We start from the raw sequence: 230,686 nt of genomic DNA, 5'->3' as shown, positions 1-230,686 counted from the left end.
TTAAAAGATGCGGACCTTAGTTCTACAGTGAAAGAAATTACAAGTGCTGCCTTCGGTTCAGCTGGTGAACGATGCATGGCAGCGGCTGTTGTTGTCGTGGAAGAAGACGTTGCAGATGAGCTCGTTAATAGACTGCTTCAAGAGGCTAATGCAATTAAGATTGGTAATGGTCTGGAAGAAGGTGTTTTCCTTGGTCCCGTTATTCGTGAAGTACATAAAGAGCGGACACTCGGATACATTCAATCCGGTGTAGAGCAGGGAGCGACACTTATTCGTGACGGGCGTGAAGACGATGTAGCAAACAGCCAAGGTTATTTTGTTGGCCCAATGATTTTTGATAACGTGACAGAGGAAATGAAAATCTGGCAAGATGAAATTTTCGCACCGGTTCTTTCTATTGTACGCGTAAAAGACTTGATGGAAGCGATTCATGTTGCTAATGCATCACCATTCGCAAATGGTGCATGTCTGTACACAAATAGCGCGAAAGCTATTCGTGAATTCCGTGAAGAAATTGATGCAGGTATGCTTGGGGTTAATCTTGGAGTTCCTGCTCCAATGGCATTCTTCCCGTTCTCAGGTTATAAGAAATCTTTCTATGGTGATCTCCATGCAAATGGAAAAGATGGCGTAGAATTCTATACTCGCAAGAAAATGCTTACGGCTCGTTATTGAAAGAGTGATGTAAAACCATAAAAAGATAGAATGGAGCTGGTGATTGTGCAAGCGACAGAACAAACACAAAGTTTGAAAAAAACAGATGAAAAGTACCTTTGGCATGCGATGAGAGGAGCAGCCCCTAGTCCAACGAATTTAATTATCACAAAAGCAGAAGGGGCATGGGTGACGGATATTGATGGAAACCGTTATTTAGACGGTATGTCTGGTCTTTGGTGTGTGAATGTTGGATACGGCCGAAAAGAGCTTGCAAGAGCGGCGTTTGAGCAGCTTGAAGAAATGCCGTATTTCCCTCTGACTCAAAGTCATGTTCCTGCTATTAAATTAGCAGAAAAATTGAATGAATGGCTTGATGATGAATACGTTATTTTCTTTTCTAACAGTGGATCGGAAGCGAATGAAACAGCGTTTAAAATTGCTCGTCAATATCATCAACAAAAAGGTGATCATGGACGCTATAAGTTTATTTCACGCTACCGCGCTTATCACGGTAACTCAATGGGAGCTCTTGCAGCAACAGGTCAAGCACAGCGAAAGTATAAATATGAACCACTCGGGCAAGGATTCCTGCATGTAGCACCGCCTGATACGTATCGAAATCCAGAGGATGTTCATACACTGGCAAGTGCTGAGGAAATCGATCGTGTCATGACATGGGAGTTAAGCCAAACAGTAGCCGGTGTGATTATGGAGCCAATCATTACTGGGGGTGGAATTTTAATGCCTCCTGATGGATATATGGAAAAAGTAAAAGAAATTTGCGAGAAGCACGGTGCGTTGCTCATTTGTGATGAAGTTATATGTGGATTTGGACGAACAGGGAAGCCGTTTGGATTTATGAATTATGGCGTCAAACCAGATATCATAACAATGGCAAAAGGTATTACAAGTGCGTATCTTCCTTTGTCAGCAACAGCAGTTAGACGAGAGGTTTATGAGGCATTCGTAGGTAGTGATGATTATGATCGCTTCCGCCATGTAAATACGTTCGGGGGAAATCCTGCTGCTTGCGCTTTAGCTTTGAAGAATTTAGAAATTATGGAGAATGAGAAACTCATTGAACGTTCCAAAGAATTGGGTGAACGACTGTTATATGAGCTAGAGGATGTAAAAGAGCATCCAAACATAGGGGATGTTCGCGGAAAGGGCCTTCTTTTAGGCATTGAACTAGTGGAAGATAAGCAAACAAAAGAACCGGCTTCCATTGAAAAGATGAACAAAGTCATCAATGCTTGTAAAGAAAAAGGTCTAATTATTGGTAAAAATGGTGACACTGTTGCAGGTTACAATAATATTTTACAGCTTGCTCCTCCATTAAGCATCACAGAGGAAGACTTTACTTTTATCGTTAAAACAATGAAAGAATGTTTAGCTCAACTTTAATTAATTATTGATAAATCTTGTTAAAAAGCGGATGAGCCTATTAGGAGATGTAACTTTAAATACTGAATGAATTACTCGAAAAGAGTAATTCCGAAAGGGTTGAGTTTATGAAAGCTGATGTTGTATTGATAAATGGAGAAGTTATTACAGTAGACCAAAAGAATGCAGTAGTCGAAGCTGTCGCAATAAAAGATAATCAAATCGTAGTTGTTGGCTCAAATCAGGAGGTTAAGAGTTTTATAGGAGAAAACACGGATGTAATTGACCTGCAAGGGAAAACGCTTCTTCCTGGATTCATTGATTCCCATCTCCACATCATTTCTCATGGACTAAATCAGTTGGCTGTCAGTTGTAAAGCTGAACATATTGATTCTATCGATGCTTTATTAGATGATCTGAAAAAGAAGGCCTTAGAAACGCCAAAAGGTGAATGGATACGTGCTTGGGGCTTTAATGAAACCGCTGTGGAGGAAAAGCGTTATCCAACAATTACTGAGCTGGATGAAATTTCAGTTGAACATCCTATTATTATAACTCGTACTTGTCACCACATAAGCGTGGTGAACAGTAAAGCATTAGAAATTGCGCAAATTAACGAGAACACACCGGATACGAGTGGGGGAGTTATTGAAAAGAATCAGGCAGGAAGGCTTACAGGAAAGTTAATTGAAGCAGCAAATATGAGTATGAGCGAGGTTGCAAGTTATACAGAAAGTGAAATGATGAAGGCTGTGAAAATTGCATCAGATCATTTCGTTGCAGCTGGCATAACAAGTATACATGACGCAGGTGGAGATGGACCGGAGAGTTTTCGTTTACTACAACGAGCTGTGAAGAGTAGGGATATTCGTGTCCGAATATATGCAATGATATGTCAAATAAATAACTCTCATGAATTTGTTAATAAAATGGTCGAAGCTGGTGTGGTAACTGGTACCGGAGATGAAAGATTCAAAATCGGACCAGCTAAATTGTTTACAGATGGAAGTAGCACGGGGCCTACAATTGCAACCCGTAAGTCATATTCAAGTGACCCTAACAATTACGGCATTCTTTATTATAGTGAGGAAGAAATCTATAAGGTTTTAGGTGAAGCGCATAAAAAAGGCTATCAAATCACTGTACATGCACAAGGTGATAAAGCTATTGAAATGTATTTGAATTGTGTAGAAAGGGCGCTAGAGGAATCACCAAGAAAAAATCACCGTCATCGAATCGAGCATGCGGGAATTTCTTCACCAGATTTACAAGAGAGAATGAAAAAACTCGAGATGATTCCTATTCCAAATCCTCCATTTCCATATGAATTCGGAGAGATATATGTAGAGCACTATGGTGATCGTGTTAATCACATGTACGCTGCTCGTGATTTTATTGATCGTGGCATCATTGCAGCAGGTAGTTCGGATGCACCAGTTACTGACTATAATCCTTTATTAGGAATTCATGTTGCTGTCAATAGAAAAACTAAGTCTGGAATAGAGGTTGGTGCTAATCAATCTATAAGCGTAATGGAAGCTATTAAACTATACACATGGAATGGTGCTTATGCGAGTTTTGAAGAAGAGATAAAAGGAAGCATAGAGGCCGGAAAACTGGCGGATTTAGTTATATTAAATGACAGCATTTTAAGTGTCAATCCAAACCAAATTAAAGATTTAAAAGTAGAAACAACAATTATTGATGGTGAAATTATTTATCAAAAAGAACAATCAGTGAAAATGTAGCAATAAAAAAACGCCCCTTCAATTGTGAGAATGATTTTAACAATTGAAGGGGCGTTTCAGTTGTTTAGTTGCGCTTTTCAAATCGTATTAATTTTTCGAGAGAATTGAAAGGATATTCGTCTACTAACAAATATTCAGATTATGAACACTAGAAAATGAACACAACCTATCATATAATTGAAAGACTATATTTTAAAATCAATGTTAATATTACCCTCCTATAAGTATTAACATGCGTAATTGAGGTGTTTTCTTTGTTGTTTTATGATCGAATTTCTATAATGGCCCCTCCTGTTCCATAGCTAAGGAAAGTCTATTCATTTCTGAGATTTTCAAAGTTATAGGAGGGTATTAAAAGTGAAAAAAGTCTCAGTACCATCACTTTGGTTAATGATTATTCTTGTGGCATTTCCGCAAATTAGTGAAACAATTTACACACCGTCTTTACCGGATATTTCAAAGGCGTTGCACGTAAGTAATAATGAGGTACAGTTAACGCTTAGTGTTTATTTTGCTGGATTTGCTTTAGGTGTATTTTTTATTGGATGGTTATCAGATATAATTGGTCGTCGCCCAGCAATGTTATTTGGAATTGTAGTATATGGCGCTGGAAGTTTCTTATGCTATATTGCAAATTCTATTGAATTTTTATTGTTTAGTCGTTTTATTCAAGCATTTGGAGCAAGTGCTGGTTCAGTTGTGACACAAACGATTCTTCGTGAAAGTGTAGAGGGGCATAAACGTCATGTTATGTTTGCTCAAATTTCGGCAGTCATTGCTTTTACACCAGCGATAGGTCCACTAATTGGGGGCTTTCTTGATCAAATGTTTGGATTTAAAATAGTATTTTTAAGTTTAGTTGTTATGAGTGTTGGGATTTTGTTATATACGTTTGTTTCTCTTCCGGAAACAAAAACGGAATCAGTAACGGATAAAATAAATGTATTTTCTGTATTAAAACGGTTGATTACAAATCCGAAAGTAGTAACATATGGGTTAATAATTGGAGGAGCGAATGGTGTTTTATTTAGCTACTATGCAGAAGCGCCGTTTATCTTTATTGAATACTTTCAGTTATCGCCTAGTATGTACGGATTTCTAGGAATTGTTGTTGCTTCCGCTTCTATTATTGGGGCGAAAGTTTCAAAGCGGTTACTTGCTACTTATAAACCAGAGAAAATTATATATATCGGTTGTCTTGTAATGACAGGAGGAGCTATCTTCTTAACTGTTATTAATTCATTTGGATCAAATCCAAACATAATATATATGATTGGATTTTTAGTAGCGATGTTTATATTGCTATTAGGAATTGGGGTAGCATTGCCTAACTGTTTAAGTTTAGCATTAGTAGATTTTCAAGATGTCATTGGTACAGCTGGAGCATTGTTTAGCTTAGGCTACTATGTAATTGTAACGATGACAATTTGGGGAATGAGTCAGCTTCATACGGGCTCGTTAATGGTGATGCCGCTTTATTTTCTGGCTATAGTAGTTATCATGATGGTATTTACTAAAGTGTTTATTTTGGGTAAACAAACTTCAAAAACGATTTAAATATGAAATGGTAAAAGAGTCTCATTTTTTAATGAGACTCTTTTATATTTTATGAAAATAACTATAGGTATGAATATGTAATTAATGTTAAAAAATAACAAAATTGTATAGTTATAGTTTTTAGGGAGGGTAAAAATATGTTAATGAATCTAGTATGCGCTCTACTAATCATTTCCGGACTTATTATAGTTGTAAGAAATACTTTCATTTTAAACCACTATCTTTGTAATTTAATGGCATTCTTTTGTGCTTATATGACAACATCTTCCTACGTATTAGAGCAACTTTCGTTAACAAAAACCATATTGATACTATGTTTGTTGCTGATAACTTTTATTCTTATATACTCACATTTCGAGATTAGAGGGCTCGCTTTTAACGATTATACGGTATTTAATCTAGCTTCTAGCCGAGTGAATATATTAGTGAAAGACGGGTTAACCGAAGCGAACATAGAATTTACATTGGATAAAAATAATATATATTTATCAGGATCTCCTGTTAAAATTCGAATATTGAATAGACCATTACATACAACTAATATTTTATTTAGAAAATGCCCAGAGGATATAAAGACAAAAATTAAAGGTATTATTAAGGAAAAGATAAAAGCTGAGGAGAAGAGTTTTCCTCTTTCCGGTGTATTGTTGATTGTTTTAAGTGTAGTTATATTTTTCTTAAAGTAGGAGATGGGATAGAGAATTTTTAGTTGTGAGAACGGGATAAATAAGAGATGTAGAAGCTAGTGACTTTGTTGTTTTACTAATATATTAAATTTATGTGAGAGGTGTTAATCGCATGTGTAAGCAATTACGGTACAAACTATAAATAGTGAAGTATATGCGGTATGAAACCGAGGAAGATAGGATCTCCTCGGTTATTTATATTGTAATAATATTTATACCGGAATCATATTGAATAGATGTATTTTATTGTTAATTTAGTTAAAAATTAATCAAACTAATATATAATAATTTACTGAAAAAATAATTGAACTTTTCAGATAAATGAATTAATATGAAGTGAGCAATTTTAAATTTTATAGAAAATAGGAAGATGAGGGGTTTGGGAAATTTTGTAAGAGGTAAAATGAGATTTTAGGATAGCTTTAAAGTTAGTCTAAAATGACGTTTGTTTCATCATTTTCAGGGCCGAAAGGAATTAGGGTACACCATCTTACTTTAAATGCGGCTATGAATCATCTAAGAGGGGGAAATGAAGTGGCAAACAAAGAATTGAAACGAGGTTTAGAAGCACGTCATATTCAAATGATTGCTTTAGGCGGAACAATTGGTGTTGGTTTGTTTATGGGATCAGCCAGCACGATTAAATGGACAGGTCCGTCAGTAATGCTTGCATATGCAATCGCAGGTGTTTTCATCTTCTTCATTATGCGTGCCATGGGAGAAATGTTGTATATGGAGCCAAGCACAGGTTCATTTGCGACATTTGGTCACAAATATATTCATCCGTTAGCTGGTTATATGACAGCGTGGAGTAACTGGTTCCAGTGGGTTATTGTTGGGATGTCAGAGATTATCGCAGTTGGAGCGTATATGAAATATTGGTTCCCGGATTTACCGGCTTGGATACCTGGTATTATCGCGATGGTTATTCTTGGTGCGGCTAACTTAATTTCTGTTAAGTCATTTGGTGAATTTGAATTTTGGTTTGCGATGATTAAAATCGTTACGATTTTATTAATGATTATTGCCGGATTCGGCCTCATTTTCTTCGGAATTGGGAATGGAGGAGAAGCAATCGGCATATCTAATCTTTGGGCAAACGGCGGTTTCTTCACAGGTGGTTTTTCAGGATTTTTCTTTGCATTATCACTTGTAGTTGGAGCGTATCAAGGTGTGGAATTAATCGGGATTACTGCTGGTGAAGCGAAAGATCCGAAGAAGACACTTACTAGAGCAATTCAAAGTACAATTTGGCGTATTTTAATTTTCTATATTGGTGCTATTTTCGTTATTGTAACTGTTTATCCTTGGGATCAATTAAGTTCAATTGGTAGTCCGTTCGTAGCAACTTTTGCGAAAGTTGGTATTACGGCAGCTGCGGGACTTATTAACTTCGTTGTTATTACAGCCGCAATGTCTGGTTGTAACAGTGGTATTTATAGTGCTGGACGTATGCTTTATACACTAGGAGTAAATGGACAAGCACCGAAATACTTTACGAAGATCTCTAATAACGGTGTACCTTTATTCGGTACAGTTGGTGTAATTATCGGTTTAGCGGTTGGTGTTGTTTTAAGTTATATTGCACCAAAAAACTTATTCGTATATGTATATAGTGCGAGTGTACTTCCTGGTATGGTGCCATGGTTTGTCATTTTAATTAGTCAAATTAATTTTAGAAAAGAAAAAGGAGCAGAGATGAAAGATCATCCATTCAAAATGCCATTTGCTCCTGTTACAAACTATTTGACAATTGCCTTTTTAATTATGGTATTAATCGGAATGTGGTTTAACGATGATACGCGTATTTCATTAGTTGTAGGTATTGTTTTCTTAGCTATCGTCACAATTAGTTTCTATGCTTTCGGAATAGGGAAACGACCTCCGTTAGATGTTCAAAATGATCAAGAGATTTCAAGTAAATAAAGATAGTAAAAAGTCCGATTTCCCGTTTAGAAATCGGACTTTTTATTATTAAAATTTCTCTAAAACGATCTTTCCAATTGTACGCCCACTTTCAAGTTGTGCATGTGCTTTCTTTACGTTTTCAGCGTTAATTGGTGTGAATATTTCATTTAATGTAGTCTTTAAAATGCCTTCATCTAATAGTTCGCTTACTTTATTTAATAGTTCGTGCTGCGTACTCATATCACCAGTTTCATACATCGCTTTTGTAAACATAAACTCCCAAACGAATGTAGCACTTTTACTTTTTAAAATTCCCATCTCAAGAGGGTGTTCATTTTCTACGATAGAGCAAATTTTACCTTGTGGTTTAATGATGTCACCCATCGCGTGCCAATGCTGATCAGTATTGTTTAAGCAGAAGATATAATCTACATCTTTTAGCCCAAATTCTAATATTTGATCTTTTAAAGGTTGGTGATGATTAACTATATAATCGGCACCGAATTTTTCCACCCAGTGTATAGTTTCGTTGCGGGATGCGGTTGCGATTACGTTTAGTCCAGCCCATTTAGCTAACTGAATAGCAATCGAGCCAACACCACCAGCTCCGCCGATAATTAAAATGTTTTTAAATGAATTTTCATCTTTCTTATTATAATCAATCCCTAAACGTTCAAACAAACCTTCCCATGCGGTAATGGCTGTTAAAGGAAGTGCTGCAGATTCAGCATCACTTAACGTTTTTGGTTTTTTACCAACAATTCTTTCATCAACTAAATGGTATTCACTGTATGTACCTTGCCTTGTAATGCTTCCAGCGTAAAACACTTCATCGCCTTCTTTAAATAACGTACAACCATCGCCAGTTTGCACGACAACACCGCTAGCATCCCAGCCAAGTATTTTTGCTATATCTTCTTTTTTATCTTTCGGAGATCGAACTTTTGTATCAACTGGATTAACGGAAATAGCGTTAATCTTTACAAGTATATCTCTTCCTGTGGCAACAGGTCTTTCAACTTCAATATCAATTAAACTGTTTTCTTCTTCAATAGGTAAGTATTCATGTAAACCAATTGCTTTCATTTTTATTCCCTCCATTAAAGTAAGAGTCTTTTTCTCTTTTATTATAGTAGGTAAAGTGTCATTATGTAAAAAAGTTGAGTCCTTTCCATTTGTTAAAGGCTGGTTTCAGCCTCATTTAGAACTTTGTAAATGGAGAGGAGTCATCGTTTTGATTTTATAAGCGTCGGATGAAATATATACTTATTTTTCCAGTGTACCTTGCAATGAATACCAAGTGTTATATTATACTTGTAGTTACTTATTATAAAACAGTACTAAACAATAAATAGTAGTAGATGCCAATTAGAATAGGGTGAATGAATATTGAATTTACAATTTAAAAAAGGAGTTTTAGAACTTTGTGTTCTTGTTTTACTTGATAAGCAAGACCGTTATGGGTATGAATTAGTTCGAAGTATTTCCAATCAAATTGAAATATCAGAAGGGTCTGTTTATCCTCTACTTCGTAGATTAACTAAAGAAGAATATTTTACAACGTATTTACAGGAGTCTTCAGAAGGGCCTTCAAGGAAGTATTATAAACTGACGGATAAAGGTAGAACGTATTTGTACCAACTTTTGGAGGAATGGAATGAGTTCTCACAAGGTGTCAATCAATTAATAAAAGAAGGTGTACGTAATGACGAAAGATAAATTTTTACAACAATTAAACGTATCTCTAAAAAGATTATCTGAAAAAGAACGTGCAGATATTTTAAAAGATTATGAAGAACATTTTACTTTCGGATTAGAGGAAGGAAAAACTGAAGAAGAAATTACAGCTTCATTAGGTTCGCCAGCTCAAATCGCCAAAGAGTTATTAGCAGGTTATCATATTGAGAAAGTAACAGCGAGTGCAACAACAGGGAATGTTTTTCGGGCAATTTGGGCAGTAATTGGATTAGGATTTTTCAATTTAGTAATCGTGCTTGGACCTGCAATTGCAGTAACCGCATTGATTTTTTCAGGGTGGACTCTAGGAATCTCATTTTTGTGTTCACCACTGCTTGTTATTGTTGATACCATTGTGCATCCAAATACATTCTTACTTTTTAACCTTTTCGTTTCTTTAGCACTTTGTGGACTTGGATATTTCATTGTAATCGCTATGTTATCTTTAACGAAGTTAGCAAAGAATGGATTTGTTCGTTATTTAAAGTTCAATATAGCACTAGTAAAAGGTGGTTTTAAGCATGATAAATAAAAAGAAACTTTCAATCATTGCAGGTATTATTTTCATTATTGGGATTGTGGGAAGTCTATTCACTTATCGTTCAATTGCCACAGTACCAATTTCAGAAGAAAAGGTCATTAACAATAATAATGTGTCAAGCGTCATTATCGATACGAATAACGTGCGTGTTAACATCAATCCTACAACAGAAAGTAACATGAAAGTAACATTAGATGGGGAAGTTAATCCTAACATAAAAAGAACATTAGCTACGGATGAAAAAGATTCAACGCTTCTCATTTCTTACAAAGAAAAACAACAGATTTGGTTCAACTTCAACATTTCTGAAGTATTGGTCCCATTAACATTAAATGTCTATCTGCCTGAAAAACAATATGATTCATTAAAAATTTCCAATAACAATGGTTACGTTTCTGCAAAACAACAAAATACAACGCATTTTGATATCAATACAAGCAATGGGCGTGTTGAATTAAGAGAGATCAATTCGCAAAAAATTAATGCGGAAACAAATAATGGAAGTATGGACTTTAAAGATATAACGGCACAAAATATTCATGTGAAATCGAATAATGGACGAATAATGCTAGATCATGTTGAAGGTGAACTAGAAGGGCAATCTAAAAACGGAAGTCTTTCTCTTAAAACAAATGAACTTGATCGAAATCTCAATTTTACGACTCACAATGGCAAGATTAATATTGAAACTGAAAAAGAACCAACTAATGTTCAATTTAATGTCTCTGTCGACAATGGAAAAGCGAATATCCTGAATAAATATAATGGAAATGCAGTTATTGGGAAGGGAGAAAATCAAATTAAATTAAACACACATAACGGAAGTATTTCAGTGAAAAAGCATGGAAACTAAAGTAGCATATTAATCTTGGGAATTTTCGCTCATCACATATAAAGAGCATGCAAATCAATAATAAATAAGCAAAATAGCCGACTCCTTTTTTTAAACATGTAGGTAGTCGGTTATTTTATGTCCAAAATTCGTTTTAACGTCTTGGTTTCGACGACTTAATTCATTCTCTGAAAATATAAAATATATTCTGTTTTCAGAGAATGGAAGTGTTATTATAAGAAAAAGTGATACTTTTATCTTATATACTTAAAGGAGGATTGGATTTCTGCATAGGCTTTCCAGTATCACTGGATTTGGAATGAAAAGTTGTGAACAATTGAAAAGATAATAGTTGAAATAATGAAAGGTGAGAAGGAGTTTATTTCTCATAAGCGAAATATAGTATTGTTTTATCTTAAATTATTTGTAAAGGTGGATACATAATGACAGTAAAGAAGCTTTATTTCGTCCCAGCAGGTCGTTGTATGTTGGATCATTCGTCTGTTAATAGTACGCTCACACCGGGGGATTTATTGAACTTACCTGTATGGTGCTATTTATTGGAGACAGAAGAGGGGCCTATTTTAGTAGATACAGGTATGCCAGAAAGTGCGGTTAATAACGAAGATCTTTTTAACGGTACATTTGTTGAAGGACAGATTTTACCAAAAATGACTGAAGAAGATAGAATCGTAAATATTTTAAAACGCGTTGGATATGAACCGGAAGATCTTCTGTATATTATTAGTTCTCACTTACATTTTGATCATGCAGGAGGAAATGGTGCTTTTACAAATACACCGATTATTGTGCAGCGTGCTGAATACGAGGCGGCACAATATAGTGAAGAATATATGAAAGAATGTATATTGCCGAATTTAAACTACAAGATCATTGAAGGGGATTATGAAGTCGTACCAGGAGTTCAATTATTGTATACACCAGGACATACTCCGGGGCATCAGTCGCTATTAATTGAGACAGAAAAATCCGGTCCTGTGTTATTAACGATTGATGCATCTTATACGAAAGAAAATTTTGAAGATGAAGTGCCGTTCGCTGGATTTGATTCGGAATTAGCTTTATCTTCAATTAAACGTTTAAAAGAAGTTGTTAGGAAAGAGAACCCAATTGTTTTCTTTGGACATGATATAGAGCAGGAAAAGAGTTGTAAAGTGTTCCCTGAATATATATAAATAGAAAAAGTCATGGGCCTAGTAGCTCATGACTTTTTCTATTAAATAACCTTTTTAAATAAGTTATATACTTTTTTTGAATTACCTTCATTTAATTGATAATAAGTAAGGTCTACGTCATCAGGAGTGTTTTGATGGGCAATCATAACTTCACTACTGTTGTTATCTACTATCCAAATTAAATATTGTTTATAAGTTCCATCTTGGAAAGTAATCCACATGTTACAATCTACTAAATCAGAACCTTCTTCATCTAGCGTTAAATCGCCTTTTTTTGCTGTATCCATACTGTTAATGAATGTTTTTAATTCATCTGTTTTTGTAAGGAAGATAGATTTTTTTGTCTTAAGCGACTCTACATGTATATCTTTTATTTCCTGCTTTCCTAAAAAAACAGGAGGTGCATTTGGGTCTCTTTGAGTTGAAATAATAGTAGCTTTCTTCTTTGGTTTACTTGCTGTATAGAGATCTTGAATAGATTTTCCAGAGTTTAAAAACCATACGGTTCCAAAAACAATCAATGCGCTACCTATCAATAAAATGATTTTCTTAATAGGGTATTCTCCTCTCTATGGCTTCATGTGAAGAGCTTTTCTATTAATATATGATAGGTAAGCGTAAAGTATTATAGTTGAACGTGGTTATGCTTCACGGTTTTTATAGGGCGATCAACGAGTAAATTGTAAGTGAGCCCTATTAATACGAGAATTCCACCAATAATTTTTCCGGTTGATAGTTCGTGTGACAGGAAGAAATCGATGATAGTCCCCGTAAACAATTGTCCGATGAAGATGAGTAACGTTAAATAAAATGCTGATATTTTAGGAGTAATATAGTTTGATAATGAGATGACGATAACGCCTACTAATCCGCCTAAGTATACAGCGATAGGTATGGATTGTAACGTATGACTAGAAATATACAACGAATCTGAACTGAAAATTAAAAATAACATGGAGAAAAATAATCCAGTAATATAATTGAAAAATGTGCCTTCCCAATTTCCAATTTCCTTTGCTAAATTCGCGTTAATAATTCTAGCAACAACGATAGAAACACCAGCTAAAATAGCGATACAAATATATAACATTTTCTTACCTCCATTAATAAATTGTCATGACTATAATTCCAGAAGAGATGAATAATAATCCAATTAATTTTTTCTTATCAAACTTCGAAACTTTCATTCCTAATAAACCAAAATGATCAATAACTATGGAAGCGATGGATTGACCAAGTAAGCTTAATGCAATCGTAATAGAGGCACCAAGAGCAGAGAAACTTATATTATTAAAAAGAACAGTGAATACTCCAATTGCCCCAGCGCTATATAAAAAAAGTGGAATACCTTTATCAAAATGGAGTTTATTTTTGTTAAGGATTAAAACGAAAATAACTGCTATTAAACCGACAAGATGAATGACAACACTCGCTGTATAATTACCGATTATTTCAGATAAAATCCCATTCAATGGGAGCATAATGGCAATAAGCACACCAATAAAGACAGAAAGAAAGTTATACAATGTAATATCCCCTTTTTATATTCCATATTTGTAATGACTGTATCATGCTGAAATTGTGTATTACTATGACATATGTCATAGTGAAAGAAGAAAATTTTGTTTACAATTGGGATGAGTTGTAAAGGCGGGGAACTATGAAGAAAGTATGTAATTCTAATAAATTAGCAGAGTATATGAAACAAAATAATATTGATTCATTTTTTAGTAGTGATATGAAACCATATATGGAACTTATCTTTTTTAAAAAGAATGAGTTCATTTGCAGAGAAAACGAAGAGATAGATTATTTATATTTCTTTGTTGAAGGAAAAGCGAAAGCGTTTAACACATTAAGTAACGGGAAATCTGTATTATTATGTTTTTATGACGGTTTGCAGTTGCTAGGAGATGTAGAGTTAATTCACTCTCAAAGAATCAATTCAAACGTACAAGTTATGGCAGACTCATATTGTGTTGGGCTACCTTTAGGGAAAGTGAGAAACCAATTATTTCATGATGCGAAATTTTTAAGATGTATTTGCGGTTCTTTAGCCCATAAATTAAATCGACTTTCAAAAAATAGTACAATTAATTTACTGTATCCACTTGAAAATCGACTTGCGAGTTACATGTTAGCAGCAGGGGAACGGGCGGTTCAGCACGGAAATAGAATTGTGTTTAGTGGGAATTTAACGGAAATAGCTGAATTGTTAGGGACGAGTTATCGGCATTTATTACGTACATTAAATGTTTTTTGTGATAAAGAAATTATAAAGAAAAATAATGGTTGCTTTGAAGTGATGAATGTAGATGTTTTGCGGGAATTGGCGGCGGATGTTTATAAATAGGAGGGTATTATAAATGATTACACCTATATTTAGAATTTTTGATATTGAAAAGGCTCAGTTATTTTACTTGAATTTTTTAGGGTTTAAACTGGATTGGGAACATCGGTATGAGGAAAATATGCCATTATATATGCAAATTTCGTTAAATGATACTGTAATACATCTATCTGAACATCATGGGGATGCTTCACCAGGCGGTGCAATTCGTGTGAAAATAGAGGATTTAAAAAGTTATTATGCTATTTTATCAAGTAAAGATTATGCGTATTCAAAACCTGATATAGAGAGAACACCTTGGGATACAATTGAATTAACTGTGATTGATCCGTTCTCAAATAGAATTACATTTTATGAGGAAAGGGTTTAGAAATTGAGGTGTTATAAATAATTTATCAAAGTAGGGGTTACAATGAAGAGAAAAATAGCGATGATTTCAGATATTAATGGGAATAGTCACGCTTTAAAGGCGGTATTAAAAGATATTCGAAATGATAATAAATTTAGGTGATAGTGTGTATGGGCCGTTAGATCCTTTGGGGACAATTGAAATATTAATGAGTAACGAGATGATACATATTAAGGGGAGTTTACTTTATAGTGAACTGCTCTTTTTTATTTTGGATAGATATTGAATTATAAAAAAATAAAATGTTATGATTATGGAAACGCATGAACATATGAACATGTATTCATGTGTTTGTGAGAAGGAGGAATTGGAATGAAAGATATAATTATCGTTGGAGCTGGTCAAGCTGGATTAACAATGGGATACTACTTGAAGCAGGAAGGATATAGTTTCTTATTACTTGAGGCGGGAAACCGAATTGGCGATTCTTGGAGAGACCGCTATGATTCTTTGCAGCTCTTCACACCAAGGGAATATAGTAGTTTACCAGGTATGATATTAAAAGGAGAAGGGAGTGGATTTCCATGTAAAGATGAAATTGCAATTTATTTAGAAGAATATGCAAGGTATTTTCAATTGCCGGTACAATTACAGACTCAAGTTTTAAAAATAAGAAAAGAGAAAGAAATATTTGAATTACACACTCCTACAGAAATTTTACAATCGAAAAAAGTTATTATCGCATCAGGTGGTTTTCAGCAATCATTCATCCCCTCATTTTCACAACATCTTTCATCACATATTTTTCAAATACATTCATCACAATATAAATCACCATTACAAATTCCAAAGGGAAAAGTACTTGTAGTAGGTGGTGGGAATTCAGGCATGCAAATAGCAGTAGAACTTGCAAAAACTCATGAAGTTACAATGGCTATAAGTCATCCGTTAACCTTTTTACCGTTATATCTTTTTAGAAAAAGCATTTTTAATTGGTTAGAAAAAATGGGTTTATTGTATGCCGAAATACATACAAAGAGAGGAAGGTGGTTTCAGAAGCGAAAGGATCCCATTTTTGGTTTTGAAGGTAAGGAACTTATTCGTAGTGGAGCAATAAAACTACAGGGAAAAGTGGTAAGTGCATCAGGAAATAATATTATGTTTCAGAATGGTGGCACGTATAGTGCACAAAGTATTATATGGTCTACTGGTTTTGTTCAAGATTATAAATGGATTGAAATAGAAAAGGCAGTGAATATGAATGGATTGCCTAATCATACAAAGGGAATGAGTCCAGTAAGAGGATTGTATTATATTGGACTGCCGTGGCAATCTCAAAGGGGTTCTGCGCTTATTTGTGGTGTAGGAAAGGATGCGGTGTATTTGCTTTCTGAAATCAAAAAATAGATCAGTAGCAACAGCTACTGATCATCCATATGTACATGAATTAGGAGAGGTCAAACATTTCAAACGTTTATTAGCTTTAGTATAATAGATTTTCATGAAATAAAAAACTGAAAATTGTAATTTTTTGTTGAGAAAGTTTTTTGTATCGAAATATATAAAAAAAAGGGGATTTCTATTGAAAGAAAATATGATATTTATATTTTAGTAAATTATGATATAGTCTATATAAGATTCTTTTCCTTAAATTAGGTTTTTTGTATAGTAATTACATTCGCAGTTGGAAAGGGGAAAAAATTGTGAAGTTTGATGATCAACGTCTACTAGGAATACGATTAGGTTCTGTACTCATAACAGAAGAAAATCAATATTTAGTAATTAAGAAGAAAGATCATTATGCACTATTAAACATACATAATTTAGAATGCACACATGTCGAAGTGCAGTTAGAGCATATTGAAGAACTGCTGCATGAAGATTTCCAAGAAAGTATAACTGAAATTATCGCACCAGAACATATTAAAATTGTGGTGAAAAATGTTATATAAAGAAAGAAGCTGGGAGAATCAGCTTCTTTCTTTGTTTTACTTCGTTAATTATAAGGATAACATTTTTAAAATCTCACCAATAATCCCATCCTTTTGATGAACACCTAAATCCGAGTTCGTTATAATAACAGCGCCATTACCTCGGTATGGATTACATACCATCATACATTGAAATCCAACACCCCAGCCAAGTGAATGAATTTGTAAGTCTTCATTAGAATACTCTAGAAAAACACCTAACCCAGTCCATTTGGTGCATCCTTGAGGAGAAATCATATCTTGTACTGTTTTTTGAGAAAGTTCCAGTTTGCTATTTCCCTGTAAGGACTGAATGATTTCAATAATTAAAGTTGATAAGTCAGTTGGTGTTGTCCAAATGCCTGAAGCAGCTGCGAATGGATAAAATGGATACTTCTCATTTGTAACGGTGCCATCTTTATTATGTCCACAAGCAAATGTATCTAATTTATTTATATCTTCAGTAGGGAATACCGTACTATTCTTCAGTTGAAGTGGTTGAAAGATATATTCTTCAAGTAAAAGGTTAAATCGTTTTCCAGTTATATTTTCAAGTAGTAGTTCGATAATACAAAAATTTGCGTCAGAGTAGTGGAATTGGCTTTCTGGTGCATAAGTTACTTCTATAGGTACTGGGCAATATAATGTTTTACCAGCAAGGAGCTTAGGGATTTTAGGTATTCCTTGCACTAGCTTATAATGTTCAAAACTATTGGGAGGATCAATGATTCCAGATTGGTGACTTAATAAGTTTCGCAGCGTGACTTTTTTCTGTGAAGTAAATAGATTGGTAGGGATGTTCCAAGATGTGAGTTTATCATTTACGTCTTCATCTAAATATACGATTCCTTGATCTGATAACGTTAGTACAAGCATTGAAGTGATGAATTTGCTAATAGAACAAGAATTGAATATGGAATCCGTAGTGACAGTTCTAGTTGTTCCAGATTCAAGTGTTCCGAAAGCAGTAGCTTCATCAAGTTTACCGTCACGTATAACGGCAAAGCTTAACCCTGCAACAGAATATTGGTTCATTTTCTCATATATATTGTTACTTTTTAAGTTCATAGTGACTCCTTTCTTTTAAAAACAGAATATTAACTTTACTATACAGTAGTAAATAGAGAGAAAAGGAAAACACTTCATCTTTTATCGATGAAGTGTTTTCTTAGTTTAAGTTAATTCGAAGTAAATGCTTTAAAAAATTTATCTCTGTACATGTACATAAGCCATGAGGCTGTTATAAAGGAAATAAAGATTTGTTTGTTTTTAATTGGTGCATTGAAAACAAGCCAACCAACTATATCAAATAACAAATGTAGTGCAATTGAAAGAACTACAAATTGTAGTAACGTCTTAAAAAATCTCTTCATAAAGTGTCCCCTAAAATAAAAGGTTTTATCCCGCATTAACGGGCAGTAAAACTCCCACCTCAAAATTCGACTGGGGCAAAGAAGTTAGGTGGGAGTCGGGCTGCCCGTAAACACCCGATTGGTGAAGACTAATAATCAGTGGGGGACGAACAAAACCCCCACTGATTAAAGTTTCACTTTATCAACAATGTTGTATATTACTATTATACATTAAATGTGTCCTGTGGTAAAATTTACATAAATTACTTAAATAAAACAATGCTAGTGAGGAGGAACAGTCTTGGAATTTTGGATTGTCATACCGATAGCGGCCTTTGGATTTATGTATCTCGCTGAAAAATTAAATAAAATCGAAAAGAAAGCAGATACGCGTTTAAAGAGGATGGAAGATAGATTACAATTAATTTCGAAAGAAATGGGAATTGTAGATAGAGAACCTGAAATTAATAAAGAATTACGCCAGCTTGTGGAAGAAGGAAAAACAGTTACAGCAATTAAGAGAGTAAGAGAGGCTTTTGGATTTTCATTGTTAGAAGCGAAGCAATATGTTGATAAGTTATAAAAAAGATCATCCAATTGGATGGTCTTTTTTTACTGAACCATACGTGTATTTACATAAGCAGCGATTATAACGTGGCCAATAATAATGATGGGAAATATAATTTTAACATTAGGAGTAATGAAGACACTGCCAATTGTGGTAATAACACCAGCAATTAAATTATAAAGACCAACTATTTTTGATAACTTCACTTTGTCAGGTACACGGCGTTCATTGAATCCTGATAAGAGCCAAGTGTATTGTTTTACTCCGATGAAATAAGCTAGTGCAAATGAAATGATGGCTAGTATGAATGTTATTATTTAACAAAATACAATGGTGATTTTAAGTTTAATAGAAAAAAGGAAAGTTAAGTTTTAAATCGTACAGAATTTTGTGCGCTTTTTATTAATGGTATGAAAAATATGTAAAAAAAGATGGAACAAACATTTGAGACGAATTGTCTAATATAGGAAATAACTATTTAGTTTGAAAGAAGGGGTGGAGAAAATGAAAAAGAATATATTATTAAAAGTAGGGGTATGTGTTAGTTTACTAGGAACAATTCAATTTGTTAGCACAATTTCTTCTGTGAAAGCGGAACAAAAGCTAGAGCAAAAAGTAATAAAGAATGAGACAGGAACTATTTCAATTTCTCAGTTAAACAAAAATGTATGGGTTCATACTGAGTTAGGTTATTTTAATGGAGTAGCAGTTCCTTCGAACGGTCTAGTTCTTAACACTTCTAAAGGGTTAGTGCTTGTCGATTCTTCTTGGGATGATAAGTTAACGAAGGAACTAATAGAGATGGTAGAAAAGAAATTTCAGAAGCGCGTAACGGATGTCATTATTACACATGCGCATGCTGATCGAATTGGCGGGATAAAAACGTTGAAAGAAAGAGGCATTAAAGCGCATAGTACAGCATTAACTGCGGAACTAGCAAAGAAAAATGGATATGAAGAGCCACTTGGAGACTTACAAACAATTACGAATATGAAGTTTGGAAATATAAAAGTAGAAACGTTCTATCCAGGGAAAGGGCATACAGAAGATAATATTGTCGTATGGTTACCGCAATACAACATTTTAGCTGGAGGCTGTTTAGTGAAATCTGCGGAAGCTAAAGATTTAGGGAATGTTGCTGATGCATATGTAAATGAATGGTCGATATCGATTGAGAATGTATTGAACCGATATGGAAATACGAATTCAGTAGTACCTGGTCATGGTGATATAGGTGATAAAGGATTGCTTTTACATACACTGAATTTGTTGAAATAAGAAACAAGAAATAAAGTAATAATGAAGCGAATTGTAGATTTAAGAAATTTTTGGAATACAAAAGAGAGGAGAAAACTATTTCCTCCTCTTTTTCTTTTAACTATATTGAAATGCCGAAGCTATTGATTACGCCTAAATATGTTACTGAGATTTTAATTCCAAGTATACAAATACCAGTACCGTCATAATTGCTATAACAACATAAGTAACATCAAGCATTATAAGTGTCTTTAAAGTTTCAGTCATCCTAATTCACCCCTGTTATAAAAATATAACATGACCTCTTATCAATTAAATAAGAGATCATAAAGATAACAATGTACATGAAATTTCTTAAGTAGTTTCTATATAAATATATCATATAAATAATGTAAAAAATGTTAAGATGGTGTAAATGTATTGTAAATAAAGAGGTTTCCTATAAAATCTTTAATCAAAAAATTGATAGTTCTTCAAAATGAAAAAACGCTATTCTTTCTGTTGAATGATAGAATAGCGTTTTTGTATGCTTATTAGTTGCTAATAGTTCTCTAAATCAATTATCTAGCTATTTGAAAGCATCAACAAAGTTGTCCATTTTTCTGTATGTTTTTTTGATGTCAATAAAAAAATTATGTCAACAATATGAACTGTCACAAATTTATATATATTATTGTGATTGATATCACATCCCTTTTTCTCAATGGGTATTATGCTTAATTTGTAACGAATGATTGGGAGAGGGTGGGATGATATGTTTTGTTATCAATGTGAACAAACGCCAACAGGCGGATGTAAAGTGATGGGTGTTTGTGGTAAGAATGAAACAATTGCAAGTTTACAAGATACGATTGTGTTCGGATTAAAAGGAATAGCGGCTTATCGTACGCATGCTGCGCAGCTAGGGTATACAGATGCATTTGTAGATGCTACAACTCAAGAAGCGCTATATATGACATTAACAAATTCTAACTTTAATGAACAAGAACATATTGATATGGCTATGAAAGTAGGGAAATCGGCTTTACGAGTAATGGAGTTATTAGATGAGGCACATACGAATCACTTTGGTGTTCCGGAGCCTGTTCAAATTACGCAGAACCATGTAGAAGGTAAGGCAATTGTAGTTACTGGTCATAATTTATTTGCATTAGAAGAGTTATTAAAGCAAACAGAAGGAAAAGAAATTAACATTTATACGCATTCTGAAATGCTACCAGCACACGGATATCCACAACTGAAAAAATATAAACATTTAAAAGGAAACATTGGTAAGGCATGGTATGATCAACGACGCCTTTTCGAAAAATTTACAGGTGCCATATTAGCTACAACGAACTGTGTTATGCCAATTAAAGGATCATACTCTGATCGATTCTTTTCATATGATATTGCAGGTTTAGAGGGTGTACAAAAAATTGAAAATGATGATTTTGCACCATTGATTCAAAAAGCGCTTGAACTTCCAGAAGTACATATGGAGTCGGATGAGCAGTTAGTAACAGGGCTTCATCATAATACAGTATTATCATTAGCTCCGGAAATTATTAATGCAGTAAAAGAAGGAAAGATTAAGCGTTTCTTTGTCATCGCAGGTTGTGATGCCCCAGGAAAAGGCGGGGAATATTATCGTGAATTAGCAACGTCGCTTCCGCCAGAAACGGTTATTTTAACAACTTCTTGCGGGAAATTCCGTTTTAATGATGTGAGTTATGGTGTTGTACCTGGTACGGAGATTCCGCGTTACATTGATTTAGGACAATGCAATAATTCAATTTCTACAGTGAAAATAGCGGCCGCTTTAGCAGATGCTTTCCAATGTGAAGTGAATGAATTGCCAGTAAGTATTGTCTTATCATGGTTTGAACAAAAAGCGGTTGCTATTTTACTTGGGCTATTTAGTCTTGGAATTCAAGATATTCGCATTGGTCCAAAGGCGCCTGAATTTATTTCACCTGGCGTGCTTGATGTATTACAAGAGACATTCGGTTTAAAACTAATTACAACCGCAGCAGAAGATATGAATATGATGTTATCGTAACAAAAGGATGTCCTATATGTAGAGTTGACTTTATAAAGAGTTTGTATGTATTCGCAAGCTCATGTATTAGATGCACAGGTGCATTAGTAGAAGGACAAAAAAATGATCCGTCTTTTTAATAAGGAGAGCTATCCACATTCATTAACTTCGGAATATTATAACGCCCAAAATAAATATGCGGAATTTTTGTTTTGGGTATTTCCTTTTCTTAGCTGGATAGGTATGTGGTGAGATTTCTTAAGAAGAAAATAGGCAGTATCCAATAGATAATAGCGGATTTAAGAAAAAATTTAAAAATCGAGTTGACATTCCATCTACATAGTCATACAATGTAGTGGTAATGAGTAATACTTAATAGCGTAGTTTTTAAAAATATATTCAGTATCCAATAGGCAAAAGCGGATTTAAGAAAAAATTTAAAAATCGAGTTGACATTCCATCTACTTAGTCATACAATGTAGTTGTAATAAGTAATACTGAATAGTAAGGCTTCTCAAAAGCTATTCAGTAAAAATTAGCCTTAGTACTCTGTGATACTGAATATAAGTCAGACAGAATAGGGGGTAAAGGAGGATCAGAATATGGAAAATTTAACTGAAATGCTGAAAGGTTCGCTGGAAGGATGTGTTCTGGAAATCATTAGCCGCCGTGAAACTTATGGCTATGAGATTACCCGCCACCTGAATGAGCTTGGGTTTACTGAAGTCGTGGAAGGAACGGTCTATACCATCCTTGTGCGATTAGAGAAGAAAAAACTTGTGAATATTGAAAAGAAACCGTCAGACATGGGGCCGCCTCGCAAGTTTTATTCACTAAATGAGGATGGCCTTCAGGAGCTTGAATTATTTTGGAGAAAATGGGATTTTGTATCATCAAAAATTAACGTCTTGAAGTCAAACTAGCCTCATAAGATTAAATATTCGGCCGATATTTTGGGAGTTTCTTGTTCTGCTTTATAAAAAAGGAGGAAAAATAATATGTTGGAAATGTTCAAAAAATTAATTGGTGATAAAAAAGAGTACAAAATGATGATGGCACGTGTTGGAGCTCTGCCAGAGGACTATCAGTTTGTGTTTAAGAAAATTCAAAACTACATGTGGAATTTCTCAGCTGGTAACGGGATGGATATGCTACACATACAGTATGAACTAATCGATTTGTTTGAAGCCGGTGCGGCGGAAGGCAGACAAGTGCTAGAAATCACTGGGGAGGACGTGGCATCCTTTGCTGACGAACTAGTGGCAAACGCTAAAACTTATGTTTCCAAGTATCGTGAAGATTTGAATGAAAGTATTATGAAGCAATTGAGAAAAAAATAAATGCAACAGGTAATACCGACTGATTAGCTGGTTACAAATGTGAATTGACGCCATTGCTATTCAGTTATATTTTTAAATCAGTACTAAGTAATACAGATTATCAGTAATACTAAATAGAGGGTGTAGGCAGTCTATCTTTACAAAACATTTTTTAAGGAGGAAAAAAGCATGACCAATACAGCGATTTCTGTAAAAGGATTAAAAAAATCCTTTAAAGATAAGGAAGTGTTAAAAGGGGTAGATTTTGAAGTGCAGCGTGGCTCCATTTTCGCACTGCTGGGCTCAAATGGAGCGGGCAAGACGACGATAGTCAATATCCTCTCGACGCTGATGAAGCAAGATGGCGGCGAAGTAGGTATTTGTGGTTTTGACGTTCAGCGTCAACCGGATCATGTTCGTCAAAGTATCAGTCTGACAGGGCAGTTTGCAGCTTTAGACGGAATGCTCACGGGGAGAGAAAACTTGATAATGATTGCCAATTTGCGTGGAGTTTCTAGTCCTGCTCAAGTCGCTGATAATTTGCTTGCAAGATTTAGCCTGACTGATGCAGCCAACCAGAGGGCAGACCAGTATTCAGGTGGGATGAAGCGCCGGCTTGACATCGCGATGAGTTTGATCGGAACGCCAGCAGTCATTTTTCTCGATGAACCGACGACAGGGCTTGACCCTGAAGCGCGTATTGAAGTGTGGGATACAGTCAAGGAACTTGCCGGCGGCGGCACGACTATCTTGCTCACGACCCAGTACCTCGAGGAAGCCGAACAACTGGCGGACCGTATCGCTATCTTGCATGGCGGGAAAATTATCACGACTGGTACTCTTACAGAACTTAAAGAGATGTTCCCGCCAACAAAAGTGGAGTATATTGAGAAGCAGCCGACATTGGAAGAAATTTTCCTTGCGATCATTGGCAAAAAGGAGGAGATGTAAATGAAGAGCAAAACAGGGGTATTATTAGGGCGTTTAATGCGCAACATTATGCGCAGTCCGGATACAATTATTACGGTAGCGATTACGCCGATTATGATGATGCTGTTGTTTGTCTACGTATTTGGCGGCGCCATAAAGACAGGAACGGATAACTACGTCAATTATTTATTGCCGGGAATCTTGCTGATGGCTATCGCATCCGGTGTCGCTTACACTTCCGTACGGTTGTTTACGGATGTAAAGAGCGGGCTGATGGCACGTTTCATTACTATGCCTATCAAGCGTTCGTCGGTATTATGGGCTCACGTATTAACATCACTTGTTGCTAATGTGCTTACTATCGTGGTGGTTATCCTTGTTGCGCTCTTAATGGGCTTCCGTTCCAGTGCTAATATTCTGGATTGGCTCGCGGTAGCTGGAATACTCGGGATGTTTACGCTGGCGCTGACATGGTTGGCTATCATTCCTGGGTTGACAGCGAAGTCTATGGAAGGGGCGACAGCCTACTCGTACCCACTAATTTTTCTGCCCTTTATTAGTTCGGCCTTTGTTCCTACCGAAACTATGCCAAAAATTGTTCGTGCGTTCGCTGAAAACCAGCCTGTGACTTCAATCGTGAATGCGATTCGTGCCCTCTTATATGAAGGGACTGTTGGCAACGATATTTGGATTGCACTTGCTTGGTGTGTGGGCATTATGGTTATCGCTTACTTCTTCGCCGGCAAAGCATTTAAACGTCAGTTAGGGTAACACCACCAGTTCGGTGCACAATGGCAACTAAATCTTCTGGAATAATATATATATGGGAAAATGGATTTAAATCACATTAATCTTAGTTATTGCTATAATTGTTAGTATTCTTACTGGTTATGCAGTTGGTACGTAAGTAGGCTCAGACGTTGAGAAAAAGCAGACTGAGAGAGTTAAAAGGGAAGAGATAATATTTTGACCTCAATTCTAATTGCCATATAATAAATGCAATTTTTATACATGAAAAGCCCACCTATTTCCGTAGGTGGGCTATATCTTTACTACACAATTCGAAAGGATACTCTCTTTTTCTGAATATGTAATTATCCATATTTAGAAAAAACTACACTTAATAAATATTACATATAGTAAATGGAAACTTATGGTGTAATTCTTTTAACAGGCTTAACATGATAACCATTATATAAGGTGCGTAGGCTCCTTTGAAAAAGTTCTTCTTTTCTGAAAAATGAATATTGATTCGTTATATGTAATAAAAATTCATGATAATAATTTTATGTTTTCTAAATTTATTCCTTTACATCAATGTGTATTATTTATTACAACAGCTTTCATGTCAAAGATAAGATGTGAAAGCAAAGGGAAATATAAGTATCTTTATAACGAGTTCCTAATATAATTAATGTGTTAACGAAAGGAACTCTGTATTATGTTTGCTTTTCTATTAACTAATACAGCTTCAAAAAATAGACACAATTGTTACATACCAATTGTAATTTATTATCTATTCATAATTCTGTTTATTCTGTCTTTCTAAAAATAAAAAAATATTAGACTCGCAAATATAAACGTTATAATGAGGGCGTCGAGAGGTAACCGATTACCTACGAAGAAAATATCAAACATTTTAAAATTGGACAGACTGAAACGATTAATTACAGAAAGGTGTGTGACCAGAAGGGGAATTTCTTCAAAATAGTTTAGTAGCAGCGGACATCGTATTAGCTGGTGTAAACAATATCATCAATGGAAGTATAGGGTTGGAGGATAAATGCCTCGCACATTAAGAGAGACAGCTTTAGGTGGAATCGTTTACAATATGGCGCATCTAGTAAGCGGTTCATTTTTTAAGAATGGTCTATATTCTTAAGCCTAAAAAGAGACGTAAGAATAGGATACAAGGGGGATTTATTATATGAATGGGAATACTGCAAAAAAAATAGAATTTCAAGCTGAAAATAATGCAGTGAAAAATGAGAACTATCTAGATCCTAAAAAGTGGCATAAACAAGATACTACTTGGGCATTGAGCCTTTTTGGAACAGCAATTGGAGCAGGAGTACTCTTTTTACCTATTAATGCAGGTTCAGGTGGTTTATTATCATTACTGTTAATTACGATACTTGCATTTCCTGTTATGTATTACTCACATAGGGCGCTTGCTAAAATGATATACGCTTCTAATTCTGCTGATCAGGGGATTACAGGTACAATTAGAGAGTATTTCGGAAATAAGGCAAGTATCATTTTTAACATCGTATATTTCGGCTCAATTTATACAATCGTACTGATGTATTCGGTTGCGCTTACAAATACTGCAAGTAGTTTTATCGTGCATCAATTGCACATGCCGGAGCCTCCAAGGGCCATTTTATCGCTTGTATTAGTGCTTGGTCTTATCGCTATACTAAATTTTGGTCAAGATATTACTGTAAAGATCATGAGTATGCTAGTGTATCCTTTCATAGCTTCTTTACTTTTTATCGCAATATCTTTGATCCCGCAGTGGAATACGTCAATGCTTAGCTTTTCAAGTGTTTCTACTGCTTCAACAGGAACAGGATATTTTGGAACGATATTGATGATACTACCAATCATCGTATTCTCATTTAATCATTCACCTATGATTTCATCATTCGTTGTGAAACAGAGAGCTACGTATGGAATAGAAGCTACTGATGCCAAATGTGCACAAATACAAAAGGTTTGTTATATCATGACATTCGTGGTTGTTATGTTCTTCGTCTGGAGCAGTACATTGAGTTTGACTCCAGAGGATCTTAAAATGGCAAAAGAGCAGAACTTATCGATCCTTTCATATCTTGCTAATGAGCTTAATTCGCCTGTAATCACTATTGCAGCTCCTATCATTGCTTTTGTGGCTATTACAAAGTCTTTCCTTGGCCATTATATAGGGGCATATGAGGTAATGCGTGACGTAATTATCAAGTTTGGAAAAACACGCGGAAAAGCTATCGAAGAAAAAACAGTTAAGACAATGATTCTTTCTTTTGTCGTATTAACATGCTGGTATGTTGCTTATGCAAATCCAAGTATTCTTGGAATCATTGATTCCCTTAGCGGTCCGTTAGTTGCTGCTATCTTATGTCTATTACCAATGTATGCGATTCGTAAAGTACCAGTACTAGCTAAATACAGAGGAAAAATGAGCAATGTGTTTGTCATTGTTGTAGGTATACTTACTGTCCTAGCAAGTATTAAGTCATTATTCTAATTCGTTATTGTTAGTTCAAGTGCTAAAATAGTGGGATATGAATAAAGAATGAAAGAGATTATGGATAAGATAAATCCACATTCGAATTTTAAACAAGTAATTTAATGAGGGTTAAACTCTAATATAAAAAGACATGAACAAAGATTAGTTCATGTCTTTTTTGTGTTGGCGTTATTCTTAGAAGAGCGTTTAAAGTAGCGGTAGTAAATAAAATGTTTTTACTAGGTATTTGAATAGAAGTAACTGGCATCTAGTCAAACTCAATATTATTTTGGGTTTAACTGGTCACTGCTTATGGGCAGTATAAACATAATCTCTCTTTTAAACCTTCTAACACTTCTTCAGGCACTTCCTTGATTTTGATATCTTTACCTAGGAAAAGTAGCCAATTTGTTATTTCTGTTAATTCATCGAGATTGTTAACATTGATAAAAGTCTTTAGAATGGCTGTGGATTGGTAAGGATTAGTATAGGAAATATAAATTTTTATAGGATGGTATTTTTTGAACTGGGCAATCGCTTTTTGACCAAGTTCAAGTACAAGGTTGATTGCCTCGTCCTTCTTACTTAGTTTTTCTAAAATTTTTTTCTTACTTAATCTCTTTTTCGTCGTATAGGGTTCGACATTGATGAGATGATCGACAGGGAGCATCTTCTTTTTTTCTTCTTTTATGTCAAAGGCTTCAATTATCCAATGGCTTTTTTCTTGATAAAGGTGTAGTAGATAAATTGGATAAGACTTGATTTCTTCCTCTTCTTTTACGGTAATCAATAAATGACTATCCAAAAGAAGGATTTGGATGAGTTTTTCTAACATAGGATGGGGGAGGTCAGAAAGCTCAAGTAGGTCAGGATTATGAGGGTTAGTTCCTTCAAAAAGCAAGATTTGATTTAAAAGAACAAGGTCATCCTGCTGGATTTCTGAGATGAGTCCTAGTAATTTTTCGGCTAAAGACTGACGACTCTTTAGATAGGGAAGTTGTTGATTTCTTGTGGCCATAAAGGCAATAAAAAGAGCTTTGACCTCATTATCAGTAAAGCGAACAACGGGCAGGATAGAGTTATGCATGACAAAATATCCTCCATCCCTGCCAACTTCAGCGACGAGCGGCATCCCCATGGCTTCAATTTCTCTAATGTCTCTAATAGCTGTCGATCGTGAGATGTTAAATTCTCGTATGATTTCAGAAATTGTAAAGTGGGAGCGGTTGTTAATATAGCGCATGATCGTATTAATCCGTTCAACTTTTTTCATGTTGGTCTCCTAAACAGTATCATTTTTTGACATGATTTAAAGATATTATAAACTCATCAAGTGAAAAGATAAATCGCTTGATTAATTTAAAAGTGAGGAAGGTTTTAAATATGAAAAATTATACAATAGAAGAAAAAGATAGCTTTATCGTGTTAGGTATTGGAACTGAACTTAAGAGCCACTATACAGACTTTGCGGGCATAAACAAGGAAAAGGCAGACTTTTGGCTGGCCGTCGAACAAGATGGAAGGTTGGACACTTTAAAAGCTTTAGCTACAAATGATTACATTTTTTCTGTGAGTGAAGCGGTGAATAACAAGATGATGTATTACGCTGGTGTCATGACAGAGGCAACGATACAAGAAGAATCTAGAGTTATCCAGTTTCCGAGGGGAGAATACCTAGTAGTTAAAGGGGAAGGCAATACAGCTGAGGAGCTAAGTAATAAGCTTACTGGTATTGCATTTGGTCAAGCATTAGCAGAAGAAAAAGATTTTGCCTATGTTGGTGGGCCAAATACAACAGTTGAGATGGGGCAGCGAAACGGCTTAGTATTTGGTGAAATATGGATTCCAGTTGTTAGGAAGTAAAGTATTAAAAGGAGAGATGGAATTGTCCGATATCGTTGATTTTAAAAACGTAACTACAGCTGGCATGGAGTCTTCACCTGTAGCAGAAGCACTTGCTGGTTTACGTGCCCATGAAGCACGTTACTTTATGAATAAATACAAGCATGAATTTACGGTTGTACCAGCTAGTGAAAGCGAGAAGACTCTTGATTATGTGAACCGCATTTTGAAAGAAGAACGTGATATTGAGTTTGCGGCAAAACCTTTAGAAACATCGTGTTTTCAAGTGGAAAATATTAAATTTGCCTATGTCTTCTATGAGGATGGTCTTGCAGTCAACGTCATGTATACGTTGGATAACCCAAAGAAGCGGGCTGTTGGATTTAAGCTTTCTGAGGGAATGGAGATACCAACGGAGTTAGTAGAGAAGTTTAAGTTTGCTAGACAGAAGTCTAAACTTGCTGGAACAATTCGAGGTTCGTTTTTTGTAATAAAAGGAGAATATAGTGTAAGTTGAAGAATCATTCATTTGTTATATTGAGTTATTTTTTAAAAGGCGCGATTAAGGCTAACAATCTTAAATTGTTAGCCTTTTTTTACATAAGTATAATATTCATAGTCTGCTACACACTACGTTCAGATAAAATAGAACGAAAGGAAATTACCGTAGGGTGGTGGTGGCGTGAGCAAAAAAAGGCTATTTGAGTTATTCTTAGTAACTTTTGCTTTACTATTCCTTCATGTAAGCACATTTACTAATGAAAAATTGAATGATAAATTTGGTAACTTTACCTTCTTTGTTGTATTTCTCATGTTTTATATCAACGTTGCATTTATAGAACGGTATTTTGATGATATACAAAAGTGGATTCGAAATATCACATTTCTTCTTGCCTTGTTAGTAGTAACTTTAATATCACTATGGATAGGTTACTTTTAAAGCCTTGTGATTAAGGAAATTTTGTTTTGTTATCTTTCCTTAACAACAAACAAGACGCCAACCAGATCATGGTAGCGCCTACTATAATATAATATCTTTTCTAGATATGCCTTTATCAAGAATCAAAGAATTTAATACCACTTAGTACAAAAGCATCAGAACTTGGGCTATAACCAACTAACTTTCTTGTTCCTTCAATATCAATTCGTTTAAACCTGTTGTTAGATACACCATGTAAAATTGAAAATGGAGGTAAGTTCTTTGCCGTCATCGACTTTAAGAGAAGGTCCATAAAATCTTCTGGGCTTAAGTATGCACTCATATCTCTAGCTGTTAGTGGTTTACCATATGGATTATAATCATCATATGCACCTATACGAATAGCAAGACTTTGTAACCCTTCTTCATAAGCAAAATAAGAAGCAACAGCCTCTGCAAAACACTTACTTACCCCGTACATATTTTTGGGTCTCGTGGGTGAATAAGCATGTGGTTGATAATCCAAAGGATAGCCTTCAATTGTTTGAGCACTGGAAGCAACTATCACTTTGGATACATTATTATCACTAGCAGCTCTAAAAATATTATAGGTTCCCTTTATATGATTTTCTAATAAGGAGCCATAAAAATCAGCATTTGGCGAAGGATTACCTGCCAAGTGTATAACTATATCTATACCTTTCGTAAATTCTTGACAAGCAGCTAAACCAGAAACATCTAAATATATGATTTCATGATTTGTATCTTTAAAAGTTTCTAAAGCAGATAAGTTAATATCTGCTAGCCGTAACTGGTAATTCCCTTGCTTATCTAGGAATCTTGTAACATCTTGGCCAATCTTACCTGCAGCACCTGTAACTAAAATTTTTTGCATTTCACTTCATCCTTCCATAAAAAATACATCCCTTGTCAAGGGTCATATAATAGAGCATGCACTTATTGTATGTTGGTAATGGCATTAAATAAAACGAAGAAATATAATGGAGACATGAATAAAATTCATGAGGAGGACCATAGTGACTTTAACAAAATATGAAATATTTAACAAAGTGGCAGAACTCAATAGTTTTACAAAAGCTGCAGAAGTGTTAGGTTTCACCCAATCTGCTGTAAGTCATGCAATTAGCAGTTTGGAAAAAGAGTTTTCCTTTCCTTTATTTATTCGTAATCACTCTACTTTAACATTGACCAAAAATGCAGAGGAGCTTTTAATTACCGTTCGGAAAATTTTATACTATAACAACATGCTGAAGCAGGAAGTAGCCGCTATCAATGGGTTCCAAAAAGGAACAGTAAGAGTGGGGGTTTTTTCGAGTATTTCTAAAAACTGGATTCCTGGTATTCTTAAAAAAATGGAGGGAAAGTTTCCAAATATTGAAATCGAATTACTGGAAGGAAACTATGCTGAGGTTGAGAATTGGTTACAAAACGGGAGATTAGATTGTGGATTTATTAATAATGATACTTACTTTGAATCCTTTGAAAAATCCTTTGAAATCGTACAATTGAAGAGGGATCGACTTTTATGTGTTGTATCTAACCAATCCCCATTATGTAAGGAAAACCAAGTATCAATGCAACAAATAGAAAATGTACCTTTTATTATGCCAACATATCAGTGTTATGATGATATTCAAAAAATATTTAGGGAGAATAAAGTTAGCCCCAATATTCGATTCGAAAATATGAATGAATACTCAGTGATCTCCATGGTGGAGAATAATCTAGGAATTAGTATATTGCCAGAAATGATTATACCGACATCAAAAATTGCTTTTGCAGCAATTCCACTTGAAAGTGATAGCTATCGAACTATTGGATTAGCTATAAGAAAACCAACCTCACTCGCGACTAAGAAATTTTCTGAGATTACTAAAAGGTGGGTATCATTTGAATCAATTTAATTTTGCCAAAATCTGAGTTATTTAAACTGATATGGTTCTTCTTGAACGGAGCAGATTAATTCAATAAGCAATGAGAAAAAGTTATATATTATGTGTCGATGTAGAACTATAATATACAAAAATCAGGAGGTGATTATATAGTAATATATAAATTGTACGACAGAACACCCTAATAACTTTGACTAATTACTAAACCTATATGAATCTTTATGATGGAATTCACTTAAATTAACAAGTAATGATTTGGAACGAATGTGCAATCAAAGTTGATACGCCATACACATTTGATGAAAAATAATTAGTGGGTATAGGACGTGTTATTTCAGATGGTGTAATTACTGGAGTAGTTTGGGGAATATGCGTTCTATCAATCTATCTGTCCGAAGGAATCGCCGCCATGTACAAATCGCGCTGGGCAATTGAATCATTTTCCCGCTGGATTTAGCTGAATTTGAACGTTCCCGTATTGTTTGGCACAATATCCAATGCGTTGTTCAATCAGTTATTCACAGCTATAATTGCCTATGCTTTGCTGAAATTTCTTCGTGCACAAGGCCAAAAGACAAAATAAATGCTTGTCATTTGCAGGTTTCACACGCCTGTTTCTTTGTGAAGCCTTGTCAATTGAGTGGCAAATTAGTTTGAAAGAAACACTTGAATTCTACAGGTCGATAAATCAAGAAACTGTATTACTTTGGTTAATCAACATACGTGTTAATTTATAGTATAATGATTGCTTGAAATAATGCGGTGGAAAACAGGGAAAAGAGGGAACCGATGCCTACTATACTAGTTGCTGACGACGATGCGAACATTCGCGAACTCGTCTGTTTATTTCTACGCAACGACGGATTCGCAACAGCTGAAGCAGCGGACGGCAAGGAAGCACTGGCCGTCTACATCTCAACGAATGTCGATCTTGTCGTACTTGACATTATGATGCCGATTATGGATGGTTGGACGTTAAGCAAGGAGCTCCGAAGAGCCAATCCTGATCTACCTTTACTTATGCTGACTGCGAGAGGAGAAACATGGGAGAAAGTGAAAGGTTTCGAACTTGGGACGGACGATTATTTAACCAAACCATTCGATCCGTTAGAGTTGACGGTTCGTGTTAGGGCACTACTCAAACGATACAAGATTGGCTCCACGCAGAAGATCCATTTCGGGAACGTCATCCTTGATCGACAGACCTATAAGGTGATGAACGGGACGGAGTCGCTTACGTTGCCGCTAAAGGAGTTCGAATTGCTGTATAAGCTCGCTGGAACACCCGGACAAGTCTATACGCGCGTGCAGTTGATCGATCAGATTTGGGGTATCGATTACGCCGGAGATGATCGAACGGTAGACGTACATATTAAACGGCTGCGTGAACGGTTCGCGACAACACCCGATTTTCGGATCGAAACGGTGCGCGGGCTTGGGTATCGGCTTGAGGTTTATGAATGATCAGATCCTTATATATACGTGTTGTCCTGACATTTTTAGTCTCCATCATCGGGGGCACGATCATTTCTTTTTTGGTGTCAACTTGGATATTCGAAGATAAATTGAACGAAAATGCTCAAATCAACTTACGTAACTTTGGCCAAGACATCGTCCGGATTTACAAGACCTTTCCGTTACGTGAAGCGGACTTGTTCGTAAGTGAAATGAAGCAGCTCGATTCTTATTATATTCGAATCTACGAAGCAACGGGTCAGTTCAAGTCTTACGGTAAACTTCACGGACACAAACCTGCGCCTGTGACGATGGAGCAACTAAAGAAAGTATTAGATGGAGGTGTTGTTCAGGACACTCCTAATGGTATTGCCACGGTCCTCTTAGGGTTGCCGTTGAAAACGGAAATGGGAACGAAAGCGATATTTTTGGAAGCGCTCGCCCCTCCTTCAGCCTCTTTTGTCACAAAGTGGGCATTGGTCTTTGCAACATGTTCGTTGATTGCAGGAAGCTTATTGATTCTAGTTGCCTCTGTATTCCTGGTAAGACCGATAAAAAAGCTGACAAAAGCGACCAAGCGGATAGCATCTGGAGATTTCAACGTCAAGTTGAATATTAAGCAAACGAGTGAGCTGGGTACTTTGGCTCGCAGCTTCGAAGAAATGATGCACGATCTGCAGCAACTTGAGCAGATGCGCAGGGAATTCGTAACGAACGTGTCGCACGAGGTTCAGTCTCCGCTCACTTCGATATCCGGTTATGCTCTAGTGCTTAAGCAAGTTGACCTTTCAGAATACGAACGAAGCCGTTATCTTGATATTATCATCGCTGAAGCGAAAAGGATGTCCAAAATGAGCGATAACCTGCTAAAGCTGAGTTTTCTTGAATCGCAGTCAAAGCAACTGCGGCTCGTCACACTCAGCCTCGATGAACAAATCCGACGGATAATCGTGGCGCTCCAGCCACAATGGTCTGCTCGCGATATACATTTCGAGCTTGATTTACAGACAGTTAAAGTAACGGCTGATCATGACCTGTTAAATCAGGTATGGACGAATATCCTCAGAAATAGCATCAAATTTTCCGAGGATGCCGGCGTGATTAACGTAAGCATCAAACAAGATATCAAAAACGTGACAATCCTAATATCCGACACTGGTATTGGTATTCACCTTGACGACCAGAAGCGTATATTCGATCGTTTTTTTAAGGCCGATCGTTCCCACAGTCGTAAGTATGACGGAAGTGGTATGGGACTCGCTATCGTTAAACAGATCGTGTCGCTTCATCAAGGTGACATCCGAGTGAAAAGTGAACTTGGTCAAGGAACGACCTTCATTGTCACCTTGCCAATCACTACACCAACAGATTAGTTAGATTCATTCTCTATGCTACGACTCATATGCAAGCTTACTTGCATATAGAGCCGTAGCATTTTTTTTGGCAGTTCATATTCAGTTCATATTGTCGTCATGGTGAGTACATCTTCATTGGTTAAGTTTTCATTACAGGCACATGAAGGAAGGCAAACAGATCAGGACAGGAGAAGATGAAAGTGACACAACAAGAGGAAAAGAAAACGCTGAGGGGAATGAAAATAAAGAAAGTGCGAAACATCTTACTTAAAATCATAGGAGCAATCGTTCTAGTCATTGTACTTTTTTTAGGTATTGTTTATATCGTAAATGTGATGAGTAGTCATTCGGAGCAAAAACGAATAGTGCCCTACGGGCAGCACGTATCTGTAGACGGGAAAAACATGAATGTGTTAATTCAAGGCGAGGGCGAGGAAACGATCGTGCTCCTGCCTGGTTATGGAACAGCTACTCCAGGGCTTGATTTTAAGCTTCTTATCGATGAATTATCTCCATTTTACAAAGTTGTTGCGGTAGAGCCTTTCGGTTATGGATTAAGTGATGAAACTGTAAAAGAGCGAACCACGGAGAATATGGTAAGTGAAGTTCATGAAGCTCTACAGCAGCTTAATATTAGCAGATACATGCTCATGGGCCACTCCATTACAGGCATTTATGGAATTGATTATGTGAACAAATATCCAAACGAGGTGACTGCATTTGTCGGAATCGATAGCAGTGTTGCAACACAACCGGGTATGGATATCAATTTCCCATTAAAAACGTTTGCATATCTCAAAAAATCAGGTCTCTTAAGATTGGCTATGAAAATCAGTGCTGACCCCTATGCTGGACTGGCATTTGATGAAAAAACCGTAGAGCAAATGAAAATGATTTCGAATAAAAACATGTATAATGACACAACCTTGAATGAGATGGATCATATTTCGTCTAATTTTAAAGGGGCTCAAGGTTTAATCTTCCCTAAATATCTTCCACTTCTTCTCTTTGTACAAGCGAATAATGAAGATGTAGCAGGATGGATACCTCTGCATGAAGGGCAGATCAAAGACTCGGTACATGGAAAAGTAGTAACCATGGATGGATCACATTATTTACACCATACCAAATTCAAAGAAATCGCTGAAAACGTTAGACTATTTATGAAAGAAGTAAAGTAAGTGTTCAGAGAAAGGTTCATTCGTTATTTTATGCATTTGTCTACAGTCTGCAAGACCATCATTTCGATGGTCTTTTTTATGTCCAAACAGTTGTATATTTCCAAACCAAGATTATACTTTCGCCTGAAAGACATTGGGTTTCATTTTCATATTAACTAACGAGGCAGGTGTGCGGCCGATCCTAGGTCGTATCATATAACGGGTGGGATTCCCGTCGAGTAAGAACTAGCCATTCGCTCGTAGCGAGTCTTGGAGGGCTAAAGGTAACTTTAGTCTTTAAGCGTAGACAGTTAGGTGGCGGATTTGCTTTACTGATCGTTCTATTCATCCTGTTAATCATTATAGGATGTAGTTGTTGGGGCGGCGGTAGCGGCGGATTCGGTTACTAAAAAAAGGGGCACTCATAAGAGTGTCTTTTTTCTCAATATAAGAACTCTAAGAATATGATATTATTTTAATGCAAATTCCCTTTTGTGCAATGAGATAGTAATGCCTAACAAAAAACCCACCTATTTCCGTAGGTGGGCCTTATCTTTATTACACAATATCAAAGTATACTCTCTTTTTCTCGTGAATTTTATGTAATTATACATATTTGTAAAAATTACATAAAATAAATATTACATGTAGTAAAATATAAATTGTGGACACGTTCTATAAAGCTGATTCTCCGATTAGAAGGCGTAACACATCTCAACCATATAGGTGTGGTGTGGCGTTGCTTTAATCTAGCCAAACAAACGATCTCGATTCTCTTGTATTTGTACACTAACAATCTGTTGAAAATAAATGATTCTGTTTTATAGGACGTGTTTACTTAATGTCCAATACATATTATTAAATTAAAGTGGTTCAAGTCGGAGGAAGGCACCTTAGGGTGTCTTTTCTTTATGGGGTCTCACCACATCACCATCAAGCTAAAAGTACGAATTACCCCAAAACAATAAGTACGAGCAAAATGCACAAAATTTTCGTTCTGGGGTATTTGTTTTTCTTAGCTTGATAGCAATGTGTTGGTGTTAGAAAAACACTGAAATTTGCTACACTACAAAAATTACCCTTAGCAATAGTTAATGTTTTGAATGCATCAAACTTTTTGCTTTTAAGTATAGAATCACTCTTCTTATACACTCACTCGCCGCAATAAAGAAAAAAATACCATTCGTTACTAAACCTAGCGCATACTGACTTGAACCTTTAAAAATATACGTTACAATAAAACGTAAAATAAATACAACAATCCATATACCTAAGGCGATATAAGAATTTTTAGCATAAACCTTCCCATTATTTTTATCGATTCGTATTATAGTTGTAGAACTACGCACAGCTCCTACAATTCCTCCAAGAGCAAGTAATACTACAAATAGACCTGTTTCTATTAATGTGAGATCGTTAAATACATGAGTAAATGTATAGCATGCGATCAATACAGGAGCAATTCACATTCGTTGAACTTTCAATTCCCTTTCTTTTAGTTGAAGGAGAATTATAAGAATTAAAATAATAAGACCAGTTGTATTATCCATGCTATACTCTCTTTCTTTTTTATTATGATCTGTTTAATTTCAATTAGAAAAACACTATGTTAATTTAAAATTTTATTCTTTTTACTACATACAGCAGATATCACTTTACAATTTTTTTTCGAATTGCCATTACAGCTGCTTGTGTACGATCTGTTACATCTAGTTTTTGAAGAATATTGTGGATATGAGTTTTGACTGTCCCTTCGGAAACATAAAGGATTTTAGCTATTTCATGGTTTTGTTTTCCATAAGCTAATAATTGTAAAACATCAATCTCCCGCTTAGTTAGAGTTTCCGTATATTCAAGTTCTTCGCCAGCTAAATTATAATCATTATTATCGTATTTTATAAATTGTGTAAAAGCTTGATTTGCTGTCGTGCTATTATAAATCATTGCCCCTCTATTCATAGATCGAATACTATCTAGCATTTCCTCCGTTTCAGTATCTTTTAATATATAACCCACTGCACCAGCTCGAATACCATCTAAGACATATTGTTGTACATCAAATGTTGTTAATAGGACAACCTTTGTGTTTGGTAATATACTCATAATGTTTTTAGTAGCCATAATGCCTGATAAGTCAGGCATTTGAATGTCCATAATTACCATATCTGGTGCAATTTCTAAAGCCACTTTAATTGCTTCCTTACCGTCTTTACATTCCCCAACTATCTCCATGTCATCTTGCATTTCAATAATATAGCATAGGCCTTTTCGAACAAATGGTTCATCATCAGCTAGCACAATACGAATCTTTTCTGTCATACTTCTCCTCCATTTTTCTGAATTGGAATAGTGGCTTCAACTCGAAGTCCTTTTGGTTCATTTAGAAAAAAGGAACAATTACCTCCAACTGATTTACAGCGTTTTATCATACCATTGAGTCCAAAGCCATATTTTAATGGCTTATCCCCTGTATATATACCATTATCATCAATTGTGAGTTTTACTACTCCGTCTATTTCTGTTACGTTTACAATAACAGAATCTGCATTAGAATGTCGTAAGACATTAGTTAAAGACTCTTGTAGAATGCGATACAGAGTTGTACTTTCCTCCATCGTCCACTCTGTTATATTTCCAGCTTGAATGAACTCAATTTGTAATAAAGAATTTGCTTGAACCTGTGAAATCAATCCTTTTAAAGAAGTAAGCCCGAGATCTTTTTCATCACTTGTCCATTCTCTAACAGCAACTCGGATTTCCTCCATTCCTTTTCGTGCCACCTTTAAAAGTTCTTCAACATGATCTTGGGCAGCAACAGGATCTTTCCTTAACATAATCTTAAGAGCCTGTAATTGAATAATAAGTGAGGTCATTTGATGTCCAAGTCCATCATGAATCTCTCTTGCTAATTTTGTTCTTTCCGTAAAAGCTGCATATCGCATAGAAAATACCGTTGTTTCTTGTAGTTCAGCATGTGCTTCGTCTAATTCTTTTAGTTGTTTTTGATTTTTTTGATATGCGTCTCTTAGCTTGGATGTACTTCGGATCGAGACATAGAGGCCGATAATAATTAATGTTTCTTGATAAGGAAACGTATTCGTATGTATAAATAGAATAATAACTATCCCCGTTATAGCAGCTAAAATTGTCGTTATTCGTTGCCACTTTGGTTCTGCAGCGGCAAGAAAAACTATGAGTGGCCATAACGCATAATTTGGAAAATTCGGATGAGAAAAATATAATACACATGATATGCTTATTAATATACTCGTAAATAAAGCGTACTTCCTTGCATTCCACCAAGATTTTGGTGAATACAACATCCATAGATAAATTGTTACAAAAACGCTACAAACCCATATTGCAAAGGTACCATGAGGTGCGAAACCTTTATAAAAAAATACGCATATTAAGATGCTTCCTATCGCATTTCCTGCATGACTATCAATCATTTTTAAAAATACTTTTTCCATGTACTTATTCCCTCCCAACCTTACTGTTTAGTTTCTATATTTCTTGGCTATAGATGAATATCCATTTCTTGATTTAAAGGCTGGAAATTTACAACTCCCAATTATAATAGTTCATAGTTGAGTTAAATTCCTTTAATGCATATCATCTAAAATCTGAAATTAAAAGAATAATGAAGTAGTTATTATAGTGTGTTTGTTTTTCCTACTTCATTATACAAAAGAAGTTGTTTTTCTTAACCTATTTCTTTAATTTGCTTTTAGATTTTTTCTATATCTTTGTATCCTAATCACAATTCCAATAGTACGAATAACTACCATCGCAATTGTAAAAAATACGAAAGCAGGGGCTATAACATTAAAATCCAAGTGATTCGATACCATGAAATCTATAAATTGTTGTGGATACCAGTCTGTCGCTACATAAGCTAATACGACACGCCATCCAAGTCCAATAATCCATAAACATAAATAAGGAATACCAGCAGTTACGTACGCTTTATTGTCAGAACCATATTCTACTTTCACAGTAAAAAGCATTAGCCCTCCCATGATCATGCCGACCATTGTCATGATTATGAGTGCGGTCATATTTGAACCTGAGGTAGGTATTTCCTCGACGAATAAATAAACACTTATACCACAAAGAATAAATGGCAATACAGCCTTTGTGGTTGTAAATACTTTCCTTCCGATTTGTGTTAATAATACAATTGTTAAAAATGCACCAATCATTATCCAAGCTTGAGTATTCAAATTAAAACCCCCATAAAGTATAAATTTATTGTTTATTTGCTTACTTACTGGAGGATTGTAACATCCCTAATATTTTAGAACATCTATCTGAAAGATGATTTTTTTGAATACCCTCTATCTATAGATAGAGTTTTTTATGATTCTTTTGTGAAAAAAGCCACTTGAATATATATAACTGGATATATGGGACGCATTGAAAAAACACTGTTTATCCTAGACTATATTTCTAGCGAAACTTTACGCTGGCGGATTCAAAGGGGGTTGAATAAAGGAGAAGCTATGAATGCATTAGCACGCGCAATTTTTTTCGGGAAACACGGTGCTTCGAGAACGGGCATTACAAGACCAATTAGGGGTAGCACCACATCGCTATCAAGCTAAGGTTTTACACTACCCATAAAGCAAAAAAGGCGTTATCCTTTCTGTAGAATTATAAGAAAGGATGGCGTTTCTTTATGAATCTTTCGATTCTTGATGAATTTCAACCGATTGCTGAAGAATTACAACGACATATGTCTTCTCATGTTCTAGAACACTTAGCCAAAGAAAAAGGATTCGTTCAGCGAAAGAGTAAATATCAAGCAAAGGAGTTAGTTGCTTTATGTGTATGGCTTAGTCAACAGGTCGCAAGTACATCACTCACGCAATTATGTAGCTGTCTTGAAGTATCTACAGGTGTTCTTATAAGTCCTGAAGGACTTAACCAACGATTTAATGCTTCCGCAGTAAAGTTTCTTGAACAAGTTCTAGCTAACCTTCTAACCCAAAGAATTCATTCAACAGAAGAAATAATTCATCAATATACTACGAACTTTAAGCACATTCGGATTCTAGATTCTACAACATTTCAGCTTCCAGATAAGTTTTCTTCACATTATCAAGGCTCAGGTGGAAGTAGCCATACGGCAGGAGTCAAAATTCAATTAGAGTATGACTTATTGAGCGGGAAGTTCCTGTACGTTTATGTAGGAGAAGGAAGAGAAAATGATAAAGCCTTTGGTTCCACAAGCCTAAAAAACATTCAATCCAAAGACTTGTATATAAGAGATTTAGGTTACTTTGACTTACATGACTTACAAAAGATCCAGGATAAAGGAGCTTACTATGTCTCACGTTTGAAATTAAATTCTCGAATCTATCGTAAGAATGATGAGCCAGAGTATTTTCACAATGGGACCGTGAAGAAAGGAACACTCTATATTCAATTAGATATGGAAGAACTCATGAATCAATTGTCCCCTGGTCAAACAATGGAAATTTCAGAATCATACATTGGACAGTATCAAAAATTACCAGCTCGTGTTATTATTCATCGATTAACAAAGGAACAAACAGAGAAAAGATTGAAGGCACAAGCCAAAAAAGAAAAAAAGAAAGGTATTACCTACAAAGAAAGAAATAAACGGTTGAGTGGAATCAACGTGTATATTGCGAATCTTTCTGCAGAAAATGTTCCAACGGAACATATCCATGACTTGTATTCATTACGCTGGCAAATTGAAATTTTGTTCAAAACATGGAAATCTTTCTTTCAAATTCACAAGTGCAAAGAAATTAAGAAAGAACGCTTAGAATGCCATTTATATGGGCAACTTATTAGCATTTTACTCTGTACATCTACCATGTTTAAAATGCGTCAGTTACTCTTGAATAAGAAAAAGAAAGAGTTAAGTGAATACAAATCCATTTATATGATAAAGAATTATTATCTATTGTTTTACCAAGGATTACAAAAGGGCACCCAAGAATTATCAAAGATTTTCCTACGTCTGTTCAATCTTTTAGAGAAAAACGGACGGAAATCTCACCGTTACGAAAAGAAAACAGTCTTTGATATCCTAGGCGTTATGTATGAGTGTACGTTGTTAAAGGGTTTCAAAGTTGCATAATATTTTTCAAAACACCCTTTTGGTAGGTTTATTTGTTATGCATATTTTTAGTGTAGTTGTAGAAATTTCAAAAAAATACACTCACATATACCCTCTTGATATCCTTAGCTTGATAGCGATGGGGTCCCGCCAACATAACGCGAATTTCGTACGCTAAGGAACTTTTTATTTAAAAAACTTGGTTTTCCGTACATTAAGAGTGTTCCATAAACGGTATTTGATGTTTGATATAAAACTTTGTTTTTGGTAATGAGTTTTTGAACTGAATTTTAAACATATTTCAGTCAGTTTTGATAGATATAAATAAAGTTCCTTAAACGACCGTTTTAGGGACTATTTGGACTGGTTAGTCAACATGTGATACCGCCAGCATTTCGAAAAAAAACACGCTAAGCAAATTAAATAAGAAATAAGCAGGTTTTTATCACGTTAAGAGTAAACCTATTTATGAAAAATAAAATTCTTAAAAAATGGAGAGCCGATACCATAAACCTGCATTATTAATGTAGAATTTTGATGTTGGCTCTTTATTTACTAAAATAGCAAGTTAGTGAATAAATTGTTCATATTTTTTCGAGAGGAGGTTAAGCAATGAGAGCGCCGTATCAAGTATTGATATTTCCTTATATAAAAACTGATGATTCCATTCAATATGGCATTTTTAATCGAAGTGATTATGGTTATTGGCAAGGAATAGCTGGTGGTGGAGAAGATGGTGAGACTCCTATTGAATCAGCAAAACGGGAAGCGTTTGAAGAGGCTGGTATTATAAGAGAATGTCCATATATAAAACTAGATTCTGTGTCTTCACTACCAGTAGAGGATGTAGTTGGTGAATTTCTTTGGGGAGAAGATGTTTATGTAATAAAAGAATTTTCTTTTGGAGTTAAAGTTCCTACAAAAAATATTAAATTATCTAAAGAACACTTCAAGTATAAATGGTTGTGCTTTGAGGAAGCCGTAACGCTTTTAAAATGGGATAGTAACAAAACAGCTTTGAGGGAATTAAACAAAAGGCTGTTAAAATAATTTAAGTGTTAGTTAACAAAGCCGATAATAGAAATCACACATTAAACATATATTTATACGCGTTGTTACTATACGCTAAGGAATAGTAATAAAAAGATGATGCCGATAAAACTATATAAAAACCAAAAGAATCCTAAGATGGGGAATGTTTTATGAAAATTAAGCATGGTAAACCTCCTTGGGTATATAAAGGATTATAATACATCGTTGGTCTATTTAGAATACTAACCATGAATTGGATGGTATTAGGCATGGTTAAACTAATAGAAATGATACATTAAACATATTTAATGAGTCTGCTAGGTATAAAGATAATTGATAATCATACAATGATATGGAAGGGCCTTTTCTAACGTGTTAGTTACCTCAACGTATATGTATCTCTTGGCGCCTGGGCGAGGGTGCTTTTTTTATTGCACATTTATAATATGGACAAGCATAATATTATGTAACAGGACGAGTTCTTCGTGTCCTATTCAATGCTCAGGATAAACCCCAATTCACATTGAGAGCACCAATAGCGAGGGTACTCTCTTTTTATGGAATCTACATTTATTTTTATGCCCAATGAATTCGCTAAGTGGATACTATTTCATGTAAAATGGTGATTTTATTTATATTCTGGATAGATTTCTTGCGAAATATGTAACTAGAGCCGTATTTAAATTGAAATATGATACGATAGTTGTATATATACATTTAGATGATAAGAGGGGATAAAAGTTGATGAAAAACCATATAAAAGTAAATGGAAAACTCCTTCAAACAAATATATACAATTTTAATTTTTTTGGAGGCGTTCTTCAATAAGTTTTGCTTTTTCATTCACTTTTGTTGTATATGTGAAATCACCGTAACAATATGGATATCTAAAATTTTGTTTATTTCCACCACAAGTGTATGTAGCTGGATTCTGATCAACTTTCAACTTAGAAAACTGTTTAGCTGTATCTTCCGAGTGTTGTTTAGCTTCTTGATTGGCAATAAAATCAATATAGCCTGGCCCCATATTATAGCTTTGAATAATTGTATCCATGCTAACACCTTTTTCTTCTCCATATCTATACATTTGAACAAAGTGCTTTACCCCTTGTTTAATGCTCAAGTTTATCTCTTGGATTTCATTTGGCTTTAATCCAAGTGATTCGGAAGATTGCATAGGGTCGTTGCCCTCACCCCTACTCTCGTGGTACATAATTCCTAGTAAAATTGCTGTTTTTTCTCCCAAATTATATTTTTCTAATTCTTTTTTCATGATGGGCTCATATTGCAATAAACGTTCCTCGGTAGCAAACGCTTTATTTTTTTGAGTATTGGTTTTGTCATTAAAATATAGTATCCCGATTATTGTTCCTAACCCTAAAATACTAATAAAGAATAATATAATAGTTTGTACTTTTCTCTTATTCTTCAAATATTACTCCTCCTTTTACAAGAAACCCTATTTTCAATGGTGGCTGGTTATTAAAAAAATTCAATAATTCTCTATTTCCCAGCTTTTTTAGACTCGAAAATTTTTTTCTAAATGCTAAGTTTAATAGAAAAATTTAAAGATAAGGTAAAGATAAGATAAAGATAAAATAAAGTCCATTTTTTAGGTTATCCATTATGTGTTCTAAAGGCTCCAGATTCAAGAGATATATTATCTACATAACCCATAAGAGAGAAGGAGGTAAGCAAAATGTCACTTGAAACAGACATAATTCTTTCTTTATTAGATATAAAACTGTGGATGGCCCATCATTCGGAAATTAGTCGCTTAAAAATAAAAAAAAAATTAAAATCAGAACCGTACCTCAATAAGTCTTCAAGTGTTAATAAAAGAAAACTATATAAGGTGAGGGAATAAAGATTCAACACCAATGATTATCAATAATTGAAGTGCTAATGATTATAATAAAAAGAACCTTCAATAGGTTCTTTTTTATAGTTGGTAAATATGTTATCAACAATAGATGGTAATAAAGATAGAAATTTAGACACTTTTTATTAATGGGCTAAGTTTTCTTAGGAAGAAATCTATTTCTCATGACTGATCGCTAGATATAACAGGATATATCATTTATTAATTTTGGTGGGTGATTTAGCTTTTTGAGTTTACCACACTAAAATTTAAATTTTGTTTAGGGACAAAATGTTAAAGTGTTACATTCTGAATTAACAGAAAATTAAGGTGGTAAAAATCCTATTAAATCTTTTATCAGGTAACTCATATTTCTTTGGCCTTATTTTCATGGTATTACCGAACGTTTATATGTCTCTAAGGGAAAGAAATACTTTAAGTTTTATTACCATCTAATGTTTGATTAAGATGGTAACATGAAAATAAAACGTTTACAACTAGAAAATAAAGAAAAAATATAAAAATTCGACTTTTTTCGACATTATTACTATGAGAGAAAGAATCTAAATTAAGTAAATCTTATATTTAGAGGGGATATTTACCTTATACATAACGGTTAAAACATTTGCAAATGTTTCACGAGTAATTAAAAACGTCGAATATAAAATTATATTGTGACAATTTTAAACGAACATACTTTATAATTCATACTTAGACTAATAAATTAATTACTAATAAATTAAATACGCTATATTTAATAGAGTATAATACGGAATATTTAACTTTAATGTTCCATATTATATATAATTATGAATCATTTAACATATTTGTTGCGGAAAATTTTGACATAAGATATTTTAAATATTAAGCACAGAAACATTTCAAAGAAAAAGAGCTATTTTAAAATGTACCCTAAAAACGTTTTTCCTAAAAAGTAGTAAGATTTTGCAAAACGTTTCTGTGCCTAATTAGATGAAAATAATATAATAAATTGTTTAAAAGAGATAAAAATAAGTTACTTTTATGGAGAAATATACATCTCATACTATTAGAATTATGTCAAATTGTAGTTTGCAAATTACATTTCAAAGTATAAAAGGGGCATTTATTGCAGCTCGAATATCTATTACTGATTTATTGCATAAAAAAGTAGCTGCACAAAAGTACAGCTACTTTTTTCTTGAAAACATTATTATGCAAATAGCATACTTAACGTAAACTTGCGCTTAACGGTACTTGTGAATAAATTGTGAAATTGCTGCTCTATGTTTCTAACTAACATTTTTGCACCAGAACCATATAAAAAGAGGACGAATAGTTACGTCTTCTTTTTATATGGTTATATTAGCTACAAAATAATATCATTTAAATAAATCTTCTATTATATTAGCAGGGGATAGTGATAGAAAAGTGTGTTCCTTTTCCTAGTTCACTTTCTATCTCTATATCTCCGTTTAATTCTTTAATAATACTGTACGCAATCATAGTACCAAGCCCAGTACCTTTTTCTGTTGTTGAATAAAATGGCAAGGCAATACGTTTTATTTGTTGGGAAGACATTCCTATTCCTGTATCAATAATATCAATTACAATATTACCTTTTATTTTTTGTATATTTATTTGTAATACGCCACCATTTTTCATAGCCTCAATTCCATTTTGTATGATGTTGGTTAGACATATTTTAAATTTTTCAGTATTAGCATTTATGTAAAGGGAATCTGTTGTAATATGCTGTTTTATTTCAACATTATATGAAAGAGCGAGTGGTGAAATATTATCTTTCACTTGATTTAATATGTAATTAATATCTAGTTCCTCTTTTATAATGTTTTGTGGTTTGGTTAAAGATAAATAGTTATTAATAGTAGATTGTATTTGCTGCATTTCAAGTAACATAATTTCTAAGTACTTATCTTGAGACATCTTAGCACTCTCATCTTCATTTAGTAATTGAGTGAATCCACGTACCGTGGTCAGTGGATTATGAATTTCATGCGCGATCGATGCAGCTAGTTCGCTAGCTATATAAAATTTTTCTGCTCTTTGCATTCTTTCTTTTATTTTATATTTCTCGATCATTCCTTCTATTAAATAAACTGATAATAATACTGTGAAAATATTTATGATTATATAATTGAATAAAAATTCAATGAGAGTAGAGTCAATTTTAACACCTGTATTTATTTGCGTTACAATACCGCAGATAGAAAGGGAAGTTGTACATATCAAAATAAGTAGAATACTTAATAATATCTTCTTTTCCTTGAAATAAGTAGGTGACAAGTAACGAAACATGATTGTAATAACAGAAATAATAGTAAAGATAATAAATGATGGGAAGACTCCGCTTCCACCTAAGTAAAATCTATAAGAAAGATATAAAACTCCAATACAAATAATGCTCTTTGTATTTCCATATAGAAAAACTAATATAATGGGAATAAAACGTAAATCATAAATGAACCCAGCGTGTAAATGAAAAGGGAAAGTCATACAAAAAATAATTGCAATGGAGGAAAGTACAGAAATTAATATATTATTACATGCCATTTTTTCTTTATGTTCTAGCCAAAATACTTGGTAACTAAGGATACAAATAATAATAATAAATGTATTTAATAATAGTGTAGGAATTCCCATAGTTTATACCTCTCTGAGAGTTTGTAAGTAGGATTATGTATGTGTTTAATCTAGGTGTTTGATTTTATTAGATTTTCTATCTTTAAAAAAGAAAAGGAAGGGCACTTGAAAAAGTGCTTTTTTACCATTTATATTAAAATCGATGAGGAAGATAGAAATAAAAAGTTACTTTTACTTATGAACAAAAAAATTGAAAGTAGCCCTTGTATAGGTAAAAGATAAAGCAAATTACAGAAATAGTTACGTTTCTCTGGAGTGAATATTCCGAAAAAACATTGTGTATGGCGAAATCCATTTTATAACCTTCGCCATATTAACATGTAACTTATTAAATTACAAAGAAAAAAATTAAAAATTATTATTTTTTTGTTATTTTAATTTATTTAAAAACGTAAAAGTATTCAAGAGGTTACCATTGAGATGCTAGGGTACTTAGACCAATATTCGAACTTAGTAATAACGTTGTTACTTTTTTACTAATATTCTTAATACTAATTTTAGTATAATTAATTGATTGAAAGTTCTAATAATTATCTACGTGCCCCTTTTTTTATATCATTTTATATTAAATACAATGATATTTATTGTCACATAATAATGCAAATTTCCAGTAAACTAATAGAAAAAATCCTATAAAAACATAATTTACTATCTTTTATATAAACATTGCAGGTGTAAATGCAATAAAATTTCATTATTAATACATATATTCAATCTGAAAATATCTGTTTACATATTAAAATATCTTTGTAGTGGTCCTTCATGCCAAGAATCGTTTCCGTACTCCAACTACCGTTATTCTAGTATTTTACCAAGTTTCTTATTTTGCTAAGGTATCCTAATATTGTTACTTTTGTAAAATGGAATTTTTTAATATTATAATTTATAGTGGTTGTTGAGAAAATAAATAATTTGTAAAAATAATATAATATTTGTAACTTTATGTCTTATAATATGAAATATCTTCGTTGTGATTATTTTAAATATTTGAATAATACATCGGATTCATTTTATCTAGGGAGGTTTTAAAATTGGGGAGAAGAGTTGTTAAAAGAGTTTTTGCATTATTATCAGTACTAGCATTATTCTTTAATGTGTTTCTACCGAAGGCAAATGCGGAGGTTATGACGCATGAAAAGTATTCAATGAACTGGAGTTATAGCAACAGTTTAGGTAAGTACATTCGAACTGAAATTATTAAAAATTCAAGCGGTCAAATTGCTTATTGTTTAACTCTTGGCTTAAAATCACCAAATGGTGAAGATCTTCCTGAAATGGGGAAAACAGATAATGTAGTATATAGGGTTCTATTAAATGGTTTCCCACAAAAAAGTATAGAACAACTGGGAGTAGCTAATAAGAATGAAGCACATTATGCAACTCAGCTTGCGGTTTGGAATGCATTAGGTCAACTTGATGTAAATGAATTAAAGCATGAAAATAAAAATGTTGAAAAAGCGGCTAAGACAATTATTAATGCTGCAAATACAAGTGAAGATACTCAAGATATTTTTATGAATGTGATTCCTGCTGAAAAGCAAAAGGCAGAATTAAAGGGTGAGTTTTTTGAAACAAACCTATACACAGTACAAACAAATGCTAAGAGTGGTTCTTATAAAGTAGTAGCGAAAAATGCACCTAATGGAGTTAAAATTGTTAGTGAAAATGGAGAAGTGAAAGATCAGCTTTCACTTGGGGAAAAATTCCGTATCCAAATTCCTAAAGATACAAAAACAGGTGAATTTAATCTAAGTGTTGCTACAAATTTAACTAAAGTTCAAGCAATTGCTTATCGCGGTACTGATACTGTTCAGAATGCTACAGTGCTACTAGAAAGAAATGAGGAAAAGCTTAGTAGTGACCTTGCAGTAAATTGGGAAGCTGCTGGTTCTTTAAAAATTAAAAAGGTTGGGGAAAATGGAGAAATATTAGCTGGTGCAGTATTTGAAGTCTTTAATGCAAATAATGAATCAGTTGGAAAAATCACGACGGGTGCTGATGGTACTGCAGAATTAAATAACCTACCAATTGGTACCTACATAGTAAAAGAAATTAAAGCACCAACAGGTTATGTTTCAGGTGATAAACCACAAACTATTGAAGTTAAGACAGGGGAAATAGGAGCTGTTCAAGTAGTAAACAACAAAGTAAAAGGTAACATCGAAATAAAAAAACTTAGTGATTCAGGTAAGATGTTACCTAATGTTGAATTCACGGTCTTTACTGAAGATGGAAAAGAAGTGAAAAAAGTAGTAACAAAAGAAAATGGAATTGCAAATGTTGATGGTCTTACGTATGGTAAATATTATTTCTTAGAGACAAAAACACCTAATGGATATATTGGAAATAAAACAAAGTATCCTTTTGAAATTAAAGAGCACAATAAAACACTTACTTTTACAGTGGAAAATACAGAAGTGAAAGGTAGTGTGAAATTACTAAAAGTAGATAATGAAGATATCAGTAAAAAATTAGAAGGTGCAGTATTCGAGCTAAAAGATGCAAGCGGGAAAGTAATTGGGGAATATAAGACAGATAAAAATGGTGAAGTTAACGTCCAAGATTTAGCGTATGGTAAATATTCATTTGTAGAAAAGGCTTCTCCAAATGGTTACGTTCTTATTACAGAACCGATTGTGTTCGAAATAAAGGAACACGGAAAAATTATTGAGCTATTAGCAGTTAATCATCTTATCAAAGGTAATCTAGAAATTACAAAAGTTGATGTAGCTGATGGAAACAATAAGCTTCCGAATGCAGAGTTTACTATTTATAATGAAGCAGGAAAAGAAGTAGTTAAAGGGAAAACAGACGATAAAGGTATCGCGAAGTTTGAAAAGTTACCATTTGGAAAATACACATATAAAGAAACTGTTGCACCAAAAGGTTATGTATTGAATGAAGAAATATTCTCTTTTGAGATCAAAGAGAATGGTCAAATCATTAAACATATTGTCAAAGATGAAAAGATTCCATCAGTAAAAACAACAGCTACTGATAAAACCGATGGTACAAAAGAAATGCACACTTCTAAGTCTGTAACAATCCAAGATAAAGTGGAATACAAAGACCTACAAGTAGGTAAAGAGTACACTTTAAAAGGTAAATTAATGGATAAAGAGACTAATAAACCATTAGTTGTAAATGGTAAAGAAGTAACTGCTGAAACTAAGTTTACACCAAAAGAAGCAAACGGTTCTATTACACTAGATTTCACTTTTGATGCAACTGGTTTAGAAGAAAAAGAAGTAGTAGTATTCGAAGAGTTACTGAAAGACGGAAAAGTTGTTACTACACATGCTGATATCAATGATAAAGGTCAAACAGTTAAGTTCGTTAAGCCATCAGTAAAAACAACTGCTACAAACAAAGCTGATGGTGGAAAAGAGATTCATTCAAAGGATTCTATCACTATTCAAGATAAAGTAGAGTATACTAACTTAGTTGTTGGTAAAGAGTACACTGTAAAAGGTAAATTAATGAACAAAGCTATTAACAAACCATTATTAATTGATGGTAAAGAAATAACAGCAGAGACTAAGTTCATTGCAAAAGAAAAGAATGGTTTTGTAACATTAGACTTTACTTTCGTTGGTGCTGAACAGCAAGGAAGAGAAGTAGTTGTGTTTGAAGACTTATTGCATGAAGGTCAAGTAATTGCAACTCACGCTGACATTAACGATGTAGGTCAAACAGTTCGATTTGTAGAGCCTTCCATTAAAACAACAGCTACAAACAAAGCTGATGGTTCTAAAGAGTTAGACGCTTCTAAATCTGTAACAATCCAAGATAAAGTGGAATACAAAGACTTAATCGTGGGTAAAGAGTACGTTGTAAAAGGCAAACTAATGGATAAAGCAACAAACAAACCATTATTAGTTGATGATAAAGAAGTAACAGTAGAATCTAAGTTTACTACAAAAGAAAAAAATGGTTCTATCACATTAGATTTCACATTTAATGCTTCTGCATTACAAGGTAAAGAAGTAGTAGTATTTGAAGAACTGTATCAAGATAATATTTTAGTAGCTATTCACGCTGAATTTGAAGATAAGGGACAAACAGTGAAATTCAAAGAGGTAAAACCGGAACAACCTAAACCAGAACAGCCGAATCAAGATAAAAATACTCCAACATCAGAGCAACCTAAAGAGCAAGTAAAAGAGCAACCACAACCTAAGAAAGAAATTCAATCTAAAATTGGATGGTTACCCCAAACAGGCGCTGACCTTACAAGTTGGCTCTCTATGGCTGCAGGTGTATTATTGTTAATTGTTGGTGGAGTGATTTTCCTAAAACGTAAAAATGCATAAAAATTAAAAAATAAGCACATCTGTTTTTTTACAAGATGTGCTTATTTTTTATGTTAATAATTTAGTCCTATTTACAGTATTTTAATCTATTTGCTTATTTTTGAGTTGTTGTAATAATTCCAGGACAGCAAAACAGTCAGCAGCTGCTCGGTGTTTAATTGTTAATTCCATTGCTCCAAGCCAAGTTTTCTACCATACAAAAAGCTGGGGCATCACTTCATAAACAAGCAGTAATGGCTGATGGACTAATTAATAGTGTCTCAACGCATGTTGCAGAAGCTCAACAAGCATTCCCAACCTTGCATACAGATATCATGTCTGGATTAGATGCTGCCAATAACATTATGGACTCTGCTATAAGATTTCAGGCTATAAAATAGATACGTCTAATATAGCTAAAAATGTTGGAAACATGGATGGTTTATCTACTCGCCTCAAAGATTTTGGTGTACCACCTGAAAAAATGGAAGAGTTTTTGGCAGAACAGAAGCGTACAAATGAACTTGGATCGATGTCACTTGATTTCATTCCAGTTATTGGGCAAATCAAACAAGGGCTACAACTCATTAACGGCAAAGAATATTTCACTGATAGAGAGTATGACAAAAATGACTATGTATGGGGAACCGTTTCTACTGTTTTTGGTGGGGCTCCTAAAGTTATTGGACGTGTATTCGGTAAATATGGTGAGTTAGAACAAAAAGCGAAGGATTTAGGAAAAGTATCAAAGGTAACTGAAGAGATTGGATGGAGTATGCCAAGAGGCGGAGGGGTCATTGATGGGCGTAAGTATACTGAACATGCGCTTGAAAGAATGGCACCTGATACAATTCAGGTTCGGGCAGAACTTACGAAGCGTGCACGTGAAAGAGCTGAAAGGAATGGTTACACATTCGGATCAAAAGAATATATGGAGGAATTAAAAAAAGTTGATCCGCGAGGTGTAACACCAAGCGTAGTAGAAGAAACAATTAAGCATGATACTAAAAAACCAGGAAATAAACCTGGTCTATGGCAATACGATGGGAAAGATGTTAGAGTCGTATTGAATGATAGTGGCGATGTTGTTTCCGTTGTACCTAATAAATCGTGAATATTATAAATAAAGTAGATTGAGCCCATTCACGAAAGGAGTTGTTAAAATGAATATTCAATATGATGAATACGAATTATTAGAAATATTCGAGAGTGAACCAGAAGATTATTTTATTCCTGGTGCAGGTGCATATAGATATAATAAAATAGATAAATTAGGATTTGAATTAGTAATGATTATGTGTTATTACGAGGAAACTGTTGAGTTACAATTGTATTACAAAAATAAATGCATATTTGAAACCAAGATACATTCGGCGAAACGAATCTATACCCGTAATGACTCATTATATGTCCAAGGCGGCGTAGAAAACAAAACAATCGAAGTAAAATTCAAGCCACATTTTACAGTTCAAATAGAGAAGTTCTAGATGGATGAAATAAGAAAACACCTTATGCATATAAGGTGTTTTCTTATACAAAAAGCGCCTACATAGACGCTTTTTGTGCCACTTAAAAGGATTTAAGATACGTTTACTTGAGTTCTTTAGGTAGCTAGGGTTTGAAATACTAACTTAAAAGAAAAATGTTGAGCAGTTCATCTTTATTATTAATATATCTGAATTAAAGATGCAATTTTGCATCCCAATTTCTGCGGCATCAATTACATGCTACCCTCACAAATATAGAAAAAGGTGCGAAGTCAATTCTATGACTTTGCACCTTTTTATTTCACTTGAACTTTGTTTAAGCGCGTTTATCTACTCATTGTTACGCGTGAATTGCGTTTAAAATCGACACTTTATTCGTAGTAAATAATACATAATTTTGTTTTACAGTTTTAATTAATATACGATCAGTTGTCCCATATGCTGTTCCGATACGGATTGCACTTGGTTCTTCAACACCCGCATAGGTAGCATCTTCGGTAACCTCAATCACATCACGTAATGGAATCGTGACCTCCGCAAATTGCCATGAAATAATTAACTCTTCTTTTGTTTTTTTGACATCAATGCCTAGCATTATACCAAGACCTTTCTATAACAGAATGCTACACTTCTTATCTTATTATACAAATTTTTAGATTATTTTTCTACATGTATAAATAGAGCTGATATTTTAAGGGTATCAAAAGAACGGGAAGATATACTATCAATCTATTAAGGAATGCGTTATGAAGAAAAGTTCACAAGGAATTAATATGGATTTGATATGGTTGAAGTATGATGAATGAGTAACAGTAGGAGTTGCAGGAAGGAAATGAATGATGAGACTTAAATTAGTAGGAACCTTAACTTGTATAGTAGTAATGCTAGGTATCTTTATCATTTACACCAATATATCTATTGGTAAAGAACCATATAAGACAAACCATGAAACTAGTGAAAACTCCATAAATAAAGAAAAAAATAGTAAGCAAAATGGGACTTCAAATAAGATAGCAAGTTCCTTTGCTAGTATACAGGCTGTAGTAAATAAGGAATATGGTTTACCCGAAGACTATATGCCAGAGGATTTAGTTGTACCAAATGTACCGTTCTCATTTAGTGGAACGGTAGAAAAGAGTCATCTTCGTAAAGAAGCAGCGGAAGCGTTAGAAAAACTATTCCTTTTAGCTAAGCAAGATGGGATCCAGTTGAATGCTGTTTCAGGATTTCGTTCCTATGAGTATCAAAAAGGTCTGTATGCCAACAATGTTAAAAAGAAAGGGCAAGAGCATACGGATCGCTTCTCTGCAAAGCCAGGGCATAGCGAACATCAAACAGGGTTAACGATGGATGTTTCTTCTAAAAGTGCGAACAATGAACTAGAGCTATCCTTTGCGAATACGAAGGAAGGAAAATGGCTGAAAGAAAACGCGCATCGTGCAGGGTTTATCATTCGTTATCCTAAGGGGAAGGAAAGTATTACGGGTTATGCATATGAACCTTGGCATATTCGCTATGTAGGAGATATTGCTGAAAATATATATAAGGAAAAACTGACTTTAGAAGAATATATGAATCTGTGAAAATAGAATTGAAGAGTTAAACTGTATTCATTGTTTATGAATGCTACTTTTTCTATTAAAAAGCCTAATTTCTCAATGTTTTGTAGAGAAATTAGGTTTTTTTCATCACTTCATTAGAGTTTTTTAGGCTTCGTTCGTTGGTATACTTCACACAATATTATAAAGGAAATAGAACTTACTGAAGATAACATATGAATGTTTTATAAATGTATCAAAAAAGTGAACAAAATCGTTATTTTGCACAACAAGGTAGTCAGCTTAATGAAATAACTGCTTGTAAAAAAAGAAGCCCTACAGGAAATATTACAGGGCTTCACCAAGTTGAGTTATGTCGTATTCACAAGGGATTTTAACATGATATTTGTGTTGAATAAACTGGTAAATGTGTCCAAGTAATTTGGAGCTATTTTATAAAAAAAGAGAAGCGCTTAATCAGGACGCTCCTCTTAATGCCAATACACAATAACTATCCCATTATACTATATAAGCGTAAAATATTTAACAATTACCTTCATGGTAAATATTTCATTTTGTCTTAGTACCTTTAAATCACGAAAAAAGGTTCTGCTGTTTCCAACAGAACCTTTCCTAAAATGGCAAAGAGTAACTCTTACCTTACTCTTTGTTCATATACTACAGGAGTTTTAATGAAAATCCAAGGCTCCTTATATTGAGAAATAAAGAAGAATCATTATAAAAAATTTTATCTTTTTTCATAAATAAAAGAGCAGCTAGCAAAAACTAACTGCTCAATACAAGGAGATACAGAGAAAACTAAATGGATTTTGGCATACAGCCTATCAACATTATGGACATAATATTGATTTTTATTCGAAGGAATTCATGTTTTACAAATCAGATTATGATAGTCGATATTCTCCATATTGACCAGAAAAGAACCAAGAATTCTAGTGAAATTCCAAGTGTTCTTTTCCTAGTTTTTTGAAATTCTTTTGCTAAATAGCCAATAGCGCTAATTGCTAGAAGAATGAAAAGAATAAGTTCTAGTGTAACTGGCATTTGATCTACTCCTAATCCATTATTTTAATTTAGTATATAACGATTATAAGATATTTTTTGTGGTTAGTGGTGAGAAATTAAACAAAACCATCTCTTTACGAAAAAAGGTCCTGTTGTTTCCAACAGAACCTTTCCTAAAATGGCAAAGAGTAACTCTTACCTTACTCTTTGTTCATATACTACAGGAGTTTTAATGAAAATCCAAGGCTCCTTATATTGAGAAATAAAGAAGAATCATTTAAATTGTTTTTGAGTAGAAATGAAAATAGGGGTTTGCCTTAAACATTTATTATTAATCAAGAATATGAGTATAGAAACAGGCTTAAATTTTGTAATGGTGGAGGGGATTGTTGTGGACATAACTCAAAGTGTGGTAAGAATAGTGGTTAATGGGAAAGACCTTCCGTTCACTTCAGTTCAAACCTCTGCATGGAATCATGGACCTGTAAATGATTTAATCGTTTCGACGAATCAGAGAGTGAATGAGCTTTATCAATTCATGTGGTCACAAGTACCAGTTACGATCTCGGTGTATTTTCTTCAAGGGGCGGACTTAATGAGATTCGCTAGGATCGCTGGAATTAATGAACGTGTAACGGGAGAATATATATATCATTTCATTTGGGGATAAGAAGAATTCAAAGTAGCTTAACAGCTGCTTTTTTATTTTGCATAGAAAAAGGAACCATAATAGGCTCCTTAATTTGATTCAGAAGTTGTGTAATTTTTCTTGATGATATCTTTTATGTTGATAATTAAGGATATAAGGAATCCAGCAGCTAGGATACCGTTTACCCAGTAATATGTATTCCCGGATGTAAATTTATTATAAAAGGAATCGATATTATAATACACTAAGCCTGCTGAAATGACGGTAGAGATTACTAACGTACCAAAACTTTTCATGACGCTGCCCTCCGATTCTGAAATTTTAGACTTTTAATACAATTATACATTTAAATAAAAAGGTTTACAAAGGAATTACCATAAGGAGGAGTTATAACGAGTTTCTTCCAATTGATGGTTTTTATTTTTGAAAAAATAACTATTTTATAAAAAATATTTTTTTGACCCCCATAAAATTATTTGTTCCTTCGAATATATATAAGTAGAAGAAAAAGCTAAAATTACCAAAAATATAGCGAAGAGTTATTCAAAGATTGCAGCTAAAATAGAAAAGAGCAAGAAGAACAAGTGGTATTGCAAAAGAAAACAAGAAAGTAATACAAAATACAGACTTCACTTTAGTACAAGTGGAAAAAATAGTCATATAAAAAGTCGGCCTCGAAAAATATGAGCACCAGCAAGAAGACAAGCCCAAAGAAAAGTACTAAGAAAATGTGGTTAAATGGTCACTTGTTTAGTGGCCATTTTGCTATTTGAAGCAGAAGGAGGCAGGGAGATTACTAGTGTTGAGTTTAGTAATGAAAATCTTAAAAAAAACGAAAATAGAAGATATCGTATTTAACATACAAAACAACGGAGGAGATAAGGAAACTTTTATCGTACAGTATCAGCCGTTTATTAGAAAATCAATCTCGTCTGTCTGCCGCAGGTACATTACAGAACAGGATGATGAATATAGTATTGGATTGTTTGCGTTTAACGAAGCAATTGAACAGTATTCATATAAAAAAGGAAAATCTTTTCTAGCGTTTGCTGATCTTCTTATAAAAAGAGATGTAATTGACTATATACGCAAGGAGTCTAAGCATAATCTTGTCTTTTTAAAAGAAGATAAGCAAGAGGAAATATTAGAAATACAAGTATCGCTTACGGAGTATATGAAAGAGATGGAAAATAGTAACCGTAAGGAGGAAATTCTTCATTTTCAAAGTGTGCTAGCTGAGTTTAAAATCACATTTTCAGAGCTTGCTAAGGAATCCCCTAAGCATCGTGATACGCGTGAGCACTTAATAGAAATTGTAAAGATTATTATAAAAGACGAGAAAATGATGGAAGAGCTGTTCCGAAAGAAAAAGTTACCCCTTAAACATATTGAACCACGTGTTAGGGTAAGTCGTAAAACGTTGGAGCGACATCGAAAATACATTATTGCGATGTGTATTATCTTTGCAAACAACTATACATATATTCTGGATTATATAAGAGGGGAGAAGCATGATGAATAAAGGAATTGTGATGGATATAAAGAAACATAACGTAGTTGTTTTAACTCCAAATGGAGAGTTTATTACGTTTAAAAGAAAAGTACACTCTTACATGATTGGAGAGGAAATCTCGTTTAACGAACAAGAGCAAAGAGCACCGCGTTTTTCAATCCCTTCTTTCTTAAAGCCTGCATCATTACTTGTTACTTGTTTTCTATGTGTGTTGCTGTTTTTCTACAACCAACCGGAAGAAAAAGTATTTGCTTATGTCTCAGTTGATATAAATCCAAGTTTAGAGGTGAGCGTAACAAAGGATCTTCGTGTTATAGATTTGCGAGCTTGTAATGATGATGGAAGGCGTATTTTAAAAGAAATGAAAGGGTGGGAAAATAAGCATCTGCAAGACGTAATACGTACTATTATAAAGCAGAGTCAAGGGGATAAGTACTTAACGAATGATAAGCAAGTTATGCTAACAGCTGTTACAAAGGACAAGTCGTTAGAACCACAGTTGGAAAAGGTTATGCAGGAATTAAAGAAAGAGTATGAGATAAAACATATTACAGTTGAATATCAAAGCAGTACGATGCAAATGCGGGAGGATGCCAAGAAAGCAGGGGTTGGAACGGGCGTTTATATAAAACAAGAGAATGAGAAGCAAAAATCGCTTACTCCACCTGCACCTCCGTCTAATCAAGAACAACAAAAGTCATCTTCTGATGCATCATCGGACGCATCTCCTGTAAAAGAAGAAAGCAACGAGAAGAAAGAGCATATAGAACAAAAGCAATCTAAGGAACAACAACCGAAGCAAATAAAAGAAAATAATGGGAATCAGCAAGAGAACAACGGAAGAGGATCACAAGGAAATAATGGGAATGGGCAAGGAAACAACGGCAGAGGGTCACAAGGAAATAATGGAAATGGGCAAGGAAACAAAGGCAGAGAGTCACAAGGAAATAATGGAAATGGGCAAGGAAACAAAGGCAGAGGGTCCCAAGGGAATAATGGAAACCAGCAAGGGAACAACGGAAGAGAATCGCAAGGGAATAATGGACATCAGCAAGAAAACAACGGTAGAGGTCCACAAAAAGAAAATAATGGACACCAGCAAGAAAACAACGGTAGAGGATCCCAAGGGAATAATGGGCATCAGCAAGAGAATAACGGAAGAGAATCGCAAGGGAATAATGGAAATGGTCAAGGAAACAACGGAAGAGAATCGCAAGGGAATAATGGGAATGGTCAAGGAAACAACGGAAGAGAATCGCAAGGGAATAATGGGAATGGTCAAGGGAACAACGGAAGAGAATCGCAAGGGAATAATGGGCATCAGCAAGAAAACAACGGTAGAGGATCGCAAGGGAATAATGGGCACCAGCAAGGGAACAATGGTAGAGGGTCTCAGTAAGGAAAGCTCCTACCACATAATATCGAGTGAAAGAAAAATCTATAGAATATTGAACAGAGGGATTCCTTCCATCTGAAGGAATTTCTTAATATTTTTTAAAATGACGGACATAAAATCGTATATCCTTTCGAATTATATATATGGATATCATTAATATTTATATAAAAGGGGAGAAAAAATATGAAAGAAATGTATGAAGAAATCACTGAAGTATTAAAGGTGTTGGCGCATCCTGTCCGTTTATCATTAGTAAAAATAATGCTTGCAAAAGGTCCTATTAACGTAACGACAATGTATGAAACATTACAAATGCCTCAAAGTACAATTAGTCAACATTTATCTAAACTAAAAGCTACTAAAGTCGTTACAGGTACTCGGAAAGGATTAGAAATTTATTATGAGGTAACAGATAATCGTACAAAAGCGATATTATTAAGCTTGGCTTAAAGGGTAACTGTTTAGATTTCAAAATTAAGTAAGCAATTCAGCGACTATAATTTTCTTATTAACATTAGTCGTATGTGTTGTTGTTTTTAATTTGTTTAATACATTTCTTTATTAGGGTCTTGCCGTATCACTATCAAGCTAAAGTTTAAATGGATTATAAAAATGAAAGTTTTCTTATTAGGGTCTTTTTGTTAGCTTGATAGTGATGTGCCATTCCCACTAGTATGTAAAGAATTTGGTAGTTTTTTTAGTCATGTAATCTTTTGATCTGATGGTCTTTTCCCCATTCAAATAGTTCATCCATAATTTGCATTAAAGATTTTCCATGTTCGCTTATTGTGTACTCAACCTTTGGTGGTACTTCTTGATATACAGTACGATGGATAATCCCATCAGCCTCAAGTTGCCGAAGTTGCTGTGTGAGAACTTTTTGTGTAATGTTTGGAATTTCTCGTTTTATTTCATTTGTTCGCATTTTTCCATCCGCCAAAACACATAAAATATGAATTTTCCATTTTCCACCGATCACGTCGAGTGTCGTTGCGATTGGGCAATTATCATTTTGATTCATATAACACCTCCAAAGGTACTTTAAGGTTCCTATAGCACTTTAAAGTACGTACTTTTCAATTATATGTGACTCACTCATACTAATACGTAAAGGATTGAATAATTTAAAAAGGGGATGGAAGATGATGAGAACACTTGTAATTGTAGCACACCCTGATATTGAAAAATCAAAAATTAATAAAAGATGGATCGAAGAACTTGAGAAACATTCGGATGAAATAACGGTGCATGAATTATATAAAGCGGCACCAAATTGGGAGTTTAATATTGAAGAAGAGCAAAAGCTATTAGTAGAACATGACAGATATATATTTCAATTTCCGCTTTATTGGTACAGTTCACCACCATTATTAAAAAAATGGTTCGATGATGTATTAACATATGGATTTGCCTACGGATCAAAAGGGGATAAAGTGAAGGGGAAAGAATTTGGTGTAGCTATTTCTATAGGTGGGTTAGAAAAAGACTATAAAAATAGCGGAATTACAATGGATGAATTAACGAAACCATTCCACGCTACGAGCTTATATACAGGAATGGAATTTATACCATCATTTTATTTATATGGTGCGGAATATGAAATCAGTGATGAAGAGATTGACAAAAGTGCACCTGAGTATGTGAAATATGTGATGAATAAGGAGTTTTCTAATATATAAGGAGAAATAGCCATTTACTTGTTAAGTAGATGGCTATTTTTGTTTATCCCGCATTAACCGCCCGTAAGGTGTGGACTAATAATCAGTGGGGATGAACACCTCACATCGACTAAAGATTCACTTCATTTAAATTCACTAAGTTTAATCTTTAGTAAATTAATAATTAATCTGATAAAATAAAAACCCTAACACATATAAAGGGGAGTTTTACTTGAGAACGATGCGACAATTATTACAAAAAAGAGCAATGCAGTCACCAAATTTGGAAGCGCTTATCGGTGGAGAGAAAAGGTATTCGTTTCAGCAGTATAATGAACGAGTAAATCAGCTTGCACATTATTTGTTACATACCGGTATGGAAAGAGGGGATCGTATAGGAATTCTATGCAAAAATAATCATCCGTTTCCAAGCGTTATGATGGCAAGCTTAAAAATTGGAGCGGTATTTATTCCGCTTAATCATCAGCTTACTGCTTATGAATTAGAATTGATTGTAAAAGAAGCGAGATTAAAAGTATTAGTTATTGATGATGAATTTAGTGAAGTTGTATTAAAGATTAATGGAGTTAAAGAAATTCCTTATGTAATTGAGACGACAAAAGAAGGATTTGGCTCATTTGAATTAAAATTAAAGGAACAGCCAATAACAGAGCCGAATGTGGAAGTTCATGAAGATGATGATGCCATTTACTTATTTACTTCAGGAACGACTGGACAGGCAAAAGCATGTGTAATTGGTCATAAAAACTTACACCATTATTTTACTGAAATTGCGGGGCAAAGAGAAATTCCAGCAGGTGAACGCTTTTTATCAGTGCACCCATTGTTTCATATGAGTGGCGTGCTTTCTATTTTAAATTGTATTTATCATGGCGTTACGATGGTCTTTTTAGCTGATTCGAATCCTACTCTTATTTGGGATAAGATTGAAGAAGAGAAAATTACTACGATGCTTGCGTTCCCAGCTGTTTATAGTTACATGCTTGATGAATTAGATAAAAAAGAGCGCAACATTTCGGCCTTTAAAGTAGCGCAAAGTGGTGGTACAAAGGTGCCAGAAACACTCATTCAAAAATATATGGAAAAAGGCATTTATATGGTGCAAGGTTATGGGAGTACAGAAGGTTGGGTAGTAACTTCTTGGCATCCAAATATGGGAAAAGAAAAAATGTCTTCTGTAGGGAAAACTTTGAAACATGTAGAGCTGAAAATTGTTCATCCAGAAACAGGTGATGAGCTAACAACAAATAAAGTTGGAGAGATTCACGTGAAAAGTCCGTACATGTTTAAAGGATATTGGAATAATGAAGAGGCAACAAAGAAGGTAGTAAAAGATAATTGGTTTAACATGGGTGATGCCGGTATGATAGATGATGATGGATTTCTACATATTATGGGAAGATATAAAGACGTTATCGTACGCGGTGGTGACAACGTATATCCAGATCAAGTAGAAGATGTAATTCATGAAATAAATGGCGTTTTAGAAGTTGCAGTAGTTGGGATTCCAAATGACTTTTGGGGGGAGGTTCCAACAGCTTACATTGTAAAGGACATTCAAACGTCTTTAACAGAAGAAGAGATTATTCAGCATTGTAAAGAAAAACTAGCAAGCTATAAAATACCAGAAGTTGTATTTATGGACGAATTACCGAAAAACGCTTTAGGGAAAGTGTTGAAGAGGGAATTAAGGGATGTTTTTCTTGTGAAATAAAAGGTTATTAAATAATGAAGAATCCAGTTATGTAAAAAGCATAACTGGATTTTTGTTTATAAAAAACATAATGATTTACTAGATTTTGTATTTTGTGTAAGATAATAAAGAATATTCAATTAACAATTAAAGGAAGAGATATAAATGAAGCTGCCACTATTACAAGTAGAGACAGAGAGACTGATTATTCGTCCATTTCAAAAAGAGGATTATGAAAGTTGGTTAGATGGATTCAATAAGAGGTTACCATCTCAATATAAATACGATGATGGCTATCATGACATGTCGTCTTCAACGAAAGAATGGTTTACGGAATGGATAAGAGGATTTGATGAGGCGGCAAGACGGGATGAAATGTACGTTCTAGGTATTTTTCAGAAAGAAGATGGCGCCAATATTGGAAAGTTAGAACTTATAAAAATTTTACGTATGGACTATCAATGGGCGATGATGGGTTACTCTATTCATAATCAACATTGGAAAAATGGATACGGAGCAGAAAGTGTAATAGCTGCGCTGCCGTTATTTTTTAATGGCCTTCAATTTCATAGAATCGAATTACATATACATATCGATAATGAGCCATCTATTCGTCTTGCAGAAAGAGCTGGTTTTTCATTTGAATGTACGAGAGAGGCATTTTCTATGGGGAATGGTAAGTGGGTAGATTTTCTTATTTATTATAAAAATAATGAAACGAACAAATAAGGGGATAAAAAATGAAGACTATAAACGTATTTCATTACGACGCATTTACGAATAAACCAAATATGGGAAATCCAGCAGGTATTGTATTAGAGGCGGATGGATTAACGGAAGAGGACATGCAGCGTATTGCTGAAAAAGTTGGATTTAACGAAACATCTTTCGTTCTTTCTTCAGAAGTAGCAGATATAAGAATGCGCTATTTTACACCAGGGTTTGAAATGGATTTATGTGGTCATGGGACAGTTGGAACTATATATGCCTTGCGTGAAAGAGGTTTATTAGAAGAAAAAACAAACCTTACGATTGAGACGAAGGCAGGTATTTTACCAATACAAATAGGTGCAAATGAAAATGGAGAAACCTTTATTAAAATGAGGCAGGCAGCACCTCAGTTTAAAGATTTTGCAGGTTCAAAAGAAGAATTAGCTCATAGTATCGGGTTAGAAGTAACTGATTTAGATGCAAGTGTACCAATTGTATATGGAAGTACGGGGAACTGGACTGTAATTGTACCGATTAAAAATCTAGATGCATGTGAAAGAATGAAACCTAAAAATGAGGCGTTTCCATCGGTATTAAAAGAAATACCTAAGGCTTCTATCCATCCAGTTTGTCTAGAAACTTATGATGAACAGGTGCAAATGCACGGTCGTCATTTTTCATCACCTTATTCTGGAATGATTGAAGATCCAGTGACAGGAACAGCTTCAGGGGTAATGGGAGCGTATTATGCGACGTATTTGGAGAAAGATTTTGACCGTGAATTGGAGTTAATCGTTGAGCAAGGACAGGAAATAAATAAAGATGGTCGTGTAACGGTTTATGTAACGAAAGATGTAGAAAATGATAACTTACAAATTGATATTGCTGGAACAGCGGTGTATGTAAAAGAGTTTGAAATTTCAATATAAAAGAATGAAGCCCAGTATATAAACTGGACTTCTTCTTACCTGTTCAACACTTCAATATACGAAGCATCCCCAGCTGTTCTAATAGTAGAGCGGAAATTATTGTTTTCTAACGTTTCAGCAACTTGTTTTAATTGCTGTGCATCATCGTGATGAATAATTAAACTATCTGCACCACTTTCTTCTATATGAATATGCTCAACATTTCCAATCGCTTCATGTATAGCTTTTAAAAATTCAGGTTTCATATTGTCCTCCTATATGTATGTAACGTCGTTAAATAGTATTTCCTTATTTTTGAAATATAAAAGTAAATGAAAGGAGAAATGAAAATGAATATAACGCAGTTCAAAGAACATATTACATCACTTTTTGAAGAGCATCTTAATAAATACGGTGATGACGAGTATGGCTTCACTCACATTAGTAAAGAGGAATTTCACAAAATAGGTTACACGACAAATTTGACGCTAGAAACAATTGAAGAAGCGTATAGAAATGGTGTCGATATGATAGTTACACATCATGCACCGTGGAGTTTTCTATTCGGTATGGAAGAGGCTTGTATTGAGAAATTAAAAGAATATGAAATGAATCATTTTTGGATTCATTTGCCGTTAGATTTTGTAAAGTTTGGCACGTGTACGTCGTTATTTAATGAAATTGGGATAGATACAATACTGGAATATTCCACGTATGAGGAAGAAGAGCTACCGGGAATAGGAGAATATAAAGAAGTGATTCCGTTTTCAAATTTAGTTGAAAAACTTGAAGAGAGAATGGAAGAGAAAGTGAAGAGCTGGAAAAATCATGACAGGCCAGTAAAACGGATTGCGATATTAACAGGTGCAGGAAACAATACAAACCTTATTGAGCGTGCGCTAGAAAAAGGTTGTGATACGTACATAACGGGAGAAAAAACATTATATACAGTGCAACATGCGAAATTTAAAGGCATCAATTTGATTGTAGGAAGCCACACATTTACAGAAGTATTTGGTGTAGAAAGTTTGGCTCGTAAGTTAAAAGAAAGAGATCGTGCAATAGAGATTATTAGATTAAATGAAGAGCATTTGGAGTGAGGGAAATGGTAACTATATGCGCAAATTATGGGGAATCAAAAGTGAGGTTAACGTGGAAAAAAGATTGTATATTGCCAGAATACGAAAGAATCACGAGTGTTCACGGTTTTTGTTTTCATAATAATAAGGTTTTACTGATAGACCATGAGCAGCGTGGTTGGGACTTTCCTGGTGGGCATATAGAAGAAGGGGAACTACCAGAAGAATGTTTTAAAAGAGAAGCGTGGGAAGAAGGTTATGTAAAAGGAGAATGTACTTTATTTGGATATATTATCGTTGACCATAGTGATAATCCAAATTGGAATGAAAATAGTCCGTATCCCAAAGTAGGGTATCAGCCGTTCTACCGGATGGAGATTAATGAAGTGCATAAGTTTGACGGTGAGTATGAATCCGATAAAAGGATGTTTGTTAGAGTAGAAGAGAGTGCAGCGTATCATTATAAATGGAATGAATTATATGATGAAATCTTGAAGGAAGCCGTTTTGATAAAATGAAAATTAATTTCTGCAATATTAAGATGTTAGAAGGGATTCTCTTGCGATTGTCAAATAATAGTAAAGTTGTCTTTTGAATTGGGGGAATCTTCGGAATTAAAGGGTGAGAGAATGGACATTTCAATAATTGCTGCACAACTAGTTAAGGAGAAAGTTATTTCACATGATCCAAATAGCGTAAAAGCGTTGAACGGAGGAACGACAAGTACTGTATATTTGTTGGACGAAAAATATGTAGTAAAGTTGAATGAAGCGGAAGTAATACGTGAAGAAGCTAATTTTCTCTCATTTTATGAGGAGAATAGTTTATTTTCAAAGCTTTTGTATAAGGAACCTTTACATACATATTTCGTGTATTCTTTCCTTGAAGGTAATACTTTGTGTAAACAAGGATATAAACGAAGTACGCTTCGTACACTTGTAAAAGAAGTTATCAATAAGTATAAAATGGTTCAGGGGCAGAAGGCTGGGGATGGAAAGAAAGTCCGGTTCAATCTTGGAATGAATTTTTAACGGCAAATGTGATGGAAGCTTATGAAAATGTAAGACGTTACATAAGTGAGGAAGATTATAGAATTGTTCTTAAACTAGCAAATAGGGACGCCGGAGTAAATCAGCCATTTTTATTACATGGTGATTTCGGATTTCATAATTTTATATTTCGGCAGAATAGGTTACATGGGGTAATTGATCCGTTACCTATTTTAGGAGATCCTTTATATGATTTAATTTACGCGTTCTGTTCAACTCCGGAAGATGTAACGAAAGAAACGATTGATTATGTGATGAAGCAATGTGTATTTCATAAAACAGAACGAGATTTATACGAAGAAATAGTAATAGGATTATATTTGCGTATAGATACATGTGTAAGACACCACCCGAAAGATTTAGAAGATTACTTAATAGCTTGGCGTTATTGGATGGGCGAAATTGAGCCGGCTTTATAGTACAAATAGTTTGGGGGAGATAGTGAAATGAACATAGCAGAAGCAAAACGAGATTTAGCACAAAGAACGAAAAAAGGATTTCCAGTTATAATAGCTGGTATTTTATTTTGGGTTGTAGCGAGTATAACGGGTGTTCTTCTTTCAGAAAAGCAAGTTGTGTGGGTGTATTTAATTGGTATGGGGTGTGTGTTTCCTTGCGGCCTAATGATAGCTGCCATATTAAAAATTGATATGTTTGCGAAAGGAAATCCGCTCGGGACTTTAGCAGGAGTAATTGGCGGGATAAATGTATTAAATATTCCGTTTGTGTTACTTGCCTATTTTCAATTTCCAGAGTGGTTACCTTTTGTAGTAGCGATGTTAATAGGTGTTCATTTTGTACCGTACGTATGGATTTATGAAAGTAAAAGTTATGGTTTACTGTCAGTAGGGACCGTATTCGTAACGTCAGTTTGCGGGATTCTTTTTGCTGACAATGGATTTACTTTAATTCCATTGTCAGTTACAGCTGTCTACTTACTAACTCTAATAGGTTTATTAATTGAAAATAAAAAAATAGATCATTATCAACAAAAATCAGCTTAATAAAAATATATGGATAGGGGGAATTATTATGAAAAATTTCGTTTGTACAACGTGCGGCGTACAGTATGCAGCGAGTGTGGAAGAACCAGTAAGTTGTGTTATTTGTGATGAGGAGAGACAATATGTGAATCCGAAAGGGCAGTCTTGGACGACTTTAGAAAACTTGCGAACGGGTGATACGTATAAAAATGAAATAATAGAAGAAGAGCATAGACTTTATAGCATTACGACAAAACCTAAATTTGCGATCGGTCAAACAGCATTTGTCATAAAAACAGATTCCTATCGTTTATTATGGGATTGTATTACTTATTTAGATGAAACGACAATTGGGAAGATAAAAGAGTGGGGCGGGTTAGATGCGATTGCACTATCTCATCCTCATTATTATTCGATACAAGTAGAATGGGCAGAAACGTTTGATGTACCAATTTATATACATGAAGACGATAAAGAGTGGGTAGTACGCCCGAGTAGTCGTATTATTTATTGGTCTGGTGAGTCTTTACAATTAGCGGACGGAATTACTATTCATCGTCTCGGAGGACATTTTAGCGGCGGTTCTGTATTACATTGGGAAGAAGGAAATGATGGGAAAGGTATTTTATTAACAGGTGATATTATTCAAGTCGTAGCGGATCAGCAGTGGGTGAGTTTCATGTACAGCTATCCAAACTTAATTCCATTGCCAGCGAGAAAAGTGGAGGAAATGGCGAATCGAGTGAAGCCATTACAGTTTAATCGTTTATATAATGCTTTTCACGGAGTAGTGAAAGAGAATGCAAATGAGGCAGTGGAACGTTCTGCTGAAAGATATATTAAGGCGGTAGAAGGAAAGTTATTTCGTACGTGAAAGGAGAATTAGCTCTATGAAAACGTTAGTATGCTTCGGTGATAGTATTACAGCTGATGAAACGTTTTTTGATGGAACGCCAAGGTTAACACCGCGTCTGCAAGAGATGTTTCCAAATTGGAAGGTGGTAAATGCGGGGGGGCGGGCGATAATACGTTCGATGCGTTACATAGGGTTGAAGATGATGTACTATCACATAAACCAGACTTTGTAACAGTTTTTCTTGGTACGAATGATTCGGTGTTATTTGATCCAGTGCCATTACAATCTTACAAAGAAAATTTAGAGAAAATTGTAAGTGCGATTTCATCAGAAAAAGTATTACTTATTAGTCCTGCACCAGTTGATGAAGCAAGGCAACATAATAGAACGAATGAAGTACTCGGTCAATATGCAAATGTGGTTGAGGAAGTGGCGAAAGAAACAGGAAGTCATTTTCTAAATTTGTACGCTGAAATGATTCAAGAAAAGGATTATAAGAGATTTGTAGAAGATGATGAAAAGGACGGTTTACACTTCGGACCACAAGGTTATGAATATTTAGCGAAGTTAATTTGTGAAAAGTTAAAAGGGATTTTGTAGGAAGCAAAGCGTGGGCGCTTTGCTTTTTTGTTCGCGTATTTCCTCCTACAGTGCAGTAGCTTTTATTATGCTAATTATATTTCATAGTAGCACATGTAAGAATGAAATGAATAAAGTGAAATATAATTAGACCTTACCAATTGGGTTATTAAGGGGAGCCCGACTTCGACCTAACTTTTTTGCTCTTGCCAAATTTTGAGGCGGTGCACTCAAATAGCGGGATAAAATGTACTTTAAAGAGGTGGTTAGCCGTAACACTATGAGACATTCGTACAAAAGAAAATGATTTGTTCCGCTAATGGAATGTATCCAAGACTTAACAGTTGATTAATTGAACTGTAAAGTTTAAAATTACAGTATAGTTTTAGAAGTGAGTTGCTATTTTTTGTGAAAAACAGATAAATTAAATATTCTCGAATGAATAATAAAACGTGTATTTCATTCTGAACTGTAATTTTTTTTAATACATTTCAATAATCTATATAATAATTTAAAAAGTAAAGGAGTGTGTAAAATATGGTGATTTTATATACGACAGCAAGCTGTAGTTCATGCCGAAAAGCAAAAGCATGGCTTGAAGAACATCAAATTGATTATACCGAAAAAAATATCGTATCCAATTCTCTTACAGTCGATGAACTTAAATCCATTCTTCGTTTAACTGAAGATGGTGCTACTGAAATTATTTCAACTAGATCTAAAACTTTTCAGGAATTAAATATAAATATTGAGGCGCTTTCGCTTAATGAGTTTTATAAATTAATAATTGAGTATCCTCAAATGTTACGTCGTCCAATTATGCTGGATGAAAAAAGATTACAGGTTGGTTTTAATGAGGAAGAAATTCGCAAATTTTTACCGCGTAGCGTTCGAACATTTTTGAATATAGAATTGCAAAAAATGGCTAATTAATAAGTAATATTTTGAAAGGAGGAAACAGAAGTGATTGAAGTATGTGTTACAGTTAATTATAAAGATAGAAACTATCACACAAATGTTATTGTGAGTAAAGATACGATTTGGACAAAAATTAAACAATTGGCAGAAGAACAAGTTAAGAAACAGTGGACTGTTTAAATTTATTTGCAACTTAAAAAGCTAAATGAAGTTAGGAGATATAGGGGAGTTCTGATAGAATATAAAGGAATTTATTTTTTCATGCTAAGCATGCTTCTTATATATTTTAACGTTTGACTAACCTATCTGTAATATTTATGGCTACAGTATGTTACTAAACGAGAAATCATATTTTTTATCGTAGGAGGACAACAATGAACAGCGACTTTACCTTGGCCATTCACAGTTTAACTTATTTAGCTTTACAGCCAGATCGGATGTCAACAAGTAATGCTATTTCCGAAAGTGCAGGTGTTCATCCAGTACGCATTCGCAAAGTGCTAAGTTTGTTAAAAAAACATAAGTTTATACAATCAAAAGAGGGAACGGGTGGAGGTTTTATTTTTGCCCGTGATTTAAGTGAAATTAATCTTTGGAATATGTATCAAATAACCTCTGAAGGGGCATTGCAGCCGAAGTGTCCAGAATCAAATGATCAGTGTATTGTAGGTTCGAACATGCGGAAAGTTCTTTTTGCTATTTTCTTAGGTGCGGAAGAACATCTAGGTGAATATTTAAAGAATTATACAATGAAAGAAGTTGTTGATCTTATTAATCAAGAACGTTAAGCGGCTTAATTATTATGTAGCCGTGAGTTCTTAAAAAATAAATGTAATAAAAAACATTACAGTTTAAATTGGTTTTTATATCTTTTTTATCGTTACAAAAAATATTTATAAGCAGGTGAAAAAGTATGATGTCAAATAATAATCATGTTTTAAAAGTGGGAGATTGGGTTCGTGGAATATCAAATGAGGGTGAATTCATAGTTGGTTACATTGTATCACTTGATGAAGTGGAAGGTGTAGTTACAGTTAGCATTGTGAAACGTGACGACAAGTACACAATGAACGAAGCGATATTACTCTTTAGTAAACATGTTAACAAACTCCCTGAATCAAAGGTAATAAATAAGGAGCAAATCCTTTATCTTATAGACCTTGCATTATTAACAGGGGATGAAGAATGGTTTATTGAGCTCTCTGCAAAATTAAACTTGATAAAAGAGCTAGTTAATGAGGGGTTTTAAAGATTACATTATTCGTTTTTAATAGGTTGGATCGTGCAATAAGCAATAATATCATCTAAAAGGAAATGAAATAAAACCCATCCAATACAAACATAGAAATATCCCTGAAGAAGAGTTGAAAAAACTAAAATTAAGATGACATTGAAGTGATTCGTTTGCCCACTCCTAACAATGATAATGATGTAAATAAGCTGTCCATATGGGCAGCTTATTTTATTTTTTCGTTTAGCGAAGATTTTTGCAAAATGTTAGCGGTTCTCTTATTGTCATCAAGTTAAAATATGTATTTCCCTAAAAATGTATATGAATGCAATATTGATAATATATAACCTAAAAATTGGTTTATGTATTTAAAAAGAAATTTCTTTTTAACCACGTTAATTATTTATTAGAATATCTTTTTTAAGTCAAAATAAAATTTTTAGATAAAGAAGAGTATAAATATTTTTAAAATGAGTAGCTTGAATAAACAATATTTTACTGTGTTTTTTGCTGATTAATTCCGTTATAAGCGATAGGAACAAGGGTTGCATGCTAACTGTAAGTTATTATCCATGTAAAATTATATCCATTAAATATTTCTGGAAATATAAAAATATTAATTTTATAAATATACACGTTATAATGAGGGCGTCGAGAGAAATTTTATGATCTCTGGAGAAAATATAAAAAATGCGATTAATAGAAAGAAAGGCGTGTGATTAGAGGCGAAATGTATGTAAAGTGCTTCAGTGGCTTGTGTAATCAATACCATAAATGCTGCCGAAGTTATGAAAGTGATGTATAGAATTGAGAAAGAAATGCCTCATAAATGAAGAGAGGCCGGTTTATCTAAAATTACTGTTACAAGTAAGTAAGAGAAACCATTAAAGTAACACACTGTTATTAGAAATGTTGCAACGTATTTATGAAGTCTATTCAATATTGTTCTCTTAAGCGGTCTTTATATAAAGAGCGGATAGTACGAGTAAACTTTTTTGTGAACGCTAACATTTATGTTAGGACGCTAACTAGCGAATGTTTCAATTTGGATTCATTATGATGAAGGACATACAATGTGGGGCAACTTGTAAGGAATTTATTTTCCGAAAAAAGGGAATGTTCGTTAGCTATAAAGAGATACGCAAGAATAGGATACAAGGGGGAGTTATTATATGAACGGGAATACTGCAAAGAAAATAGAAGTTCAAGCTGAAAATATCGCACTAGAAAATGAGCAATATGCAGATCCGAAAAAGTGGCATAAGCAGGATACTACATGGGCATTGAGCCTATTTGGAACTGCAATTGGAGCAGGGGTGCTCTTTTTACCGATTAATGCAGGTTCAGGTGGTTTATTATCATTACTACTAATTACATTGCTTGCATATCCAGTTATGTATTACTCACATAGGGCACTTGCTAAAATGATATACGCTTCTAATTCTGCTGATGAGGGGATCACAGGTACAATTAGAGAGTATTTCGGAAATAAAGCAAGTATCATTTTTAACATCGTATATTTCGGTTCAATTTATACAATCGTGCTAATGTATTCGGTTGCGCTTACAAATACTGCAAGTAGTTTTATCGTGCATCAATTGCACATGCCAGAGCCTCCAAGGGCTATTTTATCACTTGTATTAGTTCTTGGTCTTATCGCTATACTGAATTTTGGTCAAGATATTACTGTAAAGATCATGAGTATGCTAGTGTATCCTTTCATAGCTTCTCTACTTTTTATCGCAATATTTTTAATTCCACAGTGGAATACGTCAATTCTTAGCTTTTCAACTGTTTCTACTGCTTCAACAGGAACAGGATATTTTGGAACGATACTGTTGATTCTACCAATCATCGTATTCTCATTTAATCATTCACCTATGATTTCATCATTTGTTGTAAAACAGAGAGCTACGTATGGAATAGAAGCTACTGATGCTAAATGTGCGCAAATACAAAAAGTTTGTTATATCATGACATTCGCTGTAGTTATGTTCTTCGTTTGGAGTAGTACATTAAGCTTGACTCCAGAGGATTTAAAAATGGCAAAAGAGCAAAACTTATCAATCCTTTCATATCTTGCTAATGAGCTTAATTCACCTGTAATCACGATTGCAGCTCCAATCATTGCTTTTGTGGCTATTACAAAATCTTTCCTTGGCCATTATATCGGAGCATTTGAAGTAATGCGTGACATGATTATTAAGTTCGGTAAATCACGTGGGAAAGTTATTGAAGAAAAAACAATTAAGACAATCGTCCTTACTTTTGTTGTATTGTCATGCTGGTTTGTTGCTTATACAAATCCAAGTATTCTTGGACTTATTGATTCTCTAAGCGGTCCATTAGTTGCTGCTATCTTATGTCTATTACCGATGTATGCAATCAATAAAGTACCAGTACTAGCTAAATACAAAGGGAAAATGAGTAACGTATTTGTTATTATTGTAGGTGTACTTACTGTTTTAGCAAGTATTAAATCATTATTCTAATTCACGATTGTTAGTTCTAATGCAAAATAAAATAGAACGATTTTGGGACAGACTTCTCCGTTTGGAGAGTTTGTCCTTTTTTAATGCGTAACAATTTTATCTTATTGATTTTATGAGATATTTCCGCATAATTGTAACTAAGGGAGATGATTCCAAGTTGAGTAAGCTGAATATAAGCACAACAGTTTCAGGAGATATAATTGTTACCCATCTTATTGGCAAGATTAAAACAGATGATGTTTATGAATGGTTTAATGGCTTCGAGCAGGTTTGTCAGCAATTCATTTCCGAGGGTCGGAAATACAAATTGCTGGTAGATAGAAAAGGGTACACGCCAGATCATTTTTCTGTTCAAAAAGCATGGAAAGATAAGTTTTTCAATGAAACGATTTTGAATCACAGTAAGGCAATTGCTTTTCTCTTTGAAGAAGGGGAGATACTGAATTATTTACAACAGTCCAATACAAAAGAATCTGTGAAATTTTTTGATGATTATGAACAAGCATTAGTTTGGTTGAATGGATATCCCATATGAAATTGTTAGCGAACCAGTTGCCTAAGTAACTGGTTTTTTTATGCTTGTAAGAAATATCCGGAAGAAAACTTCTATACGAGATGTTTAGTACGAAAGGACATACTTTTTTAAGGCGTTAAATATAATTCATAATAGCACCAAGAAGAAAAGAATACGCTTTACGGTATTAGTTATATGGAAAGGCCGTACGATAGAGTCACAGAAATTCAAAAATATCAATGTGGCATAAAGTGAGTAAGGGGGATAAACATATGAGCGCTTCAAATTTGAATGAAATAAGTAAGCAAATTTTAATAGAGGAGGAAACACTTCAATTTTCCTCTTTTACAAATGAAGATGCACTGCAAATAGGTTTATTTATCGTTGAAACGGCGAGGCAAGAAGGGAAATTGATTGCTGTTGATATAGCGAAAAATGGTGTGCAACTATTTCATTTCAAGATGACAGGGACAACTGCGGAAAATACGCAATGGATTGAGCGTAAAAAACGAGTTGTTTCTTTGCATAATCATAGCTCGTATTATATGCAGATACAAAGTGAAATAACGGGCGTTCCATATAATGAAAAGTATCTTTTAGATAGGTCGGATTATGCTGCGTTTGGTGGCTGTGTTCCTGTCCAAATAAAAGATGTAGGAGTTATTGGAATGATAACAGTTTCAGGATTACCACCAGAAGAGGATCATGAATTAGTTATAAGGGCAGTTAAAAATCATTTGAAACAATAGTAAAAAGGCAAAATCGAACAAGAATATGTTCGGTCTTGCCTTTTTATTATTCAGTTCATGAACATATTTCTAATAAGATGTTACGGAATTAAAATTTTTAATTCGAGACACTTTTCTTGACGATTATAATCTATGTAGTTAATATGATAGACGTAACGTAATTAAATTACTAAAAGTAATTAAGTTATTTTATATAAGTTAAAATAAGTAAGTAGCATGTGGTAAAAATGCTTTGAATTGCCACTATTAATATTGGGGACAATTAGAAAGCGACAAATATAAAAAATTAGAAGTTAAGAAGTAAGGTTGGATCAAAAATAATAGTAGCTTCTGTACAATGCATTTTTACTAAGGTGACAATGACTATACATCACGAGGGGGACTGAAATTGGAATCAATGACCTTTGTTTTATTTGGAGCAACAGGAGATTTAGCTAAAAGAAAAATTTACCCCGCGCTATATAACTTATATAGAGATCAAAAGATTCCAAAGCCAATATCCGTTATTGGGCTTGGAAGACGTGAAGTATCTCATTTAGATTTTCAAAAAAGAGTAAAAGAATCCATAGACACTTTTTCTCGTCGCAAAGATGAAGGTACTCCGAAAATAGAAGATTTTTTAGAGTATTTTCGTTATTGTCCCTTAGATGTGAATAAGCCAGAAGATTATAAAAGGTTATTACAAGTAGTTCGTGAAAGGGAAGAAGAACAAAATATACAAGGGAATAGAATGTTCTACCTTTCAGTTACTCCTGACTTCTTTGAGACCATTGCTTTAAATATTAAGGAAAGTGGACTCGATGGAACGGATGGATGGAAGCGCCTGATGATTGAGAAACCGTTTGGTCATGATCTTACATCTGCCCGAGAGCTGAATGATAAGCTTAGTCGAACGTTTGAAGAAGACGAAATATACCGTATTGATCATTATTTAGGTAAACCGATGATTCAAAACATTGAAGCACTTGAATTTGCAAATCCTGTTCTCCAATCGATTTGGAATAAAGAACATATAGCGAATGTACAAATAACAGCTAGTGAAACGGTTGGGGTAGAAGAAAGGGCAGCATATTATGATCATGCAGGAGCCATTCGCGATATGGTTCAAAATCATATGTTGCAAATATTAATGATGACTGCTATGAATCTGCCGGAAAAGATAAATGCATGTGAAATTCGTGAGGAAAAACGAAAGGTAATGGAAACTCTTCGTAAAGTGAAAAAAGAAGACGTTCAGAACCATATCATTCGCGGACAGTATGCTTCAGGAGAGATAAAAGGACAACAAGTTGTAGCGTATAGAGAGGAACCAGGAGTAAATCCTTCTTCTCAAACAGATACATATGTTGCGGCTCGCTTATGGATTGATAACCCATTTTGGACTGATGTTCCTTTTTACATACGAACAGGAAAAAGAATGAAAGAAAAGTCTACTCGTATTGTAATTGAGTTTAAAAATACATTAAAACAGCAATATCAAGATAGTAATCCAAATGCAGAGCCTAATTTGTTAATCATTGAAATTAGCCCAAATGAAAATGTTTCACTCCAATTAAATAGTAAAAATCCATTGAACAATGGAGAGCTAGAACCGATCCGTATTCATTTTACTTGTGAGCAAACAGGAGTGGGAATACCTGAAGCCTACGAAAGGCTTATCTATGATGCTGTATGTGGAGATTCTACATTCTTTGCACACTGGAGAGAGGTTGAATTGTCATGGGAATGGGTGCAGCCAATCCTTGAAGCGTTCGAAGAAAACTTGTTACCTCTTCATGAATATGAGTCTGGCTCGTATGGTCCGGATGCTGCTCATGCTCTATTACAAGAAAGTGAATTTAAATGGTGGTTAGATGAGGGATTGAAAAAATAAGTACATTCTTATAAGTAAAGCAATATGACAAAAGATATTCATCATTTTATTAACATGTATTTATGATGAAAGGTAATTCAAGGAGGAATTGTATTATGAGAGTAGGATTAATTGGTTTAGGTAAAATGGGATTAAATTTAGGGAAGAATTTAATTGATCATAAACATGAAGTAGCTGCATTCGATTTAAATACGAGTGCAGTGGAAGAAATGAAAGCGTATGGGGCTACAGGTACGTCTAGTTTAAACGAACTTGTTCAATCATTAGAATCACCAAGAATTCTATGGGTTATGGTTCCGCACGCTGTTGTTGATTCTGTTATTAATGAGGTTACACCGCTGTTATCAAAAGGAGATATTTTAATTGAAGCTGGGAATTCACATTATAAAGAGTCTATTCGCCGATATGAGCAACTAAAGACAGATGGCATTCACTTTATGGATGCAGGAACTTCTGGCGGAATGGAAGGTGCTCGTAATGGTGCTTGTTACATGATCGGGGGAGATCAAGAAGCTTGGGACATCGTTGAACCTATTTTCCGAGATACAGCTGTAGAAAATGGATTCTTATATGCAGGAAAAGCTGGTAGTGGTCACTTTTTAAAAATGATTCACAACGGAATTGAATACGGAATGATGGCTGCCATTGGTGAAGGATTTGAGGTTTTAGAGAAGAGTGAATTTGACTACGATTATGAAAAAGTATCAAGAGTATGGAACAACGGTTCAGTCATTCGTTCATGGTTAATGGAATTAACTGAAAATGCATTTTCTAAAGATGCAAAACTGGATGAAATTAAGGGCGTTATGCATTCTTCTGGTGAAGGAAAATGGACAGTAGAAACAGCATTAGACCTTCAAACAGCAACTCCTGTTATCGCAATGTCTCTATTAATGCGCTACCGCTCATTAGACAATGACACATTTACAGGAAAAGTTGTAGCAGCACTGCGCAATGAATTTGGCGGACATGCAGTAGAAAAGAAATAAAAATTTTAAAATTATAACTCGTTAGCGTTTAAAAAATGGAGGGAATGAATCATGAAGTTTTTTATTGATACTGCAAATCTTGAGGACATAAAAAAGGCATATAAACTAGGGGTTTTAGCTGGCGTTACAACGAATCCTTCTTTAGTAGCGAAAGAGGGCATTAAGTTTGAAGACCGTATTGCAGAAATTTGTCAGGCAGTACCTAACGTTGAATCTGTTTCGGCAGAAGTAACTCCAGATGTTGTTGCAGCTGAAGAAATGATCTCTCAAGCAGAAGAACTAATTAAAATTAACGGTGGTGATAAAAACATCACGATAAAACTTCCGATGACACTAGCAGGATTAGAAGCTTGCCGCTACCTTACTGAAAAAGGTGTGAAAACGAACGTTACACTTATTTTCACTGTGAACCAAGCTCTTTTAGCTGCTCGAGCAGGTGCAACGTACGTCTCTCCATTTTTAGGACGCTTAGATGATATTTCTGAAGATGGCGTATTATTAGTTGCCAAAATTGCTGAATTATTCGATGTTCATCAATTAGATACACAAATTATTGCGGCTTCTGTCAGACACCCAGACCATGTCACTCGTGTAGCGATGGCAGGTGCTCACATTGCAACAATTCCTTATAAAGTCATTGAACAACTTGCTATGCACCCATTAACAGATCAAGGTATTGAAAAGTTTGCTGCGGATTGGGCGAAAGCGCCTAAGTTATAATGAAATGAAGATTTCACTTTTCAAAATAGCACTATAGTTATGAAAAGGACCTCCTTATGAGAGAGAAGTTTATTAAAACGTAGCTCTCATAAGGGAGCGTCTTTTTTGTATACATCATGGTGCTCTTTTGTTATAGGAATAATTTGAAAGGGGTTACATAGTGAGCTCGAAATATATGATTGGTGTAGATATTGGGACAACTAGTACAAAATCAGTTTTGTTTTCGATTGATGGATCAGTTATTGCAAGTCATGGGATTGAATATCCTTTATATTCTCCCGCACCAGAAACAGCAGAACAAGATCCAGAAGAGATTTTTCAAGCGGTCATACATACGATTAAAGAAACTATACAATCAAGTAATGTGCAGCCAGTTGATATTCTTTGTGTTTCTTTTAGTTCGGCAATGCATAGTGTCATTGCTGTAGACGAAGCAGGGAAGCCGTTAACGAGATGTATCACTTGGGCAGATAATAGAAGCGCAAGCTGGGCAGAAAAAATAAAGAATGATATGAATGGTCATGAAATTTACCTTCGTACTGGAACACCAATCCATCCTATGTCACCACTTTCGAAATTAGTTTGGCTTAAGAATGAACATGATGAGTTGTTTGCAAAAAGCTATAAATTCATCTCTATTAAAGAGTATGTTTTCTATAAGTTATTTAAGGAATATGTAATTGATTATTCTATTGCATCAGCAACAGGAATGTTCAATTTGAAATTTTTAAAATGGGATGAGGCAGCTCTTCGTGTCGCAGGAATTACCGATAAAAAGCTATCTACAGTTGTTCCAACGACGCACAGTTTAATAGGGATAAATGAAGAACTTGCAAGAGAGATGAATGTACTTGTTACTACTCCTTTTATAATCGGTGCGAGTGATGGGGTACTATCGAATTTAGGTGTAAATGCAATAGAACCTGGAGTAGTTGCTATTACAATTGGTACGAGCGGTGCAGTGCGAGTTGTAACAAATCATCCTGTAACGGATCCGAAAGGTAGGACTTTTTGTTATGCGTTAACTGAGGATCTTTGGGTAATTGGTGGACCGGTTAATAATGGTGGTATGATTTTTAGGTGGGTTCGCGACCAATTATGTACGTTAGAAGTTGAGCATGGGAAGCGTTTAGGAAAAGTTCCATATGAAGTGCTTACGGAAATAGCGGCAAAAGTGAATCCTGGATCTGATGGTTTATTATTTCATCCGTATTTAGCAGGCGAAAGAGCTCCTTTATGGAATGCAAATGCGCGGGGATCTTTCTTTGGGCTTGGACTACATCATAAGAAAGAGCATCTTATACGTGCTGTTTTAGAGGGAATCATTTATAACTTGTATACAGTTCTTCTTGCGTTAAAAGAACTAATTGGCGAACCGAAAAAAATTCAAGCGACAGGTGGTTTTGCAAGGTCAGAACTTTGGAGACAGATGATGGCAGATATTTTTCATCAAGACGTATACGTTCCTGAAAGTTTCGAAAGCTCTTGCCTAGGAGCGGCAATCCTCGGTTTATATAGCTTAGGTGAAGTAGATACATTACATGTAGTTTCTAATATGGTAGGTGCCAATTTTTATCATGAGCCAAACATGGAAAGTGTGGAGAAATATAAAGATTTAACACCGATCTATATTCGTTTGGCCCGTCACTTGGAAGAAGAATATGAAAGTATAGCAGCTTTTCAGAAAAAGTGGGTTTAGAGGCTATTTGGCAGAAAAATATGGTAGCGTATAAAGAGGTACTCCGATTTTTTAGGATATTCTTTCAATGAATAATAGTTTTAGGTTGCTTAGTAAGAAGTGTGATGAACAAAAACTATAGGGAGAGGGTTATGAAAATGACGGATAACAAAGAGTTTATTGGATATGTTGGAACTTACACGAAAGAAAATAGTGAAGGAATATATACTTTTACTTTACATACGGAAGCGCAAAAAGTTAGTAATGTAACACTTGCGGCTAAGCTGGATAACCCTACATATGTAACGATTAGCAAAAATAATCAATATCTCTATTCTGTTGTAAAAGAAGGAGAAGCTGGTGGTGTAGCTGCTTATTTGATTAATAGTCATACTGGAGAGCTAGAGGAACAAAATAGACAAGTAGTAGAAGGGGCTTCTCCTTGTCATATTAGTGTGGATAGTGGAAATCAAACGGTAGTTACAGCGAATTACCATAAAGGAACGATTGAGTCTTTTGAAGTAGATGAAGAAAATGGAACTGTAAATCCTGCTTCATCTATTATGGCACATGAAGGTTCAGGTCCAAATAAAGAAAGACAAGAAAAACCACATGCACATTACGCGGGATATACTCCTGATGAAAAATATGTGGTAGGTGTTGATTTAGGGATTGATAAAATAATTACATATGGAATAAAAGATAGTACATTAAAAGAAGTGAATAGCTTGTCTGTGAACCCAGGAAGCGGTCCGAGACATATTGCTTTTCATCCAAATGGAAAGTACGCTTATGTGATGACTGAACTTAGTTCGGAAGTCATTGTGTTAACATATTATCCGGAAGAAGGATCCTTTACAGAGTTGCAGTATATTTCTACAGTTCCAAAAGAATTTGATGGAAATAGTCAAGGAAGTGCTATTCATATTTCTTCTGATGGCCGTTTTGTATATGCGGCGAATCGTGGGTATAATAGTATCGCTGTTTTCAGTGTAAATCAAAACTCAGGTGAACTTACATTTGTTGCACATACATCTACAGAAGGAAATTGGCCGAGGGACTTTGTGTTAGATCCTACTGGAAAATTTCTTATTGCTACAAATGAAAAGTCACATAATCTTGTGCTATTTTCAAGAAATGAAACGACAGGGAAGTTAACACTGTTACAATCTGATGTTGTTGTACCAGAGCCTGTTTGTGTTAAGTTTTTAAATGTTTAATTTGTGATTGGTAGAATTTCTATATACCCCAGAAACAGAAAAAAGCAAAGCGATATCGCTTTGCTTTTTTCTATTTCTTCTTCGGTCTACGTACTAACTCGCCGCCACAATTTGGGCAAACGTTTTGTCTTTCCTCTGTACATGGTGCACAAAATGTACATTCATACACGCATATGTATGCTTCAGAATCAGGCTGAAGGGAATGGTCGCAAATTTGACAGTTTGTTTTCATTTCTAATGCCATCGTAATCCTCCTCGTTATTTGAAAGTTCTTAATTTAATTATAATTAATATTGTAGTGGGTGTCCTTTTTAAATGAAAAGAAATAGACGGATTATGTTGTTGTTTGAAATGAAATAGGTCCATTTGTTTTAAAATTGATTATTTAGTGCAGTTGGAATATTATGAAATAGTCAAAAGACAACAGGGGGTATATATTTTGACTAATCATAACGACTATTTTCGTGTAGAAGAGGATGTAAATTACAATAGTTTAAAAGCGGATTGTGAAAAATGTTTTGGATTATGTTGTGTAGCATTACCGTTTGCAGCATCAGTAGATTTTGCGGTGAATAAAGATGGTGGTAAACCTTGTACAAATCTACAATCAGATTATAAATGTAGTATACATAGAGATCTTAGAGGAAAAGGCTATAAAGGTTGTACAGTATTTGAATGTTTCGGTGCTGGACAAAAGATTTCTCAAGTTACGTTTAAAGGAATTGATTGGCGGACAGATGCCGAGCATGCGAGAGAAATGTATGATGCTTTTCCGGTTATGCATCAGCTTCATGAAATGCTTTGGTATTTGAAGGAAGCTATTCTATTAAAGGCGACGCAGACAATTCATAAAGAGCTGAAGGAAGCAATTGAAGAGACAGAGCGTCTTTCTAATTTAAGTTCAGATGAGTTAATGGAAGTAAATGTGCCATTACACCGTGCAGAAGTGAACATTCTCCTTTTAGAGACGAGTGAATTAGTATGGAAGGAAATGAATGTTGCACGTAAAAAACGAATCAGTCACCGCGGAGCAGATCTTATGGGAGCTAACCTTAAAAAGAGGGATTTACAAGGAGCAAATTTAAGAGGAGCTTATCTTATTGCGGCTAATTTACGAGATGCAAATTTAAGGGGAGCGGATCTCATCGGAGCAGATTTGCGAGATGCAGATATTCGCGGGACAGATTTTACAAATAGTATTTTTCTTACGCAAGTGCAAATTAATGCGGCGAAAGGGGACAAATATACGAAATTACCGAAAGTGTTGTCTCGTCCAGTTCATTGGACTACGTAAAGAGTATGGAGTGAAATAGTTTGGATATTTTTCAGTATTTAGAGGAAATGCAGGAAGCCGTATTTTCGTTATCGGTATCTCAAATAGAATCGAAGTATTATGATATTTGTCGCACACTAGCGTCAAGTGAGGATGCGGAGCGAATTAAATTGATTCCATTAGATTCATACAGGGAAAGTATGAGGATAGGTTTGAAAGAAGCTTTAGAAATTACTGCAAGTGAAGAGGTAAAAGCAATTTATTTTGAGTATGATTTGGATAATGAATGGAATAGTCAGTTCTATGTTTGTGACGATTACATTCCACTTGAGGAAGAGGATGATGATTGGGCTTGTGAATGGACGTATGATATTGAGGGACCGAGGTCAGTAGAATTAGCAGATTTGTATGCTGAAAATGGCTTTGATTCAGATAAAAGGCTGTAGGTATTACTTTATATTTAATTGCAAAAACAGTGTGTAGTTTTATAAGTGCATGTAGTGGAGTACAAAGTAATATACCAATTTGTATAGGGTTCCATGATCAAGACCCAATTATACGAACAGGCAGAGACTAAGTCTCTGCCTGTTTTTTATACTATTTTCGCTTTTCAAAAGTAGTAATTATAACACTACATATAATAAGGAAACCACCAATAAAAAAGTTACTGCTTAACGTCTCATTTAATAAGAACCAACCAAGTAATGATCCAACGATAGGTTGAAAGAAGAAAAATAATGAGCCGATGCTAGCATCCATTAATTCTAATCCTTTATTCCAAAGAAAAAATGCACCTGCGGTTGAGATGATTCCTAAATAGAGTACGCCTAATACTACATACATGTTCATATGTTCAATAGGATTTGTTTGGAATTCCCATACCATAAAAGGTGTAATGAAAAAGAGTGAAAAAAATATTGCGTACGTTGTAATAACTAAAGATGAAAATCGAGCAGAAGCGATTTTTACATAAATGGACAGTAAAGCCCACGTAATAGCGGCCCCAACTAAAATGATTGTACCGATAAAATAGGAGCCGATTTCAAAATCCCATCCGATAACGATAACGACACCGATTGTCGCTATTATAGTTGATAAAAGTCTACGAGCAGTTAGTTTCTCTTTTAAAATGAGCGCTGCAAATATAACCATAAATGCAGGTGTAGCTGATGTCACTAAGGAGCCTGTATGAGCATCGGATAATTTCGTTCCGATAAATTGAAATGTGATCGAAATGAAATAACCTACGAATCCGATCCAAGCGAATAATAGCCAATCTTTTTTGTGTATGGTTACGTTTTTCTTTTGCTTTTTTTCAGTTGTTTTCAAAATCACATATAAAACAACAAAAGCGATAATAAAGCGTAGCCAAACGAGTGTAAGCGGCGGGATAAAGTCGAGTACGTATTTACTAACGACGTACATACCGCCCCAAATACTTGCTGCTAGTGATAAACATATAGCTCCTAAAATGGTTTGTTTCATTTGAATGACCTCCGTCTATTTTTAGGGTTATGATTTATTCCCTAAGACGAGGCATGGTGCACTTGTTATATGGATGCCCGTCTTAGATTATAGACGGCCTACAGGTTGATCGTTTTCGAATGAAGTGTTGTAGTACATGAGCGCATTCCTCCTTCATAATTTTATAATGATATTATAACTCAATTTTCAGTTTATTGGGATGGTTATTGTACGGAGTTGATTCTTTAGAAAATGGTGGTTGTCTAAGAAAGCATAGTATATGGTAGAAAAACATATTTTTAAAATAAAAGAAACCAATTACATAACTGATAAGTATATTAAGAGTAGGATGAAAAAGTAGATTAATAGAGAAAGAGGAGGAGATTTACATTACTACAACTGTTATTTCTCATTTTTATAACGAAGAGTATTTATTGCCGTGGTGGCTTGTGCATCATACGAAACTGTTTGATCATGGCATTTTAATTAATAAGGGTTCAACAGATCGTTCGGTTGAAATTTGTAAAAAATTCGCACCACACTGGGAAGTACGAGATTCTGCAAATCCAGAATTTGATGCACTAGCGACAGATCATGAAGTGATGAGGATAGAACAAGAAGTAGAAGGATGGAAAATGATTTTAAATACGACTGAGTTTCTTTGTGTGCAAGATAAAAATCAGTTTTGGAAATCACTAAATGAATTGGGAGGGAGGATGTATTGGCTGGAAGGGCTTATTATGGTCGATGATCTTAACTATAATTATCCGGACCTTAACTTTGGAATATCTTTAATGAAACAGCGATTTCACGGTTATTTACCAGAAGATTGGGCGTTATGGAGAAGAGGTAGATTTATTCATAATCATGAACACGGAAGTTATACGGTTGGAAGACATTTATCCGCGCATGAATCTATGATTTATCCGCCTCTTGCTTGCATATTATGGTTTGGATTTAGTCCGTGGAACGATGCGATGAGAAAGAGAAAATTACAAATTGGTCCGACTCTTTCTGAAGCTAGTAAGCATGGGGGAATGGGAACGCATCATATTATTACACCTGAAAAATTAGAAGAATGGTATAGGGATTTAGCGAGAGGAACGAAGGATTTACGTTTTAGTGATGCATATCAGTATGTTTTTGTATAAATGATTCCCACCATAAAATTGTTTCTTCAATTCCTGTATTTAGATCGTATGTTGGTTTCCAGTTTACTTCAGTTTTTAAACGTTCTACATTAACGCCGACAAATAAAGGTTCATCTTTAGAGAAAGGGATCGCACCTAATTTAATTAAATGTTCTTTTCCTATCTTTTTAGCAATGATAGAAGCTAATTCTTTAATTTGTACAGATTGACCAGAAGCGATATTGATTGTGCCTGTAACATTGCGTTCTAATACTGTTACGAGAGCATCAGCGACGTCACCCACATGGAGGAAATCTCTTGATTGTTTTCCATGTGTACATAGTGCTTCCTCATTTTTTAATAAAGAAGTGATAATGTTAGAAACGAGCCGATTTCCTTGTTCGTGAGGGCCATACATATGAAAAATGCGTCCCCAACATACGCTGAGGCTGGTTTGCCCAGCGTATGATTGTAGCCAGGAATGTAGTGTGTTTTTACATAATGAATACGGGGTTTTATAGGAAAGAAGCGGTGAATCTTCAAATAATACGCCGTTAAACCATTCATACTCTGCGCCAGTACCTGCAACAATGACTCGCTTTCCACCGCATGTTGTAAAGTGTTGAATCAATGAGATACTGGATGTAAGCCAATAATAATTATTAATAGATACATAACACGCTGGCGGCACTGCTTCCCAAGCTAAATGAATGAGATGACTAGGCTTAATGTCGTAAATGAGTTTTTTTACTTCTTCATCGCAATGTAAGTTTACTTTATGCCAATCGCAAGAAAGGTGAGAAGGCTTATTTGTATGGAAAGTGGCGTGCACTTCATAGCCCTTTTGTATAAGAGAATTTACAACATAGTTACCAATCCATCCACTACCGCCTGTTACAAGGATTTTTTTCATGGCTCAATTACCTCAACTTCTGGAATCGTTACTAAAAATTTGCCGCCCCATTCACGAATGAAAGAGCATTCTTTCATAATTTCGTCTTTCAAATTCCAAGGAAGTATGAGAATGTAATCAGGTTTTGTACGTTTTATTTCTTCAGGAGATTGTATTGGAATGCGGGTTCCTGGTAGAAGGAGACTTTGTTTGTGAGGGTTTTTATCTACAGTATAATTTAGAAATTCTTTTCCTATCCCGCAATAATTTAAAAGGGTGTTTCCTTTAGCTGGAGCGCCGTAACCGATAATTTGTTTGTTTAAAGCTTTTGCTTCGATAAAAAACTTTAAAATACTTATTTTCAATTGTTCTATGCGTTTAGAAAAAAGGAGATAGCAATCTAAAGTATCTAGCCCGTAATCTATTTCTTTTTGGATTATATTTGTAACACTGGAATGGATAGTGGATGAGTCACTGTGATGGTTTACAAAAATACGCAATGAACCACCGTGCGTTGCAAGTTCTTCTACCTCGACAATTTGTAAATGATGATGAGCTAAAACTTTTTGAAGACTTATAAGAGAGAAGTAAGAGAAGTGCTCATGATAGATTGTGTCAAACTGTTTAAAGGATATGAGGTTTAATAAGTGCGGGAATTCAATTGTTATCGTGCCATCTTGTTTTAATAATGTTTTTAAACCGGCAACAAAATCATGCAAGTTTGGAACGTGTGCTAATACGTTATTTGCGACGATTAAATCAGCTTGTGGTAATTTTTTTGCTAAGTCATTGCTGAAAAAATTCACTTCAGTAGGAATTCCTTTTTGGATAGCGATTTCTGCTACATTTTTTGCTGGTTCAATTCCTAACGTTTTGATATTTTCTTTTTGAAAGTATTGTAATAAGTACCCGTCGTTACTTGCGATTTCAATCACTTTCGAATGGTTTGTTAAGTTGAAACGCTTAATCGCCATTTCTACATATTGCTTAGCGTGTAGTAGCCAACTGGAGGAATAAGAGCTAAAGTATAAATAATCATGAAAAATATTGTGGGGAGATTCAAATTCATCTAATTGTACAAGTAAACAAGAGTTACAAACAAACGTGTGTAGCGGATAAAATGGCTCCATTTTATAGGAGTGTTCTGGAGCTACAAATGAGTTAGCGAGAGGAGAAACGCCTAAATCTAAAAAAGTATTTGTTAGTAATGAGTGGCAAAAACGGCATTTTTTCTGTTCCATTTTATAGCCCCCTTATAAATTTTTGAATGCATTGATTTGTTGTCGCGTGAATGATTCTATATTTTCACCGGATGCATATTTTTCGTACCATTCAACGGTCCAAGCGATAGCATTTTCTGTGGATAGCTTAGGAGTCCAGTCCAGTTTATTTACTGCTTTTGTACTATCGAGTGTTAAAATAGGTGATTCATAAGGAGTATTTATAGTGGGAGAAAGTATTGTTAATGGTTTATTCCATAATTTTATTACAGATTGAATGACATCATGGACGGTTCTGTTAGCCTCGTTAATTGGTCCGAAATTCCATGCTTCTGCATACTCTTTATGCTTCCAAAGTTTCTCAGCTAAAAGGATATATCCATGTAAAGGATCCAAAACATGTTGCCACGGTCGGATAGCATTTTTGTTTCGAATACTTAAAGGACGGTCTTGTAAATATGCACGAATGATATCTGGGAATAAGCGATTTTCTGCCCAATCACCACCACCGATGACATTGCCTGCTCTTACTGAGGCGAGTGAAAGGGTGTTCGTGTGAAAAAAAGATTTTTGATATGATGTTGCAACTAATTCAGCGCAAGCCTTACTAGCACTGTATGGATCATAGCCCCCTAAACGGTCGGATTCTACAAATGCTCGATTACCGCTCCCATCATTCGCATAACATTTATCACTCGTAACATTAATAATGAGACGTACGCTTTCGACGTACTTTGCTGCTTCTAATACGTGAACAGTGCCTAAGACGTTTGTTTTAAATGTATCAATAGGATCTTTGTATGAAGTGGTGACGATTGGTTGAGCTGCTAAATGAAATATCATATCAGGTTTGTGCTGTTTTATGGCATGGAATAAAGAATCGTAATCTGTAATGTCTCCTTCAATTGTAATGCACTCTTTTGCTGCGTTACATTGTTCAAAAAGGTTAGGAGTTGAGGGAGGGTGAGAAGAGTAGCCGATTACTTCTACACCTAAAGAAGTTAAAAAAAGGGTGAGCCATGAGCCTTTAAAGCCAGTATGTCCTGTAATAAATACTTTTTTCTTATTCCAAAAAGATGATGAAGTCATATTACCAGACCTTCCATGGAGCGTCATTATTTTCCCATAGCTCGACTAATTTATTTTTATCGCGCAATGTATCCATGGGATGCCAAAAACCAGTATGCTGAAATGCTGCCAGTTCATTTTTGTTTACTAACTGAACTAAAGTTTCGGTTTCCAAAACAGACTTATCTCCACTAATGTAATTGAAAATATCATGATTTAAAACAAAAAATCCACCGTTAACCCATCCACCATCACCTAGTGGTTTTTCTTGAAAGGATGTGACAGATTGTTTATCTAAAACGAGAGAACCAAATCTACCAGGAGGTTGTACGGCTGTAACAGTAGCCATTTTTCCGTGTTTTTTATGAAATGCAATAAGTTCTTTTATATTTACATTACTTAATCCATCACCATAAGTGAGACAGAAAGGTTCGTCTCCAACATAATTTTTTATCTTTTTAACTCGTCCACCTGTTTCGGTATTTAGACCAGTATCAATTAATGTAACTTTCCATGGTTCTATAGGATGAGAATGGCTAGTAATTGTGTTATCGCTTAAATGTATTGTGAAATCTGACATGTGTAAGTTGTAATTTAGAAAAAACTCTTTAATTGCATATCCTTTATAGCCTAAGCAAATAATAAACTCAGTGATCCCATAATGGCTAAACAAACTCATAATGTGCCATAGAATAGGTTTTGTTCCAATCTCAATCATAGGTTTTGGTTTTAAATGTGTTTCTTCCCCAATTCTTGTACCGTATCCACCAGCAAGAATAACAGCTTTCATTTTTTCCTCCTAAAATAAAAATTTATAATATATACAGTATTCATATTTTATGCAAATGAGATTGTTTTTGATTAAGCGGATGAAATGGTGTGAGGTGATGACCATGCAAAAAACATTATGGTTTAAACTTTGGAAATAATTCTTGAAATTCAGGATTATTACGGAGGTCTTGAGTTACGTTACTAAGCTCTAAAAAACGTGTTTCCAGTTCTTCAGGAGATTGACCGTAATGTGTTTGGAGTCCCATTTGAACACCTATTTTTGAAAGGGTAGGTGTAATTTGTAATTTTCTTGCCTTTGACTGTTCATTCCAAGGGCTAAAATAAAATTTTAAAATAAATGAAGGATAGTCATAAACTATATTCCCGTGCCGCGAATAATGTCTACCAGGTAAATATGCACCATCTAGATGATTGTGAATAAATCTCCAGGCACATCCGAGTTTTGGGTTATAAGGGAAGACGCCGTGGTATCGTTGTTCTACTAATGGGATAGAGTATCTTGGCTTTGAATAATTGTACTTATGGCTATCTATCATTAAAATCATTCTAATCGCATACATATTTTGTCCTAGTGCATGAAGAGATGAGAAAAACTCTTCTGTATTATTACAACAAAAGAATTCAGTAGTATTTAAAACGATTTTCCAACCTGAAATTTCTCTTTCAATTCCCATCACTTCAATATCAGTATTTGTTGGATCAAACTCAAGAAATCTGGAATCTCGCACTTCCCAGTGGGGTGCGAATAATTTACAAATCTCTACGGAACGATCAGTAGAACCTCTATTAATTAATATGCCGTGATCAAATATTTTTGTATGATGCATAAGCCACCATGGAAGTAGGTATTCTTCATTATAAAAATGAGAAATGATAGTTTTTTTAATATTAATCTCCTCCTATACAAGCAATCGTTATTAGTAAGGTATGCTGTTAAATAAGAAAGGTTGAAAGGAAAAAGCTGTATAGTTATAGATTAATTGTTTTTATTAATAAAGGATGAAATTTAGAAATTTGTGAATGATAACCATCACGTTTGACTGTACAGTTTATGTATTGTATGATAATAGTAATATAAACAAGGGGGGGAAGATCGTTGGGAAGGTGTATCGAATCGGACAGTTGGCTCTCATGGCTCACGTGTCGAAACGAACGATTGATTATTATACGAATCTAGGTATCTTAAAAGCGGAGCGATCTCAATCTAATTATCGCTATTACGACGAAACAGCATTTGAGACATTACAATTTATTGAGAAGTGCAAAGAAATGCATATGCCGCTTTGTGAGATTAAAGAGAAAATCGAGGAGAAGAAGAAGCTGCTCGGTATCAATGAACACGTTTCGAAACAAGTGAATGAAGTGACAGACCATATTCATCGATTAGAAGCAGAGTTAACGGAGTTAAAGCCTCTTTTAGATGAATTGACTGATTCACAACGTGAAAAAATATCGAAATCTTTATCTGGTCAAACGACAGCTTTAATACAGACACTTGCTCTATTATTATAGAATAAGTGAAATCCGACCTCTTTAATTTTTGTATCGGGCTATGTTTTCTAACGAACAAATAAGAAAACATTATAGTATACAGGAGGTGGACACCTTAGTTTTTTAACTAAGGGGATTCATTGGAAATATTTAATTTAGTCATGGTTGCGATTTTAATCGCATTTACTGGATTTTTCGTAGCAGCAGAGTTTGCGATTGTAAAAGTACGTTCAAGTCGTATTGATCAGCTTGTTGCGGAAGGGAAACGCGGTGCTTTAGCAGCGAAAAAGGTAACAACAAATTTAGATGAATATTTATCTGCTTGTCAATTAGGTATTACAGTTACAGCTATGGGATTAGGTTGGTTAGGTGAACCGACAATCGAAAAGTTATTACACCCGTTATTTGAGAAATGGAACATAAATCCTTCTATTTCATCAGTATTAACTTTTGGTCTTGCTTTTATGCTAATGACATATTTACACGTTGTAGTAGGGGAATTAGCTCCGAAAACGCTGGCAATTCAAAAGGCTGAAAAAGTAACGTTGTTATTGGCAACTCCGTTAATGATGTTCTATAAAATCATGTATCCATTTATTTGGGTATTGAACGGTTCAGCTCGTGTTATAACTGGTTTATTCGGTTTGAAACCAGCTTCTGAACATGAAGTAGCTCATACAGAAGAAGAATTACGTCTTATTCTTTCGGATAGCTATGAAAGTGGCGAAATTAATCAAGCTGAATACAAGTATGTAAATAATATCTTTGAATTTGATAATCGCATTGCGAAAGAAATCATGGTACCGCGTACAGAAATCGTTGGTTTCTATCTTGAAGATTCAGTAGAAGAACACATGAAAGTAATCCAAAATGAACGATACACACGTTATCCGATTTTTGGAGAAGATAAAGATGATATTATCGGTATGGTCAACGTAAAAGATTTCTTTATTCGATATATGAACAACGATCAAGAAGATTTATCATCGATTCGCACGTATATGCGTCCGATTATTGAAGTTATGGAAACGACTCCAATTCATGATTTATTACTGCAAATGCAGAAGAAGCGAATTCCAATGGCTGTTTTATATGATGAGTACGGAGGAACAGCTGGAATTGTAACGCTTGAAGATATATTGGAGGAAATCGTCGGCGAAATTCGTGATGAATATGATGAAGATGAAGCACCACCAATTCAACATGTGAACGAGTATCATAAAATTGTTGATGGAAAAGTGCTTATCTCAGAAGTAAAAGATTTGTTTGGATTAAACATTGAAGAAGACGATGTGGATACAATCGGTGGATGGATTATGATGCAAAATCATGAAATCGAAGAAGGACAATACGTTGAAGCAGAAGGCTATGAATTTAAAGTGTTAGAAAAAGATGCTTATCAAATTAAACGTGTTGAAATTCAAAAAATGGAACAAGAACAAGAGAAAGCAGCAACTGTGTAAGTTGCTGCTTTTCTTCTGACACATAATAAAATGTGAAATTAGGAGCGGATATTTTGATTCAAGTAGCCTTACGTGTATATCGATTACAATTGTATACGATCTTTAGTGGTTTACTACTAATGTGGGCGGTTACTCCGTTTGGGAAACAAGTGACAGGGTTCGGTATCGGTTTAGCAGTTAGCGCATATTGTCTTTGGCTATTAGCTCGCAGAGTGGAGAAATTAGGAAGAAGTATCGTGATGAAAGAAAAGGCTCCTGGATTAGGAGTTCTAAACCGATTTGCAGCCGCAATATTAGGGGCTATCATTATGTTTGAAATTGAGCATGAAATGGAAATGTGGGCATTCGGTACTGGAATATTGGGTGGACACTTTTTAATGATTGCGAATTTAGCCTATGCAAATATGCAGCTAGTAAAAGAAGAAGAGAAGCAAAAGGAAAATGCTTCGAAAAACATAGAACTCTGATGAAAGGGACCTAATCAGGTTCCTTTTTTGCGTTTAAAAATAAATGATATAATACGAATGATTTACTGGTACTTATCGAATTTATGCCAAACATAATACGCTTATTTTTGGGGCATTTCAATAGTATGAAAAAAAATTAAAAAAAATTAAAAAACCCATCGATTTCTAAAGCTTATGTATGTTATCATGACAAAAGAATTTGCGAAAGAGGTGGATACCAATGTTACAAGCTTTACTTATTTTTGTGCTTCAAATTATTTACGTTCCAACTTTAACAATCCGTACGATTTTGCTTGTAAAGAATCAAACAAGATCCGCTGCAGGTGTAGGATTGTTAGAAGGGGCTATTTACATTGTCAGTTTAGGTATTGTGTTTCAAGATTTATCAAATTGGATGAACATTGTTGCCTATGTCATCGGCTTTAGTGCGGGACTATTATTAGGCGGTTATATAGAAAATAAATTAGCAATTGGATATATTACGTATCAAGTTAGTTTGCTAGACCGTTGTAATGAATTAGTAAATGAATTACGCCATTTTGGATTTGGCGTTACAGTATTTGAAGGTGAAGGAATAAATTCTATACGTTATCGCTTAGATATCGTTGCAAAGCGTTCTAGAGAAAAAGAACTGTTAGAAATTATTAATGAAATTGCACCAAAAGCATTTATGTCTTCTTATGAAATCCGTTCGTTTAAAGGTGGATACTTAACGAAGGCGATGAAGAAGAGAGCGTTGTTGAAGAAGAAGAAAGATGAACATGCATCGTAAAAAAAAAGGAGTAGTATGGCTTAAAAATAAGTTTATAACCATAATCCTATATGAATACGAAAATGTAAAAGAGAGGAATCTATTTTTTGAAAAATTCCTCTCTTTTTTTATGATTTCTCGTATAATTCTAAAAAAATTATGTATGATTATTTTTTATTGCTCTTTCTCAAATTAACAATTAGCCATATAGATTGAATAATTATCGGTAATATAAATGCAATTAATAAAACGATAAATGCCACTAATTTAAGCTCTGGTGTTTGAGTAACACCAGCACCATCAACCTCTCTTAGCCAAATGATAGCTGCCAATATCCCAAAAATGGTAATCCAAAATATGTTACCAATCCACCAAAAAATCCATCGTCTTTTCATATTAGCACCTCTTATATTTACCCTCTGTTAAAAGTATATTTTCGGTTGTTATATTTAAATGAAATAACTATAAAACTACTTTTTTTCAACTGTATATCTAACTTGTTTAAAGGTTGCCATGTCTCCATCTTCGTTATCATCTTTCGTTTGCAAAAGTTGAACTCTTGGCTTGTAGTCTGTCCTATGAGCGTGCTCGATATCTTTAATGTTAAGTTTGTAGGATTCACCATTATTTATTTTTTGTTCCAATACTTTTTTATTGGCTACATAAATAAAAGTCATTTTATTTTCATCAATGCCCTCGGTCTTAATTTCTAATTCATTATCTTTTGTTGTAATCGTGGGTGTTAATAATTCAATACTGCCGTTTCCAGTTTCTAAAGACTGTTCTATTATAGTTGAACATCCGCATAACATGATTAGGATGAATAGAAGAAGGCTAAATCCTTTTATCTTTTTCACAAGATCCCCCCTGATTTAAAAACCTTTTGATTTGTCATTCCTAGACCGTTAGTGTGGAACATAGATAAATAGCTATTAATCTGACAATATTATACCATAATATGTAAAATGTAACAGGTGTATATTTACTTTAAGGGATAGCTTCAGGATTTTATGTTTTTTATCGTATTGAAAGATACGTTTATTATTGTAAATTCGCATTTCCTAATTCTTGAAAATTGTAATTTTTTAAAGGTGTTTCGTATCTTTACATAGGGATTCATGTTCTTTAGAAATAAGTTTTTTAGTATATAAAATATGTAATGCAATAAAGCAGATAAGTCCAAATGTACCGAAAATAAGCCAAGGTGCATACATTCCGTTTAAGTTCGATGTAAACGATGTACCGGTATAATTACCAACGATAAAACCAAATGCGAGTGATAGTTGATAAAATCCGAAATAAGTAGCTGTATACGATTCGTTACTGTAATTTGCAATAGCGATATCAGCGTTAGGTAATACGAGCGTTTCACCGATTGTAAATAAAATTACACAAATAAATAGCCAATATGGATGTTGGAATAAAGGAATGAGTAAAAAGGAAATACCCATTAATAAAACACCGTATTTAATAATAGAAAGTGTGTTGTATTTATGAAAGAGTTTCCGGAATAATACCATAAATATGACGCCTGTTATTGCATTTATCGTAATAACTAGTGTAGCGAGCTGGTTGCTATTACTAATGTTTTTCATATGAAGTGGAAGTGCGACAGTTAGCTGAGTAAACATAATATAGAAGAAGATCATAATAAATGAAAACAAAAGGAAAGATTTGTTTTGTAAGATAGACTGTATCCCTAATGTAATAGACGTGTTTTCAGTAGTGACTTGGAAGTGATTTTTAAGTAAGTAAAAGATAAAAGCGAATAACAGCATAAGAGATCCTGTTAGAGAAAAAGCATAGATTGGATCGAGTAAGAGTAAGAACCCTCCTGCAATTGGTCCGATTATTGCACCGCAATTAAAACTAAGGTTTAAATATGTAAATAAATTTTTTCTCATATGAGCTGGTTGTGAGCCGAATATGGCGCGCGCAGCAGGTTCGTAAAATGCAGTTCCGAAGCCAATAAGTGCAGAAGAAATAGAAATTGTATAGAAATCAGAGCATATTCCTAAAGCGATAAATCCGATTCCTCTTAAAAATAATCCGGCTATTATCATAATGATATAGCCTATTTTGTCAGCAATTAATCCTGAGAATAATGGGGTAACTCGTGATGTGATTGTCATAACCGTCAACACTGTTCCTACTTGAACAGCAGAAAAATGAAGAAAGCTTAATAGATAAATAGCTAAAAATGCGTATACTGCAAAATACCCAAAAGACATAAAAAATGAAGAAATAAGCATGAAACGTATCGGTATTGAGAAACTTTTCATAGAACTCCTCCTAATATTGTAACCGGTAAAATTATTTGATGGTTAACTATTTTATATTATAATTATACATAAAGTCAGAAAAAAGTAAATTTTAAGAAGAAGGTGGATGGAATTGAATCAAAACGCACCAAATGAATTAGAATATATTCGGGGATTTTTAAATACATGGAGAATACCAAATGATACGAGAGAGCCAATTGATTTGCTACAAACAGAAGGTGATATAAAGCAATTTATGAAAAAATATTTTCATGAAGAGTTTTCATTTCATACAATAGATGAATTAAAAAGTTTTCGAGAAGACATTCGGTTAACAATTGAAGGCGAAGGATCGTTGCAAAAATGGTTAGAAAAATACCCATTTCATGTACATATAAAGGGAGATATGAAAAGTGTTACATATGAACCGGTGCAAGAAGAGAATGTGTATACAAAAGTATTGAGTATTGTGTTAACGGCGATTCAAGAAAATTTGTGGGGAAGGTTAAAAGCATGCCCAGATTGTCGCTGGGTATTTTATGATCATTCGCGTAATGGAAGTAAAAGATGGTGCGGTATGTATGCTGGGGAAGAAGGCGGAAGAGCGTGCGGTACGATTGCAAAAGTGAAAAATTACCGAGCGAAGAGAAAAGGAAGATCGGGTTATAATGTGTAATTTATTTATGAGAAGAAAAAATCGGTTGGGGGAATGTAGGATATGGAAGGCACACAAATGTTAGCTTTAAATAAAAAGTGTTGGGATACAGTTGCACCATATTTCTTTCAAGTTGATTGTTTAACAAAATACGGCCCGTATACAGCGTCTGAAGATGAAATTCATCTATTTGATTCAATCAGAAATAAAAAGGTTCTTGATATTGGATGTGGGAGTGGGCACTCATTGTAATATATGGTGGAACATGGGGCAGAGGAATTATGGGGTCTTGATCTTTCAAGTACACAAATTGAAACGGCACATGAAACGTTAAAAGGCTGGGATCCAAAGTTAATATGTGGAGCAATGGAAGAAGAAGTGGAAATTCCGAAAGAGTATTTTGACATTGTATATTCCATCTATGCATTAGGTTGGACTTCAAATTTAGGAAAAACATTAGAACTTATTTACTCATATTTAAAGCCAGGTGGAAGCTTTATTTTTAGCTGGGAGCATCCGATATATTCAAATTTACTGTACGGAACAGAGGAGATTGTTTTAAATTCCTCTTATCATGAAGAAACTCCTATTACGTTTGAAACATTTAAAGGGGAAGATGTACAAGCGACATTATATAAGCGAAAAATGAGTACATACATAAATGAGTTAAATAGAGTTGGTTTTACAATTGAGAGAATAGAAGAACCTGAACCATCTAGCGTATTTGATGGAGAAATAGCAGAGCCTTCTACGAAGTATTATTCTTTATATAAAGCTAGGATGGTGCCGACGACGTTCATTATTAAGGTAAGGAAGTAAATAATGCTGCATAAAGAAGGGGAAAAAATGAGTCATATTAATATGGTGAAAATTGGTGAAGTGCAAAACTCTATAGATGAAAAAGTGTACAGTAATTGGGGAAGTGTTATTTCTAACATTAATATATATCCAGAGTATATTGGAGGATTAGCTGGCCTTGAGGATTACTCTCATGCAATTGTTATTTTTTATATGAATGATTTCCAGGAAGAAAATAAAGAGTCGTGGGCTAGAAAGCCAAGGGGACTAAGTGATTTAGATGAAAAGGGATGTTTTGCGCAACGGACAAAGTATCGTCCAAACCCCATTGGAATTACTACTGTTGAAATAGTGTCCATTGAAAATAATGTTATGACTGTGCAAGGATTAGACGCTAATGATCAAACGGCTATTTTAGATATAAAACCATATATTTCTGCTTTTGATGCAAGGGAAAATGTTAGTGTTCCAGATTGGATGAATAAATTGATGCAAGATTATTTTTAATGCTAATACAAAAAGATTTGCAGTTCATAATTGCAAATCTTTTTGTATTAAATATTGTATGCATGGTTTATTTATCTCTTCGGTTGAAAAATATGCTGAAAAAAGTATTTGTGATGTAAGTTATCTACAACTTTATTTGCTTGATATGTGCGGTGTTGTTCGAGTCGAAGTCTTTGCTCCATCATTTTTATTGCGTGATCTGATAAACGTAACATTGTACCAGTCTCCTTTTCTATAAATATAGTTTTCTGATTGATATCGATTCCATATTTATAACTAAGGAGGCAAAGTGTGTAACATAGGCAAAAAGCACCTTCCTCTCCCATTACGCTTACGAGGTTAGCTGTCGGACTCGGGAAGTGAGAGTTTCCCTACTAAAAAAAGATTCGCCCCAAGTAGCATAGCTACAAAAATGGTTCCCCCGCTCCAAAATTTGGATTCAGCAAAAGGTTGTATAAAGTAAAAAATAACATAAATAAATAATTAAGTCAAACTATTTTGTGTTTTCTGTCTTTTTAGTTGCGTAAGGATCATGCCATCAGGTAGTGTTGTATCTGTTACTTCAATGAAGCTGTGTTTTTTATATAATGCGAGAGCTGGAGTATTGGCTTTACCTGTTTGTACAATGTATGTCATTGAAGACGAGAACATGTTAAATATATAAAGTAGCAGTTTCGTTGCGATTCCTTTTTGAAAAAAATTGGGCGATACAACTAATCTGTGGATATCGATTAGTTCTTCTTCTTGTATAAAAGAAATAAAGCCGACGAGTTTATTTTCAGAGAAATATCCATAGAATGTTTCATCACAATTTTGAATATCGTTTACAGTATCATATAAACGAGGTATTGCAGTACTGTTTAAAAAGTCTGCTTCAATTTTATAAGCTGGAAGTTGAACATTTAAAATGGATGTTGCTACTTCATAAGAAGTGGGAAGTAATTTATGAATCATAGATAATAACGCCTCCTTTAAATATGATATATTAATATAATTGATTTGTGGGTAAGTTTGACAATTTTTTTCTTTTTTGCATATAATATATGTATCTCCATACATAAAATGTTCGTAGGTATATTTCTATAGTAGGATATGGTTAGCGTAGATAAATACGTAATCTTATATAAGAGTTTAGCTACTCTTGTATTTGATAATACAAACTATAATAGAAATGAGGGACTAAAAATGGGATGGATTATTACATTAATAGTTGGTGCTATTATAGGTATAATTGCTAGTTCTATAACGGGTAAAAATTTTCCGGCTGGTATGTTTGGAAATATAATTGCTGGTTTACTAGGAGCTTGGTTAGGTAGTAGATTATTTGGATCTTTTGGGCCATCATTTGGTGGGATTCATGTCGTGCCAGCATTATTAGGTGCAATTGTGTTAATTCTTATTGTATCATTTGTAGTAAAAGTTGCAAGAAAATAAAGGTTATTACTGATTGTTTTATAAAGCCCTTTTAGGGCTTTTCCTAATTAGAGAGGTGGTACATTTGGAGAAAGTAAATATAAGAAAAAGAGATAAGTTGAAAAAGTTTTTTAAAGAACAAAATTATTTAGCTGTACTACTTGGATTCGCGTTGCTGTTTGTAAATATATTATTACTTACAAAAATATCATTCGTCTTTACACCGTTCGTCGTATTTTTAAAAACAATCTTTTTCCCAGTATTATTAGCGGGAGTACTATTTTATATATTGCATCCATTCGTTTCTCTTTTAGAAAGAAAAGGTGTGTCGAGAATTGTGTCAATTGCCTCGATATATATAATTGTTCTTGGATTATTTGTTTTTCTTGCGGTCACGGTTATTCCAATTATTAAAGATCAAGTAAATGCTTTAATAGATAACTTGCCATATTTCGGGCATGAAATCGAAAGGGCAGCACGTAAATTTGGAGAAAGTAATGTAATTGGTAGAATGCAGGAAAGTTTAAATGTTGATTTTGCTAATATTGTAAAAGATTCTACAATGAACTTTACAAAATCATTATCATCAGTAACAGGAAATGTAACTGGATTTTTAAGTACAATTACTGAAGTTGTTTTAACATTTGTAATGGTTCCATTTATTTTGTTCTATCTTTTAAAAGATGGTGAGCAATTACCGAATCATTTTTTAAAGTTTATATCTGAGCAAAGACAACCAGCTGCGAAGAGAATACTAGATGATATGCATTATGCGATTAGTTCGTATATTAGAGGACAAATTATTGTTAGTTTATTTATCGGTATTATGCTATTAATCGGTTATCTTATTATTGGTATTAAATATGCGGTACTACTTGCTATTTTAGCGATGATTGTAAATATCGTTCCGTACGTAGGACCAATCATTGCAATTACACCAGCTTTAATTATCGCATTTATCGACTCGCCATCAATGGTGTTAAAAGTAATTATCGTTATGATGATTGTACAATTAGCAGAAGGTAAATTTATTTCTCCGCAAGTCATGGGGAAAAAGTTAGATATTCACCCGATTACTATTATATTTATCATTTTAACTGCGGGGAATTTATTTGGAATTATGGGGATTATTTTAGCAATTCCAGGGTATGCGATATTAAAAGTTTTAGTTACGCACGGTTATAGATTTGTGAAGTTGAATACGTGAAAAAAGAGCTAAAACAGAGAAACCTGTTTTAGCTCTTTTTCATTAACAATTGATTTGTGTATTGGCGTGCCCATTGATCAGCTTCTAATATATCATCGAGTGAAGGATCTTTTACGTTATGATGAGCTTCAACTGTATTGTAAATTGTTTTTTCGATATCGAAAAATGCAATTTCATTTTTAAGAAATAGTGCATTTGCAATTTCGTTCGCTGCATTTAATACGGCTGGAGTTGTACCGCCAATTTTTCCACATTCAAATGCATATTGTAGACAGGGGAACTTCTCTAAATTTGGTTTTTCAAAATGCAAACTACCAATTTCTAATAAATTTAATTTTTCATAGGATGAAGGTAGTCGAGTAGGGTAGTGAAACGCATATTGAATCGGCATTCTCATATCAGGAGCACCGAGCTGTGCCATGACTGATCCATCAATAAATTCCACTAAAGAGTGAATGATACTTTCTTTATGAATCATAACATCAATTTTTTCATAAGGAATATCGAATAGCCACTTAGCTTCCATCACTTCAAACCCTTTATTCATTAACGTGGCAGAATCTATCGTTAGTTTTGCGCCCATTAACCAGTTTGGGTGTTTTAAAGCATCCTTCGCTTGTAATATTTTCATTTCTTCACGTGTTTTATCACGAAAAGCGCCGCCAGAAGCTGTAACAATTAATTTTTCGATTTCCTTATTATTTTCCCCATTTAAACATTGGAAAATGGCTGAATGTTCACTATCAACTGGAATTAGGCGGCATCCGTTTTGTTTCGCTAGTTCGGTGACGATATGTCCAGCTGCAACTAAAGTTTCTTTGTTAGCGATAGCGATATCTTTCTTCGCCTTTAATGCTTCAATTGTTGGGAGTAAACCTGAAACACCGACAACTGAACTTAATACAAGATTTGTATCAGGATGGGTAGATACTTCAAGTAAACCATCAGTTCCATATGTAATTTTTGTATTTGTTGAAATACGAGAACGTAATGTGTCCGCTAATTCTTTTGTCGCTACGCTTACAATACGAGGCTGAAAAGATTCGATTTGTTTTTCGAGAAGATCGATATTATAATTTGCGGTTAAACCGACGATTTTAAAATGTTCAGGATGAGCGGAAACGACATCTAATGCAGATGTGCCAATGGATCCTGTTGAACCTAAAATGGATATATATTTTACCATGAAAAAACCTCCAAAGTTGTTTCGAGTATTTCTGCAAACCTATATATTATTAGACAATTAAGGTGGAAATTCCTGCTATATAAAACAGAAAATCAGGGTTTAATTGGAAAGGAAATGTGATAAACTGTAAAAAAAACTAAAAAGCAATGAAAGAGAAGAGTACATATTCAAAACTTTTCAGAGAGCTGATATTTGGTGGGAATCAGTAAGTGATGAATATGGAATGGGCTCTGGAGCTTCTAGCTTAAATGAGTAGGCGAAGACGGTTACTTCACGTTAAGAAGTTGAAGTGAGCTATAATATAGCTAATTAAGGTGGTACCGCGGGAGTCTCTCGTCCTTTTTTTAGGATGAGGGGCTCTTTTTATTTTGAGAAAGGAGGAGTTAGGATGAGCGAGAAAATTATGTTAACAGGAATTAAACCAACAGGTTACCCGCATTTAGGCAATTATATTGGTGCGATTAAACCTGCATTACAAATGTCAAAAAACAAAGAAGGAAAAGCGTTATATTTCATAGCAGACTATCATGCGTTAAATGCTGTGCATGATCCAGCAAAGTTCAGTAGTTACACGAAAGAGGTAGCAGCTACATGGTTATCACTCGGACTTGGAGAAGATGTTATTTTCTATCGACAAACAGAAGTGCCAGAGATTCTAGAATTAGCTTGGATATTAGCTTGTCTAACTCCGAAAGGACTTATGAATCGTGCCCATGCATATAAAGCGAAGGTAGAGCAAAATAAAGAAGCGGGATTAGAAATTGATGCAGGTGTGAATATGGGATTATATACGTACCCGATTTTAATGGCGGCTGATATATTATTATTTCAAGCTACTCATGTACCTGTCGGAAAAGATCAAATTCAGCATATTGAAATTGCTCGTGACATTGCGACGTACTTTAATCATACATTTGGTATGACATTTACGCTTCCAGAGTATGTCATACAAGAAGAAGGGGCAATTTTACCGGGACTTGATGGAAGAAAGATGAGTAAAAGTTACGGAAATGTTATCCCATTATTTGCAGAGCAAGAAAAACTTAGAAAGTTAATATTTAAAATAAAAACAGATTCCTCACTTCCGAATGAACCGAAAGAACTAGAAACGTTATTTATGATATATAAAGAATTTGCGAAGGAAGACGAAATTCAGGCGTTACGCGAAAAGTATGAGACTGGAATCGGATGGGGCGATGTGAAAAAAGAGTTATTCCGCGTTGTAAATCGTGAACTCTCAGGACCTAGGGGAAAATACGGAAATTATATGAATGATCCACATTTACTATATGAAGCGTTAGAAAAAGGTGCTGAGAGGGCGCGGGCTATTGCGAAGGTGAATTTGGTGGAAATTAAAAAACAGATTGGATTTGAGAGGGGACGCTGAGCGCTCCCTTGTTTTTTTCTATGTGAATCTTAATTATTTATTCGTTTTATCTGCATGTAAAATGAGGGATTCGCATTTTTTACTGAATTTATTAATTGCATATTAATAAAAATATGTTAATATAGGGTTACTTATTAAACGTGTTTAATAAGTAACATTAAAGTCACTTATTAAACTAATTTAATAAGTTTGATTCATTCGATAACGAAGGAGATGATTAGATGAAAACTGAGAAAGAAAAGATGTTGGCGGGAGAAATGTATATTGCGGATGACGAAGAATTAGTAGCTGATAGGATTGAGGCAAAACGTTTAACACGCCTTTATAACGAGGCGATGGAGACTGGTGATGAAAGCCGCTTTACCTTGTTAGAGCAGCTTTTAGGTTCTTCAGCTGACGGAAAAACCCACATTAATCCTGATTTTCGTTGTGATTACGGCTACAATATCCACATTGGAAAGAGCTTTTTCGCAAATTTCAATTGTGTTATTTTGGACGTTTGTGAAGTTCGAATCGGTGATAATTGTATGTTTGCACCTGGTGTCCATATTTATACGGCCACTCATCCTTTACATCCGGTAGAGCGGAATTCTGGAAAAGAATATGGAAAGCCTGTAAAGATTGGTAACAATGTTTGGGTTGGTGGGGGAGCTATTATTAACCCTGGTATTTCAATTGGAGACAACGCTGTAATTGCTTCAGGGGCAGTTGTGACAAAAGATGTACCTAATAATGTAGTAGTTGGTGGTAATCCAGCCAAAGTTATGAAAATGATAGACTTATAGAAATCATTTTTCACGGATGCATGAATAAACTGGTGTCGTATCGTATAGACAATGTGAAAGGTGTTTCATATGAAGAAAAATAGTGCGTATAATCATACAAAGACATTACTTGCCTCTCGAAATGCTCTTTTTCTCTTATTTGCTTTGCCAGGTGTCGCGTTTGCTACATGGATTTCAAGAACAGCAGCTACTCGAGATATGTTAGCAGTGTCAAATGCAGAAATGGGCTGGATTTTATTCGGACTATCTGTCGGTTCAATAATTGGTTTACTGAGTGCAAGCCGCTTCATTGACTGTAAGGGAGCTAGAGACGTTATTATAGGCAGTATGTTTTTTATGATTGTTGGATTGATTTGTTTAGGTATAAATATTTATTTTGTTTCTAGTATGGGGGCTTTTAGTAGCTTACTAGTATTTGGAGTAGGCTACGGATTGGCGGAAGTCGCATTGAATGTAGAAGGTTCTTCCATTGAGCAGAAATTAGGAACAACTCTTCTTCCGAAATTCCATGGCTTTTTTAGTGTAGGAACTTTAGTAGGCGCGCTCAGTGGTTCTGTCGCAGCGTCGCTTCACATCCCGATTCTGTATCAGTTTCTTGCGATTTCGGTCGTGTTTGTATTACTTGTATGTATGGTGTATCGTTTTCTTCCGCATGGAACAGGAAAGAAGGAGAAATCGTGGAACAAAAGGAGAGAGAAGCATACGACCTTACGTATGGAAAAAAAGGTGCTTTTAATTGGTCTTTTTGTACTCGGAATGGCATTTGCAGAAGGTAGTGCAAATGATTGGCTACCTATCGTGATGGTAGATGGACACGAGCAAAGTGTAGTGGCAGGTTCTATTATGTACACAATTTTTGTATTAGCAATGACGTTAACTCGTATGTGTAGCAGCTATTTCCTTGATCGATTCGGTCGTGTCGCTGTCGTACGTGCCACCATTATGATGGCGATTCTAGGAATTTCAATCGTAATATTTGGGAGTAATTCGTATTTTCTAGCATTTGGTGTAGTACTGTGGGGGATTGGTGCAGCGCTAGGGTTCCCAATTGGTCTGTCAGCTGCTGGAGATGACCGTGAAAATGCGACTTCTAATGTTGCTGCAGTTTCTATAATCGGTTATACAGCATTTTTAGTCGGACCACCATTCTTAGGTATACTGGGGGAAGCATTCGGGATACGCAATGCCTTGTTAGCTGTTTTATTATTTGTTCTCTTGTCTGGAATTGTATCGTCTGTTACGAGAGAGAATAAATCGAGCTAAATAAGGAGTGCATGCCAGCGGAAATGTATCATCTCTATTGCTTTAGAAAATGATGTATGATATATTGTCAACGCAACTTATTAAAAGTGTTTAATAAGTATGTTGATTAAGGTGGTGAGCGATTTGAGTGAACAATTTGTTACTCAAAAATCGATTAAAGAGACGATCCTTCGCGGCATTCGTACAGCTCTTCTAGAGCAAGGAAGTGCGACGAAAGTTGAGCTTAGTAATACATTAGAAATTAGTTTTCCAACTGTGAGTAAATTTATAGAAAATATGAAACAAGACGGTGAAGTCACTTTAGTCGGTTTAGATGATTCAAGTGGCGGAAGAAGAGCGAAACGATATGCGTATAATCCGGAATATATGTTAGGTCTAGCGATATTTTTAGAAAAAAATGAGACAAACTATACAATTTTCAACTGTTTAGGGGAAGTAAAAGAACAAGGAAGTACTTCAAGTGTATTAATTGATACTGGCGTAAATCTATTATCTAAACATATTGAAAGTCTTATAGCTACATTCCCGAAAATAAGCTCTATATCAATTGGTGTGCCTGGTTCGGTTGATAATGGTCGTATTTTTTATATACCTGGTTATGAAAAGTTCCAAAATTTTAATTTGAAAAGTCATTTGGAGGATCTGTTTTCTATACCTGTAGTAATAGAAAATGATATGAATGCCGCAGTCCTTGGCTATTATAAAAATACTGGAAATAATGATAAATCATCTCTTGTATATTTGTATTCAGGTCAAAACGGCCCAGGGGCGGGAATTATGATAAATGGAGATGTGGTACGAGGGAGTACCTTTTTCTCAGGGGAGATATCTTTCGTTCCACAGTATGATAATAAAAACTTCTTACAATCTTTGAGAAGTGAAGATGCAGTAAGAGATTCAAATAATCCAGAGCAATATAATATAGATGCCATTACTCGTTTAATAGCTACATGTATAGCTATTATTAACCCTCATGCCTTTATCTTCTGTGATGATGAATTGAATCAATTCGTAATAGATCAAATTGTAAAAACTTGTCCGAAGTACATTCCGGCAGAACATATTCCGAAAATAACAGTGAGCGATTGGAAAGAAGATTATTTATATGGATTAAAAAGTCTTGGACTTGATCTGATGATAACAAGAACAAGCAAAGAAAATTAAATATCAAATTGTTGGTTGAATACTGTAAAAGAAAAGGTGTCGATTATGAAAATTGAACATGTAGCAATTTGGGTAAATGATTTAGAAGGAATGCGTGATTTCTATAAACAGTACTTTGGTGGTGAAGAAAATAGCTTATATCACAATTCGAAAAAGCAGTTTGAATCTTATTTTATAACTTTTGAAGGTGGAGCGCGTCTAGAACTTATGAGACAAGTAGGGATAGACGGTAAAACACAAGTACAAACAATAGGATATGCGCATATTGCTTTTTCTGTAGGTAGTAAAGAAAAAGTGAACGAATTAACTAATACATTAAGAGAAGCAGGATACCCTGTGTTAAACGGCCCGCGTACTACAGGGGATGGCTACTATGAAAGTGTAGTAAGTGACCCTGAAGGAAATCAGATTGAGATAACAATCTAACATTATATTTATTAATAACTGATAAAAAATAAAACTTTGTTGTTCCCCAAAATGTTTACGAGAAACCTATTATTTCTTCAGAAAGGGGGACATAACAGTGAGTGAATTCATTTTTATTTTCTGTATATATCCATTGCTTATTTTTATTTTTTCAATAGCTGGGACATATAAATTAGGTGTATTTTATGTGATGCCAATGGTAATATTTCTTATTTTTCTTATGTTAAATGTTACATTGTATGATCCATCATTTTTCTTTTGGGTGGGCATGTATACTATTTTTTCATTCATTACTTCTTATATAACACTCTTATTTGTAAGGGGATATACAGCTGTAGAAAGTGAACGTTAATATCATTTGGTTATTTTTGGGGGAATAGGGATTTATGCTGAACGATAACAACCTCATTTCGCGTTATCATGACGGGAAATGAGGTTGTTTTATTTCTATATACAATATGTAATGTTTTTTAATTGGAGTGCTGAAACTCCCTAATAATACGTTCAATAACTGGATGAAGAGTAATAGGTAACTCATCAAGCGGAAAGAAGCGTAATTCTTTTGACTCAGTTTGATCACATATAAGCTGACCGTGGAATTCTCGGCAAATATAAACAACGAGTACACCATGTACTTGATCGCCGTTTGGATAGATTTGAAAGAAATCAGGTCCTGAGTATGTACGGAATAGTTCTGGATTTTTAATGATAAGTCCAGTTTCTTCATATACTTCTCGTTGTAAAGCGTCTTCTAACGTTTCGTTATATTCTAAGGCGCCACCAATAATGCCCCAGCGATTAAAATCTGTACGGAGCTGCAATAATATTTCATTTTTCTCATTTAATATAATGGCGTGTGATCCGATTAAAATGAGTGGATGATTTCCTACTAGATTTCTCATGTCTTCAATATAGCCCATAATTCTTCTCCTTATATTTAATAATAATTAGGCAGTTCTTTTAACATTTTTTCTGTTTTACGTGCTGTAAATGCTAAGTTATGATCATCTTTTGTTCTAAAAAATAATGTGCGTAAAAAGATTTTAATGTTTGCGCATAAAATACAATACTCATTAAGGGAAAGGCGTTTTCTAATTTGAGGAAGCCTTTTTATTTTTTTATAAATAATTGAAATTAACTCATCTTGCGGGAAGTCATGATATAGCATAGATAGTAACGGTGTAACAATTCGTTCATCTTCATTATTATGAAAAAGATCCGATGGGATGAAAATTTTATTTAATAAACAATGAATTAATTCCTCGTACCATTCAAAGGTCGTATAGGAATTGTGAACAATTTCAGAAAAGGCATCAGATACGTGGGCAAGACAATGAGCCCATCCTTTATTTTCAATATAGCCTCGAAAATCCATTTCTAAGTTTGTGTATGTAATGAGTTTGTTTTTTATTTCTTCGATATCCTCCTCTGTAAAAAAGTAGTGCGAGTTAGCGAATTGGAGTATTAATGCAAGTAACGAAACAGTATAAGAACGTGTGAAAACCCCATCTGTAAGTGGGGAGTGAATGTCACAATATAAATACTCATCACTTAAACAAGTTTGTAGAAGTAATTTCAACTGATCATCCATAAGGAATTCATGATGAATGAAATGTGCAAAACATTTATATATAAGTTGGTAACGAACGTAACTATCAGTTGTTCCGATATACTGAAGCATATTGAGCGTTAACTCATTAATATCTATATGTTGCAGTTGCGTATAGTCATTTTGTTGTATAAGCTCTAACTGTTGTTGCAGCGCTGTAATATCCAATGGAGAACCTCCTCCGCACTTTAAAGATGCGATGTTTTCTAGTATTCTATATATTCAAGGACAATCCTGCTCATGCAAGGAGAACAAGTAGAAATTCGAGTATGACATAGATGAGGGAAGTATATGATGACTATAGAACAGTTAGAAAAACATTTTAAAATAAGAAAAAATGCTTCTTCTATAATGATAAAAGAAAATGATGCAGAGGTTTTTACAGAAGAGCAATTAGAAGAGATAATGCAATATTGCGTTGCTGAAGCTGAAAAAGATGGAATAGAAGAATTTCAATTTGAGATTTCTTCAAAAAGCCCAAATTATGATGTGTATAAGAAATGTTTCGAAACGTATTCATTTGAATATATTACTGAAAACATGATTGTATTTAAGGATATATATGAAGTGGAAGATATAAAAAGTGATATTGATTTTAAGCTTATTGAAGAGATGGGCGAAGACGCTTTTTATTCACTGTGGAATGAAGTGACGGGAGAACAAATCGATTATGATCAATTTGTAAATACGATGCTACAAGAAATAGGTGGGAAATGGAAAGAACATTGTTTAACAGCAAGTATCGATGAAGAGCCAATAGGAATTGTAATCCCGCATATTGAAAGAGGTACGTTAGAAGAAGGAAAACTTATGTATTTCGCAGTCGCTCCAAATATGCGAAATAAAGGGTATGAAGCAGCATTCTTTACAGGGGCAATGTTTGTCTTAAAAGAAATAGGCGCATCTTATTATATTGGCGAGACAAATGTACAAAACGAGTGGATGAAGGATGTCTTTGAAAAGAACGGATGTCAGCAGCTGAGCTCTACTGAGCGATATGTGAGAAGGTTTTAGAAGGATGGATGGCTTACTCTCTCGAACTCATTTAGCGGGAATCCGTGTACAACTTATGAACAAGTAAAAGAACTTTTTGCATGTTTGTAAGATAAAAAGAAAAATCGAAACGACAAAGTAAGCGTTCCTATAATACAATAGAGAAGGATTAGACTATACGAAGAAAGCGTTGGTGAAAGTATGAAGCAACAAAGAAATTGGCTACAAGCAACTGTAGAACGAAATGAAGATAATACGTTACATATAAAGTGGGAAAATAATATAGAAGAAGTTCGTATTTATTGGAGTACTTCACCAAATCATATTGAAGAAAATGGAAAATTACTTGTAACAGTAAGTGGGGATTCAGCATGTACAATTGAAAACCCGAGTGAAAATGAGCGTCCATATTTTAGGTTAGTAGGAAGTAATGGACAAGCAGTGACAGTAGCTGAGCGTAGATTACCATTACAAGGTGCGTTTAACTTCCGTGATATGGGAGGATATGAAACGACTGAAGGCCGTAAAGTAAAATGGGGTAAATTGTATCGTTCTGAAGAATTAGCAGGATTAACAGAATGGGATATCGAGTATTTACAGAAGTCTAGCTTAAAATTAATTTGTGACTACCGTACAGATTTTGAAGTGAAGCATAAGCCGAACCCAAGTGTTACAGGTGCTCGTCAAGTGTGCTTACCAGTTATGCAAGACTTGGCGAAAGACTTGAATATAAATGAATTTTTCCAAGTTGGTGACCTTTCTATGTTAGGGAAACCAGGCGAGTATCTTGTGAAAATGAATCAAGATTTCGTAAGTGGTAATGAAGCATTCGTGAGCTTCTTAAAACTGGCGCAAAACCCGGAAAACTTACCGTTAGTAAACCACTGTACAGCTGGAAAAGACCGTACAGGATTTGGCTCAGCATTATTATTACTTTTACTAGGTGTACCGGAAAAAACAGTAATGGAAGACTACTTACTAAGTAACGGTTTCCGTGAAAAGTTAAATGAAAAAATGATGGCCTTTTTAGGTGCGAAATTACAGAACGACGAAAGTAGAGCAATATTAGGTGCAATGTTTGAAGCACGTGCTGAGTATTTACAAGCTGCGATTGATGAAGTTAAAAAGCAATATGGATCAGTGGAAGCATACGCTGAAAAAGCTCTTGGCTTTACGAAAGAATCGTTAGAGGAAATGAAAGTGTTATTGCTAGAAGATAAAGTGAAACTTTAATCAGTGTGGGGGCATCCCCACTGATTATTAGCCTTCACCAATCGGACTGCTCGTTAATGCGGGATAAATAATGAGGAGGGAGGCTGATTGGATTAGCCTCCTTTTATTATTGTTGCTATAATTAAGCTATGAGAATATAGGAATTGAGGCGAACATCATGAAATACAAAGTAATACTATTCGACGTAGACGATACATTATTAGATTTCCCTGAAACAGAAAGAAACGCATTGCATAACGCGTTTGTACAATTTGGCATGCCTACAGGGTATAATGATTATCTTGCAAGTTATAAAGAGATTAGTAATGGATTATGGAGAGATTTAGAGAATAAAATGATTACGCTAAGTGAATTAGCGGTAGATCGATTTAGACAATTATTTGCTCTTCATAATATAGAAGTAGACGCGCAACATTTTAGTGACGTATACCTTGAAAACTTAGGTAAAGAAGTACATCTTATAGATGGTGCAGTGCAATTATGTGAGAACCTTCAAGATTGCAAGTTAGGTATCATTACGAATGGATATACAAAAGTGCAACAATCTAGAATTGGAAATTCGCCTTTATGTAACTTCTTTGATCATATTATTATTTCTGAAGAAGTCGGCCATCAAAAACCAGCGCGTGAGATTTTTGATTATGCTTTTGAGAAGTTTGGGATTACTGATAAATCAAGTGTACTAATGGTTGGAGATTCGCTAACTTCTGATATGAAAGGCGGAGAAGATTACGGTATTGATACGTGTTGGTATAATCCGAGTCTGAAAGAAAATACGGCAGGTGTTAAGCCGACCTATGAAGTGGAGAGCCTGCTACAAATTTTAGAAATTGCGGAAGTGGCGGAAGAAAAGGTAGCTTCATTTTAATAGAGTTAAGATTTTTCGATTAATTGATATATATTAAGTTACGGTAGATATATTTGAAAAATCGTTCATATAATTTCATATACTAAGGTATGGAACAAAAAAAGATGGTACCAAGTCAAAAAAATTTTACTGAAAGAAAACAGAAATAACACTAAATAATATATTTAGCTGTTTGTAATTGGTCATTACAAACAGCTAAAAAAAACGATTGCCTCTTAGGATCCAAGCAATCGTTTTTTTATTTTTTTCGGAGATGAAATTTGTATTTTTATACCCTATCTCCATCAAGTTTAAAAAATGTTTGTTCCCCAGTAATGAAAAAAATGAATTTAATTCTCATAAATAACTGTAAAGTGGTAAAAATTTCGTTTTGGGTGTAATTCAAAATCTTAAGTTAATGGGCATGGGGTGGAACCCTTTCCTTGTTTAGACCGGATATCCGCCTGTTGGCGGTGGCCAAGCACTAAATAATCTGCGAATCAGCACAATTTCTCCTAAATGGTAGGAGTTATGAGATGCAATATTCCGTAGAACACCGCCAGGGGTTTCACCAGGCCATTCCTCCAATGTTTTGTCCAATTGAACAGTTTGGGCGATCGTGCATGCCTGTTCAATCCCTTGAAGAAAATACTGAATAATCTGTTGCCACTCTTCCTCACTGCCAGGGCATTCTTCTTCAGGCCAGCTCTCTTTTACATGTGCAGGCAATGCAGGCTTCTTCCCCTGAGCGGATAATAAGAGAAAATCTTGCCAATAGGTCATGTGTTTCACTAATTGATAAATAGAATAAGGCAGTTCCTCTCTGCGTTTTCCCGCAAGCGCCACGTCTATATCCGACAAAGCATTCTTGATGGGAAGATGTCCTCGTTCTCCTCTTAACGATTTTACTAATGCCTGGCTAAACGCTTTATTTGATTGCTCCATAATAACTGACTCCCATCTTGTTTTATTTTCTAATTTGCTGATTTTATGATTCCGTCTTTTTTATATGTACTAAATAAATTATAGAAGCTTTACGACTATTAAGAGAAAGTAAAATAAGGCAAGAATCACTGACTTCTTAACGTACAGGAAATCGTAGGTTTTTATTTGATTAGTACCTTAATGTACAATTGTATTAACAGATAAATCAAAGGTTCGAATGACAACATTCAGGTCTGCGTTAATGTCAGCCACTTTTGATTTTAGCTTTTCCGATCCCTCCTGAATTTTATCCAATTGATTTTATTGTGAATGAACTATGAGTTGATTATAATAATTAGAGTGAACTCTAAGTCAAGAAAAAAATAATAAAAGGATAGTTATTCTATTATGAGGGAGTTCGCGAAGCAAAAATAGCGCTACTATACTAAGGTCTTTCACGTGTTATAATGCGATAATTAAATATTCATATATACATAGTTTCTCAGAGTGATGCGATGTCATGTATGAGCTGTGTAACAACTAGAGGTGAGTGAAAGGTGTTAACGTTTTTATTTGAGTTAGACAAGGCTATCCCGCAGAAGGATGAGCCACGGTATGCCGCTTATGCAAATGGCTTTATTGAAGGGGATTTAACAATTCGCGTGAGTGACAGCGTATTTTTTCAGAAGTCATGCATGAAGGTTGCAGAGCTTGGCATTTATTTAGGACAGTGGATGGAACAAGTGCAACATGGGCAGAAAGAACAATTGAATTATGAAACGAGTGACCGTGAGGAAGTAATTCTCGGATTCGTATATGAAGAGGAAGATCAGTGGAGAGTTTTTTCCAGTTGGCAGCAATTTGAACTTCAAGAGCGTATATCAACTACAACATTAGTAGAGAGCGTTCAACGCTATTTATATGAGCTAAATAAGGAACTGCGCGCGATAGGATATCCTGTGACGTTTGATCAGTACTTAAGAGGAGAGCGAATGATGCAGCTTTCTTATAAACGACTGTGTGATAGTAAAGCGGATACGACTTCGATAGAGGTTTACAATGGAAGCGAAGGAGTAGGCGCAGTACGGGGCTATTATAAAAATACGTTGATGAAAGTGCTAGACTTCATTCCGAAAGTCGGTAGTAATATCATTTATGAAATAAAGGATAGTAAGAACAATATTCGCGTCATTGCAAAGGATGTAAGTAGGCAGCGTCAAAGAAGGATTTTAGTAACGTACATCGATAATAATGATGCAGAGCATGAAATACTTGTATGTGACGGAAAGTTATTAGATGCAAATTTCTTATTTACTTTTACATATAAGACAGAAGAATATGTTGTTCACAAAACTTCAATTGGGCTTGGAAAATTATTACGAAACGGCTATGTAATCGCAGATTGGAATATTCGTCTTGAGGAAGATATGTATTATATCGAGATGGATGTATATGATGAGGATTATATAGAGGATCAATACTTACTGTTAGGTGTATTTCATGCTGTTTTATATGGGTGATAAATGAAAAGTACTGGTATTCTTCATGGGAAGGATACCGGTATTATTTATGTGGTTCTGGTGTGAAGATTGCATTTTGTCGCTTTTCTTTTTTTAGGAATTTACAGTTATAACATCTCATATTTTGTTTATAATTGTAAATAGTTATTAAAATGTATAAATGTTATTTCTTTTTTAATAAATAAAAAATATAAAAAGGAAAAATAATGCAACTTTATAACACGCTTATTCGTGTTATATATGAAAGGAGGAGGGGGATGGAAATTGAAGAAATATATAAGGTTTATATAAACGATGTGTACCGGTATTTATTTTCCCTTTCTCGTAGCCATCACGTAGCGGAGGACTTGATGCAGGAGACTTTTTATCGGGCGTATCTTTATCTAGAAGACTATGAAAACCAAAAGGTAAAATCATGGCTTTTTAAAGTGGCATATCATACGTTTATTGATTTTGTAAGGAAAGAGAAAAAAGTAGCTTTTGTAGGAACGGAGGAATTAGAGACAATACAAGCAGGGGAATCTACAGAAGAGTATGTAGTCGCAAAAAATAGTTATGAAAAATTAATTCAGATTATTCATACTTTACCAGTGGTAGAGGCACAAGTTATTTTATTATGTGACGTACATCAATTAACGTACGAAGAGGGTGCTACTGTATTAGATTTAAAGGTAAATACTTATAAAAGTCACATATTTCGTGGGAGAAAGAGATTAAAAGAATTGTTAAAGGAGGAAAAGAGTCAAAATGACAAATGATAAACCTCATTCTGAACAAGATGATTATAAAGAATTGTTACAAGAAGCTCTTCATCAAAGACCAGATTCACTTCCTGATGGAAAACAGCAGCAAGTGTTGAAAATAGGTAAAAAAAGAGCTCGAATTACGAATGTGTTGATTGTATTTACTTTTTTATTACTTATTCAACCTATTTTATATATATCTACACTTTTATATTATACATTGGCACCTACAAACGCGATGGAGATACGGAATGTAGTAAATCAAACATTAAGTGTAACAGAACCTAATGTATTTATGAAAGAAAGGGACATGGAGCAAACATTGTTACCGCTTAGTTTACAATTGCATTTTGATTTGTATAAAAGGGTAGGAAAGAAAGATATTCGAATAGGAGAAGAGAAAACAGATTATTTATTAAGTAGAGCAACGAAAGTAAGCCGTGAATATACAACAGATGAAAAAATTCAGGAAGTCCCATATATAGATAACGAGGTATTATCTCATCCTAATAATTATAATGTGTCTTATAATAGTAGCGAGGAAGCTCAGGTATTAAAAGGTCTTCCACAAGAATCTGTTGTAGAAGCATTTGTATCTTTTAGAGAATTATTAAGTGTGCAAGAGGTAACGGATACGTTTCCTACTATTGATATCGTTTGGTATGCAGTTAATACAGGATTAGAGGAGAAGCAAATGAATGATGAGGGTATGTATGTTGCCCCGATTGGCTTTCCAGCAGATATGATTTCAAGTCCAAGTGGTGCTTTTTTAAGTGATTCACCTCATGAGGAACAATTTATTGATGTTTTAAAGTCATTACAGAAGCATGAAAATTTAGCAGTGAAGCTATCTAGAGCAAAAGTATTAGAGTTGTCAAAGCGTATATCTTTCCTTGAAAAAAATGGGGTAAAAACATACGGGATGGTTGTAACTGGGCCTAAAGTAGAAGTTGAAAAATTGATGAGACACGAAAAAGTTAGAAAATTGAAAGTAGGTGAAGCGAGGTTATGGAATTGGCATTCTTAAAAAAAAGAAAGAATCGTATTTATAAACAGGAAACGTGGATGGGTATTATTTCATTAATTATTGCCTTTCTAGCGTTATTGTATTTGAACATTACATTGCTTATTCAAGAAACATTTATAGGCGAAGGTTTTCGAGAAATAGTTGGAGCTGGATTGATGTGTTCAGTCGTAGGCATGCTCACAAAAAGCAAAAGTCGAAAATATGCATTGTGGGCATGTAGTTTATTTGTTTTTATGTTACTGTTTGCTGTATTTGGATTTATGTTAGGTTGGATGATAAGTTTTACGCCATAAATATGTGGAAAAGAGCGAATGTAGATTCGCTCTTTTTTAATGTGTAAAAAGTAAACTAGATAAGAGAAGAACCTATCAAATTTGAAAGGAGAGCACTATGCATCTAGGCTGTGGTTTTGTTGATATGTTTTCCGCTCACGATTCAGTATTATATATTAAACTTGGTGCCCTTTATTAATCCTCAAAAATAAAAACCTCATCAATCGTACTATGTAGTGCCCTCGCTATATCATGAGCAAGCTGTAAAGAAGGGTTATACTTTCCTTTTTCAAGATGGCTAATCGTTTCACGACGTACACCAACCTTTTTCGCTAAATCTTCCTGCGTCATATGTACTTTGGCACGGTATTCTTTTATCTTCGTTACGAACGCCATGGTGCATCTTCCATTTCATCAACTGGTTTATCGTAAAAGAAGGTAGAGAATCCGAATGTAAGAATGAGTGTGCTGAAAATAAGAGCAATATCAATCTCTTGTAGTGTAGGATTCGGAAATAACATTTCAATAAAGATAATGATAGCGGTAGTTAATAACGTAATGATAAAGGCGTTGCGGCAAGATTTATTGACGATTTGTTCAAATAGTTCATCGTGTTGAACTTTTCTATACGTCGTGAAAAAGGAGAAGAAACAAAACATAGTAAACAATCCTTTTTCATAAAAAAATCCGAGAAACCCAAAGAAACCGAGAAATCCTAAATATTTTATCCAAGTCGTTTTCATGATAGATTCTCCTTTCGATGTTAGAAATAAAGTGAAACTTTAATCAGTGGGGGGTGTTCATCCCCCACTGATTATTAGCCTTCACCAATCGGGCGTTTACGGGCAGCGGGGCTCCCACCTAACTTCTTTGCTCCAGCCGAAATTTGAGGTGGGAGTCTTACTGCCAGTTAATGCGGGATAAATCACTATATGTTATAAATATATCACATATGGAAATTCATAGTAATAATAGTTTTGCAATTTATTTCATAATAATAGTAAAAAAGGTTAAATATTCTGTAAAATAAAAAGGGAAATATCGTAAAATGGATGTAAGGAGGGGGAGGACGAAATGTTAACTGGGATAATGATCGTTATATTACTTGTAGTTATTACTGTAATTGGAACGGTGTTAATTGGGCGAAATGGTGATGCGAATTATAGTAAAGCGACAAAAGGAAATATTAAACGACTTACGATGATTTATATAATACTAGCTGTTGTTTTAATTGTTGGATTAGGAGTTTATATTTATTTTAAAGGTTAAAAAAACTGAAAAATGTAAAAATCTATAAATATAAGTATGCTATAATGTTAATATAGTTAATTGGTAATTAAGGAAAGGATTGGATGTAATGATCGAAATTTTGAATGTGTCAAAAAGTTATAATGGATCTACCTATGCAGTAAAAGATTTAAGTTTATCTGTACCGAGCGGAGAAATCTTTGGGTTTTTAGGACCGAATGGTGCGGGTAAATCAACGACAATTAAGATGATTACTGGTATTCATGGGGTGGACAAAGGAACCATTACAATCAACGGTAAAGATATTATGAAAAATCCGATGGAAGCGAAGAAAACATTTGGCTATGTTCCAGATAGCCCGGATATGTTTTTACGATTAAAAGGGATTGAATATTTAAACTTTATGGCTGATATGTATGAAGTACCGAAGGAAGTAAGACAAGAACGAATAGAGTCATTAGCGAAGAAGTTTGATCTGTACAATGCTTTATCTGATCAAATTCAAAGTTATTCACACGGTATGAGACAAAAGATTGTTATTATCGGTGTGCTCGTACATGAACCAGATGTATGGATTTTAGATGAACCGTTAACAGGTCTTGATCCGAAATCTGCATATATTTTAAAAGAAATGATGAGAGAACATGCTGATAAAGGGAAGATTGTATTTTTCTCGACACACGTATTAGAAGTAGCTGAAAAAATATGTGACCGCGTCGCGATTATTAATAAGGGAAATCTTCAGTTTAAAGGGAATTTAAATGAAATGAGAGATCATTTTGAATCCAATGAATCACTTGAAAAAATGTTCTTGGAGATGACGGGCAATGAGTAAAATTTGGACGTTAACGAAAGTATTATTGAAATTAAATTATGCAGATTTCATAACAGATAAAAAGAAAAGATGGGCGTATTTATTTTCATTTGCAGCCATTTTATTTGTAGGTTTTTTAATATTTGGTTCGATGACCCATGGAATATATGAAGGAATGATACACCTCGGACAGGATCCAGGAATTGTTATTGCGATGGGATTAGCAGTTGCTAGTATATGGGTATTTTTGATGAGTATTATGAACATTTTAACAGTGTTTTACTATAGTAATGATGTTGAAATGTTGCTACCGTTACCGTTAAAACCAGCGCAAATTATTTCGGCAAAGTTCTTTACAGTGTTAATTACACAATACGTAATGAGCTCGTTTATTTTATTGCCTATCTTTATTACTTACGGTTTAAAGAGTGGGGCTTTCATTACATATTACATTTATATGATTGTCATTTACTTATTCTTCCCGATCATTCCGCTAGTTTTAGCTTCGTTAATTATGACAATTATTATGAGGTATACGAATATAGCGAAAAATAAAGATCGAGGAAGTATATTTATTGGAATCGTAAGTATACTATTTATCGTCGGAATCAATGTATTTATGCAATGGAGAAATAAAAGTGCAGTATCTGGAGCTGGAGATTCGGTTGCGAATTATCTTACAAATAATCAATCCTCCCTTTTTATACAAATGACAAATTATTTTCCGACTACATATTTTGGTGCAATGGGATTAGTAGAAAATGCATCGTGGAAGGGAATATTATACGTACTAATATATATTCTTATTTCTATCGCATTTTTCGGTTTGTTTTATTACATTGCAGAGCGTACATATTTAAAAGGGGTTATTGGACTTTCAACGAGTACAGCAAAGAAAGAGGTAATTTCAGCAGAAGGTTTACAGAAATCAACAGTACAAAGTTCTCATTTAAAAGCATATGTGAAAAAAGAATTTAAAACGTTATTCCGCACGCCACAATTTTTCTTAAATTGTATTGTGCAAACTTTCGTTATGCCAATTATGCTGTTCTTTGTTTTGTTTGTACAAGATGGAAATTTAAAATGGATTACAGGGTATATTGATAATCCAGAATCAGCAGGTTTCGCAATTGGTGTTGGCCTTTGTGCATCCTTATTTTTAATGGGGAGTAACGTTATTGCAACAACGTCATTCTCACGAGATGGAAGCTCTTGGTTTGTTAATCGCTACTTACCAGTAAAGGCTTCGGATATCTTTTTTGCGAAAGCGATAACGGCCTGGTTAATTAATGTAGTCATTTTAGGAGTATTCGGTATTACAATGGCATTTGTAGCAGGTATTTCGCCAGTCTTCATGATACTTTGGTTCTTACTAAGTGCGAACGGTTTATTGTTAATTAATTTAATCGGTACACGCTGGGATGCACAAACTGCAGATATTCATTGGGATACAGAACAGAAATTATTTAAAAGTCGATATACAACTTTGTGGAATTTTTTAGCTAATATTTTAATAGCTTTAGTTATTGTAGCGGGTGTAAGTGTATTATACTTCTTCCTTCAAGTAGGACTTTGGATTATGTTTATCGTTTTATTTGTAATGTTTACGATTGTAAATTATATCTTTATTAAAATTTTAAAATTAGGCGCTGAGCGTATATTGTCAAATATTAATTAAAAAGGTAGATCCTCTGTATTCGTGCAGGGGATTTATCCATAGATGGAGGAGAAAAGGTGAAGAAAATAGCAATTGTAACAGGGGCAACTCGTCTGAATGGAATTGGTGCAGCTGTATGCAAGGTGCTTGCTCAAAATGGGATAGACATTTTTTTCACGTATTGGCCTCGGTATGATAAAACGATGCCATGGGGAATGAATGATCAAGAGCCCTTTTTGTTGAAAAAGGAAATTGAAAGTTACGGCGTTCGATGTGAAATGGCAGAAATAAACTTATCGCAGTCTTATTCGCCTAATCGTGTATTGTATATGGTATCAGAACGTTTAGGGGATCCATCTATTCTTATTAATAATGCGGCGTATTCTACTCCTACGAAAATTGAAGAGTTAGATGTAGAACAGCTAGATAAACATTATACGGTTAATGTTCGTGCTCCTATGCTATTAAGTTCATTATTTATTAAACATTTTTCACTTAAAACGAGTGGAAGTATTATAAATCTTACTTCTGGGCAGTCATTAGGTCCGATGCCAGATGAACTAGCATACGTAGCAACGAAAGGAGCAATAGAAGCATTTACAAAGTCAGTTGCACCAGTTGCTATGGAGAAGGGGATTACAGTCAATGCTGTTGATCCAGGACCGACGAATACAGGATGGATTACAGAGGAATTACAGCATCATTTAGTATGGAAATTCCCGCAAGGAAGAGTTGGAGAACCGGTGGATGCGGCACGCTTAATTGCTTTTTTAGTAAGTGAAGAAGCGAAGTGGGTTAATGGGCAAGTCATTCATTCGAACGGTGGTTATTCATAAAAATATTATGTTAACAATTGTTGAGAAATAAAAAAATTAGTAATTATTTTGTTTTTTGTATAAATAAAATGTCAAGAAAGATAAAAAATTGATAGGGGAGTATGTTGTCATTTGTAGATTGTAAATCTTCATGTGACAACATACTCTTTTTCTTTTGCTACAGAGGAGGAAAATGTAGTAGAAAAAACTCGAATATTAAAATGAATTTATCGTTTTTTGTACGTATTATTATGAAGATTACTGTCGGAAAGATGGTGATTCGTATGAAAAGGGATTTTTTAAGGGGAAATAGAATCGTAAAGAGAAGGATAAAATTGTAAACATAGGGGGATTTTTATGAAAATGAAAAAGGTCGCTATCGCATCAGTAGCAATTGGTACAATGCTTACAATGGCAGCTTGTAGTACCTCCACAGATAAAGATGCAGCGAAGAAGGATCAGGCAACTGCACAAAATGAAGAGCAATCGAAAACGACAAGTGCAGATGAAGCGTCAAAAACAACGAAAGATACTGAAAAAGACACAAATACTTCTTCGAATGAAAAAACAGATAAGGATGCAAAAAATACAAAGGAATCATCAGGAACAGAAAGTAACGGCAAAACAACAAAAGAAAAAGAAACGACAGGAAAAACGAATGATCAAACTACTAGCGGAAAAACAACAGATCAAAGTACAAGTACAAACAACAACGGAAAAACAACAGATCAAAGTACAAGTACAAACAATAACGGAAAAACAACGAAAGATCCGAAGAAAAGCGTCGCTGTGAAAACAAATGTAAAAGAAGTCGTTACATTAATTGAAAGCCTGGACAAGCAATTAGCTGCAAATCCTAAATTAGAAACAGTTAATAAACTTGGAAAACAAATTAATGAGAAGTGGGATGTCATTGAAAAAGAGTTAGAAGCATCACATCCGACTGAATATAAAACAATTGGCCAAAGTATGTATCCGTTAATTGTAGGAGCGGAGAAAGAAAAGATCGATATTAATAAAATGAAGTCATTAACGACGAAAACGAAAAAAGATTTAAATCAATTATTAACGAAGCTTTCATAGTTTCAAAAGCCTACTCGTGTGAGTAGGCCTTTTTAGTTTGTTGTACATTCTCGTTGGGTGTTAAGAAATAAAGACTTGATTTAAAAGGAACATCACAATGATAAAAAAGAGTGATAACTATTAAAGATATTTTTTGATAGGAAGTCATATAAAACGCTCCCTTGTATTTATATTTGCAATTTAGTAGTTTTTAAAGTTCATTATTTTCTACAAAAATTTCATTTTGTAGAAAAGGGGAATGGATTGATATGTACGATAAAGAGGAAGTTTATGATGAAGAAATTGCACCGTTAATGCAGCAGATTCTTGAAATCTGTAAAAGAGAAGAACTTCCAATGGTAGCTCAGTTTTATCTCGCTGAAGAGTCGCCATATGATGAGGAGTCAGTTACACCATTATATTGCACATCAATTATTATTCCTGGTGATCGTAACGATGAGGAAGGTATCCAACAATTGCAGGATATTGACGAGGTAATGAAATATGGAAAGAATGGTCCTCCATACTTTATGGCAGCAACAATACGAAAAGAATAAAAGAGCAGCTAGCAAAAGCTAACTGCTCCAATCGGTAATATTATTCCAAAAGTACTATTTTTCAAACTCGTCTAGTGCTCTTGCAGCAATTTTGACTTTAGAAAATGCACCACTGTTATTTGTAAATACAATCTGGTATTTACCATTAGGAAGCCAATCAGACCACTCAGTACTAAATTCATTAATAGTTTGTTGTCCAGGTGTTAACTTTCCGTTTGATAACCATCCACCTTTAGAATTATATAAATCATAACTGAAAGTTTCATTACCAATATTTTTAAGGAAAACTCTTAGATCCTCCCCGCCTTCATGGTGAAATTTGTAAATTCCTGAACCGTAAAAAGCGAACTCTTCATTAGCCTCTAAAGCATATTGAACTGGTGGAAGTTGCACTTGATTAGACTCAGTACTTGCAGGACTTACCTTTGTTTATTCGGTTTCCGCGAATGTTGAAGTTTGACCTAAGCCGATAAGAGATGCAGCAATTACAGGGATAGCTAAGAATTTTTTCAAGATAAACACTCCTTATGGTTTTTAATTGAGATTTGCTCTCAAACACATAATAACCAATTAAGGTGAATAGGTTAATAGATAAATATTATGTTTTACAAAAGTAAGCAATAATTTACAAATAACGCAACATATTGACAAAAAGTTAAATAAAATAATCCTTTTACTCAAAAAAAATCGCCTGTATACTAAGAGGCAATCTTTTTTGAGTTGTTTGTAATGGCTAATTACAGGTTTTAAATACTATTTATTGTTATCTCTACTTTCCAAAACCTGCTCCATATTATTAGTCGCCCATTCCATCATTAAAAGGATAATTGGACGTAATGACTCGCCAAGTTCAGTTAACGAATATTCTACTTTAGGGGGCACTTCACGATATACCTCCCGATGTACGATGCCATCTGCTTCAAGTTCTCTAAGTTGAAGTGTTAACATTCTTTGGGTGATATTAGGTTTTAATCTTTTTAATTCATTAAATCGTTTCTTACCATCTAATAAATGATAAAGAATAACACCTTTCCATTTTCCGCCAATAACCTCGACCATAGCTTCTACTGGACAAGAATATTTATTTAAAAATGGATAATTTACATCATCTTCTTTTGAACTAATCATAAAAAGACTCTCCTTTAACAATAGTATCTTTTTTGATACTATAGCACATAAATGTGCGTACTTGTATCATTGTTACTTTAAAAATATAATTTGGTTAAATAATAATTTAATGAAAAGGGGATCTTTTATGACTAACACAAAACAAAATACAAAACAAAAAATTATTGAGGCTTTTAACTTTAGACATGCATGTAAAGAATTTGATCCTATGAAGAAAATTTCAGAAGATGATTTTAAATTTATTTTAGAAACAGGAAGATTATCTCCTTCTTCTTTTGGATATGAGCCTTGGAAATTTATTGTGGTACAAAATAAAGAATTAAGAGAAAAACTATTACCATATTCATGGGGAGCAGGTGGGCAACTTTCAACAGCAAGTCATTTTGTCATTGTTCTTTCAAGAAACATCAAAGATATGCACTATGATGCAGAATATATTCAGCACATGATGAAAGATATTATTGGATTGCCTGAAGAAGCCCAACAAATGAGATATGAATTCTTCAAAAAATTCCAAGAATCGGATTTTAAATTGTTAGACTCCGAACGTGCTGTATTTGATTGGTCATCAAAGCAATCTTATATTGCTTTAGCTAATATGATGACTAGTGCAGCTCAAATCGGTATTGATTCTTGTCCAATGGAAGGATTCGATAAAGAAAAAGTAGATTCTTTACTTCGTCAAGAAGGAATTTTAAAAGATGATAATCTTGAGGTATCAGTTATGGTTGCATTTGGATACCGTAAAGGAGAACCAAAATTTAATAAAACAAGACAAACTATGGATACTATTGTTGAATGGATTTAATAAGATAAATTTGTATCCATATAACGAAAAAAACGCTACCCTTTCTATAGAAAGGATAGCGTTTTTTTATGTCTGTTTTTAAATTTAGCGAGAATGCTTTGTGAATAGTTGAAGTGCTTTTTCAGGTACATAGAATTTCTCGTTGCTTTCTACAACGATGCCTCCTAATTCATAATCTTTCCCACCAATATATATAATGCTTTTATTAACAAACAATTTGGCCTCCGTATTATTGCGTTTTACTACAAGCACCGGGTTTCGTGCATCTTTTTTGTCAATCGTTACAGTTGCACCAATTTGTTTAAAGGATGTTTCAGCATCTAAGAATAATTTCTTAGATAATTCTCCTAATTGAAAGCCCATTGCTTTGGCCATTATTTTCGCAATGTCTGTATTTTGGACTAAACCGTATGGCTTTTGAGGACCGTAAGAGTATAAGAATACATCTTCACCCGTATGACCACCAGTTGTAAAACCGATGTTCGCACGGTTGGCCAATAATTTAGTAAGGATTGGACCTACATCAGTTTTCTTTTGTGCAGCTTTTAACAGCTCTTTTTCATTATCAGTTAGGTCGTCTAAACCGTAAAGTGCAGCGACCTCTTTTATATTAGATAAATCATCTTTTAGTTTATTTGTAGCACCTTCAAGTGTCATTTTCGCCTTTTTCAGTGGGGCAATGTAAGCTGATACTGGTGTAGTATCATAGCCTTTTGTGGTATTGCTGTTACCAATGGAAATACCGCTATTACCATGATCCGCTAAAGCAATGACCATAGTGTTACCGTCTTTCTTCGCAAATTCTAATGCTTCTGTAACTGCATCATCAAATGCCAATACATCGCTAATCATCCCGATTGGATCATTTGCATGTGCTGCCCAATCTGCCTTACTACCTTCTACAAATAAGAAGAAACCATCTTTATCTTTTGATAATGTTTGAATTGCTTTTCTCGTCATCTGGGAAAGGGTTGGCTGCTTAGGATTGGTTATTCTACGATCCATATCGAACGCAAGGGCAGTATTAGAGAAAGAACCCCAGATTTTATTTGATTTGGAGTTTAATAACGCATCTTTTGTTTCGACAAAGTCGTACCCTTTGTCTTGAATCACTTTTACTAAATCTTCGTTGTCTTTACGAATTCCGTTGCTTGTCGTAGGCTGAAGTGCTGCTTTTCCACCACCTAATACAACTTCTATATTTTGATACGCTTGCTGTTCACCAAGTACTTCGAAATCTTTACGGTTAACGTGGTGGGCAGAGAAACTAGCCGGAGTAGCATGTTGAATTTCTGATGTAGCAATGATTCCTGTCGCGCGGCCGGAACGTTTTGCGCCTTCTAAGACGTTGGCAACTGGACGAAACTTGCATTCTTCTTTCACTGGTTCTAAGCCAGGTGAATTCACAACAGAAGGTAATACGCCCACGTAGCCTGAATTTGATTTATTTCCTGTCGCTAAAGCTGTGGCTGCTGGTGCAGAGTCCGTAATAGCCGATTCTGCTGAGTATGTACGAACACCTCCGGATACAATTTGATCTAGCGCAAGAGGTGAACCTTTGTACCACCGGGCTAATGTTGTAGCAGAAGAACTTGTCCCATCTATAACCATGAAAATCACATTTTTAGGTTGCTTTCCTGCTTTTTTTACCTCAGCTTTTACCTCGTTATCGTTCATTATGATTCCTGTTGCTAATGTAAATAGTGCTACCGTTCCCGCTAATGTTAGTCCCATTATTTTTTTTCGAAGAGTAGTCATTGTGGTTCCTCCATAGGTCGTTTTCGATATCCCAATCTAACGTTCGTATGTAAACAAGATTTATTATTAGTAGTACCCCATTGCAACGAAACTAACAATAACGATTGAGTCAAAATGTTGGGCACAAAAAGTTAAATTAAAGCTATTTCTTCAGCAAAATATTCTCTTCATATAAAACCTCTTTGCACCCTTAGTTACACGGTCTTTCCTATAAAAAGAATCTTCTCTTTATTTTATGGGAAACATTTAAAAAAGGATGGTGGGGACATGACAATTGATCGAGTTTGTACAATTGGGCCAGCGAGTAATAATGAAGAAACGTTAGCGCAGTTAATAAACAATGGTATGAAAATTGTTCGGTTAAATTTATCACATGGTACGCATGAAAGTCATAAAGACATCATTCGTTTAGTAAAATCGTTAGACGATTCTATTAAAATTCTAGGGGATGTACAAGGTCCTAAAATAAGATTGGGTGAAATGAAAGAGGAACAAATTACACTTGAAGCAGGGGAGTTATTTACTTTACATACCAATCCAGTTCAAGGGAATAAAGAAGGAGCAAGTGTTGATTATGTAGGGATCGCGAATGACGTGAAAGTGGGAAGTAGAATTCTTATTAATGATGGAGAAGTTGAGTTAATCGTTGAAAAGATAAGTTCGGAAAAAATAGAAACAAGAATAAAAACAGGTGGCAATATTTCCTCTCATAAAGGGGTGAACTTACCAGGTACAATTGTTAGTTTGCCAGCTATTACGGAGAAAGATAAAAAAGATATTCAATTTCTTCTAGAAGAGGAAGTTGATTTTATTGCGTGTTCTTTCGTTCGAAAACCTAGTCATATAAAGGAAATACGAAGTTTTATACATGAACATAAAGAAACTTCCCCAAATTTAATTGCAAAAATAGAAACGATGGAAGCAATCGAGAATTTTCAAGACATATGCAAAGAAGCGGATGGCATTATGATCGCAAGGGGAGATTTAGGTGTGGAATTGCCGTATCAATTTATTCCACTGTTACAAAAAATGATGATTCGTGAGTGCAATCGAACGAATACATATGTCATTACAGCGACACAAATGCTTCAATCTATGGTAGATCATTCTATTCCTACAAGAGCTGAGGTGACAGATGTATTTCAAGCTGTATTGGACGGGACGAATGCTGTTATGCTTTCTGCTGAAAGTGCGTCAGGAGATCATCCAATCGAAAGTGTGAAAACGTTACGTCTCGTTTCTGAATTCGCTGAGCATGTAAAAAAAGACGGTCCTTTTGCGATGAAAGATGTATTGGAATTGCTGCATAAGTCTCTTTAGTTTATATAGAAGGATTTATCTCTCATCCTAAAAACGTACGGAAAGGAATCAGGATAGGAGGTGCTATTTTAGTATTTACTTACAGATTGAAAGGTGGCATTCCAGCTGCCTATATGAAAGAACCATTATGGAACATGGAGGTCTTTCGGAAATCTAAAGAAGGATTTTAAATTAATTAATCCAATTATCTCATTTAAAATATGTTCATTCCTATTCATAAATGATATCCTTATAATTGAATACTTTTGCTGAATCAGCAAGAATTTGTTGTTCTTTCTGTATGAATTCAACTTTTTTATGGAAAGATATGTTAGTAAGTGTGCAATTTGAACGTTTTATTTTTTAGAGTATGATAGGAGGAGAATGAATATGGAAGCAATTGAAGTAGGCGAAATTTTTAGTCTTACCGATGAGAATAATGAAGAACAGGAAGTTGAAGTGCTTGGAGCGATGGATGTCGAAGGTGCAGAATACATTGCGGTTGCCTTTGTAGAAGACATTCAAACAGAAACTGAGGAAGACATTGATATCTTCTTTTTAAAAGTAGAAGAAGATAATGAATTCTCATACATAGAGAATGACGAGGAATTTGAAAAAGTATCTGCGGCGTTCGAGAAGATTATGGACGAGCAAGAACAAGAATAATAATAAAAAGAGTTAGAAAAAAGAGGGAGATGCATATCTGCCCTCTTTTTTTTATATGGTTGAAAATTATATTTATAGAAATCAATAATTATATTATGTAAACTGAATGACTCTTTATTTATGCACTAGAAAAACCACCCGAATGAGGGTGGCGCTTATTATATATAGTTATTAAATGTGTTATTTTCCAAGGAAGAGAGGGGAATCTTCACTTCAGTACCTTCCTTCATATTACGCAATACAACTGTTTCTGTAGATAGTTCCTCTTCACCAATTATTAGCACATACGGGATATTTTCTTTATTTGCATAATTAAGGGCACGTTTCAATTTACGTCCGGCTAGTTCAAGTTCGACTTTTAAAGAAGTAGTAGAGCGCAATTGCTGGGCAATTTGTAAGCATTGTAATTCTGTCCCGAGTGGGATGATAAATAAATCCGCTGTAGATGATATGGTTTCTTTCTGTGATAGTGCTGTATAAATAACGTCTAAACCGAATGAAATACCGACTGTTGGATAGTTCATATTATCACCACGGAATGCTCCGATAATATTATCGTATCGACCACCGCTACCGATGCTAGATGTAATCGTGCCATCTTTTAGAAAGATTTCATACACAGTGCCTGTATACATTGTGAGTCCTCTTGCTAAAAACGGATTGAATATCGTATTTTCATTTATTCCGAGAGCGAGTAAGTATTGCTGTAGTTGTTGTAGTTCCTCTACTCCATCGGCGACAAGTGTATTATTGAAAGTGTCTTTAAAGTCGGCTATAGGGAGCTTTAGGCAAGATAAAACAGTATTACATATTGTATCGGACATTTCTACAGTAATCCCGCGCTCCAATACATCTTTTCGTACACCATCAATCCCAATCTTTTCGATTTTATCCAATGATAAAATTACGTCACTCGTTAGTTCAGTAGGGATGTTAATAGACTGGAGAATACCGTTTAACAATTTTCGGTTATTATATTGGATCGTTACTTCTAAGTTTAACGTTCGGAACAGCTCAAACGCCATGCTCATGAGTTCAGCTTCCGCCATGACGGATTCTACACCGACTATATCAACGTCACATTGAATGAACTCACGGAATCTTCCTTGTTTAATTGGCCCATCTCGAAATACTTTCCCAATTTCATAGCGTTTAAAGGGTAGGCGGATGTTCGGATTCATCGCCACGACTTTTGCGAATGGAATTGTTAAATCATAACGTAAGGCAAGATCGCGTTTTCCTTGATCCTTAAGTGTATATATTTCTTTTAAAATTTCATCGCCACCACCGTACTTGTAAGACATAAGCTCATACATATTTAACGTTGGTGTCTCTAAAGGTTTACAGCCATAACGTTCAAACGTATCTTCACAAGCTCTTTTAATTTTATTTCGTAGTACTTGTTCCTCTGGTAAATAGTCTTTTGTCCCTTTTACATTTTTCATTTCCACCATAATCACTCCTCTTTTAAATTAAAAAAAGCTATGCGGGTATAAAAATACCCACATAGCTTTATGAACGCTTCGTGGGTCAACAGGAAAAGCCCTGTACCCACGAAGAAAAATTTTTCTTCGGATACACGGCGTTACGTATGATGATGAAGTTGGAAAGACGTATTAAAAGTTCGCATTAAAATCTCTCCTTAACATAAGTTTTTCCAAATTATATCAGATGAATTTGGAAATATCAATATTTTCAGTTTTGAAGAATACGTGAAGTTATGTAGGAGAAATTGAAAAGAGTGTATAATAAAAGAAAATTTAATAATATGAAATAACTTTTTAAGGAGAACACTATGAAAAAAGATAAAACAAATGCGATGCGAATATTAGATAAAGAAAAAATTGAATATTCGATGATGTCATATGATCCGGACGATGGGAAAATTGATGGCGTATCAGTTGCTGGGAAAATTGGTAGAGAAGTGAGAGAAGTATATAAAACACTTGTCGCTCAAGGGAATAGTAAGGATTATCATGTGTTCATTATCCCAGTAGATGAGGAACTAAATTTAAAAGCAGCCGCAAAGGCGGTCGGTGAAAAGAAGATAGAAATGATTCCTGTTAAAGATATTACGAAAGTTTCAGGGTATATTCGCGGTGGTTGTTCACCAGTAGGAATGAAGAAGTTATTTTCTACATGTATTGATGCGAGTGCTCAATCGCTTGAAACGATCATTGTAAGCGGCGGGAAAATTGGCGTACAAATTGAGCTTAAAGTTGATGACTTGGCGAAAGTGACGAGAGCGCAGTTTGGTGAAATAACGAAATAAGTATACATAGGAAAAGAAGTTCTAATTTTATTAAATTTAGATAAAGATTTATAGGATAATTAGTCCATTATGAGGGCGGATTATCCTTTTTTATTCACATAATGAATGAAATAAAAAAAGATTGAATTTTTAGTTTAATCAGTATAATATGAATGTGTAATTTTAATCATTTGTTTGGCTAATCCAGTAACAAATAAGAACCCTAAAACCGTGCCGATATAGTAGTGTATAAATATATATAGATTCATAGAACTGAAAAAGAAGGTTCCTTCGTGAGAGTAGGGTTCTCCTTTTTTCTTGCTACTGATAATAGGACGTTATGTTAACCGAATATGTATACAATATTCAACCGAAAACAAACAACATATCACCTCTCTCAAATGGTAAAATAGGGAAAAAGGATATTCTAAACAATACCTTTAGAAACCACTATTTATCACATAGGAGTTACCGAAAAAAAGAGATGAAAAAGAAAAGAAAAAAAGTAAAGTAAAGGGGGGCCATAAGTGAAATATATTAATGGATTGTACATATCACTTATATTGATGATGTTCATTAATTTACTTAATATTACAATGTTTGATAATAAATACTCAGGGATAACAATGTATATCTCTTCCGTTATATTCACAATTGGAAGCGCATTTTTCATAAATGCAAAACGGCTTAAAATTAGTGAGAAAAAATAAAACATTTAGGATGTGACAATCATTAATGAAACAACAAGAACAAGTTATCTTTCGTGAAGTTCAGCGATCCCCAATTTGGGTATGGATACTCATATTAGGGATCGCCATACTGATGTGGTATGGATTCATTCAACAAATTATTCTTGATACCCCGTTTGGAGATAAACCAGCTCCTAATGGTGTATTAATTGTTTTGTGGTTGTTTTTCGGAATTGCCTTTCCTATATTAATGCTTGGAGTATTGAAACTGATTATTGAGGTCCGTGAAAAAGGTCTTTATGTTCGTTTTGTTCCTTTTCATTTTCAATATAAGCAGTACCTTTTCAAAAATATACATCATTATGAATGCATTACTTACAGTCCACTAAAACGATTTGGGGGATGGGGAATTCGTTTTAACCTTAAGAATGAAAAAGCCTATAACATGAATGGAAATAAAGGTATAGAGTTAAAGTTGAAATATAACACAGTGGTAATCGGCACTCAAAAACCAGACGAATTAAAAAAAGCACTGGACTCAGTACAAAAAGTATAATAAAAATTAATCTTCAACAAACGGACGCAATTCAAAAAATTGTACTAGGTATACCTACTTTAAAAACAACTTAAATTTACTTCCGATATCGAAAATTATGTAAATAAGCTGTTCACTGGATCCTAATATGACTTTAAAAGTAGACTATGCTGCTGCACAAGTATATTGTATGCAAGGAAGTTTTGAAGGAGAGTTCAAAGCTTTAGAGTTTAAAAAGAATTATGAAGAAGGCGAGGGAAAGCCACTTCATCCAAATTTGGAAGAAATGATTGAGAGTTGGATAGATACGCATTTTATCTCGGAATATACGGAGAGCAAGATTCCCAGCTCAATAGTGGGCGAAAATGAGGAAGTTGAAAGAGAGAGTAATGGTCTGTAAAAGATCGTTTTTTTTGTAGGTTAATACTAGTTTGGTATATGGATTGTAAGTTTTTTTTGGTGATTATCCATTGGGGAATGAAAATAACCAACCGTTTAATATACAAAAACGAACGTTTTTAACGTTTTTATAAATAATGTTCACTTTTTTATTGCGTGCACACTAATAGTTTGTTATATTACCAATATAATAATTTTAAATAACATCACTCGTATATACTCGGTAATATGGTCCGAGCGTTTCTACCTAGTTCCCGATGAAAGAACTGGACTATGGGTTAAAGTATTCGGTCATTCGGTGTATTGAGCCGCTACCGTTCTATAATTTAGCAATGGTCTTATCTTTTGCTTAATTAACTTTGACTACCGTAGTTCTAGAAAGTAGAGATTTTTCTACAATTTCTAGAGCTTTTTTCTTTGGACCAAAACATCGAGTATAGAAAACAACAAGAGAAAGAGGAGATTATTTATGAAGAAGAATACGTTGAAAAAATGTGCTGCCCTAGTAACTACTGTTGCATTGTCATTCTCAATACTTGCGGGATGTAATGCGGGTCCAAAACAAGTTGAGGCAAAAAGTAATCAAAAACCAATCTTAATTCAAGGTCCAATGCCAATAGAAGCTGAAAAATTTGCAAAAAGGTTAAAAAATGTGAAAGAAGAAAAATCTGGAACTTTTACCTTTTATAAAGGAACTGTAGACAATTATCCTGTAATCGTTGCGAAAACAGGTAAAGGAATGGAAAATACAGCAGCCGCTACAGCAGTGGCTATTGAAAAATATAAGCCTATAGCGATTATTAACCAAGGAACATCAGGTGGACATGATCCTAATTTAAACGTATTTGATATTGTTTTAGGAAAACAAGTCGCGAATATAGGGTCATTAAAAACAACAAATATGGATGAGAACCAAGGGATTGAACCGGCAAAATGGATATCTATGGACTTAATGGCTTCTGAAGGAAGTGCAGGAGAAGATCCAAATGCTGAGAAAATCCGATACTATGAGGGAGATAAGGATTTACTTGCAGCAGCTAATGCAGTGAAAGATAAATATACAAAAGGTAAAGTGGTGGAAGGTACTATAGGTTCAGCAGACGTTTGGAATAATGAAGTTGATAGAATTAAATGGTTCCATACAAAATACGGTACATCTGTAGAAGAAATGGAAGGTGCAGCAGCAGCGCAAATCGCAAAAGCTTATGACGTACCATTCTTAGGGATTCGCGTATTATCTAACAATAAAACAAACGGCGGAAAATACAACCCAAATACCGCAGCGGCAAATCAAGAATATGTATATGAAGTAGTTAAAAAGTATATAGATTCGATACCAAATAAATAGTAGTAGTTCTGTCTCAATATAAAAATGTTATCATTACTGCACAATGTGTCGTGAACTCAGAATTACCAAAGTTTCTTTAATTAAAATAGATTGGTGCCTTACATGGTATCCAATCTATTTTTGTACTTATTCTACAGAGGAAGAAGGGTTTTACACAAAAAATAAAGACAGTTATAGAAAAAAGAAAAGTCGAACGATTTATCAAATATGCATAATTGCATAAAAAAATTGAAATTTATAAGTTAACATTAAACTACTTTTTAATTGTAAAGAATATTTTAATAATCTTTACTAGAGAAGGATATTCCTTGTGAAAAGTAGATAAACAAAAAGTGTGGAAATAATACAGACTCAATAGAGTTTTGTATTAAATAAAAAGAAAAGGATGGGTATGGCTTTCTAAAAGTTTTTGGGGGCTAGAAAGCATTTTTTAGTTAATAGCTTCAAATTATATTTTAAAGGGGAAATGGGTATATGAAGTTTAGAAATACAAGGCTTGCTATGGTTACACTATCTTCATTTTTTATTTTAGGTACTGCATCTCTATCATTCACAGATATCATACACGGTGAAGTAGCTTCTGCATCACCACAAGAGATTATTGTAAAAAGCTATGACGATACATATTATAATAATGCAATAGGAAAAATGGGTTTAGAATTAAAGAAGGAACTTCATAATATTATTGATGATCATACAAAGTTATCATACAGTGCGGTTTGGGAAGCACTAAGAGATACTGATGAAGATCCAAATAATAAAAACAATGTGCTACTCTTATATACTGGGCGTTCGCAAGGGAAACTTACGAATGGTTCAGGAGTTGATAATTGGAACCGAGAGCATGTTTGGGCAAAATCTCACGGTGATTTTGGAACGACTGCAGGAGCTGGAACAGATTTGCATCATTTAAGAGCGACGGATGTATCTGTAAATAGCTCACGTGGAAATCTGGATTTTGATAATGGTGGTGTGAATCATTCAGAAGCGACAGAATGTAAGTACGATAGTGATTCTTGGGAACCTCGTGATAGTGTAAAAGGAGATATCGCTAGAATGCTATTTTACATGGCTGTTCGTTATGAAGGAGACAACGGCGAAATAGACTTAGAATTAAATGAAAAGGTGAATAACAATAAAGATCCATACATGGGTAAACTATCCGTTTTACTAAAATGGAATGAACAAGACCCTGTCGATGATTTAGAGCGAAAGCGTAATGAAGTGATTTTTACGAAATATCAACATAATCGTAATCCTTTTATTGATCATCCAGAATGGGTAAATAAAATTTGGAATTAAAATATTTAAAGGTATTTTGCTTTGAGAGAAGGGATTGATCACTATGATCAATCCCTGTTTATATCTATACTAGAATAAGTGATTTTTATAGGATTGGAGAATAGAATAGATATTTTATTAAGTTAAGTATAATAGGATTCTTTTAATACGGTCCCCACTCAATATTCACGCCAACAATAAGAAAAATAAGTCCAATGATAAACCAAATGAATGCAAGTGGAGCCATGAAGCGAATCCATTTTCCATAAGAAATGCCGCTCGCTGCGAGAACGCCCATTAAAACACCGGAAGTTGGATTGAGGCAGTTCACTACACCTTCTCCAAGCATAACAGCCTGTACTGTAACTTGGCGTGTAATATGCATGAAATCGGCTAATGGAGCTAATATCGGAATGAAAATAACAGATTCTCCTGTCCCGGATGAAATGAGGAAATGTAATGCGGCACTACTTACATACATGCCGAGAACGCCAAATACAGGGCTATGTCCTTCGAGAGACTGTGCGAGTTGATTAACGATTGTATCAAGTAATTTGCCTTGTTCTAAAATGACTGAAATACAACGAGCCATTCCGACGATCAAAGCACCGTATATGAGATTTTGGCAGCCTGCTAGAAAAGTAGAAGCGATATCGTTTGCTTTCATACCACCTATTATTCCCGCTGTAATTGCTATGAATATAAAAGTAGCGGTCATTTCTGCGTCCGTCCAATGTAGACGAAAAGCGCCTATTAAAAATGCAATTAATGATAAAGCTGAAACGAGTAAAATTAATTTATGACGTATTGTCCAAGGAACTTCTGTTTTCTCTGTTTCTTTCTCACTTGAAAGAGCATTACTTGGAAACCAGTTATCTCCGAGTATGCTTCCTTTATTCGATTTTTTTAAGCGTTTTACATACCAATTAATATACAAAATGGTAGCAATTAAAAAAGAGATATAAATTGCCGTACGTAAACCAATTCCTGAAAACATCGGGAGTTCTGCGATTTTTTGTGAAATGCCTAAAGGTGAGGGAGATAAAATAGTAGCATTAAAACCAGCATAAGTGCCTAAATAAATAATTGCTACGCCGACGATAGCGTCCCATTTTAATGTGCGTGCAACGATGATGCCGATGGGGATAAAGCCGATAACTGAGTTCACGATAATACCAGTCGTTCCGAGAATAGAAAAGAGTGCGGCGACAATACAAATGAAAAGTAATTGCTGATTCCGAAATTTGTTAATTACATGATAGATTAAACCGTCAAGAGCACCTGTTTTTTCAAGAATTGCAATGGCTCCACCTGTAAATAAAATTAAGAAGATGATAGGAGCAGCAAGTGTCATTCCTTTTTCAATAGCGGTAAAAAAAAGAAACAAACCCTACCGGCGATTGTGGAACAGAATGATAACTTCCTGGTATTGTCGTTGTAACAGTACCGTTTGTGACTCTTTTAAATTCTCCAGCAGGAACGAAATATGTAGCTATTGCACAAAGTAAAGCAATAAAAAATAGTAGTACGTACGCGTCAGGCATTTTAAACTTTCGTTTACTAGGCTGTTTTTTTGCCTCGGTCTGTAATTGCATAAAACCCCTCCTTTTTCACTTGGTTAATTTTTAATATTCTGAAATTTATCTGTGAAATAGATTATAATAAAGGTGGCTTCTTAAGGCAATAGTTTTTCTGTCCTTTTCTTACACATACAAATTGTTGCAACATTAGACAGGGAAACGAAAAAAATCCAAGAATATGTAATATAAAAGGAAAAGAAAAGAGGGAAAGAGATGTGGAAAACTACGGATCTATGTGATGAATTTGAAAAGGAATTACAAATATGTCGCCAGTCTTTTCAATCTTATGGGAAGAAAGAACAATTCTATGGAAAAATCGCAACGGTAAAAGTGAAGGATGATAATGTACTAGTAAAAGAGGGGTTACAAACACTGCCAGAAGGAACAGTATTAGTTGTTGATAGCGGAGGTTCTAAAAATTGCGCGTTACTCGGTGATAATTTAGCAGCTATTGCGGAAGAAAGAAACTTAGCAGGAATTATTGTAAATGGATATGTTCGTGATTCTAGTGAATTAAAAAATATTAATATTGGTATTTTAGCGTTAGGGACGATGCCAAATAGAAGTGTAAAAGAAGGAAAAGGAGAGCGAAATATTCCGGTGCAATTTGGTGAAGTTGAATGGAAACCGAATGAATATGTTTATGTAGATGAAGATGGAATTATTGTTAGTGATAAAAGCTTACATAGTGAGGGATGACTTCTAATAATGGAAGGCTATTAAGCTATTATTCTTAGAAAATAAATCCGATAAAGCATGGACAAAATTCTTTGTCAATAGTAAAATAATACAGAAAATCAAAATTAGTAGAATGTATAGATTTATCGTATTTACGATAAAGTGAAATTTTAATCAGTGGGGATTTTGTTCATCCCACTGATTAAAATTTCACCAATCGGGCATTTACGGGCAGTTGATCCCTACCTAACTTCTTTGCTTTCGTTGAATTTGAGGTGGGGGTCTTACTGCTCGTTAATGCGGGTAGGAGGTGTTGTACATTTTTGTTCGACACTTACAAAAAGAGAGTGTCAACCGCATACCCTTAAAGGGTCTTTTTTTGTGTGAATGTTAGTAAAGGGAGGGAATTTTGGGATGGCAATGTTAAAGAAATGGCTGCTTACATCATTAATGGCAGTGGCACTTGTATTTGTTTCTTTTGCGAATACAGTACATATTACGTTTGCTGAAGGAAAGACAGCGAAACTTGCAATTATTGGTGAATCACAAAAAGGAATTATGTTATGTCCGAAAGAAGTTTCCATTGAAGATGGAGAAACAGCTTTTAGTTTGCTACAAAAAGTTATGGGTGACAAAGTAACATCTGAAAGTATGTCATTTGGAACGTATATAAAGGGCATCGATGGATTAATGGCCGGAGCAACGAGCGGTTGGTTGTATGATGTAAATGATAAATCTGCAGAAGTTGGGGCGGATAGTTATAAATTAGAGTCTGGGGATGTTGTTGCATTTCGTTACGTTGCAGACTGGAGTAATATGAGTCAACAAACGTTGCAACAAACGTTAGATAAATTTGGCACTTGTAAAACTGTAGAAGAGCCAAAACCAGAGGAACCGAAAACAGAAAAACCAGATGGTAAACCAGAAGATAAAGTAACAGAACAACCAAAGCAAGAGAAAGTCGAAATTCCAGCAGCACAATTAAACGAAGCGATTTCTAAAACGTCAGAAAAGATGTTACAAGATGGAATTGGTAGTGATTGGGTTGCGATTGGACTTGCTCGTTCAGGTGTAAATGTTCCGCTTGAAACGAAAATAAACTATGTTAAGCCAGTAGCTGAAAAGGTTAAGAAGCGTTTAAATCGTTTTTCAGCAACAGATTTAGCTAGAACGATTATTATGATGAATGCAATGAATGTTGATCCTACAAAGGTAGAGGGACAAAATTTAGTACAAAATTTATTTGAATCAGATAAAGTGAATTCTGTTACAGGATACGCATTTACATTACTTGCATTAGATACAAAGAAATATGAGATTCCGGCCGAAGCAAAATGGAATCGAGCTGCTTTAGTACAAGCACTTTTACAAGCGCAGCATACAGACGGTGGCTGGACATATGATAGTTCAAGTAGTAAAGAAAGTGTTAGTAACGTTGATGTAACAAGTATGGTATTAGCAGCATTAGCTCCTTATCAAGATCAAGCAGATGTAAAGCCAGCTATTCAAAAAGCTGTTGATTATTTATACAAGCAGCAGCTAGGTAATGGTGGTTTTGCCGCTGATGGACAAGAGAATTCTAATAGTACTGCACAAGCAATTATTGGACTATCGCTAGTTAAAGATGTAGATCACGATCGTCTTAATAAAGCAGTACAAAATTTAATGTCATACCAGCTTCAAAATGGTGAGTTCAAATGGTTACCAAGTGATCAAAAAGGTAGCGGAATGGCTACAGAGCAAGCATTTTTAGCGTTACTTCAGTTTAAAGATCTTGGGAAATCGATTTATGATTGGTCAAATGTAGTAGAGAATGAAATTGATACGAAACCAATTGTAGAGCCAGAGATAACTGTAGAAGAAAAAGAAGTTGTAGAACAGCCGAAACAACAAGAAGAGTTACAAGAACAACCAAAAGATGAAAATCTAAAAGTTGTTGTAGATAACGAACGAGTTAATAAAGAAACAAACAAGAATAAGAATCAATTACCACAAACAGGAGCATCTTCTCATAGTGCAGCAACAGAAGTGGGTATGGGTGTATTATGTATCGCTTCTGCATATGTATTATGGAGACGTAAAGCAGCTTAACAAAAATTAGGAGCAATCATTTGCTCCTAATTTTATTATAAAAGTGAGGGCTAATAATGAGTGGGGATGAACAAAATCTCCACTCATTAAAGTTTCACTTTAATATGAAAGGTGAGGGGCAGCATGAGTAAGATGAAATGGTTCATTTCTTTAGTTCTTTCATTGGGATTATTAGCCGGATGTGAAGAAACGGCTGTAAAACCTGAGAAGAAGGCAGAACCGAAGCAAGAAGAGCAAAAAGAAGTAGCGAAACCGGAAGAGAAGCAAGCTGAACCGGAACCGGAACAGAAACAACAAGAAGAGCAGAAAGATAAACAAGAACAAAAAGTAGAAGAGAAACCGAAAGAAGAAAAAGCGCAGGAACAACCCGAAGTAAAGAAAGAAGAGAAACCAAAGGAACAGCCTGCTGCAAATAAACAACCAGAGCAACAAAAAGTACAAGAAGAGAAACCCCAGCAGCCGAAAGCGCCAGAAGTAAAAGAAGAAGCAAAGGTTGTTAATCAGCCAAAAGAAACACCAAAACAGGAGCAAAAGAAAAATCCAGAAGAGAGCAATAATCTACCAGCTCCGCCAACACCGGTACCACCACAAAACCCAGTACCACCACCAGTACCACCAGTACCACCAGTACCTAAAGCGAAACAAGTAACAATCTCAGTAAAAGGAAATGAAGGGTACTTATTAGGTGCGAAAAAGGTTGATGTTCAAGAAGGCGATACAGTTTACAGTGTGCTAAAGAGTACAGGATTAGAGATTGATGCAATGGGCTCTAAAGGTGATATTTATGTAAAAGGTATTAATGATTTATACGAGAAAGATATTACTGCTACTAGTGGCTGGAAATATCGTGTGAACGGTGCTTTTCCAAACTATAGTGCTGGTGTAGTTAAAGTAAAACCAGGCGATACAATCGAGTGGGTGTTTGTATTAAAATAGGAAAGGATCTTCGGTAAAGGACTATGAAAATAAGCTTTTCTTCTTTACATCCTTTTGTTAATTTTTTCTATTATATTGGGGTGATGATACTATGTATGATGTGTCTTCATCCTCTTTTTTTAATTGGAGCGATTATACTAATTGTAATCTTAAATATAGTACAGGGAAATGGTGAGAAAATCAGAAAGATGTTACCTAGTACTATCGTATTCTTTTTGATGGTTATTTTATTTAACTCTTTATTAACGCATAGAGGAGCGACTACGTTATTTTATTTAGGAGATAGCCGGATTAAGCTTGAGGCCTGTATGTATGGACTTGTTATGGGTTTATTATTAGTTGCGATTATGTTTACGTTTGCTTCTTATAACGATATTATTTCGAGTCATAAATTTTTATATTTATTTTCAAGAATTTCACCGAAAGTAGCATTGTTAACGATGATTACAGTGAGGTTTGTTCCTTTGTTTATTAGGCGGTTAAAGAAAATTACACTCGTCCAAAAAACGAAAGGTGTGCAATTAGATTCAGGTTCACTCATTGAGCGTATAAAAAATGGAATGAAATTACTGCAAGTGTTATTAGTTTGTTCGTTAGAAGATGCACTACAAACAGCAGATTCTATGCAAGCTCGTGGGTTTGGTGTAACGAAACGTACGACATATATTCGATATAGAATGGAAAGACGTGATTTGTATACGCTAAGTTATTTAGTTTTTCTATTAATAACTTCATTTATATTTAGTTATTATGGCGGAGGGAAATTGATTATCTATCCGAAAGTGGAATCAATACTGTTCCAGCGATACGATGGAATTATGTTTATATTATTTATGATGTTTGTTAGTTTACCAATTATGATGGAAGGAAGGGAATGGATATGGTGGCGCATGCAGAAATGAAGAATTTATCATTTATATATATTGATGAAAATGAAGAAGCGTTACAGCATATTTCTCTTTCTGTTCAAAAAGGAGAATTTATAGTACTTGCTGGCGGTTCAGGTTCTGGGAAGACAACTTTATTAAAACATTTTAAAAAGGAGTTACTTCCAATTGGCACGCGTTCTGGACATACATATTATGATGGTGCTTTATTAGAGGAAGTACCAGATTTATTATCTGCCCAAGAAATTGGTATGGTATTTCAAAATCCAGAAAATCAGATCGTAATGGATACCGTTATTCAAGAATTAGCATTCTCTTTAGAAAATATCGGATTACCATCGCATATTATTCAACAAAGAATAGCGGAACTCATTAGCTTTTTAGGATTTCAAGATTTGTTACATCAATCTGTTCATACTTTATCTGGTGGTCAAAAACAACTTGTAAATTTAGCTGCGGTGTTAGTCATGCAGCCGAAACTATTATTACTGGATGAACCGACAGCACAACTAGATCCGATTGCTGCGAAAGAGTTTTTAGGATTATTAAAACGTATTAATGAAGAACTTGGAATTACGATTATTTTAAGTGAACATCGTTTAGATGAAGTTATACCGCTCGCAACACGCGTTGTTTGTATGGATAATGGCAGAATCATTTATGATGGTACTTCTAAAAGTGTGATAGCGAACATGTGGGAAGTAGAAAAATTTCGTCCATTCATTCCGCAAATTCCAAGATTGTTTTTAGAGTGGAATGTGAAAGAGATTCCATTTACAGTGCGAGAAGCACAAATGAAAATGAATGATTTTTCAGCGATATCATATAGGAATGGGCAAGTAGAACAATGTGAAAAGCGAGATGTAATTTTAAGTGCAGAACATATATCTTTTCAATATGAAAAAAATAGTCCACTTATTTTACGAGATTTAACAGTGAACATCGAAAAGGGAAAATGGACAGCTCTAGTTGGGAAAAACGGAACCGGGAAGTCTACACTGTTAACGATTTTAGCAGGATTGCAAAAAGCTAGAAGAGGTAAGGTAAAGTGGAATGGGAAAGTGGTACATAAAATTGATTCGAAAGAACGATTTAAAAGTATAGGGTACGTATCGCAATATCCGTACTATCATTTTACTTTTGATACAGTATGGGAAGAGGTTTATGAGCGTGCGCGTGAATTATATGGTGAAGAGGGAAAAACAATAGCAGAAGAAATGTTGAAAAAGTTCTGGTTAGATTCACTTAAAGAGCGCCATCCACATGATTGTAGCGGCGGAGAGCAACAATTACTCGCATTATGTACAACGTTATTATCAAAGCCAACTTTATTATTACTTGATGAGCCGACAAAGGGACTAGATCCATGGAAAAAGGAAAGAGTAGGAGAGCTATTTAAACAGTTGCAAAAAGAAGGTACAACAATTGTAATGGCAACGCATGATATTGAGTTTGCAGCGAAATACGTTGATCAGTGCATGATGTTATTTGACGGGAAAGTCATTATGAATGATGCACCGAAAGAGTTCTTTAGTGGTAACTTCTTTTATACAACATCTATTAATCGATTCATCCGTAGAGAGTTGCCATTTGCATTAACGTGGGAGGATGTGTACGAAGCGTGTCCAAACGATATGTTGCATTCATAATATTTATTTTTGCTGTTGTAATATGTACACTACTCTTTACGACTTTTATTATGGACGGGTATTACATGGTAAGTAGTTTGTTTTTATTAGCTGTCATTATGTTACCTTTCTATGTTCGTTTTGAAAGGAAGGCGTTTGTTTCACGTGAAATTGTTATCGTTGCTGTGTTAGCGGCGATTGCAGCGGTTAGCCGGGTACCATTTTCTATTTTACCAAGTGTACAACCGACTTCTTTTGTCATTATCGTTTCTGCAATTGTTTTTGGAAGTGAAACTGGCTTTATGATTGGGGCAACGGCTGCCATTGTATCTAATATTTTTTTAGGACAAGGTCCGTGGACTCCGTGGCAAATGTTCTCTTGGGGCATGATCGGTTTTATAGCAGGATTACTCCGAAATACATTTTTGATGAAAAAACTATGGGGACGACTCATATATGGATTTGCCGTTGGATTTCTATTTGGCTGGATTATGAACTTTTGGGGACTTCTTGGCTTTATACAGGAAGCAACGTGGGAAACAGTTATTGCTTACTATGTCGCAAGTTTTTACTTTGATCTGAGTCACGCGATATCGAATGTTATTTTCCTTCTGCTATTTAGTACGTCATGGATTACGATCCTCACAAGATTTAAAAAGAAATACGGTATATTAGATGAGCATAACGTGACATAGAAAAGCATACTCATATAAGGTAGGGTCGCGACTTACATATTCGTTTGCCTCTTTCATGCTTCTTACATATTGTAAGGAGCATTTTTTATTGTCAAAAAATAGATTCAATATATGTCCGTTATTATATGAATTTATTTGTATAATAGTAGGTGAGAACTATTTTCAAGAGGGAGGTGTATAGTTAATGAAGTTAGTTATTCCGAAGCAACATGGAGCATGGGCGATGCTTGTCATACCATTTCTATTAAGTGTATTACTTGGTAAACCTACTTTTTATCATATCCCATTGTTTTTAGCCTGGTTCTTTATCTATCTAGCTACTTATCCATTTCTCATGTACATAAGGCAAAGACGAAAAAAAGAATTTCTACACGCTGCAATTATTTATTTTATCATTGCATTTGTATTTGGGATGATTTCTTTATTATATGAATGGCGAATTCTTTTATTCGCAGTATTAATGATTCCATTGTTTATTGTAAATATGTATTACGCTCGTCAAAAAAATGAACGAGCATTACTAAATGATGTTTGTGCGATTATAGTGTTTTGTATAGGTGGTTTAATCAGTTATTATTTCTCCGTGAAATTCATAGATAAAACAGCATTATTCATTGCGCTTATTTCATTTCTATATTTTTTAGGAAGTACGTTTTATGTAAAAACGATGATTCGTGAAAAAAATAATCCGAAGTATCGTTTTATATCTTGGGGATACCATATTGTATTAACGGTAATTGTATTTGCTATAAATCCATGGTGTTCACTCATATTTGTACCAAGTGTAATTCGGGCCATTATGTTGTATGGCAAAAAGATTTCTATATTAAAAGTAGGGATTTTAGAAATTGTTAATTCTGTATATTTTTTAATAATAACGGTAATAATGATGAAGTATGCCATTTGAAAAAAACTTCCCATCTTTTGATGGGAAGTTTTCATTCTTGTTCTAAAATGTGAACGGTGTAATCGCAACGTTGAAGAGCTTGCTCTACAGCGTAAAGGGATTGTTCAATACGTGCGCGATTAAAATCTTCTTCAACAGTTTGTAATGCATCTTCTAAACAATGTTTCGCTTCTTGTAAGGAATGAAAAGAATCTTGTACGTATCCACGAGCATTCTTTTTCAAAGTAGTAGCCTCCTTTTGTACATCTTTTTGTAGTATGAACAATAAAGAAGAAAATATAATTTTTTATATTTATTTGACAATTATAATAAAATTACGTATAGTTAAATTTAAAGTGAATATTTTCTTATCCAGAGAGGTGGAGGGACTGGCCCGATGAAACCCAGCAACCGCGATGCAGGTGCTAATTCCAGCAGAACATATTTGTTCTGGGAGATAAGACGAAGATATACGTAACTTCTTCTTATCGGAGAGGTTTTTTTGTTGCAAAAAAACCGATTACGAAAACATATAATAAGAAGAAAGGGGTTGCGAAGTACTGTGACACTCGAAAAATACGTAAAACTGCGTAGTACAGTTTATGAATATATGATAGAGCAAGATAAGCCAATATCATTGTTAGATATTCAAGAACATATCGTTTCGCATCATGAAGGAAAATTCACTAAAAAAATGTTACATCAATTTTATTTATCAAGACTATTAGATGAACTCAAACTGGATGGGAAAATTACTTTAGCTGATGATGAATATCGCTATGCTGAAAAAGGGGTATTTTATAAGGCGGGAAAAGGGAGCTGAGCTCTCTTTTTTTTGAAGTATGTAGAGTAAAAGACTGCTAAAGCAGCCTGATACAAGGGAATGGTGTTGAGTGTGTAGTGTCAAAGATTGAATGTGCCTGAAAGAGGCACTTCATATCGGCTGCAAATGAAAAGAGACACCTCCGCCGAATAGGTGTCAGTCGTTTTGTCACGTAGACTCGCTACTTGACAGTTATTAGAATAACATGCAGGATTTTGGAAGTCAAAAGGGAATTAGAGGAAGAGGTGTTGTGATGTATGCATACTTATTAAAAGATATAATGAAATGGATTCCAAAGTACATTATAGATAGAGGATATGAATATTATGAAGAGGGACATGTAGAAGATGTTGAAATACACGACAAGAAAGTATTTGCTTTCGTTACTGGAAATGCAGGGAATTATGAAGTGATTATTGATCTTGAAGATTTTGCAGAAAGTAGCTGCGAGTGTCCTTATGAAAATTATTGTAAACATATGGCGGCAGTTGTGTATGAAATTCAAGGTACTGGTGAGAGTACAGTTAAAGAGCAATTGAAAGGTTTAGAAAAAGAAGAGCTACTAACAGTATTAAATCGTTTGTTACAAAGTTCGAAAAATGTGCAAATTGTAGAGAAGATGTTAAAGAAGGGGAAACTTTAACTAAAGAGGGAGTTGTTTTGTAGTGAACGTACTAATTATATACGCTCATCCTAATCCTTCAAGCTTTAATGGGGCAATTTTAGAGCATGTGCAAAAAGGACTTGAGGAAACAAATCATTCTGTTACGCTACTTGATTTATATAAAGAACAATTTGATCCAGTGCTTGTATTTAATGAAGAGAAGAAAAGACGTGATTTACTAAATGAAGAAGAGACGAAGCGATATAGAGAATTAGTGCAGAAAGCGGATATTCTTCTTTTCATATATCCGATATGGTGGTGGGGCATGCCTGCTATTTTAAAAGGATTTATCGATCGTATTTTTGTAGCTGGATTTGCTTATAAATATGAGGGGTCATTACCGAAAGGCTTATTTAAAGGAAAGAAAGCATGGGTTATTAATACGTTAGACTCACCGTTATGGTACGTGGCCCTATTATATCGATCAGCGGATTGGATTATGATGAAAAGAGGGGTTTTACGTTTTTGTGGTATTCGCGATATAAAACGTTCTGCTTTTCAATCTGTGAAAACGAGTAAAGTAACGAAGCGTGAAAAATGGCTGTTACAAATAGAAGAAGCGGCTCGTACATTATGAATGAAATCGATCGTATTATAAAGTGTTGCAATTATGATGACGAACTTTTGCGTACGTATATTAATTGTTTAGTCCAATTGAAGAAATACAGCGAAACGTTTCAACAAATTCAAATACAATTAAGAAATGATTATTTAATAAGAGGGATTTGTGAAAGAGAAGTTGATGAGGTGATAAAGGGAAGTAAAGAATATGAAACATATTTTCTTCCTAAAGTATTGCAGTGGAATTTCCTTAAGAACAATCCTCATATGATTGAAAAAGTATGTGAAGATTTGTTTACATATGAAGCATTAAATCATGCAGAGGTAGAGCGGGAATGTGGTTTCATTTGAAATACTAATAAAGAAAGTAGAAATAGCTCCTCCAAGCGAAAGACCTTCACTATTTACTCCAATCATCATCCCCATAATTCCAGCATAGAACGGAAACTGAAGTAAAATACCTGAAGCACTCTTAGTTGAGTCAGAGAAAGCGCGAATATATTGAATCGGAGTACGGTGGAAAATAAGACCGGCAATTAATAACATAAAAATAACGATATCAAGTGTAAGGTTAAAGCCTTTCGTACTAAAATAGTTAAAAATATAAATAAGACCTAATAATCCGATGCAAAGTGTAATAATCATACTATTTTCCATTTTTTCAGCGAACGTATTGTTCCCTACTTCTTGAGCGGCAGCTTCTTCATGGAATACGCTAGGATCTACAGTAATTGTATGCTTTTCATCTGGATGCATGGCCCGGTTAATGAGAGGCATCGTAACGAGAAAAATAATAACTGGCACGAGTGCGTATGGTGAGAATAACGTTTCTGTTATTGGAATCGCTTCTTTAATACTTCCAGCTGTCGTTTTAATTAACGTTTCGCCGCCAGTTGCTAACGTAAGAGGGATAGAAGCAGAAAGGCCTGCATGCCAAATGAGAAATCCAGAGTAGGAAGAAGCAATTGCTAACCTATAATCTAATCCTTCTAACTGTCTGGCCACTTCTTTTGCATATAAAACCGATACAACAATACCAAATCCCCAGTTTATGTATGCTCCTAGTAAACTTACGATTGAAATAGCAATAATACCTTGTCCATTTGTTTTCGGTAATTTCGCTGCTCTCGTTAATCCTTTTTTAATAAGAGGAGCGTTTGCTAATGCAGATCCTGTCACGAGTACAAGAGCCATTTGCATAGAAAAAGCGAGAAGTCCCCAAATGCCATTGCCCCAATGCGTAATCATTTCGACCGGTGTTTGGTGCGTGGCAAACATGCCGAAGAAGATAACGAAAACAGTTAATAAACATGATAAAATAAACGGTTCTGGTAAGAAACGCTGCACAAGGGCAACACATCCATTTGTAAATGAACGAAACAAAATAGATCAACCTCCTTATGTATGTTTATTACAATGTTCGAGGTTGTTTGGGGGATAACCTTTAATTTACGGGAAATTCAGACATTCAAGATGATTGTAATTTATTGATAGATTGATATTATTAATAAATGGATAGGCTTATACTAAGTTGGATAGATTAAAAAAGTGCACCTCCGATTGTTAGACTGTGTCTAATAATCGGAGGTGCACTTTTTTATTTACCTTATTGAACTAAAGCATCTGTTAGCTGAATAGCAAATGATTAAAATCCACTATTTCTCCCAAAGCTCAATCAATCGCCCTTCAGGATCTTTAATCCAAATAAACTTTCCAAATTCACTAATCTCTTCTTTCTTTTCAAGAGGTACGCCAATTTGTTCAAGATGCTGAATAGTCTCGTTTAGATTATGTACTTGGAAATTTAACATCACTTGTTGTTCTGTAGGAAAATAACTATCATTCTCGGCAAAGAAAGAAAAGATAGTCTCAGTTCCTAATTCGGGTTTAATCACAGTCCCGTTCCAATTTTCTATTTCAATCTTCAACACTTCACTGTACCATTTTTTTATAACATCAAGATTTTTAGTTCTCCAAAATATTCCTCCGAAACCTTTTATCATTGTATTTAACTCCTATCTATCTTTAAATTTTTAATGACATAAGTTCAACCTTCAATAAAACGCAGTGCACAACGAGAATGGTGATCGGTAAGATCTTTTGCAAATTGTTGATTCGGAAATCCTCTGTGAAGCAATCTCAACCCGCCTGAAGTTAAGGATATATGATGATGGAATCGATAGAATAACATCCTGTTGGGGTCGAGAGTATCATTCTTTAAATATCGATAATAATCCCCAAATCGGAACTGCAAAAAACTGTGCTCATGCTCAATATCAAAGAACTCGGCTCCTTCGATATCAATCAAATAAGGTTCTAGTTTGTCATTAATTAATACATGATCAGGGCCGAGTTCCCCATGTATAAATCCATAACGACTTCTTGGTTCAATTTTTGATTCAAGCTCGTACAATGTATCGAGTAGATTGCTATGACTAGCCCTGATGCTGTCAATATGTTGGTATGCGTAATCTAAATCTCTTTTTGTATTCTTTATTTGCAAGTGATGACATTTTTCCGTGTTGATCCCACTTTGATTCGCTTTCCCATGAGTAAGTCTCTCGTTGGCATGCATGTCTGCCAGCATATCTCCTATCCGCTGAAACACTTTATCTTTAACATATGAATCGGAATGTTGAAAATAAACTTCTGCCTTTTGTCCATTTACATATTCAACGAGAGCATAATCATAAGGATAACGGTTTCTTTCCTTATTCAGATCATATAGAAGGGGGGTTTGAATTCCTTGTTGAATTAAATACTTGTTATTTAATTCAAATAAATCACTACTATAGGAGTGCTCATGTATATCTCGGTTTGCTATTTCTTCTTGAAAATAATTCATAGTAAGATCCCAAACATACAGAACGCAGGAAAATCCATTGCTGCAGTCAATCTTATAGACTACCTTTTGTGCACCGCCATGCATTTTCGTTACACTAGAAACCAAATAATTGGTACCAAAGACTTTTTGCATATACTCCTGTAAATCAGATTGATCAAGGTGACAAGTGATTCTCAATGAATAACACCCCTTTTCTTAGGTTTTACTGTCAATCAAACTATATAAAAAATCTAACCAAAAGTATAGACTGTTTATTTATAATTTGTTATGATGTTAGATTGTGTCTGGAAAAATAGTCATATAAAAACCCGTTGGAGCTTCAATGTTTTTTTGATGAAATCATTCTTACTTCTCAAATACCTCGCCACACAAAAACTTAAAATGTATTACAATGAATCTATACGATTTTTAATCCTTCTTCTTTTCACTAACTTTACCATTATTTTTAATTGAGTATTACTGCCCCGTCAGTTTAAGTAAAAAACCTTCACAATCTCAATGATATATTCAAACTCGAATAATCTAATTTCCTGAAAACGTTCCTCAACAATCTCGCCCTTTAGTGGAGTAACTTTATTGCTACTCAGCAGTTTCTTAATACGTCTTTCAGTTCAGATTTTCTTTTCACTATAAAAACCTCTCTTTAGATAAACAGATCCAAAGGGACAAAACATCGCGTCTTTTAAATAAACACCGTGACTTTATTTAAAAGCGATATTAAACATATTCTTCAAATCCTGGAAGCATATGTTTGCCGCAAATGAAAAGAACCATAAGCTTGCCAAACGGCAAAATTATAATTTTGATAGCTGTCGTCATTTTTTATTCATATATTGGAATTGATTTTCATAATGCGGAAAAATAGGGGGATTTATATGTCAAAGTGGCAATCTAAAGAACAATTGGTTCAATTATTAAGCAATCTTGTTGAAATTCCTAGTATTACAGGTTCAGAAGCTGAAGTTATATTGCCAGACTTTGTTGTAGAACAATTATCTGACTTACAGTATTTCAAACAAAATCCGCATCATTTACAAAAAAATCCAACGGGGGATGGACGATATTTTGTTACAGCTCTAGTAAAGAAAAGTGATAGTACGAAAAATACTGTAATTCTTGTTAGTCACTTTGATGTTGTAGATGTACAAGATTATGGAGTGTGGAAAGAAGATGCATTTAACCCTAAAAAATTAACATCTATGTTTTATTCTCATAAAGATGAGCTACCAGATCATGTACGTGAAGATATTGAACAAGGAGATTGGCTATTTGGTAGAGGAACGATGGACATGAAATGTGGTCTAGCTTTACAAATGGCGATGGTTGAGCAAGCTTGTGAAGGAAGATTTGATGGGAATGTTCTTTTATTGGCTGTTCCAGATGAAGAAGTGAACTCTGTAGGGATGAGAGCTGCTGTTCCAAGATTATTAGACCTAGCAAAAGAACATGACTTAGAGTATAAAACGGTCCTAAATTCAGAGCCTATGTTTTCAAGACATCCTGGTGACCAAAATAAGTATATTTATACTGGTTCTATTGGGAAGGTGTTACCTGGTTTCCTTTGCTATGGAAAAGAGACACATGTAGGCGAACCTTTTGCAGGATTAAATGGGAGCTATATGGCTGCATTATTAACAGCTGAATTAGAGTTGAATACGGACCTTTGCGATATTGTAGATGGTGAAGCAAGTCCTCCACCAACTAACTTGCTTCAAAGAGATTTAAAGGAGGATTATTCTGTACAAATTCCTCATCGTGCAGTCACGTTATTTAACTTGTTTTTACTAGAAAAAACGATGACAGATGTAGTTTCATTGTTACGCCAAAAAGTAACGAAAGTAGCAGAGAAAATTGAAGAATCGTATGAGGAGCGAGCGTATCATTTTTCTAAGTATAATCCGTTCATACCGCCTAATCTTAAAGTAAATGTATTAACGTATGAAGAGCTTATCGCTTATGCAATTGAACAACATGGAAGAGAAAAAATAGATGAAATTCAATCCGATATTATAAAAAATAGAGAAGATAAAGATGATCGTGCAGTAACTATTGATTTAGTAGACAAATTAGCTATCTTATGTAAAGAAAAGGCTCCAATGATTGTACTTTTCTTTGCGCCGCCATACTATCCAGCTGTGAGTTCACGCAACAATCCTTTAATTAGAGAGGTAGTTGTAGAAATGGAAAAGTATGCCCACTATAATCATAGCATTACATTTGAAAATCAAAATTATTTTGGGGGAATTTCAGATTTAAGCTATGTTGGCTTACAAAACCCATTGGATTCAATGAGTTCTCTTGTCGACAATATGCCATTATGGGATAAAGGTTATTCGATTCCACTTCAGGAATTAGAAGAGTTTGACGTTCCAGTATTAAATATGGGACCAGTAGGAAAAGATGCACATCAATGGACGGAGCGTCTGGACGTAAATTACGCATTTGAAACGTTATTAGATATGTTACCTATATGTATTGAAAAACTACTTGTTTCTAATAAAGTTACACAGTCATAGTATTTGCATAAGAGCGAGAAAAGGACCGTAGTGATACGGTCTTTTTTTCGTAATGAATAGTTTGAAACCTTAGATTTATGAAATTGTGATGTAAGAATTCTCCTTAAAATAGATTCGCAATAAACTATTTAGAGAGAGTAGATATGGCTTGTACACTTTTTGTAACGGTATTTGCTGAGTTTTTGTATAATATAATTATGTGAAGTTAACATAACTTATTGTATCAATAATATATATTTGCGTAGAATATCCATTTTAAGATTTTGAAGTACCCCCCTAAATGAAAAATTTATTTCGCTAAAGTTAGTTACTTAGTGAAGTCTGCTCATTTTTTTCGTATTAGGGAAGAATGTACTTTTTAACTTGATGGGTATGGGGTAGTACCCCTTGTAGCAAAACCGGAGTGGAAATGATGAGTATAAATAGTTTTGTGAGATTGATAAAGGACGAATTATTAAAAGAGGTAAGCATAAGAAGTGAGGATGAATTCGAGCCTATAGTAGTTAAAGGTATTCCTAGACTTTGGAAGTGTTTAGGGACAGGTAATTATGCCGCAGTATTTATGCACAAAGAATACAAAGATTGGGTAGTGAAAGTTTACGCGCGAGAAGGAGAAGGAATTGAAAAAGAGTCAGAAGTATACCGAAGAATCGGAAATCATCCTTCTTATTCGAATCTTATATATAAAGGAGAAAATTTCATAGTATTGAAACGTTTAAAAGAAATTACCTTATACGATGCTATTCATAAGGGGATTAAAATTCCTAAGCAGGTAATCCTTGATATCAATGAAGCTATAGAGTATGCAAGGGAGCAAGGATTAACTCCTTGTGATGTTCACGGAAAAAATGTGATGATGGAAAATGGAAGGGGATATGTAGTCGATGTATCTGATTTCTTAAAAACAAAAGAAGATAGTAAGTGGAGAGACTTAGAAAAGGCATATTTTACATTTTACTTGCCTTTCATTTATAAATTGCCTTTCCCTGTTAAAATACCGTATTTCATGTTAAACATTGTTCGACGTTCATATAGAAAATATAAGAAGCTTAAAAAGAAATTCAAATTGTAAAAGGACCACATACTTATCTTTAGGTTAGATAAGTGAACCACTAGTAAACAAAAGGACCGTACATTTTAGATATGTCTAATATGTACGGTCCTAATTTTATAACTTCATGAAGTAATTTATTTATAAAATGATTGTAACAATAGAATATACCTATTTCAGTACATTTCATTTTAAACATATTGATGTACTATAGTTCTAAACAAATCACAATAATTGATTAGAAGGGGAATAAACTATGTACACAGACGCAATTGAATATTAAAATTTCAATCTAATTTACCTTTGCATAGATGCAGGTATCAGTTAGTTTTTTACCGTCAGCTGAAAGATCTTCATTACGTAATATCCCTTCAAGCTCAAAACCTAGTTTTTCAGGGATCGTACGACTTTTAGTGTTAGTAGATTCACAGCGTATTTCAATCCTTCTAAATTTGAGTAACTGAAATCCAAGGTTTGTTAACTCACTTACTACCTCTGTCATATATCCATTGCCACTAAATTGCGTATTAATCCAGTATCCAATTTCACATTTAGAAATTTTCCAATTAATTCCGTGAAGGCTAGCAGTTCCAATAAAATCATTAGTATCCTTATGATAGATAAGATAGCGAAAGCTTTCTCTTTTCAAAAAATCTATATGGGCATTTCTCAGGAGAATTTCCGTTTCTTCAACAGTAGGAATTGACTGAAATAAAAGCAACCATTGTTTTAACTCATTAATTGAATCCTTAATAGCTTGGTGTACGACATTCCCGTCACCAGCTTGAAGTGGTGCTCGAAGAATTAGTCTGTCTGTTTCTATTTGTAACGGAACATCTAATAAAATAGAATTCATATCATTTCTCCTCTCGAAAACTTTAAATTATGACAGAATGAAACGTATATAATAAAAAAACTTTCACCCAAAAGAAATAATTCTTGAGGACGAGAGTTGCAATTTCATGGCACGTTATTATGATAAATAAATTAAAAAACACCCTATCTCACTAACAGGAGATCCCGTCACAGCATTACTATAAGTTATTACAGAACCGTGCGAAGCTCTTAGTCTTTCTTCATTAAGAACTTGATATGTAGCAATACAGTAAAGTTTATCTCCCATAAAGGGACCTCCCAAAAATTAGTAAACAATAAATATATATTCAATTAATCACTTAGAAATCCCTTTTCACATATTGAAAACCAAACTGCCAGTTGGTACAAAAAATGGCTACCGAAGCAGCCTTAGGTTGTTTAACTCATGCATGCGTTAGTTGAATAAGGAATTATTATTTTTTTATCTATTGGCTTACAATTTTTATCTTTTGCATTTCTTAGCTTGATGGTGATGGGGGGGTACCCCTACTAGAAAAATTGTCTCCGCGTGAACGTGAAGAACTTGAAAAATTTAAAGAAAGCACAAGATGCTTTTGATAAACATGAAATCGGGAAAGCTATGAATAATGTTCAAAAGGCAAAAAGTGATGAAAATAAAGAATTAACAAAGCAATGCATTGCAAGGTGAGATTCAACAAGAATTTTTAGCTACATTTAATAAGCTGAACATGAATGATATTACTGGCGATGTAAAAGAAGCCCGTAAATCTTTAGATGATCTTATGGATTGGATACAACAATCTGACTTATTAAAATCTCAAAAGGATTTTGTTGATACGTTACCTGAAAAAGAAGCGAGTATCTCTAAACTAGAGGAAAGTAAAAAATAAAGAAAAGAGGTTACCTAAAAGTAACTATCCAGCGACTTTTGGGACAACCTCTTCTTTTCGTTGTGGATTTTCAAGAAAATTTAGAATAAAATAAAAATATAACCATCTACCTATTATTTACTAATGAAAAGAAAAGGGGTAGCGAAATGCAACTGAAGTATGGGAAGCACATTAATATATTATCTATTGTTCTAACTTTGTTCTCTTTTTCCGTAATTGTAAGTTTCTCTACCTGGTTGAGTGGATATTCAATTCCCAACCTTTCTACAATGCTTAAGGTAACAATGTGGAGTGCATTTATTCTTGGAATTATAGGGTTTAGACAAGAGAAAAGCGCACTAGCGATTATAATTATGGGAATATGTGCCTTTGCTCTAGTCGTTCTATATACTTATGCGGTTATAAGTTTTCTTGAGCATTAAACACAAAAAAAGAAACGAACATTTTTGTTCGTTTCTTTTTTTGGGGGATGATTATTATAAAATAGCCTCTTCTAATGATTGAGTGCTGAATCCAAGAATTGATTTTTGAGTGTTATTCTCATGATCTTTTACAATGATATATGGAACGCCCTGTACGTTAAAGAATTCAAACTCTTCTTTTCCTTCTGGGGTATTAGAGGGGTACCACCCACATTTTTTACTGAAAAAGAAATTGTATTTATAAAGCGAAAAAAACGCTATTCTTTTTGTAACAATATACAGAAACGCCATCCTTTCCTATGATTCTACAGAAAGAATAGCGTATTTTTTCATTTTAGGGGGCATTTCTTTTTATTAGTTTGATAGCGAGGTGACGATACCCCTTTATTGTTTTTCAGACTTCGCTTGTTCTAAAATGTATGCTTCTTCTTGTTCCGGTGTCGCTAATTCGTATGCTTTACCAGTGCTGCTATTGTCCCATTCCCATAATAAATTATGCTCCTCAACCGATTGAGAGAAATCGCCTTCATACCAACGAACCAAAATCTTAAGGTACTGTTCTTTATGTTGTAAGGTTCCACTATTACTTTCATCAATCGCTTGACGTACTTTTTCGATGTTTTCTGGAGTCATTTTGATAAATCCTTGCTTTTCGTGGGATAATACTTTTTGATGAGTCATTTTGTGCATTGCATTGATTATATGACGATCAGAGTTGAGGTCAAGTATTACCTTTTCCCCTTTAATTCTCTCAGTCTGCTTTTCCTTAACGTCTGAACCTGCATACGTACCGACTTTGTAGCCAGTAAAAATACCAACTGCTATAGCAATAACTAAGGTTGATGTGATTTTAATCCACTTTTTCAAACCTCTTACCCCCCTTTTATTGAAGTGTACCATAAAAGAAGAACTGTATGCCCATATCTATCTGTGAGGTCTACATAACGTATCATTATCAATAGTCAACGATGTATAAAATTTTCGTTATGGGGGTAGTTAAAAATATTAGCTTGATAGCGATGTGGCGGTACCCCTTAATGGGCATCTTTTTCATATTCAGCAATAAATTTCATAGTATACTAATATTTAGGTATTTATATTGGGAGGATTAAAATGATGAAGAAATCAGTATTAGCAGTTGGTTTATCGGTTGCAATGTTAGCGGCTTGCGGCGAAAAAGAAGTGGTTCAAAAAGAGAAGCCAAAAGCACAACAAACAACTGCGAAAACAGAACAACCAAAAGATGAGCAAACACGAATGATGAAAAGTTTTGAACGTAGAACCAAAGAAATTAAAGAATATTTCGGCGGTACTGTTACAGCGGGTGAATTAAAAAAAGAAAATAACTTGTATGTCTTATATGTTTTCGTTGACAAAACAGCATTGTCAAATGCAGACGAAGGCCTACGGGAAAATTTTGGCTACAGAACGAGAACAAAGTTAAAAGATGCCGTTGCGCAGAGTGGCTTGCAAGAATACGGCAAAACAACCATAAGATACTTCACATCAGACAATAAAACAGAAATTGAATTTGAATAAGTATTCCTGCGGGAGTGCTTTTTTATTTTATTTGCAGGAAATTATCACCATTTGTCGAATTATATAAGCTGAAGGGTGATAAAAATGAGACATAGAAATCTTTTTATGCTGGCAATGAATACGTAAAAACAAAAACATTCACTTATAACGGTTAATAGGAGGAATTATCATGAAAAAATTAGCTACAATTGCATTAACAGTAGCTTTAGCTTTAGGCGGTTTGACGGTTATGAACATTAACACACCTGAAGCACAAGCAAGTGAAGATTGTCATTACATCTGTGGTCCTAGCGAAACGGTGAATGGTGTTACAGTTCAAGTTCACGCTACGGAATACACTTTTGGTGGAAACGTAATTGCAAGAATTACAAATAACCGAGCTGAGGACATTCATTATAATGTCAGCATCGAAAAGAAATATGGAGACAACTGGGGAGAATATGATACTTTCTTCCATTGGCAAAATCAATGGGTTCCAGCTGGAGCAAATGATGAAATTTCAACTTTCACAGGATATGGAGAAAACATTTACGACAATGGAACATACCGTTATAAAGTTGAAATTGTAAGTGCTGACGGTTCTGTAGATACAATTTACACAGCAGCAATGACGGTAACAGGGCGATAGCTCATGACTGAGCTTCATTATTTATGATTGTATTATCAATAATATCATTGATAATTGCGTTGATATTATTATTAAAATAAGCTCTTCGGAGCTTATTTTTTTATATAAAAATTGAATATTAATATTCTATTATTGAGTTTTATCCTCTGTTCATAAACATAAGATTTTCTGGACAGATGTCTCTTAACGGACAGAAAACGCTTAAAATATGTCCGGATTGTGTCTAAACGTACAATTTTCCCGAAATGGTATGGTGAGACCACATCCATCAACTTAAGAAAAGTAAACACCCCAAAAACAAAAAAATGAGCTGACTTCTCAAAAAAACTAACTGTAGAGAAAGAAAATTTTCATTTAGGGGGTACTTCAAAACCTTAGCTTGATGGGCTTTTTTCTTTTTTCTAAAGATCCAGTGTAAGTTCTTTAAATATTTTCATACCAGATAAACCCTATTGGGTTTTAATTTTTTGGATTACGCTACATGCTTGTGAGGCATAGAAAGGTTATATACGACGCCTAAGATATCAAAGACGGTTTCTTCTCATACCTATGGGATTTTCGTCCGTTTTTCTGTAAGAGATCAAACAGACGAAACAATATCTTTGTTAATTCTTTGGTGTCTTTTTGTAGAGATTCATAAATAAGTAGAAAATAATCTTTTATGATATAAATCGTTTTATATTCGCTTAATTCTCGTTTTCTCTTGATGAGAATTAATTGGCAGATTTGAGACACAGAAGCTATTTTGAACGTAAGGGATTTGTAAGGAATAGGTAAGGAAAAAGAGATTTTCATTGTGTATGATGAAAATATAAAGAAGCATGAAAGGAGGAACAGATATAACTTATATATGAAAAACAAACCAGTTAATAAGAGCGTTTCATGGAAAAGAAATAAATTCTGAGGTTAACATACATGCAAAAAGAGGGATTTACCGTTTATTAGGACAGAATGGAGCTTGTAAAAATAATCATTATGAAGATGATTACGAATTCAATGTTGACTTTTTGTCATCGGTAGAGATGATAGCTGTGTGGTGAGTATGAAATATCAAGCAACCACCTATACAATATGAATAGAGGAGAGGAATGCCTTATGAAAACACGTAGTCAAATTACATTTGCAAGTCTGGCTCTTTTAATAGCTGGAAGTTCCCTGTTATATACAACGCCAGCCTCAATTGTAAAAGCAGAGCCCACTCAAAATGTATCTAGTTCGTTACAAACAAGCACTCAACGAGATCGTACTTCCGTCAAGCAAGCAATGCGGGATACATTGCAACTTGGATACCCGGGGATACTTGCTAAAACTTCTGAGGGTGGAAAAACTTGGGGTTATGCCGCTGGGGTAGCGGATCTGAGCAGCAAGCAACCAATGAAAACAGATTTTCGCTTTCGCATTGGCAGTGTGACGAAGACGTTCATCGCAACGGTTTTACTTGAATTAGCTGGAGAGAACCGCCTGAATCTAGACGACTCCATCGAAAAATGGTTGCCTGGTGTCATTCAAGGAAATGGATATGATGCTAAACAGATTACTATCCGTCAGATGTTGAATCATACAAGTGGTATCGCTGAATACTCAAGGTCAAAAGAAGCTGATTTTACGCATACAAAAAGATTGTATACCGCTGAAGAGCTAGTGAAGATTGGACTTTCGATGCCCCCAGACTTTGCCCCAGGAAAGGGCTGGTCTTATTCAAACACAGGATACGTATTACTGGGTATCCTTATTGAAAAAGTAACCGGAAACAGTTATGCGGAAGAGATTGAAAATCGGATTATTGAACCGCTTGAATTGTCGAATACATTTCTACCTGGCAATTCAAGCGTTATTCCAGGCACTAAGCATGCCCGTGGATATGTCCAACCAGACGGAGCAAGTGAGCTAAAAGACGTTACTTATTTTAATCCAAGTATAGGTAGCTCGGCTGGAGATATGATTTCTACTGCTGACGACTTAAACAAATTCTTTTCTTACTTGCTCGGTGGAAAATTAATGAAAGAACAGCAACTAAAACAAATGCTTACTACAGTTCCTACAGGAAGAGCTGAAATCGGGAGATACGGTCTTGGAATCTATGAAACTAAGCTTCCAAACGGTGTCCCGATATGGGGACACACAGGTGGTATTCCAGGATTTAGTACTTTTGCTGGAGGTATACTTGGAGGTAAGCATACGTTGGCCGTCAGTTTGAACAGTATGGGTAGAGCTAACAGTCCTGATCCTTTTAAAAATATTTTACTTGCTGAATTTGGTAAGTAGGTAAAAAAGGAAAAACGGATAAATTTTGAGGTTTTTGGAACTTTGACGGTAATCTAAGCTAATAAAATAAAATCCTCCCTAAAATAAAAAAATACGCTATTCTTTCTGTAGAATCATAGGAAAGGATGGCGTGTTTTCATTTTGAGCAAGATTTTGCTTTTCCAGCCTGAGAGAAATGTGGTGGGAACATATACAGAATGAATTTAAAATATAATGGGGAGGGAATTTATGAATATAATAAAAGATTGTAATTTTTATCTGGTTAAAGTTATCTCAAATGAAGAAATAGGACCCAATCATGAGTCCTATTTCTTCATTTGCAGGTATTGGTGGTTATATACTATGATTCTGTGTCTCTGTATTTATCAATAAACTTTTAGACATAACAGTTCTGCAATGTCACCTTATCCTTAAAAACCTTCAATTAATCCTTTTTTAATCCCTTTTACGACTGCTCCAACTCTTGAATCTACACCCAGTTTTCTAATAATTGAAGAAATGTGATATTCTACAGTTCTTTTACTGATTGAAAGGTCCGTACTAATCTCATAATTTGTTTTATCTTTTGAGATTAAGAGTAATATTCTTTGTTCAGCAGAAGTTAGTGCTTCAATATTATTTCCCATAATCTGATTCTTAGAAAATAGTATATATCCCATGTGACTTTGACGAATTGCGTTAGCTAGGTCAAATGCTGATCTTTCTTTCGTAATGTATGCACTTGCTCCAGCTTCAAAGGCCGCATTATAATATTCTTCATGATCATATCCTGATAGAATTACAACCTTTACATCCGGAAATTTTGACAATAAATCTTTTGTAAGTTCAATACCATTATACTGCTTCATCCTGATGTCTGTAACAATTACATCAGGACGGGTATCTTCCACAGTTTTAATTAATATGGAAGGATCGTGAACGGTATTAATCACCTCAATATCTTCCTCAGATTCTAGTAGTCTTTGGATGCCTAGCATAACCAACAAATGGTCATCCACTAGTAGTGTATGTATACTCATTATTTTCCTCCCAATTTACTGGTATGGTAAATGTGACTAATGTTCCATGTTCTTTTTCAGAAGATATTCTCAAATTTCCGTTCAACTCGGAAATTTGACGCTGGATGGTCATTAGACCAAGGTGGTTGCTTGTACTAAATTCAGAAAAACTGTTCGGAACACAAAAGCCTATGCCGTCATCTTCTACAGTACAAACATAGCAGCCTCTTTCTTCTATGATATGTATTTGAACATTATTCCCCTTGGAGTGCTTAATAGCATTATTCAGTAGCTCTTTTATAATACGATAAATCTGTATTTCGAGATTTTTCGAGAGAATTTTTAATTTGCAATTAAATTGTATATGAATGAGAATGCGATAATTTAATTCGAACTCGCGTTTTAGTGTGTGTAAACTTGCTTCTAAACCTAAATCTTCTACGATAATAGGGTGAAGATTATGACACATTTTTCTAATGCTATAGATAATATCTTCAAGTTGCTCATCCATTGAATTTAATATGTCTATAGAAAAGTTTCTTTTGGTCTGAAGCATTCTTATTTCGTTTAATTGCAAAATAAGAATTTGAAGAATTTCATCATGTAAGAAAATCGAAAGCCTTTTCCTTTCATTCTCTAGAGATTGAATAATCTGATAGTTAAATTGTTTCCAGTTTTGAGCTTTTACCTTTGCTTTTCGAATTTCTTTTTTATTACTATTGAGGGTATTAACACTTAATAGTAAATTTGCCGAGTTTATTACAACCTCTTCAAGTTCATTAATTTCTTGAGGTTTAAATAATGTATAATCATTTTTTTCACCAATAATAATAGCTCCCTGCATGCCTTGGTAAATGAGTATTGGAAAACAAATTAAGTGGTATTTTTCAAACTGAATATGAATAGGAGTAGTACCTTCCTTTAGTAAGTAATTCTGTTCAAGTTGATTCAATTGGTTAAACAGCTCAAATTTATCCATATCCTGAAAAATACCTGTCTCATATAATGAATGATAAATACTATTTGAGTTCCATATTATGGAAACGCCGTTAATGTTAAACATCTGGTTAATAAGCTGTCCGACTAATTTTGCAAGCTCTTTAGCATGTTTTTCCTTCGAGAGTGTTTGAAAAAGCTCAATCTTATGTAAACCTGATTGTGCATCCTTTTTTATGTTTAAATACCTAAATAATGAGAGAATAAGTTTATATATATATACAGAGAGTACAACAGATAATACACTTAAGCCGCATAGTATAAATATTTCTTTTTGTGACAAATCTATGAATTGCTCAACCGAAAAATTTAAAAATAAGAAATTGAGCAAGTAAAAGAGTAAGTTTGTTAGCCATTTAGAAATTCTAATCTCAAATTCGATAACTTCTTGCTTTATTAATAAATAAGAAATAGTTAAAGGAAATATAATAATACTAGGTAAACAATATGTAAATGGAATTTTAGATTCCCCAAAAAGTAGACCGGGAATCAGATTAAGTAGAACAATAGGTAAAAAACTAAGAATAATACCAAAAATCAGAATATATAATTGACTTTTCACCTTAAGGTTATTTTCTCGTAAATGTAATGAAACAAGAAAAACACAGATGCTAATACTCAGAAATAGGTTAGTAATTAGTAAAACTTTAAATAAAAAGCTAAAATTATTGTTAGACATATATCCAAAACAACAAAAAATTATATAAATAATTGTCAATCCTGTTGAAATTACAAATGATACAAGGTTGAATATTTTTACATATTTTGGTTTGGTAGATACAGGGAAATTAGAGAAAAAACTTATTAAGAGATAAGAAAGTATAAAAATACTACTCACCTCTATAGCTTTAAAAATATTTATATCATAGCTAGATAATAAGGATGTTAAAATAGCTATCCCAAAGACTGATGTTAGAGAAAAGAATTTTTTTGCTACAATAGATTGTCTTTTTTTTAAAAAGCTAATTAATCCTATAGTAAAAAAAATAAGACTAATAACGCTGATCATATAAAAATGACTAATTAATAAAGAGTTAACGCTTTCTTTAAAATTACTAGAGTGAAAATAGTAAGTATTTATTAAAAGTATTAATAAATATAAAATGCTTAAAGGTATACAGAACCAAATATTACGCATAGGAGTGACCTCTGCCCATAACCATCATTTGAAAATAAGTCATTTCGTCTTTAGAAAGAACAAAATGCATTTCTAAGAGTGCAAATGCTTTTCTATAATATAGTTGAGATAGGATATGACAATAGTGAAGTGCTCCAGATTGTTCTATGTAATCCCGGACTAATGCCCGAACTTCAGGTGACGAAGATATTTGTTCATCCGTTAAATTTTCAAAAAAATTATCCTGTGTTTTGCAACTATATTCATAAGCTTTTAAAAAAGGAAGATAAGCCTTTAAGTCCTGAAGGTCATTTTTATTATCTGTCATGGCATCATTAGCATCATTTCTTAGCTGACCAGCTATCCCTATATAAGATGTAATTTCTTTTAAAATTCTATTTTCAGGATTAATAGTTCGAAAGATAATTTCTGTGAGTAGACCGGATTTCTTTTCAATAAGTTTCATATATTCTTCTTCACTTAAAATTATTTTTTTATCTATTGAAAAACAAAATTGGATATCTTTCCATTCTCCACAACACGAATGTATCAATTGTTGGAGAAGATCTCGTGTTGCAGTATCTTTTGTCTTATAAGTTAAGTATATCAGTCCTTGCATAAGTAAATATTGAGAAACTAACAAAAAACGAGGATATTCGTTTTTAAAATATAATGGATCTAATACGTCTCCATCACACAAATCATCTATTATATCCGCTGATAAAAAGATAAATTCAACCCCCATTGCCTTATCTAATTCTCTTTTTGTTATTGGTTGTCGTTTGGTCAAAAAAGAAAGAGCTAGATATAGCTCTCCCCACGAGAAGCCAGAATATTCAGGATTTAAAACCTTTCCTTTATGAGAAAGACATTTCTGAATAAGTAGAAGTATTTCAGATTCATCACTTTGATTACGGTAGGAGATATGGTAATCAATATGATTGATTAAACAATCTTTAAACCCACTGATTTCCACCATCAATTTTCACCCGGAAATCCTTTGCATACTCATCTAATACAATTCGCTCTTCAACTGATAGTGTCTCCAATGAAGGACATAATTCATAAGTTTCAAAGGTAAGTTTGTTTTTTTTCATCTCCATTAAAAATTCCCATATTGCTTTATTCATAAAAATAACCCTCTTTCCAAATATTCTGTATTTTAGTTCTATATAAAAAAATACAATAAAAATGGGATATTTTCAATATAGTCCTTAAATTTTTAATACTTAATTTACATATATTTTTTTTATTATGCGTGAATTTACAATATAAACTTGCGGAATATACGGATTCTACTAGGATATTTATCTGATAAATTAGACACATAAGACATAACGTCTTAATAAAAATTTTAGGGGGAAAAGAAAATGATTAACGAAAAAAACCTTTTTGATTTGGATGTTCAAGTAACAACAGCTTCAGGTGATGTAGATCCACAAATTACAAGTATTTCAGCTTGTACGCCTGGTTGTGGAAACACAGGTTCATTCAATAGCTTCTGTTGCTAATTGCTACATAAGACATATTGTCTTAAAAAAACTTTAGGGGGAAAAGAAAATGATTAACGAAAAAAACCTTTTTGATTTGGATGTTCAAGTAACAACAGCTTCAGGTGATGTAGATCCACAAATTACAAGTATTTCAGCTTGTACGCCTGGTTGTGGAAACACAGGTTCATTCAATAGCTTCTGTTGCTAATTGCTACATAAGACATATTGTCTTAAAAAAACCTTAGGGGGAAAAGAAAATGATTAACGAAAAAAACCTTTTTGATTTGGATGTTCAAGTAACAACAGCTTCAGGTGATGTAGATCCACAAATTACAAGTATTTCAGCTTGTACGCCTGGCTGTGGAAACACAGGTTCATTCAATAGCTTCTGTTGCTAATTGAATGCCAAAAAAGAGGGAACACAGATGTGTCCCTCTTTTTCTCCTATTATAATATTTGATTAGAACAGAAGGGAAGATTCCAAATGATTACAGAAAAAAGGAAGACTATTCATACATCAAATAAAACCGCATGTAATAATATATTTGAACCTCTACCATTTTTTATGATTAGATCCCCGTTTTTACCATTTAACGCACTATATCAAATTAAGGATCAAGAATTATTGATTGAAAAATTAAGGGAATATGCAGAAATGGATTACATTAAGGAAGCCATTGCCATTGCAAGTCCTTCATTGCTTGAATCTCTTAAATATATACATGGTGATTTAAGTAATAGGAAAACACAACAAGTAATATCTTCTGTATTACGATATATGTTAAGAATGACAACACGCCCAACACCTTTTGGAGCTTTTTCCGGGGTAGCATCCGGAGAGTTTAAAGAAAAATCTTTACTTGAAATGAGCCATTTTGAACAATTTAAGAAAAGAACTCGGCCTGATATGGAATGGTTATTGGGAGTGGTTTCATCACTTGAAAAAAATCCTTGTATTCTCCAATTTTTAATGGTTAGTAAAAATCATGCTACTTATCGTGTCGGAAACCGCCTATATTTACCTTTTTCAACTGAATGTGGACAACTTCGTAAGAAAGATATGGAGAAAAAAGAAAATATTTCAATTACATATAGTGAAGTTGTTAAGAAAGTTTTAGATTTAGCTGAAACACATATTACAGTGAAAGAGCTTCTCCAAAAGTTGAATAATGACTATCCAGGCACAGATATAAAGGTAATGGAAAACTTTATTCTCCAGTTGGTAGAGCAAGAATACCTTATAACTGAGCTAAGACCGCCACTTACATATGACTCCCCATTTGATTATGTGATTGACAAGTTAAAAGTAAGAGTTGGTGAAGATCAAATATGGGAAGATTTACTGAAGGTAAAAGATTTAATACTTGTTTATGACCAATTACAGCTTGGAAAGGGGCTTTCTATATACAACGATCTTATCCTATTAATGAAGGGGATTTATGAAGTTTCAACGCCTCTTCAAGTAGATTTCGCTTTAAATATGCATGATTTAGCTATAGGAAAAAACGTAGCAAATGATGTTAGTAAAGCAGCTCAAGTGTTATGGAGCATAGCCGATAGCGGAGTTGGATTTCCTCATCTCCAAAAATATCATATTGAATTTTTAGAAAAATACGGAACAACTAGGGAAGTTCCATTGGTAGAACTTTTAAGTGAGGAATTAGGGCTTGGAGCACCCGCGACATATAAAAATCCAAAAGGAAATAGGGATGGAGAAAATTTTACGCCGCCTTTAGATGAAGAACGTAATGTCCAATTATCATATATGCTTATTGAAGCTATTCATAATCAGCAAAAAGAAATTGAAATTACTGATGAAATAATTAGCAGAATTGGAATAGAAAAAGATACTCGATACGCTCCAGATTCATTTGAAGTATATGGAGAATTGTATGCTACTTCGCAAGAGGAATTAGACAATGGAAAGTATAATTTATGCCTAAGCCCAAATCCAGGATCTCATGCAGCAGGAAGCACATTTGGTCGATTTTTAGATATCTTAGATCCAAATGTTAGACGTGAAATTCAGCAACAAGAAGCGGAGATTGACCATCAATTTAATAATGATATCGTTATGGTAGAGGGAAGTTTTCTTCCGGCAACTGGCCGTTCAGCGAATGTGGCAATTGGAAAAACTACAAGAGAAGTAACTGTAACTCTTGGAACAAATGGAGATGAAGATACTTTGCAAATTCCAATTGATGATATTGTCGTTGGAGCATCATTAGAAAACTTTTATCTGAAATCTAAAAAATTTGGGAAAAGAATTAAAGTGGTAGCTGGTAATGTACTAAATTACCAAAGTGGCCCTAATATTTATCGCTTTATGAGAGAAGTTTCCCTAAATGATTTAGACCACTGGAGAACATTCAATTGGGGTAATATGACATCTTCACCTTATTATCCAAGGATTCGTTACAAAAATATCATTCTGTCTCCTGCAATTTGGAAGTTAAATAGAGAAACTATTGGTATGAAAAATAAACCTAAAAGTGATGATGAATTTTTAATCCTATTTGAAAAATGGAGAGTGAAATGGGCTGTTCCACGCTATGTATTTATGACGTATAGTGACAATAGGATTTTAATTGATCTTGAAAATATTCTTCATCTTCGAGAATTAAAGAATGAACTTTTTAAGCAGGGTAGATTACAGTTGAGAGAATCATTACATGACATCAATAAAAATTGCCTTAGCAGCCCGCTGGGTAGTCATGCAATGGAAGTTGTATTTCCGTTGAAAAAAATGAACGATGTCGCTAAAAGGAAGAGTTTAGGAGCTGTTGAAGACGGAAAAAAAGAGATGGTTAGTGAGAAAATGATTTATCGTTTGCCCGGAAGTGAATGGCTATATGTTAAGCTCTATGTTCCACAAGCAAGAGAGAATGAATTTATTTCAAAATATATGACATCATTTGCTAATAATATTGTACAAAATGGTTTGGCTCAATCATGGTTCTTCATGCGATATCGTGATCCAGATGCTCATATTCGTTTGCGATTTTATGGAGATCCCAAGAAGTTGAATGCATCTGTTCTTACTCATTTAAGGGATTGGGCAAATAATTTAATGAACTCTGGATTTATTCATAAAATGACGATTGATACGTATGAACGAGAAATAGAGCGATATGGTGGTCCGTATCTGATAGAATTGGCCGAGAATTTCTTCCATTACGATAGTAGGTCAGTAACAATGCTTCTTAATGTGATCGGACAACAAGCTGAACTGCCAGTACATGCACTGGCATCCTTAAACATAATTGAGATTATGGAGAATTTTGGTTTAACTTATGAACAACAATTGGAAACTATTGAAAGAAATACAGATAAATATGAATTCATGGATGAATTTAGACCAATGAGAAAATTATTAAATAACATTGGAAATCCTGAAGGTGATTGGAATAATTTACGTAATTACAATTCATCAATTGGACTAGAGATTTATAAAAGTCTATTAGTTCGGAGAGAATCATTAAAAGAATATTTTTCCAGTATTCAAAAATATAAAAATGAAGACAAGCTCTGGAATAAACAACAAACAATTATGGGAGCAATTATTCATATGCATTGTAATCGACTATTGGGAGCTAATCGGGAACTAGAAAAAAAAGCACTTGCCTTTACGCGGCATATCTTATCAAGCCAGCGATATTGGAGGAATCAGAATGAAACAGATACTCAATCACACACCTGAAGATGAGAAACTATCATTTTCAAATATTTTAAAGTCTTTTCATTATTGGCCTGGTTTATTTAAACTTTTATGGGAAACGCACAGAGGATATTTCTTCTGTGTGCTTACCTTAAATTTTGTAAATGGATTATTACCTGCAGCATTGATTTTGACAATCCAATACCTTGTTAATACAGTACAAAACATCTACCAGAATGGGTACAAGGATGATTATTTTACTCATGTTTTACCGTTTTTTATAGCCTTTGCACTAGTTACAATTTTAACGGGTGTTACAGGATCAGTTTTGGAAACATATAAACAGCTTTACCGAAATCTTCTTTCTAATAAAATCAATGTAAAATTAATAGAAAAAGCAAAAAGATTACCTTATTCCAGTTTCGAGAACCCAGAAATTTACAACAAACTTCAAAGGGCGCGCCAAGATTCCACATATAAACCATTTGCTATTTTTGAAGAACTTATGGGGATTATAAAAAGTGGAATAACTGTGATTTCTATTTCTGGTATCTTAATGATTTGGAACTGGCAGTTTACCCTAATTTTAATTCTATTACCACTAATCTCTTCCTGGTCAATCATGAAAATTGGAAAAGAAATTTTTTTAATTAGTCATAAGCGTGCCGAAGAAACAAGAAAACAATTTTACTACTACTATTTGCTAACGACAGACATCACAGTAAAAGAAGTGAAATTATTTGGATTGGGCAATTTACTTCTAAAAAATTATTCAAATATGTTCAATCGATTTTATCTGCAAGATAGACGTCTGCTTTTAAAAAAGATGAGGATTGACCTGTTTTTTCAATTAATCAGCGTGGCTTTTGTAATGTTTGTGCAGTTTATGGTGGTTATGGATGCTGTAACAGGGATTATTGCTATTGGAAGTCTTATCGCTTATTTTCAAGCTGTAAATACTACACAAAAAACATCTAATGAATTAATGTATATGATTTTTAATATGCACCAAAACAATCTTTATATGACTCAACTATTCTCATTTTTGGACGTTCCTGAAGAAAGGGATGTTTCAAATAATGGAGACAATACTTATTTAGATAGCATCTCTTTTGAGGAAAAAGGTATTCGATTTATAAATGTCTCTTTTAAGTATCCTGGTCAAAAAGAGTATACATTAAAAAAAGTGAATTTTCACATAAAACCAGGTGAAACATTGGCTCTTGTCGGATCTAATGGTTCGGGTAAATCTACGATTGTAAAGTTAATTACAAAACTTTATACGGACTTTGAAGGGATTATTCTATTAGATGGAAAACCCATTCATCAATACAGTACAAACGAATGGCAGGATAAGATTAGTGCTATTTTCCAAGACTTTGTTAGATATGAACTAGATGTTAAAGATAATATTGGCTATGGTGACTATAAAAAAGCCGATCAAGTAATGGCTATACAAGCTGCTGCTAAAAAATCTGGAGCATTAAAGATGATTAATAGTTTGCCTAACCAAATGGATACACAACTTGGGAAAACTTTTGCGAACGGAATTCAGTTATCTGGAGGGCAATGGCAAAGAATCGCCATTTCAAGAGCATACATGAGGGATGCGAGCCTATATATTCTAGATGAACCTACTGCCGCATTAGATCCAGAAGCAGAAGAAGAGGTTTTTAGAGATTTTAAAGAAATTACAAAGAATTGTATGGGGCTCTTTATATCCCATCGGTATTCAACTGTAAGGCATGCTACAAAAATTATGGTCCTCGATAAAGGTAGAGTCGTGGAACTAGGTACTCATAATGAACTATTAAAGATAAAAGGAATATACGCAAGACTATTTGAGTTACAAGCTAAAAATTTTATAGATTATTCCAAAATTCAAGTGAATGTTTAATTAGAGAGGAGAAAAATATGCAATTAACTACAGAAAAAAAGTCATTTTGGTTACAGGGAATTAGTATTGAAAAAAGAAATAAAGCATTAAAGTTAGTTCGTGATATAGCAGAGCAATTAAAGGATCCGATGTATGTAGAAAAAATTGTTATGGAGCCTGATAATATACCAAATGGAGGAACACTTCATCCATGGGACCCCATTACTTTATCCCATGGTTATCCAGGTACTATAATGTTATTTGCAGAATTAGATCGACAGTTTCCAAAAGAGGGATGGGATCTTATTGCACATAGTCACTTGGTAGAAATACAAAAGGCAATAGAAAAACAAGGTGTGAATAGTATTTCTATGTTTGGCGGTGTTTCTGGTATTGCGTATGCGACATCGTATGCTTCGCGTAACTATGAAAGATATCATATATTTTTACAAAAGTTAAATGAATTTGTACTTTCGCAGTTACATCTTGTATTGAACTACGGGAAAGAAGAATGTGGTGTTCATCCATTTATGTACGATACAATCCAAGGTGCTACTGGAGTAGGGCGTTATTTACTGCAAAATATTCAACTTGAATCAAATTTGGAAGCACTCAAACAAATTCTCAATTGTTTTATTAATATGTCTAATGACATTGAGGTGAATGGAGAAGTTCTACCTGGTTGGTACGTACCGTACACCAATCAGTTTTTGGAAACAGATAAGATACTATTTCCGGATGGGAATTTCAATTGCGGCCATGCTCATGGAATGCCTGGCCCACTTTCCTTGATGGCGTTGGCTATCGAACAAGGAATTGAAGTTCCTGGACAAAAGCAAGCGATTCGTAAAATGATAGATTGGCTAATAAAATGGCAAGATGAAGGTTCGTGGCCTGCGAGGCTTAGTTTTAAAGAAGTGGTCAATGACCAATCATACCACGTGTATCCGAAGCGAAAAGGCTGGTGCTATGGAAATCCAGGAGTAGCAAGAGCTCTCTATCTGGCTGGGAGATCCTTGAAGGATCAGAAGGCCATGAAAATTGCATTAAGTTCTTATCAAGATACACTTTTGCAAAGTGAGGAAGAATGGGATTTATCTTCTCCAACATTTTGTCATGGAAGAGCGGGATTATTACAAATGTCTATTAGGATGGCAAAAGATGAAGATGGGGAAATATCGATGCAATCCATTACAAAATTAATAGATTATGTAATGGATGCATATGATCCTCAAGCACCATTTGGCTTTAAAGACTTACAATCCAATGAGCAGACTTCAAACGAGCTAAACAAGGTAGGACTATTGGAAGGTGTAAGTGGTGTACTTTTAACATTATTAAGTCTAAGCGCAGTAGAGGAACCATGGTGGGACGGAGTATTTCTAATTTCCTAATCAAGAATTGAGAGGATGTTACAGTATGAACCAAATGAATCAATTGCTTAATTCTAAGAAAATATTAGTAGGAGTAAGCGGCTCTATTGCAGTAGCTGGAATTTTTCAATATTTAGCTATATTGAAAGCGAATTTTAGTGAAGTAAAGGTTATCATGACAAAAAGTGCAATAAAACTTATCCCTGCAGAAACCGTGAAATTATATTGTAATGAGGTATTTATCGATGAGGAACTTACCCTAAGTGGTAAACCAGGTCATGTGGAATTGGCTAGATGGGCAGACTTACTAATGGTATTACCAGCTACAGGAAATACTATTTCAAAAGTAGCTCATGGTTTAGCTGATGATTTATTAAGTACAGTCATTCTTGCTCATGATAAACCAGTTCTCTTTTTTCCTAATATGAACAAATTAATGTGGGAGAAAAAAGTAGTTCAGAATAATGTTAAACTTTTAAAAGGATATGATCATATAGTGATTCCGCCTTTGAAAACAACAGCTTTTGAAATTGCGACTATGTCTTTGAAACCGAACTATGTTTTACCTAATAATCAAGAAGTATTGCATATACTCTTTAAGGAATTTGAGAAAAGAAAGTCAGTAACTGTACATGAAACGGTTGAAATGCACTAAAACTCACATTTTTGTGAGTTTTTTTCTTTTCTTTTTTCTTTTCTTTTTTCTTTTCTTTTTTCTTTTCTTTTTTCTTTTCTTTTTTCTTTTCTTTTTTCTTTTCTTTTTTCTTTTCTTTATTCTTTTCTTTATTCTTTTCTTTATTTTTTTTCTTTTCTTTATTTTTTTTTAATATTTGTCTTCTATATTAGTCCATAAGGAGGGATTTTATATGAATAATGAAATAGTTTTAGAAGCAAATCACTTAACAAAAACTGTAGGTGGCAAGACAATAGTAAATGATTTTTCAACTAAAATATATAAAGGAGATATTTGTGGTTTTCTGGGGCCGAATGGGGCAGGAAAAACAACTGTTATGCGTATGTTTACAGGATTAATTCGCCCGACAAAAGGAGTCATAAAAATAAGTGGTCAAGATGTAAATCAAAATAGACAACAGGCTTTGATGAATATGGGCGCAATTATCGAATCACCAATATTCTTCCCGTATATGACGGGTAGAAAAATGCTACAAAATTTAGCGAGATTATACCCTGCTCTTTCTCGAAAAGAACAATTGGAACAAGTAGAAGCAATACTATCTATTGTAAGGTTAACTGACGATGCAGATGTGAAAATTAAAAATTATTCATTAGGAATGAGACAGCGACTCGGGATTGCACAAGCTCTTCTAGGTGATCCAGATGTTATTTTATTAGATGAGCCAGCCAATGGTCTGGATCCTATGGGCATGAGAGAGCTAAGGGAATTAATTCTTGAACTTCGTGAAAAGAAAAATTTAACCTTTTTTATTTCAAGCCATTTACTAGATGAAATTCAGCAAATGTGTGACCGCCTTGTCATAATTAGAAATGGAAAGCTTATCACCCAAGGAAGGAAAGAAGAGTTAATTACAGATCCAACAAAAAGGTTGGAAGATGTGTTTGTGGAGATGATGACATCATGAGGGGGCTTTTTATTTCTGAATTTGAAAGGCTTTGGACGCAAAAAATAACTTGGATAATCTTGTTTTTCTTACCTTTAATGGTAGTTGCGTCAGTTAAATATTATCTAAACTGGAATCAACATACTTCTCCTGGAAGACCAGATTACGTTACTGCTTTAAATTTTCCTATAATAAGTATTTCTGAGCATCTTGTGGTTTCGTTTAATATTATCGCTATAATACTGATTTCTACTGTTATAGCGCATGAAGTAGAAAATGGACAATTAAGAATGATTTTGATTCGTCCATTTTCTACCTCACAACTTTTTGTAGCTAAGCTTGCTACTATATTAACTACCATGTTCCTATATTTAACTTTGTTTTGGATTTTTAATTCCATAGCAGGCTATTTATTCTTTCCAAAAGTAGATACATTAATAACATTTATAGATGAAACCAAGGTTTCTATTGCAGGGGCGATACTATATAACTTAAAGTATTTCTTTGCATGTTTCATTACTATGATTTGTATTGTTTCTGTATTTACATTAATAGGGGCGTTAAGTAGAAGTACGATGATCACTCTTGGATCAGGGGTGGCCTTTATTTTCTTTGCTATTGCAATTCCACAGATTTTAGAATTCTCTAGCCAAACGATAATTAGCGCTAATACTGTACTACATCTTATGTACATGTCAATCGTTAAAATTCAGCATACAGGTATAGCATTTCTACTTTCATCAAGTAATAGTATAAACATTTACATTGTTATAGTGGAAGCGATTTATATTTTCTTATTTGGAATGTTCGCATACTTGTCATTTGTGAAAAGAGATTATTTTATTTGAAAACTAGGAGGGAGTTCAATTGAAAGCATTAGTTATAAGTGAATGGGAACGACTATGGAATCAGAAAAAAAGTAAATGGATGTTGGGGATTTTTACTGTTATTGTTTTTCTTCAAGCTTGGTTTTTGAAGTACTATGGGGTTGGGATTTATAATGATGGGCAACAAGTGCCACTAAATTCTTGGAATTTTTCATGGTTTTTATTAAAGGAATCTTCTTTCTTAATTACTTTGATTTTCATGCCTGTATGTTTCTTGAATAGCTTAAATGTAGAATACAACTCAGGAGCATATCGTCTATTTTTAATTAGGCCTTTTCAACGATTAACCTTTCTTATGTCAAAATGGTTTTCTCTTTCTGTAATGGTATTACTCTACTTATTTGTTGTTCTTTTTATTGGCATAGTACTTGGGTTGGTGTTTTTTAAAGCAGATGATGCTTTTACTTTCTACGGTCAACAAAAGACCTCTATAGAAGCAATATTCTATACGGTACAAGTATATGGATTGTTTTTTATTATTCAAATGTGTGGTTTAGCTATTGCTAGTTTAATAAGTATCATAATTTCAAATGCAGTTATTAGCTTTTTCCTTCTGATTGGAATTTACATCGGCTGCTTGTACATAAGTCAGTTATCGTTCTTTTTATTATCCGTTCAAAGTATCTTCCATGCTCTCAGCACAGGAAGTAACAGTTTATACGTCCTGATTCTAGGTATCATGATTATTAGTGTTAGCGTTTGTATAAGCATTTGGAATAAAAAAGAATTTACATGTTAATAAAAGGATAGAAGGGAGGTTTACCATGATTATGTTAGAAGCTAAAGGAATTGAGAAAGTTTATAAAACTAATTTCCAAGAATATCCAGTTTTAAATAATGTCAACTTAACTGTTCATGAAGGAGATTTTGTAGGGATTATGGGACCTTCAGGGAGTGGAAAGTCTACACTTTTAAATGTGCTTTCCTCTCTTGATTTTCCTTCAAATGGAGAAATTACAATTAAGGGACAGAATTTAACTAATATGAATAGTGATCAATTAAGCAATTATCGTCGCGAAAATATTGGTTTTATTTTTCAAAATTACAATTTGTTAGATCACTTAACAATTGAAGAAAATATTCTTCTACCCGCAGCTTTAAGAATGGGGAGCAAAAAGGGTGTTAGGGATAAACTCGAAACATTAGTGAATGAACTAAATATTGAACCGCTTTTGCCAAAGTATCCCTATGAAATCTCTGGGGGACAACAGCAAAGAGCTGCTATTATTCGTTCGTTAATTAACGATCCTTATCTGTTATTTGCTGATGAACCGACGGGAAATCTAGATTCAAAATCTGCTTATGATGTATTGAATATACTAAAAACATTGAATGAAACACATAAATCAACAATCTTAATGGTAACTCACGACTCTGTAGCTGCTAGTTTTTGCAACAGGGTCATATTTTTGAAAGATGGCAAGATTGTTCATGAGATGCAACGTTCCCATGAAGAAAAGCAATTCAGTTTCAATCAACGTATACTACTCTATATCTCTAAGGAAGTGGGGGAGAATGATGTCAATATTTTCACTCGCACTTAAAAATATAACTCGCAATCTTTCACTGTATATAGTGTATCTTGTAAGTTGTATTCTATCAGTTACAATTTTTTATATGTACGCAGCATTTCTTTCATATCCAAAAGTTTCTGGAATAGAGCAACTGTTAATTGCGTGTGAATTCATCATCTTGCTATTTTCATGCTTTTTCATTTCATATTCTTATGACCATTTTCTTACTGAACGGAAAAAGGAAATTGGTATTTGGAAAACATTCGGAGCTTCAAAAAAACAATTATTTATTATCATAGTTTTAGAAAATTCGATAATTGGAGCAATTTCTATCTTAATTGGGATTATGATTGGTATAGTACTATCCAAAAGCTTTTTTGATTTCATCGGGAAATCTCTCTTCTTAAGCGAGTCATTTTCCTATTTCTTCTCTCCAATTGCTACCTTTTTTACAGTTATTTTGTTTGGAGTTCTGTTCTTTTTTGTTTCATTGCGTAGTTATTATAAAATCGGACGCATTTCTGTTTTGGAATTATTTCAAGAGACAAGAAAACCAAAGGATTTACCTAGGTTTTCAAAGAAGAAATTCATTATTTCCCTGTTAATTTTGGTTATTTCTTATGTTTTTATCCTTAATGCATCTTTACCCGTACTATTATTCTCTTTTCTACCTGTAGCTGCTCTTTTATTATTAGGAACGTACCTTTTTTGTTCGCACGGATTAGTAGGAACTGTATCCTATTTAATCAATAAAGAAAAAAAGCATTTAAATGGCATTCGAATGCTAATATTTATAAGTCTAAGGAAAAAACTTTATTATAATGCTAAAATTATCTTCCTTGTTTCAATACTCTTATCAATGATAATGATATTAATCAGCTCCATATATTTATATTCAGAGTTGAATGATCAAAGAATGCGAAATAGCCACCCACAGCCAGCTATATTTATTGTTGATAAAAAACAAGAGAATACACTAGAATCTGCTTTAGAGAAAAACTTCAAAGGAGAGGTTGAGGGATTTCATAAGAAAAAATGGGAAGGTATATTACTGAATTCATCAAAGGGAGAAGGTAAAACCTTTATACTACAAACAGATTCATTCTTTATAAAGGACTGGACAGAAACAAAAAAAGATAACCTGTTATTTAGTAAAAAAAATGAGAATATCGATAAGTTGCATATCCAAACAAATAACGGTAATACAGAATTGATAGTAAAAAATATGGTCGAAAAACAGGCGATTAACTCGGTATCTCGGATAGATAATGTAGCTTTTGTACCAGCAGATACTTTTAATGAATTAGAGAAGGGATCATTACCTACTCAACATGTTTCATTTTACACATTAGATTTCAAGGAAAATAATAAGGGTTATAGTGCACTAAAAAAATTATTTGAGACACTCCCTTTAGAGATAAAGGAACAGTCCAGTGTTCGTCTTCTACATTATGAAAATACAGTTCAATTAACTTCAGTTTTATGGATAATAGCATTATTTATCGGTTTTATCTTGTTAATTGCTTTATCCAGTCTTCTTTGGTTTAAGTTATATGAAGATATATCTAATGATAGAAAAATATTTCACTCTTTAAGAAAAATCGGTTTGAATTTCAATGAAATAAAAAAAACATTAAGGGTTCAAATTGCTATAATTTTCTTTGTACCAATTATTCTGGGGGGGATAAATCTATTTATAGCAATCTACGCCTTGCAAAATATATTGGGAGGAATTAAAATTTACTCAATAATATTAATATTTTTTATTTTCTTAGTCTTCCAATTAATATTTTTCTTCATTTCAAACCACTATTACTATAAAAAAGTTGTTCATGAAAAGAATATTAATTAACAAGAAAATATATTTTAAAAAATAATAAGATTTTTAATCTAAACTAGAAAGGAGTGTTTTTTTATGAATGGAACGATTCTTGTTGTAGATGATGAGTCAGAAATTGTAGATGTACTCTCTGATATATTCTCTGATCGTGATTATAAAGTTCTCAAGGCCTACAATGGAGAACAAGCGCTAGATCATTTAAAAACACAAGTTGATTTAGTCATTTTAGATATTATGATGCCTAAAATGGACGGTTTTGAATTTTGTAAGGTCGTTCGTGAACAAATAAAATGCCCGATTCTATTTTTGAGTGCTAAACATTCAGAAATAGATAAAGTAAAAGGCTTTACTTTAGGTGGAGATGACTATATTACAAAACCATTCCAAGTTAAGGAGCTAATTGCACGTGTTGAGGCCCACTTGAGGCGTGAGAAAAGAGAACGTGTAAACTTGCAAAATCAACGTTTCTTAGGAAACTTGACCATTAACTATTCACAGCATGATGTTTTCATTGATGGAGTAAAAATAGATGTAACGAGTAAAGAGTTTAAAATATTAGAGCTTTTAACGGTAAATCTAGGACAAATCTTTTCTAAGGAACAAATTTATGAAAAAATTTGGGGGCTGGATGCAGTTGGGGATCTCAATACAATAATAGTACATATTAATAACTTAAGAGCTAAGTTAAGTTTAGGTATGTCAACTTACCATATTAAAACCGTATGGGGAGTTGGCTATAAGTTGGAGAAATGTTAATGTTAAAAAAATTATCGTTGAAAAACCAATTTATTCTAACATTTGCAGCTGTAATATTTTTAAGTATTGTCAGTACGGTTTGTACGTTAATTTTAATATACTCTTTTCTTTTTATTTATAATGAAAAATCTGTTTTACCTGCCAACCATTATGAAAAACAAGTGCCCAGCATTGAAAAATTTGTAGAAATGAATGGGGATAAAATAGTAGATTTATCCTATCAAAAAAAACTAGAGAAAGTGATTCCAATGCAAGGAATTACTTATCAAGTTATGAATACGAATGGAAATAGATTATATGGTACATTGAGCGATGAATTATTGAAAAATGATAAAGAAGTGTATCATAAAATAAATACATCTACTCAAAATGGTAAACTAATTACAAAATACATTCCAATTATAAGTAATGGTAAACTAGTTGGTGTGCTTGCTGTACGATACATATTAGCTGCATCTATTGATTATTACATAGAATATGTATTTATTATTGCTTTTCTTGTTCCTTTTATATTTTTAACGCTTTATTCTTATTTATTAGCTAAGCGTTTAGGAAAACAGTTGAATAAACCTATCAAAGAGGTAATAATGGCCTCACAAAAAATTAAAAACAAGGATTTAGACTTTGAAATAAAATATGAAAGTGAAAATGAAATAGGTATATTAATTGATTCTTTCAATAGTATGAAGGAAGAATTAAAAAATTCATTGTATGTTCAATGGAAATTAGAACAGGAACGTCGGGATATGGTTGCTTCCATTGCACATGATTTGCGAACACCGTTAACTATTATTTTGTCTCATGTAGAAGTATTAATGGAACCCATGCCAAATAATCAAAAACGGATTCATCACTACTTGCAAACAATTAAGAATAATACAGAAAGAGTATTGCATTTAACAGAAGAAATGAGGAGAGTCTCTGAAGTGGACAACCCTGATTTCACTCTTATGATTTGTAATATAGCTCCAGCTGAAATGATTCCAGAAATGCTTGAAGAGTTTAAGGAATTGGCAGAAAATGAAGATATACAATTAACCTATACTTTACTTATTAAATCAGAAGAAAAAAATCTTAAGTTTGCACTTGATCCGAATCGTTTGCATCAAATTCTTACGAATATTATTTCTAATAGCATTCGTTTTACTCCAAAAAAAGGAAGAATTGATGTGCAAGTGGAGGTGAAAAAAGACGTTATGTCTTTTTCTATCTCGGATTCTGGAGTTGGATTTAATACAAAAGATATTCCGTTTTTATTTAGTAAATTCTACCAAGGTGACCTTTCAAGGTCAAATCAACTACATCATGGACTTGGTTTGTATATCGTGGAAAAATTGGTTAAAAAACACGGTGGAGAAATTCATGCTGAAAATAATGAGATTCAAGGGGCATGCATTTCATTCACGATACATTCTCTTTTTAGTAACGAAAAAAGGAACTATGAATTGTCATAGTTCCTTTTCATTATTTAATAGCATTATATACGTCCAGCTGTCCGTTCCCCCAAGAGGCTTTATCAGGTGCTATATCTTTCTTTATTCCGTTTTTGTAAAGGTGTGAAATTGATCTTTTCGGTTGATTTTTAAAATTATAGTGATTGATAATTAGAGCTAGTGTAGCGGATACTTTCGGAACTGCCATTGATGTACCAGCGGCAAATAAGTATCTTCCAGTATTAAAAGTTGTCAGTACTTCCTCTTGTCGGAAAAGACCAGTATTCCACCATACCTCTTCGCCATATTGTTGCCATAAACGATAATCTCCTCCTGGAGCAGATATGTCAATGACCCCTTCTCCGTAATTAGAGAATACAGAACGTTGTCCGGTTGGACCGGTTGATGATACTGTTACTACACCTGGTAATTCCCCAGGTGCTTCTATTCCTACACCAGTAAATATTTTCCCCTCTTTTTCATATTTTTGTTTAAGAAAGTTATTTAGCTCCTGTTTATTAGCCACGTTTACAGAATCATTTCCTGCAGAAGCTACTACTACACTACCATGCTGATTGGCATATTCTATAGCACGTTTGTAACCTTCTACTTCTGCCCATCCATTGTCTACAAGTTTTCCATTTTCATAGACTTTTCCATTTACATAATAGGAACCAAGACTAAGGTTGATAACATCTACATCATCCTTAGCTGCTTCGATGATGGCATTAATGACCCAGGCTGCATCAGCTGATTTATTTCCAAATACACGATATGCTCTGATTCCCGTATCAGGAGCCACGCCTTTTAATTCCCCATTTGCAGCAATAGATCCTGAAACGAGAGTTCCATGGCCATTGATATCATTTATATTATTAATATCACCTGTCTCTTCAGGTTCAGTACCTCTCAATCCTCCCTTTGGAACGAAGTTTTTAGATCCAGGAATAAGATTTTTTACTAAGTCAGGATGATCCACATCGACTCCCGAATCAATAATTCCAACAACCACATTATGAGAGCCAGTTTCTTTTTTATAACTTTCTCCATTATGAGTAATTTCCTTCATGTCCCATTGCATATCCCATAAGGGAGGTAGGTTTGTATCTAATGTTTTTGTTGAAAGAGTTGATAAATTAGGCATTTTTATGGAATGAGGAACCTCTGGTTTTTCGACTTGCAAAGAAGGATTAACTGATTCAAATAAGGGAGATTGATTTTTAGAAATTTGTGTATCTCCTTTGAATTGAATGAGTCCTATCTCCGGGACAGTATAAGTAATTTCTCCATGCTCCTTTTTTATCTCAGTGATGCCTTGCTCAAATTTTGATGGGTCTTTTAATAAAACGGTGTAATATTGCTTAGGTTTTTCCTGAGCATGTCCTACATTAGAAAGTAAAAAACACGTTAACGCGGTTGAAATGACAGTGATTGCTTGTTTTTTCATAATTATCCCCTTACTTTTATAAATTGGAGGTAGAATTTGAAGATGAACCGCAGAACAAGGCCCTATTGCCCACTTTATAATTCCACTTAGATCCTATAAATAAGGTAACAAATCATTCGGAATTTCAAATCTGTATATACCGTACATATAAGTGGTATTTAGCGCAATATTACTTTCTTTGGAGTTACTTTAAAAACAGAAGCATAATTCTTTTGGTGGAGAAGCCATCAATTTTTTGTTCTAATGAGTGAATGAAATTTAAAAAGTATCCTAAAGTAAATAGGGGGTATCTGTATTTAGGTCTTTATTCAGTAGGGAACTTATTGTTTTTGTATTTGAAGGTTATAAATATGTATAGCAATAGCAATAAAAATGAAATGTGAATTTAAATATTTAGGAGAGTGTATGATTGGATATTTAAGAGTTTTCACCTTAAGGGATGGTCGTGAAAAAGCAATAATAGTAGAGCCATGGCGTTTATTTAAAGAAGAAATGAATGTTTTAGGAATCAAAGATTCGGATGCGTTCTAAATTCATCTAATCGAGTATAAAAAAGAAAAGCAATTTACTAGACAGAATATGAGACAGAAATGAATCGTGTTATGTATAAATATCATAATTACGCACATGTTATATACGAATAAAATGGAGGTGTAATTATGAATATTCAAAGACACGAAAACAATAATAATGAAATTCATATTTCCGCTGCTGCAAGTGCAATCGAGCAGATGAAATGTGAATTTGCTCGTGAACTAGGGATTACACTTGGTCCAGAAACATCTGCGCGTGCTAATGGTTCTGTTGGTGGAGAAATTACTAAGCAAATTGTTCAAATGGGTGAGGAACAATTAATGGGACAATATAGATTGCATCAACATACCATATAAGCAATTAAAAAATATCCTTTCTTTAAACGAAAGGTATTTTTCCTATATTTTTACATTGATTTCAAAAATATAGAATCTATACAAAAAAATGAAGGATCATATTAGTTTATAACGCATTATAGGTATCTAAATGTCTTGAATTCGTTTTGAGGTAAAATGAATGGTTTGAAAGGTTTTAAAACATGAATTGTCTTTCCCTGTAGTTAAAGTGTATGATTTCACTTATTTTGAACAAATTCCCCCTTTAATTATTTGCATGTTATTCTTTATATAGACAACCTAATGTTTGTATAATATATTTCTACTTATCTGTTAATTATTACATCTTTTCATTATATATGGGGTGAGGAGGGAAGGGGTACACATGCATATGAAGCTCTAGACACATTCGTAATTTCGCAAAGTTGATTTACAGTCATATTTCCTTCTTTATATAGCTTTACTGCATAATTCATTCCTGCGTGATTTTCATGATACTTCTTTAAACGACCTTTAAACTTTCCTTCTTTTTTTGCAAACTCAATCCCTTCACGTTGTCGCATACGAATAAGATCTCGCTCTAATTGGTTAACACCAGCCATTACAGTAATTAAGAACTGGCTGTATCGATTATCTTCTGATAAATCTAGCTATGTATCCTTTAGTGATTTTAAGCTCGCTTTTTTACCTCGTATAAACTCAATTAATTTAAACAAATCCTGTGTGTTACGAGTGATCCGAGTTAAGTTTGTAACATAAATAATGTCACCTTCCTGTAAATCCTCAAACATTTTTTGAAGTTGCTCGCGATCCTTTGTTGCTCCAGAAACTTTTTCTTCAAAAATAATATCCATTCCAATTTCGTTCAGTTGCTGAAATTGCCTTGAAGGGTTCTGGCTAGTCGAACTGACATGTATATAACCGATTTTCCGCAAAACATCACCCCCTTTTTTGAGATTAAGTCTTATGAGACGCTCTTAACTAAGATTTTATAAGTCTACTATAATTGTATCCATAGAGTACACTCTATTGGGATGGATTTAAAATATATACGATTCAAAGACCAGTTTAAATATGGAGTGCTTCTAATTTGAAAAAGTAAAAAAACAACGTGGAGTCGCTAATAGATTAGGATTTGCCATACAAATTGCTTACTTACGTTTTCCAGGAAGACCATTATCTGAGAATGGAAAATATGATTAATGCTACTCTTATTAACAATGCAAAGGGAACCTGCTACATTCTCATATGCAATATTATATATAAGAATGTATTGATAATAATGTAAGCGCTTACTATAATAAAAACATAAAGATAAATCACATCTTAGCAACAACAAAAGAGGAGGAAATAATATGGAAATCGCAATGGCAGTTTTGAAATTTTTAGGTGGAGTAATTCCATTAGTTCAAGAACTTTTAAAAGTATTTATGTAAGTTTATTATTCGGCAATTATTTATAAATAATTATCATACCTTAATACGAAAAACAGAAGGGGATATTTTTTGAAAATTAAGAAAAACAACAAAGGAATAAAATTTCTAACATGTTTATTAGTTAGTTTATGCACTATTAATTATTCATCTATTTCCTTCGCGGAAACACAAACAGGTAATGCAAATGATGCAACAAAAAATGCTAGTGGCATTGATACTGGCATAGCAAGTTTAAAGTATGATAGTAGAGATATTTTAGCAGTAAATGGTGATAGAGTAGAGAGTTTTGTTCCGAAAGAAAGTATCAATTCAAATGGTAAATTTGTAGTAGTGGAACGTGAGAAAAAATCACTTACAACTTCACCAGTCGATATTTCGATTATTGATTCTGTGGCTAATCGTACTTATCCAGGAGCCGTACAACTTGCAAATAAAGCTTTTGCAGATAATCAACCTAGTTTATTAGTGGCTAAGAGAAAACCTTTGAATATTAGTATAGACTTACCTGGCATGAGAAAAGAAAATACAATTACTGTCCAAAATCCGACATATGGTAATGTGGCTGGAGCAGTAGACGATTTAGTATCTACTTGGAATGAAAAGTATTCTAAAACACATACGTTACCTGCAAGAATGCAGTATACAGAATCTATGGTTTATAGTAAATCACAAATCGCAAGTGCCCTTAACGTTAACGCTAAATATCTTGATAACAGTCTAAACATTGATTTTAATGCGGTTGCAAATGGAGAGAAAAAAGTGATGGTAGCGGCATATAAGCAAATATTTTATACCGTAAGTGCTGAACTATCTAACAATCCATCCGATCTTTTTGATAATAGTGTTACTTTTGGTGAGTTAACTCGTAAAGGTGTAAGTAATTCGGCCCCACCTGTTATGGTCTCAAATGTAGCTTATGGTAGAACTGTTTATGTAAAATTAGAAACAACATCTAAGAGCAAAGATGTACAAGCTGCTTTTAAAGCCTTACTTAAGAATAACAGCGTCGAAACGAATGGACAGTACAAAGATATTTTTGAAGAAAGTACTTTTACTGCTGTAGTATTAGGCGGAGATGCGAAAGAGCATAACAAGGTTGTTACTAAAGATTTCAATGAAATCCGAAATATCATTAAAGATAATGTTGAATTAAGTCTTAAAAATCCAGTATACCCAATTTCATATACAAGCACTTTCTTAAAAGATAATTCAACTGCGGCTGTTCATAACAATACAGATTATATTGAGACTGCAACTACAGAATATTCAAGTGCTAAAATGACGCTTGATCATTACGGTGCATATGTTGCTCAATTTGATGTATCTTGGGATGAATTCTCATATGATCAAAATGGGAAAGAAGTACTAACACATAAAACTTGGGAAGGAAGCGGTAGAGACAAAACTGCTCATTTCTCTACAGTCATACCACTTCCACCGAATTCAAAAAATGTAAAAGTCGTAGCGAGAGAATGTACAGGTCTTGCATGGGAATGGTGGAGAACAATTATTAATGAACAAAATGTTCCGTTAACAAATGAAATAAAGGTTTCAATTGGAGGAACAACATTATACCCAACTGCTAATATTAATCATAATTAAAGGCAACGTATACGTTCGAAGCGCCCTGTTTACAGGGCGCTTTTTTACTTAGTTGAAAGTATATCGGCGTTTTTCAAATATATCATAATCAATTCGCAAATCTTATAATCATATTTTTTGATGGCTGCATGAATGTTTTCAATGATTTCATTCCTTATTATTAAATCCCTATAAATTTAAATTAGCCTATCTTTATTAATTCATTATGTATCAGCATTTGGATTTTTTATAAAGAAAAGGCACTATCCTCAAAGTACCTCTTCCTACTTAATCCACAATGGGATAGCAACACATCGCCATCCTTTCTGTATATTTCTACAAAAAGAATAACGTTCTCTATGAATTATAGATATAAATTTATCTTAGGTTGATAGTGATTTATGATGCCTCCATATACATAAATACATTTTGTCGAAATTATTAAAAAGGGGAATTTTTCTATTTGAAGAACTAATAATTGATTGTCAATATGTATTAGAAATCTCAATCTAAACTAAAGGAGAACAAAATGGGACAAAACAATAAAGGCTTTTCTGAAACAGGATTGCGCAAAATGCGCAATGTACTGGCGCAGCATGTCGATTCTGGAAAGATTCCTGGGCTCGTCGCCTTAGTCAGCCGAAACGGGGAGACACACGTCGAAGCGTTTGGAACAATGAGGCATGATGGTGGCGCACCAATGCGTCGGGACACGATCTTTCGATTGGCGTCCACTAGCAAGCCGATCGCAGTTTCACCAGTAATGGTTCTGCTCGACGAGTGCAAACTGCATTTAGACGACCCAGTAGACAAATGGCTGCCCGAACTCGCTGACCGGCAGGTGTTGAAACAGCCCGATGGTCCACTGGAAGAAACCGTCCCAGCACGGCGTCCTATCACTGTACGAGACCTGTTGACCTCCACATTCGGTCTCGGAGTGGATCTCACGTTGATGGGTTCTCCGATCATGAACGCGTTCTTCGAGAGTGGGATATTCGACACGCCAGGGCAGGATATGCCCGATCCAGATGAGTTTATGTGTCGCCTAGGTGCACTTCCGCTAAGCTACCAGCCCGGAGAGCGGTGGCAGTATCATATCAGTATTGAAGTGCTCGGCATTCTTGTTGCCAGGGTCACGGGTCAGACATTCGAGTCGTTCCTGCGCGAACGCATATTCGATCCACTGGGAATGAAGGACACTGGTTTCTACGTGCCTGAGCTCAAGATTGACCGGCTTCCACCTGCCTTCAACCCAGATCCGCAGACAGGTGAGTTCATCGTGTGGGATGAGGGTACAGGCGGACGTTACAGCAAACCTCCAGCATTTCAAGCAGGCGGTGGTGGGCTGCTCGCAACCATCGACGATTATCACGCGTATTTGCAGATGCTGTTGAACAAAGGGATGCACGGAACCAAACGGATTCTGTCTAGGCCCGCAGTCCAGCTGATGACCACCAACCGTCTTACTCCTGAACAACAAGTATACCGAGACGATTTGGCCAAAAACAACGTCCATTTGTCGTTTGGACAAGGGATACAAGGTGGCTGGGGCTTTGGGATGGGGGTGCGTACCTATCTTGGAGACTACGCGTCTATCGGTCAATTCGGCTGGGATGGCGGAACTGGCACTACAGCTTACGCTGATCCAGACAAACAGTTTATTGGAATTCTGTTCACCCAGGTTGGGATGTCAACTCCGGCCCCATCGCATCTTATCCAAGACTTCTGGACCACGGTCTACCAAGCAATCGAAGACTGAAACCGAACTTAGGTATTGTTTAAAGGAAAACTCCAAGACAAATTATACGCATGATGGCCACCATCAACACCATGGTTAAAAGCTATGACAGGACGGGAAGTGTTGGAAGTACTACGAGAACAGTTTGGCATTATTAATAAGAGCCCAATAAAAAATCCTCTTGGATGCAAGAGGATTTTTTATTGGGAATAGTAAGGATGAGGGGAGGTGCATTACATATGGGAAAAGGTAGAAGTAATAATGCTGGTAAAAAGCAACCGAATTTCGATGATTCATCTAATTTCGCTAAACAAAGCCAACCGACAGAAAAGAAGAAATAAGAAAAGGATCTCTCTTTATTAAGAGAGATCCTTTTTTAAATATATTGACGTTTCAGCAAACATATCGATTGCTTAACCAAATAGTCATAAATACAAGGCTTAAACTCCTGCGAATGGAAGCCAATTTAATATTATTGTCCTGCTTTTTCTAATGGGTGGAATGATTGCTCAAATTGTAGCCTTGAGGAACCCTCAGCGAGTTCTAAGTATAACTTTGATTGCATCAAGTATTTTTGGCTCTGAAGACAACAAACGGAATTTGCCTCCGATCGATGAGAAGATACTCACTTACCATGCTAATGGGGCCAAACTAAATTGGTCGGATGAAGAATCTGTTGCAAATTACTTGGTTACAGGATCAGTGTTACTCTGTGGTTCAAAGCATAAGTTCGATGAGAAGAGGGCTTATAAGCAGGTAGAAAAAGAAATAAAACGAGCAACTAACCTACTCAGTATGTTTAATCACTCACTTCTTAAAGGCGATGATTCTTATGAGGGGAAGTTAAAAGAAATTAATATACCTACTTTGGTTATCCACGGTACAGAAGATACGCCGGTGAATCTAAAATACGAATACGCTTGAAAACAGAAGTGTATGGAGAAGAAATTGGCATAGATGTGGCCAATTTTTTGCTTAGTAGTTCGGCGTAATTGGAGGAATAGCTTCTGTGATAATTGGCGAATCAGATTTATCTGTATATTTATTTGCTGGCTGTCTTTCAAGTTGTATTGGAGCTGCTATTGCTTTAGGATTTGGAACAAAATATCAAAATATAGAATTACGGATAAAAAAGACTAGTTAAAAATCAGAATTTAGTGTTGATAATGGTTGGAAGCGGAACATGGTTATTTATTAGGGGGCACTATACATGCCCATCATGCTAAGGTCTTGAAGTACCCCCTAAACGGAATTTTTACTTTTTTACAGTTATTTATGTGAATTCAACTCGTTTTTTTCGTTTTGGGGGTGATTGATTTCTTAGGTTGATAGCGGTGTGGCGGTACCTCATTTAGAAGACTAGTATATACTGCTAGTCTTTTTTTTGAAGTAAAAAGGCCACCTATTCCCTAGGAGGCCCTTTTATTTTATATAACTACAAGAACTTGCAACGATGGTGTTTTACAATAATGTCGCTAAGATTGCAAGTAAGCATGATCCAGATCTTGCTACATTATTACGCCGCCTTGCCAAAGATGAGACCCTTCATTATGCTTTTTATCGAGACGTCATTTGAACACATTTGGAATTGGAACTTAACTATTGCTATCATATTGCCAATATAATTAGAAATTTTAAAATGCCAGGTGCTGTCATGCCTGATTTTGAAAATAGAATGGCTGTGATTGCAAAAGAAGCGAATTATGGACCATTACATCCAGTACTTGATGTAGTGGTTGATTATTGGGGTTTAAAAGACTTACGACCAATTGCACCTCTAGCTGAAAAAGCAAGAATTGAGATTATGGAGTACCACACAAGATTGAAAAAAATACCGGAGCGATTTGGTCGTTTTCAAGGGAAAACTGATCTATGTTAATGAGTAGAGATTTCAGAATATAAGTGGGGAAATTCCCCTTCCCTTTATGGGGAATCTGACACACTCCCTATTGTTTTGGGGGTGTTTTTTACTTAATTTAATTTTTGTCAAAAAAGTAGTTGACTACAAAAATATTTTATGATATTATAAAATATTTGATAAAAAACAACATATATGTTAAGGTTAAGAAGGTTACCATATATGGAGGTGGATTATATGTTTCAAATTGGCGATAACATTGTTTATCCAATGCACGGAGCAGGTATAATTGAAGCCATAGAAGAAAAAGAATTCTCAGGAAAAAAGCAACAGTATTATGTTATAAAAATGTCAATCAGTAATATGCAAGTCATGATTCCTATGGGGAAAATATTAAGTTCGAGTATACGCCCAGTTACTGATATACTTGCATTAAAACACATTATACACATTTTTCAGCATGGAGAATCAGATAGATTATTACCGTGGAAACAAAGGTATAAAGTGAACACCGACAAAATAAAAACGGGTGAAATACAAGAAGGTGCCGAAGTTGTACGTGATTTAATACGTATGAAGAAAGAAAAAGCACTGAATACAAGCGAAAAAAAAATGTTGGATAACGCACATGAATTTTTGATTAGTGAACTAGGATTAATTAAAGGGATCACTGAAAATCAAATAAAAAGTTTCTGTTAAGATTCATTATAGATAATGTATTACATACCCCGAAAATATCCTGAATTTTTCGGGAATATGATTATTATTAAAAGTAAATCATTTCAAAGACATTCAACTTCTTCAACTCACTTTTTGAGTAGAAACCTCTTTTGTTATTACTTCAATCTAATCCATTTTTATTTTTAAATTTCTTTTACGAGCGTTCGAAGTTTCACCAAATAACGCGATCAAATAGTCACTTGATTTTTGAAATCCTGATTCACACTGGCACGGACAAGGATCCGTAAGGATGAAAGAGAGGTAGGGCTTTCATTGTTTTAGGTAATATATTATCTAAGTCATTATTTCTAGAAGAAAAAACAATCGATCTCACCGCTATCTCTTTAAGAGTTCCTTACATCTACTGAGACAGTGAATAGGTAATTGTTTATCTCTTCTTTACGTAAAATTGATAAACGAACTGGTAACACCATATGGTCAACTACAAAAAATGGTTTCCAGACCAGGAAACCATTTTTAATTTCATTTACATAACAATAATAAATTAAGCAGTAAGAAGGAGTGCACACATGAAAAAAATGTTAACAAAAGAATTAAGTAATGAATTAAAGAAGCGGGAAGGGGTCATTTCTATTACAGTTGAGCCTTATGAAAAAATCGAAGTTGGTGGAATTCGTGTAGATGGACCAGCTGTTATTCTAATTAATCAAGAATAGTTGAATGCATGAAGAAAAGGATCAGCCTTTAAAAGAAGGGAGGATCCTTTTTGTTTGCTACTTTTATCTGATGTGTTGGAGTTAAAACGGAAGGAGAGGGTCGGGATTATCATGGTGGAAAGCTTAATATTGGTAGGATTTCTTTTTACGTTATATAAATTAGTTGATAAAAAAACAAGCTAATTATTTAAAAAGATATATTGTTTCCCTTTTAAGGGCGAGATTTATTTGATAGTGAAATGGATAATGTAAAGGAGGAATTTAGATGTATGCAAGGAAAGAACGCATAAAATACGAGAAGATGTCAAAGAACTATGAACATATTTATTTAGTTTCGTTGCTCCTACTAATTGTACTTGTTTGTAGTAGTGTGGTTATCATAGGAGCTACAGGGGGAACATATGGAGTGTTTTTGTTGTTAGCAATTTTACTTAACGCACGTATTACGAAAGAATCTCAAAAAAAGTATGAGCACTATTCTAATAAAGGGCGTATTTAAAATGATACATAGCCTGAAAGGAACAACCTAGATGTACATGCAAAGTATCCCTATATCATTACCTATTAACTAGTAAAAAAGAATCGTATATAAATAATTTTTTAGTAATTTAGGAATAGAAAACGTAACTTATTAAAATGTTATTTTCGTTCATATAATGAATTATCCTTCTAGCATATTTATAGGATTTATATCATATAGTGAGAGAAAGAATGTAAGTTAGAAAGGAGTCTTATAGAATGAGTTGTTTGGAGGGAAATGACTTTAGTGAACAAAATATGGTAAGTGTACCTAATCCCTTAATTTGATTTATAATAGATTGGCGTCATAGACGACCAAATAAAAACACAGGGTTTTATCTCTGTGTTTCTTCAAATTTTCGTTTTTGAATATATGCTTGCGCATGAATAATTTCTTCCTGAAGCTCTTTTAATTCTTTCATAGATTCTGATTCAATAACCATGTAAGTAGTAACTAAACTGATCATCATATCCATCTTCTCTACTATATTTTGAATGACCTGTTCAGATTGCTCTTTTTTAGGGTGTTGTATTGCCTTTAATACATTTTCCATATAATTGTTTTTTCTTTGCTGGATATCATAAATAAACTGTTTTGTGTTTGAGTTCATTTGTTGTTCCTCCGTTTTGGATATACTTCTATTCTATCATATTTGAATAGAAAATATTGGATTCCCCTAAATTCACACCTGTCTCGTACATCTCCTCAAACAAACTTAGCTTGATGGCCATGGGGTACCGCCACATATCCATCAAGTTAAAAAACTAATTATCCCCCAAAACGAAAAAACGAGCTGAATTCACATAAATAATTGTAGAGAGATAAAATTCCGTTTTGGGGGTACTTTAAGATTTTAAGTTGATGGCCATGGGGTAGCACCACATCGCTATCAAGCTAAGAAAATACAACTACCCCCAGAATGAGATTTTTGTACAAAAAACTTACCCTCATGATTATAGATAGTAGCAAATTTAAGTTGATGACTAATGCATCACATCAATGAAATTAAGATGGTTATCCTTATAAAAATGAAAGAAGCCCCAAATTATTGGAGCTTCTTTCGTTTTTCTGTTATGCGTCAGGTGTTAGAAGTATATAAAAGTAAAGGTTTAAAACGTTTGTTTTTCTGATAGCTTCTCTTTTTGAGCATTGTATAAAAATGGACTCTGTGTAAAATACCCTCCTGCTAACAGCAGGGTAACAGAACCAACTAAATATAAATGAGATGGTTGAATATAATCCGATAAAACTCCACCTAGTAGATAGCCTACAGGTGCCATTGAACCTTGAATAGCATAAACGGCTGTTAAGGCTCTTCCCAAGTATTCACTCTCAATTCTACTTTGCAACAAGGTCTGAAATTGCACGCCCATTATTCCAATCATAAACCATGACAAAGAAAATAAAATAAGTGTTGTAATAAGAGAAACGGATAATAGCCAATATGAAGCAAACCAAGTACTCCCACCGATAAAAGCGACAGTAACAAAAATATGTTTCAAACTATAATTGACCAGTTTCCCTGACACCAAACTTCCAGATAATGTTCCAACAGATATGGCTGTCATCCAAAGGCCATATTCCTGCCCTGTGTTTGCTAACACAGGAATTAAGCCCATTGGAATACACATCAACATGTTGATTCCTGTAAACGCTAAAATAAAAATGCGTAATTCTCCAAGTTCCCAAAAATAACGGATCCCTTGTAGAAATTCTTCCTTATAGGTAATTTCCTTATTTTCTAACGCTTCTTTTTCTACCACTCTTGGCAGCTTTAATATAAACCATATACAAAAAAACAATATAACATATGTTAGAGAGTTTAAAAAATATACCATTCCTATTCCAATTGAGGCAATAATAATACCAGACACCGCATTACAAATAATATCGAGGCTACTATATGTGAATGCAAAAATAGAATTCACTTTCCCTAGCTGTTGCTTGTTCACTAAGAAAGGGACTAATGCACTTTCCGTCGGGTAACTGAGATGTGCTGCCATAGTTGCCACAAATATGAATGCGAGCAACAGAGCTGGTTGCAACTGATTTAAGTTATACAAAAACACCAATATAGAAAAAATAGTAGCTTGTATCCCCATAGAAATTATAAGTAATTTCTTTTTGGAATATCTATCAATAATGGGGCCATATAAGATTTGCAAAGCGACAGGTAACATCGTAATAAAGCTAGCGATCCCAATCCAGGTGTTGGAACCCATAATTTCCTTAATAAACCATATGGTTGCCATGTAATATAGGCTGTCTGAAAAATTTGCAACAATCCGTACGAAAAGTAACGTCAATATATTCTTGTTCATCATTTCTCGCTCCTTTAAATTGGTTTATTTCTAAATCATCCAATTTTAAAGGTGGTGGGCGTATGACAGGTTATATATCCGTAATATAGTGGTACATATTATCATCCTTTTATTTATTATCTTTGAACATAAATGTTCCTAATTAATTAAAACTTCGATTCACGTAATTATACCATAAATTAACTAACTTTTCCGATAATTGAAAGTGGGTAATCTCTTAAGGATTTAGTTGTTAGGTGTCGCCACATATCACTATCAAATTAAGACGATTTTGTATCTATATCATGAAAAAAACGCTATTCTTTCTGTAGAATCATAGGAAAGGATGGCGTTTTTGTATGTCTATTTCTGTATCTGATGAATTACAACTATTTGCTCAAGAGATTCAAAGTTTTTTATCTCCAAATACCTTACGGGATCTTGCTAGAGATGTTGGTTTTGTACAACGAGCCAGTAAGTACCAAGCAAAAGATTTAGTCGCTTTATGTGTATGGGTGAGCCAAAATGTAGCTATGACTTCTTTAACTCAGTTATCTAGCTGTTTAGAAACATCAACAGAAGTACTCATCAGTCCTGAGGGACTGAATCAACGGTTTAATAAGGCGGCCGTCCAACTTTTACAACACCTATTAGCTGAACTACTAAACCAAAAATTGACTTTATCTATGCCGATTTCTTCTCCATATACTTCTATTTTCAAACGTGTTCGTATTTTAGATTCAACTGCATTTCAACTTCCAGATCCCTTTTCGTTCGTTTATCCAGGTGCAGGTGGATGCAGCCATACAGCGGGAGTAAAGATTCAACTTGAGTATGATTTATTAAGTGGACAGTTCCTTCATATTCATACAGGTCCAGGTAAACAACATGATCGAACCTACGGTTCCCTGTGTGTCCCAACTGTAACAGCAAATGATTTATGTATCCGAGATTTAGGTTATTTTCATTTGAAAGATCTTCAACATATACAAGAGAAAAAGGCTTATTATATCTCACGTATCAAATCGAATACACGTATTTATCAAAAAAATCCTAATCCTGATTATTTTCAAGATGGCAGAATCAAGAAAGGTACAGAATATATCCAGATAGATATGGAGGTTTTAATGAACTCCCTTCAACCAGGACAAACATGTGAAATTTCCAATGCTTATGTAGGAATGGCTGATAAAGTCCCAACTCGTGTGATTGTTCATCGACTAACAAAAGAACAACAACAAAAACGATTACAAGATCAAACTGTAAGAGAAAAAAAGAAAGGAATGAAGTATTCTCCTCGTAGTAAAAGACTCAGTGGTATCAATGTATATATGACAAACACCCCTACAGATATTGTCCCGATGGGACAAGTACATGATTGGTATTCTTTACGTTGGCAAATCGAAATTTTATTTAAAACGTGGAAGTCATTCTTTCATATCCATCATTGTAAAAGGATAAAACGAGAAAGATTGGAATGCCATTTGTATGGGCAACTGATTGCCATTCTAATTTGTTCTTCTACCATGTTTCAAATGCGGCAATTACTTCTTATGAAAAAGAAACGAGAACTGAGTGAATATAAGGCCATATATATGATTAAAGATTACTTTCTTTTTCTTTTCCAAGCGATACAGAAAGACACCCAAGAGTTATCAAAGGTGTTACTTCGCCTGTTCAATCTCCTACAGCAAAACGGGCGAAAATCTCATCGATATGAGAAGAAAACAGTCTTTGATATATTAGGTGTTGTTTACAATTGTGCCATGTCTGATAATCAAGCGGCTTAATTCAAAAAAATGAAACCCGTTAGGGTTTATTTCGTATGCAAATCTTTAAATTCCCTACACGTAGCCTTTAGAAAAAAGAAACAACCTCTACTATAATTGACGTTGTATGATCTTAGGTTGATAGCCATGGGGTAGCACCACATGCCCATCAAGTTAACAAAAGCGAATACCCCCAGGACGAAATTTTCGTACATTTTTGACAAAAAACTGCTTATTTTTTTGTTTTGGGAAGTATCCGTTTCTTAAGTTGATGGAGTTAATGGTGATGTGGCGATAAATACTATAGGTTTTATGTGTGTACCTATGTGAATCGCTCCCCTTACATTCATAAAATGTAGTTAGACATAGTATTGAGAGTATTCCTTGTGATAAAACGACATTGAAACAGGTCTTTCTTTACTACTTCAAACAAAAAAGTTTTGAAAGAACCTACTGAAGTAGAGATAGTTTTATAAAATTCATTTGTAGTGTTATATAGAATCAAAAAGGATATTTATACCATATTTGAATTGTTTTATGTTAAAATTATTCTGAATATTAATATTATTGTCAGGAGGATTATAAATGCTTACACCAGAACAAATCTCCAACTTATTTAGAAACTTTTCAGAAAAAGAATGTAAAGGGTCGAGCGATTTATATGAAAATTTATCATTAAGAATTGCAGAAGATGAGGAAATTCTTGCATTAGTGTCACATGCACAAATTGGTCAGCCTATTCCAAATTTATTATTTGGTGCCGTTCACTATTTATTATTGAAAGGCAACAGTCATGTATTAAAACAATACTACGGTAGCCTCGTTTCAACTCCAGAAAAAGATTTAGACCAGGCATTTCACCATTTTAAAGATTTTTGCCAGCTTCATAGAGAAGAAATTATTGCTATTTTAAAAACGAAGTTAGTACAGACAAACGAAGTAAGAAGATGTACATATTTATATCCGAGTTTTTGCTATATGTTTAATAAAGTTAATAAACCTTTAGCATTAATTGAAATCGGAACAAGCGCTGGTTTACAATTATTTTGGGATCAATATTGTTATTCGTATGGGACAGAGAAAGTGTATGGTAACATAAATTCTAAGGCTCAATTAAAATCGGAAATAAAAGGTGAAAATCAACCATTTCTTTTACAACAAAGCCCTCCTGTCACAGAAAGAATTGGACTAGATTTACATATAAATGATTTGAATGATGAGGAAGATTATTTATGGTTACGCTCGCTCATTTGGCCGGAGCATAAAGAAAGGCTTGAAATGTTCGATCATGCAGCAACTTATTTAAAAGAACAATCAGTGAAACTTATAGAAGGCGATGGGGTATCTCTTCTTTCTGAAATTGAAGAACAAATTCCAGAGGATTCAGTGATTTGTGTTTTCCATACACATGTAGCGAATCAAATACCAGAGAGTGAAAAGCATAAACTAGTAAAGCAGATTAAAGAAATTGGTGCGAAACGAGATGTTTTCCACCTTTACAATAACATGTGGGATAGAGATCTTCATCTTGATTATTTTATTAATGGTAAAGAATACAATGAAACGGTCGGAGAAACGGACGGTCATGCACGCTGGTTTAGCTGGGGATTAGAGAATAAATCTTTGTGCTAAATTTAGATGTACAGTAATATTTTTAAAGTAGTTGGGGTCACTATATATCACTATCAATCTAAGATAAATTTATATCCATAATTCACAGAAAACGTTATTCTTTTTGTAGAAATATACAGAAAGGATGGCGTTTTTTTATGAATCTATCGATTCAAAATGGGTTTCATTTGTTCGCCGAAGAACTACAGCGATATCTATCTCCATATGTTCTTCAACAACTCGCACAGGAAACAGGGTTTGTAAAACGTAAAAGTAAGTATGGCGCACGCGATTTGGCTGCTTTATGTATTTGGATTAGTCAACATGTAGCAAGTGATTCTCTCACTCAATTATGTAGTCAGCTTTATGCAAATACAGCTACACTCATAAGTCCAGAAGGACTGAATCAACGCTTTAATCCAGCAGCTGTCGCATTTCTTCGAGAAGTTTTTACTTCTCTTCTCACACAAAAACTCTGTTCAAATCACTCACTTTCTGCACATATAATCTCTACTTTCAATCGTATCCGTATTCTAGATGCAACAGTGTTTCAACTGCCTGATCAATTCGCCACTGACTATCAAGGTTCAGGTGGGAGTAGTAATAAGGCAGGCGTGAAAATCCAATTGGAATACGATTTACTTAATGGTCAATTCCTTAACGTGCAGCTTGGACCAGGAAAAAATAATGATAAAACATATGGTACCATCTGTCTTAGAACCGTAAAAGCAGGCGATTTGTGTTTACGTGATCTTGGTTACTTCGATTTAGGAGACTTACAAGCCATTCATGATAAAGAGGCTTACTATATCTCGCGGTTGAAGTTGAATACACGCATTTATATCAAGAACCCTGAACCAGAATACTTCAACAATGGTACGTTAAAAAAGCAAACAGAATACATCCAGCTTGATATGACACAAATGCTGTCTGGTCTAATCCCTGGTGAAACGATGGAAATCCCCGAGGCATACATTGGCCAAAATCAGAAACTTCCAGCACGTGTCATTATCCATCGTTTAACCGATGATCAAACACAAACACGTCTGAAAAACCAAGCGATACGTGAAAAGAAGAAAGGCATTGTCATGAAGGATAAAAGTAAACGTTTAATGGGCATGAATGTATATATTACGAATACGTCACTAGAAGAAGTACCGACGAACTACGTGCATTCACTATATTCACTTCGTTGGCAGATTGAAATTTTGTTTAAAACGTGGAAATCATTCTTTGAAATTGATGAATGTCAAAATATAAAAAGAGAACGCCTAGAGTGCCATTTATATGGACAACTCATTGGCATTCTCCTCTGTTCTTCTACGATGTTTCAAATGCGTCAGTTTCTGTTTGAAAAGAAAAAGCAGGAGCTGAGTGAATATAAAGCGATTTATATGATTAAAGATTACTTTCCATTACTGTTTCAAGCGATATCCGTTGGCACAGAAGAACTTTTAAAAATTCTGCATCGCCTTTATCAACTGCTCAAAAAGAACGGCCGTAAATGTCATCGGTATAAGAAGATGACCGTCTTTGATATTCTAGGGATTGTGTATAAAACGACAGTGAAGGATAGACAAGCTGCCTAGCGAAAAAATCGCGTTTTAATAGGCTTCTTTAGCATGCCTACTTTTTTATCACTTGCTAGTTTTAAAACAAGAATCATTTCGTATCTAGTAATTTATTTGATTAGCTTGATGGGCATGGGGTAGCACCAACAAAACACAAATTTCGTACGCTACGACAGCGTAACGATTTTATGCTACCAGTAAAAAACTGATTAGTGAGAGCTCATAATCTGCGGGGGAGGGACACCCCCGCGAATTTAAGTTTCACTTTATAAAAAAAGTAAGGATCGACCGGTACCGCTCGTTATTGGACTATTACTTTTCCATCCATTCCTTTCAAGTAGTGGAACCGACATATTAGTTCATATGTACCGGGAGTTTCAGGTTTTACGGTAATTGTTATTTCTTTTCCTGACGGGACTTCGGCGTCAATTCCGAGTTTTTTCACTGTGAAGGTATGTTCTCTATTTCCTTTGTTTTTCAATAGCAACGTCGTCGTTTTCCCAACCGGAACAGTGATGATACTCGGATTAAAGTAATCATCATTCAATTCAACCTCAATAGGCTGTCTCACAACGTCGGATTCGGCAAATACACGGAGCGAACCTAAAGTAGTCATAACTACAATCATCGCAAGTGAAATGATTAATCCAGTTAATAGCTTTTTCACAGACATTCGTAATCCCTCCTTTCCTAAGCACTAGTGTTTTCAAATTACTAAAATATTATCAATATAAATGGGGTTTAGGCGTGGCTTAAATAGTAATTCTTTCGGCAACTCCTACTAATCAAGTACTAACTGGAATAGGATTTGGGTAAATAAAAAAAGCCTCCACTACTGTGGAAGCTTCTCCAAATGATGTGCAATATCAATATACATATCGGAATAAACCGAATGGATTTCATTACTAGGCGCAGCGTTAGAAGAGAAGTGGACGATTACCATACTTGCTTTCGGGTCGATGTAAAGGGTTTGTCCGTAACTGCCTAACACTTCGAAAGCACCTTGTTCATTGTGCGGAATCCACCATTGATTATGATAAGAAATGGAAGCACCACGACCAATTGCGAGCTCACCTTCTTGTACATTTTTCACACTTTCTGTAATAGAAGAAGGGACGATTTGTTTTCCGTCATATTGACCATTATTTAATAGTAATTGTCCGAACCTCGCCATATCTCTAGCAGTTGCATTTAAACCAGCGCTTGCTTGTTCTACTTTTGTTTCATCTGTAACGTAATACGCGTTTTCTTCCATACCAATTTGAGACCAAATTCGTTCGCTTACATTTTCAGCTAACGATTTCCCTGTAATCGTTCGGATAATCCAAGCGAGTGTTTCAGTTGATCCGTTATTGTAAGAAAAAGCTGAACCAGGTGGTGCAGTTTCTTCTGCTTCTAGTAACATATCATAAATTTTCATAGGCCCCTCGTAATTTTTACCTCGGGGTAAAATATTACTAGCTAAATATAGTTGTGCATCTTGATTTTCTAGTCCTAGCTGCATATATCCGTGAGTAGGGTATTCAGCGGAAACTTGCATGTCCATTAATTGCTGAAGTGTTGATTTTCCAAACGGTGTATTTTTTAATTCTTTTATGTAAGTGTCAGCTGTTTTCTCTACATCAATAAGATTTTCTTCAGCGAGAGATTGTATGATTGCACCAGTAAACACCTTTGCTAATGATGCCATTCCATGAGGTTCACTCTCGTTATATCCATTGAAATATCGTTCATAAACAAGTTGACCATTATGTACAACGACAAAAGCATCTGTTTTGTTTTCGTCTAAAAGTTTTTTTAGAGGAGTCGTATTTCCAAATCTACGCTCCACAGCAAAATCGTCTAAGTTTTGTAACGCGGTAGGGAAGGGAGCAACTTGGTCAGGGATGTTTTTTACTTCATTTATTAAAGTGAATTCTTTCATATGTGTATACGACCAGCGTAAGTAAGGATCGTCCAACCAGTTTTCTTTTGTGACATTTGCTTTAGTGGGGGGCGTTTTATTATTTTTAAAAAAAGTAAACCCAAGCCCTGTAACTACGAATAGTAATACTAGTAACAGTAATAGCAGGGGAGATTTCTTTACATTCATATAGGTACCTCCTTTAGTTTCTATTATAAGTATACGCTCGTCTTAAAATAAATACAAAATAAGGAAAGTAAACGGGTAAGTTTACTTTCCTTATGAACGTTAAGCAGATATTTGTCCGTCTGTACTTTGTTTCTTGAATTTTTGTTTTCGTCCGTGTAATCCATAATATAGAAGTAAAGTGAACGCAACGATAATAGCTGCGATAAAATACATATTATGATAACTTGATTTGGCAGCGACTATACCTAAAATGAAAGAACCGAAGCCAATGCCACTATCAAAGAACGAGTAGTAAGTAGCTGTCGCAGAACCACGTCGATGGTTTGGAGCGGCAGAAATTGCAATCGTTTGGAAACTTGGAATTAATGTTCCGTATCCTAAACCGATTAACATACCTGCGCCAAGGAACCAAAATGAAGTTTGCGCTTGGCTTAAAATGAACATCCCAATTGTGAAAATAATAATAGCGGGATAAATAAGTACATTTTCACCGAAACGATCAAATATTTTCCCTGTAAATGGACGAGAAATGACCACAACAAGTGCGTATAAAATAAAGAAGTAACTTGCAATTTCGCTTAAACCGAGTTCTTTCGCATAAATAGGAATAAAGGATAAAATGCCACTATAAGAAAAGGCTAAAACAAATCCTGTTAGAGCGATTGGAATAGAAGATGGTTCAATTAAGTCTTTCCATTTCATTTTTTCTCGTTTTTGTTTGTTTACTGGTGCTTCATGCGGAATATTGACTAGTAATCCTAATAAAAATGCGAGTAATGAAAATACTGAACAAACGATAAATAGTACAGTAAATGAAAAATGAGAAATAATTGTTAAACCTAAAAAAGGACCAATTACCATCGGTAGACTCATAAATACGCCGTAATAAGCAAGTGCTTCGCCGCGTCTATGAGCTGGTGCTACATCAGTTACAATTGTTCCAGTTGCTGTTGTTGCCATTCCGAATCCAATACCATGTAAGAAGCGAAGGGCAAGTAATAAAAATAAACTTTGCGTACCGAAATACATAACAGTAGCGGCTAAAAATAGTGAAAGTGAAATAAATAATATTTTCTTTCTTCCTAAATCATCGAGCCATTTTCCTGTGAATGGTCTACATAAAACAGATGAAATAAGAAAAACAGTTGCAACTAAACCAATTTCCTCAGGTTTTCCTTTTAGGCTGTCTATAACATAGACAGGCAGAGTAGTCATAAGCATGTAAAATGTTAAAAAGAGAAACAGACTACTAAAACAAGTTCCGAGGAAATCCTTCGTCCAAAGTTTTTCACTTTGCATCGTCATCCCTCCATATTAATGATCTAAATTTTTGATAATTTGTTGTAACAATTGAAAAGCTTCATGTAAGTCTTCTTCTTTAATACCTTCTAGCGTCTTTTCTTCAAAGGAATCAACTTCTTCTTGCCATAGTGGAATCATTTTTAGTGCAGTATCAGATAATGAAATCAACTTTTCACGGCGATCTTTTCCTTCAGTACGAATAATCCAGCCCATCGTTTCCATACGTGTTAACGTACGAGTCATCGTTGGTGATTCAACATTTAAATACTGACATAATTCTGTTTGGGTACAAGATCCAGTTTGATTAATGCGGAAAATAACAGCCCATTGCGCACTAAATAATCCTGTTGGAGATACACGTTCATTAAATTTCTTCGTAAACTTACGAGAAGTTTGACTGACAATGTGGAAAAAATGTTGTTTTTCGTCCATGTATTTTGATCCTTTCAAATTAGTTACCTAGCTAACTATATACCTTTTTATTTTACTTGTCTAGTAATAGACATGTTGTTTTATGTGGAAATTTCGTATAGATTTTGTATTGAGAACGTACATTCTACATGGTATTCTTTAATTAAGTAAAGAATTTTCTTTCTATTAAAAGAATGGGGGAACTTGTGATGATTAAGCCTGCAACAATGGAGTTTGTTTCACTATCGAACGGAGAAACGATTGCGTATCAGGAAGTTGGAAGGCAAAATACAGAAATTCTTGTACTCATTCACGGGAACATGACATCGTCACAACACTGGGATTTAGTTATTGAAAAGTTGCAAGATCAATACCATATTTACGCTCTTGATTTAAGAGGATTTGGCCAATCAACATATAATCAATCGATAGATTCTTTACAAGACTTTGCAAGAGATGTAAAACTATTTATCGATCAATTAAAACTAGAAAAATTTTCATTAATGGGCTGGTCAATGGGCGGTGGTGTTGCGATGCAATTTACAGCGAATCATCCAACATTTGTCGAAAAGTTGATTTTAGTAGAATCAGTGGGAATGAAGGGATATCCAATTTTTAAAAAAGATATTAACGGGCAACCGATCGTATCAAGTTTAGTAAAGACGAAAGAAGAAATCGCGCAAGATCCCGTACAAATTGCTCCAGTGCTAGATGCGATAAAAAATATGAATAAATTATATTACCGTACAGTATGGAATCTATTAATATATACACATAATCAACCTGAACCGGATCGTTATGAAAAGTATTTAGATGATATGTTAACGCAACGTAATTTCGTAGATGTGAATTATGCGCTCATTACATTTAATATTTCGGATGAACATAACGGGGTTGTAGAGGGAAATAAGCAAATTCATCATATTAAAGTTCCAACACTCGTCATACAAGGTGACAGAGATTACGTCGTACCGCAAGTAGTCGGTGAGGAATTAGCAAAACATTTGCCAAATGCAGAGTTGAAGATATTAGAAGATTGCGGACACTCACCGTTTATAGATTGTTTAGATGTATTTATAAAACATGTTGAGGATTGGTTAGACAATAAATAATTCCCGAAATATAAAACTTGCATATACTATAGCATTTGTATGTATAAGGGGAGAGGGTCAATGCATAATCCATTTTTAATATATCATTCTCCATATAATGATCATCAATATATAAAAATGATTATAAATCCGATGTATATGCAAGTTTCACCAGCTGTAGTTCCTTTGCAAGTGCAGCAATCAATGGTCCATACACATCAGATTTTATTTGGGCCTTCATTTTATGAAAATCCATATTTTAAGCATTTTCATTACAATGTGAAAGCGCAAGTATGGGAAGGGTAAGAAGCTAAAAGGTTCATTCTTTTAGCTTCTTTTTTATTATGAATATTCGTACACGCATTTGAAGAAACAGTTTATAATGAAAAGTGGAAAGCGTGAGAAGGAGAGGGAAAGGGATGTCGATGCGTTTTACTTTTTGGATTATGGTTGGAATTGTAGCAATCTCAGGTTTGTCACAAGGGATGCTTTTACCTGCCATTGCAATGATTTTTGAACAAGAAGGGGTTAGTTCAAGTATTAACGGTATTCATGCGACGGCATTATATATTGGGATATTAGTTATTTCACCGTTTCTTGAAAAACCGATGCAAAAGTTTGGAATGAAGCCAATTATCGTTATTGGTGGGTTTCTCGTTATTATTTCATTATTCTTTTTTACACAAACTTTTTCATTTTGGGTATGGTTCGTTCTTAGATTTCTAGTTGGAGTCGGAGATCATATGCTTCATGTCGGAACACAAACATGGATTACGACAACATCAGACCCGAGTAAAATAGGTAGACAAGTATCGATATACGGTGTATTCTTCGGAATTGGTTTCGCAGTTGGCCCGTATTTAGCAAGCACTGTTCAGTACGGTCTTGCAACACCATTTATCGTATCTACTATACTTTGCTTAATAGGATGGCTTTTACTACTACCAACGAAAAATGCATTTCCAGCACAAGATGAGGCAAAAACTGAAAGTGAATCATCCTTTTCTCGTTATAAACAAGTCGTTGGATTAGCTTGGATTGCGCTAATTGGTCCGCTCGCATACGGCGTACTTGAAGCGATGTTAAATAGTAACTTACCAGTATACGCGCTTCGTAAAGGATGGTCTGTATCGGAAGTTTCCTTCTTATTACCAGCATTCGCAGTTGGAGGTATTATTACACAAATCCCGCTCGGTATATTAAGTGATAAATACGGAAGAGACCGTATTTTAACGTGGACGTTCAGTGTAAGTACGGGCATTTTCCTACTTGCAGCAGTATTTGATCAATATTACTGGATCGTCTTTGCATGTATGCTTATAGCAGGTATGGTCATTGGCTCGTGCTTCTCACTAGGGCTTGGATTTATGACAGATTTATTACCGAGACACTTACTACCAGCGGGTAATATATTATCCGGAATCGCCTTTAGTATAGGAAGTATTATGGGACCTGTATTAGGAGGCGTATTTATAGAAAAAATACAGTATACAAGCTTTTTTATTGCGGTTATGATTATAATGGGAATTCTCGCAATGGTATATATGGTCTACATGAAGAATCAATTCGCATCAAGAAAAATAGAAAGTAGGTTAGGGCATGACAAAACAACCTAATAAAAAGAAATTTGAAGTACTCGAAAACGAAACAATTACAGACTGCTTAGCGCGTATGGAACAAGAAGGATATGCACCGTCTCGTCGCATGGAAGAACCAATCTTTCATGAAGTGAAGAAAAACGGCAAAACAGAAGTTGAACCATGCGGTAGAAAAATTGTTTTTGAGGGGAAATTGAAGTAATCTCATAACAAATAGCCATCCAATTCATTTGAGTTGGATGGCTTGTTTTTTTACTGAACAATGAAAGGCTTAGCTAGAGATCTTTGTTAGTGAAGGTAGTATAGAGAGAAACTAACTACATGAAAATGTAAATTTAAGGATGATTAATGTATTGAATTTTAGGATTGGGACATCAGTTATAGAGCTGGATACCTATACATTTGAAGGAAAGAACAATTATACAAAAGTAGGATGTTTAAAAATATATTAATTTGTATGATAAAAACAAAACATATTTTTAAAAAATTAGAAAGGAGGGAGAAATATATAATGATACAAAGCATATATGAAACTCATTTACATGTCAGAAATTTAGAAAAGGCAATAGATTTCTATCAAAATAAGTTAGGTTTAGCATTAGCAAAAAGACTATCGAAAAGACGAGTTGCGTTCTTTTGGGTAGGAGAAAATAAAAAACAAATGCTCGGATTATGGGAAGTACATATAAATGAAGAATTTGAGACGAAACACTTCGCTTTTCGTGTAGATTTAGAGTTTTTAAATGCTTCAAAATTATGGTTAGAGAAGCGTGGAATAGAGGTAGTAGGGAGTCAAGGGAAAGGAAATCGAGAACCAATTGTCCAAAGGTGGATGCCAGCTGCAAGCGTATATTTTCTAGATTGTGATGGAAATAAATTAGAGTTTATTTCTATGTTATATGATGATCCAGATGAACTAGAATATGCAACGTATTTAAGTGAATGGAATGCGGAGCACTAAGAAAAATAAAGTGGAACTTTAATCAGTAGTAGTTTTACAGCTTTGTATTATGTTAAATAGATAGAAACAAAATAAAATCCCTCAAGAAAAGGCACGTTCTTGAAGGATTTTTTTATGCTTTATATATTTTATATTGCTTGTAACGTATTAATGATGTTCACTTTTAGATATTTCAGCGCGTTGAATATAACCATCAGAGAAGCTGAAATAAAGAGAATAGCTTCCTCGATTATATATAAAGCCTTCACTAGTCATATCCTCTCCAATTCCATCTGGCTCACCAAACCACTCTTTTAATTCATCGATAGTGATATCCATTTTTACCCATATATATCTAGCGTCCGAAGGGTACATATCAATATTATAATCTCCATATACCGCTGTAGTAGGTGCATCACATTCTGTACATGGTGCTTGCTTCCAAACATCAGGCACTCCAAATTCTTTTTTTACCTCAGATATATCTTTACCCAGTACATCTAATTTAAATGGACCAAACGTCCCATCCTGTAAAGCTGTTGCTAACATTTGTTTCAGTTCTTCTTTTGTATTGATGTTGAAATTATAAGATCTGTTCTTTGCTATTGCATTATAGAAAAATTGTGCATACTGCTCACGTTTCACAAGCATGTTGCCATTAAAATTACCAGACTCGTCACCTTGGGATATCCGGTTACTACGTAGCGTATTTACAGATTCATAGGCCCAATGACCTTTTGGTACATCTTTAAAGTTCTCTTGTCCTTTTGAGTTTAATTGAAATGCCTTTTGCAATACTACTGCCATCTCATACCGATTTAATGCGTCATCTGGACGAAATGCACCTGTTCCATCACCTGTCATAATTCCAGCTTGCGCAATGGCTTTGATATCCTTTTCAAACATATGATTTGTAATATCACTAAACATATTTCCCTGTTTATCATCTGCTATTAAACCTAAATGTCGATTGACTAAAGAAGCAACCTGTCCTCTAGTAATGTTGTCCCCAAAACCAAATTTTCCATTTCCATATCCCTTATAAATCCCTGCTGCTGCTAAGTAATCAATAGCAGTTTTTGACCAGTGGTCCTTTGGTACATCTGTAAATACAGTGTTCGCATTGCCAGCTACTTTATAGTTATTCGTAGTTGTTTGTGCGTTTGCTGTGCCTACCATCATTGTAGTTGCTAGTGCTGTGGTGATTACGAATCCCAAAATTTTTTTAGCTTTGCTTGTTTTCTTGCCCATTTGAGAAAGCCTCCCCAGTTTAATTTAACTTTATTAAATATACGTATTACACATATACATCTAATACAGCTAAATGTACACATCGTAATTATAACATGTAAATGATGATTATTTGTAATTAATTCACTTAATGTGGATAAAATTCCAATAATCTATATAAAACTATAATTTTTAGATAATAAATATTCATTGCTATTTAATTGAAGAAAAATGCGAAACCTTTTTATAAAATATGGAAATGTTAAAACCCCTTTGATAGAATAGCAATATGCAAAAATAATTATTTATAAATTCTCAATGTAATGAATATTCATGTTTAAATATACGAATTTAACTACATAGTTATTGTAATAAAGGGGGAGAAAGATGTTAGAGGAATTGTACACTGTTTTTTTAAATGCATCGGGTTTTACAGAAAGCGCGAGGAAACGAGATCAGTATGATAAATTACATGATTATTTAAAAAATCAAGAAAGAGAGTTAAAACGATTCATTCAAGATGCTGAATCAGCGAGGAGAGATTATGAGAGTAAAAGTAATGGCTTAGAAGCTAATAAAATTCCGGCAGTTGAATTTGAACAAAAACGTCATGAAAAGGATGAAGAATTAAATACAGTACTATCCTATTTTAAGAGTGCATTAAGCGATGTTGGATCTGCGATAGGTACAGCTTATGCAAAGTATTTGGAATATAAAGCGAAAGCAGAAGCGGAGAAAGCGTCCGCATACAATGCAGCGACCAAGGCTTTTGAAGAAAAGAAAAAGGAAATTGAAAATCTTATCCATTAAACATATAAAGAATGGGGGAACCCACATGAGTGGTAAAGAGGTTGAAATTATAGGAAGTAACACTGCAAGTGCCATTTCTTACGCGCAAAATATTGAAAATGGTATGAAGGATTCTTTAAACGAAGCGAAAAACTTAAAAGCATACGTTACATGTGCGAACTGGAATGGAAAAACGAGAGATGCCTTTTTAAGTTATCTAGATTTAATCATTCAATATAACTCAGAAATGGTAGAGGCATTTGAAGGACATACGAAAGCTTTGAAAGAGTTAGATAAAAGTATTCAGACGTACGGAGATAGACCGGAAGTAAGGACGATAAAACAGTTGTGATGGATAAATGAGGGATAAAAGAATGGGAAAAGAAATGAATTTTGCACCTGCTGAATTATATGTTCTCGCAGGTGCAGCTGGGGTTACGGATATATTTGGATTGCCAAACCGTGACGTAATTATTTTACTTGATGAAGAATGTGTCACAAAAGCAACTACGAGTTTAAAAGAAAAAGGCTTACTTACAAGCGAAAATGGAATTACCCCTGCAGCTTTTCAAATTATTGAGCTATTAAAGGAATATGAAAATTGTCATGAATACACGAGAATTAATAATGTATTAATTGGTTTTTTGAAACATGATAAAGATCGAGTGGCTGTATTAACAGAAGTAGAGCCAAATAAAAAATACGAGATCGACTACATACCAAAGCCAGACGTATATTTTTCATTATTAACACGCATCCCTTTCTTGTTGAGAGAACCGAGGGAAATAGAAGATACATTTTTCTCAAAGAGAATGACAGAAACAGAACAACAAACATTTGAGGAAAAAGATTTATCAAATAAAGACGTTATAGCGATGGAAACGTATACGAGGCCTCGGAGTAATAGAGGAGGAAAATGGGAATGTTTCTTATATTTCACTGAAGGAGAAGATTTCGTTCAAATAGATGTAGATCGTAATCGATATGACTGGGTGAGCCTCTATGCGGTTAATAAGAAATTGTATGACGTGTTAAAAATGCCGTATAAAAAATTAATTGACCCGAGACAATTCTCGTTAGGAGGTATTGAATAATGCAAGTATCAATGGGAGATGGTGGTTCTAGTGGTGGAGAAGAAGTATTAGTTAATTTTCAAGAACTACTTGATATAGTAATGAAGTTAGAAAACATATATACAATCCATGTAGACGTCATTGGAACGAATATTGAGAGTTTACTAAGCTGTGATTTTTATCAAAAAGGTGAAGCGATGAGAGTAATTGAAAAATATCCTGATATATTACATAAAACACTTGAATTGGCTGAACACTATTCTAGATCGGCGAAAGTTGTAGGAAATGTATGCGTGGAAATGCTTGAAAAGGACGAACAATTACGTGAAAGATTAAGTAAGTTGTAGAAATCACCATACGGCTGGGGGATGAAAACAAAATGGATGTGAAATATAGACCTGAACCATGGCAAGACATGGGAGATGGTATGAATCGAATTACAAAAGATGCTCTCATGAAATTACGGGACGCAAATGAATTATTAAAAAGAATTGATGGAAGAATACGAGAGTCAGATTCGGATGGTAGTATACATTTTAACCCAAAAGATCAATCGCAAAAAATCGGAGAATTACTTGATAGCTATTCGACATTACAAAAATATTGCGGAGAAGCAGGGCGAGTAGTCTCTGAACATATAGATAAACCTTTTTTAGTAGAAATGGATAAATTCGCTCAAAAAATGAGAGATACATCTATTCTCAGTTTCGAAACAAATAACCGAATTGGCTCTACAACAACGACAGTATTACCAGATGCGCACGCAGGGTACGGAAGTATACCACAAACAATACAGACGAAAAAAGATAAAATAACAGTAGAAGATATTTTTAAAGATTCACCTGCATTTGATAACGTACTGAGAGGGGAATACAAAGAACTAAAAAAACAAAATCCAGATGCAAAACTAAATTATGAAGAATACAAGAAAGTAGTCCCATCCACACGAGGATTTGAATACAAATCGATAGAAGATGAACAGAAAAAACTAGAAATGATACGAGACATAGGAATAGGCGTAGGAATCATCATCACAACAATCCTTTGCCCGCCACTCGGGGCCGCTGCCGCAGTAGTATACGGCGCTGTACAAATAAAAAGCGGTATCGACGGAGAAGACTGGGGAACACACCGGAAATTGAGCCAAGAAGAACGCACAGCAAACATCATTTTTGGCGGATTAGACGCAATTCCAGTTGTTGGAGCAGTAGGAAAAGGAGTAAAAGCATTCAAAGGCACGAATGAATTAGCTGATTTAGCGAAATTATTAAAATTCAAAGAAGGAATGCCTGGTTTTAATCCAAATTTGGGTAAAAATGTGGTACAATCATTGCGTGATAATAAAGCTACTATGCTTGACCGTTTGAAACTAGCGAGCCTTAAAATAGAGAAATCTGGAAATGGAAAGATGTATCAACTTGGCGAAAAAATAGCCAAAAGCATAGATGATAGGACAGCCAAATCGGCAAGTTTTGAAGTTGACGGAAATGGCTTACTAATATCTAAACAAGGTGGTACAGATTTCCAAAGCTGGGTGAATAAGCATCATACAGAAAGTAATAAGATTATAGATGATAAGATTAAGGGTGTAGAGGCTTCTCTTGCTAGTAAGGGTACGGGTAACGCTGTTCATAGATCTGAAATTGACGAAGTAATTAAAAATAATTACGATAAAGACGGAAACTTGATTAATAGATCAATTGTTCCTAAGGGATATGATAGTGTTGAAGATTTCTTAAAACAAGTAGATGATACTACCATCAAAGAATTTGGGTATGATAGTGTTGAAGAGTTTAAAGAAGTTGTAGAACTAACAGAAACATATTTGAATACTAAAACGAAAAATAATATATTAAATAAGCCTTTAGCAGGAGGAACACATGTGAAAAAAGGAGTAGATTTTGATATTTTAGGATTCCCAATATTTAAAGGGGATGATGTTAAGTTTTCTTTAAAGTTAGAGAAAGATTTCTATGTTATGAAAGATACAGATCAATTTAGGGAATGTACTAAATTGGTAAAAGAAGCAATTGAGAAAGGCGAAATCTCAAAAGAATTATTCACTAAAAAGCAGTTAGCTCAAATAAATGATGGTTTGCCTAGAATAGATGGATTAATATGGCATCATCATCAAATACCGGGGAAAATGCAATTAGTAATAAAAGAAGTTCATAGTGTGAATCATTTAGGTGGAAATAGATTATGGGGAGGCGGAATTAGATGAAGAATTTAGAATGGAAGTATGCGGATGATTCGGTTACGGAAGAATTTGTGGAGAAAATAGGTCAATCACTGGGAGTTGAGTTTCCAAAAGATTATATCGAGTGTGCAAAGGTAAATCATGGGGCTAATGTAATACCATATTGTTTTGATGTTGAAGGAATAGAAAGAGTTTTTGGTGCATTACTTTCTTTTGATGAGGAGAGTAGTGATTATATTGTAAGAGATTATAATAACTACCGTGCTACCTTACCTAGAGATGTAATTCCTTTTGGAATTGATCCAGCAGGAAATTTAATTTGCTTTGATTATAAAAATCATGAAGAAAATCCAATTGTTGTTTTTTGGGAACATGAAGATGCATGGGAAAAGGAAGCGCTGATGGAAAGTGAAGGGATTACGGCAGAAGAAGCAGAGAAAATCGCAAGAGAAAATGTATTTTACATTGCAGATACATTTACTGATTTTTTAAGTAAATTACACGATTAAAAAATATATTGATGAATGAAAAATAAATTTTATGTGAAGTGGATAGAAAAAATAATAGGGTGTTTGAAAATAGATACTCCATGATGGTTGTACCATCATGGAGTACTGTGTGCAATGATAGAATAGAAAACGAAGTACGAGCTTAGGTGAGATGACATTTTACATGGCGATGAATATAAACACATGGAATGTATATTAAACTAACGAACTCGTACAAACTCGTAAGTTTTAACGTAGTAGTTGTCATGACATGTAAAGGGTGTCATACTGTTACTACAAAACTTACAAATTTACGCTACTTAAAAACAGATGAACTTAAAGCACTTGATTGTCAATTATGGCAACAAGTGCTTTTTTGCATTTTAGCGTAGAAATAATGTGGTACAATCGCTTAAGGAAAATAAGACTTTAAAGAATGCACTAGATGCGATGAAAAATACTCCTATTCCAGTAGCAGTTAGGATGGTGGATACTGGAATAGGAATGAGGCTTCCTTATATAGAATCTTCAACTGTTGGAGAAGTAGCTGGAAAGTTTTCAAAGGCAAGTACGGCAGCTAAGGATGACGCTTATCAACTTGCTAAGGGTAGTGGTGGCTCAGGAGTTAGTAAGGAAGGTAGTATGGCTAAGGAGACTGGGAAACCTTCAAAAGTGGAATTTGATAAGGAAGTAGATAAAGTAATGGAAGAGGCCGGAAGGAATCAACCAGCGTATAATAGAAAACCTATCCAACCAAAAAACTATAAAAAAATGGAAGTAAATGAGGATGGAACGACAACTTATACGATAGCTTCTAAAAGTAACGGTAAAGAATACAAAGTTACGTATGATAAAAATGGACATCCAATATTTAATACTCATTTCGATACAACGTTGCCTGAATCAAAATATTTATCCGGTGATTCAGAGCAATTTACCTTCTGTAATAAAGATTTGTTTGAAAAAGCGATGAAAGATTCTGAGTTGAAATCGAAGTTTACAGAGGCGGAGTTAGAGTTATTTAAGGCAGGTAAAAAGCCGAGTTACTATACATGGCATCATCACCAAGATAAAGGGAAAATGCAATTAGTAGATTACTTTGAACATGAAGTAGCGAGACATACTGGAGGTAGAGCATATTGGGGTGGAGGGAGAGATGGAAGAAATGGTAAAATAAAGAGAATCATAATAAATCGAATTAGGGAGTTGTTTTCATGGAAAGAGTAAAGTGGGAGCGTACGCATGCTCCTATTACTGAACAGATAATTTCAAAAATTGAAGAGAAATTCAATGTGATTTTCCCTCAAGATTACAAAGAGTGTGTAATGAAGTATAATGGTGGTCATCCAGTACCGAATATATTTTTCTTTGAAGATGGTGGCGAAGGAGTTTTTGATTGCTTACTAAGCTACACAAATGAGTATATTAGTATAATGATTACTTATGATATTATCTCGCCATACATCCCGAAGGGAATAATCCCCTTTGCTACAGATCCATTTGGAAATAAAATATGCTTTGATTTTAGGAATGATAAACACTCACCAACAATAGTTTTTTATGATAGTGATGAACAAGCGATTGAATATATTTGTAGTACTTTTACAAATTTAATAAATTCGTTGTATTTTAGTGAAAATGAATGAGTTGGAGGTTGATGAATTATGAATCTTAGTTTTGAATATACTTTTAAACAAATTAAAATAGAAGATATAGAGAGTTTTGAAAAAAATAATGGATTAAAATTACCAGATGATTATAAGAGTTTTTTATTAAAGGATAATGGTGGTAAATCTAATAGAAGGAGATTTAGTACGAAAGATGATGTGGTTACGTCATCAATTATGATGTTCTTTCCACTATCAGAGGAAACAGAAAATAATCTGCAAAATTCTTTAAATTATTATATCAAGGGGAATAAATTACCCTCTAAATTTATTCCGATAGGGAAAGACCCGGCTGATAACATTATATGCATATCAATCCATGGTAGCGATATAGGTAGTGTTTATCACTGCCATACATACCATATAGATGATGAAGGAGAATTAGAACCAAAATTTATTAGAAAAATAGCTTCTAGTTTCACAGAATTTGTTAATGAACTTTCTGAAAAATAAAATTGCATTATTAGCGAGTAAATATGTAAAATATCCAAATCAACTAGCTTTGGTTGGACTATTGAAAAAAAGAATAGTGACGGATTAATGTTACATATAAAACATATGAATTTAAAGCACTTGATTGTCTACGAAAGACAACAAGTGCTTTTTTAATAGGTAGGCATGCTATAAATTAAGGCTAATACAAATTATTAGTATTATATAATTGAAAATACCTTAGCAAAAGGTGCGGACTCCGTATCCCCAATCTTTAAAGGTGTAGAAATAATGCCAGATGGAAGTGTCGCTAGAACTGGAACGAATTATAGCGGGAAATTCCAAGAAACCCATGATGCCTCGAAGGCGAGTATTCAGAGTAGGATCTCGAATTTGGAGAGTGGTGGGGTTAAGGCTACGGGTAAAGTTGGTTATGGCAGTAACATTTCAGACAATATCTCAAAAGAAATTAAAGAGTTAGATAAAGAAATAAATAGATTGAAAATAGAGGGAAATGACAAAGAAGTCAAAAGATTAACGCGAGAAAAAAATAAATTGGCCAACAAGTTGGATACGAAAGATGTTATTAGTGATCATTATGACTTGAAGGTTGCAAAGGAGTATGAAAGAAAAATCGATAATTCTAAATATTTTTCTCATGATAAAGGTGATTTTGGGGGAGAAGTGACAAAAATCGTAGCTAGAGACAGTGATTTAGGTAAAGATGTTTCCGATCTGTTCCAAGTGGGGAGAAATGGTATAGATGCAGCATTCCTATCGAAAGGGCCGCCGCCAAAGTTAACTATTATTGAATCAAAGGCATCAGATTCCGCTAGTTTTAGTTACTCGGATAAACAGAAAAAGGGTGGAGATACTTATTTTCAAGACATGGTTAACAGCGATGATCCTAGGTATGCTAATTTTAGAGATAACTTAGAGAATCTGATGGAGGAGAGTCCGGATCTACAATTCGATTTTATTAGAGTTGAAACAGATATAAAGATTACTGATACTGGATTCGGTGTTGATGAGTTAAAGGTAAAGGACTGGAATAAGAAAATAGATTAATTCATAGGGAGGATGCAATGATGAACCCCAAAAAGTTAGAAATGGCTTTTAAAAGATATAGCAAAAATTTTGTGGATGGAATCAAATTTGAAGATGTTAAAGATAAATATAATGTCAGTAGAAGTAAGGTTGAGAAAATTGTTGAGCAAAATGAAACAGAGAAAGATCACATCCTACTAATAAATTTAAGCAAAATTTTCTCATATCACTTGTCACTATGGAAAAACGATGTATTGATAAGCGGTGGAAACAATGTAGAAGGATTAAAGAACATGCAGAAAGTCTTATTTTACCAGTGCATGGGACAGGATCTCTATACAAGCAGGTATCCAGGAATGATCTTGGGATATACGTTTAGAGAAGTCGTCCTCACATTAGTTCATTTTGCAATGTATGGATGGGAGAAAGAAGAAAATATATTATATGATTTTATGACTCATCACTTCGGTGAACATTTAATAGCTGCCAATGAAGAGGATAGACATATTTGGTTTTTGCTAGAGCTGTACTTGCAGTATAGAAATAAAACCATCATGGGAACGAATAAAAAATTGCATCTAGCTGTGAAAAATAAGTTTAAGGAAGCTGAACTGCGATGCGGCTCAATCCCTGAAGACCTGAATATTTATGATGAAGTGCTGGAACGTTGGTCGACTGGTGATTTAGAAGAAATAGAACATCTAATTTCGATAATGTCACAGTATCATTCTGCATTAGCTTCTGAAATCGGACAGCTAGGTGAATTTGGCGATTTCGGATACGGATTTTATCCTTTTGAAATCTTATTCTTGATCCATGTAAGGAAACAACTAGGGTTGCCAGTACCTACTCAATTCGATAATTTTCTGATGAATACTCCAGAAGCAAAAATGGTATTTAGAGAACGTGAGCCATACCCTGAGTGGGATCCCGTGCTTCAGATGATCGATCAATTTTATCGTAAAAACTACCCAGAATATATTCCTAACAAGCATGGAGAATTATTTCAATAAAAGGGAGGAAGCTAATATGCCGGATAAAGGGATAGCACAGATTATATTTCCTGATAGCAAGGATTTGGAAACATTTTTGAAGGAACAAGGAGGTTATGACTTACATGAAGACCTATTAAAATATGGATTGACAACGAAACAGTTTTTATACGTTGACTATAAAGGTGAGCAATACCAAGAAATTGTCAATTTTATTCTTGATTACGAATTTGCCCACCAAATTGAATTAGCAACACAAGAAGAACTTGAGAGATTAGAAGCATTTAATTATGAATTTTTACCCGATAAGATCAAGATGGCCAACAAAATACTGTCACCAAAGGGATATGGTCTGTTTTTATATCCAAATTCGGGCGACTTTTACGCATTATTCATTGGGAAAATAGAGAATATAACAAAAATCCTGCAAGAAGAGGTGTTGCTTGATGATAGAATTCCTTTTCAAGAAAGGTGTATCAAATATTATAGATAGACCTAAGGATTGTATGCCTTCACCCTTGAATCCGATCAAGATTTTCTTATAAGTTAATATCAAGATTGCATAACCATCTAGAATGTGCTATTTTTGGCCACGTACAATTTTAATAACACCATGTGTTACTACAAATGCATTTAAACTTTTCACCTCTTGAATTCGAAATAATAAAAATGTTTTGGATTTGGGAGGGTTGATAATAGAGATAGAAAAATAAATTGAGAAATGTGCCTATTTTATTGGTTACTTGGACGCTGACAAAGGTACATGCTTAGTAAAGGAATTCAATGGCAACGTTAGGAGAACGTAGTGGCTATTGAATTTTTTATTTTTACAACTGTATTAGAAAGAAAAGCGTGAGAATTAGGCGAGATGATATTTTATTGAAAAGACATGGAAAGGACACAATAATAATGAACTCGTAAGTATTAATGTATTACTTGTTACCATATAAAAAGGTGTCATAATACTGTTACTACAAAATTTACAAATTTAATGCTACTTAAAACAGATGAATTTAAAGCACTTGATTGTCTACGAAAGGCAACGAGTGCCTTTTTAATAGATAGACATGCTATAGATTTTTAGAAATTATTTTTTATGAATTCAGGCTAACAAAAATTACTAGTATTATATAATTGAAAGTACATTAGCAAAAGGTGTGGACTCCGTAACCCCATTCGTTAAAGGTGTAGAAATACTGCCAGATGGAAGTGTCGCTAGAACTGGAACGAACTATAGCGGGAAATTCCAAGAAGCCCATGATGACTCAAAGGCGAGTATTCAGAGTAGGATCTCGAATTTGGAGAGTGGTGGGGTTAAGGGTACAGTTAAAATTGATTACGATTTAGCTAAAGATTATATTAGAGATGTAGAGTCAAAAACAGGATTGAAGCTTCATAAAAACCAAATAGAACAATTAAAGGCTGCTCTAAGGGAACATAAGTATGAAAAAATGACGCCATTGGAAACGTTAAAACACAGAAATAAATTTAACAGTGTGAAAAACAAATTGATAAGTGAATGGGAAGAAAAAACAGGGCAAACATGGCCAAGATATACTGAGGAAGTTTATGATAAAAAAGGTAGAGTAGCAAGGGATATTGGGCAACCCTATGATGCGCATCATATTATAGAGAATAATTTTGGTGGGCCTCATGAATGGTGGAATATACATCCAGCTAAGTTTCCTGATGAACATCAGGCAGGAATTCATGGTAAAGGGTCACCATCAAATAAATTATTTCCAAGGAGGTAGTTTTTATGGCTACATTTGATTTTATAAAAAATAGTCATCATAAGTTTTTTAAATTACAAGAAAATGAACTTATAGTGGCAGAAGAGAGACTTGGATTTGCATTTCCTAATGAACTTAGAAATTTTTACTTAGAAGTTGGCTATGGTTTTATAAAAGGAAATAATGTGGATGCAATAAATAGAATAATGGATCCAGATACTATAGCGGATATTACATTGAGAGAAGGTATTTACGAGTTTGATCCAGATTTAGAGGGAATATACGAGGAAGAAGATAAATTGGTTTTTTATGAAGTAAACGAGGGTGTATATTTAACACTGGATTTGAATATTCCTCAACAAACTCCTGTATATTTTTTTGAGACTCAAATAGCTGATTCATTGGAGGAATTTATACGAAAAATTAATCAGGATACTGAATACTTTGTGGATATGGTTGATTAATACTCTATAGTATAGATTAAAAGCCTTCAGTAATAAGTAAACAAACGAGATTGGTTATAGTAGCTTTATAAGTATTATAGTCACATACTACTCAATGTATACTTTACACAAGAGAATGACAAAGTTCGTGATGCTAAAGTTAAATATACATTGGCACATAAGGCAAGCAAACGAAAAAGTACTTATTTTTGAAGTGGACAGAAAAAGAATAGGCTGTTAAAAGGTATATACTCTATGATGGTTGTACCATCATAGAGTATTACGTGCAATGATAGAATAGAAAATAAAGTACAAGCTTAGGCGAGATAGCATTTTATTGGGCGATGAATATAAAAATGGAATGGGCATGAAACTAACGAACTCGCAAGTTTCAACGTAGTCGTTGTCACGACATATAAAAGGTGTCATACTGTTACTACAAAACTTACAAATTTATGCTATTTAAAAATACATGAACTTAAAGCACTTGATTGTCTATTTGAGGCAACAAGTGCTTTTTTAATTGAAAGGTATACTATAAATTTATAGAAATTATTTTTATGAATTAAAGCTAACAGAAATTACTAGTATTATATAATTGAAATTAAACTAGCAAAAGGTGTGGACTCCGTATCCCCAATCTTTAAAGGTGTAGAAATAATGCCAGATGGAAGTGTCGCTAGAACTGGAACGAAATATAGCGGGAAATTCCAAGAAGCCCATGATGCCTCAAAGGCGAGTATTCAGAGTAGGATCTCGAATTTGGAGAGTGGTGGGGTTAAGGGTACGGGTGAAGCTACTAGACTTATTCCAGGTACCCCTGGAAAGGTTACAGGAGGTAGTTCTACAAAATTAGGGCAAAATTTATTGGAATCCATGGGGCTTCCACGTTCTGCATCACGGAAAGGATATCAGGCGCAACATATAATACCTAAAAATTTAAGAAATCATCCGGTATTAAAGAAAATTGGAATGGATATGGATCATGCTGATAACGGGATATTTTTACCGATACCAGCAAAAGATCCAAGTGCTTTGTCTAGGCATAGAGGATTTCATAGTGTATATAATAATGTGGTTAAAGATCAGTTAGATAAATTAAATATCAATCAAAGTATTAAGGAGTTGGAACAACAAGTATTTGAATTGCAACAAAAATTAAAAAAAGGTACAGAAAGTGGCTTGCCATTATACAAATCAAAGGTATTAGAAATTGGTATTGAGAAGTTTTACAAAACAAAATTAAATGAAGAAATAAAGATTTGGCAAAGAGGTGGCGGTGCTACTGAAGAACTTTGGGAAAGGTGGATAAATAAATGAAGTACGGAAAAAACACTCAATTAGTCGAAGAGGTTATTAATTTTATTACAAATTTACAACTTTTTCATAATGAAAACCTTCTAAATCGTGATGTTGTTATGGTTAATGAGTATGAAAGAGCACAAGAATTGGCATGGTCTCAAGATTTGGATGAGGTTGAAAACGTTTGGGAAGATATTAAATCCTCAGAAGGTGGGGAAATAATAGGACAATTATATGAGCATGATTTAAACTCTATGGAGCGTCCTATAAGGGAGATTATTCAATCATCTGAGAACTATCCAGGTGATTTTGTATTACAATATATTGATATTTTTGAAGAAATAATTGGAGATTTACATATGTGTGCACTAAATCGTTTAGTAAATGGAAAAGTTGATAATTTTTATGAAAGAATCTTTGAGGTTTATAAGCTTGGGGGATGGCCTTGTGGATGGGAAGGTGAATATCCACAAGGGAGAATAATTGTATATTCACCAGATAAAAAATAAAGTATATTTGTAGTGGAAAGAAAAACAATAAGTGGTTTAAAAGTAGAGACCCATGATGGTTGTACCATCATGGAGTATTACGTACAATGATAGAACAGAAAACGAGGTGCGAGCTTAGGTGAGATGACATTTTACCGAAAGATGAATATAAACGCATGGAAGAGACATAAAATTAACGAACTCGTACAAGCTCGTTAGTTTTAAATTAATATTTGTCACGATATATATAAGGTGTCATACTATTATTATAAAACTTATAAATTAAAGCTACTTAAAAACAGATGAACTTAAAGCGCTTGATTGTCAATTATGGCAACAAGTGCTTTTTTGCATTTTAGAGTAGAAATAAGTTGGTAAACGTATAATTTTATAAATGTATTAAGTGTTAAATTTTATAAACTGTAGTGGCTTTGTACAGTGTACGACACTACTAGAGAAAAAACTATTGTAAAAATAAAGGGTTGTATTATGTTTTGAAGTCATCGTAAAGTACGTTTTAACGGATTTACGTTACGAACACGTTATCCGCAAAAAAACGGATAAACGTTACAGGGACTCAAATTACTGTAACGGGAGGGGATTTATGATGGGAAAGAAAGTAGTTGGTTACATACGAGTTTCAACGGAAGGACAAGTACGTGATGGGTATAGTTTAGCGTATCAAATAGAAGAGATTGAACGTTACTGTAACGAAAATAATTTAGAACTACTTCGTGTGTATGAAGATAGAGGATTAAGCGGAGCGACTGTTGATGAAGAGGGATTAACAGTTGAACGTGATGGACTACAAGAGCTATTGTCGGATATGGCGTTTAAACAAGTAAGCTATGTTGTTGTGTTGAATACATCACGATTGTGGCGCTCTGATATGGCGAAAGTATTAATACAACGAGAACTAAAGAAACATGAAGTGGATGTGAAGGCAATTGAACAATCAAGCTATAGTATTTACACACATGATCCAAATGACTTTTTGGTGAATGGCATGTTAGAACTATTAGACCAATATCAACGACTTGAAATTGCGTTGAAGTTAAGTAGAGGTAGAAAGAAGAAGGCTGAACGAGGTGGATATGCAGGTGGTGGCGTACTTTTTGGCTACAAGGCCAAAAAAGGACAAAAGGTGTTAGAAGTAGATGCTGGGAAAGCAGTAGTTGTACGTAGACTATTTGAGTTAAGACACATTTTTAAACATTGGTCACTTACCCAATTGGCAGAACAATTGAATGTAGAAGGATACTGCACAGCGAAAGGTAAACAATTTACGAAAGTACAAGTGAAACGCATGTTAGATAGAGAGAATTTTTATCGTGGCATGTATAAATACGGGAAAATACAAACAAAAGGACAACATGCAGCAATTATATAACAGTCTTACTTAAAAAAATCGCTCATTTTACTATATGTACTTATGAAATTATGAAAATGGATAGGCTTGCGTACCTATGCGCATCGGAAGATGAACGCTCGAACTAAGGTTGCCGACATTTTTATATATGACTAAATCATTGAATAGAGGGATGAGTTATGCATAATAGACAGAACTATTTGTATGTAGGAGTAGATTTACATAAGGAGCATCATACGGCTGTTATTATTAATTGTTGGCAAGAAAAATTAGGAGAAATACAATTTGATAATAAACCATCTGCATTTTCGAAGTTTTTATTAGAAGTAGAGACATATGTGAGTGATGGTTTATCAGTTGTATTTGGTTTAGAGGATGTTGGTGGTTACGGAAGAGCGTTAGGGAAATATTTAGTAGATCATGAACAAGTAGTGAAAGAAGTAAATCCAGCTTTATCATTTTTAGAGCGAAAAAGCCATGTGACGACACAAAAAAGTGATAGTTGGGATGCGGAATGTGTAGCACGCATATTGGTAAACAAATTTAATCAATTGCCAGATGCAAAGCCAAACGATTTATTTTGGTCGATACAACAATTGGTTTCAAGAAGGAATGCATTAGTAAAAGCACAAAGTGCATTAAAGAACCAATTACATATTCAATTAAACCACCATTATCCAAGTTATAAAAAGTTTTTCTCAGAGTTAGATGGAAAAACAGCATTAGCGTTTTGGCAGCAATATCCGTCACCCTCTTGTTTAGAGGGAGCGAATATAAAGCAATTAACAGCTTTTTTATTAGATGTTAGCAACAATACATGTTCAGTAAAGAAAGCAAGCGAAATATTAAAACTTGTAAAAGAAGATGGACATACAATGAAGGAATATCAAGAAACACGAGACTTTTTAGTAAGAAGTATTGTACGGGATATTGAGTTTAAAAAGACAGAAATGAAATACATCGAGAGAGAATTAAAACAGCTAGTAAAACTACTAGCTTATCAATTAGAAACGATGCCGGGAATAGAACTTGTGACGGCATCAGCATTAATTGCAGAAATTGGGGATGTAAGGCGATTTCCAAATGCCAACAAATTAGCACGATTTGCGGGGATTGCGCCTGTTTACTTTGGTTCTGGTGGGAAAGGTAAGACACACAAAAGCAAACAAGGAAACAGGGCGCTACACGCTTTATTTTATAATTTAGCAGTACAGCAAGTGCAAGTAGCAAAAGGCAGTAAGATGCCACGAAATCCAGTGTTTCATGCGTACTATCAAAAGAAGCTTAAAGAAGGAAAAACAAAAGGACAAGCATTGGTATGTATTATGAGAAGGCTTGTAAACATTGTATATGGCATGATGAAATATAAAACGGCATATGAATTGCCGATAGTAGAAGAAAAAGAAGTAGTTTAATAAGGTTTACATGGTTTGCTTTTTTATTGTGAGGGTTTAAGATTACAACATAGGGTACGGGTAAAAATCCAGAAATAGTGAAATTTACAGAGGAACAATTATCTACTAAACCCTTATATTCTAGAGATCCTGAAAAATGGCAGAAAAAAGGTGGGAAAATCGAAATTAGTGAGGAAGGAATATGGACTTATATTGATTGGGAGATTCCTCCAAATCGAGTTTCTTATCCTGGAGGTTTTCCCGACTTTAAATCTGCTGGGTTGGTAAGACAAGAAGTTCCGATAGGTGAATTTAATAGATATGACATTGATTTTGCTAAGGCTGATGAATTAGCTCCAAATGGACCAAAATTAGATGAAAACACATGGCACCATCATCAAGATTTAACAACAATGCAAGAAGTTAGTAAAGAGATGCACAGAAGATTTCGACATATGGGTGGAATGTCATTAGCTAAGAAGTTAAAAGATTAAATAGGAGTGAAATAAATGAATTTAAATGCTTTTGGTAAAGCAACTGAAGAATCAATTGAAGAATTAGAAGAGTTTTTAGGATTTTTACTTCCGGAAGATTATAAAAATTTTTTAAGTGAATATAACGGAGGGACTTCGAAAGTTAGGTATAGTAAATTTTTTGTTAAAGAATTAAATCAGGAAATCCCTTTAGATGTTTTGTATGGTATAGGTGTAAAAAAAACTTTTGATTTAAGTGAATGCTATGAAGAGTTTGAAGAAGATATGTTACCGACCAGTTTAATCATAGGAGATGATCCGAGTTCAGGGTTAATTGTACTTATTACAGATACTGAAAACCATGGTGTATATTATTGGGATCACTCTTTTTATTTTCCACAGTCTAGTGAAGAAGAAAATACGTATAAAATAGCTGATAGCTTTAAGGATTTTATTAATGGATTGAAGAATCCTTAATTACCAACTTTTATATGTTGTAATTAATAATTTAAGATATTAAGCAAATATACGAAATGGATTACAGTAACTTTATAAATGCTAAAACTATACTTTATACATGAGAATGCTAAAAAATGTGGTGCTTGGTTAAAGATAACAATCATATATGTAGATGAATAGAAAAGAAAGTGTATTTGCAGTGGAAAAAAAAGAGTAGGCTATTAAAAAGTGCATACTTCAAAACACATGGAATGCATATTAAACTAACGAACTGATAGAAACTCGTAAGTTTTAACGTAGTAGTTGTCATGACATATAAAAGGTGTCCTACTGTTATTATAAAACTGACAAATTTAATGTTACTTAAAAACAGATAAACTTAAAGCCACTTGATTGTCAACTAAAAGCAACAAGTGCTTTTTTACGTTTTAGCGTAGAAATTTAATAGAAAACTATAATTTTATTATGTAAACTTTTTCTGTTTTTTTTACATAGTGTATACAACTAACGGGGAGATAAATGTTCACTATTACCTTCATACCTGTTATAAAAAATTCTACAATAGAAGACAGAACGTATATTTGGTATAATCAAAACATACTATATGAAATGATGTACATGAGTTTGAAATTCATGTAATAAGGTAAGTACTACATAACAATAACTAATATTTAAAGTTCTCGTACCTATAGGATTCAGTTCATGTTATACAAATCAGTTGTTAGAAAGGAAAAGATGTAATGAATCAAATTTCATTTGAAGATTTATTTGAAGAAGAAAAAGAGAAAGTGGAGGTAGCTGAGATCCCAGCACCTTTATCGCCCTTGCAAAAAGATATTTTGGGATTATTTAATTCTGAAGAAATAAGTGCACTTGAGCTATGCGAACAATTAATACGATCTGGTAAAATATCAGATGAAAGATTTACAACGAATAAGCCTAAAGCCTTTGGACAAGTATGTTTAATATTAGAAGGGTTTGTTACAGAAGGAAAGCTTACTTTTATCAAAAATGATGAGAAAAGAGATAGGGTATATAAATTGATAGAAGAAGTATGAGATGTATAGAGGGAAATGAATGATTGGTTCCCTTTAACTTTCAGTCCCGTTAGTCTAGTAATGTCCACAAAAAAGGTGTCAATCTTTCCTAGATTGACACCTTCATACTTTTAACACCTTACATATTTACGTTTGAAACCAAGTCTTCCTCTATCAAGTTCTTTCTGAATACTTTCGGAAGCATTTAGAAGACTGCTTTTTTTCTTATCACGTTTTACTTCAACTATACCAACTTCTTTTGCAGTTTCAACTGCCTTTTCGTGTAGTGGCATATATGAAATTGCGACAGTGTTTAGAAAATTATTCATAGCGGATTTTGTTCGTTCTGGTGAATCATGAATCGTATTTTTCACAATTTCAAGCATATCGGAAATCTTGCTTTCGGAAAACTCATTGTCTTTGCGATTTCCTAAAAGCCAGCAGTAGCAACTCCAGCCTGCAGACATTGTAAGCTCATCCCCACTTGCAATCCATCTATCAGCAACATCTTGTGCAATATTTGACTCTGATAAAGTTACTGCCACTACATAATCGGATAGCATATAAAAATATGCCCCGTCCATCCAGCGATCAAAATCAGACTCACTCATAGCTTTTGGATCTGCAATAATACCTGCAAAGTACATAGCATCGTAGTTACCTGTGGCATAAAGTTTCTCAGCCAACTCTTGATTTAATTTTATTTTCTTAGCGATTGGTTTCATAGCACCTGTAGCTACGCCAAAAACCGGCTCGTGCGCACCGTTAGATATGTATATTTTTTTCGTTCTTTCCTTACCGAGGGATTCAAGCTCTTACATAACTGTTTTAAAATCCATAGCTGTGCACTTCCTTCCTTTATATAAAGACCATTTTAATTGTAATTATCTAGTTTATATTTTTATCGAGTCTTCCATACTTCTCAAATTTAATACTAATCGTATGTGAGTAGGATGTCTACTTTCTATAATTCCTTGGCAATTCATTTTGTGATTTCGATATTCCATCTAGTTATAATCATGAGAATATTACATTAAGGTAAACGGAAAGAGACAAAATAGATGTATAACTTTCCGCATAGGTTTTTAAAGTTGGAGAATGTAAATAATATTTTATCTTTGGTACTTTCTCTTTAGTGTTATGTTATTATTTGGTAAGGTAATAAATGGAATTTAAAGTTAAACATGTGAGGTTGGTTATAAATGATAAAGAAATTTACTAGAGTAGTATTAACGGTGGTTATGCCAATCGGTCTTATTGCGGGGTGTGGAACTGCTGAAAAAACTGAAGCAAAAGAGCCGAAAGCGGTACAAGCGGAGAAAAAGGATTATACGGATTACTCATACGGTAGCAAAGGTATATTAGTAAGCGGAAAAGCGAAAGAACGTCTACAATACGAGGTTGGATATATGGAAGATAACAAGTTAATTGGAATCGATGAAACTATTGAGGACTGTATTATTTTAGATAATAAAGATGAAGCAAGCCACATTTGGAAACAAATAGAGCGCGGATCTATTATTGAAGTGCAATATGGTAAGGACCGAAAAGACATCGTAGGGGTACAATTAGTAGGAGATCGTAAGCCATACGAAATTAGTGATAAGTTTGATCGAAATACGATAAATGAGATTGTTGGACAAGTTAAAGGTAATTTGTAATAGATGTATTTCGCTAGTATATGATCTATTATCATGACATGGCGAATCGCATACATAAAAGTTTGGAATCAACGGCATTTTTTATATGAAAATGCCGTTGATTTGTGTTGAAAAATAAGTGCTATTCTATAGTCTTGTAGAAAAACACGTATTAAAAAATATACTTATGAATTAGTCTTCTTTTAGTTGTGATGATCGTCGTAAGGTCATTGCCCAAAATAAAAGAGCACAAGCACTAACAGATGCACCTAATATACAAACTCCGTTCCATCCGTAGCTTGCATAAATGTTTGTGGAAAGAATTGCACCTGTAGCACTGCCGATAGAATAAAAAATCATATAACTAGCAGTGAGCCGACTTCGCGCTTCAGGACGCACTGTGAAAAGTATACTTTGGTTCGTGACATGTACAGCTTGCACAGTTAAATCTAAAAGGATAACGCCGATAACTAGTAGGAATAGAGAATGGTTCATTAATTTAATTAGGAGCCATGAAAGTAATAATAAGGATAAGGCTATGCCAGTAGTTCTCTCTCCGAATCCGCGATCAGCAAGTTGTCCGGCTTTAGTGGCAGCTAATGCACCAGCAACTCCAGCAAGACCAAATGCTCCGATAGCTGTATGTGATAGATTATATGGTGCAACACTTAGAGGTAAAACTAATGAAGTCCATAAAATACTGAATGAAGTAAAAATAAGCAATGCTAATATTCCGCGAATACGTAAGATCCTTTCTTCTACAAATAATAAGAGAACAGAACGTAATAATTTACGATAGGTCATAGCTGTTTTTTTATGTTCAAGACTAGGTAAATTACGATATAACAAACCAATTACGAAGAGCATAAGTACAGCAGAGGTAAGATAAACGGAACGCCATCCCGCTAGATCTGTTAATGTTCCGGCAAATGTACGTGCAAGTAGAATTCCTATTACGACACCACTCGTGACGAAACCTACTATTCGCCCACGGTCTTTTGGGTTAGCTAAAATGGATGCGTATGCGACGAGTGTCTGCGTAACAGTCGCAAGAATTCCGACTAAGGCCATACCTATAAAAAGTACGGTACTTGAAGGAGCGACTCCGACCACAATTAAAGCGAAAACGGATAAAAGCATTTGAACAATGATAAGTCTTTTTTGGTTTAACAAATCACCAAGTGGAACTAATAAAAGTAATCCGAGTGCATAACAAACTTGAGTAATCGTAATAACGACACCAATAGTTGAATGGTTGATCTTAAACGCATTTGATAAAGAATCAAGTAGAGGATGAGCGAAGTATATATTCGCCACAGCCATCCCGCAAGCTATTGAAAATAATAGAGTTATATAGCGGGGCATGATTGTATTGATAGGTGATTGGAACTGATCATTATTCTGTGTAAGAGCAGCTGTCATTTTTTCTTTAGTATCCATAATATCATCTCCTTTTGTTATTAAAATAATGTACCGAACGGTATGTTATTTCGTAAGTCAAATATAATCAGGGATAAGTTGCTATGTCAAGTGAATTGTAAATTAAATTCAGTTTCTTTTGACATATCATTTATAATTTAATACGATATATAATATACTGATTAGTACATAAAAACGTGATTTATAATTTAGAAAACAGGTGAAAAAAGAGGAGGGGTTAAATGGCTCGACTACGTGAATTTGATAAAGAAAAAGCTTTGGATGCTGCTATGCAACTTTTTTGGGAGAAAGGATACGCTGCTACTTCATTAAGTGATCTAACTGCTAAAATGGAAATACAAAGACCGAGTTTATATGCGGCATTTGGTGATAAAGAAGGGCTATTTGAAGCTGCATTACGGAGATACACGAATATACACGCAGCTAGCATTCGAACAAAACTTCAAAAAGAACAATCTGTAAAAGAGGCCATTCGTATATTTTTTGAAAATATGGTGGAAGAGGGATATAAAAAAGAATCAAATAAAGGCTGTTTTTGTATTAACACAATGGTGGAACTTGCTCCTCATAATGAAAAATTTGAAGTGCTGACTAGAGAACATCAAATGTATCTTTCAGTTATATTTCAAGAATTAATTACTAAAGGAATTCAGTCTGGAGAACTGCAAAGTGATGTGAATGCTAAATCATTGGCACAAACGCTAGTCACTTCATTAATTGGATTAACGGTGTTAATGAAATCTCGCCCAGAACGTTCAGTTGTAGATAATTCGGTATGTATCATATTATCGTTACTAAAATAAATGTAACAGAATTGTATTTCAATCAACTATGTCGATTATAGACACTTTTATTTATAAGCTTTTAACTTTAAGCACTGAATTGTCTACGAAGGCAACAAGTGCTTTTTATTTTCGTGTAAATATGAGCAGGTGAATCATAATGGTTGTCTGCAATATATGAAGATTGTTGGAGACATTTGTAATTAGGCATCGGATAAGAGAGGAATGAAAACACTATATAAGCCCCTTCAAAGCCCCTTATAAGCACCTACCAAGTAATAAATCACTAAGAAAAAACAAAAACAAAAACAACTACAAGAACAAAACAAGCGCGAAAAAATAAAACCGTCGTTGTAGTAGTTAAAAAAATTTGGAACTCGAATGCCAAAACCGTTACCTCATTCCTATATTTATATTGAAGGATTGGAATTTTCCTTTTTACTAGTAAAGAGCGGGAGGAAAACTGATGGCGGTGTACCGTAATGTGCAGGTGAACTTTTGGCAAGATGAATTCATATTAGATTTAACGCCAGAAGAGCGTTATTTTTACATATATTTGTTAACTGGTACGAAAACGAAGCAATGTGGTATTTACATATTACCGAAGCGTTTGGCAGAGCTTGAAACTGGTTACAGTATGGAGACTGTTGAGAAGTTATTGAACCGGTTTGTGGAATACGGGAAGATTTTATATGATGCGGAAACGAAAGAGTTATTCATTATAAATTGGTTACACTATAATCCTATTTTTAATACGAACATAGAGAAATGTGTATTACGTGAGCTGAAAATGGTGAAAAGTAAAGAGTTCCTACATAAGTTTTTACGTAAATGTCTTGAAGAAGAATGCAAGATTCCATTATTACTTCAGTATTTTGGTATGCCAGAGGAAGAGGTTAGTAGTAATTCACAACAAGCAATTATTCAAGAGAAGGAAGAGGTAGAAAGAGTAGAGGATGCCACTCCGCATAGTGAAGTTTATAAATTTTACGAACAAAACATTAGTAGTCTATCTCCATATATCGCGAAGGAATTAAAGGAATGGATGCAAAGAGTTTCAGGAGATAAAGTACTAGAGGCACTTAAAATTGCGCTTGAAAATAATAAGGGGACACTTGCTTATGTGAAGGGGATTTTGAGGAATTGGTGTAAGAAAGGAAGAGTAAGCTTTAATAAAGGAAAGGAAATAGTGCGTAAGAGAGAAGTATTCAGTTTGTATGATCCATAGCATGAGCAAGTAATGATTTCTTCTTTTCTAAAAGGTTCTTTCACAATAGAAGCGAATAGATTGAGAGAGGAGGGATTGTATGGAAGTCGTCATAAAAAAGAAACGAAATAGGGGAAAAAGAATTTTTATTTGGTCTAGTAGTATCGTTCTTTTTTTGTTTATTTGCGCTATGATTTTTTTGAACATATATACGCTGAGATCTATGCCAAAGATAGATGGAACGATAAAGCTAGAGGATATACAACATGCTGTTACGGTGAAGCGGGATGGTAAAGGTGTACCGCATATTAAAGCAGAAAATGCGCATGATTTATATTTCTCGCAAGGGTATGTACAAGCGCAAGATCGTTTGTTCCAAATGGATTTAAGTAGAAGGCAAGCTTCTGGAATGTTAAGTGAAGTTGTTGGAGAAGCAGCTGTTGATCGAGATAAGTTGTTTCGAACGCTCGGTTTACGGCGAGCAGCAAAAGCGTCTGTTAGTCAATATGACGGAGAAGCGAAATATGCCCTGCAGTCATTTGCTGATGGAGTGAACGCTTTTATACGTGAGGCAAAAGAGGAAAAGAGATTGCCGGTTGAGTTTACTTTATTAGGCTATGAGCCTGCTGAATGGTCAATCGTGGATTCTTTGACAATTGGAAAGTATATGGCGTTTGATTTAGGAGGACATTGGCACGGGCAGGCGTTTCGATATTGGGCGCTGAAAAATCTTTCGAAAGAGCAAGCAAATGAGCTATTTCCTACATATCCGAAAGATGCACCTAGATTGCTAGCTGAACTGAAAAATACAAATGTGGATGTAGCACAAAGTTTTGCAAAAACGGTCATTCCACCAGAGTTTAATGGTAGTAATAACTGGGTGATAAGCGGTGAGAAGAGTGCGTCTGGTAAGCCGATTTTAGCGGATGATCCTCATTTATCTCTTGCGACACCTTCCATATGGTATCAATCGAAACTTGAAATGAAAGACTTACATGTGAGTGGCGTTATTTTCGCGGGAGTGCCAGGTGTTATATTAGGCCACAATGACAAAATAGCATGGGGCGTTACGAATACAGGTCCTGATGTGCAAGATTTATATATTGAAAAGAGAAATCCTACTAATGAAAATGAATTTCTGTATAACGATAAATGGGAAAAAGCTACAGTTGTTGATGAATCTATTAAAGTAAAAGGCGGGAAAACAATTCCGTATAACGTGACGGTTACGAGGCATGGTCCAGTCATTTCAGAGTTTGCAGATAAAGGGAAAGAGAAAACGAAAACAGTATTCGCTTTGAAATGGACTGCTTTAGAGCCATCAGCTGAATTAAAGGCTGTATTAAATATGAATAAAGCGAAAGACTGGAATGAGTTTGAAACTGCTCTTCAAGATTTTCATACACCAACTCAAAACTTTGTGTTTGCATCAAATGACGGAACCATTGCTTACAAAGCGAATGGAAATATACCAATACGTAAAAAAGGCGATGGTAGTTTGCCAGTTCCGGGGTGGACAGACGAATATGAATGGGAAGGGTATATTCCGTTTGATCAGCTACCGAAAGTAATAAATCCAAAACAAGGGTTTATTTCAACTGCAAATAATAAAATTGTTGATGATAATTATCCGTACCATATTAGTAATACGTGGGCGCAACCGTACAGGCAAATGCGTATTCAAGAGTTTTTGCAAGAGAAGGAAAAGTATACGGTGAAAGATTTAGAAGAGTTACAGATGGATCAAAAAAATTTATATGGGAAAGAATTTGCTCCTATATTTTTAAAAGAGTTAAATAAAGCATCTTTAAATGAAGTAGAGAAAGAAGGCGTAAAACAATTAACAAAGTGGAATTTTTACGATAGTAAAGATGAAGCGGCACCATTAATATTCCATTTGTTAATGAAAGAGATTTCAAATACGTTATTTTCAAAAGAAATACCGAAAGATGTGATGGAGTTATTTGAAGGGAAGTCACAAGTTGTTGATGAATTGATTCGAAAAGAAGTAGCAGGAGAAAATAGCGCTTGGTTTACGAAGTACGGAGGGTTCACGAAAGTTGTGCATACATCGTACGAGAATGTAATGAAAAAATTACAGAAGGAATATGGGCCCGATGTTGCGGAGTGGAAGTGGGGCGATTACCATCAACTTGCTTTTACACATCCAATTTCGAGATCATCTAGTATGTTAGCATTACTTGCATTTAATCGTGAGAAACCAGTTCCAATTGGCGGAAGCCAAGTTACCGTTCAAGCTGCGAGTTATGGAGATAACGGTATTGTAAATCACGGAGCTTCTTGGCGATTCGTGATTGATACTAAAGATATGTCAAACGGTTATCATATCGTAGGGCCAGGACAATCAGGAAACTTTAGAAGCGATTGGTATCATGATCAAATAGATGATTGGGTAAATGGTGAGTATCATACGACTACACTGAATACGGATGGAATAGAGGGGAAAGTGTTAAATTTACAGCCGCGATAATGTTAGAAGAGACTCTTACTTTAAGTAGGGGTCTCTTTTTTTATTTACCTTACTATTTTTAGGGGGATTATATGGATACCACTTTTATTAATGGAAATGTATTTAATTTTTTCTGGAATATATGTGAAATATTGTATAAAATAATCAAGAAAGCCAAAAATTATGGGGGAAAGTTATGAAAAAAAATAAGAGTTTAATAAGTTTTTTAGGAGTGTGTATCATGTTGTTTTCTTTTTGTTTCCAGGGAAATATACAGGCGGATGTAAATACTGTTCAATCTGGAAAAATAAAATCAGGAAACGTAACGGTATGGGAAGTAGGCAATGTAGCGAAAGTGTTAGCAGATGTAGAGCGCTTGAATTTAAATACGGTGAATGTACCTATTCAAGTAGATATTCCGGATGTGAATTCGGCTAATATGGTAATTAATCAGGCGCAAAAGAAACAAGCTATTATTTTAATTCAAGAATTATTAAAGCGTAATATACAAGTTATATTGGAGCCGTTTTCGTTTATTCAGCAAGGAAATATTGGAGAAACAGAGTGGAACCCTAGTAATATTAACGATTTCTTCTGGAATTGGAAAACGGTTGTTTTACAAGATATTTTTAATTCCATTACAAGTAAGTACAATATTTATGGGCTGAAAATCGCTTCTAATTTCGTGAATATGGAATATGCAGAAGGATATTGGAATGATACGATTAATTTTGTTCGCCAGCAGTATAAAGGAAATGTTTTGTATCAAATGAATTGGTGGTTAACTGCAAGTTGGGATCCTTCTTTTGAGGCGAAATTTAAAGAG

Annotated in this window: 234 protein-coding genes, 18 pseudogenes, 3 riboswitches and 1 other annotated feature (2 of these 256 only partly in view); of the genes and pseudogenes, 186 read left to right on the top strand and 66 right to left on the bottom strand. The window is 34.3% G+C overall.

Translation table 11 applies throughout. The annotated features are described in order from the left end of the window. From MHH59_RS17325 to MHH59_RS17300, 6 genes are all read left to right on the top strand, one after another. On the top strand, window positions 1-675 hold the final stretch of the coding sequence (locus tag MHH59_RS17325; RefSeq protein WP_340851940.1) for a CoA-acylating methylmalonate-semialdehyde dehydrogenase. The gene continues 786 nt to the left of window position 1, outside the view; 675 of the gene's 1,461 nt are visible here — the last part of the coding sequence; its start codon lies beyond the left edge, outside the window; its stop codon occupies window positions 673-675. Window positions 676-705: 30 nt separating this feature from the next. Then, on the top strand, window positions 706-2,061 hold the full coding sequence (locus MHH59_RS17320) for an aspartate aminotransferase family protein (protein WP_340851939.1): 1,356 nt from the start codon (window positions 706-708) through the stop codon (window positions 2,059-2,061). Between the two features lie 107 nt (window positions 2,062-2,168). Beyond that, on the top strand, window positions 2,169-3,788 hold the full coding sequence (locus tag MHH59_RS17315; protein ID WP_002128391.1) for an amidohydrolase: 1,620 nt from the start codon (window positions 2,169-2,171) through the stop codon (window positions 3,786-3,788). A 357-nt stretch (window positions 3,789-4,145) separates the two neighbouring features. After that, window positions 4,146-5,345, top strand: coding sequence for a multidrug effflux MFS transporter (locus tag MHH59_RS17310; protein ID WP_340851938.1), 1,200 nt, complete (start codon window positions 4,146-4,148; stop codon window positions 5,343-5,345). Between the two features lie 137 nt (window positions 5,346-5,482). Then, entirely contained in the window at window positions 5,483-6,031 is a 549-nt protein-coding gene (locus tag MHH59_RS17305; protein ID WP_033729948.1) for a hypothetical protein, read from the top strand. A 534-nt stretch (window positions 6,032-6,565) separates the two neighbouring features. Then, on the top strand, window positions 6,566-7,957 hold the full coding sequence (locus tag MHH59_RS17300) for an amino acid permease (protein WP_002167898.1): 1,392 nt from the start codon (window positions 6,566-6,568) through the stop codon (window positions 7,955-7,957). A gap of 48 nt (window positions 7,958-8,005) precedes the next feature. Here the strand turns inward: MHH59_RS17300 and MHH59_RS17295 are convergent, their stop codons facing one another. Continuing rightward, window positions 8,006-9,025: a zinc-binding alcohol dehydrogenase family protein gene (locus MHH59_RS17295; RefSeq protein ID WP_340851937.1), complete on the bottom strand. Its 1,020-nt coding sequence runs from the start codon at window positions 9,023-9,025 to the stop codon at window positions 8,006-8,008. A 303-nt stretch (window positions 9,026-9,328) separates the two neighbouring features. Between MHH59_RS17295 and MHH59_RS17290 the strand changes: the two genes are divergently transcribed. The 4 genes from MHH59_RS17290 to aiiA all read left to right on the top strand — a co-directional run bounded on the left by MHH59_RS17290 (window position 9,329) and on the right by aiiA (window position 12,245). Then, window positions 9,329-9,658 carry a PadR family transcriptional regulator gene (locus tag MHH59_RS17290; protein ID WP_340851935.1) on the top strand — a complete coding sequence of 110 codons (330 nt, stop codon included), beginning with the start codon at window positions 9,329-9,331 and terminating at the stop codon, window positions 9,656-9,658. Then, the gene (locus MHH59_RS17285) at window positions 9,645-10,208 is read left to right on the top strand and encodes an HAAS signaling domain-containing protein (RefSeq protein WP_002185270.1); all 564 of its coding nucleotides are present in this window, start codon (window positions 9,645-9,647) and stop codon (window positions 10,206-10,208) included. Before MHH59_RS17290 ends, MHH59_RS17285 begins: the two co-directional genes overlap by 14 nt. Then, the gene (locus tag MHH59_RS17280) at window positions 10,198-11,070 is read left to right on the top strand and encodes a DUF4097 family beta strand repeat-containing protein (protein WP_002185271.1); all 873 of its coding nucleotides are present in this window, start codon (window positions 10,198-10,200) and stop codon (window positions 11,068-11,070) included. The genes MHH59_RS17285 and MHH59_RS17280 overlap by 11 nt, the downstream gene beginning before the upstream one ends. Window positions 11,071-11,492: 422 nt before the next feature. Next, a complete protein-coding gene (gene aiiA, locus MHH59_RS17275; RefSeq protein WP_340851933.1) occupies window positions 11,493-12,245 on the top strand; it encodes a quorum-quenching N-acyl homoserine lactonase AiiA in 753 nt (250 codons plus the stop codon). A 41-nt stretch (window positions 12,246-12,286) separates the two neighbouring features. Here the strand turns inward: aiiA and MHH59_RS17270 are convergent, their stop codons facing one another. From MHH59_RS17270 to MHH59_RS17260, 3 genes are all read right to left on the bottom strand, one after another. Continuing rightward, window positions 12,287-12,766, bottom strand: a complete 480-nt coding sequence (locus MHH59_RS17270) for a hypothetical protein (RefSeq protein ID WP_002128384.1) — start codon at window positions 12,764-12,766, stop codon at window positions 12,287-12,289. Window positions 12,767-12,870: 104 nt separating this feature from the next. After that, the gene (locus MHH59_RS17265; RefSeq protein WP_002014128.1) at window positions 12,871-13,335 is read right to left on the bottom strand and encodes a DMT family transporter; all 465 of its coding nucleotides are present in this window, start codon (window positions 13,333-13,335) and stop codon (window positions 12,871-12,873) included. Between the two features lie 13 nt (window positions 13,336-13,348). Continuing rightward, window positions 13,349-13,771, bottom strand: coding sequence for a DMT family transporter (locus MHH59_RS17260; protein ID WP_002185273.1), 423 nt, complete (start codon window positions 13,769-13,771; stop codon window positions 13,349-13,351). A gap of 134 nt (window positions 13,772-13,905) precedes the next feature. On the opposite strand from MHH59_RS17260, the gene yeiL reads away from it, so the two are divergent. From yeiL to MHH59_RS17235, 5 genes and pseudogenes are all read left to right on the top strand, one after another. Next, the gene (gene yeiL / locus MHH59_RS17255) at window positions 13,906-14,598 is read left to right on the top strand and encodes a transcriptional regulator YeiL (protein WP_002185277.1); all 693 of its coding nucleotides are present in this window, start codon (window positions 13,906-13,908) and stop codon (window positions 14,596-14,598) included. A gap of 13 nt (window positions 14,599-14,611) precedes the next feature. Continuing rightward, on the top strand, window positions 14,612-14,965 hold the full coding sequence (locus tag MHH59_RS17250; protein ID WP_002014124.1) for a glyoxalase superfamily protein: 354 nt from the start codon (window positions 14,612-14,614) through the stop codon (window positions 14,963-14,965). Between the two features lie 42 nt (window positions 14,966-15,007). Beyond that, a pseudogene (locus tag MHH59_RS17245) lies at window positions 15,008-15,185 on the top strand (metallophosphoesterase family protein); the annotation flags it as partial. A 131-nt stretch (window positions 15,186-15,316) separates the two neighbouring features. Further along, entirely contained in the window at window positions 15,317-16,351 is a 1,035-nt protein-coding gene (locus MHH59_RS17240; RefSeq protein WP_340851931.1) for a flavin-containing monooxygenase, read from the top strand. 296 nt (window positions 16,352-16,647) lie between these two features. Next, entirely contained in the window at window positions 16,648-16,896 is a 249-nt protein-coding gene (locus MHH59_RS17235) for a hypothetical protein (protein ID WP_002087603.1), read from the top strand. Between the two features lie 48 nt (window positions 16,897-16,944). On the opposite strand, the gene MHH59_RS17230 is transcribed toward MHH59_RS17235, so the two are convergent. Both MHH59_RS17230 and MHH59_RS17225 read right to left on the bottom strand, forming a co-directional pair. Further along, the gene (locus MHH59_RS17230) at window positions 16,945-17,982 is read right to left on the bottom strand and encodes a serine hydrolase domain-containing protein (RefSeq protein ID WP_002185284.1); all 1,038 of its coding nucleotides are present in this window, start codon (window positions 17,980-17,982) and stop codon (window positions 16,945-16,947) included. A gap of 110 nt (window positions 17,983-18,092) precedes the next feature. Then, window positions 18,093-18,287, bottom strand: coding sequence for a hypothetical protein (locus tag MHH59_RS17225; RefSeq protein WP_002087600.1), 195 nt, complete (start codon window positions 18,285-18,287; stop codon window positions 18,093-18,095). 280 nt (window positions 18,288-18,567) lie between these two features. Between MHH59_RS17225 and MHH59_RS17220 the strand changes: the two genes are divergently transcribed. Further along, entirely contained in the window at window positions 18,568-18,849 is a 282-nt protein-coding gene (locus MHH59_RS17220; RefSeq protein WP_340851929.1) for a hypothetical protein, read from the top strand. Between the two features lie 29 nt (window positions 18,850-18,878). Here MHH59_RS17220 and MHH59_RS17215 read toward each other — a convergent pair whose 3' ends face one another. Beyond that, window positions 18,879-19,151, bottom strand: coding sequence for a DUF3784 domain-containing protein (locus MHH59_RS17215; RefSeq protein WP_340852971.1), 273 nt, complete (start codon window positions 19,149-19,151; stop codon window positions 18,879-18,881). Window positions 19,152-19,338: 187 nt separating this feature from the next. Here MHH59_RS17215 and bla2 point away from each other — a divergent pair, with 187 nt between their 5' ends. The 7 genes from bla2 (at window position 19,339) to MHH59_RS17180 (ending at window position 27,607) form a co-directional block, all read left to right on the top strand. After that, complete coding sequence (gene bla2, locus MHH59_RS17210; RefSeq protein WP_002128375.1) at window positions 19,339-20,112, top strand: BcII family subclass B1 metallo-beta-lactamase; 774 nt, start codon at window positions 19,339-19,341, stop codon at window positions 20,110-20,112. Window positions 20,113-20,845: 733 nt separating this feature from the next. Continuing rightward, on the top strand, window positions 20,846-22,132 hold the full coding sequence (hcp, locus tag MHH59_RS17205) for a hydroxylamine reductase (protein WP_340851926.1): 1,287 nt from the start codon (window positions 20,846-20,848) through the stop codon (window positions 22,130-22,132). A gap of 581 nt (window positions 22,133-22,713) precedes the next feature. Then, a complete protein-coding gene (locus tag MHH59_RS17200; protein WP_340851924.1) occupies window positions 22,714-23,034 on the top strand; it encodes a PadR family transcriptional regulator in 321 nt (106 codons plus the stop codon). 75 nt (window positions 23,035-23,109) lie between these two features. Further along, window positions 23,110-23,451: a DUF1048 domain-containing protein gene (locus MHH59_RS17195; protein WP_002014108.1), complete on the top strand. Its 342-nt coding sequence runs from the start codon at window positions 23,110-23,112 to the stop codon at window positions 23,449-23,451. A 168-nt stretch (window positions 23,452-23,619) separates the two neighbouring features. Beyond that, the gene (locus MHH59_RS17190) at window positions 23,620-24,381 is read left to right on the top strand and encodes an ABC transporter ATP-binding protein (protein ID WP_002167904.1); all 762 of its coding nucleotides are present in this window, start codon (window positions 23,620-23,622) and stop codon (window positions 24,379-24,381) included. Beyond that, window positions 24,382-25,131, top strand: coding sequence for an ABC transporter permease (locus MHH59_RS17185; protein ID WP_002014105.1), 750 nt, complete (start codon window positions 24,382-24,384; stop codon window positions 25,129-25,131). A gap of 1,156 nt (window positions 25,132-26,287) precedes the next feature. Beyond that, window positions 26,288-27,607: an aromatic amino acid transport family protein gene (locus MHH59_RS17180; protein ID WP_002128366.1), complete on the top strand. Its 1,320-nt coding sequence runs from the start codon at window positions 26,288-26,290 to the stop codon at window positions 27,605-27,607. Window positions 27,608-27,899: 292 nt separating this feature from the next. On the opposite strand, the gene MHH59_RS17175 is transcribed toward MHH59_RS17180, so the two are convergent. Beyond that, window positions 27,900-28,862 (bottom strand): helix-turn-helix transcriptional regulator, encoded by a 963-nt coding sequence (locus tag MHH59_RS17175; protein ID WP_340851921.1) that lies wholly within the window; start codon window positions 28,860-28,862, stop codon window positions 27,900-27,902. Window positions 28,863-28,972: 110 nt separating this feature from the next. Here MHH59_RS17175 and MHH59_RS17170 point away from each other — a divergent pair, with 110 nt between their 5' ends. The 3 genes from MHH59_RS17170 (at window position 28,973) to MHH59_RS17160 (ending at window position 30,371) form a co-directional block, all read left to right on the top strand. After that, entirely contained in the window at window positions 28,973-29,452 is a 480-nt protein-coding gene (locus tag MHH59_RS17170) for a GyrI-like domain-containing protein (RefSeq protein ID WP_002167907.1), read from the top strand. After that, window positions 29,439-29,948 carry a hypothetical protein gene (locus tag MHH59_RS17165; RefSeq protein ID WP_002185291.1) on the top strand — a complete coding sequence of 170 codons (510 nt, stop codon included), beginning with the start codon at window positions 29,439-29,441 and terminating at the stop codon, window positions 29,946-29,948. The genes MHH59_RS17170 and MHH59_RS17165 overlap by 14 nt, the downstream gene beginning before the upstream one ends. Window positions 29,949-30,113: 165 nt before the next feature. Further along, window positions 30,114-30,371 (top strand): DUF3963 domain-containing protein, encoded by a 258-nt coding sequence (locus MHH59_RS17160; RefSeq protein WP_002128363.1) that lies wholly within the window; start codon window positions 30,114-30,116, stop codon window positions 30,369-30,371. Window positions 30,372-30,486: 115 nt separating this feature from the next. Here MHH59_RS17160 and MHH59_RS17155 read toward each other — a convergent pair whose 3' ends face one another. Continuing rightward, the gene (locus MHH59_RS17155) at window positions 30,487-31,245 is read right to left on the bottom strand and encodes an NAD-dependent epimerase/dehydratase family protein (RefSeq protein ID WP_340851918.1); all 759 of its coding nucleotides are present in this window, start codon (window positions 31,243-31,245) and stop codon (window positions 30,487-30,489) included. A 142-nt stretch (window positions 31,246-31,387) separates the two neighbouring features. Here MHH59_RS17155 and MHH59_RS17150 point away from each other — a divergent pair, with 142 nt between their 5' ends. The 6 genes and pseudogenes from MHH59_RS17150 to MHH59_RS17125 form a co-directional block, all read left to right on the top strand. Then, window positions 31,388-32,275, top strand: coding sequence for a LysR substrate-binding domain-containing protein (locus MHH59_RS17150; RefSeq protein WP_340851916.1), 888 nt, complete (start codon window positions 31,388-31,390; stop codon window positions 32,273-32,275). A 147-nt stretch (window positions 32,276-32,422) separates the two neighbouring features. After that, window positions 32,423-32,666: pseudogene (locus MHH59_RS17145) on the top strand (GNAT family N-acetyltransferase); the annotation flags it as partial. Between the two features lie 386 nt (window positions 32,667-33,052). Then, a complete protein-coding gene (locus MHH59_RS17140; RefSeq protein WP_002185294.1) occupies window positions 33,053-33,727 on the top strand; it encodes a response regulator transcription factor in 675 nt (224 codons plus the stop codon). Next, window positions 33,724-35,091 carry a sensor histidine kinase gene (locus tag MHH59_RS17135; protein WP_002128359.1) on the top strand — a complete coding sequence of 456 codons (1,368 nt, stop codon included), beginning with the start codon at window positions 33,724-33,726 and terminating at the stop codon, window positions 35,089-35,091. Before MHH59_RS17140 ends, MHH59_RS17135 begins: the two co-directional genes overlap by 4 nt. A gap of 182 nt (window positions 35,092-35,273) precedes the next feature. Beyond that, window positions 35,274-36,254, top strand: coding sequence for an alpha/beta hydrolase (locus MHH59_RS17130; protein ID WP_340851914.1), 981 nt, complete (start codon window positions 35,274-35,276; stop codon window positions 36,252-36,254). Between the two features lie 293 nt (window positions 36,255-36,547). Then, window positions 36,548-36,643 (top strand): annotated as a pseudogene (locus MHH59_RS17125) (YjcZ family sporulation protein); the annotation flags it as partial. Window positions 36,644-37,324: 681 nt separating this feature from the next. On the opposite strand, the gene MHH59_RS17120 reads toward MHH59_RS17125, so the two are convergent. From MHH59_RS17120 to MHH59_RS17105, 4 genes are all read right to left on the bottom strand, one after another. Next, window positions 37,325-37,684 (bottom strand): DUF1453 domain-containing protein, encoded by a 360-nt coding sequence (locus MHH59_RS17120; RefSeq protein WP_340851913.1) that lies wholly within the window; start codon window positions 37,682-37,684, stop codon window positions 37,325-37,327. 199 nt (window positions 37,685-37,883) lie between these two features. Then, on the bottom strand, window positions 37,884-38,552 hold the full coding sequence (locus MHH59_RS17115; RefSeq protein ID WP_340851910.1) for a response regulator: 669 nt from the start codon (window positions 38,550-38,552) through the stop codon (window positions 37,884-37,886). Continuing rightward, on the bottom strand, window positions 38,549-39,706 hold the full coding sequence (locus tag MHH59_RS17110; protein WP_002185299.1) for a sensor histidine kinase: 1,158 nt from the start codon (window positions 39,704-39,706) through the stop codon (window positions 38,549-38,551). The genes MHH59_RS17115 and MHH59_RS17110 overlap by 4 nt, the downstream gene beginning before the upstream one ends. 246 nt (window positions 39,707-39,952) lie before the next feature. Then, window positions 39,953-40,459, bottom strand: a complete 507-nt coding sequence (locus MHH59_RS17105) for a hypothetical protein (protein ID WP_002185300.1) — start codon at window positions 40,457-40,459, stop codon at window positions 39,953-39,955. Window positions 40,460-40,642: 183 nt separating this feature from the next. Between MHH59_RS17105 and MHH59_RS17100 the strand changes: the two are divergent. The 3 genes and pseudogenes from MHH59_RS17100 to MHH59_RS17090 all read left to right on the top strand — a co-directional run. Further along, window positions 40,643-40,789 (top strand): annotated as a pseudogene (locus MHH59_RS17100) (Tn3 family transposase); the annotation flags it as partial. Between the two features lie 125 nt (window positions 40,790-40,914). Continuing rightward, on the top strand, window positions 40,915-42,348 hold the full coding sequence (locus MHH59_RS17095; RefSeq protein ID WP_340851907.1) for an IS4 family transposase: 1,434 nt from the start codon (window positions 40,915-40,917) through the stop codon (window positions 42,346-42,348). A gap of 591 nt (window positions 42,349-42,939) precedes the next feature. Beyond that, window positions 42,940-43,377, top strand: a complete 438-nt coding sequence (locus MHH59_RS17090) for an NUDIX hydrolase (RefSeq protein WP_002190239.1) — start codon at window positions 42,940-42,942, stop codon at window positions 43,375-43,377. Between the two features lie 781 nt (window positions 43,378-44,158). On the opposite strand, the gene MHH59_RS17085 is transcribed toward MHH59_RS17090, so the two are convergent. Further along, window positions 44,159-44,791, bottom strand: coding sequence for a lysozyme family protein (locus MHH59_RS17085; RefSeq protein ID WP_002035240.1), 633 nt, complete (start codon window positions 44,789-44,791; stop codon window positions 44,159-44,161). Between the two features lie 267 nt (window positions 44,792-45,058). Between MHH59_RS17085 and MHH59_RS17080 the strand changes: the two genes are divergently transcribed. Together MHH59_RS17080 and MHH59_RS17075 are read left to right on the top strand one after the other, a co-directional pair. Then, entirely contained in the window at window positions 45,059-45,226 is a 168-nt protein-coding gene (locus MHH59_RS17080) for a hypothetical protein (protein ID WP_002137499.1), read from the top strand. A gap of 1,017 nt (window positions 45,227-46,243) precedes the next feature. Beyond that, complete coding sequence (locus tag MHH59_RS17075) at window positions 46,244-46,438, top strand: hypothetical protein (protein ID WP_033732005.1); 195 nt, start codon at window positions 46,244-46,246, stop codon at window positions 46,436-46,438. A gap of 168 nt (window positions 46,439-46,606) precedes the next feature. On the opposite strand, the gene MHH59_RS17070 is transcribed toward MHH59_RS17075, so the two are convergent. Continuing rightward, window positions 46,607-47,863 (bottom strand): ATP-binding protein, encoded by a 1,257-nt coding sequence (locus MHH59_RS17070; RefSeq protein ID WP_002185304.1) that lies wholly within the window; start codon window positions 47,861-47,863, stop codon window positions 46,607-46,609. 1,031 nt (window positions 47,864-48,894) lie between these two features. Here MHH59_RS17070 and MHH59_RS17065 point away from each other — a divergent pair. Then, a complete protein-coding gene (locus MHH59_RS17065; protein WP_340851902.1) occupies window positions 48,895-52,176 on the top strand; it encodes a VaFE repeat-containing surface-anchored protein in 3,282 nt (1,093 codons plus the stop codon). An 81-nt stretch (window positions 52,177-52,257) separates the two neighbouring features. On the opposite strand, the pseudogene MHH59_RS17060 reads toward MHH59_RS17065, so the two are convergent. Continuing rightward, a pseudogene (locus tag MHH59_RS17060) lies at window positions 52,258-52,350 on the bottom strand (3'-5' exonuclease); the annotation flags it as partial. On the opposite strand from MHH59_RS17060, the gene MHH59_RS17055 reads away from it, so the two are divergent. The 3 genes from MHH59_RS17055 to MHH59_RS17045 are packed head-to-tail and all read left to right on the top strand — an operon-like array spanning window position 52,347 to window position 53,642. Beyond that, window positions 52,347-52,556: a hypothetical protein gene (locus tag MHH59_RS17055; protein ID WP_033708038.1), complete on the top strand. Its 210-nt coding sequence runs from the start codon at window positions 52,347-52,349 to the stop codon at window positions 52,554-52,556. The pseudogene MHH59_RS17060 and the gene MHH59_RS17055 sit on opposite strands and share 4 nt — an antisense overlap. Window positions 52,557-52,588: 32 nt before the next feature. Continuing rightward, window positions 52,589-53,269 (top strand): hypothetical protein, encoded by a 681-nt coding sequence (locus MHH59_RS17050; RefSeq protein WP_002167913.1) that lies wholly within the window; start codon window positions 52,589-52,591, stop codon window positions 53,267-53,269. A 49-nt stretch (window positions 53,270-53,318) separates the two neighbouring features. Then, window positions 53,319-53,642: a hypothetical protein gene (locus MHH59_RS17045; RefSeq protein WP_002185308.1), complete on the top strand. Its 324-nt coding sequence runs from the start codon at window positions 53,319-53,321 to the stop codon at window positions 53,640-53,642. Between the two features lie 340 nt (window positions 53,643-53,982). Here the strand turns inward: MHH59_RS17045 and MHH59_RS17040 are convergent, their stop codons facing one another. Further along, complete coding sequence (locus tag MHH59_RS17040) at window positions 53,983-54,237, bottom strand: SunI/YnzG family protein (RefSeq protein WP_002128348.1); 255 nt, start codon at window positions 54,235-54,237, stop codon at window positions 53,983-53,985. A 244-nt stretch (window positions 54,238-54,481) separates the two neighbouring features. Between MHH59_RS17040 and MHH59_RS17035 the strand changes: the two genes are divergently transcribed. Next, window positions 54,482-55,225 carry a M15 family metallopeptidase gene (locus MHH59_RS17035; RefSeq protein WP_033709884.1) on the top strand — a complete coding sequence of 248 codons (744 nt, stop codon included), beginning with the start codon at window positions 54,482-54,484 and terminating at the stop codon, window positions 55,223-55,225. Between the two features lie 1,279 nt (window positions 55,226-56,504). Then, window positions 56,505-56,876 carry a hypothetical protein gene (locus tag MHH59_RS17030; RefSeq protein WP_002084333.1) on the top strand — a complete coding sequence of 124 codons (372 nt, stop codon included), beginning with the start codon at window positions 56,505-56,507 and terminating at the stop codon, window positions 56,874-56,876. 68 nt (window positions 56,877-56,944) lie between these two features. On the opposite strand, the gene MHH59_RS17025 is transcribed toward MHH59_RS17030, so the two are convergent. Next, window positions 56,945-57,151, bottom strand: coding sequence for a hypothetical protein (locus MHH59_RS17025; RefSeq protein ID WP_000834521.1), 207 nt, complete (start codon window positions 57,149-57,151; stop codon window positions 56,945-56,947). 503 nt (window positions 57,152-57,654) lie between these two features. Here MHH59_RS17025 and sigI point away from each other — a divergent pair. The 3 genes from sigI to MHH59_RS17010 all read left to right on the top strand — a co-directional run bounded on the left by sigI (window position 57,655) and on the right by MHH59_RS17010 (window position 60,214). Continuing rightward, window positions 57,655-58,377: an RNA polymerase sigma factor SigI gene (gene sigI / locus MHH59_RS17020; protein WP_340851899.1), complete on the top strand. Its 723-nt coding sequence runs from the start codon at window positions 57,655-57,657 to the stop codon at window positions 58,375-58,377. Then, entirely contained in the window at window positions 58,370-59,767 is a 1,398-nt protein-coding gene (locus MHH59_RS17015; RefSeq protein ID WP_340851897.1) for an anti-sigma factor domain-containing protein, read from the top strand. The genes sigI and MHH59_RS17015 overlap by 8 nt, the downstream gene beginning before the upstream one ends. A gap of 180 nt (window positions 59,768-59,947) precedes the next feature. Then, complete coding sequence (locus MHH59_RS17010) at window positions 59,948-60,214, top strand: ArsR/SmtB family transcription factor (RefSeq protein WP_000661861.1); 267 nt, start codon at window positions 59,948-59,950, stop codon at window positions 60,212-60,214. Window positions 60,215-60,461: 247 nt separating this feature from the next. On the opposite strand, the gene MHH59_RS17005 is transcribed toward MHH59_RS17010, so the two are convergent. Continuing rightward, the gene (locus MHH59_RS17005) at window positions 60,462-60,785 is read right to left on the bottom strand and encodes a winged helix-turn-helix transcriptional regulator (protein ID WP_002033301.1); all 324 of its coding nucleotides are present in this window, start codon (window positions 60,783-60,785) and stop codon (window positions 60,462-60,464) included. A 124-nt stretch (window positions 60,786-60,909) separates the two neighbouring features. On the opposite strand from MHH59_RS17005, the gene MHH59_RS17000 reads away from it, so the two are divergent. The 4 genes from MHH59_RS17000 (at window position 60,910) to MHH59_RS16985 (ending at window position 64,776) form a co-directional block, all read left to right on the top strand. Beyond that, entirely contained in the window at window positions 60,910-61,443 is a 534-nt protein-coding gene (locus MHH59_RS17000; RefSeq protein WP_002128335.1) for an NAD(P)H-dependent oxidoreductase, read from the top strand. A 211-nt stretch (window positions 61,444-61,654) separates the two neighbouring features. After that, complete coding sequence (locus MHH59_RS16995) at window positions 61,655-63,157, top strand: class I adenylate-forming enzyme family protein (RefSeq protein WP_340851893.1); 1,503 nt, start codon at window positions 61,655-61,657, stop codon at window positions 63,155-63,157. Window positions 63,158-63,301: 144 nt separating this feature from the next. Further along, complete coding sequence (locus MHH59_RS16990; protein ID WP_002128332.1) at window positions 63,302-63,865, top strand: GNAT family N-acetyltransferase; 564 nt, start codon at window positions 63,302-63,304, stop codon at window positions 63,863-63,865. An 11-nt stretch (window positions 63,866-63,876) separates the two neighbouring features. Then, the gene (locus tag MHH59_RS16985) at window positions 63,877-64,776 is read left to right on the top strand and encodes a PhzF family phenazine biosynthesis protein (protein ID WP_002165358.1); all 900 of its coding nucleotides are present in this window, start codon (window positions 63,877-63,879) and stop codon (window positions 64,774-64,776) included. 35 nt (window positions 64,777-64,811) lie between these two features. Here the strand turns inward: MHH59_RS16985 and MHH59_RS16980 are convergent, their stop codons facing one another. After that, complete coding sequence (locus MHH59_RS16980) at window positions 64,812-65,021, bottom strand: hypothetical protein (protein ID WP_002014052.1); 210 nt, start codon at window positions 65,019-65,021, stop codon at window positions 64,812-64,814. Window positions 65,022-65,105: 84 nt separating this feature from the next. Here MHH59_RS16980 and MHH59_RS16975 point away from each other — a divergent pair, with 84 nt between their 5' ends. The 18 genes and pseudogenes from MHH59_RS16975 to MHH59_RS16890 all read left to right on the top strand — a co-directional run bounded on the left by MHH59_RS16975 (window position 65,106) and on the right by MHH59_RS16890 (window position 81,685). Continuing rightward, window positions 65,106-65,855 carry a Nif3-like dinuclear metal center hexameric protein gene (locus tag MHH59_RS16975; RefSeq protein ID WP_002165359.1) on the top strand — a complete coding sequence of 250 codons (750 nt, stop codon included), beginning with the start codon at window positions 65,106-65,108 and terminating at the stop codon, window positions 65,853-65,855. A 5-nt stretch (window positions 65,856-65,860) separates the two neighbouring features. After that, complete coding sequence (locus MHH59_RS16970) at window positions 65,861-66,352, top strand: NUDIX hydrolase (protein WP_002014049.1); 492 nt, start codon at window positions 65,861-65,863, stop codon at window positions 66,350-66,352. A gap of 111 nt (window positions 66,353-66,463) precedes the next feature. Continuing rightward, window positions 66,464-67,302 (top strand): annotated as a pseudogene (locus tag MHH59_RS16965) (phosphotransferase family protein). Between the two features lie 27 nt (window positions 67,303-67,329). Beyond that, a complete protein-coding gene (locus tag MHH59_RS16960) occupies window positions 67,330-67,887 on the top strand; it encodes a DUF7010 family protein (RefSeq protein ID WP_002167929.1) in 558 nt (185 codons plus the stop codon). A gap of 28 nt (window positions 67,888-67,915) precedes the next feature. Further along, window positions 67,916-68,740, top strand: a complete 825-nt coding sequence (locus tag MHH59_RS16955; protein WP_016127336.1) for a hydrolase — start codon at window positions 67,916-67,918, stop codon at window positions 68,738-68,740. A gap of 117 nt (window positions 68,741-68,857) precedes the next feature. Beyond that, entirely contained in the window at window positions 68,858-69,322 is a 465-nt protein-coding gene (locus MHH59_RS16950; RefSeq protein WP_340851883.1) for a DUF459 domain-containing protein, read from the top strand. Between the two features lie 516 nt (window positions 69,323-69,838). After that, a complete protein-coding gene (spxA, locus tag MHH59_RS16945) occupies window positions 69,839-70,234 on the top strand; it encodes a transcriptional regulator SpxA (RefSeq protein WP_000236196.1) in 396 nt (131 codons plus the stop codon). Between the two features lie 30 nt (window positions 70,235-70,264). Next, the gene (locus MHH59_RS16940; protein ID WP_000573513.1) at window positions 70,265-70,399 is read left to right on the top strand and encodes a BA3454 family stress response protein; all 135 of its coding nucleotides are present in this window, start codon (window positions 70,265-70,267) and stop codon (window positions 70,397-70,399) included. A 194-nt stretch (window positions 70,400-70,593) separates the two neighbouring features. Continuing rightward, the gene (gene saiR / locus MHH59_RS16935) at window positions 70,594-71,007 is read left to right on the top strand and encodes an Rrf2-family transcriptional regulator SaiR (RefSeq protein ID WP_001083471.1); all 414 of its coding nucleotides are present in this window, start codon (window positions 70,594-70,596) and stop codon (window positions 71,005-71,007) included. Between the two features lie 125 nt (window positions 71,008-71,132). Next, complete coding sequence (locus MHH59_RS16930) at window positions 71,133-71,468, top strand: IDEAL domain-containing protein (protein ID WP_000987460.1); 336 nt, start codon at window positions 71,133-71,135, stop codon at window positions 71,466-71,468. A gap of 1,154 nt (window positions 71,469-72,622) precedes the next feature. After that, window positions 72,623-73,942, top strand: coding sequence for an aromatic amino acid transport family protein (locus tag MHH59_RS16925; RefSeq protein ID WP_340851882.1), 1,320 nt, complete (start codon window positions 72,623-72,625; stop codon window positions 73,940-73,942). 112 nt (window positions 73,943-74,054) lie between these two features. Further along, window positions 74,055-74,477: a SpoIIAA family protein gene (locus MHH59_RS16920; RefSeq protein WP_340851880.1), complete on the top strand. Its 423-nt coding sequence runs from the start codon at window positions 74,055-74,057 to the stop codon at window positions 74,475-74,477. 218 nt (window positions 74,478-74,695) lie between these two features. Then, entirely contained in the window at window positions 74,696-75,205 is a 510-nt protein-coding gene (locus MHH59_RS16915; protein ID WP_002014036.1) for a heme-degrading domain-containing protein, read from the top strand. Window positions 75,206-75,593: 388 nt separating this feature from the next. Continuing rightward, window positions 75,594-77,078: a glucose-6-phosphate dehydrogenase gene (gene zwf, locus MHH59_RS16910; protein ID WP_002128323.1), complete on the top strand. Its 1,485-nt coding sequence runs from the start codon at window positions 75,594-75,596 to the stop codon at window positions 77,076-77,078. A gap of 95 nt (window positions 77,079-77,173) precedes the next feature. Further along, window positions 77,174-78,067 (top strand): phosphogluconate dehydrogenase (NAD(+)-dependent, decarboxylating), encoded by an 894-nt coding sequence (gnd, locus tag MHH59_RS16905; RefSeq protein ID WP_002014034.1) that lies wholly within the window; start codon window positions 77,174-77,176, stop codon window positions 78,065-78,067. Between the two features lie 51 nt (window positions 78,068-78,118). Next, on the top strand, window positions 78,119-78,787 hold the full coding sequence (fsa, locus tag MHH59_RS16900; RefSeq protein ID WP_000667685.1) for a fructose-6-phosphate aldolase: 669 nt from the start codon (window positions 78,119-78,121) through the stop codon (window positions 78,785-78,787). A gap of 157 nt (window positions 78,788-78,944) precedes the next feature. After that, window positions 78,945-80,486 (top strand): gluconokinase, encoded by a 1,542-nt coding sequence (gntK, locus tag MHH59_RS16895; RefSeq protein WP_340852968.1) that lies wholly within the window; start codon window positions 78,945-78,947, stop codon window positions 80,484-80,486. 137 nt (window positions 80,487-80,623) lie between these two features. Further along, on the top strand, window positions 80,624-81,685 hold the full coding sequence (locus MHH59_RS16890; RefSeq protein ID WP_002167935.1) for a lactonase family protein: 1,062 nt from the start codon (window positions 80,624-80,626) through the stop codon (window positions 81,683-81,685). A gap of 70 nt (window positions 81,686-81,755) precedes the next feature. Here MHH59_RS16890 and MHH59_RS16885 read toward each other — a convergent pair whose 3' ends face one another. Continuing rightward, the gene (locus tag MHH59_RS16885; RefSeq protein WP_001162783.1) at window positions 81,756-81,929 is read right to left on the bottom strand and encodes a DUF1272 domain-containing protein; all 174 of its coding nucleotides are present in this window, start codon (window positions 81,927-81,929) and stop codon (window positions 81,756-81,758) included. Between the two features lie 195 nt (window positions 81,930-82,124). On the opposite strand from MHH59_RS16885, the gene MHH59_RS16880 reads away from it, so the two are divergent. Together MHH59_RS16880 and MHH59_RS16875 are read left to right on the top strand one after the other, a co-directional pair. Further along, entirely contained in the window at window positions 82,125-82,979 is an 855-nt protein-coding gene (locus MHH59_RS16880; RefSeq protein ID WP_002185327.1) for a pentapeptide repeat-containing protein, read from the top strand. A gap of 20 nt (window positions 82,980-82,999) precedes the next feature. After that, a pseudogene (locus MHH59_RS16875) lies at window positions 83,000-83,535 on the top strand (hypothetical protein). Window positions 83,536-83,555: 20 nt separating this feature from the next. Here the strand turns inward: MHH59_RS16875 and MHH59_RS16870 are convergent. Further along, entirely contained in the window at window positions 83,556-84,443 is an 888-nt protein-coding gene (locus tag MHH59_RS16870; protein ID WP_340851875.1) for a DMT family transporter, read from the bottom strand. Window positions 84,444-84,787: 344 nt separating this feature from the next. Here MHH59_RS16870 and MHH59_RS16865 point away from each other — a divergent pair, with 344 nt between their 5' ends. Continuing rightward, the gene (locus tag MHH59_RS16865) at window positions 84,788-85,573 is read left to right on the top strand and encodes a glycosyltransferase family 2 protein (protein WP_080019314.1); all 786 of its coding nucleotides are present in this window, start codon (window positions 84,788-84,790) and stop codon (window positions 85,571-85,573) included. Here MHH59_RS16865 and MHH59_RS16860 read toward each other — a convergent pair. The 5 genes from MHH59_RS16860 to MHH59_RS16840 form a co-directional block, all read right to left on the bottom strand. After that, the gene (locus MHH59_RS16860; protein ID WP_340851873.1) at window positions 85,542-86,465 is read right to left on the bottom strand and encodes an NAD-dependent epimerase/dehydratase family protein; all 924 of its coding nucleotides are present in this window, start codon (window positions 86,463-86,465) and stop codon (window positions 85,542-85,544) included. The genes MHH59_RS16865 and MHH59_RS16860 overlap by 32 nt on opposite strands. Continuing rightward, window positions 86,462-87,685 carry a class I SAM-dependent methyltransferase gene (locus MHH59_RS16855; RefSeq protein WP_215599463.1) on the bottom strand — a complete coding sequence of 408 codons (1,224 nt, stop codon included), beginning with the start codon at window positions 87,683-87,685 and terminating at the stop codon, window positions 86,462-86,464. Before MHH59_RS16855 ends, MHH59_RS16860 begins: the two co-directional genes overlap by 4 nt. Window positions 87,686-87,697: 12 nt before the next feature. After that, the gene (gene rfbG, locus MHH59_RS16850; RefSeq protein WP_078422312.1) at window positions 87,698-88,753 is read right to left on the bottom strand and encodes a CDP-glucose 4,6-dehydratase; all 1,056 of its coding nucleotides are present in this window, start codon (window positions 88,751-88,753) and stop codon (window positions 87,698-87,700) included. A 1-nt stretch (window position 88,754) separates the two neighbouring features. Next, window positions 88,755-89,522 carry a glucose-1-phosphate cytidylyltransferase gene (gene rfbF, locus MHH59_RS16845; protein WP_002014025.1) on the bottom strand — a complete coding sequence of 256 codons (768 nt, stop codon included), beginning with the start codon at window positions 89,520-89,522 and terminating at the stop codon, window positions 88,755-88,757. A 115-nt stretch (window positions 89,523-89,637) separates the two neighbouring features. Then, window positions 89,638-90,411, bottom strand: coding sequence for a glycosyltransferase family 2 protein (locus tag MHH59_RS16840; RefSeq protein ID WP_340852965.1), 774 nt, complete (start codon window positions 90,409-90,411; stop codon window positions 89,638-89,640). Between the two features lie 217 nt (window positions 90,412-90,628). Between MHH59_RS16840 and MHH59_RS16835 the strand changes: the two genes are divergently transcribed. From MHH59_RS16835 to MHH59_RS16820, 4 genes are all read left to right on the top strand, one after another. Beyond that, on the top strand, window positions 90,629-91,036 hold the full coding sequence (locus tag MHH59_RS16835; protein ID WP_025149265.1) for a MerR family transcriptional regulator: 408 nt from the start codon (window positions 90,629-90,631) through the stop codon (window positions 91,034-91,036). A gap of 119 nt (window positions 91,037-91,155) precedes the next feature. Continuing rightward, window positions 91,156-92,478, top strand: a complete 1,323-nt coding sequence (locus MHH59_RS16830; RefSeq protein ID WP_340851865.1) for a hemolysin family protein — start codon at window positions 91,156-91,158, stop codon at window positions 92,476-92,478. 53 nt (window positions 92,479-92,531) lie between these two features. Continuing rightward, entirely contained in the window at window positions 92,532-92,945 is a 414-nt protein-coding gene (locus MHH59_RS16825; RefSeq protein ID WP_002084378.1) for an ATP synthase subunit I, read from the top strand. Between the two features lie 220 nt (window positions 92,946-93,165). Continuing rightward, window positions 93,166-93,717, top strand: coding sequence for a DUF2179 domain-containing protein (locus MHH59_RS16820; RefSeq protein WP_002014015.1), 552 nt, complete (start codon window positions 93,166-93,168; stop codon window positions 93,715-93,717). A 146-nt stretch (window positions 93,718-93,863) separates the two neighbouring features. On the opposite strand, the gene MHH59_RS16815 is transcribed toward MHH59_RS16820, so the two are convergent. The 3 genes from MHH59_RS16815 to MHH59_RS16805 all read right to left on the bottom strand — a co-directional run bounded on the left by MHH59_RS16815 (window position 93,864) and on the right by MHH59_RS16805 (window position 95,978). Then, the gene (locus tag MHH59_RS16815; protein ID WP_002167942.1) at window positions 93,864-94,091 is read right to left on the bottom strand and encodes a DUF3923 family protein; all 228 of its coding nucleotides are present in this window, start codon (window positions 94,089-94,091) and stop codon (window positions 93,864-93,866) included. Between the two features lie 75 nt (window positions 94,092-94,166). After that, entirely contained in the window at window positions 94,167-94,508 is a 342-nt protein-coding gene (locus MHH59_RS16810) for a hypothetical protein (RefSeq protein WP_340852962.1), read from the bottom strand. A 273-nt stretch (window positions 94,509-94,781) separates the two neighbouring features. Next, on the bottom strand, window positions 94,782-95,978 hold the full coding sequence (locus MHH59_RS16805) for an MDR family MFS transporter (protein ID WP_016127327.1): 1,197 nt from the start codon (window positions 95,976-95,978) through the stop codon (window positions 94,782-94,784). 112 nt (window positions 95,979-96,090) lie between these two features. On the opposite strand from MHH59_RS16805, the gene MHH59_RS16800 reads away from it, so the two are divergent. The 3 genes and pseudogenes from MHH59_RS16800 (at window position 96,091) to tsaA (ending at window position 97,917) form a co-directional block, all read left to right on the top strand. Beyond that, a complete protein-coding gene (locus tag MHH59_RS16800; RefSeq protein WP_002142532.1) occupies window positions 96,091-96,633 on the top strand; it encodes a CGNR zinc finger domain-containing protein in 543 nt (180 codons plus the stop codon). A gap of 42 nt (window positions 96,634-96,675) precedes the next feature. Continuing rightward, window positions 96,676-97,431: pseudogene (locus MHH59_RS16795) on the top strand (class I SAM-dependent methyltransferase). A 27-nt stretch (window positions 97,432-97,458) separates the two neighbouring features. Next, window positions 97,459-97,917, top strand: coding sequence for a tRNA (N6-threonylcarbamoyladenosine(37)-N6)-methyltransferase TrmO (tsaA, locus tag MHH59_RS16790; RefSeq protein ID WP_016127325.1), 459 nt, complete (start codon window positions 97,459-97,461; stop codon window positions 97,915-97,917). 71 nt (window positions 97,918-97,988) lie between these two features. On the opposite strand, the gene MHH59_RS16785 is transcribed toward tsaA, so the two are convergent. Together MHH59_RS16785 and MHH59_RS16780 are read right to left on the bottom strand one after the other, a co-directional pair. Further along, a complete protein-coding gene (locus MHH59_RS16785) occupies window positions 97,989-98,132 on the bottom strand; it encodes a hypothetical protein (RefSeq protein ID WP_000945246.1) in 144 nt (47 codons plus the stop codon). Window positions 98,133-98,229: 97 nt separating this feature from the next. Continuing rightward, window positions 98,230-98,372, bottom strand: a riboswitch (cyclic di-AMP (ydaO/yuaA leader). 28 nt (window positions 98,373-98,400) lie between these two features. After that, the gene (locus tag MHH59_RS16780) at window positions 98,401-98,871 is read right to left on the bottom strand and encodes a GNAT family N-acetyltransferase (RefSeq protein WP_002128309.1); all 471 of its coding nucleotides are present in this window, start codon (window positions 98,869-98,871) and stop codon (window positions 98,401-98,403) included. Window positions 98,872-99,102: 231 nt separating this feature from the next. Here MHH59_RS16780 and MHH59_RS16775 point away from each other — a divergent pair, with 231 nt between their 5' ends. Continuing rightward, window positions 99,103-99,351, top strand: coding sequence for a GlsB/YeaQ/YmgE family stress response membrane protein (locus MHH59_RS16775; protein WP_002014007.1), 249 nt, complete (start codon window positions 99,103-99,105; stop codon window positions 99,349-99,351). Between the two features lie 64 nt (window positions 99,352-99,415). Next, window positions 99,416-100,537 (top strand): AI-2E family transporter, encoded by a 1,122-nt coding sequence (locus MHH59_RS16770; protein WP_002128308.1) that lies wholly within the window; start codon window positions 99,416-99,418, stop codon window positions 100,535-100,537. A 28-nt stretch (window positions 100,538-100,565) separates the two neighbouring features. On the opposite strand, the gene MHH59_RS16765 is transcribed toward MHH59_RS16770, so the two are convergent. Next, window positions 100,566-101,723 carry a 1-deoxy-D-xylulose-5-phosphate reductoisomerase gene (locus tag MHH59_RS16765; RefSeq protein WP_002014005.1) on the bottom strand — a complete coding sequence of 386 codons (1,158 nt, stop codon included), beginning with the start codon at window positions 101,721-101,723 and terminating at the stop codon, window positions 100,566-100,568. Between the two features lie 137 nt (window positions 101,724-101,860). Then, window positions 101,861-102,067, top strand: a binding site (T-box leader). A 5-nt stretch (window positions 102,068-102,072) separates the two neighbouring features. Here MHH59_RS16765 and MHH59_RS16760 point away from each other — a divergent pair. From MHH59_RS16760 to MHH59_RS16735, 6 genes are all read left to right on the top strand, one after another. Then, on the top strand, window positions 102,073-103,110 hold the full coding sequence (locus tag MHH59_RS16760; RefSeq protein ID WP_078203911.1) for a tryptophan--tRNA ligase: 1,038 nt from the start codon (window positions 102,073-102,075) through the stop codon (window positions 103,108-103,110). Between the two features lie 221 nt (window positions 103,111-103,331). After that, complete coding sequence (locus MHH59_RS16755; RefSeq protein ID WP_002033363.1) at window positions 103,332-103,895, top strand: maltose acetyltransferase domain-containing protein; 564 nt, start codon at window positions 103,332-103,334, stop codon at window positions 103,893-103,895. 69 nt (window positions 103,896-103,964) lie between these two features. Then, on the top strand, window positions 103,965-105,158 hold the full coding sequence (locus tag MHH59_RS16750; protein WP_016127324.1) for an MFS transporter: 1,194 nt from the start codon (window positions 103,965-103,967) through the stop codon (window positions 105,156-105,158). Between the two features lie 123 nt (window positions 105,159-105,281). Then, entirely contained in the window at window positions 105,282-106,322 is a 1,041-nt protein-coding gene (locus MHH59_RS16745; RefSeq protein WP_016127323.1) for an ROK family transcriptional regulator, read from the top strand. A 45-nt stretch (window positions 106,323-106,367) separates the two neighbouring features. After that, a complete protein-coding gene (locus tag MHH59_RS16740; RefSeq protein ID WP_002128301.1) occupies window positions 106,368-106,748 on the top strand; it encodes a VOC family protein in 381 nt (126 codons plus the stop codon). A 97-nt stretch (window positions 106,749-106,845) separates the two neighbouring features. Beyond that, window positions 106,846-107,100 carry a YbeF family protein gene (locus tag MHH59_RS16735; RefSeq protein WP_002185359.1) on the top strand — a complete coding sequence of 85 codons (255 nt, stop codon included), beginning with the start codon at window positions 106,846-106,848 and terminating at the stop codon, window positions 107,098-107,100. Between the two features lie 118 nt (window positions 107,101-107,218). Here MHH59_RS16735 and MHH59_RS16730 read toward each other — a convergent pair whose 3' ends face one another. Both MHH59_RS16730 and MHH59_RS16725 read right to left on the bottom strand, forming a co-directional pair. Next, a complete protein-coding gene (locus MHH59_RS16730) occupies window positions 107,219-107,668 on the bottom strand; it encodes an NUDIX hydrolase (RefSeq protein ID WP_002128299.1) in 450 nt (149 codons plus the stop codon). A 17-nt stretch (window positions 107,669-107,685) separates the two neighbouring features. Beyond that, window positions 107,686-108,525 (bottom strand): DUF2785 domain-containing protein, encoded by an 840-nt coding sequence (locus tag MHH59_RS16725; RefSeq protein ID WP_002013997.1) that lies wholly within the window; start codon window positions 108,523-108,525, stop codon window positions 107,686-107,688. A gap of 123 nt (window positions 108,526-108,648) precedes the next feature. Here MHH59_RS16725 and MHH59_RS16720 point away from each other — a divergent pair, with 123 nt between their 5' ends. The 3 genes from MHH59_RS16720 to MHH59_RS16710 all read left to right on the top strand — a co-directional run bounded on the left by MHH59_RS16720 (window position 108,649) and on the right by MHH59_RS16710 (window position 111,451). Further along, a complete protein-coding gene (locus MHH59_RS16720; RefSeq protein WP_103458687.1) occupies window positions 108,649-109,371 on the top strand; it encodes a GNAT family N-acetyltransferase in 723 nt (240 codons plus the stop codon). 180 nt (window positions 109,372-109,551) lie between these two features. After that, window positions 109,552-110,583, top strand: a complete 1,032-nt coding sequence (locus tag MHH59_RS16715) for a tyrosine-protein phosphatase (protein WP_016127321.1) — start codon at window positions 109,552-109,554, stop codon at window positions 110,581-110,583. A 157-nt stretch (window positions 110,584-110,740) separates the two neighbouring features. Then, complete coding sequence (locus MHH59_RS16710) at window positions 110,741-111,451, top strand: YjjG family noncanonical pyrimidine nucleotidase (protein WP_016127320.1); 711 nt, start codon at window positions 110,741-110,743, stop codon at window positions 111,449-111,451. Between the two features lie 426 nt (window positions 111,452-111,877). Here the strand turns inward: MHH59_RS16710 and MHH59_RS16705 are convergent, their stop codons facing one another. Next, on the bottom strand, window positions 111,878-112,375 hold the full coding sequence (locus MHH59_RS16705) for a DinB family protein (protein ID WP_002013992.1): 498 nt from the start codon (window positions 112,373-112,375) through the stop codon (window positions 111,878-111,880). Window positions 112,376-112,911: 536 nt separating this feature from the next. Between MHH59_RS16705 and MHH59_RS16700 the strand changes: the two genes are divergently transcribed. The 4 genes from MHH59_RS16700 to MHH59_RS16685 all read left to right on the top strand — a co-directional run bounded on the left by MHH59_RS16700 (window position 112,912) and on the right by MHH59_RS16685 (window position 115,937). Then, complete coding sequence (locus MHH59_RS16700; RefSeq protein WP_002185363.1) at window positions 112,912-113,874, top strand: tubby C-terminal domain-like protein; 963 nt, start codon at window positions 112,912-112,914, stop codon at window positions 113,872-113,874. 257 nt (window positions 113,875-114,131) lie between these two features. Further along, the gene (locus MHH59_RS16695) at window positions 114,132-114,632 is read left to right on the top strand and encodes a sigma-70 family RNA polymerase sigma factor (protein WP_016127318.1); all 501 of its coding nucleotides are present in this window, start codon (window positions 114,132-114,134) and stop codon (window positions 114,630-114,632) included. Beyond that, on the top strand, window positions 114,622-115,644 hold the full coding sequence (locus tag MHH59_RS16690; RefSeq protein ID WP_016127317.1) for an anti-sigma factor: 1,023 nt from the start codon (window positions 114,622-114,624) through the stop codon (window positions 115,642-115,644). Before MHH59_RS16695 ends, MHH59_RS16690 begins: the two co-directional genes overlap by 11 nt. Next, the gene (locus MHH59_RS16685; RefSeq protein ID WP_002084409.1) at window positions 115,626-115,937 is read left to right on the top strand and encodes a hypothetical protein; all 312 of its coding nucleotides are present in this window, start codon (window positions 115,626-115,628) and stop codon (window positions 115,935-115,937) included. The genes MHH59_RS16690 and MHH59_RS16685 overlap by 19 nt, the downstream gene beginning before the upstream one ends. Window positions 115,938-116,111: 174 nt before the next feature. Here MHH59_RS16685 and MHH59_RS16680 read toward each other — a convergent pair whose 3' ends face one another. Further along, window positions 116,112-116,312 (bottom strand): helix-turn-helix transcriptional regulator, encoded by a 201-nt coding sequence (locus tag MHH59_RS16680; protein WP_002084410.1) that lies wholly within the window; start codon window positions 116,310-116,312, stop codon window positions 116,112-116,114. After that, window positions 116,300-116,659: a DUF3796 domain-containing protein gene (locus MHH59_RS16675; RefSeq protein ID WP_002128288.1), complete on the bottom strand. Its 360-nt coding sequence runs from the start codon at window positions 116,657-116,659 to the stop codon at window positions 116,300-116,302. Before MHH59_RS16675 ends, MHH59_RS16680 begins: the two co-directional genes overlap by 13 nt. Window positions 116,660-116,990: 331 nt before the next feature. Here MHH59_RS16675 and MHH59_RS16670 point away from each other — a divergent pair, with 331 nt between their 5' ends. The 6 genes from MHH59_RS16670 (at window position 116,991) to MHH59_RS16645 (ending at window position 122,069) form a co-directional block, all read left to right on the top strand. Next, window positions 116,991-117,185, top strand: a complete 195-nt coding sequence (locus MHH59_RS16670) for a hypothetical protein (protein WP_002142517.1) — start codon at window positions 116,991-116,993, stop codon at window positions 117,183-117,185. An 88-nt stretch (window positions 117,186-117,273) separates the two neighbouring features. Next, on the top strand, window positions 117,274-117,999 hold the full coding sequence (locus MHH59_RS16665; RefSeq protein ID WP_002033261.1) for an ABC transporter ATP-binding protein: 726 nt from the start codon (window positions 117,274-117,276) through the stop codon (window positions 117,997-117,999). After that, window positions 117,992-119,656 (top strand): putative ABC transporter permease subunit, encoded by a 1,665-nt coding sequence (locus MHH59_RS16660; RefSeq protein WP_002167957.1) that lies wholly within the window; start codon window positions 117,992-117,994, stop codon window positions 119,654-119,656. The genes MHH59_RS16665 and MHH59_RS16660 overlap by 8 nt, the downstream gene beginning before the upstream one ends. Before the next feature lie 56 nt (window positions 119,657-119,712). Continuing rightward, complete coding sequence (locus tag MHH59_RS16655; protein WP_340851851.1) at window positions 119,713-120,471, top strand: SDR family oxidoreductase; 759 nt, start codon at window positions 119,713-119,715, stop codon at window positions 120,469-120,471. A gap of 336 nt (window positions 120,472-120,807) precedes the next feature. Continuing rightward, the gene (locus MHH59_RS16650; protein WP_002185367.1) at window positions 120,808-121,533 is read left to right on the top strand and encodes a hypothetical protein; all 726 of its coding nucleotides are present in this window, start codon (window positions 120,808-120,810) and stop codon (window positions 121,531-121,533) included. A 248-nt stretch (window positions 121,534-121,781) separates the two neighbouring features. Further along, on the top strand, window positions 121,782-122,069 hold the full coding sequence (locus MHH59_RS16645) for a hypothetical protein (RefSeq protein WP_002013976.1): 288 nt from the start codon (window positions 121,782-121,784) through the stop codon (window positions 122,067-122,069). A gap of 54 nt (window positions 122,070-122,123) precedes the next feature. Here the strand turns inward: MHH59_RS16645 and MHH59_RS16640 are convergent, their stop codons facing one another. Together MHH59_RS16640 and MHH59_RS16635 are read right to left on the bottom strand one after the other, a co-directional pair. Then, on the bottom strand, window positions 122,124-122,462 hold the full coding sequence (locus MHH59_RS16640; RefSeq protein WP_340851849.1) for a hypothetical protein: 339 nt from the start codon (window positions 122,460-122,462) through the stop codon (window positions 122,124-122,126). Between the two features lie 360 nt (window positions 122,463-122,822). Continuing rightward, on the bottom strand, window positions 122,823-123,197 hold the full coding sequence (locus MHH59_RS16635) for a winged helix-turn-helix transcriptional regulator (RefSeq protein WP_016127314.1): 375 nt from the start codon (window positions 123,195-123,197) through the stop codon (window positions 122,823-122,825). A 127-nt stretch (window positions 123,198-123,324) separates the two neighbouring features. Here MHH59_RS16635 and MHH59_RS16630 point away from each other — a divergent pair, with 127 nt between their 5' ends. Beyond that, a complete protein-coding gene (locus MHH59_RS16630) occupies window positions 123,325-124,005 on the top strand; it encodes an NAD(P)H-dependent oxidoreductase (protein ID WP_002167961.1) in 681 nt (226 codons plus the stop codon). An 84-nt stretch (window positions 124,006-124,089) separates the two neighbouring features. On the opposite strand, the gene MHH59_RS16625 is transcribed toward MHH59_RS16630, so the two are convergent. After that, on the bottom strand, window positions 124,090-125,763 hold the full coding sequence (locus MHH59_RS16625) for an alkaline phosphatase (protein ID WP_078179074.1): 1,674 nt from the start codon (window positions 125,761-125,763) through the stop codon (window positions 124,090-124,092). A 267-nt stretch (window positions 125,764-126,030) separates the two neighbouring features. Between MHH59_RS16625 and MHH59_RS16620 the strand changes: the two genes are divergently transcribed. Further along, window positions 126,031-127,083 (top strand): pyruvate kinase, encoded by a 1,053-nt coding sequence (locus tag MHH59_RS16620; protein WP_063217599.1) that lies wholly within the window; start codon window positions 126,031-126,033, stop codon window positions 127,081-127,083. Between the two features lie 363 nt (window positions 127,084-127,446). Further along, entirely contained in the window at window positions 127,447-127,728 is a 282-nt protein-coding gene (locus MHH59_RS16615; protein WP_002013967.1) for a DUF1292 domain-containing protein, read from the top strand. A 158-nt stretch (window positions 127,729-127,886) separates the two neighbouring features. Here MHH59_RS16615 and MHH59_RS16610 read toward each other — a convergent pair whose 3' ends face one another. Then, window positions 127,887-129,182, bottom strand: coding sequence for a histidine--tRNA ligase (locus MHH59_RS16610; RefSeq protein WP_078179075.1), 1,296 nt, complete (start codon window positions 129,180-129,182; stop codon window positions 127,887-127,889). A gap of 341 nt (window positions 129,183-129,523) precedes the next feature. On the opposite strand from MHH59_RS16610, the gene ybaK reads away from it, so the two are divergent. The 6 genes and pseudogenes from ybaK to MHH59_RS16580 all read left to right on the top strand — a co-directional run bounded on the left by ybaK (window position 129,524) and on the right by MHH59_RS16580 (window position 134,252). Continuing rightward, window positions 129,524-130,000, top strand: a complete 477-nt coding sequence (gene ybaK / locus MHH59_RS16605; RefSeq protein ID WP_002142510.1) for a Cys-tRNA(Pro) deacylase — start codon at window positions 129,524-129,526, stop codon at window positions 129,998-130,000. Between the two features lie 506 nt (window positions 130,001-130,506). Continuing rightward, window positions 130,507-130,689: a hypothetical protein gene (locus MHH59_RS16600; protein ID WP_000875167.1), complete on the top strand. Its 183-nt coding sequence runs from the start codon at window positions 130,507-130,509 to the stop codon at window positions 130,687-130,689. A gap of 25 nt (window positions 130,690-130,714) precedes the next feature. After that, window positions 130,715-131,224, top strand: a complete 510-nt coding sequence (locus MHH59_RS16595; protein ID WP_016127309.1) for a DUF6141 family protein — start codon at window positions 130,715-130,717, stop codon at window positions 131,222-131,224. Window positions 131,225-131,336: 112 nt separating this feature from the next. After that, a pseudogene (locus tag MHH59_RS16590) lies at window positions 131,337-131,603 on the top strand (hypothetical protein); the annotation flags it as partial. A gap of 189 nt (window positions 131,604-131,792) precedes the next feature. After that, window positions 131,793-131,896: riboswitch (purine riboswitch) on the top strand. 175 nt (window positions 131,897-132,071) lie between these two features. Then, window positions 132,072-132,950 carry a 5'-methylthioadenosine/S-adenosylhomocysteine nucleosidase gene (locus MHH59_RS16585; protein WP_002128267.1) on the top strand — a complete coding sequence of 293 codons (879 nt, stop codon included), beginning with the start codon at window positions 132,072-132,074 and terminating at the stop codon, window positions 132,948-132,950. Between the two features lie 474 nt (window positions 132,951-133,424). Further along, complete coding sequence (locus MHH59_RS16580) at window positions 133,425-134,252, top strand: endonuclease I family protein (protein WP_002033283.1); 828 nt, start codon at window positions 133,425-133,427, stop codon at window positions 134,250-134,252. Between the two features lie 142 nt (window positions 134,253-134,394). On the opposite strand, the pseudogene MHH59_RS16575 reads toward MHH59_RS16580, so the two are convergent. Continuing rightward, window positions 134,395-135,826 (bottom strand): annotated as a pseudogene (locus MHH59_RS16575) (YfcC family protein). A 198-nt stretch (window positions 135,827-136,024) separates the two neighbouring features. On the opposite strand from MHH59_RS16575, the gene rraA reads away from it, so the two are divergent. The 7 genes from rraA (at window position 136,025) to MHH59_RS16540 (ending at window position 143,633) form a co-directional block, all read left to right on the top strand. Next, window positions 136,025-136,510, top strand: coding sequence for a ribonuclease E activity regulator RraA (gene rraA, locus MHH59_RS16570; protein WP_016127304.1), 486 nt, complete (start codon window positions 136,025-136,027; stop codon window positions 136,508-136,510). A gap of 393 nt (window positions 136,511-136,903) precedes the next feature. Then, a complete protein-coding gene (locus MHH59_RS16565; protein ID WP_215550597.1) occupies window positions 136,904-138,580 on the top strand; it encodes a DUF4430 domain-containing protein in 1,677 nt (558 codons plus the stop codon). 123 nt (window positions 138,581-138,703) lie between these two features. Beyond that, entirely contained in the window at window positions 138,704-139,516 is an 813-nt protein-coding gene (locus tag MHH59_RS16560; protein ID WP_340851841.1) for a DUF4430 domain-containing protein, read from the top strand. A 23-nt stretch (window positions 139,517-139,539) separates the two neighbouring features. Beyond that, window positions 139,540-140,418: an energy-coupling factor transporter transmembrane component T gene (locus tag MHH59_RS16555; RefSeq protein ID WP_309515066.1), complete on the top strand. Its 879-nt coding sequence runs from the start codon at window positions 139,540-139,542 to the stop codon at window positions 140,416-140,418. Next, window positions 140,391-142,052, top strand: coding sequence for an ABC transporter ATP-binding protein (locus MHH59_RS16550; RefSeq protein ID WP_002167974.1), 1,662 nt, complete (start codon window positions 140,391-140,393; stop codon window positions 142,050-142,052). The genes MHH59_RS16555 and MHH59_RS16550 overlap by 28 nt, the downstream gene beginning before the upstream one ends. Then, the gene (locus MHH59_RS16545) at window positions 142,025-142,726 is read left to right on the top strand and encodes an ECF transporter S component (protein ID WP_016127299.1); all 702 of its coding nucleotides are present in this window, start codon (window positions 142,025-142,027) and stop codon (window positions 142,724-142,726) included. Before MHH59_RS16550 ends, MHH59_RS16545 begins: the two co-directional genes overlap by 28 nt. Window positions 142,727-142,910: 184 nt before the next feature. Then, the gene (locus tag MHH59_RS16540; protein WP_002167976.1) at window positions 142,911-143,633 is read left to right on the top strand and encodes a YwiC-like family protein; all 723 of its coding nucleotides are present in this window, start codon (window positions 142,911-142,913) and stop codon (window positions 143,631-143,633) included. Between the two features lie 31 nt (window positions 143,634-143,664). On the opposite strand, the gene MHH59_RS16535 is transcribed toward MHH59_RS16540, so the two are convergent. Then, complete coding sequence (locus tag MHH59_RS16535) at window positions 143,665-143,856, bottom strand: hypothetical protein (RefSeq protein ID WP_002084448.1); 192 nt, start codon at window positions 143,854-143,856, stop codon at window positions 143,665-143,667. 121 nt (window positions 143,857-143,977) lie between these two features. Then, a riboswitch (SAM riboswitch) is annotated at window positions 143,978-144,076 on the top strand. Window positions 144,077-144,114: 38 nt separating this feature from the next. Here MHH59_RS16535 and MHH59_RS16530 point away from each other — a divergent pair. The 4 genes from MHH59_RS16530 (at window position 144,115) to MHH59_RS16515 (ending at window position 146,011) form a co-directional block, all read left to right on the top strand. Then, window positions 144,115-144,435 (top strand): hypothetical protein, encoded by a 321-nt coding sequence (locus tag MHH59_RS16530; protein WP_002110869.1) that lies wholly within the window; start codon window positions 144,115-144,117, stop codon window positions 144,433-144,435. Window positions 144,436-144,640: 205 nt separating this feature from the next. Further along, a complete protein-coding gene (locus tag MHH59_RS16525; RefSeq protein ID WP_003190441.1) occupies window positions 144,641-145,078 on the top strand; it encodes an SWIM zinc finger family protein in 438 nt (145 codons plus the stop codon). Window positions 145,079-145,100: 22 nt separating this feature from the next. Next, the gene (locus MHH59_RS16520) at window positions 145,101-145,676 is read left to right on the top strand and encodes an NAD(P)H-dependent oxidoreductase (RefSeq protein WP_016127298.1); all 576 of its coding nucleotides are present in this window, start codon (window positions 145,101-145,103) and stop codon (window positions 145,674-145,676) included. Further along, window positions 145,673-146,011, top strand: coding sequence for a group-specific protein (locus MHH59_RS16515; RefSeq protein WP_340851831.1), 339 nt, complete (start codon window positions 145,673-145,675; stop codon window positions 146,009-146,011). Before MHH59_RS16520 ends, MHH59_RS16515 begins: the two co-directional genes overlap by 4 nt. On the opposite strand, the pseudogene MHH59_RS16510 reads toward MHH59_RS16515, so the two are convergent. From MHH59_RS16510 to MHH59_RS16500, 3 genes and pseudogenes are all read right to left on the bottom strand, one after another. Then, a pseudogene (locus tag MHH59_RS16510) lies at window positions 145,985-147,043 on the bottom strand (short-chain fatty acid transporter); the annotation flags it as partial. The gene MHH59_RS16515 and the pseudogene MHH59_RS16510 sit on opposite strands and share 27 nt — an antisense overlap. A gap of 272 nt (window positions 147,044-147,315) precedes the next feature. Beyond that, window positions 147,316-147,663: a VOC family protein gene (locus MHH59_RS16505; RefSeq protein WP_002033235.1), complete on the bottom strand. Its 348-nt coding sequence runs from the start codon at window positions 147,661-147,663 to the stop codon at window positions 147,316-147,318. A 44-nt stretch (window positions 147,664-147,707) separates the two neighbouring features. Beyond that, window positions 147,708-148,637 carry a phosphotransferase gene (locus MHH59_RS16500; protein ID WP_078178955.1) on the bottom strand — a complete coding sequence of 310 codons (930 nt, stop codon included), beginning with the start codon at window positions 148,635-148,637 and terminating at the stop codon, window positions 147,708-147,710. Window positions 148,638-149,380: 743 nt separating this feature from the next. Between MHH59_RS16500 and MHH59_RS16495 the strand changes: the two genes are divergently transcribed. Together MHH59_RS16495 and MHH59_RS16490 are read left to right on the top strand one after the other, a co-directional pair. Then, on the top strand, window positions 149,381-151,021 hold the full coding sequence (locus MHH59_RS16495) for a M20/M25/M40 family metallo-hydrolase (RefSeq protein ID WP_002128248.1): 1,641 nt from the start codon (window positions 149,381-149,383) through the stop codon (window positions 151,019-151,021). Window positions 151,022-151,424: 403 nt separating this feature from the next. Then, complete coding sequence (locus MHH59_RS16490; RefSeq protein ID WP_340851828.1) at window positions 151,425-152,093, top strand: serine/threonine protein kinase; 669 nt, start codon at window positions 151,425-151,427, stop codon at window positions 152,091-152,093. A 271-nt stretch (window positions 152,094-152,364) separates the two neighbouring features. Here the strand turns inward: MHH59_RS16490 and MHH59_RS16485 are convergent, their stop codons facing one another. Then, the gene (locus tag MHH59_RS16485) at window positions 152,365-152,928 is read right to left on the bottom strand and encodes a GNAT family N-acetyltransferase (RefSeq protein WP_002128246.1); all 564 of its coding nucleotides are present in this window, start codon (window positions 152,926-152,928) and stop codon (window positions 152,365-152,367) included. Window positions 152,929-153,045: 117 nt separating this feature from the next. Next, on the bottom strand, window positions 153,046-153,195 hold the full coding sequence (locus MHH59_RS16480) for a hypothetical protein (RefSeq protein ID WP_002185389.1): 150 nt from the start codon (window positions 153,193-153,195) through the stop codon (window positions 153,046-153,048). Between the two features lie 391 nt (window positions 153,196-153,586). Between MHH59_RS16480 and MHH59_RS16475 the strand changes: the two genes are divergently transcribed. Both MHH59_RS16475 and MHH59_RS16470 read left to right on the top strand, forming a co-directional pair. Next, entirely contained in the window at window positions 153,587-153,799 is a 213-nt protein-coding gene (locus MHH59_RS16475; protein WP_002128243.1) for a hypothetical protein, read from the top strand. A gap of 146 nt (window positions 153,800-153,945) precedes the next feature. Further along, the gene (locus MHH59_RS16470; RefSeq protein ID WP_002084476.1) at window positions 153,946-154,221 is read left to right on the top strand and encodes a hypothetical protein; all 276 of its coding nucleotides are present in this window, start codon (window positions 153,946-153,948) and stop codon (window positions 154,219-154,221) included. 384 nt (window positions 154,222-154,605) lie between these two features. On the opposite strand, the gene MHH59_RS16465 is transcribed toward MHH59_RS16470, so the two are convergent. Then, window positions 154,606-155,088 carry a PRK06770 family protein gene (locus MHH59_RS16465; RefSeq protein ID WP_002167984.1) on the bottom strand — a complete coding sequence of 161 codons (483 nt, stop codon included), beginning with the start codon at window positions 155,086-155,088 and terminating at the stop codon, window positions 154,606-154,608. A 246-nt stretch (window positions 155,089-155,334) separates the two neighbouring features. Here MHH59_RS16465 and MHH59_RS16460 point away from each other — a divergent pair, with 246 nt between their 5' ends. Both MHH59_RS16460 and MHH59_RS16455 read left to right on the top strand, forming a co-directional pair. Beyond that, window positions 155,335-155,760, top strand: coding sequence for a hypothetical protein (locus tag MHH59_RS16460; protein WP_002167985.1), 426 nt, complete (start codon window positions 155,335-155,337; stop codon window positions 155,758-155,760). Between the two features lie 169 nt (window positions 155,761-155,929). Then, entirely contained in the window at window positions 155,930-156,388 is a 459-nt protein-coding gene (locus MHH59_RS16455) for a hypothetical protein (protein WP_002084479.1), read from the top strand. 472 nt (window positions 156,389-156,860) lie between these two features. Here MHH59_RS16455 and MHH59_RS16450 read toward each other — a convergent pair. Further along, window positions 156,861-157,117 (bottom strand): annotated as a pseudogene (locus tag MHH59_RS16450) (IS4 family transposase); the annotation flags it as partial. Between the two features lie 366 nt (window positions 157,118-157,483). On the opposite strand from MHH59_RS16450, the gene MHH59_RS16440 reads away from it, so the two are divergent. Further along, window positions 157,484-158,653, top strand: a complete 1,170-nt coding sequence (locus tag MHH59_RS16440) for a serine hydrolase domain-containing protein (RefSeq protein WP_340851826.1) — start codon at window positions 157,484-157,486, stop codon at window positions 158,651-158,653. Window positions 158,654-159,063: 410 nt separating this feature from the next. Here MHH59_RS16440 and MHH59_RS16435 read toward each other — a convergent pair whose 3' ends face one another. The 4 genes from MHH59_RS16435 to MHH59_RS16420 are packed head-to-tail and all read right to left on the bottom strand — an operon-like array spanning window position 159,064 to window position 162,894. Then, the gene (locus MHH59_RS16435; protein WP_002128205.1) at window positions 159,064-159,672 is read right to left on the bottom strand and encodes a response regulator transcription factor; all 609 of its coding nucleotides are present in this window, start codon (window positions 159,670-159,672) and stop codon (window positions 159,064-159,066) included. Beyond that, window positions 159,644-161,785, bottom strand: a complete 2,142-nt coding sequence (locus tag MHH59_RS16430; RefSeq protein ID WP_033730040.1) for a sensor histidine kinase — start codon at window positions 161,783-161,785, stop codon at window positions 159,644-159,646. The genes MHH59_RS16435 and MHH59_RS16430 overlap by 29 nt, the downstream gene beginning before the upstream one ends. Beyond that, window positions 161,778-162,746: a class 1 isoprenoid biosynthesis enzyme gene (locus tag MHH59_RS16425; RefSeq protein WP_340851825.1), complete on the bottom strand. Its 969-nt coding sequence runs from the start codon at window positions 162,744-162,746 to the stop codon at window positions 161,778-161,780. The genes MHH59_RS16430 and MHH59_RS16425 overlap by 8 nt, the downstream gene beginning before the upstream one ends. Continuing rightward, window positions 162,721-162,894 (bottom strand): hypothetical protein, encoded by a 174-nt coding sequence (locus MHH59_RS16420; RefSeq protein ID WP_001030236.1) that lies wholly within the window; start codon window positions 162,892-162,894, stop codon window positions 162,721-162,723. The genes MHH59_RS16425 and MHH59_RS16420 overlap by 26 nt, the downstream gene beginning before the upstream one ends. A gap of 240 nt (window positions 162,895-163,134) precedes the next feature. Here MHH59_RS16420 and MHH59_RS16415 point away from each other — a divergent pair, with 240 nt between their 5' ends. From MHH59_RS16415 to MHH59_RS16350, 14 genes are all read left to right on the top strand, one after another. Next, complete coding sequence (locus MHH59_RS16415) at window positions 163,135-163,275, top strand: gallidermin/nisin family lantibiotic (RefSeq protein ID WP_000606628.1); 141 nt, start codon at window positions 163,135-163,137, stop codon at window positions 163,273-163,275. A 49-nt stretch (window positions 163,276-163,324) separates the two neighbouring features. Then, window positions 163,325-163,465: a gallidermin/nisin family lantibiotic gene (locus MHH59_RS16410; RefSeq protein ID WP_000606628.1), complete on the top strand. Its 141-nt coding sequence runs from the start codon at window positions 163,325-163,327 to the stop codon at window positions 163,463-163,465. Between the two features lie 49 nt (window positions 163,466-163,514). Further along, entirely contained in the window at window positions 163,515-163,655 is a 141-nt protein-coding gene (locus MHH59_RS16405; protein ID WP_000606628.1) for a gallidermin/nisin family lantibiotic, read from the top strand. An 86-nt stretch (window positions 163,656-163,741) separates the two neighbouring features. Further along, window positions 163,742-166,957 carry a lantibiotic dehydratase gene (locus MHH59_RS16400; protein WP_002185394.1) on the top strand — a complete coding sequence of 1,072 codons (3,216 nt, stop codon included), beginning with the start codon at window positions 163,742-163,744 and terminating at the stop codon, window positions 166,955-166,957. Then, a complete protein-coding gene (locus tag MHH59_RS16395) occupies window positions 166,929-168,812 on the top strand; it encodes an ABC transporter ATP-binding protein (RefSeq protein WP_002128199.1) in 1,884 nt (627 codons plus the stop codon). The genes MHH59_RS16400 and MHH59_RS16395 overlap by 29 nt, the downstream gene beginning before the upstream one ends. Before the next feature lie 17 nt (window positions 168,813-168,829). Continuing rightward, a complete protein-coding gene (locus MHH59_RS16390; protein WP_002167992.1) occupies window positions 168,830-170,185 on the top strand; it encodes a lanthionine synthetase C family protein in 1,356 nt (451 codons plus the stop codon). 25 nt (window positions 170,186-170,210) lie between these two features. Continuing rightward, on the top strand, window positions 170,211-170,819 hold the full coding sequence (locus tag MHH59_RS16385) for a flavoprotein (RefSeq protein ID WP_078178949.1): 609 nt from the start codon (window positions 170,211-170,213) through the stop codon (window positions 170,817-170,819). Between the two features lie 211 nt (window positions 170,820-171,030). Continuing rightward, the gene (locus MHH59_RS16380; RefSeq protein WP_001058380.1) at window positions 171,031-171,765 is read left to right on the top strand and encodes an ABC transporter ATP-binding protein; all 735 of its coding nucleotides are present in this window, start codon (window positions 171,031-171,033) and stop codon (window positions 171,763-171,765) included. Then, on the top strand, window positions 171,762-172,592 hold the full coding sequence (locus tag MHH59_RS16375; RefSeq protein WP_002128195.1) for an ABC transporter permease: 831 nt from the start codon (window positions 171,762-171,764) through the stop codon (window positions 172,590-172,592). The genes MHH59_RS16380 and MHH59_RS16375 overlap by 4 nt, the downstream gene beginning before the upstream one ends. Window positions 172,593-172,611: 19 nt before the next feature. Then, complete coding sequence (locus tag MHH59_RS16370; protein ID WP_002128193.1) at window positions 172,612-173,370, top strand: ABC transporter permease; 759 nt, start codon at window positions 172,612-172,614, stop codon at window positions 173,368-173,370. 25 nt (window positions 173,371-173,395) lie between these two features. Beyond that, window positions 173,396-174,175 (top strand): ABC transporter ATP-binding protein, encoded by a 780-nt coding sequence (locus MHH59_RS16365; RefSeq protein WP_002128192.1) that lies wholly within the window; start codon window positions 173,396-173,398, stop codon window positions 174,173-174,175. Beyond that, entirely contained in the window at window positions 174,150-175,997 is a 1,848-nt protein-coding gene (locus tag MHH59_RS16360; protein WP_002128190.1) for an FtsX-like permease family protein, read from the top strand. The genes MHH59_RS16365 and MHH59_RS16360 overlap by 26 nt, the downstream gene beginning before the upstream one ends. Window positions 175,998-176,060: 63 nt before the next feature. Further along, window positions 176,061-176,741: a response regulator transcription factor gene (locus tag MHH59_RS16355; RefSeq protein WP_001014563.1), complete on the top strand. Its 681-nt coding sequence runs from the start codon at window positions 176,061-176,063 to the stop codon at window positions 176,739-176,741. Continuing rightward, window positions 176,741-178,195, top strand: a complete 1,455-nt coding sequence (locus tag MHH59_RS16350; RefSeq protein WP_002128187.1) for a sensor histidine kinase — start codon at window positions 176,741-176,743, stop codon at window positions 178,193-178,195. Before MHH59_RS16355 ends, MHH59_RS16350 begins: the two co-directional genes overlap by 1 nt. A gap of 10 nt (window positions 178,196-178,205) precedes the next feature. Here MHH59_RS16350 and MHH59_RS16345 read toward each other — a convergent pair whose 3' ends face one another. Beyond that, the gene (locus MHH59_RS16345) at window positions 178,206-179,621 is read right to left on the bottom strand and encodes a S8 family peptidase (RefSeq protein WP_002128184.1); all 1,416 of its coding nucleotides are present in this window, start codon (window positions 179,619-179,621) and stop codon (window positions 178,206-178,208) included. Window positions 179,622-180,026: 405 nt separating this feature from the next. Here MHH59_RS16345 and MHH59_RS16340 point away from each other — a divergent pair, with 405 nt between their 5' ends. Both MHH59_RS16340 and MHH59_RS16335 read left to right on the top strand, forming a co-directional pair. Continuing rightward, entirely contained in the window at window positions 180,027-180,152 is a 126-nt protein-coding gene (locus tag MHH59_RS16340) for a hypothetical protein (protein ID WP_255449116.1), read from the top strand. 128 nt (window positions 180,153-180,280) lie between these two features. Beyond that, window positions 180,281-180,511 carry an alpha/beta-type small acid-soluble spore protein gene (locus MHH59_RS16335; protein ID WP_002128181.1) on the top strand — a complete coding sequence of 77 codons (231 nt, stop codon included), beginning with the start codon at window positions 180,281-180,283 and terminating at the stop codon, window positions 180,509-180,511. A 332-nt stretch (window positions 180,512-180,843) separates the two neighbouring features. On the opposite strand, the pseudogene MHH59_RS16330 reads toward MHH59_RS16335, so the two are convergent. Then, window positions 180,844-181,425 (bottom strand): annotated as a pseudogene (locus MHH59_RS16330) (recombinase family protein). Window positions 181,426-181,588: 163 nt separating this feature from the next. Here MHH59_RS16330 and MHH59_RS30875 point away from each other — a divergent pair. From MHH59_RS30875 to MHH59_RS16290, 9 genes and pseudogenes are all read left to right on the top strand, one after another. Then, window positions 181,589-181,684 (top strand): annotated as a pseudogene (locus MHH59_RS30875) (DUF4158 domain-containing protein); the annotation flags it as partial. Window positions 181,685-181,995: 311 nt separating this feature from the next. Then, the gene (locus MHH59_RS16325; protein WP_147740309.1) at window positions 181,996-183,528 is read left to right on the top strand and encodes a thiol-activated cytolysin family protein; all 1,533 of its coding nucleotides are present in this window, start codon (window positions 181,996-181,998) and stop codon (window positions 183,526-183,528) included. 508 nt (window positions 183,529-184,036) lie between these two features. Further along, window positions 184,037-185,266 (top strand): serine hydrolase domain-containing protein, encoded by a 1,230-nt coding sequence (locus tag MHH59_RS16320; RefSeq protein ID WP_078178980.1) that lies wholly within the window; start codon window positions 184,037-184,039, stop codon window positions 185,264-185,266. Between the two features lie 471 nt (window positions 185,267-185,737). Beyond that, window positions 185,738-186,163: pseudogene (locus MHH59_RS16315) on the top strand (alpha/beta fold hydrolase); the annotation flags it as partial. A gap of 64 nt (window positions 186,164-186,227) precedes the next feature. After that, a pseudogene (locus tag MHH59_RS16310) lies at window positions 186,228-186,389 on the top strand (DMT family transporter); the annotation flags it as partial. A gap of 291 nt (window positions 186,390-186,680) precedes the next feature. Then, a pseudogene (locus tag MHH59_RS16305) lies at window positions 186,681-187,124 on the top strand (acyl-ACP desaturase); the annotation flags it as partial. A gap of 216 nt (window positions 187,125-187,340) precedes the next feature. Further along, window positions 187,341-187,802 carry a CarD family transcriptional regulator gene (locus MHH59_RS16300; protein WP_002131165.1) on the top strand — a complete coding sequence of 154 codons (462 nt, stop codon included), beginning with the start codon at window positions 187,341-187,343 and terminating at the stop codon, window positions 187,800-187,802. 551 nt (window positions 187,803-188,353) lie between these two features. Then, window positions 188,354-188,500, top strand: coding sequence for a BC1881 family protein (locus MHH59_RS16295; RefSeq protein ID WP_000738549.1), 147 nt, complete (start codon window positions 188,354-188,356; stop codon window positions 188,498-188,500). Window positions 188,501-188,765: 265 nt separating this feature from the next. Continuing rightward, the gene (locus tag MHH59_RS16290; protein ID WP_078178947.1) at window positions 188,766-188,999 is read left to right on the top strand and encodes a hypothetical protein; all 234 of its coding nucleotides are present in this window, start codon (window positions 188,766-188,768) and stop codon (window positions 188,997-188,999) included. A 355-nt stretch (window positions 189,000-189,354) separates the two neighbouring features. On the opposite strand, the gene MHH59_RS16285 is transcribed toward MHH59_RS16290, so the two are convergent. After that, window positions 189,355-189,630 (bottom strand): hypothetical protein, encoded by a 276-nt coding sequence (locus MHH59_RS16285; RefSeq protein ID WP_002165394.1) that lies wholly within the window; start codon window positions 189,628-189,630, stop codon window positions 189,355-189,357. A gap of 499 nt (window positions 189,631-190,129) precedes the next feature. Further along, window positions 190,130-191,341 carry an MFS transporter gene (locus MHH59_RS16280; RefSeq protein WP_158080634.1) on the bottom strand — a complete coding sequence of 404 codons (1,212 nt, stop codon included), beginning with the start codon at window positions 191,339-191,341 and terminating at the stop codon, window positions 190,130-190,132. Window positions 191,342-191,679: 338 nt separating this feature from the next. On the opposite strand from MHH59_RS16280, the gene MHH59_RS16275 reads away from it, so the two are divergent. The 3 genes from MHH59_RS16275 to MHH59_RS16265 all read left to right on the top strand — a co-directional run bounded on the left by MHH59_RS16275 (window position 191,680) and on the right by MHH59_RS16265 (window position 196,289). After that, window positions 191,680-193,110, top strand: coding sequence for an IS4 family transposase (locus tag MHH59_RS16275; protein WP_078178945.1), 1,431 nt, complete (start codon window positions 191,680-191,682; stop codon window positions 193,108-193,110). A gap of 564 nt (window positions 193,111-193,674) precedes the next feature. Next, on the top strand, window positions 193,675-194,721 hold the full coding sequence (locus MHH59_RS16270) for a DUF2332 domain-containing protein (protein ID WP_016136153.1): 1,047 nt from the start codon (window positions 193,675-193,677) through the stop codon (window positions 194,719-194,721). Window positions 194,722-194,858: 137 nt separating this feature from the next. After that, window positions 194,859-196,289 carry an IS4 family transposase gene (locus MHH59_RS16265; RefSeq protein ID WP_084065842.1) on the top strand — a complete coding sequence of 477 codons (1,431 nt, stop codon included), beginning with the start codon at window positions 194,859-194,861 and terminating at the stop codon, window positions 196,287-196,289. 283 nt (window positions 196,290-196,572) lie between these two features. On the opposite strand, the gene MHH59_RS16260 is transcribed toward MHH59_RS16265, so the two are convergent. From MHH59_RS16260 to MHH59_RS16245, 4 genes are all read right to left on the bottom strand, one after another. Next, window positions 196,573-196,944, bottom strand: a complete 372-nt coding sequence (locus tag MHH59_RS16260; RefSeq protein WP_002084529.1) for a cupredoxin domain-containing protein — start codon at window positions 196,942-196,944, stop codon at window positions 196,573-196,575. Between the two features lie 159 nt (window positions 196,945-197,103). Next, the gene (locus MHH59_RS16255) at window positions 197,104-198,363 is read right to left on the bottom strand and encodes a serine hydrolase domain-containing protein (RefSeq protein WP_340851811.1); all 1,260 of its coding nucleotides are present in this window, start codon (window positions 198,361-198,363) and stop codon (window positions 197,104-197,106) included. Between the two features lie 99 nt (window positions 198,364-198,462). Continuing rightward, entirely contained in the window at window positions 198,463-199,662 is a 1,200-nt protein-coding gene (locus tag MHH59_RS16250; protein ID WP_002128166.1) for an MFS transporter, read from the bottom strand. 15 nt (window positions 199,663-199,677) lie between these two features. Next, on the bottom strand, window positions 199,678-200,097 hold the full coding sequence (locus MHH59_RS16245) for a MarR family winged helix-turn-helix transcriptional regulator (protein ID WP_002128165.1): 420 nt from the start codon (window positions 200,095-200,097) through the stop codon (window positions 199,678-199,680). A 173-nt stretch (window positions 200,098-200,270) separates the two neighbouring features. Here MHH59_RS16245 and phaZ point away from each other — a divergent pair, with 173 nt between their 5' ends. The 5 genes from phaZ to MHH59_RS16220 all read left to right on the top strand — a co-directional run bounded on the left by phaZ (window position 200,271) and on the right by MHH59_RS16220 (window position 203,726). Continuing rightward, the gene (phaZ, locus tag MHH59_RS16240; protein WP_340851808.1) at window positions 200,271-201,188 is read left to right on the top strand and encodes an intracellular short-chain-length polyhydroxyalkanoate depolymerase; all 918 of its coding nucleotides are present in this window, start codon (window positions 200,271-200,273) and stop codon (window positions 201,186-201,188) included. Between the two features lie 60 nt (window positions 201,189-201,248). Continuing rightward, window positions 201,249-201,473: a hypothetical protein gene (locus MHH59_RS16235; protein WP_078178941.1), complete on the top strand. Its 225-nt coding sequence runs from the start codon at window positions 201,249-201,251 to the stop codon at window positions 201,471-201,473. A 113-nt stretch (window positions 201,474-201,586) separates the two neighbouring features. Then, window positions 201,587-202,783 carry an MFS transporter gene (locus MHH59_RS16230; RefSeq protein WP_002128162.1) on the top strand — a complete coding sequence of 399 codons (1,197 nt, stop codon included), beginning with the start codon at window positions 201,587-201,589 and terminating at the stop codon, window positions 202,781-202,783. Continuing rightward, complete coding sequence (locus tag MHH59_RS16225; RefSeq protein WP_000166305.1) at window positions 202,767-202,967, top strand: NETI motif-containing protein; 201 nt, start codon at window positions 202,767-202,769, stop codon at window positions 202,965-202,967. Before MHH59_RS16230 ends, MHH59_RS16225 begins: the two co-directional genes overlap by 17 nt. Window positions 202,968-203,276: 309 nt before the next feature. After that, window positions 203,277-203,726 carry a VOC family protein gene (locus MHH59_RS16220; RefSeq protein WP_002185408.1) on the top strand — a complete coding sequence of 150 codons (450 nt, stop codon included), beginning with the start codon at window positions 203,277-203,279 and terminating at the stop codon, window positions 203,724-203,726. A gap of 147 nt (window positions 203,727-203,873) precedes the next feature. On the opposite strand, the gene MHH59_RS16215 is transcribed toward MHH59_RS16220, so the two are convergent. Next, window positions 203,874-204,956 carry an S-layer homology domain-containing protein gene (locus MHH59_RS16215; protein WP_033730817.1) on the bottom strand — a complete coding sequence of 361 codons (1,083 nt, stop codon included), beginning with the start codon at window positions 204,954-204,956 and terminating at the stop codon, window positions 203,874-203,876. Window positions 204,957-205,322: 366 nt separating this feature from the next. Between MHH59_RS16215 and MHH59_RS16210 the strand changes: the two genes are divergently transcribed. From MHH59_RS16210 to MHH59_RS16110, 22 genes and pseudogenes are all read left to right on the top strand, one after another. After that, the gene (locus MHH59_RS16210) at window positions 205,323-205,745 is read left to right on the top strand and encodes a hypothetical protein (protein ID WP_002013802.1); all 423 of its coding nucleotides are present in this window, start codon (window positions 205,323-205,325) and stop codon (window positions 205,743-205,745) included. Between the two features lie 25 nt (window positions 205,746-205,770). Further along, a complete protein-coding gene (locus MHH59_RS16205; RefSeq protein WP_002013801.1) occupies window positions 205,771-206,076 on the top strand; it encodes a WXG100 family type VII secretion target in 306 nt (101 codons plus the stop codon). Between the two features lie 22 nt (window positions 206,077-206,098). After that, window positions 206,099-206,818, top strand: a complete 720-nt coding sequence (locus MHH59_RS16200) for a DUF5081 family protein (RefSeq protein WP_002013800.1) — start codon at window positions 206,099-206,101, stop codon at window positions 206,816-206,818. Further along, window positions 206,818-207,144 carry a hypothetical protein gene (locus MHH59_RS16195; RefSeq protein WP_002013799.1) on the top strand — a complete coding sequence of 109 codons (327 nt, stop codon included), beginning with the start codon at window positions 206,818-206,820 and terminating at the stop codon, window positions 207,142-207,144. Before MHH59_RS16200 ends, MHH59_RS16195 begins: the two co-directional genes overlap by 1 nt. 32 nt (window positions 207,145-207,176) lie before the next feature. After that, window positions 207,177-209,021, top strand: coding sequence for an HNH endonuclease (locus tag MHH59_RS16190; RefSeq protein WP_340851802.1), 1,845 nt, complete (start codon window positions 207,177-207,179; stop codon window positions 209,019-209,021). Next, on the top strand, window positions 209,018-209,506 hold the full coding sequence (locus tag MHH59_RS16185) for an SMI1/KNR4 family protein (RefSeq protein WP_033706965.1): 489 nt from the start codon (window positions 209,018-209,020) through the stop codon (window positions 209,504-209,506). The genes MHH59_RS16190 and MHH59_RS16185 overlap by 4 nt, the downstream gene beginning before the upstream one ends. A gap of 375 nt (window positions 209,507-209,881) precedes the next feature. Continuing rightward, window positions 209,882-210,145, top strand: a pseudogene (locus tag MHH59_RS30870) (hypothetical protein); the annotation flags it as partial. Continuing rightward, window positions 210,128-210,712: an HNH endonuclease gene (locus MHH59_RS16180; RefSeq protein WP_445290623.1), complete on the top strand. Its 585-nt coding sequence runs from the start codon at window positions 210,128-210,130 to the stop codon at window positions 210,710-210,712. The pseudogene MHH59_RS30870 and the gene MHH59_RS16180, both read left to right, overlap by 18 nt. Next, window positions 210,700-211,131, top strand: coding sequence for an SMI1/KNR4 family protein (locus MHH59_RS16175; RefSeq protein WP_070139686.1), 432 nt, complete (start codon window positions 210,700-210,702; stop codon window positions 211,129-211,131). Before MHH59_RS16180 ends, MHH59_RS16175 begins: the two co-directional genes overlap by 13 nt. An 18-nt stretch (window positions 211,132-211,149) precedes the next feature. After that, window positions 211,150-211,605, top strand: a complete 456-nt coding sequence (locus MHH59_RS16170) for an SMI1/KNR4 family protein (RefSeq protein ID WP_078179120.1) — start codon at window positions 211,150-211,152, stop codon at window positions 211,603-211,605. A 270-nt stretch (window positions 211,606-211,875) separates the two neighbouring features. Then, window positions 211,876-212,652 carry a hypothetical protein gene (locus tag MHH59_RS16165; protein ID WP_445290618.1) on the top strand — a complete coding sequence of 259 codons (777 nt, stop codon included), beginning with the start codon at window positions 211,876-211,878 and terminating at the stop codon, window positions 212,650-212,652. 17 nt (window positions 212,653-212,669) lie between these two features. Next, entirely contained in the window at window positions 212,670-213,644 is a 975-nt protein-coding gene (locus MHH59_RS16160) for a hypothetical protein (RefSeq protein WP_340851796.1), read from the top strand. Window positions 213,645-213,660: 16 nt separating this feature from the next. Then, a complete protein-coding gene (locus tag MHH59_RS16155) occupies window positions 213,661-214,116 on the top strand; it encodes a hypothetical protein (protein WP_078179159.1) in 456 nt (151 codons plus the stop codon). Between the two features lie 664 nt (window positions 214,117-214,780). Further along, window positions 214,781-215,377 (top strand): HNH endonuclease, encoded by a 597-nt coding sequence (locus MHH59_RS16150; protein WP_078179160.1) that lies wholly within the window; start codon window positions 214,781-214,783, stop codon window positions 215,375-215,377. 5 nt (window positions 215,378-215,382) lie between these two features. Beyond that, complete coding sequence (locus MHH59_RS16145; RefSeq protein ID WP_050000513.1) at window positions 215,383-215,820, top strand: SMI1/KNR4 family protein; 438 nt, start codon at window positions 215,383-215,385, stop codon at window positions 215,818-215,820. Window positions 215,821-216,420: 600 nt separating this feature from the next. After that, window positions 216,421-217,119, top strand: coding sequence for an AHH domain-containing protein (locus MHH59_RS16140; RefSeq protein WP_340851792.1), 699 nt, complete (start codon window positions 216,421-216,423; stop codon window positions 217,117-217,119). Next, window positions 217,116-217,610 carry a hypothetical protein gene (locus MHH59_RS16135; protein ID WP_000873545.1) on the top strand — a complete coding sequence of 165 codons (495 nt, stop codon included), beginning with the start codon at window positions 217,116-217,118 and terminating at the stop codon, window positions 217,608-217,610. The genes MHH59_RS16140 and MHH59_RS16135 overlap by 4 nt, the downstream gene beginning before the upstream one ends. Window positions 217,611-218,196: 586 nt before the next feature. Further along, the gene (locus MHH59_RS16130; RefSeq protein ID WP_033732027.1) at window positions 218,197-218,979 is read left to right on the top strand and encodes a recombinase family protein; all 783 of its coding nucleotides are present in this window, start codon (window positions 218,197-218,199) and stop codon (window positions 218,977-218,979) included. 158 nt (window positions 218,980-219,137) lie between these two features. Continuing rightward, window positions 219,138-220,373 (top strand): IS110 family transposase, encoded by a 1,236-nt coding sequence (locus MHH59_RS16125; protein ID WP_078179045.1) that lies wholly within the window; start codon window positions 219,138-219,140, stop codon window positions 220,371-220,373. Window positions 220,374-220,450: 77 nt separating this feature from the next. Continuing rightward, window positions 220,451-220,846, top strand: coding sequence for an HNH endonuclease (locus MHH59_RS16120; RefSeq protein WP_086395852.1), 396 nt, complete (start codon window positions 220,451-220,453; stop codon window positions 220,844-220,846). A 15-nt stretch (window positions 220,847-220,861) separates the two neighbouring features. After that, window positions 220,862-221,302 carry an SMI1/KNR4 family protein gene (locus MHH59_RS16115; protein WP_033730810.1) on the top strand — a complete coding sequence of 147 codons (441 nt, stop codon included), beginning with the start codon at window positions 220,862-220,864 and terminating at the stop codon, window positions 221,300-221,302. Window positions 221,303-222,024: 722 nt separating this feature from the next. Further along, window positions 222,025-222,342, top strand: coding sequence for a DUF3895 domain-containing protein (locus MHH59_RS16110; protein ID WP_016091764.1), 318 nt, complete (start codon window positions 222,025-222,027; stop codon window positions 222,340-222,342). A gap of 110 nt (window positions 222,343-222,452) precedes the next feature. On the opposite strand, the gene MHH59_RS16105 is transcribed toward MHH59_RS16110, so the two are convergent. Continuing rightward, window positions 222,453-223,100: a DNA alkylation repair protein gene (locus tag MHH59_RS16105; protein ID WP_340852955.1), complete on the bottom strand. Its 648-nt coding sequence runs from the start codon at window positions 223,098-223,100 to the stop codon at window positions 222,453-222,455. A 423-nt stretch (window positions 223,101-223,523) separates the two neighbouring features. Here MHH59_RS16105 and MHH59_RS16100 point away from each other — a divergent pair, with 423 nt between their 5' ends. Beyond that, the gene (locus tag MHH59_RS16100) at window positions 223,524-223,982 is read left to right on the top strand and encodes a hypothetical protein (protein WP_050000515.1); all 459 of its coding nucleotides are present in this window, start codon (window positions 223,524-223,526) and stop codon (window positions 223,980-223,982) included. A 171-nt stretch (window positions 223,983-224,153) separates the two neighbouring features. Here the strand turns inward: MHH59_RS16100 and MHH59_RS16095 are convergent, their stop codons facing one another. Then, window positions 224,154-225,401, bottom strand: coding sequence for an MFS transporter (locus MHH59_RS16095; protein WP_050000516.1), 1,248 nt, complete (start codon window positions 225,399-225,401; stop codon window positions 224,154-224,156). Between the two features lie 221 nt (window positions 225,402-225,622). Between MHH59_RS16095 and MHH59_RS16090 the strand changes: the two genes are divergently transcribed. The 4 genes from MHH59_RS16090 to MHH59_RS16075 form a co-directional block, all read left to right on the top strand. After that, the gene (locus MHH59_RS16090; RefSeq protein ID WP_002168014.1) at window positions 225,623-226,204 is read left to right on the top strand and encodes a TetR/AcrR family transcriptional regulator; all 582 of its coding nucleotides are present in this window, start codon (window positions 225,623-225,625) and stop codon (window positions 226,202-226,204) included. Between the two features lie 445 nt (window positions 226,205-226,649). Next, a complete protein-coding gene (locus MHH59_RS16085; RefSeq protein ID WP_078178595.1) occupies window positions 226,650-227,411 on the top strand; it encodes a DnaD domain-containing protein in 762 nt (253 codons plus the stop codon). 79 nt (window positions 227,412-227,490) lie between these two features. Then, window positions 227,491-229,881, top strand: coding sequence for a penicillin acylase family protein (locus MHH59_RS16080; RefSeq protein WP_033730806.1), 2,391 nt, complete (start codon window positions 227,491-227,493; stop codon window positions 229,879-229,881). A gap of 175 nt (window positions 229,882-230,056) precedes the next feature. Next, window positions 230,057-230,686: the 5' portion of a glycoside hydrolase family 113 gene (locus tag MHH59_RS16075; RefSeq protein ID WP_340851782.1), read on the top strand. 438 nt of this gene lie beyond the right edge of the window; 630 of the gene's 1,068 nt are visible here — the first part of the coding sequence; it begins with the start codon at window positions 230,057-230,059; its stop codon lies beyond the right edge, outside the window.

This window comes from Bacillus sp. FSL E2-0195 (assembly GCF_038003645.1).
In the GTDB taxonomy this organism is placed as follows: domain Bacteria; phylum Bacillota; class Bacilli; order Bacillales; family Bacillaceae_G; genus Bacillus_A; species Bacillus_A mycoides.
Note: the sequence above shows the minus strand (reverse complement) of the source record. Positions and strands in the feature narration are given on the sequence as shown.

What these genes read in the sequence shown, in the direction of transcription:
- MHH59_RS17320 (WP_340851939.1), top strand. Translation starts at nt 706, where the DNA reads ATGGAGCTGGTGATTGTGCAAGCGACAGAACAAACACAAAGTTTGAAA.
- MHH59_RS17315 (WP_002128391.1), top strand. Translation starts at nt 2,169, where the DNA reads ATGAAAGCTGATGTTGTATTGATAAATGGAGAAGTTATTACAGTAGAC.
- MHH59_RS17305 (WP_033729948.1), top strand. Translation starts at nt 5,483, where the DNA reads ATGTTAATGAATCTAGTATGCGCTCTACTAATCATTTCCGGACTTATT.
- MHH59_RS17295 (WP_340851937.1), bottom strand. Translation starts at nt 9,025, where the DNA reads ATGAAAGCAATTGGTTTACATGAATACTTACCTATTGAAGAAGAAAAC.
- MHH59_RS17285 (WP_002185270.1), top strand. Translation starts at nt 9,645, where the DNA reads ATGACGAAAGATAAATTTTTACAACAATTAAACGTATCTCTAAAAAGA.
- MHH59_RS17280 (WP_002185271.1), top strand. Translation starts at nt 10,198, where the DNA reads ATGATAAATAAAAAGAAACTTTCAATCATTGCAGGTATTATTTTCATT.
- aiiA (WP_340851933.1), top strand. Translation starts at nt 11,493, where the DNA reads ATGACAGTAAAGAAGCTTTATTTCGTCCCAGCAGGTCGTTGTATGTTG.
- MHH59_RS17265 (WP_002014128.1), bottom strand. Translation starts at nt 13,335, where the DNA reads ATGTTATATATTTGTATCGCTATTTTAGCTGGTGTTTCTATCGTTGTT.
- yeiL (WP_002185277.1), top strand. Translation starts at nt 13,906, where the DNA reads ATGAAGAAAGTATGTAATTCTAATAAATTAGCAGAGTATATGAAACAA.
- MHH59_RS17250 (WP_002014124.1), top strand. Translation starts at nt 14,612, where the DNA reads ATGATTACACCTATATTTAGAATTTTTGATATTGAAAAGGCTCAGTTA.
- MHH59_RS17240 (WP_340851931.1), top strand. Translation starts at nt 15,317, where the DNA reads ATGAAAGATATAATTATCGTTGGAGCTGGTCAAGCTGGATTAACAATG.
- MHH59_RS17230 (WP_002185284.1), bottom strand. Translation starts at nt 17,982, where the DNA reads ATGAACTTAAAAAGTAACAATATATATGAGAAAATGAACCAATATTCT.
- MHH59_RS17225 (WP_002087600.1), bottom strand. Translation starts at nt 18,287, where the DNA reads ATGAAGAGATTTTTTAAGACGTTACTACAATTTGTAGTTCTTTCAATT.
- bla2 (WP_002128375.1), top strand. Translation starts at nt 19,339, where the DNA reads ATGAAAAAGAATATATTATTAAAAGTAGGGGTATGTGTTAGTTTACTA.
- hcp (WP_340851926.1), top strand. Translation starts at nt 20,846, where the DNA reads ATGTTTTGTTATCAATGTGAACAAACGCCAACAGGCGGATGTAAAGTG.
- MHH59_RS17200 (WP_340851924.1), top strand. Translation starts at nt 22,714, where the DNA reads ATGGAAAATTTAACTGAAATGCTGAAAGGTTCGCTGGAAGGATGTGTT.
- MHH59_RS17195 (WP_002014108.1), top strand. Translation starts at nt 23,110, where the DNA reads ATGTTGGAAATGTTCAAAAAATTAATTGGTGATAAAAAAGAGTACAAA.
- MHH59_RS17190 (WP_002167904.1), top strand. Translation starts at nt 23,620, where the DNA reads ATGACCAATACAGCGATTTCTGTAAAAGGATTAAAAAAATCCTTTAAA.
- MHH59_RS17185 (WP_002014105.1), top strand. Translation starts at nt 24,382, where the DNA reads ATGAAGAGCAAAACAGGGGTATTATTAGGGCGTTTAATGCGCAACATT.
- MHH59_RS17180 (WP_002128366.1), top strand. Translation starts at nt 26,288, where the DNA reads ATGAATGGGAATACTGCAAAAAAAATAGAATTTCAAGCTGAAAATAAT.
- MHH59_RS17175 (WP_340851921.1), bottom strand. Translation starts at nt 28,862, where the DNA reads ATGAAAAAAGTTGAACGGATTAATACGATCATGCGCTATATTAACAAC.
- MHH59_RS17170 (WP_002167907.1), top strand. Translation starts at nt 28,973, where the DNA reads ATGAAAAATTATACAATAGAAGAAAAAGATAGCTTTATCGTGTTAGGT.
- MHH59_RS17155 (WP_340851918.1), bottom strand. Translation starts at nt 31,245, where the DNA reads ATGCAAAAAATTTTAGTTACAGGTGCTGCAGGTAAGATTGGCCAAGAT.
- MHH59_RS17140 (WP_002185294.1), top strand. Translation starts at nt 33,053, where the DNA reads ATGCCTACTATACTAGTTGCTGACGACGATGCGAACATTCGCGAACTC.
- MHH59_RS17135 (WP_002128359.1), top strand. Translation starts at nt 33,724, where the DNA reads ATGATCAGATCCTTATATATACGTGTTGTCCTGACATTTTTAGTCTCC.
- MHH59_RS17115 (WP_340851910.1), bottom strand. Translation starts at nt 38,552, where the DNA reads ATGACAGAAAAGATTCGTATTGTGCTAGCTGATGATGAACCATTTGTT.
- MHH59_RS17110 (WP_002185299.1), bottom strand. Translation starts at nt 39,706, where the DNA reads ATGGAAAAAGTATTTTTAAAAATGATTGATAGTCATGCAGGAAATGCG.
- MHH59_RS17095 (WP_340851907.1), top strand. Translation starts at nt 40,915, where the DNA reads ATGAATCTTTCGATTCTTGATGAATTTCAACCGATTGCTGAAGAATTA.
- MHH59_RS17090 (WP_002190239.1), top strand. Translation starts at nt 42,940, where the DNA reads ATGAGAGCGCCGTATCAAGTATTGATATTTCCTTATATAAAAACTGAT.
- MHH59_RS17080 (WP_002137499.1), top strand. Translation starts at nt 45,059, where the DNA reads ATGTCACTTGAAACAGACATAATTCTTTCTTTATTAGATATAAAACTG.
- MHH59_RS17075 (WP_033732005.1), top strand. Translation starts at nt 46,244, where the DNA reads ATGGAGAAATATACATCTCATACTATTAGAATTATGTCAAATTGTAGT.
- MHH59_RS17070 (WP_002185304.1), bottom strand. Translation starts at nt 47,863, where the DNA reads ATGGGAATTCCTACACTATTATTAAATACATTTATTATTATTATTTGT.
- MHH59_RS17050 (WP_002167913.1), top strand. Translation starts at nt 52,589, where the DNA reads ATGGATGGTTTATCTACTCGCCTCAAAGATTTTGGTGTACCACCTGAA.
- MHH59_RS17045 (WP_002185308.1), top strand. Translation starts at nt 53,319, where the DNA reads ATGAATATTCAATATGATGAATACGAATTATTAGAAATATTCGAGAGT.
- MHH59_RS17040 (WP_002128348.1), bottom strand. Translation starts at nt 54,237, where the DNA reads ATGCTAGGCATTGATGTCAAAAAAACAAAAGAAGAGTTAATTATTTCA.
- MHH59_RS17035 (WP_033709884.1), top strand. Translation starts at nt 54,482, where the DNA reads ATGAGACTTAAATTAGTAGGAACCTTAACTTGTATAGTAGTAATGCTA.
- MHH59_RS17030 (WP_002084333.1), top strand. Translation starts at nt 56,505, where the DNA reads ATGAAAATAGGGGTTTGCCTTAAACATTTATTATTAATCAAGAATATG.
- MHH59_RS17025 (WP_000834521.1), bottom strand. Translation starts at nt 57,151, where the DNA reads ATGAAAAGTTTTGGTACGTTAGTAATCTCTACCGTCATTTCAGCAGGC.
- MHH59_RS17015 (WP_340851897.1), top strand. Translation starts at nt 58,370, where the DNA reads ATGAATAAAGGAATTGTGATGGATATAAAGAAACATAACGTAGTTGTT.
- MHH59_RS17010 (WP_000661861.1), top strand. Translation starts at nt 59,948, where the DNA reads ATGAAAGAAATGTATGAAGAAATCACTGAAGTATTAAAGGTGTTGGCG.
- MHH59_RS17005 (WP_002033301.1), bottom strand. Translation starts at nt 60,785, where the DNA reads ATGAATCAAAATGATAATTGCCCAATCGCAACGACACTCGACGTGATC.
- MHH59_RS17000 (WP_002128335.1), top strand. Translation starts at nt 60,910, where the DNA reads ATGAGAACACTTGTAATTGTAGCACACCCTGATATTGAAAAATCAAAA.
- MHH59_RS16990 (WP_002128332.1), top strand. Translation starts at nt 63,302, where the DNA reads ATGAAGCTGCCACTATTACAAGTAGAGACAGAGAGACTGATTATTCGT.
- MHH59_RS16985 (WP_002165358.1), top strand. Translation starts at nt 63,877, where the DNA reads ATGAAGACTATAAACGTATTTCATTACGACGCATTTACGAATAAACCA.
- MHH59_RS16980 (WP_002014052.1), bottom strand. Translation starts at nt 65,021, where the DNA reads ATGAAACCTGAATTTTTAAAAGCTATACATGAAGCGATTGGAAATGTT.
- MHH59_RS16975 (WP_002165359.1), top strand. Translation starts at nt 65,106, where the DNA reads ATGAATATAACGCAGTTCAAAGAACATATTACATCACTTTTTGAAGAG.
- MHH59_RS16970 (WP_002014049.1), top strand. Translation starts at nt 65,861, where the DNA reads ATGGTAACTATATGCGCAAATTATGGGGAATCAAAAGTGAGGTTAACG.
- MHH59_RS16960 (WP_002167929.1), top strand. Translation starts at nt 67,330, where the DNA reads ATGAACATAGCAGAAGCAAAACGAGATTTAGCACAAAGAACGAAAAAA.
- MHH59_RS16955 (WP_016127336.1), top strand. Translation starts at nt 67,916, where the DNA reads ATGAAAAATTTCGTTTGTACAACGTGCGGCGTACAGTATGCAGCGAGT.
- spxA (WP_000236196.1), top strand. Translation starts at nt 69,839, where the DNA reads ATGGTGATTTTATATACGACAGCAAGCTGTAGTTCATGCCGAAAAGCA.
- saiR (WP_001083471.1), top strand. Translation starts at nt 70,594, where the DNA reads ATGAACAGCGACTTTACCTTGGCCATTCACAGTTTAACTTATTTAGCT.
- MHH59_RS16930 (WP_000987460.1), top strand. Translation starts at nt 71,133, where the DNA reads ATGATGTCAAATAATAATCATGTTTTAAAAGTGGGAGATTGGGTTCGT.
- MHH59_RS16925 (WP_340851882.1), top strand. Translation starts at nt 72,623, where the DNA reads ATGAACGGGAATACTGCAAAGAAAATAGAAGTTCAAGCTGAAAATATC.
- MHH59_RS16920 (WP_340851880.1), top strand. Translation starts at nt 74,055, where the DNA reads ATGAGATATTTCCGCATAATTGTAACTAAGGGAGATGATTCCAAGTTG.
- MHH59_RS16915 (WP_002014036.1), top strand. Translation starts at nt 74,696, where the DNA reads ATGTGGCATAAAGTGAGTAAGGGGGATAAACATATGAGCGCTTCAAAT.
- gnd (WP_002014034.1), top strand. Translation starts at nt 77,174, where the DNA reads ATGAGAGTAGGATTAATTGGTTTAGGTAAAATGGGATTAAATTTAGGG.
- fsa (WP_000667685.1), top strand. Translation starts at nt 78,119, where the DNA reads ATGAAGTTTTTTATTGATACTGCAAATCTTGAGGACATAAAAAAGGCA.
- MHH59_RS16890 (WP_002167935.1), top strand. Translation starts at nt 80,624, where the DNA reads ATGACGGATAACAAAGAGTTTATTGGATATGTTGGAACTTACACGAAA.
- MHH59_RS16885 (WP_001162783.1), bottom strand. Translation starts at nt 81,929, where the DNA reads ATGGCATTAGAAATGAAAACAAACTGTCAAATTTGCGACCATTCCCTT.
- MHH59_RS16870 (WP_340851875.1), bottom strand. Translation starts at nt 84,443, where the DNA reads ATGAAACAAACCATTTTAGGAGCTATATGTTTATCACTAGCAGCAAGT.
- MHH59_RS16860 (WP_340851873.1), bottom strand. Translation starts at nt 86,465, where the DNA reads ATGAAAAAAATCCTTGTAACAGGCGGTAGTGGATGGATTGGTAACTAT.
- MHH59_RS16855 (WP_215599463.1), bottom strand. Translation starts at nt 87,685, where the DNA reads ATGGAACAGAAAAAATGCCGTTTTTGCCACTCATTACTAACAAATACT.
- rfbG (WP_078422312.1), bottom strand. Translation starts at nt 88,753, where the DNA reads ATGACTTCATCATCTTTTTGGAATAAGAAAAAAGTATTTATTACAGGA.
- rfbF (WP_002014025.1), bottom strand. Translation starts at nt 89,522, where the DNA reads ATGAAAGCTGTTATTCTTGCTGGTGGATACGGTACAAGAATTGGGGAA.
- MHH59_RS16820 (WP_002014015.1), top strand. Translation starts at nt 93,166, where the DNA reads ATGTTACAAGCTTTACTTATTTTTGTGCTTCAAATTATTTACGTTCCA.
- MHH59_RS16815 (WP_002167942.1), bottom strand. Translation starts at nt 94,091, where the DNA reads ATGAAAAGACGATGGATTTTTTGGTGGATTGGTAACATATTTTGGATT.
- MHH59_RS16810 (WP_340852962.1), bottom strand. Translation starts at nt 94,508, where the DNA reads ATGTTATGCGGATGTTCAACTATAATAGAACAGTCTTTAGAAACTGGA.
- MHH59_RS16805 (WP_016127327.1), bottom strand. Translation starts at nt 95,978, where the DNA reads ATGAAAAGTTTCTCAATACCGATACGTTTCATGCTTATTTCTTCATTT.
- tsaA (WP_016127325.1), top strand. Translation starts at nt 97,459, where the DNA reads ATGAGTCATATTAATATGGTGAAAATTGGTGAAGTGCAAAACTCTATA.
- MHH59_RS16785 (WP_000945246.1), bottom strand. Translation starts at nt 98,132, where the DNA reads ATGTTACGTTTATCAGATCACGCAATAAAAATGATGGAGCAAAGACTT.
- MHH59_RS16780 (WP_002128309.1), bottom strand. Translation starts at nt 98,871, where the DNA reads ATGATTCATAAATTACTTCCCACTTCTTATGAAGTAGCAACATCCATT.
- MHH59_RS16775 (WP_002014007.1), top strand. Translation starts at nt 99,103, where the DNA reads ATGGGATGGATTATTACATTAATAGTTGGTGCTATTATAGGTATAATT.
- MHH59_RS16765 (WP_002014005.1), bottom strand. Translation starts at nt 101,723, where the DNA reads ATGGTAAAATATATATCCATTTTAGGTTCAACAGGATCCATTGGCACA.
- MHH59_RS16760 (WP_078203911.1), top strand. Translation starts at nt 102,073, where the DNA reads ATGAGGGGCTCTTTTTATTTTGAGAAAGGAGGAGTTAGGATGAGCGAG.
- MHH59_RS16755 (WP_002033363.1), top strand. Translation starts at nt 103,332, where the DNA reads ATGAAAACTGAGAAAGAAAAGATGTTGGCGGGAGAAATGTATATTGCG.
- MHH59_RS16750 (WP_016127324.1), top strand. Translation starts at nt 103,965, where the DNA reads ATGAAGAAAAATAGTGCGTATAATCATACAAAGACATTACTTGCCTCT.
- MHH59_RS16740 (WP_002128301.1), top strand. Translation starts at nt 106,368, where the DNA reads ATGAAAATTGAACATGTAGCAATTTGGGTAAATGATTTAGAAGGAATG.
- MHH59_RS16730 (WP_002128299.1), bottom strand. Translation starts at nt 107,668, where the DNA reads ATGGGCTATATTGAAGACATGAGAAATCTAGTAGGAAATCATCCACTC.
- MHH59_RS16720 (WP_103458687.1), top strand. Translation starts at nt 108,649, where the DNA reads ATGATGACTATAGAACAGTTAGAAAAACATTTTAAAATAAGAAAAAAT.
- MHH59_RS16715 (WP_016127321.1), top strand. Translation starts at nt 109,552, where the DNA reads ATGAAGCAACAAAGAAATTGGCTACAAGCAACTGTAGAACGAAATGAA.
- MHH59_RS16710 (WP_016127320.1), top strand. Translation starts at nt 110,741, where the DNA reads ATGAAATACAAAGTAATACTATTCGACGTAGACGATACATTATTAGAT.
- MHH59_RS16705 (WP_002013992.1), bottom strand. Translation starts at nt 112,375, where the DNA reads ATGGAGCAATCAAATAAAGCGTTTAGCCAGGCATTAGTAAAATCGTTA.
- MHH59_RS16695 (WP_016127318.1), top strand. Translation starts at nt 114,132, where the DNA reads ATGGAAATTGAAGAAATATATAAGGTTTATATAAACGATGTGTACCGG.
- MHH59_RS16690 (WP_016127317.1), top strand. Translation starts at nt 114,622, where the DNA reads ATGACAAATGATAAACCTCATTCTGAACAAGATGATTATAAAGAATTG.
- MHH59_RS16685 (WP_002084409.1), top strand. Translation starts at nt 115,626, where the DNA reads ATGGAATTGGCATTCTTAAAAAAAAGAAAGAATCGTATTTATAAACAG.
- MHH59_RS16680 (WP_002084410.1), bottom strand. Translation starts at nt 116,312, where the DNA reads ATGGCGTTCGTAACGAAGATAAAAGAATACCGTGCCAAAGTACATATG.
- MHH59_RS16675 (WP_002128288.1), bottom strand. Translation starts at nt 116,659, where the DNA reads ATGAAAACGACTTGGATAAAATATTTAGGATTTCTCGGTTTCTTTGGG.
- MHH59_RS16670 (WP_002142517.1), top strand. Translation starts at nt 116,991, where the DNA reads ATGTTAACTGGGATAATGATCGTTATATTACTTGTAGTTATTACTGTA.
- MHH59_RS16665 (WP_002033261.1), top strand. Translation starts at nt 117,274, where the DNA reads ATGATCGAAATTTTGAATGTGTCAAAAAGTTATAATGGATCTACCTAT.
- MHH59_RS16660 (WP_002167957.1), top strand. Translation starts at nt 117,992, where the DNA reads ATGAGTAAAATTTGGACGTTAACGAAAGTATTATTGAAATTAAATTAT.
- MHH59_RS16650 (WP_002185367.1), top strand. Translation starts at nt 120,808, where the DNA reads ATGAAAATGAAAAAGGTCGCTATCGCATCAGTAGCAATTGGTACAATG.
- MHH59_RS16645 (WP_002013976.1), top strand. Translation starts at nt 121,782, where the DNA reads ATGTACGATAAAGAGGAAGTTTATGATGAAGAAATTGCACCGTTAATG.
- MHH59_RS16635 (WP_016127314.1), bottom strand. Translation starts at nt 123,197, where the DNA reads ATGATTAGTTCAAAAGAAGATGATGTAAATTATCCATTTTTAAATAAA.
- MHH59_RS16630 (WP_002167961.1), top strand. Translation starts at nt 123,325, where the DNA reads ATGACTAACACAAAACAAAATACAAAACAAAAAATTATTGAGGCTTTT.
- MHH59_RS16625 (WP_078179074.1), bottom strand. Translation starts at nt 125,763, where the DNA reads ATGACTACTCTTCGAAAAAAAATAATGGGACTAACATTAGCGGGAACG.
- MHH59_RS16620 (WP_063217599.1), top strand. Translation starts at nt 126,031, where the DNA reads ATGACAATTGATCGAGTTTGTACAATTGGGCCAGCGAGTAATAATGAA.
- MHH59_RS16615 (WP_002013967.1), top strand. Translation starts at nt 127,447, where the DNA reads ATGAATATGGAAGCAATTGAAGTAGGCGAAATTTTTAGTCTTACCGAT.
- MHH59_RS16610 (WP_078179075.1), bottom strand. Translation starts at nt 129,182, where the DNA reads ATGGTGGAAATGAAAAATGTAAAAGGGACAAAAGACTATTTACCAGAG.
- ybaK (WP_002142510.1), top strand. Translation starts at nt 129,524, where the DNA reads ATGAAAAAAGATAAAACAAATGCGATGCGAATATTAGATAAAGAAAAA.
- MHH59_RS16595 (WP_016127309.1), top strand. Translation starts at nt 130,715, where the DNA reads ATGAAACAACAAGAACAAGTTATCTTTCGTGAAGTTCAGCGATCCCCA.
- MHH59_RS16585 (WP_002128267.1), top strand. Translation starts at nt 132,072, where the DNA reads ATGAAGAAGAATACGTTGAAAAAATGTGCTGCCCTAGTAACTACTGTT.
- MHH59_RS16580 (WP_002033283.1), top strand. Translation starts at nt 133,425, where the DNA reads ATGAAGTTTAGAAATACAAGGCTTGCTATGGTTACACTATCTTCATTT.
- rraA (WP_016127304.1), top strand. Translation starts at nt 136,025, where the DNA reads ATGTGGAAAACTACGGATCTATGTGATGAATTTGAAAAGGAATTACAA.
- MHH59_RS16565 (WP_215550597.1), top strand. Translation starts at nt 136,904, where the DNA reads ATGGCAATGTTAAAGAAATGGCTGCTTACATCATTAATGGCAGTGGCA.
- MHH59_RS16560 (WP_340851841.1), top strand. Translation starts at nt 138,704, where the DNA reads ATGAGTAAGATGAAATGGTTCATTTCTTTAGTTCTTTCATTGGGATTA.
- MHH59_RS16555 (WP_309515066.1), top strand. Translation starts at nt 139,540, where the DNA reads ATGAAAATAAGCTTTTCTTCTTTACATCCTTTTGTTAATTTTTTCTAT.
- MHH59_RS16550 (WP_002167974.1), top strand. Translation starts at nt 140,391, where the DNA reads ATGGATATGGTGGCGCATGCAGAAATGAAGAATTTATCATTTATATAT.
- MHH59_RS16540 (WP_002167976.1), top strand. Translation starts at nt 142,911, where the DNA reads ATGAAGTTAGTTATTCCGAAGCAACATGGAGCATGGGCGATGCTTGTC.
- MHH59_RS16525 (WP_003190441.1), top strand. Translation starts at nt 144,641, where the DNA reads ATGCAGGATTTTGGAAGTCAAAAGGGAATTAGAGGAAGAGGTGTTGTG.
- MHH59_RS16515 (WP_340851831.1), top strand. Translation starts at nt 145,673, where the DNA reads ATGAATGAAATCGATCGTATTATAAAGTGTTGCAATTATGATGACGAA.
- MHH59_RS16505 (WP_002033235.1), bottom strand. Translation starts at nt 147,663, where the DNA reads ATGATAAAAGGTTTCGGAGGAATATTTTGGAGAACTAAAAATCTTGAT.
- MHH59_RS16500 (WP_078178955.1), bottom strand. Translation starts at nt 148,637, where the DNA reads ATGCAAAAAGTCTTTGGTACCAATTATTTGGTTTCTAGTGTAACGAAA.
- MHH59_RS16495 (WP_002128248.1), top strand. Translation starts at nt 149,381, where the DNA reads ATGTCAAAGTGGCAATCTAAAGAACAATTGGTTCAATTATTAAGCAAT.
- MHH59_RS16485 (WP_002128246.1), bottom strand. Translation starts at nt 152,928, where the DNA reads ATGAATTCTATTTTATTAGATGTTCCGTTACAAATAGAAACAGACAGA.
- MHH59_RS16480 (WP_002185389.1), bottom strand. Translation starts at nt 153,195, where the DNA reads ATGGGAGATAAACTTTACTGTATTGCTACATATCAAGTTCTTAATGAA.
- MHH59_RS16470 (WP_002084476.1), top strand. Translation starts at nt 153,946, where the DNA reads ATGCAACTGAAGTATGGGAAGCACATTAATATATTATCTATTGTTCTA.
- MHH59_RS16460 (WP_002167985.1), top strand. Translation starts at nt 155,335, where the DNA reads ATGATGAAGAAATCAGTATTAGCAGTTGGTTTATCGGTTGCAATGTTA.
- MHH59_RS16455 (WP_002084479.1), top strand. Translation starts at nt 155,930, where the DNA reads ATGAAAAAATTAGCTACAATTGCATTAACAGTAGCTTTAGCTTTAGGC.
- MHH59_RS16440 (WP_340851826.1), top strand. Translation starts at nt 157,484, where the DNA reads ATGAAAACACGTAGTCAAATTACATTTGCAAGTCTGGCTCTTTTAATA.
- MHH59_RS16435 (WP_002128205.1), bottom strand. Translation starts at nt 159,672, where the DNA reads ATGAGTATACATACACTACTAGTGGATGACCATTTGTTGGTTATGCTA.
- MHH59_RS16430 (WP_033730040.1), bottom strand. Translation starts at nt 161,785, where the DNA reads ATGCGTAATATTTGGTTCTGTATACCTTTAAGCATTTTATATTTATTA.
- MHH59_RS16420 (WP_001030236.1), bottom strand. Translation starts at nt 162,894, where the DNA reads ATGAATAAAGCAATATGGGAATTTTTAATGGAGATGAAAAAAAACAAA.
- MHH59_RS16415 (WP_000606628.1), top strand. Translation starts at nt 163,135, where the DNA reads ATGATTAACGAAAAAAACCTTTTTGATTTGGATGTTCAAGTAACAACA.
- MHH59_RS16410 (WP_000606628.1), top strand. Translation starts at nt 163,325, where the DNA reads ATGATTAACGAAAAAAACCTTTTTGATTTGGATGTTCAAGTAACAACA.
- MHH59_RS16405 (WP_000606628.1), top strand. Translation starts at nt 163,515, where the DNA reads ATGATTAACGAAAAAAACCTTTTTGATTTGGATGTTCAAGTAACAACA.
- MHH59_RS16400 (WP_002185394.1), top strand. Translation starts at nt 163,742, where the DNA reads ATGATTACAGAAAAAAGGAAGACTATTCATACATCAAATAAAACCGCA.
- MHH59_RS16395 (WP_002128199.1), top strand. Translation starts at nt 166,929, where the DNA reads ATGAAACAGATACTCAATCACACACCTGAAGATGAGAAACTATCATTT.
- MHH59_RS16390 (WP_002167992.1), top strand. Translation starts at nt 168,830, where the DNA reads ATGCAATTAACTACAGAAAAAAAGTCATTTTGGTTACAGGGAATTAGT.
- MHH59_RS16385 (WP_078178949.1), top strand. Translation starts at nt 170,211, where the DNA reads ATGAACCAAATGAATCAATTGCTTAATTCTAAGAAAATATTAGTAGGA.
- MHH59_RS16380 (WP_001058380.1), top strand. Translation starts at nt 171,031, where the DNA reads ATGAATAATGAAATAGTTTTAGAAGCAAATCACTTAACAAAAACTGTA.
- MHH59_RS16375 (WP_002128195.1), top strand. Translation starts at nt 171,762, where the DNA reads ATGAGGGGGCTTTTTATTTCTGAATTTGAAAGGCTTTGGACGCAAAAA.
- MHH59_RS16365 (WP_002128192.1), top strand. Translation starts at nt 173,396, where the DNA reads ATGATTATGTTAGAAGCTAAAGGAATTGAGAAAGTTTATAAAACTAAT.
- MHH59_RS16360 (WP_002128190.1), top strand. Translation starts at nt 174,150, where the DNA reads ATGTCAATATTTTCACTCGCACTTAAAAATATAACTCGCAATCTTTCA.
- MHH59_RS16355 (WP_001014563.1), top strand. Translation starts at nt 176,061, where the DNA reads ATGAATGGAACGATTCTTGTTGTAGATGATGAGTCAGAAATTGTAGAT.
- MHH59_RS16350 (WP_002128187.1), top strand. Translation starts at nt 176,741, where the DNA reads ATGTTAAAAAAATTATCGTTGAAAAACCAATTTATTCTAACATTTGCA.
- MHH59_RS16345 (WP_002128184.1), bottom strand. Translation starts at nt 179,621, where the DNA reads ATGAAAAAACAAGCAATCACTGTCATTTCAACCGCGTTAACGTGTTTT.
- MHH59_RS16340 (WP_255449116.1), top strand. Translation starts at nt 180,027, where the DNA reads ATGATTGGATATTTAAGAGTTTTCACCTTAAGGGATGGTCGTGAAAAA.
- MHH59_RS16335 (WP_002128181.1), top strand. Translation starts at nt 180,281, where the DNA reads ATGAATATTCAAAGACACGAAAACAATAATAATGAAATTCATATTTCC.
- MHH59_RS16320 (WP_078178980.1), top strand. Translation starts at nt 184,037, where the DNA reads ATGGGACAAAACAATAAAGGCTTTTCTGAAACAGGATTGCGCAAAATG.
- MHH59_RS16300 (WP_002131165.1), top strand. Translation starts at nt 187,341, where the DNA reads ATGTTTCAAATTGGCGATAACATTGTTTATCCAATGCACGGAGCAGGT.
- MHH59_RS16295 (WP_000738549.1), top strand. Translation starts at nt 188,354, where the DNA reads ATGAAAAAAATGTTAACAAAAGAATTAAGTAATGAATTAAAGAAGCGG.
- MHH59_RS16290 (WP_078178947.1), top strand. Translation starts at nt 188,766, where the DNA reads ATGTATGCAAGGAAAGAACGCATAAAATACGAGAAGATGTCAAAGAAC.
- MHH59_RS16285 (WP_002165394.1), bottom strand. Translation starts at nt 189,630, where the DNA reads ATGAACTCAAACACAAAACAGTTTATTTATGATATCCAGCAAAGAAAA.
- MHH59_RS16280 (WP_158080634.1), bottom strand. Translation starts at nt 191,341, where the DNA reads ATGAACAAGAATATATTGACGTTACTTTTCGTACGGATTGTTGCAAAT.
- MHH59_RS16275 (WP_078178945.1), top strand. Translation starts at nt 191,680, where the DNA reads ATGTCTATTTCTGTATCTGATGAATTACAACTATTTGCTCAAGAGATT.
- MHH59_RS16270 (WP_016136153.1), top strand. Translation starts at nt 193,675, where the DNA reads ATGCTTACACCAGAACAAATCTCCAACTTATTTAGAAACTTTTCAGAA.
- MHH59_RS16265 (WP_084065842.1), top strand. Translation starts at nt 194,859, where the DNA reads ATGAATCTATCGATTCAAAATGGGTTTCATTTGTTCGCCGAAGAACTA.
- MHH59_RS16260 (WP_002084529.1), bottom strand. Translation starts at nt 196,944, where the DNA reads ATGTCTGTGAAAAAGCTATTAACTGGATTAATCATTTCACTTGCGATG.
- MHH59_RS16255 (WP_340851811.1), bottom strand. Translation starts at nt 198,363, where the DNA reads ATGAATGTAAAGAAATCTCCCCTGCTATTACTGTTACTAGTATTACTA.
- MHH59_RS16250 (WP_002128166.1), bottom strand. Translation starts at nt 199,662, where the DNA reads ATGCAAAGTGAAAAACTTTGGACGAAGGATTTCCTCGGAACTTGTTTT.
- MHH59_RS16245 (WP_002128165.1), bottom strand. Translation starts at nt 200,097, where the DNA reads ATGGACGAAAAACAACATTTTTTCCACATTGTCAGTCAAACTTCTCGT.
- phaZ (WP_340851808.1), top strand. Translation starts at nt 200,271, where the DNA reads ATGGGGGAACTTGTGATGATTAAGCCTGCAACAATGGAGTTTGTTTCA.
- MHH59_RS16235 (WP_078178941.1), top strand. Translation starts at nt 201,249, where the DNA reads ATGCATAATCCATTTTTAATATATCATTCTCCATATAATGATCATCAA.
- MHH59_RS16230 (WP_002128162.1), top strand. Translation starts at nt 201,587, where the DNA reads ATGTCGATGCGTTTTACTTTTTGGATTATGGTTGGAATTGTAGCAATC.
- MHH59_RS16225 (WP_000166305.1), top strand. Translation starts at nt 202,767, where the DNA reads ATGACAAAACAACCTAATAAAAAGAAATTTGAAGTACTCGAAAACGAA.
- MHH59_RS16220 (WP_002185408.1), top strand. Translation starts at nt 203,277, where the DNA reads ATGATACAAAGCATATATGAAACTCATTTACATGTCAGAAATTTAGAA.
- MHH59_RS16215 (WP_033730817.1), bottom strand. Translation starts at nt 204,956, where the DNA reads ATGGGCAAGAAAACAAGCAAAGCTAAAAAAATTTTGGGATTCGTAATC.
- MHH59_RS16210 (WP_002013802.1), top strand. Translation starts at nt 205,323, where the DNA reads ATGTTAGAGGAATTGTACACTGTTTTTTTAAATGCATCGGGTTTTACA.
- MHH59_RS16205 (WP_002013801.1), top strand. Translation starts at nt 205,771, where the DNA reads ATGAGTGGTAAAGAGGTTGAAATTATAGGAAGTAACACTGCAAGTGCC.
- MHH59_RS16200 (WP_002013800.1), top strand. Translation starts at nt 206,099, where the DNA reads ATGGGAAAAGAAATGAATTTTGCACCTGCTGAATTATATGTTCTCGCA.
- MHH59_RS16195 (WP_002013799.1), top strand. Translation starts at nt 206,818, where the DNA reads ATGCAAGTATCAATGGGAGATGGTGGTTCTAGTGGTGGAGAAGAAGTA.
- MHH59_RS16190 (WP_340851802.1), top strand. Translation starts at nt 207,177, where the DNA reads ATGGATGTGAAATATAGACCTGAACCATGGCAAGACATGGGAGATGGT.
- MHH59_RS16185 (WP_033706965.1), top strand. Translation starts at nt 209,018, where the DNA reads ATGAAGAATTTAGAATGGAAGTATGCGGATGATTCGGTTACGGAAGAA.
- MHH59_RS16180 (WP_445290623.1), top strand. Translation starts at nt 210,128, where the DNA reads ATGGCTAAGGAGACTGGGAAACCTTCAAAAGTGGAATTTGATAAGGAA.
- MHH59_RS16175 (WP_070139686.1), top strand. Translation starts at nt 210,700, where the DNA reads ATGGAAAGAGTAAAGTGGGAGCGTACGCATGCTCCTATTACTGAACAG.
- MHH59_RS16170 (WP_078179120.1), top strand. Translation starts at nt 211,150, where the DNA reads ATGAATCTTAGTTTTGAATATACTTTTAAACAAATTAAAATAGAAGAT.
- MHH59_RS16165 (WP_445290618.1), top strand. Translation starts at nt 211,876, where the DNA reads ATGCCAGATGGAAGTGTCGCTAGAACTGGAACGAATTATAGCGGGAAA.
- MHH59_RS16160 (WP_340851796.1), top strand. Translation starts at nt 212,670, where the DNA reads ATGATGAACCCCAAAAAGTTAGAAATGGCTTTTAAAAGATATAGCAAA.
- MHH59_RS16155 (WP_078179159.1), top strand. Translation starts at nt 213,661, where the DNA reads ATGCCGGATAAAGGGATAGCACAGATTATATTTCCTGATAGCAAGGAT.
- MHH59_RS16145 (WP_050000513.1), top strand. Translation starts at nt 215,383, where the DNA reads ATGGCTACATTTGATTTTATAAAAAATAGTCATCATAAGTTTTTTAAA.
- MHH59_RS16135 (WP_000873545.1), top strand. Translation starts at nt 217,116, where the DNA reads ATGAAGTACGGAAAAAACACTCAATTAGTCGAAGAGGTTATTAATTTT.
- MHH59_RS16130 (WP_033732027.1), top strand. Translation starts at nt 218,197, where the DNA reads ATGGGAAAGAAAGTAGTTGGTTACATACGAGTTTCAACGGAAGGACAA.
- MHH59_RS16125 (WP_078179045.1), top strand. Translation starts at nt 219,138, where the DNA reads ATGCATAATAGACAGAACTATTTGTATGTAGGAGTAGATTTACATAAG.
- MHH59_RS16115 (WP_033730810.1), top strand. Translation starts at nt 220,862, where the DNA reads ATGAATTTAAATGCTTTTGGTAAAGCAACTGAAGAATCAATTGAAGAA.
- MHH59_RS16110 (WP_016091764.1), top strand. Translation starts at nt 222,025, where the DNA reads ATGAATCAAATTTCATTTGAAGATTTATTTGAAGAAGAAAAAGAGAAA.
- MHH59_RS16100 (WP_050000515.1), top strand. Translation starts at nt 223,524, where the DNA reads ATGATAAAGAAATTTACTAGAGTAGTATTAACGGTGGTTATGCCAATC.
- MHH59_RS16095 (WP_050000516.1), bottom strand. Translation starts at nt 225,401, where the DNA reads ATGGATACTAAAGAAAAAATGACAGCTGCTCTTACACAGAATAATGAT.
- MHH59_RS16090 (WP_002168014.1), top strand. Translation starts at nt 225,623, where the DNA reads ATGGCTCGACTACGTGAATTTGATAAAGAAAAAGCTTTGGATGCTGCT.
- MHH59_RS16085 (WP_078178595.1), top strand. Translation starts at nt 226,650, where the DNA reads ATGGCGGTGTACCGTAATGTGCAGGTGAACTTTTGGCAAGATGAATTC.
- MHH59_RS16080 (WP_033730806.1), top strand. Translation starts at nt 227,491, where the DNA reads ATGGAAGTCGTCATAAAAAAGAAACGAAATAGGGGAAAAAGAATTTTT.